The organism is Mesoplasma melaleucae (genome assembly GCF_002804105.1).
Taxonomy (GTDB): domain Bacteria; phylum Bacillota_I; class Bacilli_A; order Mycoplasmatales; family Mycoplasmataceae; genus Mesoplasma; species Mesoplasma melaleucae.
On sequence record NZ_CP024964.1, the window covers coordinates 346,028 to 576,713 of the forward strand.

266 protein-coding genes, 6 tRNA genes, 3 rRNA genes, 10 pseudogenes, 2 riboswitches and 1 other annotated feature (2 of these 288 cut by a window edge) are annotated in these 230,686 nt (G+C 25.8%); of the genes and pseudogenes, 114 read left to right on the forward strand and 171 right to left on the reverse strand.

Going from position 1 to position 230,686, the window contains the following annotated elements:
- The 33 genes and pseudogenes from EMELA_RS01790 to coaE form a co-directional block, all read left to right on the forward strand.
- A protein-coding gene (locus tag EMELA_RS01790; RefSeq protein WP_100608967.1) for a hypothetical protein crosses the window boundary here: on the forward strand, positions 1–128 show its 3' portion. The gene continues 61 nt to the left of window position 1, outside the view; only the last 128 of its 189 coding nucleotides appear in the window; its start codon lies beyond the left edge, outside the window; it ends in the stop codon at positions 126–128.
- A 23-nt stretch (positions 129–151) separates the two neighbouring features.
- On the forward strand, positions 152–700 hold the full coding sequence (locus tag EMELA_RS01795) for an ATP-binding protein (protein WP_100608968.1): 549 nt from the start codon (positions 152–154) through the stop codon (positions 698–700).
- Between the two features lie 24 nt (positions 701–724).
- Complete coding sequence (locus EMELA_RS01800; RefSeq protein ID WP_100608969.1) at positions 725–1,165, forward strand: hypothetical protein; 441 nt, start codon at positions 725–727, stop codon at positions 1,163–1,165.
- Positions 1,166–1,182: 17 nt separating this feature from the next.
- The gene (locus EMELA_RS01805) at positions 1,183–1,428 is read left to right on the forward strand and encodes a hypothetical protein (protein WP_100608970.1); all 246 of its coding nucleotides are present in this window, start codon (positions 1,183–1,185) and stop codon (positions 1,426–1,428) included.
- 4 nt (positions 1,429–1,432) lie between these two features.
- Positions 1,433–1,615: a DUF3850 domain-containing protein gene (locus tag EMELA_RS01810; protein WP_100608971.1), complete on the forward strand. Its 183-nt coding sequence runs from the start codon at positions 1,433–1,435 to the stop codon at positions 1,613–1,615.
- A gap of 38 nt (positions 1,616–1,653) precedes the next feature.
- Entirely contained in the window at positions 1,654–1,863 is a 210-nt protein-coding gene (locus EMELA_RS01815; RefSeq protein WP_100608972.1) for a hypothetical protein, read from the forward strand.
- 539 nt (positions 1,864–2,402) lie between these two features.
- A complete protein-coding gene (locus EMELA_RS04470; protein ID WP_156932112.1) occupies positions 2,403–2,555 on the forward strand; it encodes a hypothetical protein in 153 nt (50 codons plus the stop codon).
- Positions 2,556–2,560: 5 nt separating this feature from the next.
- Entirely contained in the window at positions 2,561–2,782 is a 222-nt protein-coding gene (locus EMELA_RS04475; RefSeq protein WP_028124238.1) for a hypothetical protein, read from the forward strand.
- Positions 2,760–3,401, forward strand: a complete 642-nt coding sequence (locus EMELA_RS01820) for a pentapeptide repeat-containing protein (RefSeq protein ID WP_157844548.1) — start codon at positions 2,760–2,762, stop codon at positions 3,399–3,401. Before EMELA_RS04475 ends, EMELA_RS01820 begins: the two co-directional genes overlap by 23 nt.
- Before the next feature lie 63 nt (positions 3,402–3,464).
- On the forward strand, positions 3,465–3,689 hold the full coding sequence (locus EMELA_RS01825) for a hypothetical protein (RefSeq protein WP_028124236.1): 225 nt from the start codon (positions 3,465–3,467) through the stop codon (positions 3,687–3,689).
- Positions 3,682–3,846: a DNA adenine methylase gene (locus tag EMELA_RS04480; RefSeq protein ID WP_156932111.1), complete on the forward strand. Its 165-nt coding sequence runs from the start codon at positions 3,682–3,684 to the stop codon at positions 3,844–3,846. The genes EMELA_RS01825 and EMELA_RS04480 overlap by 8 nt, the downstream gene beginning before the upstream one ends.
- Positions 3,847–4,006: 160 nt before the next feature.
- On the forward strand, positions 4,007–4,465 hold the full coding sequence (locus tag EMELA_RS04770) for a DNA adenine methylase (protein ID WP_232512905.1): 459 nt from the start codon (positions 4,007–4,009) through the stop codon (positions 4,463–4,465).
- Positions 4,466–4,582: 117 nt separating this feature from the next.
- Positions 4,583–4,813 (forward strand): FtsX-like permease family protein, encoded by a 231-nt coding sequence (locus tag EMELA_RS04775; RefSeq protein ID WP_169733540.1) that lies wholly within the window; start codon positions 4,583–4,585, stop codon positions 4,811–4,813.
- A gap of 73 nt (positions 4,814–4,886) precedes the next feature.
- Positions 4,887–5,432, forward strand: coding sequence for a DJ-1 family glyoxalase III (locus EMELA_RS01835; RefSeq protein WP_028124233.1), 546 nt, complete (start codon positions 4,887–4,889; stop codon positions 5,430–5,432).
- 74 nt (positions 5,433–5,506) lie between these two features.
- Positions 5,507–5,635 (forward strand): annotated as a pseudogene (locus EMELA_RS05320) (hypothetical protein); the annotation flags it as partial.
- Positions 5,636–5,643: 8 nt separating this feature from the next.
- A complete protein-coding gene (locus EMELA_RS04785) occupies positions 5,644–6,126 on the forward strand; it encodes a cysteine peptidase family C39 domain-containing protein (protein ID WP_268875455.1) in 483 nt (160 codons plus the stop codon).
- Positions 6,127–7,066: 940 nt separating this feature from the next.
- Positions 7,067–7,285: a hypothetical protein gene (locus EMELA_RS04790; RefSeq protein WP_028124231.1), complete on the forward strand. Its 219-nt coding sequence runs from the start codon at positions 7,067–7,069 to the stop codon at positions 7,283–7,285.
- Between the two features lie 33 nt (positions 7,286–7,318).
- Positions 7,319–7,834 (forward strand): rRNA maturation RNase YbeY, encoded by a 516-nt coding sequence (gene ybeY, locus EMELA_RS01845; protein ID WP_028124230.1) that lies wholly within the window; start codon positions 7,319–7,321, stop codon positions 7,832–7,834.
- Positions 7,821–8,726: a GTPase Era gene (gene era, locus EMELA_RS01850; RefSeq protein WP_028124229.1), complete on the forward strand. Its 906-nt coding sequence runs from the start codon at positions 7,821–7,823 to the stop codon at positions 8,724–8,726. The genes ybeY and era overlap by 14 nt, the downstream gene beginning before the upstream one ends.
- Positions 8,726–9,535 carry a DNA repair protein RecO gene (gene recO, locus EMELA_RS01855; RefSeq protein ID WP_051584604.1) on the forward strand — a complete coding sequence of 270 codons (810 nt, stop codon included), beginning with the start codon at positions 8,726–8,728 and terminating at the stop codon, positions 9,533–9,535. The genes era and recO overlap by 1 nt, the downstream gene beginning before the upstream one ends.
- 82 nt (positions 9,536–9,617) lie before the next feature.
- Positions 9,618–10,973, forward strand: a complete 1,356-nt coding sequence (locus tag EMELA_RS01860; protein ID WP_028124228.1) for a glycine--tRNA ligase — start codon at positions 9,618–9,620, stop codon at positions 10,971–10,973.
- A 30-nt stretch (positions 10,974–11,003) separates the two neighbouring features.
- Positions 11,004–12,881 carry a DNA primase gene (dnaG, locus tag EMELA_RS01865; RefSeq protein ID WP_028124227.1) on the forward strand — a complete coding sequence of 626 codons (1,878 nt, stop codon included), beginning with the start codon at positions 11,004–11,006 and terminating at the stop codon, positions 12,879–12,881.
- A gap of 16 nt (positions 12,882–12,897) precedes the next feature.
- A complete protein-coding gene (locus tag EMELA_RS01870) occupies positions 12,898–14,319 on the forward strand; it encodes a sigma-70 family RNA polymerase sigma factor (RefSeq protein WP_028124226.1) in 1,422 nt (473 codons plus the stop codon).
- A gap of 1 nt (position 14,320) precedes the next feature.
- Complete coding sequence (locus tag EMELA_RS01875) at positions 14,321–15,001, forward strand: tRNA (adenine(22)-N(1))-methyltransferase (RefSeq protein WP_028124225.1); 681 nt, start codon at positions 14,321–14,323, stop codon at positions 14,999–15,001.
- Positions 14,988–15,770 carry a Nif3-like dinuclear metal center hexameric protein gene (locus EMELA_RS01880; protein ID WP_028124224.1) on the forward strand — a complete coding sequence of 261 codons (783 nt, stop codon included), beginning with the start codon at positions 14,988–14,990 and terminating at the stop codon, positions 15,768–15,770. Before EMELA_RS01875 ends, EMELA_RS01880 begins: the two co-directional genes overlap by 14 nt.
- Entirely contained in the window at positions 15,760–17,142 is a 1,383-nt protein-coding gene (locus EMELA_RS01885; RefSeq protein ID WP_028124223.1) for a DEAD/DEAH box helicase, read from the forward strand. The genes EMELA_RS01880 and EMELA_RS01885 overlap by 11 nt, the downstream gene beginning before the upstream one ends.
- A 92-nt stretch (positions 17,143–17,234) precedes the next feature.
- Positions 17,235–18,776, forward strand: coding sequence for a YitT family ABC transporter (locus EMELA_RS01890; RefSeq protein WP_034971172.1), 1,542 nt, complete (start codon positions 17,235–17,237; stop codon positions 18,774–18,776).
- Between the two features lie 62 nt (positions 18,777–18,838).
- On the forward strand, positions 18,839–22,876 hold the full coding sequence (locus tag EMELA_RS01895; RefSeq protein WP_028124221.1) for a protein translocase SecDF, variant type: 4,038 nt from the start codon (positions 18,839–18,841) through the stop codon (positions 22,874–22,876).
- 24 nt (positions 22,877–22,900) lie between these two features.
- A complete protein-coding gene (locus EMELA_RS01900; protein WP_028124220.1) occupies positions 22,901–23,413 on the forward strand; it encodes an adenine phosphoribosyltransferase in 513 nt (170 codons plus the stop codon).
- Positions 23,414–23,477: 64 nt separating this feature from the next.
- A pseudogene (locus EMELA_RS01905) lies at positions 23,478–24,043 on the forward strand (DNA-3-methyladenine glycosylase I).
- Between the two features lie 82 nt (positions 24,044–24,125).
- Positions 24,126–26,411, forward strand: a complete 2,286-nt coding sequence (locus tag EMELA_RS01910) for a RelA/SpoT family protein (RefSeq protein ID WP_051584608.1) — start codon at positions 24,126–24,128, stop codon at positions 26,409–26,411.
- 716 nt (positions 26,412–27,127) lie between these two features.
- A complete protein-coding gene (locus tag EMELA_RS01920) occupies positions 27,128–27,406 on the forward strand; it encodes a hypothetical protein (RefSeq protein WP_028124218.1) in 279 nt (92 codons plus the stop codon).
- Between the two features lies 1 nt (position 27,407).
- Positions 27,408–27,968, forward strand: a complete 561-nt coding sequence (coaE, locus tag EMELA_RS01925; RefSeq protein WP_051584603.1) for a dephospho-CoA kinase — start codon at positions 27,408–27,410, stop codon at positions 27,966–27,968.
- 213 nt (positions 27,969–28,181) lie between these two features.
- On the opposite strand, the gene EMELA_RS04795 is transcribed toward coaE, so the two are convergent.
- Both EMELA_RS04795 and EMELA_RS04800 read right to left on the reverse strand, forming a co-directional pair.
- The gene (locus EMELA_RS04795) at positions 28,182–28,412 is read right to left on the reverse strand and encodes a hypothetical protein (RefSeq protein ID WP_028124217.1); all 231 of its coding nucleotides are present in this window, start codon (positions 28,410–28,412) and stop codon (positions 28,182–28,184) included.
- Between the two features lie 175 nt (positions 28,413–28,587).
- Positions 28,588–28,770, reverse strand: a complete 183-nt coding sequence (locus tag EMELA_RS04800; RefSeq protein WP_028124216.1) for a hypothetical protein — start codon at positions 28,768–28,770, stop codon at positions 28,588–28,590.
- 75 nt (positions 28,771–28,845) lie between these two features.
- Between EMELA_RS04800 and truB the strand changes: the two genes are divergently transcribed.
- From truB to EMELA_RS02040, 27 genes and pseudogenes are all read left to right on the forward strand, one after another.
- Entirely contained in the window at positions 28,846–29,706 is an 861-nt protein-coding gene (gene truB, locus EMELA_RS01935; protein ID WP_028124215.1) for a tRNA pseudouridine(55) synthase TruB, read from the forward strand.
- Positions 29,706–30,251 (forward strand): nucleotidyl transferase family protein, encoded by a 546-nt coding sequence (locus EMELA_RS01940; protein ID WP_028124214.1) that lies wholly within the window; start codon positions 29,706–29,708, stop codon positions 30,249–30,251. The genes truB and EMELA_RS01940 overlap by 1 nt, the downstream gene beginning before the upstream one ends.
- A 111-nt stretch (positions 30,252–30,362) precedes the next feature.
- Entirely contained in the window at positions 30,363–30,629 is a 267-nt protein-coding gene (rpsO, locus tag EMELA_RS01945; protein WP_028124213.1) for a 30S ribosomal protein S15, read from the forward strand.
- 70 nt (positions 30,630–30,699) lie between these two features.
- Positions 30,700–30,773: transfer RNA gene (locus EMELA_RS01950), tRNA-Gly, on the forward strand.
- Positions 30,774–30,849: 76 nt separating this feature from the next.
- Entirely contained in the window at positions 30,850–31,590 is a 741-nt protein-coding gene (locus tag EMELA_RS01955) for a DxFTY motif-containing membrane protein (RefSeq protein WP_028124212.1), read from the forward strand.
- Positions 31,591–31,663: 73 nt separating this feature from the next.
- A complete protein-coding gene (locus EMELA_RS01960; protein ID WP_028124211.1) occupies positions 31,664–32,719 on the forward strand; it encodes a phosphatidate cytidylyltransferase in 1,056 nt (351 codons plus the stop codon).
- 13 nt (positions 32,720–32,732) lie between these two features.
- Positions 32,733–34,004, forward strand: a complete 1,272-nt coding sequence (gene rseP / locus EMELA_RS01965) for an RIP metalloprotease RseP (RefSeq protein ID WP_028124210.1) — start codon at positions 32,733–32,735, stop codon at positions 34,002–34,004.
- A gap of 19 nt (positions 34,005–34,023) precedes the next feature.
- Complete coding sequence (locus EMELA_RS01970) at positions 34,024–38,502, forward strand: PolC-type DNA polymerase III (protein WP_028124209.1); 4,479 nt, start codon at positions 34,024–34,026, stop codon at positions 38,500–38,502.
- Positions 38,503–38,518: 16 nt separating this feature from the next.
- Positions 38,519–39,148: an NAD(P)H-dependent oxidoreductase gene (locus tag EMELA_RS01975; protein WP_028124208.1), complete on the forward strand. Its 630-nt coding sequence runs from the start codon at positions 38,519–38,521 to the stop codon at positions 39,146–39,148.
- A gap of 276 nt (positions 39,149–39,424) precedes the next feature.
- The gene (locus EMELA_RS04805; protein ID WP_028124207.1) at positions 39,425–39,802 is read left to right on the forward strand and encodes a hypothetical protein; all 378 of its coding nucleotides are present in this window, start codon (positions 39,425–39,427) and stop codon (positions 39,800–39,802) included.
- 99 nt (positions 39,803–39,901) lie between these two features.
- The gene (locus EMELA_RS04810) at positions 39,902–40,090 is read left to right on the forward strand and encodes a hypothetical protein (protein ID WP_028124206.1); all 189 of its coding nucleotides are present in this window, start codon (positions 39,902–39,904) and stop codon (positions 40,088–40,090) included.
- 176 nt (positions 40,091–40,266) lie between these two features.
- Complete coding sequence (locus tag EMELA_RS04815) at positions 40,267–40,473, forward strand: hypothetical protein (RefSeq protein WP_028124205.1); 207 nt, start codon at positions 40,267–40,269, stop codon at positions 40,471–40,473.
- 23 nt (positions 40,474–40,496) lie between these two features.
- Positions 40,497–40,646, forward strand: a complete 150-nt coding sequence (locus EMELA_RS04820; RefSeq protein ID WP_198407628.1) for a hypothetical protein — start codon at positions 40,497–40,499, stop codon at positions 40,644–40,646.
- 6 nt (positions 40,647–40,652) lie between these two features.
- Positions 40,653–40,820, forward strand: coding sequence for a PTS sugar transporter subunit IIB (locus EMELA_RS04825; RefSeq protein WP_198407627.1), 168 nt, complete (start codon positions 40,653–40,655; stop codon positions 40,818–40,820).
- A 98-nt stretch (positions 40,821–40,918) separates the two neighbouring features.
- Positions 40,919–41,663, forward strand: a pseudogene (gene srlD / locus EMELA_RS05325) (sorbitol-6-phosphate dehydrogenase).
- A gap of 13 nt (positions 41,664–41,676) precedes the next feature.
- On the forward strand, positions 41,677–42,075 hold the full coding sequence (locus tag EMELA_RS01990) for a PTS sugar transporter subunit IIA (RefSeq protein ID WP_268875458.1): 399 nt from the start codon (positions 41,677–41,679) through the stop codon (positions 42,073–42,075).
- Positions 42,076–42,143: 68 nt separating this feature from the next.
- Positions 42,144–42,335: a hypothetical protein gene (locus EMELA_RS01995; protein WP_051584601.1), complete on the forward strand. Its 192-nt coding sequence runs from the start codon at positions 42,144–42,146 to the stop codon at positions 42,333–42,335.
- A 281-nt stretch (positions 42,336–42,616) separates the two neighbouring features.
- Entirely contained in the window at positions 42,617–42,964 is a 348-nt protein-coding gene (locus tag EMELA_RS02000; protein ID WP_051584600.1) for a hypothetical protein, read from the forward strand.
- Positions 42,965–43,157: 193 nt separating this feature from the next.
- Positions 43,158–43,316 carry a hypothetical protein gene (locus EMELA_RS04485; RefSeq protein WP_156932110.1) on the forward strand — a complete coding sequence of 53 codons (159 nt, stop codon included), beginning with the start codon at positions 43,158–43,160 and terminating at the stop codon, positions 43,314–43,316.
- A gap of 37 nt (positions 43,317–43,353) precedes the next feature.
- Positions 43,354–43,557: a hypothetical protein gene (locus EMELA_RS02005; RefSeq protein ID WP_157844549.1), complete on the forward strand. Its 204-nt coding sequence runs from the start codon at positions 43,354–43,356 to the stop codon at positions 43,555–43,557.
- A 394-nt stretch (positions 43,558–43,951) separates the two neighbouring features.
- Positions 43,952–44,185: a mannitol dehydrogenase family protein gene (locus EMELA_RS02010; protein ID WP_408630942.1), complete on the forward strand. Its 234-nt coding sequence runs from the start codon at positions 43,952–43,954 to the stop codon at positions 44,183–44,185.
- Positions 44,186–44,391: 206 nt separating this feature from the next.
- Entirely contained in the window at positions 44,392–44,886 is a 495-nt protein-coding gene (gene rimP / locus EMELA_RS02015) for a ribosome maturation factor RimP (RefSeq protein ID WP_028124201.1), read from the forward strand.
- Positions 44,887–44,895: 9 nt separating this feature from the next.
- Positions 44,896–46,308, forward strand: a complete 1,413-nt coding sequence (nusA, locus tag EMELA_RS02020; RefSeq protein ID WP_028124200.1) for a transcription termination factor NusA — start codon at positions 44,896–44,898, stop codon at positions 46,306–46,308.
- Positions 46,295–46,558, forward strand: coding sequence for an RNase P modulator RnpM (rnpM, locus tag EMELA_RS02025; protein WP_028124199.1), 264 nt, complete (start codon positions 46,295–46,297; stop codon positions 46,556–46,558). Before nusA ends, rnpM begins: the two co-directional genes overlap by 14 nt.
- Complete coding sequence (locus EMELA_RS02030) at positions 46,545–46,844, forward strand: L7Ae/L30e/S12e/Gadd45 family ribosomal protein (protein ID WP_028124198.1); 300 nt, start codon at positions 46,545–46,547, stop codon at positions 46,842–46,844. The genes rnpM and EMELA_RS02030 overlap by 14 nt, the downstream gene beginning before the upstream one ends.
- Before the next feature lie 18 nt (positions 46,845–46,862).
- Positions 46,863–48,752: a translation initiation factor IF-2 gene (infB, locus tag EMELA_RS02035; protein ID WP_028124197.1), complete on the forward strand. Its 1,890-nt coding sequence runs from the start codon at positions 46,863–46,865 to the stop codon at positions 48,750–48,752.
- 154 nt (positions 48,753–48,906) lie between these two features.
- The gene (locus EMELA_RS02040; RefSeq protein ID WP_028124196.1) at positions 48,907–49,203 is read left to right on the forward strand and encodes a hypothetical protein; all 297 of its coding nucleotides are present in this window, start codon (positions 48,907–48,909) and stop codon (positions 49,201–49,203) included.
- A 543-nt stretch (positions 49,204–49,746) separates the two neighbouring features.
- Here EMELA_RS02040 and EMELA_RS02050 read toward each other — a convergent pair.
- Positions 49,747–50,265 carry a MurR/RpiR family transcriptional regulator gene (locus EMELA_RS02050; RefSeq protein WP_028124195.1) on the reverse strand — a complete coding sequence of 173 codons (519 nt, stop codon included), beginning with the start codon at positions 50,263–50,265 and terminating at the stop codon, positions 49,747–49,749.
- A 235-nt stretch (positions 50,266–50,500) separates the two neighbouring features.
- Between EMELA_RS02050 and EMELA_RS02055 the strand changes: the two genes are divergently transcribed.
- Positions 50,501–50,827 carry an N-6 DNA methylase gene (locus tag EMELA_RS02055; RefSeq protein WP_028124194.1) on the forward strand — a complete coding sequence of 109 codons (327 nt, stop codon included), beginning with the start codon at positions 50,501–50,503 and terminating at the stop codon, positions 50,825–50,827.
- 14 nt (positions 50,828–50,841) lie between these two features.
- On the opposite strand, the gene EMELA_RS02060 is transcribed toward EMELA_RS02055, so the two are convergent.
- Genes EMELA_RS02060 through EMELA_RS02070 form a run of 3 tightly spaced genes read right to left on the reverse strand, consistent with a single transcriptional unit; the run spans position 50,842 to position 51,891 of the window.
- Complete coding sequence (locus EMELA_RS02060; RefSeq protein WP_028124193.1) at positions 50,842–51,243, reverse strand: restriction endonuclease subunit S domain-containing protein; 402 nt, start codon at positions 51,241–51,243, stop codon at positions 50,842–50,844.
- A gap of 32 nt (positions 51,244–51,275) precedes the next feature.
- The gene (locus EMELA_RS02065) at positions 51,276–51,530 is read right to left on the reverse strand and encodes a restriction endonuclease subunit S domain-containing protein (RefSeq protein WP_028124192.1); all 255 of its coding nucleotides are present in this window, start codon (positions 51,528–51,530) and stop codon (positions 51,276–51,278) included.
- Between the two features lie 19 nt (positions 51,531–51,549).
- On the reverse strand, positions 51,550–51,891 hold the full coding sequence (locus EMELA_RS02070; RefSeq protein ID WP_028124191.1) for a restriction endonuclease subunit S domain-containing protein: 342 nt from the start codon (positions 51,889–51,891) through the stop codon (positions 51,550–51,552).
- A gap of 2,134 nt (positions 51,892–54,025) precedes the next feature.
- Here EMELA_RS02070 and EMELA_RS05330 point away from each other — a divergent pair.
- The 21 genes and pseudogenes from EMELA_RS05330 to udk form a co-directional block, all read left to right on the forward strand.
- Positions 54,026–54,199 (forward strand): annotated as a pseudogene (locus EMELA_RS05330) (DnaJ domain-containing protein); the annotation flags it as partial.
- Between the two features lie 14 nt (positions 54,200–54,213).
- Entirely contained in the window at positions 54,214–54,372 is a 159-nt protein-coding gene (locus EMELA_RS05120) for a hypothetical protein (RefSeq protein ID WP_169733539.1), read from the forward strand.
- Entirely contained in the window at positions 54,315–54,980 is a 666-nt protein-coding gene (locus EMELA_RS02085) for a hypothetical protein (protein WP_169733538.1), read from the forward strand. Before EMELA_RS05120 ends, EMELA_RS02085 begins: the two co-directional genes overlap by 58 nt.
- Positions 54,981–54,995: 15 nt before the next feature.
- Complete coding sequence (locus tag EMELA_RS02090) at positions 54,996–55,463, forward strand: hypothetical protein (protein ID WP_028124187.1); 468 nt, start codon at positions 54,996–54,998, stop codon at positions 55,461–55,463.
- Between the two features lie 939 nt (positions 55,464–56,402).
- On the forward strand, positions 56,403–56,570 hold the full coding sequence (locus EMELA_RS02095) for a hypothetical protein (protein WP_334199105.1): 168 nt from the start codon (positions 56,403–56,405) through the stop codon (positions 56,568–56,570).
- Positions 56,571–56,670: 100 nt separating this feature from the next.
- Positions 56,671–57,384 carry an RsmE family RNA methyltransferase gene (locus EMELA_RS02100; protein WP_028124186.1) on the forward strand — a complete coding sequence of 238 codons (714 nt, stop codon included), beginning with the start codon at positions 56,671–56,673 and terminating at the stop codon, positions 57,382–57,384.
- A gap of 178 nt (positions 57,385–57,562) precedes the next feature.
- On the forward strand, positions 57,563–58,057 hold the full coding sequence (locus EMELA_RS02105) for a hypothetical protein (RefSeq protein ID WP_028124185.1): 495 nt from the start codon (positions 57,563–57,565) through the stop codon (positions 58,055–58,057).
- On the forward strand, positions 58,030–59,277 hold the full coding sequence (locus EMELA_RS02110; protein WP_028124184.1) for a DEAD/DEAH box helicase family protein: 1,248 nt from the start codon (positions 58,030–58,032) through the stop codon (positions 59,275–59,277). Before EMELA_RS02105 ends, EMELA_RS02110 begins: the two co-directional genes overlap by 28 nt.
- A gap of 12 nt (positions 59,278–59,289) precedes the next feature.
- Positions 59,290–59,412, forward strand: a pseudogene (locus EMELA_RS05335) (hypothetical protein); the annotation flags it as partial.
- A gap of 144 nt (positions 59,413–59,556) precedes the next feature.
- Entirely contained in the window at positions 59,557–60,066 is a 510-nt protein-coding gene (locus EMELA_RS02115) for a hypothetical protein (RefSeq protein ID WP_028124183.1), read from the forward strand.
- 72 nt (positions 60,067–60,138) lie between these two features.
- Positions 60,139–60,555 carry a hypothetical protein gene (locus tag EMELA_RS02120; RefSeq protein WP_028124182.1) on the forward strand — a complete coding sequence of 139 codons (417 nt, stop codon included), beginning with the start codon at positions 60,139–60,141 and terminating at the stop codon, positions 60,553–60,555.
- 339 nt (positions 60,556–60,894) lie between these two features.
- Complete coding sequence (locus EMELA_RS05340; protein WP_169733537.1) at positions 60,895–61,032, forward strand: DNA cytosine methyltransferase; 138 nt, start codon at positions 60,895–60,897, stop codon at positions 61,030–61,032.
- 378 nt (positions 61,033–61,410) lie between these two features.
- Positions 61,411–61,647: pseudogene (locus EMELA_RS04835) on the forward strand (DNA cytosine methyltransferase); the annotation flags it as partial.
- A gap of 103 nt (positions 61,648–61,750) precedes the next feature.
- Complete coding sequence (locus tag EMELA_RS02130) at positions 61,751–62,002, forward strand: hypothetical protein (RefSeq protein ID WP_028124180.1); 252 nt, start codon at positions 61,751–61,753, stop codon at positions 62,000–62,002.
- Positions 62,003–62,290: 288 nt separating this feature from the next.
- Entirely contained in the window at positions 62,291–62,455 is a 165-nt protein-coding gene (locus EMELA_RS04840; protein ID WP_169733536.1) for a hypothetical protein, read from the forward strand.
- Complete coding sequence (locus EMELA_RS04845) at positions 62,440–62,748, forward strand: hypothetical protein (RefSeq protein WP_028124179.1); 309 nt, start codon at positions 62,440–62,442, stop codon at positions 62,746–62,748. The genes EMELA_RS04840 and EMELA_RS04845 overlap by 16 nt, the downstream gene beginning before the upstream one ends.
- A 227-nt stretch (positions 62,749–62,975) precedes the next feature.
- Positions 62,976–63,563, forward strand: coding sequence for a hypothetical protein (locus EMELA_RS04850; RefSeq protein WP_028124178.1), 588 nt, complete (start codon positions 62,976–62,978; stop codon positions 63,561–63,563).
- Positions 63,502–63,732, forward strand: coding sequence for a hypothetical protein (locus tag EMELA_RS04855; RefSeq protein ID WP_028124177.1), 231 nt, complete (start codon positions 63,502–63,504; stop codon positions 63,730–63,732). The genes EMELA_RS04850 and EMELA_RS04855 overlap by 62 nt, the downstream gene beginning before the upstream one ends.
- A gap of 190 nt (positions 63,733–63,922) precedes the next feature.
- Positions 63,923–64,315: a hypothetical protein gene (locus EMELA_RS04860; protein WP_028124176.1), complete on the forward strand. Its 393-nt coding sequence runs from the start codon at positions 63,923–63,925 to the stop codon at positions 64,313–64,315.
- Between the two features lie 36 nt (positions 64,316–64,351).
- Positions 64,352–64,720, forward strand: a pseudogene (locus EMELA_RS04865) (GmrSD restriction endonuclease domain-containing protein); the annotation flags it as partial.
- A 163-nt stretch (positions 64,721–64,883) separates the two neighbouring features.
- Positions 64,884–65,507, forward strand: a complete 624-nt coding sequence (gene udk, locus EMELA_RS02140; RefSeq protein ID WP_028124174.1) for a uridine kinase — start codon at positions 64,884–64,886, stop codon at positions 65,505–65,507.
- Positions 65,508–65,800: 293 nt separating this feature from the next.
- Here the strand turns inward: udk and EMELA_RS02145 are convergent, their stop codons facing one another.
- The 5 genes from EMELA_RS02145 to EMELA_RS02160 all read right to left on the reverse strand — a co-directional run bounded on the left by EMELA_RS02145 (position 65,801) and on the right by EMELA_RS02160 (position 68,470).
- Positions 65,801–66,502 carry a hypothetical protein gene (locus EMELA_RS02145; protein ID WP_157844550.1) on the reverse strand — a complete coding sequence of 234 codons (702 nt, stop codon included), beginning with the start codon at positions 66,500–66,502 and terminating at the stop codon, positions 65,801–65,803.
- Positions 66,503–66,761: 259 nt separating this feature from the next.
- Positions 66,762–66,983 (reverse strand): hypothetical protein, encoded by a 222-nt coding sequence (locus EMELA_RS02150; protein ID WP_028124172.1) that lies wholly within the window; start codon positions 66,981–66,983, stop codon positions 66,762–66,764.
- Between the two features lie 654 nt (positions 66,984–67,637).
- Positions 67,638–67,832 (reverse strand): hypothetical protein, encoded by a 195-nt coding sequence (locus tag EMELA_RS04490; RefSeq protein ID WP_156932109.1) that lies wholly within the window; start codon positions 67,830–67,832, stop codon positions 67,638–67,640.
- On the reverse strand, positions 67,810–67,989 hold the full coding sequence (locus EMELA_RS04495) for a hypothetical protein (protein WP_156932108.1): 180 nt from the start codon (positions 67,987–67,989) through the stop codon (positions 67,810–67,812). Before EMELA_RS04495 ends, EMELA_RS04490 begins: the two co-directional genes overlap by 23 nt.
- A 76-nt stretch (positions 67,990–68,065) precedes the next feature.
- Positions 68,066–68,470 carry a hypothetical protein gene (locus EMELA_RS02160; RefSeq protein ID WP_028124170.1) on the reverse strand — a complete coding sequence of 135 codons (405 nt, stop codon included), beginning with the start codon at positions 68,468–68,470 and terminating at the stop codon, positions 68,066–68,068.
- Between the two features lie 140 nt (positions 68,471–68,610).
- Between EMELA_RS02160 and EMELA_RS02165 the strand changes: the two genes are divergently transcribed.
- The 8 genes and pseudogenes from EMELA_RS02165 to EMELA_RS04870 all read left to right on the forward strand — a co-directional run bounded on the left by EMELA_RS02165 (position 68,611) and on the right by EMELA_RS04870 (position 80,657).
- Positions 68,611–68,940: a hypothetical protein gene (locus tag EMELA_RS02165; protein ID WP_028124169.1), complete on the forward strand. Its 330-nt coding sequence runs from the start codon at positions 68,611–68,613 to the stop codon at positions 68,938–68,940.
- A 7-nt stretch (positions 68,941–68,947) separates the two neighbouring features.
- Complete coding sequence (locus EMELA_RS02170) at positions 68,948–69,331, forward strand: PD-(D/E)XK motif protein (RefSeq protein WP_408630943.1); 384 nt, start codon at positions 68,948–68,950, stop codon at positions 69,329–69,331.
- A 63-nt stretch (positions 69,332–69,394) separates the two neighbouring features.
- Positions 69,395–69,885 (forward strand): annotated as a pseudogene (locus EMELA_RS02175) (Dam family site-specific DNA-(adenine-N6)-methyltransferase).
- A 446-nt stretch (positions 69,886–70,331) separates the two neighbouring features.
- Positions 70,332–72,275, forward strand: a complete 1,944-nt coding sequence (gene parE, locus EMELA_RS02185) for a DNA topoisomerase IV subunit B (protein WP_028124165.1) — start codon at positions 70,332–70,334, stop codon at positions 72,273–72,275.
- Between the two features lie 15 nt (positions 72,276–72,290).
- Positions 72,291–75,017 carry a DNA topoisomerase IV subunit A gene (gene parC / locus EMELA_RS02190; RefSeq protein WP_051584598.1) on the forward strand — a complete coding sequence of 909 codons (2,727 nt, stop codon included), beginning with the start codon at positions 72,291–72,293 and terminating at the stop codon, positions 75,015–75,017.
- A gap of 1,254 nt (positions 75,018–76,271) precedes the next feature.
- Positions 76,272–76,463 (forward strand): hypothetical protein, encoded by a 192-nt coding sequence (locus tag EMELA_RS02195; protein ID WP_028124163.1) that lies wholly within the window; start codon positions 76,272–76,274, stop codon positions 76,461–76,463.
- A gap of 504 nt (positions 76,464–76,967) precedes the next feature.
- Entirely contained in the window at positions 76,968–79,685 is a 2,718-nt protein-coding gene (locus EMELA_RS02200) for a DEAD/DEAH box helicase family protein (RefSeq protein ID WP_028124162.1), read from the forward strand.
- Positions 79,686–80,486: 801 nt separating this feature from the next.
- Entirely contained in the window at positions 80,487–80,657 is a 171-nt protein-coding gene (locus tag EMELA_RS04870) for a hypothetical protein (RefSeq protein WP_169733534.1), read from the forward strand.
- 144 nt (positions 80,658–80,801) lie between these two features.
- Here EMELA_RS04870 and EMELA_RS05345 read toward each other — a convergent pair whose 3' ends face one another.
- The 5 genes from EMELA_RS05345 to EMELA_RS02225 form a co-directional block, all read right to left on the reverse strand.
- Positions 80,802–80,891: a hypothetical protein gene (locus EMELA_RS05345; RefSeq protein ID WP_408630944.1), complete on the reverse strand. Its 90-nt coding sequence runs from the start codon at positions 80,889–80,891 to the stop codon at positions 80,802–80,804.
- 149 nt (positions 80,892–81,040) lie between these two features.
- Positions 81,041–81,220, reverse strand: coding sequence for a hypothetical protein (locus EMELA_RS02210; RefSeq protein ID WP_028124161.1), 180 nt, complete (start codon positions 81,218–81,220; stop codon positions 81,041–81,043).
- 105 nt (positions 81,221–81,325) lie between these two features.
- Entirely contained in the window at positions 81,326–81,625 is a 300-nt protein-coding gene (locus EMELA_RS05350) for a PadR family transcriptional regulator (protein ID WP_084485302.1), read from the reverse strand.
- A gap of 388 nt (positions 81,626–82,013) precedes the next feature.
- On the reverse strand, positions 82,014–82,652 hold the full coding sequence (locus tag EMELA_RS02220) for a DUF1700 domain-containing protein (protein ID WP_028124160.1): 639 nt from the start codon (positions 82,650–82,652) through the stop codon (positions 82,014–82,016).
- 235 nt (positions 82,653–82,887) lie between these two features.
- A complete protein-coding gene (locus EMELA_RS02225; RefSeq protein WP_028124159.1) occupies positions 82,888–83,439 on the reverse strand; it encodes a hypothetical protein in 552 nt (183 codons plus the stop codon).
- A 167-nt stretch (positions 83,440–83,606) separates the two neighbouring features.
- Here EMELA_RS02225 and EMELA_RS04875 point away from each other — a divergent pair, with 167 nt between their 5' ends.
- The 5 genes from EMELA_RS04875 to EMELA_RS02245 all read left to right on the forward strand — a co-directional run bounded on the left by EMELA_RS04875 (position 83,607) and on the right by EMELA_RS02245 (position 88,217).
- A complete protein-coding gene (locus EMELA_RS04875) occupies positions 83,607–83,792 on the forward strand; it encodes a hypothetical protein (protein WP_028124158.1) in 186 nt (61 codons plus the stop codon).
- Positions 83,793–83,974: 182 nt separating this feature from the next.
- Positions 83,975–84,355: a hypothetical protein gene (locus EMELA_RS04880; protein ID WP_169733533.1), complete on the forward strand. Its 381-nt coding sequence runs from the start codon at positions 83,975–83,977 to the stop codon at positions 84,353–84,355.
- 182 nt (positions 84,356–84,537) lie between these two features.
- Entirely contained in the window at positions 84,538–86,769 is a 2,232-nt protein-coding gene (gene recD2 / locus EMELA_RS02235; protein WP_028124155.1) for an SF1B family DNA helicase RecD2, read from the forward strand.
- Positions 86,762–87,394: a hypothetical protein gene (locus EMELA_RS02240; RefSeq protein WP_028124154.1), complete on the forward strand. Its 633-nt coding sequence runs from the start codon at positions 86,762–86,764 to the stop codon at positions 87,392–87,394. Before recD2 ends, EMELA_RS02240 begins: the two co-directional genes overlap by 8 nt.
- A gap of 214 nt (positions 87,395–87,608) precedes the next feature.
- The gene (locus EMELA_RS02245) at positions 87,609–88,217 is read left to right on the forward strand and encodes a hypothetical protein (RefSeq protein ID WP_028124153.1); all 609 of its coding nucleotides are present in this window, start codon (positions 87,609–87,611) and stop codon (positions 88,215–88,217) included.
- A gap of 65 nt (positions 88,218–88,282) precedes the next feature.
- Here EMELA_RS02245 and EMELA_RS02250 read toward each other — a convergent pair whose 3' ends face one another.
- Genes EMELA_RS02250 through EMELA_RS02295 form a run of 10 tightly spaced genes read right to left on the reverse strand, consistent with a single transcriptional unit; the run spans position 88,283 to position 98,042 of the window.
- Complete coding sequence (locus EMELA_RS02250; protein WP_028124152.1) at positions 88,283–90,295, reverse strand: lipoprotein; 2,013 nt, start codon at positions 90,293–90,295, stop codon at positions 88,283–88,285.
- Positions 90,283–91,572 carry an SGNH/GDSL hydrolase family protein gene (locus tag EMELA_RS02255; protein WP_028124151.1) on the reverse strand — a complete coding sequence of 430 codons (1,290 nt, stop codon included), beginning with the start codon at positions 91,570–91,572 and terminating at the stop codon, positions 90,283–90,285. The genes EMELA_RS02250 and EMELA_RS02255 overlap by 13 nt, the downstream gene beginning before the upstream one ends.
- Before the next feature lie 2 nt (positions 91,573–91,574).
- Positions 91,575–92,495, reverse strand: coding sequence for a hypothetical protein (locus EMELA_RS02260; RefSeq protein ID WP_028124150.1), 921 nt, complete (start codon positions 92,493–92,495; stop codon positions 91,575–91,577).
- Between the two features lie 57 nt (positions 92,496–92,552).
- On the reverse strand, positions 92,553–93,665 hold the full coding sequence (locus EMELA_RS02265) for a Y-family DNA polymerase (protein ID WP_028124149.1): 1,113 nt from the start codon (positions 93,663–93,665) through the stop codon (positions 92,553–92,555).
- 16 nt (positions 93,666–93,681) lie between these two features.
- Entirely contained in the window at positions 93,682–94,485 is an 804-nt protein-coding gene (locus tag EMELA_RS02270) for a TlyA family RNA methyltransferase (RefSeq protein WP_028124148.1), read from the reverse strand.
- The gene (gene xseB / locus EMELA_RS02275; protein ID WP_028124147.1) at positions 94,485–94,691 is read right to left on the reverse strand and encodes an exodeoxyribonuclease VII small subunit; all 207 of its coding nucleotides are present in this window, start codon (positions 94,689–94,691) and stop codon (positions 94,485–94,487) included. The genes EMELA_RS02270 and xseB overlap by 1 nt, the downstream gene beginning before the upstream one ends.
- Complete coding sequence (xseA, locus tag EMELA_RS02280) at positions 94,681–95,895, reverse strand: exodeoxyribonuclease VII large subunit (protein ID WP_028124146.1); 1,215 nt, start codon at positions 95,893–95,895, stop codon at positions 94,681–94,683. The genes xseB and xseA overlap by 11 nt, the downstream gene beginning before the upstream one ends.
- Complete coding sequence (locus EMELA_RS02285) at positions 95,895–96,299, reverse strand: transcription antitermination protein NusB (RefSeq protein WP_028124145.1); 405 nt, start codon at positions 96,297–96,299, stop codon at positions 95,895–95,897. The genes xseA and EMELA_RS02285 overlap by 1 nt, the downstream gene beginning before the upstream one ends.
- A 38-nt stretch (positions 96,300–96,337) precedes the next feature.
- Positions 96,338–97,219, reverse strand: a complete 882-nt coding sequence (locus EMELA_RS02290; protein ID WP_028124144.1) for a deoxyribonuclease IV — start codon at positions 97,217–97,219, stop codon at positions 96,338–96,340.
- A 1-nt stretch (position 97,220) separates the two neighbouring features.
- Positions 97,221–98,042 carry a riboflavin kinase gene (locus EMELA_RS02295; protein ID WP_051584597.1) on the reverse strand — a complete coding sequence of 274 codons (822 nt, stop codon included), beginning with the start codon at positions 98,040–98,042 and terminating at the stop codon, positions 97,221–97,223.
- A 137-nt stretch (positions 98,043–98,179) separates the two neighbouring features.
- Between EMELA_RS02295 and EMELA_RS02300 the strand changes: the two genes are divergently transcribed.
- The gene (locus EMELA_RS02300) at positions 98,180–99,193 is read left to right on the forward strand and encodes a hypothetical protein (protein WP_028124143.1); all 1,014 of its coding nucleotides are present in this window, start codon (positions 98,180–98,182) and stop codon (positions 99,191–99,193) included.
- 39 nt (positions 99,194–99,232) lie between these two features.
- Here EMELA_RS02300 and EMELA_RS02305 read toward each other — a convergent pair whose 3' ends face one another.
- Positions 99,233–99,538, reverse strand: coding sequence for a hypothetical protein (locus EMELA_RS02305; RefSeq protein WP_028124142.1), 306 nt, complete (start codon positions 99,536–99,538; stop codon positions 99,233–99,235).
- A gap of 104 nt (positions 99,539–99,642) precedes the next feature.
- Here EMELA_RS02305 and EMELA_RS02310 point away from each other — a divergent pair, with 104 nt between their 5' ends.
- The 5 genes and pseudogenes from EMELA_RS02310 (at position 99,643) to guaB (ending at position 103,190) form a co-directional block, all read left to right on the forward strand.
- A complete protein-coding gene (locus tag EMELA_RS02310; RefSeq protein WP_028124141.1) occupies positions 99,643–100,410 on the forward strand; it encodes a glycerol-3-phosphate acyltransferase in 768 nt (255 codons plus the stop codon).
- Positions 100,411–100,486: 76 nt separating this feature from the next.
- The gene (locus EMELA_RS02315; RefSeq protein WP_028124140.1) at positions 100,487–100,978 is read left to right on the forward strand and encodes an isochorismatase family protein; all 492 of its coding nucleotides are present in this window, start codon (positions 100,487–100,489) and stop codon (positions 100,976–100,978) included.
- A gap of 127 nt (positions 100,979–101,105) precedes the next feature.
- The gene (locus EMELA_RS02320) at positions 101,106–101,342 is read left to right on the forward strand and encodes a S1 RNA-binding domain-containing protein (protein WP_051584596.1); all 237 of its coding nucleotides are present in this window, start codon (positions 101,106–101,108) and stop codon (positions 101,340–101,342) included.
- A gap of 134 nt (positions 101,343–101,476) precedes the next feature.
- A riboswitch (nucleoside riboswitch) is annotated at positions 101,477–101,539 on the forward strand.
- Between the two features lie 56 nt (positions 101,540–101,595).
- A complete protein-coding gene (locus tag EMELA_RS02325; RefSeq protein WP_028124139.1) occupies positions 101,596–101,847 on the forward strand; it encodes a glutamine amidotransferase-related protein in 252 nt (83 codons plus the stop codon).
- Between the two features lie 171 nt (positions 101,848–102,018).
- Positions 102,019–103,190: pseudogene (gene guaB, locus EMELA_RS05355) on the forward strand (IMP dehydrogenase).
- On the opposite strand, the gene EMELA_RS02335 reads toward guaB, so the two are convergent.
- From EMELA_RS02335 to EMELA_RS04500, 8 genes are all read right to left on the reverse strand, one after another.
- Complete coding sequence (locus EMELA_RS02335; protein ID WP_028124138.1) at positions 103,171–103,539, reverse strand: hypothetical protein; 369 nt, start codon at positions 103,537–103,539, stop codon at positions 103,171–103,173. The pseudogene guaB and the gene EMELA_RS02335 overlap by 20 nt on opposite strands.
- A gap of 21 nt (positions 103,540–103,560) precedes the next feature.
- The gene (locus EMELA_RS02340) at positions 103,561–103,812 is read right to left on the reverse strand and encodes a YneF family protein (RefSeq protein ID WP_034971164.1); all 252 of its coding nucleotides are present in this window, start codon (positions 103,810–103,812) and stop codon (positions 103,561–103,563) included.
- A gap of 36 nt (positions 103,813–103,848) precedes the next feature.
- Positions 103,849–105,813 carry a transketolase gene (tkt, locus tag EMELA_RS02345; RefSeq protein ID WP_028124136.1) on the reverse strand — a complete coding sequence of 655 codons (1,965 nt, stop codon included), beginning with the start codon at positions 105,811–105,813 and terminating at the stop codon, positions 103,849–103,851.
- Positions 105,806–106,051: a DUF896 domain-containing protein gene (locus EMELA_RS02350; RefSeq protein ID WP_084485293.1), complete on the reverse strand. Its 246-nt coding sequence runs from the start codon at positions 106,049–106,051 to the stop codon at positions 105,806–105,808. The genes tkt and EMELA_RS02350 overlap by 8 nt, the downstream gene beginning before the upstream one ends.
- 27 nt (positions 106,052–106,078) lie before the next feature.
- Entirely contained in the window at positions 106,079–107,176 is a 1,098-nt protein-coding gene (yqeH, locus tag EMELA_RS02355) for a ribosome biogenesis GTPase YqeH (protein WP_028124134.1), read from the reverse strand.
- Positions 107,161–108,072 (reverse strand): hypothetical protein, encoded by a 912-nt coding sequence (locus EMELA_RS02360; protein WP_034971162.1) that lies wholly within the window; start codon positions 108,070–108,072, stop codon positions 107,161–107,163. The genes yqeH and EMELA_RS02360 overlap by 16 nt, the downstream gene beginning before the upstream one ends.
- Positions 108,073–108,257: 185 nt before the next feature.
- On the reverse strand, positions 108,258–108,743 hold the full coding sequence (locus tag EMELA_RS02365) for a hypothetical protein (RefSeq protein WP_028124133.1): 486 nt from the start codon (positions 108,741–108,743) through the stop codon (positions 108,258–108,260).
- Between the two features lie 641 nt (positions 108,744–109,384).
- Positions 109,385–109,522 (reverse strand): hypothetical protein, encoded by a 138-nt coding sequence (locus EMELA_RS04500; RefSeq protein ID WP_156932107.1) that lies wholly within the window; start codon positions 109,520–109,522, stop codon positions 109,385–109,387.
- Between the two features lie 27 nt (positions 109,523–109,549).
- Here EMELA_RS04500 and EMELA_RS04505 point away from each other — a divergent pair, with 27 nt between their 5' ends.
- Positions 109,550–109,711: a hypothetical protein gene (locus tag EMELA_RS04505; protein WP_156932106.1), complete on the forward strand. Its 162-nt coding sequence runs from the start codon at positions 109,550–109,552 to the stop codon at positions 109,709–109,711.
- A 332-nt stretch (positions 109,712–110,043) separates the two neighbouring features.
- Here the strand turns inward: EMELA_RS04505 and EMELA_RS02370 are convergent, their stop codons facing one another.
- From EMELA_RS02370 to EMELA_RS02410, 10 genes are all read right to left on the reverse strand, one after another.
- Positions 110,044–110,361, reverse strand: coding sequence for a hypothetical protein (locus tag EMELA_RS02370; protein WP_028124132.1), 318 nt, complete (start codon positions 110,359–110,361; stop codon positions 110,044–110,046).
- Positions 110,362–111,211: 850 nt separating this feature from the next.
- Positions 111,212–111,406: a hypothetical protein gene (locus EMELA_RS02375; RefSeq protein WP_028124131.1), complete on the reverse strand. Its 195-nt coding sequence runs from the start codon at positions 111,404–111,406 to the stop codon at positions 111,212–111,214.
- A gap of 54 nt (positions 111,407–111,460) precedes the next feature.
- The gene (locus tag EMELA_RS05190; RefSeq protein WP_268875442.1) at positions 111,461–111,583 is read right to left on the reverse strand and encodes a hypothetical protein; all 123 of its coding nucleotides are present in this window, start codon (positions 111,581–111,583) and stop codon (positions 111,461–111,463) included.
- 175 nt (positions 111,584–111,758) lie between these two features.
- Positions 111,759–113,372 (reverse strand): hypothetical protein, encoded by a 1,614-nt coding sequence (locus EMELA_RS02380; protein ID WP_028124130.1) that lies wholly within the window; start codon positions 113,370–113,372, stop codon positions 111,759–111,761.
- 86 nt (positions 113,373–113,458) lie between these two features.
- The gene (locus EMELA_RS02385; protein ID WP_028124129.1) at positions 113,459–116,080 is read right to left on the reverse strand and encodes a valine--tRNA ligase; all 2,622 of its coding nucleotides are present in this window, start codon (positions 116,078–116,080) and stop codon (positions 113,459–113,461) included.
- Between the two features lie 96 nt (positions 116,081–116,176).
- Positions 116,177–119,092, reverse strand: a complete 2,916-nt coding sequence (locus tag EMELA_RS02390; protein ID WP_028124128.1) for a cation-translocating P-type ATPase — start codon at positions 119,090–119,092, stop codon at positions 116,177–116,179.
- Positions 119,085–119,681: a ribosome biogenesis GTP-binding protein YihA/YsxC gene (yihA, locus tag EMELA_RS02395; protein ID WP_028124127.1), complete on the reverse strand. Its 597-nt coding sequence runs from the start codon at positions 119,679–119,681 to the stop codon at positions 119,085–119,087. The genes EMELA_RS02390 and yihA overlap by 8 nt, the downstream gene beginning before the upstream one ends.
- Positions 119,682–119,690: 9 nt before the next feature.
- A complete protein-coding gene (locus EMELA_RS02400) occupies positions 119,691–120,227 on the reverse strand; it encodes a hypothetical protein (protein ID WP_028124126.1) in 537 nt (178 codons plus the stop codon).
- A 1-nt stretch (position 120,228) separates the two neighbouring features.
- A complete protein-coding gene (locus EMELA_RS02405) occupies positions 120,229–120,837 on the reverse strand; it encodes a hypothetical protein (protein ID WP_028124125.1) in 609 nt (202 codons plus the stop codon).
- Between the two features lie 2 nt (positions 120,838–120,839).
- Entirely contained in the window at positions 120,840–121,511 is a 672-nt protein-coding gene (locus tag EMELA_RS02410; RefSeq protein ID WP_028124124.1) for a hypothetical protein, read from the reverse strand.
- A 78-nt stretch (positions 121,512–121,589) separates the two neighbouring features.
- On the opposite strand from EMELA_RS02410, the gene EMELA_RS02415 reads away from it, so the two are divergent.
- Complete coding sequence (locus tag EMELA_RS02415) at positions 121,590–122,300, forward strand: hypothetical protein (protein WP_028124123.1); 711 nt, start codon at positions 121,590–121,592, stop codon at positions 122,298–122,300.
- Between the two features lie 57 nt (positions 122,301–122,357).
- On the opposite strand, the gene EMELA_RS02420 is transcribed toward EMELA_RS02415, so the two are convergent.
- From EMELA_RS02420 to holA, 15 genes are all read right to left on the reverse strand, one after another.
- A complete protein-coding gene (locus EMELA_RS02420) occupies positions 122,358–122,543 on the reverse strand; it encodes a hypothetical protein (protein WP_028124122.1) in 186 nt (61 codons plus the stop codon).
- Entirely contained in the window at positions 122,525–122,797 is a 273-nt protein-coding gene (locus EMELA_RS05360) for an ETX/MTX2 family pore-forming toxin (RefSeq protein WP_084485292.1), read from the reverse strand. The genes EMELA_RS02420 and EMELA_RS05360 overlap by 19 nt, the downstream gene beginning before the upstream one ends.
- Positions 122,791–123,015 (reverse strand): ETX/MTX2 family pore-forming toxin, encoded by a 225-nt coding sequence (locus EMELA_RS05195; RefSeq protein ID WP_084485291.1) that lies wholly within the window; start codon positions 123,013–123,015, stop codon positions 122,791–122,793. Before EMELA_RS05195 ends, EMELA_RS05360 begins: the two co-directional genes overlap by 7 nt.
- Positions 123,016–123,497: 482 nt before the next feature.
- Positions 123,498–123,896 (reverse strand): SDR family oxidoreductase, encoded by a 399-nt coding sequence (locus EMELA_RS02435; protein WP_198407626.1) that lies wholly within the window; start codon positions 123,894–123,896, stop codon positions 123,498–123,500.
- Positions 123,875–124,105 (reverse strand): Rossmann-fold NAD(P)-binding domain-containing protein, encoded by a 231-nt coding sequence (locus EMELA_RS04885; protein WP_198407625.1) that lies wholly within the window; start codon positions 124,103–124,105, stop codon positions 123,875–123,877. Before EMELA_RS04885 ends, EMELA_RS02435 begins: the two co-directional genes overlap by 22 nt.
- 113 nt (positions 124,106–124,218) lie before the next feature.
- The gene (rpsU, locus tag EMELA_RS02440) at positions 124,219–124,383 is read right to left on the reverse strand and encodes a 30S ribosomal protein S21 (RefSeq protein ID WP_011183260.1); all 165 of its coding nucleotides are present in this window, start codon (positions 124,381–124,383) and stop codon (positions 124,219–124,221) included.
- An 84-nt stretch (positions 124,384–124,467) separates the two neighbouring features.
- Positions 124,468–125,346: an MSC_0882 family membrane protein gene (locus EMELA_RS02445; RefSeq protein ID WP_051584595.1), complete on the reverse strand. Its 879-nt coding sequence runs from the start codon at positions 125,344–125,346 to the stop codon at positions 124,468–124,470.
- The gene (locus EMELA_RS02450; protein WP_028124121.1) at positions 125,339–125,593 is read right to left on the reverse strand and encodes a TIGR04561 family membrane protein; all 255 of its coding nucleotides are present in this window, start codon (positions 125,591–125,593) and stop codon (positions 125,339–125,341) included. The genes EMELA_RS02445 and EMELA_RS02450 overlap by 8 nt, the downstream gene beginning before the upstream one ends.
- A gap of 162 nt (positions 125,594–125,755) precedes the next feature.
- A complete protein-coding gene (locus EMELA_RS02455) occupies positions 125,756–126,115 on the reverse strand; it encodes an ATP-binding cassette domain-containing protein (protein ID WP_156932105.1) in 360 nt (119 codons plus the stop codon).
- A gap of 154 nt (positions 126,116–126,269) precedes the next feature.
- Positions 126,270–126,506 carry a hypothetical protein gene (locus tag EMELA_RS02460; protein WP_028124119.1) on the reverse strand — a complete coding sequence of 79 codons (237 nt, stop codon included), beginning with the start codon at positions 126,504–126,506 and terminating at the stop codon, positions 126,270–126,272.
- Positions 126,507–126,811: 305 nt separating this feature from the next.
- Positions 126,812–126,940: an ATP-binding cassette domain-containing protein gene (locus EMELA_RS05365; RefSeq protein ID WP_084485301.1), complete on the reverse strand. Its 129-nt coding sequence runs from the start codon at positions 126,938–126,940 to the stop codon at positions 126,812–126,814.
- A gap of 204 nt (positions 126,941–127,144) precedes the next feature.
- The gene (gene aspS, locus EMELA_RS02470; protein ID WP_028124118.1) at positions 127,145–128,884 is read right to left on the reverse strand and encodes an aspartate--tRNA ligase; all 1,740 of its coding nucleotides are present in this window, start codon (positions 128,882–128,884) and stop codon (positions 127,145–127,147) included.
- Positions 128,868–130,133, reverse strand: a complete 1,266-nt coding sequence (gene hisS, locus EMELA_RS02475; RefSeq protein WP_028124117.1) for a histidine--tRNA ligase — start codon at positions 130,131–130,133, stop codon at positions 128,868–128,870. Before hisS ends, aspS begins: the two co-directional genes overlap by 17 nt.
- A 99-nt stretch (positions 130,134–130,232) precedes the next feature.
- A complete protein-coding gene (locus tag EMELA_RS02480) occupies positions 130,233–131,675 on the reverse strand; it encodes a hypothetical protein (RefSeq protein ID WP_028124116.1) in 1,443 nt (480 codons plus the stop codon).
- The gene (gene holA, locus EMELA_RS02485; protein WP_028124115.1) at positions 131,668–132,627 is read right to left on the reverse strand and encodes a DNA polymerase III subunit delta; all 960 of its coding nucleotides are present in this window, start codon (positions 132,625–132,627) and stop codon (positions 131,668–131,670) included. The genes EMELA_RS02480 and holA overlap by 8 nt, the downstream gene beginning before the upstream one ends.
- Before the next feature lie 137 nt (positions 132,628–132,764).
- Here holA and rpsT point away from each other — a divergent pair, with 137 nt between their 5' ends.
- The gene (gene rpsT, locus EMELA_RS02490) at positions 132,765–133,010 is read left to right on the forward strand and encodes a 30S ribosomal protein S20 (protein WP_028124114.1); all 246 of its coding nucleotides are present in this window, start codon (positions 132,765–132,767) and stop codon (positions 133,008–133,010) included.
- A 42-nt stretch (positions 133,011–133,052) separates the two neighbouring features.
- On the opposite strand, the gene EMELA_RS04890 is transcribed toward rpsT, so the two are convergent.
- The 8 genes from EMELA_RS04890 to EMELA_RS02525 form a co-directional block, all read right to left on the reverse strand.
- Positions 133,053–133,367 carry a ComEC/Rec2 family competence protein gene (locus EMELA_RS04890; RefSeq protein WP_028124113.1) on the reverse strand — a complete coding sequence of 105 codons (315 nt, stop codon included), beginning with the start codon at positions 133,365–133,367 and terminating at the stop codon, positions 133,053–133,055.
- A gap of 1,012 nt (positions 133,368–134,379) precedes the next feature.
- Complete coding sequence (locus EMELA_RS04895) at positions 134,380–135,012, reverse strand: hypothetical protein (RefSeq protein WP_028124112.1); 633 nt, start codon at positions 135,010–135,012, stop codon at positions 134,380–134,382.
- Positions 135,013–135,042: 30 nt separating this feature from the next.
- Positions 135,043–135,348, reverse strand: a complete 306-nt coding sequence (locus EMELA_RS02500) for a hypothetical protein (protein WP_028124111.1) — start codon at positions 135,346–135,348, stop codon at positions 135,043–135,045.
- A gap of 199 nt (positions 135,349–135,547) precedes the next feature.
- Positions 135,548–135,898 (reverse strand): 30S ribosome-binding factor RbfA, encoded by a 351-nt coding sequence (gene rbfA, locus EMELA_RS02505; RefSeq protein ID WP_028124110.1) that lies wholly within the window; start codon positions 135,896–135,898, stop codon positions 135,548–135,550.
- A gap of 27 nt (positions 135,899–135,925) precedes the next feature.
- Positions 135,926–136,576, reverse strand: a complete 651-nt coding sequence (gene mtnN, locus EMELA_RS02510) for a 5'-methylthioadenosine/S-adenosylhomocysteine nucleosidase (RefSeq protein ID WP_028124109.1) — start codon at positions 136,574–136,576, stop codon at positions 135,926–135,928.
- A complete protein-coding gene (locus tag EMELA_RS02515) occupies positions 136,576–137,685 on the reverse strand; it encodes a nicotinate-nucleotide adenylyltransferase (protein WP_028124108.1) in 1,110 nt (369 codons plus the stop codon). Before EMELA_RS02515 ends, mtnN begins: the two co-directional genes overlap by 1 nt.
- Positions 137,664–138,209, reverse strand: coding sequence for a tRNA (cytidine(34)-2'-O)-methyltransferase (locus EMELA_RS02520; RefSeq protein ID WP_028124107.1), 546 nt, complete (start codon positions 138,207–138,209; stop codon positions 137,664–137,666). The genes EMELA_RS02515 and EMELA_RS02520 overlap by 22 nt, the downstream gene beginning before the upstream one ends.
- Positions 138,206–138,802 carry a non-canonical purine NTP pyrophosphatase gene (locus tag EMELA_RS02525; protein ID WP_028124106.1) on the reverse strand — a complete coding sequence of 199 codons (597 nt, stop codon included), beginning with the start codon at positions 138,800–138,802 and terminating at the stop codon, positions 138,206–138,208. The genes EMELA_RS02520 and EMELA_RS02525 overlap by 4 nt, the downstream gene beginning before the upstream one ends.
- A 62-nt stretch (positions 138,803–138,864) precedes the next feature.
- Here EMELA_RS02525 and EMELA_RS02530 point away from each other — a divergent pair, with 62 nt between their 5' ends.
- Entirely contained in the window at positions 138,865–139,629 is a 765-nt protein-coding gene (locus tag EMELA_RS02530; RefSeq protein ID WP_028124105.1) for a phosphotransferase, read from the forward strand.
- 23 nt (positions 139,630–139,652) lie between these two features.
- Here EMELA_RS02530 and EMELA_RS05370 read toward each other — a convergent pair whose 3' ends face one another.
- The 4 genes from EMELA_RS05370 to rpmG all read right to left on the reverse strand — a co-directional run bounded on the left by EMELA_RS05370 (position 139,653) and on the right by rpmG (position 141,606).
- Positions 139,653–139,865 carry a methylated-DNA--[protein]-cysteine S-methyltransferase gene (locus EMELA_RS05370; protein WP_198407631.1) on the reverse strand — a complete coding sequence of 71 codons (213 nt, stop codon included), beginning with the start codon at positions 139,863–139,865 and terminating at the stop codon, positions 139,653–139,655.
- Positions 139,866–139,968: 103 nt separating this feature from the next.
- Positions 139,969–140,247: a hypothetical protein gene (locus EMELA_RS02540; protein ID WP_028124104.1), complete on the reverse strand. Its 279-nt coding sequence runs from the start codon at positions 140,245–140,247 to the stop codon at positions 139,969–139,971.
- Positions 140,248–140,324: 77 nt separating this feature from the next.
- Positions 140,325–141,398, reverse strand: coding sequence for an aminopeptidase P family protein (locus tag EMELA_RS02545; RefSeq protein WP_028124103.1), 1,074 nt, complete (start codon positions 141,396–141,398; stop codon positions 140,325–140,327).
- 64 nt (positions 141,399–141,462) lie between these two features.
- Entirely contained in the window at positions 141,463–141,606 is a 144-nt protein-coding gene (gene rpmG / locus EMELA_RS02550; protein ID WP_028124102.1) for a 50S ribosomal protein L33, read from the reverse strand.
- A gap of 186 nt (positions 141,607–141,792) precedes the next feature.
- Between rpmG and EMELA_RS02555 the strand changes: the two genes are divergently transcribed.
- Entirely contained in the window at positions 141,793–142,860 is a 1,068-nt protein-coding gene (locus EMELA_RS02555; protein WP_028124101.1) for a hypothetical protein, read from the forward strand.
- Between the two features lie 82 nt (positions 142,861–142,942).
- On the opposite strand, the gene EMELA_RS02560 is transcribed toward EMELA_RS02555, so the two are convergent.
- From EMELA_RS02560 to EMELA_RS02885, 76 genes and pseudogenes are all read right to left on the reverse strand, one after another.
- Positions 142,943–143,031: transfer RNA gene (locus tag EMELA_RS02560), tRNA-Leu, on the reverse strand.
- A gap of 7 nt (positions 143,032–143,038) precedes the next feature.
- Positions 143,039–143,114 (reverse strand) — tRNA-Lys (locus EMELA_RS02565).
- A gap of 5 nt (positions 143,115–143,119) precedes the next feature.
- Positions 143,120–143,194 (reverse strand) — tRNA-Gln (locus tag EMELA_RS02570).
- 5 nt (positions 143,195–143,199) lie between these two features.
- Positions 143,200–143,283, reverse strand: a tRNA-Tyr gene (locus tag EMELA_RS02575).
- 7 nt (positions 143,284–143,290) lie between these two features.
- A tRNA-Thr gene (locus EMELA_RS02580) sits at positions 143,291–143,366 on the reverse strand.
- Between the two features lie 117 nt (positions 143,367–143,483).
- Positions 143,484–144,551, reverse strand: a complete 1,068-nt coding sequence (locus EMELA_RS02585; protein WP_084485290.1) for a lysophospholipid acyltransferase family protein — start codon at positions 144,549–144,551, stop codon at positions 143,484–143,486.
- Position 144,552: 1 nt separating this feature from the next.
- Positions 144,553–145,038, reverse strand: coding sequence for a dihydrofolate reductase (locus EMELA_RS02590; RefSeq protein ID WP_028124099.1), 486 nt, complete (start codon positions 145,036–145,038; stop codon positions 144,553–144,555).
- Positions 145,031–145,366 (reverse strand): holo-ACP synthase, encoded by a 336-nt coding sequence (locus EMELA_RS02595; protein ID WP_028124098.1) that lies wholly within the window; start codon positions 145,364–145,366, stop codon positions 145,031–145,033. Before EMELA_RS02595 ends, EMELA_RS02590 begins: the two co-directional genes overlap by 8 nt.
- 81 nt (positions 145,367–145,447) lie before the next feature.
- Complete coding sequence (locus EMELA_RS02600) at positions 145,448–145,921, reverse strand: deoxycytidylate deaminase (protein ID WP_034971159.1); 474 nt, start codon at positions 145,919–145,921, stop codon at positions 145,448–145,450.
- A complete protein-coding gene (locus EMELA_RS02605; RefSeq protein WP_028124096.1) occupies positions 145,921–147,375 on the reverse strand; it encodes a hypothetical protein in 1,455 nt (484 codons plus the stop codon). Before EMELA_RS02605 ends, EMELA_RS02600 begins: the two co-directional genes overlap by 1 nt.
- On the reverse strand, positions 147,356–148,291 hold the full coding sequence (locus EMELA_RS02610) for an RluA family pseudouridine synthase (RefSeq protein ID WP_028124095.1): 936 nt from the start codon (positions 148,289–148,291) through the stop codon (positions 147,356–147,358). The genes EMELA_RS02605 and EMELA_RS02610 overlap by 20 nt, the downstream gene beginning before the upstream one ends.
- Positions 148,275–148,883 carry a signal peptidase II gene (locus EMELA_RS02615; protein WP_028124094.1) on the reverse strand — a complete coding sequence of 203 codons (609 nt, stop codon included), beginning with the start codon at positions 148,881–148,883 and terminating at the stop codon, positions 148,275–148,277. The genes EMELA_RS02610 and EMELA_RS02615 overlap by 17 nt, the downstream gene beginning before the upstream one ends.
- Positions 148,884–148,901: 18 nt before the next feature.
- On the reverse strand, positions 148,902–151,628 hold the full coding sequence (gene ileS, locus EMELA_RS02620; RefSeq protein WP_028124093.1) for an isoleucine--tRNA ligase: 2,727 nt from the start codon (positions 151,626–151,628) through the stop codon (positions 148,902–148,904).
- A 268-nt stretch (positions 151,629–151,896) separates the two neighbouring features.
- Positions 151,897–152,880, reverse strand: a complete 984-nt coding sequence (locus EMELA_RS02625; RefSeq protein WP_028124092.1) for an alpha/beta hydrolase — start codon at positions 152,878–152,880, stop codon at positions 151,897–151,899.
- A 71-nt stretch (positions 152,881–152,951) separates the two neighbouring features.
- Positions 152,952–153,350, reverse strand: coding sequence for a cell division protein SepF (gene sepF, locus EMELA_RS02630; RefSeq protein ID WP_051584594.1), 399 nt, complete (start codon positions 153,348–153,350; stop codon positions 152,952–152,954).
- A gap of 12 nt (positions 153,351–153,362) precedes the next feature.
- Positions 153,363–154,556 (reverse strand): cell division protein FtsZ, encoded by a 1,194-nt coding sequence (ftsZ, locus tag EMELA_RS02635; protein ID WP_028124091.1) that lies wholly within the window; start codon positions 154,554–154,556, stop codon positions 153,363–153,365.
- Between the two features lie 17 nt (positions 154,557–154,573).
- Entirely contained in the window at positions 154,574–155,881 is a 1,308-nt protein-coding gene (locus EMELA_RS02640; protein ID WP_028124090.1) for a hypothetical protein, read from the reverse strand.
- A 12-nt stretch (positions 155,882–155,893) separates the two neighbouring features.
- Positions 155,894–156,820, reverse strand: a complete 927-nt coding sequence (gene rsmH, locus EMELA_RS02645) for a 16S rRNA (cytosine(1402)-N(4))-methyltransferase RsmH (RefSeq protein WP_028124089.1) — start codon at positions 156,818–156,820, stop codon at positions 155,894–155,896.
- Entirely contained in the window at positions 156,820–157,275 is a 456-nt protein-coding gene (mraZ, locus tag EMELA_RS02650) for a division/cell wall cluster transcriptional repressor MraZ (protein ID WP_051584593.1), read from the reverse strand. Before mraZ ends, rsmH begins: the two co-directional genes overlap by 1 nt.
- A gap of 137 nt (positions 157,276–157,412) precedes the next feature.
- A complete protein-coding gene (gene rpmF, locus EMELA_RS02655; RefSeq protein WP_011183295.1) occupies positions 157,413–157,592 on the reverse strand; it encodes a 50S ribosomal protein L32 in 180 nt (59 codons plus the stop codon).
- A gap of 22 nt (positions 157,593–157,614) precedes the next feature.
- On the reverse strand, positions 157,615–158,109 hold the full coding sequence (locus EMELA_RS02660; protein ID WP_084485289.1) for a YceD family protein: 495 nt from the start codon (positions 158,107–158,109) through the stop codon (positions 157,615–157,617).
- Position 158,110: 1 nt separating this feature from the next.
- On the reverse strand, positions 158,111–160,492 hold the full coding sequence (gene pheT, locus EMELA_RS02665; RefSeq protein WP_028124086.1) for a phenylalanine--tRNA ligase subunit beta: 2,382 nt from the start codon (positions 160,490–160,492) through the stop codon (positions 158,111–158,113).
- 7 nt (positions 160,493–160,499) lie between these two features.
- Positions 160,500–161,552, reverse strand: a complete 1,053-nt coding sequence (gene pheS / locus EMELA_RS02670; protein ID WP_028124085.1) for a phenylalanine--tRNA ligase subunit alpha — start codon at positions 161,550–161,552, stop codon at positions 160,500–160,502.
- Complete coding sequence (locus EMELA_RS02675; RefSeq protein ID WP_028124084.1) at positions 161,546–162,187, reverse strand: hypothetical protein; 642 nt, start codon at positions 162,185–162,187, stop codon at positions 161,546–161,548. The genes pheS and EMELA_RS02675 overlap by 7 nt, the downstream gene beginning before the upstream one ends.
- A 7-nt stretch (positions 162,188–162,194) precedes the next feature.
- On the reverse strand, positions 162,195–166,442 hold the full coding sequence (locus EMELA_RS02680; RefSeq protein WP_028124083.1) for an ABC transporter permease: 4,248 nt from the start codon (positions 166,440–166,442) through the stop codon (positions 162,195–162,197).
- Positions 166,443–166,523: 81 nt separating this feature from the next.
- A 5S ribosomal RNA gene (rrf, locus tag EMELA_RS02685) occupies positions 166,524–166,631 on the reverse strand.
- 66 nt (positions 166,632–166,697) lie between these two features.
- A 23S ribosomal RNA gene (locus EMELA_RS02690) occupies positions 166,698–169,610 on the reverse strand.
- Between the two features lie 209 nt (positions 169,611–169,819).
- A 16S ribosomal RNA gene (locus EMELA_RS02695) occupies positions 169,820–171,344 on the reverse strand.
- The 16S, 23S and 5S rRNA genes sit together here, the layout of an rRNA operon.
- 260 nt (positions 171,345–171,604) lie before the next feature.
- Entirely contained in the window at positions 171,605–172,837 is a 1,233-nt protein-coding gene (locus EMELA_RS02700; protein WP_028124476.1) for a replication-associated recombination protein A, read from the reverse strand.
- 53 nt (positions 172,838–172,890) lie between these two features.
- On the reverse strand, positions 172,891–175,254 hold the full coding sequence (gene lon, locus EMELA_RS02705) for an endopeptidase La (protein ID WP_034971223.1): 2,364 nt from the start codon (positions 175,252–175,254) through the stop codon (positions 172,891–172,893).
- 108 nt (positions 175,255–175,362) lie between these two features.
- Entirely contained in the window at positions 175,363–176,643 is a 1,281-nt protein-coding gene (tig, locus tag EMELA_RS02710) for a trigger factor (protein ID WP_028124478.1), read from the reverse strand.
- A gap of 21 nt (positions 176,644–176,664) precedes the next feature.
- The gene (locus tag EMELA_RS02715; protein WP_028124479.1) at positions 176,665–176,964 is read right to left on the reverse strand and encodes an MMB_0454 family protein; all 300 of its coding nucleotides are present in this window, start codon (positions 176,962–176,964) and stop codon (positions 176,665–176,667) included.
- 24 nt (positions 176,965–176,988) lie between these two features.
- On the reverse strand, positions 176,989–177,546 hold the full coding sequence (gene efp / locus EMELA_RS02720) for an elongation factor P (RefSeq protein WP_028124480.1): 558 nt from the start codon (positions 177,544–177,546) through the stop codon (positions 176,989–176,991).
- A gap of 59 nt (positions 177,547–177,605) precedes the next feature.
- Positions 177,606–178,127 carry an ECF transporter S component family protein gene (locus tag EMELA_RS02725; protein WP_028124481.1) on the reverse strand — a complete coding sequence of 174 codons (522 nt, stop codon included), beginning with the start codon at positions 178,125–178,127 and terminating at the stop codon, positions 177,606–177,608.
- Positions 178,120–179,064 (reverse strand): methionyl-tRNA formyltransferase, encoded by a 945-nt coding sequence (gene fmt, locus EMELA_RS02730; RefSeq protein WP_028124482.1) that lies wholly within the window; start codon positions 179,062–179,064, stop codon positions 178,120–178,122. Before fmt ends, EMELA_RS02725 begins: the two co-directional genes overlap by 8 nt.
- Entirely contained in the window at positions 179,057–181,180 is a 2,124-nt protein-coding gene (locus EMELA_RS02735) for a DUF2779 domain-containing protein (protein ID WP_028124483.1), read from the reverse strand. Before EMELA_RS02735 ends, fmt begins: the two co-directional genes overlap by 8 nt.
- 130 nt (positions 181,181–181,310) lie before the next feature.
- The gene (locus tag EMELA_RS02740) at positions 181,311–183,251 is read right to left on the reverse strand and encodes an ABC transporter ATP-binding protein (protein WP_232501304.1); all 1,941 of its coding nucleotides are present in this window, start codon (positions 183,249–183,251) and stop codon (positions 181,311–181,313) included.
- A gap of 86 nt (positions 183,252–183,337) precedes the next feature.
- Positions 183,338–183,955: a hypothetical protein gene (locus EMELA_RS02745; protein ID WP_028124485.1), complete on the reverse strand. Its 618-nt coding sequence runs from the start codon at positions 183,953–183,955 to the stop codon at positions 183,338–183,340.
- A 56-nt stretch (positions 183,956–184,011) separates the two neighbouring features.
- Complete coding sequence (gene mnmA, locus EMELA_RS02750; protein WP_028124486.1) at positions 184,012–185,136, reverse strand: tRNA 2-thiouridine(34) synthase MnmA; 1,125 nt, start codon at positions 185,134–185,136, stop codon at positions 184,012–184,014.
- A gap of 69 nt (positions 185,137–185,205) precedes the next feature.
- Entirely contained in the window at positions 185,206–185,367 is a 162-nt protein-coding gene (locus EMELA_RS04900; protein ID WP_169733554.1) for a hypothetical protein, read from the reverse strand.
- A gap of 106 nt (positions 185,368–185,473) precedes the next feature.
- Complete coding sequence (locus EMELA_RS05375; protein ID WP_169733555.1) at positions 185,474–185,638, reverse strand: hypothetical protein; 165 nt, start codon at positions 185,636–185,638, stop codon at positions 185,474–185,476.
- A gap of 48 nt (positions 185,639–185,686) precedes the next feature.
- On the reverse strand, positions 185,687–186,253 hold the full coding sequence (locus EMELA_RS04910; RefSeq protein WP_051584615.1) for a solute carrier family 23 protein: 567 nt from the start codon (positions 186,251–186,253) through the stop codon (positions 185,687–185,689).
- A gap of 26 nt (positions 186,254–186,279) precedes the next feature.
- Positions 186,280–186,534, reverse strand: a complete 255-nt coding sequence (locus EMELA_RS04915; RefSeq protein ID WP_051584616.1) for a hypothetical protein — start codon at positions 186,532–186,534, stop codon at positions 186,280–186,282.
- Positions 186,535–186,790: 256 nt separating this feature from the next.
- Positions 186,791–186,885, reverse strand: a riboswitch (purine riboswitch).
- 70 nt (positions 186,886–186,955) lie between these two features.
- Positions 186,956–188,077, reverse strand: a complete 1,122-nt coding sequence (dnaJ, locus tag EMELA_RS02760; RefSeq protein ID WP_028124487.1) for a molecular chaperone DnaJ — start codon at positions 188,075–188,077, stop codon at positions 186,956–186,958.
- Positions 188,078–188,125: 48 nt separating this feature from the next.
- Positions 188,126–189,913: a molecular chaperone DnaK gene (gene dnaK, locus EMELA_RS02765; protein ID WP_028124488.1), complete on the reverse strand. Its 1,788-nt coding sequence runs from the start codon at positions 189,911–189,913 to the stop codon at positions 188,126–188,128.
- A 21-nt stretch (positions 189,914–189,934) separates the two neighbouring features.
- Complete coding sequence (locus EMELA_RS04920) at positions 189,935–190,477, reverse strand: nucleotide exchange factor GrpE (RefSeq protein WP_028124489.1); 543 nt, start codon at positions 190,475–190,477, stop codon at positions 189,935–189,937.
- On the reverse strand, positions 190,470–191,498 hold the full coding sequence (gene hrcA / locus EMELA_RS02770) for a heat-inducible transcriptional repressor HrcA (protein ID WP_028124490.1): 1,029 nt from the start codon (positions 191,496–191,498) through the stop codon (positions 190,470–190,472). The genes EMELA_RS04920 and hrcA overlap by 8 nt, the downstream gene beginning before the upstream one ends.
- A gap of 54 nt (positions 191,499–191,552) precedes the next feature.
- The gene (locus EMELA_RS02775) at positions 191,553–193,688 is read right to left on the reverse strand and encodes an ATP-dependent Clp protease ATP-binding subunit (RefSeq protein WP_051584617.1); all 2,136 of its coding nucleotides are present in this window, start codon (positions 193,686–193,688) and stop codon (positions 191,553–191,555) included.
- Positions 193,689–193,803: 115 nt separating this feature from the next.
- The gene (locus tag EMELA_RS02780) at positions 193,804–194,670 is read right to left on the reverse strand and encodes a thymidylate synthase (RefSeq protein ID WP_028124491.1); all 867 of its coding nucleotides are present in this window, start codon (positions 194,668–194,670) and stop codon (positions 193,804–193,806) included.
- Positions 194,671–194,727: 57 nt separating this feature from the next.
- Positions 194,728–194,970, reverse strand: a complete 243-nt coding sequence (locus tag EMELA_RS05380; RefSeq protein ID WP_408630945.1) for a Holliday junction DNA helicase RuvB C-terminal domain-containing protein — start codon at positions 194,968–194,970, stop codon at positions 194,728–194,730.
- 93 nt (positions 194,971–195,063) lie between these two features.
- Positions 195,064–195,674, reverse strand: a pseudogene (locus tag EMELA_RS05385) (AAA family ATPase); the annotation flags it as partial.
- Complete coding sequence (locus EMELA_RS04930; protein WP_051584618.1) at positions 195,667–195,924, reverse strand: Holliday junction ATP-dependent DNA helicase RuvA; 258 nt, start codon at positions 195,922–195,924, stop codon at positions 195,667–195,669. The pseudogene EMELA_RS05385 and the gene EMELA_RS04930, both read right to left, overlap by 8 nt.
- A gap of 29 nt (positions 195,925–195,953) precedes the next feature.
- Positions 195,954–196,166, reverse strand: coding sequence for a hypothetical protein (locus EMELA_RS04935; RefSeq protein ID WP_051584619.1), 213 nt, complete (start codon positions 196,164–196,166; stop codon positions 195,954–195,956).
- A 52-nt stretch (positions 196,167–196,218) separates the two neighbouring features.
- Positions 196,219–196,413 (reverse strand): hypothetical protein, encoded by a 195-nt coding sequence (locus EMELA_RS02795; protein WP_028124492.1) that lies wholly within the window; start codon positions 196,411–196,413, stop codon positions 196,219–196,221.
- A 127-nt stretch (positions 196,414–196,540) separates the two neighbouring features.
- Positions 196,541–196,897 carry a hypothetical protein gene (locus EMELA_RS02800; protein ID WP_028124493.1) on the reverse strand — a complete coding sequence of 119 codons (357 nt, stop codon included), beginning with the start codon at positions 196,895–196,897 and terminating at the stop codon, positions 196,541–196,543.
- Positions 196,898–197,169: 272 nt separating this feature from the next.
- Positions 197,170–197,361, reverse strand: a complete 192-nt coding sequence (locus EMELA_RS02805) for a hypothetical protein (RefSeq protein WP_028124494.1) — start codon at positions 197,359–197,361, stop codon at positions 197,170–197,172.
- Between the two features lie 398 nt (positions 197,362–197,759).
- Positions 197,760–197,966 carry an ATP-binding cassette domain-containing protein gene (locus EMELA_RS02810; protein ID WP_028124495.1) on the reverse strand — a complete coding sequence of 69 codons (207 nt, stop codon included), beginning with the start codon at positions 197,964–197,966 and terminating at the stop codon, positions 197,760–197,762.
- A 58-nt stretch (positions 197,967–198,024) separates the two neighbouring features.
- The gene (locus tag EMELA_RS02815; RefSeq protein WP_268875462.1) at positions 198,025–198,354 is read right to left on the reverse strand and encodes an ATP-binding cassette domain-containing protein; all 330 of its coding nucleotides are present in this window, start codon (positions 198,352–198,354) and stop codon (positions 198,025–198,027) included.
- A gap of 468 nt (positions 198,355–198,822) precedes the next feature.
- Entirely contained in the window at positions 198,823–199,140 is a 318-nt protein-coding gene (locus EMELA_RS02820; protein ID WP_028124497.1) for a hypothetical protein, read from the reverse strand.
- Positions 199,141–199,354: 214 nt separating this feature from the next.
- On the reverse strand, positions 199,355–199,534 hold the full coding sequence (locus EMELA_RS02825; RefSeq protein ID WP_028124498.1) for a hypothetical protein: 180 nt from the start codon (positions 199,532–199,534) through the stop codon (positions 199,355–199,357).
- Between the two features lie 825 nt (positions 199,535–200,359).
- The gene (locus EMELA_RS02830; protein ID WP_028124499.1) at positions 200,360–200,653 is read right to left on the reverse strand and encodes a hypothetical protein; all 294 of its coding nucleotides are present in this window, start codon (positions 200,651–200,653) and stop codon (positions 200,360–200,362) included.
- A 201-nt stretch (positions 200,654–200,854) separates the two neighbouring features.
- Positions 200,855–200,983 carry a hypothetical protein gene (locus tag EMELA_RS05200; RefSeq protein WP_268875443.1) on the reverse strand — a complete coding sequence of 43 codons (129 nt, stop codon included), beginning with the start codon at positions 200,981–200,983 and terminating at the stop codon, positions 200,855–200,857.
- Positions 200,968–201,132, reverse strand: a complete 165-nt coding sequence (locus tag EMELA_RS04510) for a hypothetical protein (RefSeq protein ID WP_156932132.1) — start codon at positions 201,130–201,132, stop codon at positions 200,968–200,970. Before EMELA_RS04510 ends, EMELA_RS05200 begins: the two co-directional genes overlap by 16 nt.
- A 452-nt stretch (positions 201,133–201,584) precedes the next feature.
- On the reverse strand, positions 201,585–203,405 hold the full coding sequence (locus tag EMELA_RS02835; protein WP_028124500.1) for an ABC transporter ATP-binding protein: 1,821 nt from the start codon (positions 203,403–203,405) through the stop codon (positions 201,585–201,587).
- A gap of 9 nt (positions 203,406–203,414) precedes the next feature.
- Positions 203,415–205,253, reverse strand: a complete 1,839-nt coding sequence (locus tag EMELA_RS02840; RefSeq protein ID WP_051584620.1) for an ABC transporter ATP-binding protein — start codon at positions 205,251–205,253, stop codon at positions 203,415–203,417.
- 1,560 nt (positions 205,254–206,813) lie between these two features.
- On the reverse strand, positions 206,814–207,179 hold the full coding sequence (locus EMELA_RS02850) for a hypothetical protein (protein ID WP_028124502.1): 366 nt from the start codon (positions 207,177–207,179) through the stop codon (positions 206,814–206,816).
- A complete protein-coding gene (locus EMELA_RS02855; protein WP_028124503.1) occupies positions 207,180–208,484 on the reverse strand; it encodes a DUF2130 domain-containing protein in 1,305 nt (434 codons plus the stop codon).
- Positions 208,485–208,972: 488 nt separating this feature from the next.
- Positions 208,973–209,149: a family 1 glycosylhydrolase gene (locus tag EMELA_RS04940; RefSeq protein WP_169733557.1), complete on the reverse strand. Its 177-nt coding sequence runs from the start codon at positions 209,147–209,149 to the stop codon at positions 208,973–208,975.
- A 211-nt stretch (positions 209,150–209,360) separates the two neighbouring features.
- Entirely contained in the window at positions 209,361–209,531 is a 171-nt protein-coding gene (locus EMELA_RS04945; RefSeq protein ID WP_169733558.1) for a hypothetical protein, read from the reverse strand.
- Positions 209,532–209,668: 137 nt separating this feature from the next.
- The gene (locus EMELA_RS05390) at positions 209,669–209,800 is read right to left on the reverse strand and encodes a family 1 glycosylhydrolase (protein ID WP_169733560.1); all 132 of its coding nucleotides are present in this window, start codon (positions 209,798–209,800) and stop codon (positions 209,669–209,671) included.
- Positions 209,801–209,808: 8 nt separating this feature from the next.
- Positions 209,809–209,961: a hypothetical protein gene (locus EMELA_RS04955; protein ID WP_169733559.1), complete on the reverse strand. Its 153-nt coding sequence runs from the start codon at positions 209,959–209,961 to the stop codon at positions 209,809–209,811.
- Between the two features lie 357 nt (positions 209,962–210,318).
- Complete coding sequence (locus EMELA_RS02865) at positions 210,319–210,867, reverse strand: hypothetical protein (protein ID WP_028124504.1); 549 nt, start codon at positions 210,865–210,867, stop codon at positions 210,319–210,321.
- 1 nt (position 210,868) lies between these two features.
- Complete coding sequence (locus tag EMELA_RS02870; RefSeq protein WP_028124505.1) at positions 210,869–211,261, reverse strand: hypothetical protein; 393 nt, start codon at positions 211,259–211,261, stop codon at positions 210,869–210,871.
- Positions 211,262–211,275: 14 nt separating this feature from the next.
- Entirely contained in the window at positions 211,276–211,479 is a 204-nt protein-coding gene (locus tag EMELA_RS02875) for a hypothetical protein (protein WP_028124506.1), read from the reverse strand.
- Between the two features lie 3 nt (positions 211,480–211,482).
- Entirely contained in the window at positions 211,483–211,977 is a 495-nt protein-coding gene (locus EMELA_RS02880; protein ID WP_028124507.1) for a hypothetical protein, read from the reverse strand.
- Between the two features lie 64 nt (positions 211,978–212,041).
- Positions 212,042–212,884 (reverse strand): hypothetical protein, encoded by an 843-nt coding sequence (locus tag EMELA_RS02885; protein ID WP_028124508.1) that lies wholly within the window; start codon positions 212,882–212,884, stop codon positions 212,042–212,044.
- A gap of 153 nt (positions 212,885–213,037) precedes the next feature.
- On the opposite strand from EMELA_RS02885, the gene EMELA_RS02890 reads away from it, so the two are divergent.
- Positions 213,038–213,232 carry a hypothetical protein gene (locus tag EMELA_RS02890; protein ID WP_028124509.1) on the forward strand — a complete coding sequence of 65 codons (195 nt, stop codon included), beginning with the start codon at positions 213,038–213,040 and terminating at the stop codon, positions 213,230–213,232.
- Here the strand turns inward: EMELA_RS02890 and EMELA_RS02895 are convergent.
- The 23 genes from EMELA_RS02895 to EMELA_RS03000 all read right to left on the reverse strand — a co-directional run bounded on the left by EMELA_RS02895 (position 213,219) and on the right by EMELA_RS03000 (position 226,061).
- A complete protein-coding gene (locus EMELA_RS02895; RefSeq protein WP_028124510.1) occupies positions 213,219–213,428 on the reverse strand; it encodes a hypothetical protein in 210 nt (69 codons plus the stop codon). The genes EMELA_RS02890 and EMELA_RS02895 overlap by 14 nt on opposite strands.
- Positions 213,429–213,760: 332 nt before the next feature.
- Positions 213,761–214,072: a hypothetical protein gene (locus EMELA_RS02900; RefSeq protein ID WP_028124511.1), complete on the reverse strand. Its 312-nt coding sequence runs from the start codon at positions 214,070–214,072 to the stop codon at positions 213,761–213,763.
- A 515-nt stretch (positions 214,073–214,587) separates the two neighbouring features.
- Positions 214,588–214,821: a hypothetical protein gene (locus EMELA_RS02905; protein ID WP_028124512.1), complete on the reverse strand. Its 234-nt coding sequence runs from the start codon at positions 214,819–214,821 to the stop codon at positions 214,588–214,590.
- Positions 214,822–214,955: 134 nt separating this feature from the next.
- Positions 214,956–215,153 (reverse strand): hypothetical protein, encoded by a 198-nt coding sequence (locus EMELA_RS02910; RefSeq protein WP_028124513.1) that lies wholly within the window; start codon positions 215,151–215,153, stop codon positions 214,956–214,958.
- 240 nt (positions 215,154–215,393) lie between these two features.
- On the reverse strand, positions 215,394–215,573 hold the full coding sequence (locus EMELA_RS04960) for a hypothetical protein (protein ID WP_028124514.1): 180 nt from the start codon (positions 215,571–215,573) through the stop codon (positions 215,394–215,396).
- Positions 215,574–215,951: 378 nt separating this feature from the next.
- A complete protein-coding gene (locus tag EMELA_RS02920) occupies positions 215,952–217,166 on the reverse strand; it encodes a Sapep family Mn(2+)-dependent dipeptidase (RefSeq protein ID WP_332370127.1) in 1,215 nt (404 codons plus the stop codon).
- On the reverse strand, positions 217,163–217,318 hold the full coding sequence (locus EMELA_RS04965) for a hypothetical protein (RefSeq protein WP_198407639.1): 156 nt from the start codon (positions 217,316–217,318) through the stop codon (positions 217,163–217,165). Before EMELA_RS04965 ends, EMELA_RS02920 begins: the two co-directional genes overlap by 4 nt.
- Before the next feature lie 10 nt (positions 217,319–217,328).
- Positions 217,329–218,240 (reverse strand): J domain-containing protein, encoded by a 912-nt coding sequence (locus EMELA_RS05255; protein ID WP_028124515.1) that lies wholly within the window; start codon positions 218,238–218,240, stop codon positions 217,329–217,331.
- 89 nt (positions 218,241–218,329) lie between these two features.
- Positions 218,330–218,617 (reverse strand): 50S ribosomal protein L27, encoded by a 288-nt coding sequence (gene rpmA / locus EMELA_RS02930; protein WP_028124516.1) that lies wholly within the window; start codon positions 218,615–218,617, stop codon positions 218,330–218,332.
- A gap of 1 nt (position 218,618) precedes the next feature.
- Positions 218,619–218,933, reverse strand: a complete 315-nt coding sequence (locus EMELA_RS02935) for a ribosomal-processing cysteine protease Prp (RefSeq protein ID WP_028124517.1) — start codon at positions 218,931–218,933, stop codon at positions 218,619–218,621.
- 2 nt (positions 218,934–218,935) lie between these two features.
- A complete protein-coding gene (gene rplU, locus EMELA_RS02940; protein WP_028124518.1) occupies positions 218,936–219,235 on the reverse strand; it encodes a 50S ribosomal protein L21 in 300 nt (99 codons plus the stop codon).
- Between the two features lie 5 nt (positions 219,236–219,240).
- Positions 219,241–219,325, reverse strand: a sequence feature (ribosomal protein L21 leader region).
- Between the two features lie 77 nt (positions 219,326–219,402).
- Positions 219,403–219,795: a hypothetical protein gene (locus tag EMELA_RS02945; protein WP_028124519.1), complete on the reverse strand. Its 393-nt coding sequence runs from the start codon at positions 219,793–219,795 to the stop codon at positions 219,403–219,405.
- A 132-nt stretch (positions 219,796–219,927) separates the two neighbouring features.
- On the reverse strand, positions 219,928–220,149 hold the full coding sequence (locus EMELA_RS02950) for a hypothetical protein (protein ID WP_028124520.1): 222 nt from the start codon (positions 220,147–220,149) through the stop codon (positions 219,928–219,930).
- Positions 220,150–220,386: 237 nt separating this feature from the next.
- A complete protein-coding gene (locus EMELA_RS04970) occupies positions 220,387–220,791 on the reverse strand; it encodes a hypothetical protein (RefSeq protein WP_198407640.1) in 405 nt (134 codons plus the stop codon).
- A gap of 127 nt (positions 220,792–220,918) precedes the next feature.
- Complete coding sequence (locus EMELA_RS02960) at positions 220,919–221,389, reverse strand: hypothetical protein (protein ID WP_051584621.1); 471 nt, start codon at positions 221,387–221,389, stop codon at positions 220,919–220,921.
- Positions 221,390–221,651: 262 nt separating this feature from the next.
- On the reverse strand, positions 221,652–221,846 hold the full coding sequence (locus EMELA_RS02965; protein ID WP_084485311.1) for an EVE domain-containing protein: 195 nt from the start codon (positions 221,844–221,846) through the stop codon (positions 221,652–221,654).
- 121 nt (positions 221,847–221,967) lie between these two features.
- Complete coding sequence (locus tag EMELA_RS02970) at positions 221,968–222,447, reverse strand: MarR family winged helix-turn-helix transcriptional regulator (RefSeq protein ID WP_034971228.1); 480 nt, start codon at positions 222,445–222,447, stop codon at positions 221,968–221,970.
- Positions 222,431–222,832: an SRPBCC family protein gene (locus EMELA_RS02975; protein ID WP_028124523.1), complete on the reverse strand. Its 402-nt coding sequence runs from the start codon at positions 222,830–222,832 to the stop codon at positions 222,431–222,433. Before EMELA_RS02975 ends, EMELA_RS02970 begins: the two co-directional genes overlap by 17 nt.
- A gap of 127 nt (positions 222,833–222,959) precedes the next feature.
- Positions 222,960–223,277, reverse strand: coding sequence for a hypothetical protein (locus EMELA_RS02980; protein ID WP_028124524.1), 318 nt, complete (start codon positions 223,275–223,277; stop codon positions 222,960–222,962).
- A gap of 11 nt (positions 223,278–223,288) precedes the next feature.
- Positions 223,289–223,540, reverse strand: coding sequence for a hypothetical protein (locus tag EMELA_RS02985; RefSeq protein ID WP_028124525.1), 252 nt, complete (start codon positions 223,538–223,540; stop codon positions 223,289–223,291).
- A 236-nt stretch (positions 223,541–223,776) separates the two neighbouring features.
- Positions 223,777–224,598, reverse strand: a complete 822-nt coding sequence (locus EMELA_RS02990) for a hypothetical protein (RefSeq protein ID WP_028124526.1) — start codon at positions 224,596–224,598, stop codon at positions 223,777–223,779.
- A 1-nt stretch (position 224,599) separates the two neighbouring features.
- Positions 224,600–225,307 carry an ATP-binding cassette domain-containing protein gene (locus EMELA_RS02995; protein WP_028124527.1) on the reverse strand — a complete coding sequence of 236 codons (708 nt, stop codon included), beginning with the start codon at positions 225,305–225,307 and terminating at the stop codon, positions 224,600–224,602.
- 346 nt (positions 225,308–225,653) lie between these two features.
- Entirely contained in the window at positions 225,654–226,061 is a 408-nt protein-coding gene (locus EMELA_RS03000) for a BspA family leucine-rich repeat surface protein (RefSeq protein WP_051584622.1), read from the reverse strand.
- A gap of 485 nt (positions 226,062–226,546) precedes the next feature.
- Between EMELA_RS03000 and EMELA_RS03005 the strand changes: the two genes are divergently transcribed.
- The 7 genes from EMELA_RS03005 to EMELA_RS03020 form a co-directional block, all read left to right on the forward strand.
- A complete protein-coding gene (locus tag EMELA_RS03005) occupies positions 226,547–226,774 on the forward strand; it encodes a hypothetical protein (protein WP_028124528.1) in 228 nt (75 codons plus the stop codon).
- Between the two features lie 371 nt (positions 226,775–227,145).
- Positions 227,146–227,313: a hypothetical protein gene (locus EMELA_RS04515; RefSeq protein WP_156932133.1), complete on the forward strand. Its 168-nt coding sequence runs from the start codon at positions 227,146–227,148 to the stop codon at positions 227,311–227,313.
- Between the two features lie 1,653 nt (positions 227,314–228,966).
- Positions 228,967–229,101, forward strand: coding sequence for a hypothetical protein (locus EMELA_RS05205; protein ID WP_268875444.1), 135 nt, complete (start codon positions 228,967–228,969; stop codon positions 229,099–229,101).
- A 312-nt stretch (positions 229,102–229,413) separates the two neighbouring features.
- On the forward strand, positions 229,414–229,836 hold the full coding sequence (locus EMELA_RS03010) for a hypothetical protein (RefSeq protein ID WP_156932134.1): 423 nt from the start codon (positions 229,414–229,416) through the stop codon (positions 229,834–229,836).
- A 23-nt stretch (positions 229,837–229,859) separates the two neighbouring features.
- Positions 229,860–230,090, forward strand: a complete 231-nt coding sequence (locus tag EMELA_RS03015; RefSeq protein ID WP_028124530.1) for a hypothetical protein — start codon at positions 229,860–229,862, stop codon at positions 230,088–230,090.
- A 15-nt stretch (positions 230,091–230,105) separates the two neighbouring features.
- Positions 230,106–230,264, forward strand: a complete 159-nt coding sequence (locus tag EMELA_RS04520; RefSeq protein WP_156932135.1) for a hypothetical protein — start codon at positions 230,106–230,108, stop codon at positions 230,262–230,264.
- Between the two features lie 120 nt (positions 230,265–230,384).
- Positions 230,385–230,686: the 5' portion of a hypothetical protein gene (locus EMELA_RS03020; RefSeq protein WP_028124531.1), read on the forward strand. It continues 76 nt past the right edge of the window; 302 of the gene's 378 nt are visible here — the first part of the coding sequence; it begins with the start codon at positions 230,385–230,387; its stop codon lies off the right edge, out of view.

Here is a 230,686-nt window from a genome sequence, read left to right on the forward strand (position 1 = left end):
TTAAAAAACAAGAATCAATTTTAAATCATACAAATAAAATAGATAAAAAATTATTAGAAAAAGAAGTTATTAAAATAGTTTCTTGTAAATCTTATAAGAGTGCTGAAATAACTTTAATGGTGAAATAAAATGGAAAATATAAAACCACTGTATGTCTTATCTAAAAAAATACATAAGTCATATCGATAATTTAGTAAAACAACTTAAAAAGGATAAAACAAATCCACACTTTACAAAAATTGTTAAAAACGGCAGAGAGTACGAAGTAGCTATACAAAATGGTTATAAAAACTTAAAAACAATGCCAAACTTTTATGTTTATGAAAATGTTGGAGCTGGAAAAACATTTAATTCAAGAAAACTTGAAGAACTAGGAATGTTTGTTAAATGATCATATTTTTGAAGACAATTTAATGAACAAACTTTTATGTTTGAAAAAAGTAAAACAATTTTAACTCAACTTTTGATTATTGATGATATAGGTTCAAGTGCTCTAACTCTAATACAATTAGAAATATTGTTGGAAATAATTGATATGCGAATGGATAAAAAATTAAAAACAATTATAACTACAAATTTATCATTAAATGATTTACAAAATAAAATGAAAAAAATTGATTTAACTCAAAATCAAAGAATTGCTGATAGGCTAAAAACCTTTACACATGTTAATTTTGACAATGAAAGTTTAAGAGTCTAATAAAAAAGAATAGGAGAATAAGAAATGAATATATTACATTTTCTACTAGGCTGAATATCAGGGAAACCATTTTCTAGGGATAAAAAATTAGAAATTACACCAGTAGCATTTGTACTTACAATTTTAACAATTTTGTATTGTGGAATTACTAGTGTGCCAATTTATTTTATTACTATTTATCTCTTAGACCAACCTTTAGCAGAAGAAGCCAACAACATTATTATAATTAAATATTTTATGTTATTAATTTGAGTACTTTTGGGAATAGTTTTACTTTTCTCTTACTTTAAGTTTTTAATGAGTTTATTAAAACTATATGCATCTGAAGATAAAAATGCAAAAAAATGAAAAGACTTAATTAAATCAAGTGGTATTACTTTATTCTGAATATTGTTTTATTTGCTACTTGCATTTCTTTTAAAACAAGTGCAAATACAATTAGTCAATATTAATTCAAATTTTTAAAAACAGAGGTAAAAAATATGAATATACCAACTTATAAAATTGTTTGAATGGGAAATAAACCTTTATACGTAATGCAATGTTTAGAATGCAAAGAAATAATTGAATTAGAAATGAAATCATGTCCTTTATGTAAATTTAAAGAACATTGTTGTCCTGGATATTTTACAACTGCAGATGTTAAGCATTGTGAATTCCATGAAGCAGTAATTTATATGCCTATGATTTTAAAAATAAAAGACAAATATATAGAAAAAAAGGAATAACCCAATGCAAAAGAAACAAATTAAAATACTACAAGAGTTTTTTGATTTAGTAGAAAGTGGAATTAAAACTTTTGAATTAAGAAAAGACCCAAATCTTGAAGGAATAAATGAATTAGTAGTTATAGAGCATATATGCTCAAATGATATTACAAATAGAGATATTGTGATTATGCAAATTGTCCTATAATCACTGATGACTGCATAAGTGATAGATTAACAGTTAAAATGACTAAAAAAGATTTAAGTGTTTATGAGATAGTAAGAAAAATAAACCAAAGATTAAATTGAATTTTAAATCTTGGAGGTTATGCTAAACTTTCTATTGAAGAAAATAAAGAAATGTTAATGTTAATTAATGTTGATAAGTTCTTAATAGAATATACAAAAGATAATAAACCTTTTTATTGATATGATGTTGAAATTATAAAGGAGTAATACGAAAGAATTTGAAGCAATTATAACTGAATGTGACAGCGGACATACAACCTTATGAAGCGAGTATGGTTTAGGTAAAAGTGAAGGATGAGAACAGATAGATACAACTCATATTGACACTTGTAAATTATGTGGTAATCAGATATGTCCACAATGCGAAAATAATGCAGATAAAAATGAAGAATATTGTTCAAAACAATGTGAACATGATTCAAAAGATTATAGCTAAAGAAGGAAAAAGAAATGAAAGAACAAATTAAAGAATTTAACAAATTAGTAGAGGAAAATAACTTGGATCTACAATTAGTAGGAAGTAATCCTTTATTATATACAAAGAAAAGATGGATTTACTATAACATTCATAAAAGATGGAAATGTAACAGAGTTATTTAATTTTATACAAGGTTTAAAATTTGAATTAAATTTATTAACACATGATTAATCGAATTAATGGTTTAAATAGTAAAGAAGTCAAACAATGTAGAGAGTGCAAGTTTTAGAAGCAATATTTAAAGAATTATTAAAAGGAGAATAGAATAATGGCGACAAGAATTTTATACATAATAAATGAAAGCAAAGATGAAAATATTACAACTTATGAAATTGAAGAAGAAAGTTTCAGTGATGAACTTTTTATTGGTAGCACTGTTTCACAAGATGAAATATTAAAAATATATGTAAAAGGAGAATAGGGAATATGGCGATAAAAACTTATGATGCAACTATTATGGAATGTGATAGTGGGCATATTACTTTATGTAGTGAATATGGACTGGGTAATGGTGGAGATTATCAACAAGAATATAGTTCAACACCAGATGAATGCAGATATTGTGGAGAAATTATTTGTAAACAATGTTATGATGATGAACAATATTGTAATGAAGAGTGTGAATATGAGGACAACAAAAATGACTAAAAAAGAAATCAAATTATCGAACAAAGAGCTGAACCTAAAATTAAATTATGCAGAAAATTTTAAGCCAGCAGCTGGGAGCGTTGGAGAGTTTCAAAGAAATTACATTAGACATTTAATTAATTTATATAATAAAGGTTTATCAAGACCTGCGCAATACCAAAACTTACATTTTAAAATTGAACAACATAAACTAGAATTAGAGCTTAAAAAAAATAATATTTTAGAAGAACAAAATAAAAATCAATTTTATTATGATGAAGAATTTAATGAAAAGCAATTTAAAAATTTTGATTTTTCAAATATTGATATAAAGGATTTAGATCTTAATTCATCTTTCACCAATTGTAATTTTAGTGGATGTTTTTCTAGCTTACAAACTATAAATGTTAATGATGCTTATTTTGAAAATTGTGATTTTTCAAATTCAAAACTTATCGGTTTAGATACATCAAGTGGAGATAAGTTTGGTGTTGGATTTAAGAATTGCAAATTTATAAATACTGATTTTAGTTTTGCAAAATTAGAAGATAGTACTTTTGAAAAATGTGTTTTTGAAAATATAAATTTAAACAATGCTGATATATGGCGTAAAAAATTATGAAACATATGATTTGTTTAAACAAATTCAAAATGAATTTAAAGTTAATGAAGATATTGAACTTGAAGAAGGTCAGGTTTTATAATGCAATGCGAAATATGTAAAAAAGTATTACCTTTAGCTAGAGAAAATAGCAAATGAGTATGCATTCAATATTGCTTATCTGAAAAAATTAAAAAGAAATTTTTTAAAACTAATATTGTTCGTAACATAACACTTCTAGAAAAAGAAGAATGAGTTCAACATAGTGATCATAGAGCTCACAAAGAATTAAAATGTTTAACTTGTGTAGGTATACAAAATGAGTAAATTTATAAGCCCATTAACTTGACCTGGTGGAAAATCTAAACAATGAAATTTAATTAAAGAACTATTCCCAAAAGAAACAAAACATCTACAATATGTTGAGCCATTTTTTGGAGGTGGTTCTGTTGGATTAAATGCTTTAAGAGAAAAATTTATTTAGTAACTATATTTTTAATGACATAGATCAAGATTTAATAGCATTTTGAATACATTTAACTCAATTGGATATTAAAAGCTTTAAACATTGATTTTATCCTAATGTTAAGGAAATAGGTATATTAAACAATGTTATAGTTCAAGACGGAACTATGAATTATTTGATGAATAATAATTTAACTTTTAATGGTCAAGCAAAAGGAACTTGAACGCAATTAAGATTAGAGCAAAATTGAAATATTAATAAATGAGAAAGAATTTTAAAATGTAAAGAATTATTACTAAAAAATAAAGATAAAGTTAAGTTTAATAATCAAAATTATTGAATGCAATGTTTTATTTATGAATCATTTTATTATTTTGATCCGCCGTATTTTGCTAATAAAGGCAAACCACATAAACATAAATTTACTCACAATGATTGAACATCATTTAAGTTCTTTATTGATTATTTAAATGACAGAGGACAATTATTTTTAATTAGTTTAGATAATTGCTCAGAAATAAAGGAAATGTTCAAAGATTATATTATTGTTGAAAAAGAATGAAAATATACAAGTTCAAATACAAAAGGCAATAAAATTTGTAAAACTGGAAAAGAATTATTTATTAAAAATTATTAGAAATTAGGGATTGTATTAGGCGCATTCTTCGTTATTATTGTTATAATTACAGCATCATTATTAATTATGTTAATCGGAGATATATACATAGCTTCACTTGAAAGGTTTATGATATTAATGAAGTCATTTGGATATTCAAACTGAAAAATTCAGAAATATTCATTTGGAGTTATTAGTGTATTATCAATTGTTGCATGGATTATATCTACATTACTAGCAACAGCTGCAATGTCATCAGTTTCTTATGTTCTGGCATTTTATGGTTTAGCTATTCCGATGGCAATTACATGATGACCATTTATTGTTTCAGCAATTATTATTGAACTGCCTTCTTTGGTAGTTTATTAGTTATTACAAAAAAGATTAGAAACGGTGATCCAGCAGGATTATTAAATGAAACAAACGATTAAAAGGAGTTATTATGAAAAGAGTAGCAATTATTTTACATAAAAATTTTGAGGAATCAGAAGCAATTGTAACAATTGATGTTTTAAGAAGATCAGATATTAAAGTTGATATTTATAGTATTGATGATGCTGATTTTCAAGAGGGTTCTCATCAAATAATTATAAAAACAGAATACAAATTAGCACAATTAAATGTTGATGAGTATGATGGAATTATTATTCCTGGTGGACCTGGAGTAAATGATTTATTTGGTAATGAAAAATTATTAAACATTGTGAAAGCATTTAATGCTAAACAAAAAATGGTTAGTGCAATTTGTGCAGCACCACAAATCTTAGGCCAAGCTGGTATTGTTGATGGAATTAAAGTTGTTAAATTTCCTTCAACAAATCATTTTTTAGATAAAGCAATAATTCAAGAAACAAGCAGTATCATTGATCAAAATATTGTAACTGGAACAAGTATTGGAACAGTAGTTCCATTTGCACTTAATATTATTGAATATCTACAAGGAACAGAACAAAAAGCAAAAATTAAAGCACAACTTGTAATTATTTAAGAAAAACACCTTACTAACATATAGTGAGGTAATTTTTTTTGAAACTTATTAAATAAACTTCATATCAAGATTGTAGTGTTGCTTGTTTGGCAATGTTAATTAATCACTTTTACAATTATCAAATTGATTTACAACAAATAAAATTCTACTTATCAATTGATAATGATAAATTAAGCTTTTATGACTTAATTGATTACCTATAAATTTCTATTTAAAAGGTGAAGCATTTAGAGTTGATCAAGATTTTGATGAACTAAAAAACAAAACACCATTTTTAGCACAAGTTATTAACGAAGAAGGTATGTTACACTTTGTTGTTGTTAAACAAATAGAAAAAGATCAAATTATTGTTTATGACCCAAGTAAAAATAAAAAGCAAACTACAATTATTAAAAACTTTTTGCTTACTTTTAATGGTAATGTGTTGTTGTTTAAACCAAATTTCAAAAAGTTTAAACAAAGTTTTAATTTTAAACTGACTAAACTCAAAAGTCTTGTTAATTTTAGTTTTGTTTACTTTATCTTATTAAATTTAATTTTAATATTATTATTTATTATTGATACTCAATTTTTAAAAATGTTTTTTAATTTATTAGTAAATGAAAAGCAGCAAGAATTGTTGTACTTATTCTTGATTATTATTTTAGTCCTCAGCATCTTATGCAAGACATTATCAAACAGTGTTTTAAATTAAAGTTATAAAAAAGAAAAGCAAAACTATTGAATGATTTTTTATCTTTAATTGAAAAGAAAAATAGTTCTGATTTTTTAATTTTTATCAAGAAATAATTTCGGTTTAAAAGTTTAAAAACTATCGATTAATTAGTAGTGTTGCTACTCTGGTAGCTGAACTAGTAAGTTTAGTTTTTATATATTTTATTTTAAAACAGCTATTCTTAATCATTCTAATTGCTGATTTACTTTATATATTTATTAGTTTTAGTTTAAATACATTCATTAAACATGATTTTGAGAATAAAGATAAAGATTGATTTATATTTTTAAACACAATTGAGCAAATTAAAAATGAAGGTACAGAATTACAAAATTATGAAAGAATGCTAAAATTAGCAGATGAGCAAGTAGGGTATGATTTTAATTGGAATGTGATTAAAATTTGAGATAGGTTATCATTAATTGTGATTTACATAATTTCTTGATCACTTTTAAAAACTGGTAGTTTTGATTTTTCTATGTTTTTTTATTTTATTATTAAAGAACTTTAGTAAAGTTAATGTATTTAATCTTGCTCAAACAATAACATGATTTGGTAAGTATAAAACAATCTTAATTAAATTTGATAAGATGTTTTTTAAGTTAAATGAATAAACTTAAATGAAGAAATTAAAGAAATTAAAATTTGCTTAGCAGACAGTGAAGAGTTAATTATGCATCAAGGAGTTAACTTAATTGATTCTAAAATAGATTTAGGCAATATAAAAAAAAACAAAACAAGATGTGGAGATTAACGTTTATGTTAACAATAAAAATATTAGTAAATTAAAAGATTCAAATATAAGACAACAGATATATTATTTAAATGATTTTAAAATTAAGTTTGAACAATCTATCAAAACATCGCAATATCAAACTTTTCAAGTGTAAACATCTTTAATTTAAATGAAGTTAAAAATATGTTGGAAAAATACAATATAAATATCACAAAGTTAATAAAACCTGAATCAAATACACAAATAGAAAAAGAAATTATTAAACTTTTATGAATCTTTTTTATTAATAAAAAAGTAATCATGATTAAAAATAATTTTCAAATCTTAAATATTAATGAAATTACTTCTATTTTAAACATTTTTGCAAAATTAAATAATGATAAATTTGTAATTTTATCTTAAAATTAATATATTAAAGTAAATAAAGGAACAAGCATGGTAAATATTGATTTTGTAAATGAAACTAAACTTAAAACAAAGCAATGAGAAACGTTAGCGCAAGAAATTATTACTTCTGCTGCTAAATATTTAAAATTGAAAAATCAATTTAATTTATCAATTACTTTTTTAGATAGTGAACGAGCTAAACAAATTAACATAGAATACACAAACCATTCATATATTCCAGATGTGACATCATTTCCAATTGAAATGTCATCTCAAGAAATAAAGGCATTAGGATATCAAGAAATTGGTGATATATTTGTATGTATAGAAGAAGCTGAACGAAAAAGCATTAAATATGAACATACACTAAAAGAAGAAATGGGATTTTTATTTACACATGGCTTTTTACATTTATTAGGATATGATCATGAAACAAATGAAAAAGATGAAGCAGAAATGTTTTTAATTCAAGATGATATTCTTAAACTAAACAACATTAACTACACAATTAAATTTACAGAAGAAGATTACAATGAAATAGAGGAACACAATGAGCAAAATTAAATCAGGTTTTATATCAATAGTTGGTAGACCAAATGTAGGTAAATCAACTTTATTAAATAGAATTATTGGACATAAAATATCAATCGTTACAAATAAGGCACAAACAACAAGAAATAACATTAGAGGAATTTTAACAAAGGAAGACTATCAATTAATTTTTGTTGATACTCCAGGAATTCATACTTCAAAAAATCAAATAGACAGATTTATGAATTCAAGTGCAATGCGAAGCATGAAAGATGTTGATGTTATTTTATTTATGGCACCAGCTGATGAAACAATTGGTAAAAATGATTTATTTATACTAAATCAATTATCTAAAAAAACAGATGTTAAAAAAATTCTTGTAATTTCAAAAGCTGATACTCTAAGTAAAGAAAAGTTATTTTTAAAAGCTACTGAATGAAATACATATGAACAAATCTTTGATGAAATAATTATCACTTCATCAACTGAAAATATAAACATTGAAAAATTAATTGAAACAATTGTTGAATTCTTACCTGAAACAGGTCACTACTTTTATGATGAAGAATCAATTACTGATCAACCTAACCGTTTTGCTATTCGTGAAATTATTCGTGAAAGCGTATTGTTAAAAGCAGGACAAGAAGTTCCACACTCAGTAGCTATATTAGTTGATGAATTAGAAGAAACGGAAGATGAAATTAGTATTGTAGCTTCAATTATTGTTGAAAGAAAATCTCAAAAAGGAATTATTATTGGTCATCAAGGTAAAAAGATTAGTGATATTAAATATAAATCACGTAAACAAATAAAAGAGCTTTTTGATAAAGATGTAAATCTTGAATTATTTGTAAAAGTTCAAGAAAACTGAAGAAATTCACCAAGTTTAATTAAAAAGATGGGATATGACAAGGACAAATATTAATGAATGAAGTTAAAATTAAGGCAATTGTTTTAGATTCTTTAAATTATGAAGAAAACGATAAGATAATAACAGTTTACTCAGATAAATACGGTAAGCTAAGTTTTATTGCGCTTGGAGCTAATAAACCATCAAGTAAAAATAACTATTCATTAAACTTATTTTCAGAATCAGATTTTGAAATTTTTAAATCACGAACAGCAAAATCAATTTCAAAATTAAAAACTGGAAATTTAATTAGAGATAATTTCAAAATTACTAAATCTTATAATAATTATTTATTTGCAAGTATTATTGCTTCAATCATTTTACAAGAAGATTTATTTTATGAAAAAGATACTAAATTTTTTAACATGCTAGAAGTAGCTATCAAAAATATTAATGATGAAATTAATCCATTTTCAAATATGGTTTGATTCTTATTCTACTCACTAAACAAATTTGGTGGTAGTTGAGAATTAAAGAAATGTTACAGATGTAATAAATCAAGCAAAGTATATCGAAAATTTGATTTAAATGATTTTGGTTTTCTTTGTCCTAATTGCGTTCATGAAGATGAAGAAGAACATGAAATTGAGTTCATTAGATACTTACAAAGAATGGATAATAATACATTTTTAACTATTCAAAAATTTCCTATTAATGTTTCATATGAAATCATTATTTCAAAACTTATTTTAAAATATTATGTTGATGAATTAGGGTTATATTCATATCCAATAAATGAAATTTTAAAGAAAGAAGTGTATAAAGAAGACAGCTTTTGAGAATACACTCATAAAGTGTTGACAAATCATAGTATTAAAAGTTAAAATAACTTATAATTAAATAGATTTATGTCAGCCAAATGCTGACTTTTGTTATTTTTTATATATAAGAAAATGGAGAAAAAATATGGAAAAATTAATTGCTCATTTGAAATCTCAAGGGTTTATTTTTCAAGGATCAGAAATCTATGGAGGATTAGCTAATTCTTGAGATTCTGGACCATTAGGTGTAGAAGTTAAGAATAAATTAAAACAAGCGTGATGAAATCATTTTGTTAAAAAAAATCCTTACAACATCGGTTTAGATAGTTCAATTATTTTAAATTCAAGCGTTTGAAAAGCAAGTGGGCACATTGATGGATTCAATGATCCATTAATTGATTGCAAAAAATGTAATAGTAGATGAAGAGCAGATAAATTAATTGAAGAGTTTGATTATGAAAGTAATGCAGGTGTTATGACTGATGCTCAAATGGAAGAGTTTATTAAAGCAAAAGACATTAAATGTCCTAAGTGTCAAGCATGTGATTTTACACAAATTAGAAAATTTGCCTTAATGTTTAAAACTAACCAAGGAGTTTTAGAAGACGAATCATCAAGTGTATACTTAAGACCAGAAACAGCTCAAGGTATTTTTATTAACTTTAAAAATGCACAAAGATCTTTAAGAAAAAAACTACCTTTTGGAATTGGGCAAATTGGTAAATCATTTAGAAATGAAATTACACCAGGTAACTTTATTTTTAGAACACGTGAATTTGAACAAATGGAATTAGAGTTTTTCTTTAATCCATCAGATGAACAAGATTGATTTTCATACTGATTAAATGAGGTTGAAACTTTTTTACAAGATAAAGTTAAAATATCTAAAGAAAATTATAGAGTTAGAAATCATGAAAAAGATGAATTAGCACACTATTCAACTGCAACAAGTGATATTGAATTTAAATTCCCATTTGGATGAGGTGAATTATGAGGTGTTGCTCATAGAGGAAACTTTGATTTAAATGCACATCAAGAAGCTTCTAAGCAAGATTTAACTTATTTAGATCCAACAACTAATCAAAAAGTTTTACCACATGTTATTGAGCCAAGTGTTGGTGTTGAAAGAATGATGTTAGCAATTTTATGACAAGCTTATCATGAAGAAGATTTGGGTGAAGGCAATTCTCGTATTGTTATGAAATTACCATATAACTTAGCTCCATACCAAGTTGCAGTTATGCCATTACAAAAACAACAAAATGATGAAGCACAAGCTTTATATACAAAATTGTTAGAAAACTTTGACGTAATTTATGATGAAACTGGTAATGTTGGAAAACGATACAGAAGACAAGATGCAATTGGAACTCCATTTGTGATTACTGTTGACTTTGATACACCAGAAACAAATTCTGTAACAGTTCGTGAAAGAGATTCAATGGAACAAGTTCGTGTTAATCTAGATGAACTTGAAGTCTTTTTAACAGCTAAATTTTAATTACTAATTTTAGAAAAGGGAGTGATGCTTATGTTAATACCAAAAGAAGTTATTGAAGATATAATTCAAAAGTCAGATATAGTTTCTATAATTAGCGAAAGAGTCACTCTTTCTAAAAAAGGAAGAAACTATTGAGGTTTATGTCCATTTCATCAAGACTCAAATGCTTCAATGTCAGTTTCACCTGAAAAAAAATTCTTTAAATGTTTTTCTTGTCAGGTATCAGGAACAGCATTAGATTTTATTAAAGACTTTGATAATATTAGTTTTCAAGATGCAATTAAAAAACTATCAAGTCTAATAAACTACGATTTAACAAAATATCAAAGTAATATTCCTCAGCAACAAAATAAAGATGCTATCTTATACAAATTAAATGAAGAAGCACTTGCTTTCTTTAAATTGAATTTAAGATCCAATGAAGCAAAACCAGCTGTTAAATATTTACATTCAAGAGACATAACAAATGAAGATATCCAATTTTTTGAAATTGGTTACTTATCAAAAACTAATAGTCTAGTTGATCATCTTTTAAACAAGGGATTTAATATTTCTGATATTGTTGATGCTGGATTAGGTTCTTATAATGAAGAGCGAAATAAATTGTATGATATTTTTCAAGATCGTATCTTATTCCCAATCAGAAATGAAAATAAGGAATTAATTGGATTTAGCGGAAGAATCATAGAAACTGGTTCTGATCGGCCTAAATATTTAAATACTAAAGAAACAAAAGTCTTTTCAAAAAGAAAGATTGCATATAACTTTAGTGAAGCAATTAAATCAGCAAGAATTAAAAAAGAAATAATTATTTTAGAAGGTTACATGGATGTTATAAGTATGCATAAAAATGGAATTAATAACACAATAGCATTGATGGGAACCGCGCTATCGCAATATCATGTTAATTTATTTAAAACAATTAAGGGAACTGTCAAAATGTTTTTAGACGGTGATGAACCTGGAATAAAAGGAAACATTGAAGCAGCGCAAACTTTAATTTCAAGTAATCAAAAAGTTTTAATCGTAAATAACCCAACTAATAATGACCCAGATGAATTAATAAAACAAGGACGTAAAGCAGAAGTTGAACAAATGATCACTAATGCAACTAACCCACTTGAATATATTATTTATAAACGATGAAATAAAGTTGATCCAAAAGATTTTAATTCAGTTGAAGAGTTTATGAAAGAAGTTTGTACTTTTGTAATTAATTGTAATAATCAAATACTTTATGAAACTTCAATTGATAAACTAGAAAAAGTAACTAATTTATCAAAAGAGTCAATTATTGATTTTTATAAAAAACATACAAGAAGTAGAACAATGACTTTTACAAATTCAAATCAAGAAGTAAAAGAAAAGGTTATTGAACCTAAACCAAAACAAGAAAAAGAAAATAATCAAAACTTTAATGTTTTATCATCACTAAAAGCTTATGAGCTAGCAGGAAAGACAATTCTTTTTGATTTAATTAAATCTAATAAAAACCTAGAACTCATAAAAGAAAAAATTCGTGAAGTTAATTTTCCACATAAGAAATTTGGTAAACTAATTAGTCAAATCATTAATTCTTATGATGAAAATATTAACTGCAGTGAAGTTGAAATAAAGGAAATGTTGGCGAAACATTCAACACCTGAAAATCTTGAAGAGATTGCATGATATGAAAATGATCCATTGATGGTTCACAAAAAAACAAATGTCGATTCAACTAAACTAATTGAAAATTCATTTGAAAAATTAAAAATGTATTCAAATGAGAAAAAGATAATTGAAATAAACGAAATGTTAAAAGCTAAAAACTTAAGCAAAGCAGATCGGGAAAACTTAATGAATATTTTGTCAGATAGAATTAAAAAAAGAGAAGAATGATTAAGTATTTTTAATGATAAGAATAACTAAATGAAAGAGGTAAAATATGAAAAAATACATGGATAAAAAAGAAATTGCAAAAATTAAAACAATTGAAGACTTTTATGATGCAACTGTTAATTATGCAAAAAGTAATAATAACGAAATAACATCAGAAGAAGTTCAAATGAGTTTTAGTAAAATCTTTGCAAATGCAACTGATAATGAATATGAAAAATTATTAGAAGATTTACAATCAAAAGGAATTCAATTTACTGATCTTGATGATATTGATATTCATGAAGACATTGACCTTGATGAAGAAATTGAAACTGACGATGATGTTGAATTATCAGATGATGACGCTTATGCTGATGAATTAATTGGTGAAAGAAAAGGACCAGGCAGACGACCAAAAGACGCCGGTACAACTAAATACCGTGTTGGTTCTATTTCAAATGAAACAAAAATTCAAGATTTAATTAAAACATACTTTTCAACTATTGGGCAAACTAAAATTTTAACTAAAGACCAAGAAATTGTTTATGCAAAATTAGCAAATTCAGAAGACCTTGAAGAAAGAAAAGAAGGAAGAGATATGTTAATCACTTCTAACTTAAAATTAGTTATTTCAGTAGCAAGAAAACACTTAAACAGAGGATTAGACTTTGCTGATTTAATTGAAGAAGGAAATATTGGATTAATTAAGGCTGTTGATAAATTTGATTATGAAAAAGGATTTAAATTCTCAACTTATGCTACATGATGAATTCGTCAAGCAATTACAAGAGCAATTGCTGATCAAGCTAGAACTATTAGAATTCCAGTTCACATGGTAGAAACAATTAACAAACTATCTAGAATTGAAAGACAATTAACTCAAGAATTAGGAAGAGAACCATCATCTCAAGAAGTAGCTGAGAGAATGGGTGGAGATATGATAGCTGAAAAAGTTGTTGAAATCAAAAAAATAGCTGTAGAACCTGTTAGTTTAGAAAAACCATTTGGTGATGAAGATGATACTCACTTTGGAGATTTCGTTGAAGATAAAGATATGATTTCTCCAACAGACTTTACTGAAAAAGAAATTTTAAGAGAAGTAATTGATAAAGTATTTGAAGATATGCCAGCTAGAGAAGAAAAAGTTATTCGTATGAGATATGGAATTGTTCCAACAAAAGTTAGAACACTAATTAGATTAGCTGAAGAATGTAATGATGAAACTGCTGAAGAATTAGCTAAAGCAATTAAAAAATTAGATATTCACTTAGAAACACCAGTTGAAAAAATTAGAACTGTTGATAGCAAAATCATTCAACAACACTTATTAAAATATGAAGATTCAAAAACTTTAGAAGAAGTTGGAAAAGAACTAAATGTTACAAGAGAAAGAATTAGACAAATTGAAGCTAAAACTATAAGAAAATTAAAACAGCCTACTAATACAAATAAATCAGGTAAAGTTTTAAAAGAATTCTATAAAGGATAAAATGCTTTCAAAAAGATTACGAACAATTGCAGATTTAATTGATTCTTGCAAAGTTGTTGCTGATATTGGAACAGATCATGCGTATTTACCAATTACATTAATTAAAGAACATAAAGCTGAATTTGCATATGCAGTTGATATTAATGAAGAACCATTAAATTGAGCAAAAAAAAATATAAATCAAAATGATTGTAATGATAAAATACAAACTATTTTAAGTAATGGTTTGGATTTTGTTTTAAATGAAGAGATTCAATCAATTGATGTACTTACAATTTGTGGTTTAGGAAGTACAACTATTTTAGATATTATTCAAAATGATTCACCTAAAATTAACAAATACATTATTTGTTCAAACACAGAAATTCTTAACATTAGAGAATGAGTTTATGCAAATAAATATTCTGTTAGTTTTGAAAACTATATTATTGATAGTCAAAAAGGTTATTGAGTAATTGTGATTGAAAAAAATGAAAACCATTTATTAAAGAAAACAGAAATCTTATTTGGTAGTCAAAAATTTTATCAAAATAATATTGATGTAATTAAATATTATGAAAATGAGATATTAAAATTTGAAAAAATTCTAAAGAAAATTGATCAAGAAAAACATTATGAATCTTATAATGAAATAACAAATAAAATTATAGAAATTAGAGGACACTTAAATGAAATTAAATAAGATAGTTAAATATTTAGAAAAAAAGTTTCCAACTAATAAAGCGTATGATTGAGATTCTGTTGGTTTTCAGCAATTTAATAAAAAGGTTATAGATTTTGATAAAGAAATTTCAAATGTCTTAATCACAATGGATTTAACTAAATTAGCTTTAGATGAAATTAAAAAAAATAACATTGAATTAATAATCACTAGACATCCTTTTATCTTTAATGAATTAACAAAAGAATTAGAAAATCCATTTAAAAAAGATTTAATTAAGTTCTTAACAAAAGAAAATATTCTTGTTTATTCAATTCATACAAACTATGATATCTGTGCTTATCAAAGTTTTATTGATCAGTTAAATACAGCATTAAATATTAAAAAGGCAAAGTTCCCGTTAATGCATAAAGAATATCTTGATGTAACATTAGCTAAAGAACTTTCAATTAATGATTTAATTAATAAATTAAAAGTTATGTTTAATACAAAAACAATTGAAATCAATTCAGAATTAATAAATCAAAATAAAATTTCAAATTTTTTAATTAATCAAGGTAGCGGAGCTAGTGCTATGTTTTCAAAACAATTAAGCAATATTGTTTTTATAACAGGTGAAGCTAAGTGAAGTGATTGAATTTATGCAAATGATAATAATGTTACATTAATTGTGGTTGGACATTACATGGAGAATTATTTTATTAATGATTTAGCAAGTAGTTTATCAAATAATTTTAAAGATTTAAAAATAGAAAAAGTAGATATAAAGGAACAATACTATGTTAAATAATAATGAAAGAAAGTTTAGTGATTTTGGTTTTAAAAAATACATTAATGATACTTTAAAAGAAATTAATTTTGAAACACCAACAAAAATTCAAACTGAAATAATTCCTTTAATCAAAAAACATCAAAATGTTATTGCCTTGTCACACACAGGAACAGGAAAAACACATGCATTTTTATTACCTATTTTAAATAACTTAAAATTTGATAAAGATAAACAAAATGTTCAAGCATTAATAATTGCTCCAACCAGAGAATTAGCCAAACAAATTTATGATAATGTTCGACAATTTACAAAAAATGAATCGCAATTAAAAGTTGATTTATTTATTGGTGGAGAAGATATTAATAAACAAATTGATGCATTAGGGAAAAGACAACCAACAATTGCTGTTGGAACTCCAACAAGAATTAAAGAATTATATGAACAAAATCATCTTAAAGCAACTACAGCAGATTACATCATTATTGATGAATGTGATATGATATTTGATTTAGGATTTATTGAAGATGTTGATTTTGTTGTATCCAAAGCAAAACAAAATGTGAATCTATCAATGTTTAGTGCAACAATTCCTGAACAATTAAAAGGATTTGTAACTAAATATGCACGAAATGCTCATTTCATTGATGTAACAGAAAAAAATGTTTCAAATAAAAACATTAAACATGTATTGATTGATACAAAAAATAAAGAAATTGAATTAGTACTAACAAACATTCTAAAATCAATTAATCCTTATTTATGTTTAATCTTTACAAATCATAAAGATGATATTTCAAAATATGTGAAACTAGTTAGAGAAATAACAGGTCAAAATGTTAGTGAACTACATGGTGATCTTCAACCAAGAACTAGAATGAATATGCTTAAAAAAATTAAAAATAATGAATTTAAGTTTGTTGTGGCAACAGATGTTGCTGCAAGAGGTGTTGATATAATTGGAGTTAGTCATGTTATATCAATTGATTTACCAACTGATTTATCTTATTACATTCACCGAAGTGGAAGAACTGGAAGAAGTAAATTAACTGGAGAAAGCTACGTTCTATTTAATATCAAAAATCAAGAAAAAATTGAAGCCTTACAAAAAATTGGAATTGAGTTTATGCAGTTAAAGTTAGATAACAATCAATTGATTGAAGTAAGAAGCAAAAACAAGAAGAAAGCTAAACATTATGAAGACTTAGATACTGACTCTAAAAAAGTAATTGCTAAGTACAATAATCAAAAAGTTAAGCCTGGGTATAAGAAAAAAAGAAAACGTGAGCTTGATGAAATAACTAGAAAAAAACGTCGTGAACATATTAAAAAAAGTATTGATAAAATTAAAAAAGAAAAATATAAAAAACGTCGTAAAGAATTATTTGATTAATATTTTAACAAAGTGTAGTTAATACACTTTTTATTTTTCTAATTTTTAGTATTATTAAAAATAGATTTAAGCACCAAGTTAGGAAAAAAGAAATGGCAAGAAAAAGAAGAGTCAAAATTTATTCGTCTAATGGTAAAAAAGTATTATTACTATCAGCGGATGAAATTAATTTAATAAAAAGTGACACTAGTTATGAAAAAAACTATGAATTGGAATTTAATAAAGGTAAGCATGCATTTGAAGTTAGAAACTACTATGCATCTGGCTTTTGAAAAGATATAGTTTATGTTTTAATTGGTGCCTTTCTTTCAACAATTGCAATTGATTACTTTATTTCTATTACAGGTAATGCTGGTTTATTTCCTGGTGGATTAGGTGCTATCGCTCGTTTCTTCTCAATAATTGGTGAAAATAATATTAAGGTTTCAGCAAGTACACTTTATTTTATAATTTATTTTATTATGAATATTCCTTTAGTTTTCTTTGGATTTAAAAAGATCGGTTGAAAATTTTCTACATTAACATTAATTTATTCAGTTGTATCAATTTTCTTTGACCTTATTTTACAAAATATTCCTTATATTAGTCCAAACGATTTAAGTTTATTAATTGACTACAATCTAATTAGTAATGTTCCTGGAGCATGAGGAGCAATTATCTGAATATTTGCTTTTGCAATATTTGGAGGAGTCATGAATGGTTTTAGTTATTCAATAACTTATAAAGCTAATTCATCAACTGGTGGTAGTGATTGAATAACTTATTACTACTCAAAAAAGTTAAATAAAGATATAGGTTCATTAAACATTAAAATTAATATTTTCATTTTAATTATTGTTATTTGTTTAAACACTATTATTTTAAAAACAGAACATATAGATCAAACTATTAAACTAAGTGCAGTTTACAATGGGTTTCATAATTGAGATACATTAAATGCATCAGATTTAGGAAAAAAACTTAGTGAAATATTTACTCCTGATTCAGGTTTAATTGACTTAAAAACTAGTTGAGAAAATCTTAGAGATAATGGTTGAAACAATGAAGATTGATTTAATATAGCTAAATATGTTTCATCAAATAATGAATTTGATTCAACTTATTCTACAGGGATGGTTATTGCAATGAAATTCAAATGAATAATCGGACCAAGTTTATTTGCATCTTTAACATTAATAATTATCCAAGGGATCACAATTAATAGACTTTACCCTAAAAATAAAATCCTTAACTTATTTATTTCAGCAACTAAAATTAATGAAATTGAACAATACTTATTTAGCGTTGGTTATACAAACAATATTTTTATTTGAAGAACAGTTGCTTCAAAGAAAAATGCTTGAAATGATCATGAGCAAAATTTAATTATGATTTCAATGCCGTTACTATACTTTAAAAAAATTGAAGAGTACTTATTGAAAATTGATGAAGATATGATGATTAACATTATTGGAAGTAATTCAGTTAAAGGTAAAAACTTTAGTTATACTTTTGATAACGAATTGCGTGATAAAGCATTGACCGAAGAATTCATGAATAATGGTAAATTAATGAAAAAAATTGAAAATAACTCAATCATTAAGACACATAAAAAAATGAAAAAAATTAGTGATAATATAGAAAATGAGGTATAATCTTTTATAGATTATACTTTTCGTTTTAAGTATTAACTTTTGAGATAAGGAGGACAAATCAAATGAATAATAAAAAATCTTCATTTAAAAGGGTTACACAAGTTCTTTGTTTATGTTTAATAATAGCTTCATTAGTTGTATCAATTGTTTTTTCTTCGCTAAAAATTGCTAATAAAACTAACTTAAATACTAGATATTCAGGTGGGTATGATGCACTTGTTGAAATTTATGATAAAAAACAAAATTCAACTGAAGATAATTCTGACTCTACACCTAATGGAAATGCTTCAGCTGCTTCTGATTCTTTACAAAAGAAATTATCACCATTTTCAGATAATACAATTGATGTTAAAGTTGTAGGAAAACACAGGGTTTCAATTAGAGCAACTAAAGAACAATATCAAAATAATCCAAAATTATTCATTAATGCAATTGAACAAGATGGTGGATTAATGGCGTTCACTCAAGCAAACAATGCTTATTCAGATATTTTATTTGATGATGCCTCTATTAAAAAAACAACAGCTTCTGAAAATGGAGTTTATAATGATAAAGGAAACATTACAAATAAATTAGCAATTTCTGAAATTTTTGGTTCTGTTAAATATACACCTGATAAATCTCAAAGTAATTCAGGTCAACAAAACTCACCATTTTTAACTTTTGAAGAAGGATCAAAAGGAAGTTATTTAAAAAACCTAACAGCTGCTACAACAACTGAAGGTACATCAACAACAACACCTGCTTCTTTAACTGTTGTTTCATCATTTGAGACAATCTTAAATAACATAAGAGAGTACTTCTTACAAACTCCTAGTGAAAAAGAATTAGATACTTACTTAGAAAACTATTACTGAGGAATTTTAGCACCAATTTCAAGTTACTATACTAGTTCAACTGCAACAGCAGCTGAAAAAGCAGCAATAGATGACTTTTTTGCTATTTCTTATAAAAATGAAGATGGAACTTCAACTTCACCTGTTTCATTAATATCAGGTAACGTAAAAAAATGATGAGTTGAAAATACACCAGATGAATCAATCTTTAAAAATGCTGGTAACATGGAATTAATGGTTAAAGACTTAAAAGCTTTATTCTACGGTGTTTATGATGACAAAACAAGTTCAAATTGCAGCTACAGTTTTACAAATAATGTTAGCAAATATGTAATTGATCCAAACTCTACAACAAACGATTTTAAAACTACTGATGATGGAAAAATAGGAAAATATGCTAAAAATTTCACTTTTACATCATTGACTAATTCAACATCTCCAACTCCACCTGCTGATTTAAAAATTGATAAAGTTTCTAATGCTATTAATAACATTATGTTAACTCAAGTATTGTTTAATCAAAAATCATCAACTTCTACATTCTCACAATATTTAGAAGAATCTGTTTTTGATAAAAACTTTATTATGATTAATGATTCTATTACACAAACTGGTGTTTCAACAGCAAGCACAATGGCTTCAAGAGCAAGCTTTGTTCCTAGTGCAGTTTATAATGGAGATACAAGTCAATTAAAAGTTAAAACAAGATCAGCAACAATTGCAAAAACAATTGAAGCATCGATTTCACAAACAACTTCAGGATTTACTTTTAGAGTTGTTAAATTAACAGAATTTAGTCCAGAAATAACATTATACATGTTATTAGCTTCAATTATTTTCTTAATTATATTAGCTATAATAACAATGGTGTTCTTGATTATTGCATATAGATTATTAGGACTATACACTTTAATTATTGCGGTAACTTCTGTGGCGGTAACTTTATTCGCTCCAACCTTATTTGGAATTGCAATTGGAATTGAATTGTACACATTAATCTTTGTAATGTTGGGATTAGTTCTAGAATCATGTATTCTCACAATCGAATCGTTTAAAAAGCATTTAAACAAAGAAAAACGTTCAATTACTGAATCATTTAAATTATCAAATAGAGAAAATTTAGGAATTATTATTGACTCAGTTATTTTAATCTTAATTCCAAACTTAATTATCTTTTGAGTTGGAACAGGATCATTGAAAAACTTTGCTACTGTATCTACAGTTTCAACAGCAATTATCTTAATCTTAATTATTGTTGTATTTAGATTAATAATTTACATAACTGTTAAATTAGAAATTTTCAAAAAGCATCCTTTATGACTTCCAATTGATACAAAAGATATTAAATCTGGAGTTGCTATTCGTGAAAAAATTAAATTATCTAAATTAGAATATCAATTAAATGTTTTAACAAATAAAGACAAAGTTAGTTCAAAAGAATTATTAAAAATTAAAAAAATTAATGATGAAATTGAATCGTTAAAACAAAAAATTGAAAAATTAGAAAATGAATATCAATTAAAACAAGTTAATAAAAATAAAGCAAAAGCAATTAAGTTAAATGAAAAAATTGAAAAATTAGAAAAAACTGATAAAAAAATTCGTTGATACAAAAAAGATTGAATTGCATTCTTAAAAGTTAACCGTGATGTTGCAAAAGCAATTTCAACAAAAGAAGAAACTGTTGTTATTGAAGAAGCAAAAACAAAACGTAGTCAAAATTGAATATTTAACATTAATAGAATAATTATTGTTTTATTACTTGTTTTCTCAGTAATTGGTGGAATTGTTGCTGCAACTGTTGGACCAAACTACTCAAACTTATTTGGAAAAGATAATACATATATTGTTTATGGTGATTATTTATATGAATTCCCAGGAACTCATTTAGATGATGTTGAAACAAAAATTGCTGAAAATGTTTCTGAAGCAAAAGCTGCTGAATTCAAAGCTGAAACATTAGCAATAGCAGAAAGAAATGGCCATACTGATGTTGAATCTGGTTCAGATGATAAAAAATTTGTTGCTGAGTTAAGTAAATACACTGTTGAATATGTATTTAACAATAATTTAGTTAAAATCTTCTATTCAGGATATAGTTCATCAACTAGATTAAATTCAGTTATTATTGGTGAAGATTATGGTTACAATGATGAATCAAGTTCAGAACAAGAATTAATGCCATATATTCAAATTGAATTATCAAGTCAAACAAATATTACAAAAACAAAAAGATTATTAAATAGTATATTTACTGGAAAAACTCGTTTAGGAAGTAATTATACAAATGAGACAAGAGGAATTCTTGGAATGTATCAAATTCCATTTACTGCTTATGGTCAAATTACACAAATCATTATTGCATTTGGAATATTATTGTTAATTCTAATCATTTACATTCTAATTAGATACAAATGAACTTATTATGTTGCATTAGCACTAGCCCTTGTTGTTGTGGTTTTTATCACAGGATCACTTGTTATTATGTTCAGAGTGCCATTAAGTACAGAAATTTTAGTAACTATGGTTTCAATCGTAGCCTTTACAATCATGTCTGTCATATTCATTCTTGGTAAAACTAAATCATTGATTTCAATTAAAACTAAAAATGAATTAAGAGTAGAATTTGATAAAGAAGCAAATGCTCAAATGGTACTTAAACATAAAGTACTTGAAGCAATTGGAAATAAGAAAAAATTAGCTAAAACTAATAAAGACAAAATTAAAGCTATTAAGAAAAAAATCGTTGATCTTAAATTAACTAAAAAATCAAGATTCTACATGTGAGATGCATTTAAAGCTTGCTTTAAATCAAATAAAAATCCAGAAATTGCTGATTTAAGAAAAGAAATTAAAGCAATTAGAAAACAAAATAAAGTTGATTTAAAACTGTTAAAAAAAGAAATCTGATCAATTAAAAAGGCGGGAAGAAAAGAAATTACATTAATCCTAAAAGAAAACAAATTTGTTAAATCATTATTTGTTGATTCATTAAGATTTGGTGTAAATAGATTAATTTATATTTCTGGATTCTACTTATTATTTGCAATTATTTTAGCAGTTACAATTCCATCAATTGCTGGAGTTGGAATTACATTATTAATTGGAGTATTTGTGGCTAATATTGTTATTTTAACTATGTTACTACCATTATTAATCTGATTAGAAAAACGTAGAATAGTTTCAAACTATGGTAGAAAAGAATTCATTTCTCAAACTAATGTTTCACAAGAAGAACAAATAGTCAAAGATATTAATGATTAATATAATTTTATAAAGGAGCATAATATGGATTTAAAAAAATATATCCTAAATGTAAAAGACTTTCCAATTAAAGATGTCTATTTTAAAGATGTGACCCCCTTATTAAATGATGCAGACGCATTTGCTTATGTAGTTGATCAAATGGCTAAATTTGTTGTTGACTGTAAAGCAAACGTTGTAGTAGCACCAGAAGCAAGAGGATTCTTGTTTGCAAGTGCTGTAGCTTATAAATCACACACAAGATTTGTTTTAGTTAGAAAACCAGGTAAATTGCCACGTGAAGTAATTGATATTGAATACACATTAGAATATGGTACAAATCACCAACAAATGCATAAAGGTGATATTAAACCTGGTGATAAAGTTGTAATCATTGATGATGTACTAGCGACTGGTGGAACAATTGAAGCAATTGTTAAATTAGTTGAAATGCAAGATGGTAAAGTTGAAGGAGTTTCATTCTTAATCGATTTACCATTCTTACATAGTGAAGATTTACTACAGGAATACAAAGTTCAAAAACTTGTTAAATATTAACATAAAACACTTATCTTTAAGATAGGTGTTTTTTTTTATTAAAAAAAACAATTGAAAGAAAACAATGGAAAATATAAAAAGATGTGATTGATCAGTTATAAAAGAAGAAAAGAACTATCATAATAATGAATGAGGTTTTGAAAATCATAGTGATGAATATATGTTTGAATTACTAATTCTTGAAAATATGCAAGCAGGGCTAAGCTGAAGAACTATTCTAGTAAAAGGAGAAGGGTATCAAAAAGCATTTGATAATTTTAATTATAATAAACTGATTAACTATGATGAAAATAAAGTTAATGAATTAATGCAAAACCCAAATATCATTCGTAATAAGTTAAAAATTAAAGCAGCAATATCTAATGCTAAATACTTTATTGAAATTCAAAAAGAATTTAGTTCATTTGATAATTATATTTGAGGATTTGTAGATCATAAGCAAATTGTTAATCTTTGAAAAACAATTAAAGATTTGCCAGCTGAAACTGATTTATCAATTACAATATCAAAAGATTTGAAAAGCGTGGTTTTAAATTTGTTGGGTCTGTTATTGTGTATTCATTTTTACAAGCAATTCGAATTATTAATGACCATCTTGATGATTGTTTTGCAAAATCACACAAATCATAACATAAGCGTTTTATAGTCTTATTTTAGTCTTTTTTTTGTTATAATTTTAAAAATAGAATGGGTGATTTGAATGGCTGGGATAATGTTACCTAGAAGAACTAGTAAGAGAGCATCAACAAACTTGAATATTGTTGAAATCAAAGAATATGCTACTTTAGAAAATGAATTAAAAAAATATATTAAAGATCGTAAAGCGTTAAATAAAATTAGGGAAGCCTATTTATTTGCTGAAAAGATGCATAGTGAACAAAAACGCAGAAATGGCGATCCTTATATTTATCACCCACTTTCAACAGCTTATTATTTAGCACAACTTCAAATGGGACCAAAAACAATTAAAGCTGGTCTATTACATGATGTTGTTGAAGACACACCTGTTACAGTTGAAGAGATTGAACAAAAATTTGGTAAAGAAATCGCTTCACTTGTAGAATCTGTTACAAAAGTAAGTTATTTTGCTGAAGAAAATCGTGAACAAATTAAATCTGAATACTTAAGAAAACTTTATATATCAATGGCTAAAGATATTAGGGTTATTATTATTAAAATTGCTGATAGACTTCATAATATGTTAACAATTGAAAACTTACCAGAAGATAAACAAAGAGTTATAGCAAAAGAAACTTTGACTATTTATGCAGCAATTGCTCATCGTATTGGAATGAAAAATGCAAAATCTAAATTAGAAGATATGGCGTTTAAAGTATTAAATCCAAAAGACTTTGAACATATTGAACACTTAATTGAAAAAGGCCGTGAATCAAGGGATGTAAATATTGCTAAAACAATTGATGACATTTCAGTTTTCTTACGAAAAGAAAAACATATTAAAATTGTTGATATTTTTGGACGTGAAAAAACAATATATTCAATTTACCGAAAAATGAATGTTAAAGGTAAACAATTTGAAGAACTACATGACTTAGTGGCAATTAGAATCATTGCAAGATCAGCTGATGATTGTTACAAAATTTTAGGATATTTACACCAAAAATATTTACCATTATCTGGTAGATTTAAAGATCATATCGCAATACCTAAAAATAATGTTTATCAATCATTACATACAACTTTAAGTGACAATAAAGGAATGTTTTTTGAAGTTCAAATTAGGACTCAACAAATGGATGACGTTGCTGAAGCTGGAGCAGCTGCTCACTGAAGATATAAAGAAGGTGAAGTTGTAGATATTGTTAAACGTCAAAAACAAATTGATGAACAAATTGATATATTCAGTAGAATTTTAGATTTAACTGATCAAATTAATGAAGAAGAAAATTCATCAGAAAAAGAATTAGAAAATCAATTACAAAAAGATGTATTTGGTTCAATGATTTATGTTTTAACACCAACTCAAAATGTGATAACTTTACCATATGGAGCAACTGTATTAGATTTTGCTTACAGAATACATACAGAAATTGGTGAAAAAACAACTGGAGCTAAAATTGATGGCTTATTTTCACCAATTAATACAGTTTTAGAATCAGGTCAAGTTGTTGAAATTAAAACTTCATCAAAACAGCAACCAACGCATGAATGATTAAAAATAGCTACTACTTCAAACGCTAAGAATAGAATTAGAAAATACTTAGCACATAAATTAAAAGAAGATAATTCTTTTGAAGAAGATCGTAAAGAGTTAGCTAAAAAAACTGAAAACTTAATTAATTCATATATTAATCAAAAAGAATTAAAATGAAAAAGAATGTCACCAGCTGAAATTTTAGAAAATGTTAAAAAAGCAGGTTATGCAAACTTAGAAGAATTTTTAATTAGTGTTGGTAAAGGTGAACTGTCAATTGTTGATGCTACTGATAAATTCTTTATCAATCATAATTTCTCAAAAGATGAAGAAGCTTTAAGAAGTATTAAATCAAAAACAATTAATGATCAAACTTTAAAAAATGATATTGTAATTGATGGGATAACAAATATTAAAACTTCAATTGCAAGTTGTTGTATGCCAATTCCTTATGAAGATGTAATTGGATATGTTGGTAAGTCAGGAAATGGGATTAAAGTCCATTTAAAAGAATGTTATAACTTATATACAAATGAAGAAAATAAACGATTAGTTCAAGTTCAATGAAACTCAGCGGTTGCTGAAAATAGTTTATACACAACTAAACTAAAATATTTCGCAACAGACCGTCCAAATCTTTTATATGACATCTCAAGAGCATTGACAAATTTAAAAGCTACAACAATAAATGTTAAACTAGGACTTGATCCTAAAACCTTATTGGTTAATGGTGAATTAACAATTAAAGTAAAAAGTTCAGCACAATTAAATCAAATCATTTTAACAATTAAATCAATTGCAAATATTATAGATTGTGAAAGAGCTGTAAAAAGTATTAAATAGGTTTTTCCTATTTTTTTTATTTTTTTGAAATTTGTTTAAAAATTTTCAAAAACTTTTTTCTTAATAATATAATGACCTTGAAAGAAATTAAAATTACAATGAAAAAACGAAAAAAAAGATAAACTAACACTTGAAGAAAATATAAAATTTTTGAATCTTATAAGCCTAGAAACTATTTTGCGATTAATAAAGCTTATATAAATTTGATTATATACCTTTGGAATTGGAAGATTTCGAATTTTATGCTTGAGAAGCATATTTAGATATTTTAGATAAATATTATGATAGAAGTATGAAAAAAAAGTTTTGAAAGCTGCTTATTTGATACTGTATATTGAAAGGCAATGAATGTATGTGCAAAATATGTAACAAATAAATAAAAAATTGTTAATCAATGTATGAGAACAAGCAGCTATATGAATGAAAATTATAAATCTATTTTAGAAAACAGACATATGAAAAATGAATCACCATATAATGAAATTGGATAATCACAACTATTTGAACAATATTTTGCTAAAAAAACTAACAGATTACAAAAAAAAATTTTTACACTCTATATTTATGTTATGAATTTTGCAGAAATTGCAGATGAATTAAAAATATCAGCTGCTAAAGCCAGAAATACATTTTATAAAGTTTTACCAGAAATAAGACAAGTAGTTTCCAATCAAGCTTTTTTAGATTAAAATATAATTGTATAGGAGAGTGATCAGATGAGTTATTATTATAAACCTAGTATGGGTTATTCTGTTCACGCTTTGCAGAGAGCTAAGGAAAGATTAAAACTTCAAGATAAACAAGATTGAGAAATAAAGGAAGTTATTAAGAACCATATTTTTAACTCAACAAAAACTTTTAAAATTGACGGTATGTTATATGTTTCAGCGTCTAACACAAACATTTTCTTTGTTATTAACGAAAATAGTAACACACTTGTGACCGTAACTCTTGTTTCTGCAGAAAAACAATTAAGATTGATGGGCGGTTGATAATATGATAATTGGAGTATATGGTACTATTGGTGCTGGTAAGACAACTATTTCTAATAAAATAAAGAAATTAAAATTTAAGGTAATTAACGCTGATTTAATTGCCAAGGAAGTAATTAACTACAGAGATATTCAATCTCAGTTAAAAAAAACATTTCCTGAAGCTTTTGTTAATGACAATTTTGATCGAAGAAGATTAAGAAAAGCTATTTCAAATAATGAAACTAAAATGAATAAATTAAATTCAATTGTTTGACCTGAAATTAAAAATCAAATTAGCCTTTTAATTCAAACAAACTCAGGAAATATTGTAATAGATGCAGCATTGCTTCCAGAACTTGAATTACCTGTTGATAAATATATCAGAGTTAAATCTAATCTTTTAACAACTTTATTTAGAGTTAAAAAAAGGGATAAAATACCGTTTAAAGAAACATTTTCAATTTATAAACAGCAAAAACAAAGAATTAAATACTATAATTTAGACAATGAAATAATCATTGTTAATGACTTTTGAACAAAAAAAATTTCATATAAACAATTACATAAGAAAATTTTTAAATAAGATTATTTGATCTTATTTTTTTATTTTTTTCCCAACTACTATTATTGATAAAGGCATTCTTTTATTGTCATAAATGTCACTAAGTCCGATATCATAGTCAAATTCATCAAATTTAACAATTTCAATTCCTGAATTAATAATTCCATTTATGATTTTTGAAATAGAATGAGAAAAATTTATAAATTCTTTAGATTCATATTCTCCTGAAATATATTACATCCCATTATTTTCAATTCATGGTTCATCTGAAAAGTATCTACTTTCAAAAATAATTGTTAAATTTTCATTGTATTTTGCTTCACCAGGGAAAGGTAACATATTTGTTAAAGGATAATAATCATGCAAAATTAGTATTCCATCTCTTTTTAAACATTTTGAGACAATTTTAAATAATTCATTAATATCTTTAAATCATGTTATCGCACCAATTGTGAATATTAACACATCAAAATGATTTTCATATTTATTGTCTATCTCTAATATATTACATGCTACAAAATCACAAGGAAGGTTTAAAATATTCTTATTTTCTATTGCTTGTTAAATAAAGTTTTCTACAATATCAAACTCAACTCCATTAGCATTGTAATGCTTAGAAATTAATGATAATTTACGGCCATTATTGCAACAAAATTGTCCAATGTTTTTGTTTGTTAAATCTAATTCATCTAAAACAGTTTTTACTGCGGGTTCCGGGTTCAATATAATAATCAGACTTATTTTGTAAGTTTGAAGAAACATCATTACCTCAACCTTCTGTTCTTTTTTCAAAAGCTTCTTTTCAAGCTTCCTTATTTTTCATAGAATAACCTCTTTTTAAAATTATAACTTAATCATTTTTTTTATTAATTAAATTAATTAAGATAAAATTAATAATATGAATAAATCAGGAATAATAATTTTAAATAAACCATCAGGTTTATCAACAAATCATTTAATTCAAAAAATTAAAAGAAAGTTGAATATAAAAAAAATAGGGCATGCAGGAACTTTGGATCCATTAGCAACAGGTGTAGTAATTTGTTTAGTTAATGGTGGAACAAAATTAAGTGACTACTTTTTAAATGAAAACAAAGCATATGAAGTTACAATGAAATTATTTCAGGCTACAGATACTTATGATAGTGATGGCCAAATAATTGAAGAACAAGATAAATTTGAAATATTAAAAACTAGTGTTGAAGAAGTTATTTCAAAATTTAATGGATTAACTTATGATCAAGAACCACCAATCTATTCAGCAATAAAATTAGATGGTAAAAAACTTTATGAATATGCACGTGAGAATCAAGTAGTTAAAATTAATAAGAGAGAAATTACAATTAATTCATTAACACTGAATGATTACTCAAATGATGAGATATCAATGACAGTATATTGTTCAAAAGGAACATATATAAGAAGTTTAGTAGTTGATATTGCAAAAGAATTAAATACTATAGCTCATGTCACACGTTTAAATAGAATTGAATCAGGAAATTTTAAATTACAAGATGCATTGACAATTGATGAATGCAATAATGAACATATTATTAATATGTTTGATGCAATGAAAATGGCCGACTTTGTAATTATTGAATTAGCAGAAACATTAAATATTGAACATGGTAAAAAAATCAAATTAACAACAGAAAGTGATTTAGTATTTATTTCAAATACAAAAAAAGAATTGATTGCGTGTTATGAAAGAGAAAAAGAAAATACTTTTAAATGTAGACGTGGAGGTTTAAACATTTAATGGAAATTGTAAAAACAACAATACATCATATTGAAGAACTTAATAAAAATTCTTGCGTAACTGTTGGAATGTTTGATGCATTACATAAATATCACAAATTGATAATAGCCAAAACTGCTGAATTAGCTAAACAATTTGATTTGTCATCAATTGTAATAACTTTTAATCATAAGCCTACTAAATCAGCAGAAACATTAATTCAAGAAGAAAAGAAAATAGCATATATTAAAGAAAACTTTAATATCGATAAATTGATCATTCTTTATGTAGATGAGCAATTAATAAATACTTCAAAAGAAGCATTTGTACAAATTTTAAAAGATAAACTAAAAGTTATTAAAATGGTTGAAGGAAGCGATTTTAGATTTGGATATCAAAAAGCAGGAGATATTAATTATTTAATTGAAAGTTTTGGAATTGATAATATTTTTATTTTTGAAAGAGATTTATCTGTTTCAACATCTAAAATAAAAAAATTAATAGAAAAATATAAAATTGATGAAGTTGAAAAAGAATTAGAAGTTGATATCAATTTATTGAAATAATATTTTTAAAAGTCTATAATATAAAAAGTGATTGTTCACCGAAGATGCTATTCGCTCCCATGAATACACCTTTGATGAAACACTAAAAATCAACATGAAAGGGAGACAATTATGATTTCAAAAGAAAGAAAAGCTGAAATTATTAAAGAATTTGGTGGAAGTGACGCAAATACAGGTTTAGCTGAAGTTCAAATTGCTTTATTAACAGAAGATATTGCTAACATGACAGAGCACTTAAAAGAACACAAAAAAGATGTTCCTACAAGAAGAACTTTATTAAAAAAAGTTGCTCAAAGAAGACATTTACTAGACTTCTTAATTAAAAAAGACGTTAACAGATATAAAGAAATTATTGCTAAATTAGGATTAAGAAAATAATTTCAAAATTTAATTTAAAAATATTGACACATAGATTTAATTTTTATATTATAACTATGTGTCTAAAAATGCAGGTGTAGTTTAATGGTAGAACTTCAGCCTTCCAAGCTGACTGTGAGGGTTCGATTCCCTTCACCTGCTCCATTAAAAAGTCAAACAACCCAAGGGTTGTTTTTTTATTTTTTTGATATAATTAAAAATAGAAAAAAAGGTGAATTAAATGACTAATACAAAAAAAATAGATTGAAATAAAACAAGGGAATTTGATCTTGAAAGAACAAACATTTGAATAAGTTTTAGTTTTGAAATTTTATTTGTTGTTTTACCTTATGTAATAATTTGAATTTTGATTGGTAGTACATGAAATACTGCTAAATATCATAACTTTTATAATGATCTACCTTTAAAAGAATTTCTTTTAACAATTATTTGTATTGGCTATATCTTAATTTCCTTAGGAATTAACTTTATTACATATCTTTTGAAGTGACAAAAAGAAGATAGCTTTACTTTTACAATTGCTATTGGTTTATGTTTAACAGGATTTATCTGTAATAGCATTTGAATTGATAAATTATCAATTGGTTGATTTGCAATATTCTTAAAAATTATATTTTTAGTCATTTTTGCACTAATTGGGATTTTCATTGGAACACTAGGAACAATGTTAATAAGAAATCTTAGATTTAAAATTGAAGAAGAAGATCAACTTTTATTAGAAGCATATAAAAATTGTAAAAAAATTCCTTTAATAAAAAGAATTAGATTAGAAAGAGCTGAAAAATACAAATTAAAAAAGGTTCAAGAAGTAGAAGAACTGAATAAATTTAAAGAAGAATTAAATGAAAAAATAGCTTTGGAATTAAAAAATAAAAAAGAGGATGAACTCTTAAATAAGAAATCTATTAAATTAAATCAAAAAGAAGAAAAAAAACATCAGAAAAAAAACAATAAAAAATAGTCTTATTTAAATTAAAATAAACTTAATATTTGTTAAAATTAATGTAATTGTATTTTACAAAGAAAGGAAACTTATGACTAATAAAATTGATTCCAAAAAGAATAGAATTTGAAATCTTAAGAATAATAACTTTTTAATAAGATTCTCATCAAGTATTATTCTAGTTATCTTACTAATTGCATTTCTTTGTACAGCAGTATTAAGTGAAGAGTTATGGGTTCATTTAAAAAATGAAAAAACAGCTCAAATTGCAAGTCAAGTATTAGGAATAATAATGCTAGTTCTTTCTGTTGCAGTACTTATGTTTTGTATTTACGAACTATCAACGTCGCTTAAAGTTAAAAGTAAGTATTTTATTGTTATATTAGAAATTCTTGCATTAGTATTATTTTTAGCACCAATAACAAGTATAGCTAACTTAGAACATTTATTTATTTATAAGAACTGAGTTTTAAAATCTAAATTAGCAGAATGATACATGCAGATACTTTACTTAACTTTATTTTTAGGAATATCATTTGGAGCAGGATATCTTTCAGGTATTGAATTTAAAAAACTTGTGATGATCTTAGGAACTACTTTAATTATTATATTTGGAGTAAAAGGGTTTACTTATATATCATTATCAAATGATTATTATGCTCAAAGCTATTCAAGTATTAAATTTGGATACATGACATCTGCTTGAATTTGATTAATTGTTATTTTAACAGACACATTTGCTTATATTTTTGGGGTTGCTTTTGGTAAACATAAGATGGCACCAGTTATTAGTCCTAAAAAAAGTTGAGAAGGCGCAATTGGTGGATTTACAGTTGCATTTGTAGTTTCAGTTTTAATTGCTATATTATTCTTCTTTTTTATTAAATCACATGCTATGTTTAGCAATTACATGAGTAATATTGATAATAATCTTGGTAAGGGAGTAGTTATATTGTTATATATTCTACTAGCAGCATTAATTTCATTTATTGGTCAATTAGGTGATTTATTCTTTTCATTAATTAAAAGAATAAATGATATTAAAGACTTTTCAAATTTGATACCTGGTCATGGTGGAGTTTTAGATAGACTAGATTCATTTATGCTTGTGTTCTTATTTATGTATTTTTTTACATTGATTAACTAATAAAGGAGATTTTATGGGAAGTGTATTGGCGGTTATTTTATCTATATTTATTTCAATCATTGTTGTTTTAGTGCTAATTACACTTCATGAACTTGGTCATTTCATTGTTGCAAAATTATCAAAGACTTATGTATTTGAATTTGCTATTGGTTTTGGACCAAAATTATTTGTAATCAAAACAAAAGAAACTTGATATTCAGTTAGATTGATTCCATTGGGTGGTTATGTATCAATTGCAAGTGATTTTGCTGAACCACCAAAAGGTAGAGAAAAAGAATTTGAAGCAATTCCTGATTCTCGTAAGATTGATTATGCAATTAAATGAAAAAAGACATTATTTATTCTATTTGGACCATTAATTAATTTATTTGTTGCATACATTTTAATTTTTTCAGTATTATTTGGAGTTGGTTACAAACCAACTGATCCAAATTTTTATGGACAAAACTTTTCAACATCTTCAGTTGCTTATCAAATGATTGCTAAAAATGAAGGGAAAACACCAGATCCTCAGCTCAATAAGTATATTGCTAATGATTTACAAGTCGCTATTACTGGTTGAGATGTGACAATTGGTGAAAAGATATTTTATCTTTTTACAACTAGCAATAAATCTGATATAGCACCAACATACAAAGAAATTTCAACGATGTTCAATCAAGGTAAATCAAAAATATTAAAATATATAAAAGAAATTGAACCAAAAGATGAAGATAAAATCTTATATAAATTTAGTTATGTAAAACTTGAAAATGATTATTCAGGAAAAATTATAGGAAAAGAAATAACTACTGTTTCTGCTGAAATAAAAAATTCAAAAGAAGTTATTAGATTATGAAAAGAAGCAAATCAAATTACTGGTATTGCAATAGCACCACCAGATAGACACTTTAAAAATGGTGGAGCTAAATTTGGATACACATTTGTTGAAACTTGAAATCAAGCATTTTCATTAGTAGTTGGAATTGGTAAATTTTTTACAGGAGATTTTAGTGCTATTTCAGGTCCAGTTGGAATTGCCAAATCTTCAACAAGTGGAGGAGCACCAACAACTTCATTAAAAGCAAGTAGAATGTTTTATATATCATCAATCTCAGCTAACCTGTTTATGTTAAATATTCTTCCATTCCCACCATTAGATGGTTATAAATTCTGAGAAACATTAGTTGAATGAGTTACAAGAAAAGAAGTTAGTCAAAAAACTAAAACAATTATTTATGCAACAGGGGCAATTTTATTAATAGGGTTTATCATTGTTGTAACAGTTAAAGATATTATTATTTAAAAATTAAAGGAGTTATATGTTAGACAATCAAGTTTTAGAGTTATTTCAAAAATTAGATATTAGTTTAAATGAAGGAGAACTTTCATATTTTGAACATGCAGTTATCGAAAAAACTGCACTAAGTGCCACTAAATCTAAACTTAAATTGTCTTTAAGGATTAAAAACTTCTTACCAGTAAGAGTATTAAATGAAATTCATTCTAAATGTATTAATGCAAGTGGAATTAAAATTAAATTAATCTTAAATGTTCAACAACAAAGAGTAGATAAAGAAATTCTTTGTGAGTACATTGATTTTATTAAAAACAATAAGGCACAAAATAAAACAGTTACTTGAAACTTTATTGATTCAGAAGATTTTGAATTTGATACAGATGAAAATCTGATCAAATTTATTGTTGATTCTAACGAATTAAAAAATCAACTAACATGTGAAATGGATTATTGTTTAGCAAAATTAACACAATTTGGATTTAAAGAACTTAACTATGACATTCAAGTTGATGATAGAACAAAAGAATATGTTAAACAATCTTTAATCATTGAACAACAAACTAAAGAACAATATAAACAATTTGCACCAGAACATACTGATAAATCACAAGGTATCTTTATATCAAAACAAAATTCACAAAAATGAAATCAATCATTAGATAAACCAAGTTATGAATCATTTGAAGATATTGAAGAAGATGCTCAAAACATTGTTTTACATGGAAAAGTTATGAGTATTGAGATTAGAGATTCAAAAGCAACTAATCGTAAAATCTATTCAATTGGTTTAACTGATAACAAATCTTCAATCAAATGTATTTACTTTGGTAAAGAAGATGAAAGAACAATAATGGATCCTTTAACTGAAGAAGAATTAGCTTCAGATCGTTTAGCTGAAATCAAATTAAAAAGAGTTGTTAAAGGTGATTGAATAGCAGTTAAGGGAAAAACATCATATTCACAATTTGATAGAGAACAAAACTTTATTATTGAAAAGATTGCTAAAATTTCACATTCAGAAGCAACGGTTAAAGATGATGCTGAACAAAAACGTGTGGAATTACATGTTCATACTAAAATGAGTGCTATGGATGGAGTTTCTTCAATTGTAGATTACTTACAAATGGTTGATAAATGAAATTGAAAAGCAATTGCTGTAACTGATCATATTAACGTGCAAACTTTTCCTGATGCTTATAATGAACTTAAAAAAATTAATAAAAACAAAGCAGATGATGAAAAACTAAAACTTATATATGGTCTTGAAATGAATATGATTCAAAAAGAAGATCACTGAATTGTTAAAAACCCAAAAGGTCAAAAAATCAGAGAATCAAAAATGGTTGTATTTGATTTAGAAACAACTGGTTTATCACCAGAATACAATGAAATTATTGAATTTGGTGCTGTTGTATTTGATCCAAATACAGATAAAACTACACGCTATGACTTTTTATTTAAATCAAAAACACAATTAAAGCAATTTACGATTGATTTAACTAATATTACAGAAGAAATGCTTGCTGATAAAAAGAATATTGAAGAAGATTTTGACAAAATTTATGAAATCATCAAAGATAGTATTTTAGTTGCTCATAATGCTAATTTCGACTTTAACTTCTTAAATGTTTTAGCAAAAAGATTAGGTTATGGTGAATTAAAAAATACTGTTATTGATACACTCACACTTTCAAGATTAGTTAGACCAGATTTAAAATCACACAGACTTGGTGCTGTATGTAAAAAGCTTGGAATTTTATATGATGAGCATGTTGCTCACCGTGGGGATTATGATGCTGAAGTTTTAAATGACTTATTCTTTAAAATCATTGCTGAATTAAAATTAACAACACCAATTGTTTATGATCATGATTTTATTAATTTAGAACCAGCTGATGATAAAGAAAATACTAACTTATTAAGATCACGTGGATTGCATGTTAATGTTTTAGCTAAAAACCAACAAGGACTGAAAGATCTTTTTAAACTTGTTTCAATTTCACATACTGAAAACTTCTTTAACTCTCCAAAAATATTTAAAGAAAAATTAGCAGAATTTAAAGCAAAAAATAATCTTTTAATTGGAGCAGGTTGTGTTAACTCTGAAGTATTTGAAATTGCTAGAATTGGTACTGATGACAAACTTGAACAAATTATTAAATTCTATGACTATATTGAACTTCAACCTTTAAGTGTTTATAAAAACTTAATCAATAATAATCAATTAGAAGAACATGAGTTAATTCAAGTAATTCATAAAATTATTAATTTAGCCAAAAAATATAACATTATGTTAGTTGCTACAAGTGATGCACACTATACAAGACCAGAATTGAAAAAAATTCGTGATGTTTATATTAATGCAAAAGGACTTGGTGGAAGTCGTCACTCATTATACAGTTTTAGAAATAAAAACAAAGCCGTAGATTATCCTGATCAATTTTTAAGAACTACAACAGAAATGTTAAAAGAGTTTGCTTGATTAAATGATGATCAATTAGTAAAAGAAATGGTTATAACTAACACAAATAAAATAGCTGATATGGTTGATGCTAATATTGTAGTTATTAAAGATGGATTATTTACACCAAAAATTGATAATGTTGATACTTTATTAAAAAACAAATGTTATGAAACAGCTCATGCAATGTATGGGGATGTATTACCTGAAATCGTAGAACAACGTTTAGAAAAAGAATTAACTTCAATTATTAAACACGGTTTTGCTGTTGTTTATTGAATTTCTCATTTATTAGTAGAAAGATCTAATAATGATGGATATCTTGTTGGTTCAAGGGGAAGTGTTGGTTCAAGTTTTGTGGCCACTGCTTCAAAAATTACTGAGGTTAACCCATTAAAAGCACACTATCGTTGTGCTGAATGTAAATATTCAAATTTTGATACACCAATTGATATTAAATGTGGATATGACTTACCTAAACAAAAATGTCCAAACTGTAATGCTACATTAATTGGAGATGGACATGATATTCCATTTGAAACTTTCTTAGGTTTTGATGGAGATAAAGTACCAGATATTGATTTAAACTTCTCTGGTGAATACCAACCAATTGCACATAACTTTACTAAAGAAATGTTTGGTAAAGATAATGTATTTAGAGCGGGAACTATTTCTACAGTTGCTGAAAAAACAGCCTTTGGATATGTAAAAGCATTTTATGAAGAAACAGGGATTACTGAAGAAGAAATGCCAAGAAAAATTGAGATTGAACGTCAAGCTAAATTAGTTGAAGGTGTAAAAAGAACAACAGGTCAACATCCTGGAGGAATTATTATTTTACCAAAAGAGTTTGAAATTGAAGATTTCTCTCCAGTTAACTTCCCAGCTGATGATGCTACTAGTTCATGAAAAACAACACACTTTGATTTCCACTCAATTCATGATAATTTATTAAAAATGGATATTCTAGGACACGTTGATCCAACTGCTTTAAGAATGCTTGGAGATTTAACTGGAGTTAATCCAATTAATATTCCAACTAATGATCCTAAAGTATATTCATTATTTAGTGATTTATCCGCTTTAAACATTAAATCAGAGCAAATTAATGGAGAAACTACAGGAGCAATCGGATTACCTGAGTTTGGAACAGGATTTGTTAGATCAATGTTAAAAGAAACTAAACCAAAAACATTTGCTGACTTAGTACAAATTTCAGGTCTATCACATGGAACTGATGTTTGATTAGGAAATGCTAGAGATTTAATTAAAAATAATACTGCAAACATTTCAACTGTAATTGGTTGTCGTGATGATATTATGGTTTATTTAATGGGTCAAGGAATTGATGATACTACTTCATTTAAAATTATGGAATCTGTACGTAAAGGACAGGGAGTAAGAAAAGAATGAAAAGAAATTATGTTAGCGCATAATGTACCAGAATGATATATTGAATCATGTTTAAAAATTAAATATATGTTTCCTAAAGCTCATGCCACTGCTTATGTGTTAATGGCTTATCGAATTGCATGATACAAAATCTATTACCCTGCAGAATACTATGCAACATTCTTAACTAACCGTGCTGATGCTTTTGATTTAAAAACCTTTTTAGGTGGTTATAAAGGTGTTAAAGAAAAATTAGCAGAATTAGAGACAAGAAGAAATAAAAAAGATAAAATGACTACTAAAGAGTTAGCTTTAATGCCAGTTTTAGAAATTGGATTAGAGATGTTTAGTCGTGGAATTAAAATGGCTAATTTAAACTTTGAAAAATCACAAGCTTTTAAATATATTATTGAAAAAGATGAAACAACAGGGGAAGCCACATTGTATCCTCCATTCTTAGTTATTGATTCACTTGGTGAAGCAGTGGCTGATTCAATTATTAAAGCAAGAAGTGAAAGACCATTAACTAATGTAAAAGATTTAACAAGTAGAACAACAATTACTCAAACACAATTAAAAATCTTTGAAGAATTGAATATTTTAGATACATTAGCTAAAGATGAACAATTAGAATTTGATTTTTTTAATTAAAGAAAGGGAAGTATAAATGAAAAATATAGCTGAATTAATGACAGAAAGAAGAAGTGCACAAGATTTTGATCCGCATTATCAAATTCCTGAAGCAGATTTTAATGCGGTAATTGAAGCAATGAGAATGGCACCATCTTCATATGGTATTTTAGGACAAAGATTATTAATTGTTAATCCAGGACCAATGCGTGAAAAATTAGCACCATGTTTTTATAACCAATTAAACTACCTTAATGCATCAAAATTTGTAATTGTATTAGGAGTTAATCATAAAGGATTAAAAACTGCTGTTACTCATACAATTGATTTAAAATTTCAAAAAGATTCAGAACTTAGAAGTACATATGAGGGGAATATTCATAAAGCTTTATTTAGTGGTTATTTAAATGATCAACAAATGGATAGCTACTCAAGTCAACAAACTTATATTACAACTGGAATTGCTACTGTAGCAGCTGCTAGTTTAAATATTGATACTTGTATGATTGGTGGTTTTAGTTCAAAAGCATTATCAGAAATTTTAATTCAAGAAGGATTAATGCAAGAACATGAAACACCATTTATTACAATGGCCTTTGGTAAAAGCACAAAAGTCAGCGGAGATAAATTAAGAACTGAATTAAAAGAATTTGTGAAAGAATTTTAAAAATCGTAAGATTCTTTTTTTATTTTAAGTAAGGTAAAGACATTTCTAAAGTAACTTAATAAATATAAAATATAAAAAATTTTATTTTTATTATGAAAATATTTACAAAAACCTGTAAATATTATTTTTTTGTGCTATTCAATATATTTATAAGATATTATATGAATAAAAAAGTTTAGATTTGAGAGAAAACGAATTAAAAACTGAGAAAAGTTTAAAAAGTAGTTCTTTTAAAGTTAAAATTCAAAAAATTGGTAGTTTCATGGTGGTATGATTATGCCTTCAATTGGTGTACTGCTTGCATGAGGTTTATGAACAGCAATGTTTTTATACGATTTTGATAATAATGTTAAATTAGGATGATTTGATGTTCCAATGCTAGGAAGACTTATTGAACCAGAAATTAAATGGATATTGCCAATACTAATTGCTTTTAACGGGGGAAGATTAGTATATGGGATTTGTGGTGGAATGTTAGCAACATTTGTTATTTTCGGAATAATTGTTAGAACAGATTGAATTTACGCTAACCACATTCAAATGAGCGATGTATCACATTCTGGCTCACCAAATCAATTTATTGGAGCAATGGTTGTTAGACCATTATCAGGATTGTTCCTAAAAAATTGGAAGATTTATATCTTAAAAGAATAAACAAAAGTTATGAAATATTGGTCAAAAATTTCGGTATTGAAATTTTTGTAATATTTTTAGCACTTAGCACTTGTAACATTCTTTGGATGAGACTGAATCATGTGAGGAATAACATGAACTATGATGCAAGTAATATCTCTATTTGGAGATAATAAATGAATTGCTCCGTTAATGGGTATATTTACTGAACCTGTTAAAGTTAGTTTTTTAAATAATGCATTAAATAATGGTGTCTTAGGCCCAATTGGTTACAATCATATTGATATGCAAACAGCATGGTATTGCTAATCCAAGAAATATTTTCTTCTTATTTGATCAAATCAAAAACCAGGTTTAGGTTTATTATTGGCTTATGTAATTTTTACAAAAGGTAAAGTAGATATAATGCTGCTGGTTCAGCTGTTATACATACAATTGGTGGAATTCATGAAGTTTACTTTGTATTCATTCTATCTAAACCAAAAATGCTTATTGCAACTATATGTGGTGTTGTATCTGCTCAATTTATTACATCATACATGGGCGGTGGAACAATTGCTACACTAAGTCCAGGTTCAATTATTGCATTAATTGCATTATCACCAGGTTTAGATGCAATTTTAATTAATCTTTTAGCATATTTGTTGTTGGAACAGGAGTTTCATTTGGTATTGCGAGTGCATTATTATTAACTAATAAAAAAAGAAATGATGAATTGGGTGAATCAAATTTTCAAATAACTGATGAAGGTATTAAATTTGGAACAAGTTCAAGTAACACAACAAATTCACAAAATGAAAAATCATCTCTTAACTGAGCAAATGTAAAAAGTACTCTAGTTGCTTGTGAAACTGGAATGGGTTAAAGTGCCATGGCATCACTAATAATTGCAAAATGAGTTAAACAAAATAATTTAAAAATTGATGTTACAAATATAACAGTTAAAGATTTAAATGATAACTATGGTGTAGTTATAACAATGACAAATTTTAAAGAATTTGCTCAAAAAAAGCTCCTAATGCATACATTTATTAAATAAAAAGATTTATGGGCCCTGGTGTATATGATGAGCTTTACAAAAATCTTTTATCTGAACAAAATTTAAAATTAGTATATCAATAAAAAAATGAAAAAAATATAGTTATAACTGGCGGTGCTAAAAGTTTAGGAAAATTTTTAGCAATTGAATTTTTAAAAGAAAGCAAGAATGTTATTGTTTTATACAATAATGAGGATGCAATTAAGAAAATGAATACTGAACATCCAGAAATTTGTACAATTTTAACAAATTTAATAAATAAAAAATCTGTAATTGATGCTTTTAATAAAATTGAAAATGATTTTAATAAAGTTGATGTCTTAATTTATAATGCTGGTTATGCAAATTCTAAAAAATAACAGACTTTAAATACGATCAATTTATGAAAACAATAGATATTAATTTAGTAGGATACTTTTTGACTTCAAAAGAATCAGTAAAAAATATGATAAAAAATAATATTCAGGGTTCAATTATACAAATTAATTCTAAATCTGGAAGAGTTGGATCAAAATATAATTCAGATTACTCAGCAACTAAATTTGGTTGTGTAGGCTTAACCCAAAGTATTGCATTAGATTTAGCTGAGCATAACATTAGAGTTAATTCACTAATGTTGGGAAATTTATTAGACTCAGAAATGTTTGAGTCATTAATTCCATCTTATGCTACTAAGTTGAATATAAAAGAGTCTGAAGTGAAACAATATTATATAGATAAAGTTCCATTAAAAAGAGAATGTAGTTTTGTTGATGTTTTTAATATTTTATCTTTTTATATTTCTGAAAAGCATCATATTGTACAAGCCAATCAATAAATATTACTGGCGGGCAAGTAATGTAATGAAAAAAAATTAATAAATTACAAATATAAAAATAAAGCAAAAGCTATTAAAGAACTTACTAAAAGTTTAAGAGAATTCGGAGTTCATGAAAGTTATCTTGAATCAATTTACGAAAGAGAAAAAATGGCTTCATTCAATATTGGTTATTCAATAGCAATTCCTCATGGAACATATGAAGCAATTAAAAAATTAAATAATTTGGTAATTGTAATTCATCACTTAGCAAAACCTATTATGTGAGATTACGATAAAGTTCAAATTTTAATTGGTATAGCAGTTAAAAATGAAAAACAAATGCAATTGCTCCAAAATATAGCTATAAATTCAATAGATAAAGATTTTTATAATGATATTTTGAAAAACCCAACTTTAGAAAAAATTGAAAAATTGACAAAAGAATATAATGAGTAGTAATTTTTATAAAATTAATTATTATAAAATAAGTATATATAAACTTTTTTAAAGATTGGAATAAAATTATGACACATATACTTTTAAAACAAATTGAAGATATATCTAAAGATAAAAATGAAAATAAAGAAAATTCAAGCATCGCTAAATATCTTTTTAAGCATTTTAAAGAAATAGACAAAATATCTATTACAAAAATAGCTAGAGAATGCAAAATAAGTCCTACAAAAGTTACAAGATTTGCAGAAAAATTAGGATAGGACTTAAAGGATTTTCTGAATTAAAACTAAGACTTTCTTATATATCAAAATCAATTATTATTGATGGTAATTTTGTTAATTTGTCAAATAGTTTAGATGAAAATACTGAATTGTTTTTTCAAAAGTATATATCCATTCATAACCAATCATTTCATAATCAATTTAATTATTTAAAAGCAAAAAATATTGACAAATTCATGGAGTAATTTAGTAGCTCCAAAAGAGTATTTTTATTTGCGTTTAATTTATCTTTCAATATATCAAAAAACTTTGTTCAAAGAATGCGTTGACAAAATGTTAATATAATTTCGGAATCTGACATTATATCAATAGAAACATATTTAAGTACAATCACAAAAGATGACACTGTTATTTTGATCACTATTTCAGGTACAAATAAAATTATTCTTGAATTAGCAAATAAACTTAGTGGTGTTACTAAATTATTGGGCATTGGTGATAAAGGGTGTAAGTTTAAAGAAACATTTGATAATTATATTTCAATTACTTTCGAAGAGTCAAATTTGTGAGGTATTAACTCTATTAAGGCTCAACTTACAATGCAATCTTTAGATTATATTTTTGTTAATTGAATAATTTATAAAAATAAGGAAAAAATAATTAAATAAAACATTTTAGTCGAATAACTTTATGAAAAAAACTGTTCACATATAATTACAAAAATAATATTTATTAAATTAAAGCAATTTATAAAAACATAGAAAGATAAATATAATATTAATATAATGCTTTTTATAAAAAAGGTAGTAACAAAAAATTATCAAAAAGCAAAATAATTAATAATATATGAGGTTTTTGCATATGAGTAATGTTATTCACTTTGGTGCAGGTAATATTGGAAGATGATTTATAGCTCCTATATTGCTAAAAAATAAACAAATAAAAGAAGTTAAATTTTTAGATGTTAATAAAAAAAGTTGATTAAAAAAAAGTTGATTAAAAAGTTGATTCTTTAAATAAAGAAAAAAAATATGTTCTTTCTGAAATGAGAAATGAATTGGTAAAATTGAATGTAACTAATATAAGTGCTTTAACATTAAAAGAAATAAAAACTGATGTGTCTTTTAAAAAGTTTTTAAAAGACACATTTTTAATTACCACATCAATAGGTAAAAATAATTTAAAATTTATTATTGATGATTTAAAGTTTATTATTGATCAAATAGGTGAAAAACAAAAAATTATTATTTTATGTTGTTAAAATGGTAATAGGATATCAAGATTTTTTAAAAATTAATTTTTAAAAAAAATATAATATACTTTTGAATATTACATTCGTTGACTGTATAGTTGATAGAATTGTTCCTATTCAATTTAATGATAGTTTAGATATAATGGTTAAAAGTTATTAATCATGAATAATTGATCAGATACAATGACCTTCTGAAATTCAAAAAATTTAAAATATTGCTTATTCAGATAATATAGATTTTGAAATTTATAAAAAAAATGCCTATGCTTTATGGTGTTCATACTTACTTAGGTGATTTAGATATAAAATAGATAAGTTTTTAATACCTACTTTGCAAGAAGCTTTGAAGGATGAACAAACTAAAAAATATTTAGCAGATTTAATGAGTAATTAGATTGAAATTATTTCAGTTAAATTTAATTATGATAAAACAAAATTAATGGAATATGGGCAAAGCATTATTAGTCGATTTAATAATGAAAATATTTGTGATGAGTTATATAGAATCACAAGAAATCCTATTACAAAATTGCAAAAAAATGAAAGAATATTGGATCCATTATTATATTCATTTGATAATAATATTGAAGCTAATGCGTTGGTGGTAGCCTTAAACGGTCTAAACTACTTTTATTAAAGTGATAATGAAGCTTTAGAGTTGAAGAAAATGCTCAAAACTTTAATGGTATTGCAAAAAATAATAACGTTGTAAAAAACTTATCAGAAAATGAAAAAAAGTTTTAGAAAATATTTTTTAAATTATTTGCTATAATATTAATAACAATAGGTTAACAGCAAGACTTACGGGTCTTGTTTTCTTATTGATTTGAAAGGAGATTTTAAGTGAAAAATTTTGCATCTATTAAAGATGAAATCCAAAAAATAGCTAAATCAATATTAAAGGAATACAACTTACAAATATATGAAATAAATAATTTCTTTGATTTTGAAAGCGATGTTTTGCAAATTTTAGTTGAAGACATAACTGAACCAAATAAAGCATTAGACTTTGATTCAATTATTTCAAGCAATGAAAAACTATCTGATGCTTTAGAAGATTTCCCAGGATTAGGTGAACCTTATATGTTAGAAGTCGCTAGTGCTGGAATTGAAAAACCAATTCGTAGTAAAGATGAATTAATTAAAGCAGTTAATAGTTATATTCATATTGAATTAAATCAAGAAAAAAATCCAAGTAGTGTAATAGAAGGAATTTTATTAGATTTTGATGTAAGCAATGATACATTTAGAATGGCCTACTTTTTAAAAGGTCAAAAGAAAAAAGTTGACTTTAAATATGAACAAGTAAAGTTTGCAAGATATGCAGTTAAATTTTAAGGAGAAAATATGGTAAACGGAGCACAAATATTAGAAGCATTAGCTTCATTAGAAAGTGAAAAAAGCATTAGCAAAGAAATTGCTATTGAAGGAATTAAAGAAGGATTCCAAAAAGCTTATGAAAGATTCTTTGATACAGAAGCTGTAGTTAAAACAGAAATTAATGAACAAACAGGATCAATTAACTTGTTCCAAGAATTAATGGTAGTAGCTACTGATGATGAAATCGAAGATGATTGGTTAGAAATCTCATTAGAAGCAGCTTTAAAAATTAATAAAGAAGCTAAAGTGGGAGATAAAGTATATAAACCAATTCATTTTGATGAAGAATTCTCAAGAGTTGCTGTTGGGCAAGTTAGACAAATATTCCAACAAAAAATTAGAGCAACTGAAAGAGCAATGATTTATGAAAAATTTATTCCATTAGAAGGTGAAATTGTAAAAGGTAAAATCGTTGGAATGAATGATCAAGGAACATCATACATCTTAGAAATTGAAGGAGTACATACTTCTTTATGAAACCAAAAAACAATCAACAGAGAAACATTTGTAGTTAATGAATTAGTTGATGTGTTATTAGAAGAAGTTGCTAGAGAAAATAAATACTCTCAATTAGTAGTTTCAAGAGTAGCACCAAAATTCTTAGCTAAATTAGTTGAAAAAGAAGTAGCTGAAGTTGCTCAAGGATTAGTTGAAGTAATGTCAGTTTCAAGAGAACCAGGTAAACGTGCAAAAATTGCAGTATTATCACATGATATTGATGTAGAACCAATTGGAGCAATCGTTGGGGTTAAAGGATCAAGAATCAATAACATCTCAAACGAATTAAGAGATGAAAAAATAGATGTTGTTAAATGAAGTGATGACATTCATGAATTCATTATCAACGCAATGGCACCTGTTAAAGTTATTTCAGTAAATGAAGTTGAAGGTGAATTTGACATTGTTGTACCTAACCAACAATTATCATTAGCAATTGGTAAAGGCGGAATGGCTGCTAAATTAGTAGCAAATTTATTAAAACGTCGTATTAACATCTATAGTTTAGAAAATGCAATTGCAGATAACATGGATGTATTATGAAATGGAAACATTACAGAAGAAGAAGTTAACAATCCAGACTTTATTAACGAAGTAAATCAACGTAAAATAAAAACTCAAACAGTTAAACCAAACTACAATAATTCATTTAGAAATGCACAAGCAGATAATAAAAAAGAATTAATGAGTTTCCAAGCTGAAGTTGAAGAAGAATACAACCAAGTTGAAGAATTAATCGAAGAAAGAAATGCAGTTGTTGAAGAAGTTAAAGATTTAGAATTAATTCAATCTGAATTAGAATCATTTAATGAAATTCTTGATGAAGAATTTGAAGATGATTATGAAGAAGATGAATACGAAGATTTATATGATCAAGACTAATCTAAGACGAGATGTAGTTAGTAAAGAAATGTTAGATAAATCAGCATTGATTAGAGTTGTTTTGAATAAAAAAAATGAAGTATTTATTGATTTAACTTATCAAGCTGATGGACGTGGAGTTTATATTAAAAAAAATTTAAACTCAATTAAAATTGCAAAACAAAAAAACCTTTTTAGCAGAGGATTAAAAACAAAAGTTGATCCAGTTATTTATGATGAATTAGAAAAGTTATTTAATGAACAAAACTAAATTATTAAATGCAATTGGATTAGCTTATAACTCTGCTAAATTAATAAAAGGTAAAAAATTATTAGAATCAATTAAAAAAAACAAAGTAAAATATGTTATTCTTACAACAAATATGGGTGCAAGTCAAAAAAAGAAATTCAGTGACAAATGTAAATTTTACAACATTGAATTTATTGACGATGTATTAAGTTTTGAAGAACTATCACAAGCATGTGGATCTACCACAATTGTAGCGATTGGTGTTAATGATATTAATATCATTAAATTAATTAAAAACAATTTATAACAGAAAGGGGATTTTTACATGGCTAAAAATATAAAAACAAATAAAAAACCAGAACAAGTTAATAAAAAGGAAATGTCTAAGCAACATGCTAAACAAATTAAACAACAATTAAATGAAAGAGTGGCAACTGGAATCATTGATGGGGTTTTTGTTTATACTGAAACATTAAGTATTGCTGATTTTGCTAGTCAAATTGGAAAAAGTGTTGGAGAAATTTTAAAATACTTTTTTGCACAAGGATTAATGTTAAATCAAAATGTTGTGTTATCTGAAGAACAAATGGCTCAACTAGCTTTTGAATTTGGGTTTGACTTTAGAAAAGAAGAAACTCTAACTAAAGAAAACTTTTTTGAAGCATTAGATGCAACAGAAGAAGACAAACCAGAAGATTTAGAACATAGAGCACCAATTGTAACAATCATGGGTCACGTTGACCATGGTAAAACTACTTTATTAGACTCCATCAAAAACACTAATGTTGTTGATGGAGAAGCTGGAGGAATTACTCAAGCAATTGGAGCTTACCAAGTAACTAATAAAGATGGTAAAAAAATAACATTTATTGATACTCCAGGACATGAGGCCTTTTCTGAAATGCGTAGTCGTGGGGCTAATGTTACTGATATTGTTATTTTAATCGTAGCAGCTGATGATGGGGTTATGCCTCAAACTGAAGAAGCAATTGATCATGCTAAGTTAGCAAATGTACCAATTATTGTATTTATTAATAAATGTGACAAACCAGGAGCTGATCCTGAACGTGTTAAAACTGAATTAATGAAATATGAAATTGTGGCTGAAGAATATGGTGGAGATATTCCATTTGTGCAAGGTAGTGCAAAACAAAAACTTGGTTTAGACCAATTAGAAGAAACTATTTTATTAATTGCTGAAATGCATGATTATAAAGCAAATCCTAACAAATTAGCTAAGGGAGTAGTATTAGAAGCTCACTTAGATAAAGCAAAAGGACCAGTAGCTTCTATTCTTGTTAAAGAAGGTACTTTAGATATTAGAGATATGATTATTGCAGGAACTACATATGGAAACATTAAACATATGGAAGATGAATACAATAAAAAAGTTTTAAAAGCAGGACCAAGTAAACCAGTTGTAATTTATGGATTAAATGTAGTTCCAAGTGCTGGAGATAAATTCATTGTGATGAATGATGAAAAAATGGCTAGAACTATTGCTCAAGCACAAGCTGAAAAGAAATTAGCAGCTGAACGTAACTCAAATCAAGTATTTAGTTTAGATTCAATTAAAAAACATATTGATGATGGAGAATTAAAAGCAATTAACTTAATTGTTAAAGCAGATACTCAAGGATCTGTTGAAGCTTTAAAAGGAAGTTTATCAAAAATTGATATAACTGGAGTTAAACTAAACATTATTAGAGCTAGTGTTGGAACTATTACTTTAAGTGATGTTACTTTAGCATCAACTGTAACTGATGGAATTGTACTAATCTATGGATTTAATGTAAGACCAGATGCAGCTGTACGTAAAAAAGCTGAAGAAGAAGGTATTGAAATTCGTTTACATAACATTATTTATAAAGTTATTGAAGAGTTAGAAGATGCAGCAAAAGGAATGTTAGATCCAGTGTTTAAAGAAATCATAACTGGATCAGCTGAAATTAGAGCTACTTTCAAACACTCTGACATTGGAACAATTGGTGGATTCCATATTGTTGATGGAAGTATTGAACGTAAATCTAAAGTTCGTGTTGTTAGAAATGGGATTGTTATTTATACTGGAGAATTAGCAACTTTAAAACATTTAAAAGATGATATTAAAGAAGCTAAGATTAATTCAGAAGGTGGATTAACAATTAAAAACTTTAATGACATCAAAGAAGGCGATGTTGTTGAAGGATATAAAGAAGAAGAAGTTAAGAAATAGAAAGGCCTAATCTCTATTTTTATTTTGAAATAATTAATTTCAATTGTAAAAAACTCTTACAAACCCTTGATTTAACTTATTTTTCATATTTTATCAAATTCATATTCATGTTTAGTAGTTAATTTATTAAGCATTTAAGGCAAGTATTTATTTTTTGATAAAATTTATTAAAAGAAAGAAAAGGATTATCAAAAAGACAAGAAAAAAGGAAGTATTAGAATTAAATATTGAGCTTTTAAAAAAAGAAAATTATATTTATTGAAATATTTATGATAAAACATTTTATACTGAGGATAAACTATTTAATAAATATAATTTATATAAAGGTCCTGATATGTTGGATTTTTATTCTTGATTAAAAACAAATGGTAGTATTACAATAGATGAAAAAATTGATTTTGGAGATTTATCTGATGTTCCATCACAATATTTAAAACAAACTAAAAATTAAAAAATATTTTATATATAAATAAAAAAGTGATATTAAAGTTATATAAGAAAAATAAGTATTGCATAAAATATATTTTTAGAATGTAGTGAAAATAAGTAATAAGATAAAATATTTGTTTTCTTTTTTATATTTAGTTCAAGTTATTGTAAGAATGATAAAAAATTGCTAGAACCATTGCTCAAACACAAGCTGAAAAGAAATTAGCAGCTTAACGTCAATCAAATCAAGTATTTAGTTTAAATTTAATTAAAAAACATATTATCAAGTTATTTCTAAAAGCAATTAATTTAAATGTTAAAGCAAATACTCATGCATCTGTTTAGCTTTTAAAAGGAAGCATATTAAAAATTGATATTACTAGAGTTAAATTAAACATTATCAAAGAAGGTAATGTTGTTGAAAGAATATAAAGAAAAAGAAGTTAAAAATAAAAATATTAAAAGAAGTAAGTAAAATAATAAAAATTATTTTACTTACTTCTTTATTTATGCTTTATAATTTGTTTCATTGCTCAGTTATCTTATTTTTTGCTTCAATTTTTTCTTAAGAATTTTTCATTTTTTGAATAATTCTATTAAATATTATATTTAAAATAAAAATTTGAGAATAAAATGAACTAATCATTGGAAAAGAATATTTTTCTTTTTTATTTACTGAATAAAATAAGCATCATTCTGCTTTTTTAATTAATTGGTTATTTTTAATATTTTCACTTGAAGTAATTATCAAGAAAGGAATGCTTTTATCAATTAAATATGATGTAGCAAATTTGATTTTTTTTGTATTGAAAGAATTTGAAATTAAAATGACAACTGTATCTTTTAAATCAAAACTTGATTGCATTAGTAATTCATGCACAGAACTATGCGAAGAAGAATTAATTCCTACTCTTTTTAACTGATTATTGAAAAAATCTGCACTAATTCTAGAATTTCCAATACAAAATAGTAAAATACTTTTTTTACAAATTATTATATTTACAAAATCTTCTAGTTTATTATTGTCTAAAATTTTTTCTGTTTTAAATATTGAATATAAACTAAGGGCAGCTACATTAGACACTGTTGACTCAATACTTGATCAAATAAATAATTATCATTCATCAAATTAATTTTTGCTTTACCACCATAATCAATTTGCATATCCTTTAAAGATTTATAACCCATTTTTTTACTAATCTTAAAATTGTTGCATCAACTGCAAAATATATTTTTGATAATTCAGCTATAGATTTAGATTTGATTGTTTAATCAACTCTTCAATTTTTAAAAGTATTAATTTTTCTGTACTTGTTAACATGATTATTTACCTTTCAAAAAAATTAAGAGAATTAACTGAAGAAGACATTGCAAAAATGCAAAGTTTATATGATAAACATTTAAATGGAGAAATAATTAATATTCTAGGACTTGCAAAAACTATTACAAGTGCAGAATTAATTGAAAATGATTATTCATTTGTTCCAGGAAGATATGTTGAATTAGAAGAAGAAAAAGTTGATAAAGAAGAAATCAAAAAAGAAATAAAACAGCTTTCACTTGAATTAACAAATTTACTTAGTGAGTTTGATGAATTAAAACCAAAACTTGAAGAAGTAATAAAAAAAGCTCTTGAATCTGAATAGATTTAGTAGCTTTTTTATTTTATTAGAAGTTCAATAGCAACTTTCTTTAATTCAATAAGATTCAACTTAATACTATTAATTTTTTTAAGTTTTAATAATATTTCATTAAAACTAATTTCAGATACATTAATTGTTGATTCCAATATTAAAGACTTATTTATGCTTTGTTGTGCAGCACCATTTTTTACTTTTTTAAAATAATTCATAGAACTCAAAATTTCAAAGTAAAGATTTTTTTCACTTATTATTGCAATTGATTGATTTACAGCTGTGTCCTTTGTTGATATCGAAAGTTTATTCGTATCAGGATCAATTATTGACATTAACAAAGATTCTTCTTTTGCAATTTGAGTCTTTTTTAATCCTGCTTCTGTGATATATTTATCTTCATTTAAACTGAAAAAAGTATTTGTCAATTTGCCTGAATTAATTCAAGGAAAATTTCCATTTATTCAAAATTCATTATTACTTGTTGAAGGGTTCCTCCTATTTTAACTTCAGCAATTTCTTTGAGCAAATAAGTTTTTTTATTAGAAACCTTATATATGGCGTTCATTAATGTAAAAGTTTTTTTGATAATATTTTCAATTAAACTAATATAATTCTCTAAAGGTTCAATAATATTAATTATTTTTTGTTCTTCTTCAATTGATGGTATTTCTATCTTTAAACCACAAGCTACATTAGGGTTCATTTTTGGCATTGTTGAGCCAGTATTTAAATTAGCTTATTAAATTACCAAAACCAGGTCCACTAAAATAATAATAAATGTATTTAGGAATTGCTATTTTTTTGTTTATAGGGTATTTTACCAAAAAACCTGCGAAAACCATTTCCTCATCTATGTCATGAAAATAGGGCTTTATTGTTCCTGCTCTAGAAATTATAAAATCTCCCCTTTTTACAATTTTATCAGTTTTTTCATCAACAAATTTATTGACACTCAAAGAGTTATCTAAATCAGATTGTGTTAAGTATTTTTTTGATCCCGAAGTCTTCGCAGCAAGACCTGCTCCATATATAGGTTTGCCTACTAAAATATCTCCAAGTTTATAAATAGCCATTATTAAACCTCCAAATGTTAATTTATTATTATTTTATACTAATATAATAGGAGAAATTATATGAATTACAAAAAATAACTATTCAAAAAATACGATAGCAACTTATGAAAATATATTAAAAAAGAATTAAGAAAATATTTTAATGTGCCTAATACAGTTTGAACACATTACAATGTTATATGATCATTTATAAAATGATCTGGTGATAAAAGAATAAATAAAATGAAAGAACTAAAACTTCCTAAAATACCTAAGAAATATATGAATGTCTTTTCAAAAGAATATCTTTATTCAAAAACTAAAATTAATTTTTTTTCATGATATTATTACAAGACAAAAGAAAATAACAATAAGATTTTTATTTGAGACTGGATTAAAAGCTTGCGAGCTTTTTACTGTTAATTATATAAATGATCAATACATTAGAGTACTAGTAAAAGGAAACAAAATTAGAGATGTTTTACATAATAATGAAAAAACATTTAGGTATCTTAACTTATCATTAGAAGAAAATTGAAAAATTTACAGTAACTATTTATAGTTGCTGTTTTTTAATGGCTATTATTGAAATTAAAACTGGTAAATAAATACTAAAGACGCAAATAAAGATTGAATTTATACTTTTTTTGACAGAAGTTCAAAAACAAAAAAAGTAATATATATATGAAGGTGAATATACAATTGTGCCAGGTGAAGTTATTTTTAATCCTAAATACCAATCTGGAAAATTTAATTTGCATCAAAGACATATTGTTTAACTTCAACAGATGAATCACAGTTACTAAATAAATATTTATATTATTTTGTTTTGAAAAATAAGTATTTGTTTAGTAAATACTCTGTTGGTTCAACAGTAGCTTCATTGAATAATTAATCATAATTTTATAAATATTCAAGAGCAACAAAAAATAATTGATGTTATTGAACCATTTGAACATTTATTTATAAAATACTCAAATTGCATTAAAATTGAAAATTATAATGAATGTCAAAATGACTTAAATAAAATAATTGATATTATTGAACCTTTGGAAAAAAAGAAATAAATAATAATGCTATTTCTGATATAATAGAGCTAATAAAAAGCATTGATGGCATATTATATCAACTGATATTAATGCAGAACAATTGAGTTTAACTAGACAAAAAGAAGAAAAATATACTAGTGGTTTATACTTAAAAACTGCCGACATTGGAAATTTTAATAACAAAATAAAGAAAAAAAGAATATTATCCAGTTTTACATTCAAGGGCAAGACTTAAAGTTGAAAAAAAACATTGTATATTAGTAAATTATTAGGTGAAAGAAATTTTTTTAATTTTTAAACAAAACTTAATTATTTCAAATTGTATGTGAAGTTTAAAAAGTGACTCTTCATTTTATTTTTCTAACTTATCAATTCTATTTTCTAACTATTTCTATAATAAGAAAAAGTTATATTTAACAGGAACAACAATGGTTAGTTTGAACTATGAGGGCTTGATATAAAATTATAAATTAGACATTAATAATAACTGATATTAAAATTGAAAATCTACTTGAACATTTATTTACACTTCTATCTTTAAGATCAGAAATTGAAAATAAACTTGATAAATTAATTACTAAATCAATAGAGCTTTTAGTAAAATAAGAGTAATATTATAAAGAATTAAGAGGTTTTTAATGTTAAATATTAATTTAAATCTTATTAACAACTTAAAAATACAAGAGCAAATTAAAGATGAGTTGCTTTTTCTTTATGAGCGTTTTTCAACTAAAACAATCAGTTTAATGAATAAATTATTATTCGAAATAGAAAATATTAAAAAAAATATAAATGAATTCGGCGATCAAGAATTTACAGACACTATTTATAATGAATTTAAATTAAAAATCTTAATGAATCAAAATATCATTGATAACAAAATTGAAAGTATTGATAAAAATTTTAAAGAACTAGATTTAAAAAAACTTGAGCAGTTAATGAATGAAATAATTTACAAACTAAATGAAAACTACATTATTTCAATTAAAAAGATTAAAGAATTTATATTAGCTAATTATGAAATAAATTTTGATTATATTCAAATTAAAGAAAACGATAATAAATTAAAATTTGAAGATTTCTCAAATAACAATCTATTAAAGGCTATTGCAAACGGTGATTATTGATCTTATGAAATACTTGGTGTTAGTCTAAATGCATCAGATATAGAAATTAAACAAGCTTATAAAATACTTGCTAAAAGATATCATCCTGACAATAATAAAGACCCAGAAGCAGAAGAAATGATGAAATTGATAAATAAGGCATATAATATATTAAAAGGAAAAGAATAATGAAGAGTAAAATTAGAAAATTAAAATTATCAATTGGATTATTATTAATAATCGAAGCACTAATTATCTTAGTAATGGTCGTATTATCATTTAAATGGGGTTGATTAATCTATTTAACAGCTGGAGTTGGTTATATTTATTTGTCATTCATAACTTAGTATTTGTAATTAGAAGAAATTTAATTATTAGAAGATTTCATAAAACAATTAAAGAAGATTTAATCTTTAAATCTTATATTGAAAAAAGAAATTATATTCATAACTTTTTAATCTTTTATACTTCATTCTTTATTTTAGTATTTGTAACAGTTGCTACAATTACTTTCTTATTTGTTGAAAATACTGAAAATAGTATTGCATTAGATCTATTAAGTTTATTATCAGCTGCACTTGTTATAGTTTTTCCATTCCTAGGAGGATTCTATAAAAGAATAACAAATATTACCCAAACTGAAGGTGATATGAAAGCAGATGCACTAAGAAAAGATATTAAATATGTCATAACAGGAAATATTAGTTTAAATAAAGCAATGGAAGATATTAATTTAAATACTAAAACTATTGAATTATTAAAAACAGAAAAAGATATTAATTCACAGAAGATTATTAAAAGACTAAATAACCGTATTCAGAATATTAATGAACAAATATCATTATTTGAAGCAGCATTAAAAAATTTTGATGAAAAAAGTGATAATCGTGAATATAAAGCTAAAATCTTAAATTCAAAAAATTTATCAGAAATAGTTAACATATTAAATAAGTAATAGGGGTAAATAATTATGAGTAATCAAACTAGTTTAAACAAAAATATTAAATTATCAGAAAAAGAAATTCAATTTCGTGATTTAAAGATTCAAAGATTTGTTTTAAAAGAAATATTAGAACTTGTAACAAAAGCAGGATATGACAAAACTAATTTACACTTTGCTTTAAATGAAGGAATAGGTAGAGATAGTTATCAATTCATGATGTTTACAAAGGAATGAATTAATTCAGTTATTAACGATGTTGAGTTAATGCCAATTAAACCAAAAGAAAAGGATAAAGCAAAAGAAAAACTAATGCTTATTTCAGAATTGTACGTTGTTAAAGAAAAATGCTTTAAAACTTATGAAATAAATCAAGACTTCTTTGACAAAATTATTAGTAATCTCTTAGCTAAAGGTAAATTACCATCAATAAGAAAAATTATTAAAAAATTATTTATCAAAAGCTATGAGATAAACAGATTAAGGAATATTTATTAGAAGAGAAATATCTTTTAATTGATATAATGACCCTAAAAGATATGATTTTTTAAATAACTATTACAAAAAAGACCCAAAAAATAAACTATTGAGTGACTTTAAACCAGATCCAAATAAATTTGAAATTTACAAACAATTATTACTAAAAACTTTTTAGTTGAAATAACTAGATTTAAATTATAATTTTTATAAATAACATTTTAATGCTTTTAACTAATTCTATAGTTGGAAGCATTTTTTCATGTAAAAAAATAGGATGTTGCTTTATTTTATTTATGTGTTTAAACTAGTTCAACCACTTATACATAGTGGTAGGGAAAAGGTATTTATAAAACAAAAATAAACTATAAAAAAACACAATTTATTAAGAGAGTTTGCAAAAAATTATTTTTTTACTCTTAATAAATCAGAGCTAAGCGTTAACAGCTCAGTAAATTAATAACTTTTAAAAATGAACATTTTTTAAAATTATTAAAGAAAAAAACGTATATGTAACAGATAACTATAAAAATATACTTTTAAGTGCTTTAACTAGTATTTTTTAGGTTATCACAACTTTTTAATACAAATCTCCTATATTTAAGTCAATAAATTACTTAAGGCCTTAAGGCAATTTTTAAGACTTATAAGATTTTTATATTAAAAAAGTTTAAAAGCAATAACAGATTGCTTTTAAATAATTAAAATATTTTTAAATAACAAAGAAATAAGGAATTAAGGAATCTTATTTTTTTGAAAAAGCATTGAGAAATTATCGGTTTGAGGTTAATAAGAAAAAACATATGTAAATTTATTAACCTTATTTTATTTTTTATAAAAGGAAAAAACCCATAGTAATAGCTAAAAAACCTATTAAGAAAAAGTCAATTAAAGTTACTAAAACAGAATTGATCAATGAACTTTATTCTATAAATGAAAATAAAATAACAAAAAATTAAAATTAAACAAATTGTAGATGCTGTATTTGATATTATTGAAGTTTATTTGAAACATGAAAATGTCGAAGTTAAAATTAATGATTTTGCTAAATTCGTAATTATTACAAATAAAGAAAGTTTTAAAAACAATTTAATAACTGATGAAAAAAAGATTAATTCTTACATATAAAAATGTTAAATTTAGATTTTCAAAAAATTTAAAAGAAAGAATCAATTCATAGATTCTTTTTTTGTTTATAATTATTAAAGTTAGTTTAAAAGAGGTTAAGATGTTTAGATATTTTGTAGAGATTAAAGAAGATAATACTTTTATTATTAATAATAGTGATGTTCATCATATTAAAAATGTTGTTAAGTTAAAAAATAATGAAATTATTGAATGTGTTTATCAACAAGCAGTTTATCAAACTAAGATTATTGATTTAACAATTGATGATCAAGTAGTTGTCGAAATTATTAATAAACTTGAAACTACAACAAGTAAAGTTAAAAAAGTGTTAATTGCTGGAGTATTACGTGAACAAAAATGAGATTACTTGTTACAAAAATCAACTGAACTAGGAGTTGATGAAATTATTCCTGTAATCTTTAAACGTAATGTTGTTAAAATTGATGCTAAAAAGGTTAATCAAAAACTACAAAGATGACAAGCAATTTGTGATACTGCTACTAAACAATCAAAAAGAACAACTATTCCTGTTGTTAATAATTTAATTACTAACTTAAAAGATTTAACTAATAGTTTATGTAATTTAAATCTTGTAGCATGAGAAGAAGAAAAAGAAATTGAACTTAAAACATATTTAACACAAAACTTTAACTCAATTAGTTTTGTTATTGGTTGTGAAGGTGGAATTGATGCTAGTGAGATTAAGATTCTGCATGAAATAGGTTTTAGAAATGTAAGTTTAGGAAGTAATATACTAAGAGCTGAAACTGCTCCAACCTATATATTAAGTAGTTTAATTTATGAAAAAATGTAATTGTTTTTAATTAAAATAAGTTGTAATAATATATAATTATTACGTGTCTGGCACCGCCTTTCCTTAATTATTAATTATATTTTAGCCAGACACATCACCCTAACCGGTGATTTTTTTTATGTTTTCCTGACTTTAGAAGTTTAAAATGTTAAACTGTAAATAATAAGATAATGAAAAAATGAAGGATAAATTATTACAAGATTTACTACTAAATGTAGAAAATATTAATAACTTTGAATTGAAAGAACAGGCAAAAAATAAAAACAACAAATGACTTATAAATCAATTTCAAAATATCTTGGAAAAGAAAATAAGTTCATTTAATTCATTTGAAGAAAAAATTGATTTCATTAATGTTTTATTAACAAATGAGAAAAAATTCACAAAATTCACAAATTTAAATAAATTTGGTAATAACATAATTAATAGTTTAAGCCTTAACGAATTAGTTGTATCTTTAAATGAATTTATTGAAGTAGAATTTTTAAATGCAAACATAGCATTAGTTATATCACCGTTTATTAGTTCTTTCATGGTAAATAAATTAAGAAATTGATTAACAAATAATAAAAATTTAAAAGTTAAAATATTAACTACAACATTTGATGGATCATCAAGGTATCTTTCTCTAGAAACATTAGTCATTTGCAAAAAGATTTTAAAGAAAGAGTAGAAGTTAGAATTAAAAATTCGTTTAAAAATAATGGCTCAAGAATTCATATGAAAGCATATTGTTTTTTAAGAGAAGGCGGTTTTAGTAATTTGTATATTGGTTCAAATAACTTTACAAGAACTGGAATAATGATAGGAAATGAATATTCAATTAAAATTAATGAGTTTAGAGAAAAAGAAATATTTAATAACTTTATTTTAGAGTTCAATAACCTATGAAAGCAGGATTTAATTGAAATAACTGATTCTGAAATCATTAATAAAATGATTTTGTCTCAAATTTTTATTGATGAAATTAATAGGCAAAAAGAAAAAGAACAATTTGAAATAATTAATAATTTATCCAAAAATAAGGATATATTTGAATTATTTGATTACCAAAAAGAAGTTATTAACAGGATTAATCAAAGAGAAAAAGATGGAATAAATAAACATTTAATAGTAATGGCAACTGATACGGGAAAAACTTTAACAATTGCTAAATATTTTGAAGAATTATTTTATAAAACAAATAAACCTTTAAAAATTTTATTTTTAGCTCATCAAAAAGAAATTCTAGAGCAAGGTATAACAACTTTTGAAAAAATTATTACAGGTTTTAAAAGTGAAGTTTGCGATTTTTATGATCAAAGAAATAAAATAGAAGATTTTGAATCAAATAGTTATATTTTTGCAACTTTTCAAAGTTTATCTAAAAATTTAAAATTTATACAAGAAATTAAATTTGATTTAGTTATTTTAGATGAAGTACATCACATTCAAGCTAAAAATTATAAAAAAGTATTTGATTTAGTTTCTAAAAATTCAAAAACATTAATTGGATTAACGGCAACACCAGAAAGAACAGATGGAATAGATATCAATAAATACTTTAATTATGAATACGCATATGAATTAAGTTTATATAATGCATTATCAAACGATTTACTTGCTCCATTTGATTATTATTTTATTCAAGATAAAACAGTTGACTTAACAGGAATAGAATTAAATAAAAGTGAAAAATTATGAAAAATATTAAGTTCACAACAAAGAAATAAATTTATTTTGGAAAACATAGAAAAAATGATTGGATTAAATAATCGTGATACATCGACTGTGCTATTTTGTTCATCAATTGAACACGCAAATAAATTAAAAAAATTTCTTTGTGAAAATAATTTAAGATGTGAAGTATTAACAAGTGAAAATAATAGTAAAGAAAGAGAAAATTTAATTTAAAGATTCAAAAATAAAGAAATAAATTATTTATGTGTCAAAGATATTTTAAATGAAAGTGTTGATGTACCTAACATAGACAGAATAATATTTTTAACACCTACTAATTCATTATTAATTTATTTACAACAATTAGGACGAGGCTTAAGAAAAACACCGGATAAAAAATTACAAATTTATGATTTTGTAAATAACGTTGACCTATATGTTAATAAGCAATATGATCCGTTCCTATTATATAAAGCATTTAAAAAAGAAAATAATTTTAAAATCAGCGAATTAATGAGTAAAAATTTTAAAATAGGTTCATTTTTGCCAAATGGATCTGAAATACATATAGACTATTTAACTCGAAATGATTTAATTGAAAAAATTAGAAAATATGAGTCGAATAAAAAAATTAACAATATAATTAATGAATATTCTAGTGAAATTTCATATGAAAATTATAAAAAAATGTTTTTTGAGAATCAAATGAGAGATGATTTTACACCATTTAAAATTTACGCTAAAAGTAAAACATTTATAAAAGACAATTTAAAATTTGTAATTATTTTAGCAAGAATGTCAATAAATAATAACAAAAACGTTATAAAGCGATGAATTGAAATAGTAAAATCAAGAAAAATAAATTTAAATATGATTGAAGACAAATTATTTATAGCTAATTTTTGTAATAATAAAATAACAATTAACAATAAAGAATTTGAAAAAAATCTTTTAAAAATATTGAGATTTTATAAAAACCAATGTAACTATCTTTGAAGAACTGCTGTATTTATTTCAGTATAAAGTTGAAGTTGAAGAGTTAATTGAAAATAATGATGTTGAAAGAAATCATTAGAAATTGAAAATTTACGAAACATGTACGTAACTTATGACCAAATTTATGTTCTTTTAAACAATGGTATAGTTGAAAATAAATTTAAAAAAAACTCATCTGTTCAAGGTATTTTTGAAGTATCTAAATTTAAATATGCAATATCTGCTTCTTCATTAACTAAAGAAAGAGAACATAAGCATACTAACTATTTTTCTAATAAGGATGAGCTATTAAGTTGAGAATCACCTGATTGTTGAAAATATAGTGATAATGAAAAACTCGATTTAATCAAAAATAAATATTATGTTTTTTATCAATCAGATGAAACTGTTGAACTATTTGATAATACTATTAGAAAATACATAGGTAATATAAAAAAAATTGAACAAAGAGAATCAATAAAAAATAACAAAGAAAACAAAGAAAATAAGATTAAATATAAACTTAAAATTTCATAAAGTTATAGCGTTCTATTACAAAAAAATAAAAAAATAAAAAAATAAAATCTTTCTTAGGTGGAAAATTTTTGAGACATTTTCTGGAATTGGAGCTCAACATAAAGCTCTTGAAATCTTAAAAAATAAGATTCTTGATTATGAAATAGTGGCTACAAGTGAGTGAGATATTTGAGCTAACATATCTTATAATGCAGTTAATCACAATAATTTTAATATTGCACTAAATTTAACTAATGAAGAAATAGATTCATTTTTGTTAAAATTTACGCATTCAAACGATTCCAAAAGTCCAATGACGAAAGAACAAGTTTTAAAATTGCCTCGCTTAGTTAAGGAAATTTGTATAGTTCTATAGGTTACTACACGCAAACTTATGTTTTAGAAGCAAATAAATATGGAACACCGCAAAATAGAAAAAGAGTTTTTGCATTTAGTGTTAGAAAAAATATATCTAAAAATTTTAAAGACACTTTTTAAACAAGCAATGGTTCAATCATAAAAGAAACGAATGCTCCAGTTGACATAAGCAATCAAATTAAGATCAAAAAAAATATATATGAAATTCTTAAAAAAGATTAAAGTATTGTAAAATATAAAGAAGAAGCAAGTAAGGCTACACCTAATAGAACAAAAAGCAGAAAAAAATGTTTGAAAATAATAAAATGCTTTCGACAAAAGTGCAAACTAACATAAAAAAGCATAAAAATAATGCATTTACTAAAGACGACAATATATATAGCTTGTTTCTTCAAAAATTACTACGAAGCAACATAGAGATCCAAATGCAGGAGTCATAAATTTAAAAGGAAAAATTTTGGAAGATAAATTTAATTATAAGATGAATATAAAAAAAGCGATTTTAGACTTTTAACACCAAGAGAATGTTTTTTATTAATGAGCTTTGAAGAAAATGACTTTCAAAAAGTTCTTAACGTTTCATATGAAATAAATTTATATCATATGAAAAGAAATAAATACTTAGGCGATGCTGTTTTATATAGGCAAAGCGGTAACAGTATAGTTGTTAATGTGTTAGTTGCAATATTTAATAAAATAGCAGAAATTGAAGGGAAATTGAAAAATGAAAAGTAGTGATTTTGAAAAAAACGTTAAAGAACTATATTTTAAAATTTCTGGATTAGAATTTGAATTAACAAATTCTAAGTAATGAAAAATTAAAACTAGCATTAAGACTATGATAAAAAGTTTGTACAAAATTAAAGGAAAATTTAATGAATTGAATTTTGAATATGATGAAAAGAGTAATAAGTATTTGATCAATGGAGATCTAAATGGCATTGTAGATAGTACATTTAGACAATACTTTATAATAGGTTATATATTAGGTGTTTTTGAAATTGATAAAGAAGTCGCTTTTGCTGAGTCGTTTTATGATTATGCTCTTAAAAAAGAAAAAATTTATTTTAACAAATGATTTTTGCGATAAAGCGAATTATCAAATGTTTTTATTAGATATAAACTTATTTAAAAGAATCAAAGAAGCTCTTATGTGAGTTACTCCTGACTCATTTATTTAGGAGCCTACAGTAAAATTTATTTTTACATTATGTACTTAAGCAGTTGCGTTTAAAAGTAATTCACTTGAGTTAATGATTAATTTTTTTAGATTCATACAAATAAAAGAAAAATACAAAAATTATTGGTGCAATTGATGAGTATAACTATCAAAAAGAAATAGCAGTTAAATTTGCTAATTTTATTTAAAGGAGAAAAAATGGAAATTAATTTATTTAAAAAATTTTATAATTATCTATCTTTGCAGGAATTATCATATTTAAAAATCATTGAGTCAAAAATAAGAAGAGAAAAAGAGGATATAGCAAATAATATTTCAATTGAAATATCTAAAATATTGGAATCAAAATGAACAGGATTTTAGAGGCAAATGGAACATATTTAGCATCTTATGAAAAAACTTCAAAAGTAATTTTTGATAAAGTTTGTAATCTTTATTCAGAAGAGAAAAAACTTGAATCAGGCTTTATAAGAAATACTCAAATGTCTGAAATAATTTTTTCAACTTTTAATTATATTAGAAATTGAAGAAATGATGAAGTACATCCAAGTGAGTTAGGAATAAAAAGAAGTTTTACTGATACTATTCACTTAATTAAGTGTTTTGATTTAGTGTTATCTTTTTTAATTAATTTTTTGATGATACAAAATTTGTAATTGAAGAATTTGATGAGAACTTTCTTTTAACAATTTTAAATCATAGGAAACATTTTATAGACGAAATAGTGGATGAAAATAAAAAGACAGATATTGGATTTATAAAGCTTGGAAAAATAGATATAAGTTCATTTGTGCTTAATCCTGAAGTTAATTTTTTCATTACTTCTTATCAAAGAAAATATAGATAAGATTCAGAAACTTGTAAAGAATTAATAACTGGAATATTGAATAAAACAAACAATATTAATGATGAGTATTTTGGAACCATTGCTGTAACCATTGAAGAAAATACAAGAAATAAAGATATTCGAACTGTAAGATTAATAGATGGTCAACAAAAAGTTACTACTTCGCTTATTATTTTTAGAGTGATTTTTGATTTATGAAAAGAAAAACAATTGAATTCTTATGAAGAAAATATTCTAGAAATGCCAAATGAATTACAAAAAACCTTCCTAAATGTAGGTTGTTATAATAAATATAAAAATATAACAGGGAATGAAGTTGAAAATAAGACTATTGATTTTATTTTAAATGAGAATTTATCTTACAAAGAAAGAAACATAAGAATAATAAGTTTTAAAACAATTGGTAAATCTCAAGTAGCTAAGAATTACTCAACAATTCATGATATGTTAGTATCGTTATCTCAAGAAGAATTAAGCTCTTTTTATGATAGATATGCATATAAATTTTTAATTTCTTGTCTCTATTTTAATAAAACTCCAGCTGAAGAATCCAGCTGAAGAAATGGAAATATTTGAAACTTTAAATTCAAAAGGAACTGAATTAGATTCTTTTGATATGATTAAAAACTTTTTATTTAATTTAGTTGATAAAGATATCTTTTTAGAAAAAGAAGCTAAAATAACAAAAATATTTAATGAATACATGAGTTTCGACGATTCAAAAATAGAACAAGAAAAAAAAGAAAAATTCAAGAAACGTTTTTATTTAGTTATTGTGAATATAAATTATTAAATTTTAAGCAATTAGATAATAATTTAAATAAAAACAAAAAATCAATATTAAAACACTTTAAAAAAATATATGGAAATAAAAATAACATTGATGTTAATGAATTTAAAAAAATGTTTCTGAAATAGGTAAATACGTAGCTTTAACAAAAACATTTGAATCAAGAAATTATGAAAATAACACGTATGACTTATTGTTTCCACTAAGATATAACATTGCAAATATTGCGCATAAATATATATCATTATTTATAATATTTTATATAATTGATATTTTTGCAAAAAGTAAATGAGATTCTTATAGTAAAACACTTGATTACAGTGATAAAACAGAATTAATGAAGAAAACACTATTTGAGTTTGAAAAATGAATTATTTCGTTACTACAAGTTTCAGAATCAGGTCAGTCATTAACAAAAATAATTTTAAGATTGTTTAGATTTTTAAATTTTTATGATACATCTAATTATGCTATACAAGAACAAATACCAAGTATGATAAGAAAATGACTGGCAATGAAAACAGAGGATTCATTTACATTTCAAAGCAAACAACAAAAAAACTATTACTTGAAAATATTGATTTAAAAATTCCAACAAGCGAAAACAAGCGAACAATTTTATAATTCTTTAATAAGCAAAAAAGTGCAGAATAAAAATATAGCGATGGTTTTATTGAAAAGGTTGAAAAGTAAATTAATTAATAATTGAGAAATTAAACGAGATAAAAATTCTTTGAAACATATTATGCCAAAAACAATTAAAAAGACCAATTGAAATGACTTTTTAAAAAATGAAGAATGAGATTTAACTGAAAAAGATGTACTTGATAAACATGCTCAATATATTGATAAAATTGGAAATTATTTAATACTTGATAAAAACAAAGAAAATTACAAAGTATCAAACGGTAAATTTAATTTAAAAAGAATGGAATTTATAAAGTGAAATAATCCACTGTGTACATGATTTTTGATTTTAGTAACAATATAAATTTACTGACAACAGAAAAATTTGGTTTTGATGAAATTGATGAAAGATCAAAGGCTATTTCAAAAATAATAATTAAGAAATTTATTATAAAAACAATTAATAAACTTAGTGTATCTAAGTTTATTTGTTAAAATTAATAAGAAAATATTTTTAAAGGGGTCAAATGAGTAAAAAAGTAACACTAATACTAATTGCTGGGGGTACTGCTTCAGGAAAAACTACAGTAGCTGATAGAATAGCAAATGAAATTCTTAAAGGTAAATCAGTTACTCATATTTCAATGGATAACTATTACAAAGATTTTGGAGAATTAACTTTAGAAGAAAGACGAAAAATTAATTTTGATCACCCAAATAGCGTGGATACAGAATTATTATTAAATGATTTAAATGCTTTAAAAGATTATCAACCTATTAAAATGTTTGTTTATGATTTTAAAACATCTTCAAGAACAAGCGAAACAATTACAGTTAAACCAAGTGATGTTGTCATACTTGATGGTATCTTTGCATTAGCAATAAAAGAAATAAGAAAACTTGGGGACATTAAAATCTTTATTAAAACTGCCAATGATTTAAGATTTATTAGACGTTTACAAAGAGATGTTAACGAAAGAGGCAGAACATTAGATAGTGTTGTTGATCAATACTTAAACGAAGTTAAACCTATGCATGATGCTTTTATTGGCCCAAGCATTGAATATGCTGATTTAATTATTCCATATAAAGAAGGCAATGATGTTGCTGTTGATTTAGTTGTAACAAAAATATTAGCTTTATTATCATAAAAGAACATTTAAAAGTGTATTAATATTATAATAAAAATTATAATTAGCAAAATAAATGTTATTGAAGGATAGATGAGACAATATTATGAAATTAAAAACGATTTGTGAGTAAATTATATTTTTTTTGGTGTCTAGCTTTAAAGTAGACAAAAACTTTTTTAGATGTAATTTCATTATAGCAAGAATTACATATTATGTGTAATTTTTTATTTTATTTTTAAAAAACAACGCTAAAAAGTTTTTAACAACATTAAAAAATTTAAAATATTCAGTTTCTTATGTTAATCAAAAATCTAATGATTAAACTTAAAATAATTATTTATTTTAAATACTCTTTGAGATAAAAAGTTAACTACATTTCTTAAAGTATATGTTGCTTTTTTAAAACCTAAAGGGGCTTTTAAAACATTACAAATATCTGTTTCAGCATACACACCAATATAGTTTTTTCCTGATTGAGGAATTATCCCATCTCGATTGTATTTAAAGTAATCCATTATTTGTTTCGAAACATGCAAGCCAGTTTCTTTTAAAAAATGAATAAGTTTATCAGCCTTACCATTTTTAAATAGTTTTACACCAAATTTATATAAATATCAGTTACTAGATTCATACTTGTTCTTTCCTCGTACAAATAAATCTTTTAAATATTTAATTCCATGAAATCGATCTAAATGAAATTCAGCATTCATTTCTCTAGCTATTTTTTTAACTCACTTAGCACCATCGCTACCAATTGTAATTTTTGCTTTTGAGAAATTTTCATAGTATGTATTTGCTCAAAAATTAATTTTATTAATTGTATCTTGTCATTTTATTGGATTTTCTTTATTACCTATTATGTAAAAAACTCTTTTATTTTGTAAGACACCTCTTTTTCTAGTTTTAGATGATTTACTTTCTTTATATTCAACTCCAATATTAAAACTCACAACTCTGACTGAAAATTTAAATACTTTTCTATTTTTCCTATATTTTATATATCCATCATCCATATTAATGTACAAGTTGTGACATTTGTTAATTTTACTTTACTTTGAATTTTTAAAAGTTTACTTGAATTATCTATACTATTGAATATCCTACCTATTGTTGTTTCAGAAACATTAGCATAACCTAAAGTATCTATTACATCCTTGTAACGTTTTCCAGTTCCAATATAATCTAAAACCTTATTTTTTAAGCTAGGTAATATTCTTATATATTTTTCTAAACCTAAATGCTGATCTAAAAGATAAATAAATTTATTTTCTTTTACATAGGATTTTTAAGATTACCAGTTATTAATGCTTTAACCAAAGCATCAGCTCTTTTAACAATCAATTCAGACTCAATTTGAGCCATTAAAGCAGCTTTGTCGTAAAGTTCTGGGTTTGCATCTAAATAGTCTACAATAGGCTTAATATTTGCTTTTCATCATTTATTTTCAGCTGAAGGCAAACCGTCAACTAATATTCCATGTCCAAAAGTAAGCAAAGACAAAGGCCAAATATAAGGATCTTTTTTTGGTTCTTTTCATTGCTTTTCAGCAGGATAACCTTTATGGTGATAATCTCACGAATAACTTTCTCATATTGGGACTTTTGTATACTCAAATAATCAATGTTTTTCACATTTTTTATTATATTCGTTTTTCCCTGTGCCCTCTGCAATATTTCTTAAACGCTTTTAAATAAATGTCCAAATTTATATCTTCAGTTCAAAGATTTTCATTTTTAGCAAGTGCTAAATAAACAATCCAAGTTTTTGTTCTATTGTATCGTCATAAAGTACCATAGCCATATTTTTCTTCATTTAATCAAAATTTCTTTTCGCTATCTTTAAAAGATTGATGAAATGCTTTATCTTCTTTTTTGTTTTCTAATCATTTACCTAATCCATGATTTTCACATCCGATTTTTACATTCTTTTATTATAAATATAATATTACATAAGAGTTTTAATAGCCTTTTTAGCTTGCTTAGATTCTTGTTTAGCAAGTTTTGTTTTTTGTTTTTTGTTTTTTGCTCTTTCAGCATTTTTTTCATGAAGTGCCATTCTTTTTTGACGATATTTATCAGTTTCAATATTTTTTTTAAGTTTTGGTTGTTCGTTTAGTCTTTGTTCTGCAATTTGTTTTTGTTGTTTAAGTTATCTATTTTCTTTCAACCTCATATCAATATTTTTAGTTTTATCATTTAAAACATATTTAGTTTCTAAAGTGACATTCAAGTTCATTGCTACTTGTCGTTTTGTTTCAAATAATGGCTTAGCATTAATTATGTTACCATCAGCATCAGTTTGTCTAAAACCAGATAGAGCGTTACTTGCTTTTTTGAATAGCACTAGTTTTAAGATTTTCTCAACATTTTCTAATTTTTTCTCTAGTAGCAACAGATTTATAAGATTTACTTTTGAATTTACTTGCAGCATATATAGTACCAACACCAATACCACCAGCAATTTTAGTACCAATTTTAATTCTATTTTTTCAGTGTCTCAATGCATTTGTTAAAATGTTTTCTTCGCCAAGTGGTGCATTTTTTAACCCTCTACCACCTATACCTGGAACATTTCTACTAAGATTGCTTTTTCTTTTTTATTCTATTTGCTGTATTATACATTTCTGCAGCTTTTAAACCAATGTTTCTTGCTGCCATCATTCCAACTCCTGATGCTTTTACAACTCCTTTTGCAGCTGACATTACATCTTTATCAATTGATCGTTTACCACCTGCAAATTGAGATGCTAAACTTGGACCAATAATTAAGAAACTTGCACCAGCTCAAATTATAACTAATAAGAATGCAGTATCTATCATTCCACCAGCTCCGCTTATAACATCACATGGATGAATTTTAATTAATGTATTTAATAAAATACCAATTACTAAAAATATTGAAACTCCAATTGCCATAGATACAAATTTATTAATAATTTGTTCTTTTCATAGTTTTAAACGCGCTCCATCATCATTTACCATTGTAGCTGCAGCTAATGGTCATTTAATGAATATTTTTTACAAGATAAAATTTCCAATTTAGATCAAAATGTGATAAAAAAACAATTACAATTAGAAGATATGAAATTTGAATATATTAAATTAACAGAAAAGGTGACCTAATGGAAATAAAAGAATTACAAAAAATTGTTATTAAGAATGACTACATACTTTTAAAAGAGAGTACTGAAAAAAAATATTATATTTTTCGAAAATTGGATAAACAAATTAAAAATTTAAAAGATAGTAAAAATATAATAGTTAAAGAAGATGAAGAAGTAACATATCATTCAGCTGTTATTTTTGAAGAACAACAATATGAATCTTTAAAGGTTAACCAAAAGATAGATGAATCTTTTATGCTTAATTTATTTGATTTTATTTCTTCGAAGAAGTGAAGCATAAATGAAATGCTATGCTATATTAACTTAAAAAATGATTTTACAAAATAAAAACATAATGGAATTAACTGAAATGAGAGGATTATTTGCTGAGTTAGAATGCTGTATTAAATATAATTTAATACCTAGCAAAAACAATAATTCAATATTTGATTTTATTTTTGAAAGCAATGACATTGAAATAAAATCTTATTCTAAAGTAAAAAGAGATGTTATTTTATCTTATCAACAACTCACAAATAATTCAAAGGCAAAATTATTTTTAGTTGAAGTTATAGAGTCATCAGAGGGTAAAACTATTTTTGAATTGTTTAAAAAGATCAACACTAAATATAAAAATAAATTTAAAGACATATATAAATATTCAGAATCAGCGCAGGAAACTAAATTTTTAGCGACAAAAATAAATATAGTAGAAATGAAAAAGTTTCTAAAGGCTTAAAAATGCCTAAAAAACTAAAGATAAAGATGCAAAATTTTATTATAATGTGGATGTGATTTAATTATGAGTCTGAAACCAATATTAAAATGAGTAGGCGGAAAAAGAAGATTTATAAAGAAAATTGAAAAGCATATAGATAAAACTGAAATTGAAAGATATATTGAACTATTTTTTGAATCTGGCGCTTTATTTTTTCATCTTGGTTTAAAAAAATCTATAATATCTGATTTGAATTTTAATTTAATGAATTTTTATAAAGTTTTAGCTAAAGAACCTTTAGAACTAAAAGAAGAAATTGATAAATTATTTAAAAATATTAATGTTGAAAATTACAAAATAATAAGAGAAACTTACAATGGATTGATAAAAGATAAAGATTATTCATTGAAAAAAGCTGCTTTTTTTTTAATAAAACTTCTTTTAACGGAATTTATAGAGTCAATTCATCGGGAACGTTTAATGTACCTTTTGGAAAGAGAAAAACATATTTTATACCAGATGAAAAAGGCTTTTTAGAATATTCAAAGCTTTTAAAAAAACACAAATTAAGTTAAAAAGTTTTGACAAAATAATAATTAAAGCTAAAAAAAATGATCTATTTATTTAGATCTTTCATATTTTCCAGATGAAGCATCAACTTTTATTGGATATACAGATCCTCAATTTAATAAAGATAGACATAAAGAAATGGTTTTGTTATGTAAAAAAGTTGTAGAAAATGGTGCTAAAGTTTTAATATCAAATTTCAATTCGAAACAATTTGAAAATATAATCATAAAAGTTTTTGGAGATTGTAACTATATAAAAGAAAAAATAGTAACTAATAGGAGTATAAATCCTAATGCAAAAAACAAAAAAAGATTTTTAGAAACTTTATATATTCTAAAATAAATAAGTATAAAAGTGCATTTTGTTGTTTTTTTATTTATTAAAAGGAAAAAGAAAACTTATTAATTTATAATTAATTTATTATGAGACATTATGTATAGAGGGAGAATACATGGCAAAAGAAGTAAAATATGATGAATCAGACATTCAGGTCCTTGAAGGTTTAGAAGCTGTTAGAAAACGCCCGGGGATGTATATTGGTTCAACTGATGTCAGAGGATTGCACCACTTAGTATGAGAAATTGTAGATAACTCAATTGATGAAGCCTTAGCAGGATATTGTACAGAAATTAATGTAACTTTAGAAAAAAACGGAAGTGTTACTGTTGCTGATAATGGACGTGGAGTTCCAATTGGAATGCACTCAATAGGAAAACCAACACCTGAAGTTATTTTTAGTGTACTTCATGCTGGAGGAAAGTTTGGTGGAAATGGATATAAAACTTCTGGAGGACTTCATGGAGTTGGATCATCAGTTGTTAATGCTTTATCTAAAAAGTTTAAAGTAACAATCTATCGTGATTGACTAGTTAATGAACTTGAATTTATTAATGGAGGAAAATTAAATATTCCTTTAACAGAAATTGGAACAACAAATCGAACTGGAACAGTTGTTAATTTCTTACCAGATGATTCAATTTTTAATACTACAAAATTTAACTTTATAACTATTAGTGAAAGATTAAAAGAATCAGCTTTATTGAATTCAGGATTAAAAATTACAATTACAGATAAACTTAATGATAAATTTGTTGAATATCAATTTGAAAATGGATTAGTTGAATTTGTAAAAGAACTAGCAAGTGAATTTACTCATATAACAGAACCTGTTGTTATTACTGGAGAAACAAAAAGAATTACTTCTGAAATTTGTATTCAATATACAGAAGATTTTTATGAAACTATTTTAGGATTTGCAAATAACGTTAAAACTGGAGATGGTGGGACACATATCACTGGGTTTAAAACAGGATTAGTAAGAGCAATTAATGACTATGCTAAAAATAATAAATTATTAAAAGATAAAGATCCTAGATTAGACTCAAATGATTTAAGAGAAGGATTAGTCGCAATTGTAACTGTTAAAATTCCTGAAGACTTAATTGAATATGAAGGACAAACAAAAGGTAAGTTAGGAACACCAGATGCTAAGATTGCTGTTGAACAAGTAACTTATGACTTTATGAACTTCTGATTAATTGAAAATAAAGTTCCAGCAACTAAAATTATTGAAAAAGCAATTTTAGCAAGAAGAGCTAGAGAAGAAGCACGTAAAGCAAGACAAGCTATTCGTGATTCAAAAGGTAAAAAAACAACAAGAGCTATGTTAGGAAAACTAACTCCAGCGCAAGGTAGAAAAAAAGAAATTAATGAATTATATCTTGTTGAGGGGGACTCAGCTGGTGGAAGTGCGAAATCTGGAAGAGATCGTACATTCCAAGCTATTCTACCTTTAAGAGGAAAAGTTATTAACTCAGAAAAAGCTAGATTAGCAGAACTAATGAAGAATGAAGAAATTCAAACAATTATTACTGCCATTGGAGCTGGAATTGGTCAAGCATTTGATGTTAGTGATATTAACTATGGAAAAGTTATTATTATGACTGATGCTGATACTGATGGAGCACATATTCAAACATTGTTATTAACATTCTTTTATCGATACATGAAAGATTTAATTATTAATAAACATGTATTTATTGCTTTACCTCCATTATATAAACTAACTTTTGCAGATCGTAAGTTTATTTACTTATGAGATGAACAAGAATTAGCAGACTTTGCTAAAACATCAACTAAAAAATATGAAATCCAACGTTATAAAGGACTTGGAGAAATGAATGCTGATCAATTATGAGAAACAACAATGAATCCTGCACAGCGTAAATTAATTGTAGTTACAATTGAAGATGCATTAATGGCAGAAAAATCATTCAGAACACTAATGGGTGAAGATGCTGAAAAACGTAAAGAGTGAATTCAAGAAAATGTTAAATTCACTTTAGAAGATAATGATGATGCGGTCATCTTAAATGAAAAACAAGAAATAAACTAGAAAGGAGGAATACACATGGCAAAAAAAATAGATAACTCAAATATTGAAGCTGAAAAAGGAATAATTAGTTATGCTTTAGAAGATTTAATGGGTGAACGTTTTGGTAGATATGCTAAATACATTATTCAAGAACGTGCATTACCAGATGCTAGAGATGGTTTAAAACCAGTACAAAGACGTATTCTATATGCAATGAATGAGTTAAACCTAACTTTTGATAAACCATATAAAAAATCAGCGAGAATTGTTGGGGAAGTTATTGGTAAATACCACCCACACGGTGATACTTCAATTTATGATGCAATGGTACGTATGAGTCAATGATGAAAATTGGAAATGCCACTAATTGATATGCAAGGTAATAACGGATCAATTGATGGTGATAGTGCTGCTGCGATGCGTTATACTGAAACACGTTTAGCTAAAATCAGTGATTTAATGTTAGATGACATAAACAAAAATACTGTTAAGTTTGCACCTAACTTTGATGATAGTGAAAAAGAACCAACTGTTTTACCAAGTTATTTTCCAAATATTCTAGTTAATGGATCAACAGGGATTGCTGCTGGATATGCTACTAATATGCCTCCACACAATCTTGGTGAAATTATTGATGCAACAATTAAATTAATCAGAACTCCAAATATCAGAATTGATACAATTTTAGAAATTGTTAAAGGACCAGATTTTCCAACTGGGGGAATTGTACAAGGTCGTAATGGAATCAAAGATGCCTTTATGACTGGTAAAGGAAAAGTGATTGTTAGTTCAAAATGACATGAAGAAAATAATAACATTATTATTGATGAAATTCCTTATGAAGTAGTTAAACAAGATTTAGTTAAAAAAATTGGAGATGTCATTGATGCTAACCCAGGATTAGGAATTTTAGAAGTAAGAGATGAAACTGATCGTAATGGATTAAGAATTGCAATTGATTTAAGTGATAAAGCTAATTTAGACACTGTAAGAAAATTCTTATTCAAATTAACTCCATTAAGTATTTCATATAACTATAACAATGTTGCAATCGTTAATTTACAACCTAAACAATTAGGAATTATTGATTTAATTCTTGCTTATATTGCTCACTATAAAGAAGTGTTTACATTTAGAACTCAATTTGATTTAAATAAGGCTGAAAAACGTTTAGAAATTATTTTAGGTTTAATTAAAGCAATGAGCATTTTAGACAAAGTAATCGCTGTCATTAGAAGTTCAACAAATAGAACTGATTCGATTGAAAACTTAATTACTAAATTTGTATTTTCTCAGCCTCAAGCAGCAGCGATTGTTGATATGAGACTATACCGTTTAACTTCAACTGATGTGGTTAAACTGCAAAGTGAAAAAGATGAGTTAGATGTTAATATCGCTAACTTAAAAGCAATCTTAAATAGTGAAGAAGTTTTAGATAATGAAATTATTAATCGTTTGAAAGAAGTTAAAAAACAATTCCCAACACCAAGAAGATCAGTTGTTGAAGATACAGTTGAAAATCTAGATGTTGAACAAAAAGAAGTTTTAGTTGAAAAAGAATTTAATTTATGAATTTCAAAAGATGGATATCTAAAAGCTATTGAATCAAAAATTATTAATAAAAATGATTCATCAGCATTTGGTAGAAAACCAAATGATATGTGAATTGGAGCTGGAGAAGTTAATAACTTACAACACTTAATCTTAATTACTAATAAAGGAACATACTATTCAATTCCTTTATACAAATTACCAATGAGTAAATGAAGAGACATTGGAGTGCATGTTAATACAATTGCTACTATGGTTCCAAGTGAAACTATTGTTAGTGCATTTGTGGTTAAAGAATTTTCTGAAGCATTACAACAAATTTTAATTACAAGTAAAAATGGAAGTATTAAACGTATTCCTGTTAAGGATTTAGAAACAAAAATCTTTACTCGTGCATTTAGAATTATGAAATTAGATGCAAGTGATGAAATTGTAAGTGCTAATTTAATTACTTCAAAAACTCGTACTTGTGGAATCATTACAAGAAATGGTTATGGAGTAAGATATCATATTGAAGATATTCCAATTCAAGGAACTAATTCAAAAGGAGTTAAAGCAGCTAATTTAAAAAAAGATTACATTGTAGCTGGTTTAGGATTAACAAGTGATGATTCAATTCTTTATATAACTGAAAAAGATGGTGTTAAAAAATTCAGAAATGAAGATTTACCAATCTATATTCGCCCAAAACGTGGAGTAAGAATTTTACCAGAACGTAAACGTGGAACTGAATACATTATATTTGTTTTTAACTTTAATTCAAATAATGAAAACATTATTAAAGCAATTGACACACAAGATATGTATCAAGAAGTTAACATCAATAAATATCGTCACATTGAATTATCAAGTGTAACTGGTGATTTTGATGTAAAAGACTTAGCATTTGCAAGTTTAAGTGAAATTAATTTAGTTAAACCAAATGATATGCCACCAGGTGCTTTAAATGCTGATGATGATGCTGAAGGTTATGTATCTAAAGAAGAAATCAGAGCACGCCAAGAAGCTAATAAAGGTAAAGTATCAGCTAAAGTTTTGGTAAGTAAATCAGTTAAAGAAGAAAGTGAAAAACGGATTCAATCATTAACTGGTGGTTTAAGTGATTTATTAGGAGATATTTCTTCAGTATTAGGATCACCAAGTAAACCAAAACCTAAAAAAGAAATAAAAGATGAATTTCAATTAGATTTAAGTGATTTATTGGAGGAATAAAATGCAAACATCTGATTTAGAATTTATAGAATCGTATAAATATATACAGAATAAAAACATTGAAGAGCATAATGTACGTTAAAAGATTCAATTGATTTTATTGATTCATGAGTAATTATTGATGAATTAGAATTACATAAATTAGTTAAATTTTTTGTTAGTAATTTTCAAAAAAAATTTAGGTTTGTTACCATTGCTTCTAAATAAAAATGATATAACTTTTATTATGAGCATTGCTTTCTTAAAACAAAATAATGAAACTAAGTTTAAAAAAATATATTTTATTTTTTATTTAAACATTATTTTAAATAAAAACGATGATAGTTTTTTGATAATCAAACAAATTATAGGATTTTAAAAGAAATTATTTTTGAAAAAAAGATAAATGATAAAAATGATGTGTTATGTGAGTTATGTGAAAAAATGGAGTCACTTATAGAAAGTTTATTAAATCTTAATTATTTAAATGTTTTAAATTAAAGCAATATTTTTAATAAACTATCAATAATTGTAAAAAAGTAATTTATGACTGATTAGAAAATCAGTATAGTAATGATTTAAATAATTTTATTATAAATCATGAAAATATTGATTGAATACTTAATTGTTTTTTAGCTAAAAATAAAAAAATGATATTGCAAATATTTTTTAAAAATAGTAGAAATTTTTAAAAAAAAGTAGATAAAAATTTAGTTTTAGAATAAGTTTATATTTTAAAAAGAATATAAGAAAATTAAAAGAACATAAAATTAAAAACTTGGAAAAAATAATATTAGATTTGGAAAAAAGAAGGTTTTAAATTCATAACAATTTGAATAGAATTCAATAATAAAAAGTATATAAATTTAACTAAAAAATTGTTTGAAAATTGTATTTTAGAAGAAGAAGTAAAAAAGTTAGAAAAAGAACTTTTTAATTTAATTTTTAATACATGGAATTATGAACTTAAAAACTATAAATATTTTTAATATCAATAAATTGGAAAGAAAAGAGAATAATATTTTTTCTGATTTTGGGAGTAAAACAAAGTTGGGGGTCTACAAAAAGTGGGCATTCCCCACTTTTTTATTTGTAATTGATATAGATAATTAGTGTCCTCTATTTTTGTATGCATGCAAAATACTCTTGAGAACCTGATTTAATACTTCTGTTAAATTGGGTTTTTACTATATATCTATATCTTATATATTTATATAAATTTATTATCTATGTTAATTAAATTAATAAGTTTAAGAAAGGATATTTAAATAATTTATGAATATAGATTCAACAATATTTCTTACAAATATCAAAATTGAAGAAATAATATTTTTAGATTCTACATTTAATAAAAATAACAAGTGAATAAAAATTAAATTTAGAAAAAAAGAAGTAAACACAAAAATAGATTACTTCTGAAGTTTTACAAAAGATAAAGAAACAATAGATAAGGTTTGAAAGCTGTAAAATGAAGGAAAAAAGAAATAATATATCTATTTCAATAAAATTTTGACCTAATAAAAAAAATAAATATTTACAAGAGTCTGATATATCCTATAAATTTTATTTGGTTGATATAAAAGACGACAATAAGTAAAAAATATTTATATCCTTTAAGTACAAAAGATTATTACAGCTTAGAAACTTTAATTAGAAAATATACTTTTGAAACTATTTATAAAATTTGTAATCAATTGAATAAGGAAATTATTAGTTCAAATATTTACTATAAAAAATATAATCTTGAAAAACCGATAAAAAACTGAACTATTCTTGAAGATGATCACTACTAAATTTTAAAACAAATTATTTCTGCAAATGGTAAGATAAAACTAAATTTGTTCTTTGTTATATTAAAAATAAAAATGGCAAAACTAAAGAAAGGACAAGTAATGAAAAAAGTAAAAGGTAATTTAATAATTAAAACTAAGTTATTTAAAAATATGAGAAAATAAACTAAAGGAAGCAACAATGAAAGAAAAACTATTTACAAATAAAGATGAGCAAAAACTCTTAGAAGAAATAAACAACGAAATATTAACTTCTAATGAAGTTTATTTGATTTATCCCTTTATTTCCAAAAGTATTTTGAATAAAATAGCTCCTACCTTTGAATATTGTTATCAAAATAATATAAAGATTAAAATAATTTCTACAACTTTTGATGATTTAGCACAATTTAATAATTTAAATGAACTTAGAATTCTTTCTGAGAAGTATCCTAACATTAAAATTAAAATTGAAGATAATTTAGAAAGAAATAGTGAAAGAATTCATATTAAAGCTTCAATCTTTAAACGCAATAATGAATTATCAACTGCCATTTTAGGTTCTTCTAATTTAACTGTTAAAGGAATGATTTCAGGAAGAGAATGAAATATTAAAATAACTGAAAAAAATAATAAAGATTTAATTGAAAAAATGATTAATGAATTTGATAATCTATGAACTGAAGAATTTATTGATTTTTCAGATCAATTTGAAAGAGAATTATTAATCCAAAAGATTAAAGAAAATCAACATTCTTTAACTCAAACTAAACTTGAATTATTAAGTAATAATTTAACTAAAAAATATTTATATAAATTTCAAAAAGAGATTATTGATAAGTTAAGTTATCGTAGATATACTAACAAAAATAAAAACTTATTAATTATGGCCACAGGGACAGGAAAAACATTAGTTTCCGCATTTGATTACAAAAGACAGATAGAACAAGCAAAAAAGAACCTTAAAATCTTATTTTTAGCACATCAGAGAGAAATAATTGACCAAGCAATCAAAACTTATCGACATGTATTAGAGAATAATCAATTTGGAGAAGTTATGTATGACGGAAGTATCACAAGTGATAAACCAACACATTTATTTGCAACAATTCAAACATTGTCTACAAGACTTAATAATTTCAAACCAAATGATTTTGATATTATTGTATTTGATGAAGCACATCATATTGCAGCAAATACTTTTGATAAAGTTTTTAACTATTTTAAACCACAACAAATCTTAGGCTTAACAGCAACTCCAGAACGAGAAGATAACAAAGATATTAAAACCTATTTTGATGATGAATATGCCACTGAATTAAGATTATGAGATGCAATTGATCAAAAACTATTATGCCCATTTGATTATTACTGTATTGATGATACAAATACTAATTTACAAGGCGTTAATTTAAACTCTAATAAAGACATTTTTAAAGTTGTTAATACTGATTTAAGAAATGAGTTGTTATATAAAACAATTGAAAAATATTTAGGTGTTTATGCAAGACCAACAGCATTAATCTTTTGTGTAACTGTTGAACATGCTATTAACATTGCTAATTATTTAAAAGCTAAAAACTTAAAAGCAGAAGCTTTAACGTCACAAAACACCAAAGATCGTAAAAGAATCTTACATGAATTTAGTACAGGTAGAATCAATTACTTATGTGTAGTTAATATCTTTAATGAAGGAATAGATATTCCTGAAATCAATACCATTATTTTATTAAGACCAACTAGTTCAAAAACAGTTTATCTACAACAATTAGGTAGAGGATTAAGAAAAACAGAACTAAAAAATAAACTAGAAGTTTATGATTTAATTTCAAACATTGATAATAAGTATGATATTACTCTAGGAATTAGAAATCTATTTAGTCCAACAATTAAAAGTAGTAAAGCAATTAGTGCAAAAGAAGGATTACCATATAATTGTACAATTAACTTAGAAAAACATACAGAAGAATTAATTATTAATAGTTTAAAAAAATGATATATTAATAAAAATTCAATGAAAAGTTATATTATTGAATATTATGAAAAATATCAAGATAATGCACTTAATCAAATTTTAAAAGATTATGAATTAACAATTTTAGATTTTTATAATAATTTAGATGATCTGTTTATTCCAATAGCTAAACAAATTAAACAATATAAACCAAATGAAAATGATACAAACCGTAACAAAACTATCTTAAAGCAATTTTTATTTTTAAATAACTATAAAATAGTTAAGTATTTTTATAAACGTTTATCAATGCAATTATCAAAAGATGAAATTAATCTAGATTTAGATAATTTATTAATAACATCATGTTTATATGAATTGACAAGTATGGAAAAATTCTTAGATTTATATCCTGATTATTTAGCAATTAATGATTTAGTTGAACATTTTATTAAACATAATCAAGTAATCGCTGAAGAATTACGTATGATTTTAAAATACAAATTAGAAAATGAAACTTTAATCTTTGAAAATGAAATAGAACCATTATTATGTATTAATGCTACTTATACAGTTAAACAAGTATTATCAATAGTTAATCGTACAAATTTTTTACATTATCGTACTGATTTAAAGGTATTAACATTTCAAGCAGGTTATTTAACATTTAATAATTCTAAGCAAATTATCTTAGCTGATGAGAATAGCGAAAACTATGGTAAGAAAACTAAATATGATGAAGAAAGTAAATTATTTTATTGATCATTACCTGAAAAAATGACAATTAAAAACAAAATTATTAAAGATTTTGAAAATGAACAAATTAAGAAATACTTATTTATTCATGATAATCAAAACTATGATAAAAAGAACTTATTCTTAAAATTATATAAGTTCACAGGTATTGGGGAATTTGAAAAAATGATAACTGAAGATTTCCTAACTGTAAAATTTAGGTTAAAATAAATTAAATTAAGGAATTTAGGTGGAATATTGAAAAACAAAGAATATAAAAATGCAAAAAAGCAGATAAGAAAGTATAAATATACATTTTGAAAAGTTATCGGAACAATTATTTTGTTTCCAATAACATTAATTGTAAGTATTATCTTGTCAAAATTTTTTACTCCTTATTTATTTAAATACCAAGAGTAGGATTAGATGAAGAAGGACTGGAACTTAATACAGTTAATCATTACTTACGTGATATTAAATTAAAGAAACTAAAAGACATTCAACTAAAACTAAGTCAGGTTAAAGAATTTGAGATAGGAACAAAGAATAAACAAATTAGTTGTGTAATCTTAAATAATAATTCGAATAAATGAGTGATTGCATTACATGGATTTAAAAGAAATAAGTACATTGGTTTAATAAATAGTATGCAATTTTACAAAGAAGGATATAATATGATTTCATTTGATGCGTATGCTTATGGAAAAACATATTGTAAATAATCTGATCTAGGAGTTACTAACTAAAAAGTTTTAAATCAAGTAATTGATTGATTTAAATAAAATCACGAAGTTGAAGAAATTGATGTAGTTCGAGTTAGTATGGAAGCAGACACAGCTGTGTATTGAGCTGAACAATACTATGAAGTAAATAAGATTGATGATTAATTTCTGATTGCAGTTTAACAAACCCTGTTGAACAAATAAGATTTTTCTTAAAAAAAATATTTTAAATGATTACTATGATAAATAGCATCATTTAAAATTAATTGATTTTTTAAGAAGTATTCAAAAAACAATTAATTTTAAAGAAATGAATCTACAAAAAGATTTAACATCATTTAGTGAATTACCAGTCTTATTTATTAATGGTAAAAAAGATTTATTCATTGATTATCATAATTCAGTTTTGATGTATTATGAAAAAGCAAAAGAGTTAAGTGAAAATACAAAGCCTAATTATCTTTGATGAATCAGATCATAGTATGTGTATTACAGACAATCAAAAAGAATATACTAAAGCTACATTAGATTTTGTTAAAGATCATAAAAAATAATTTATAAACTATCAAGTGAATTTAAATTAACTTTTTATTTTTTTAAAAACTAAAGTTTTATACTCTTCATCTTAGTTTGTGTCATATTTAAAAATACCAATGAAGTGATAACCAAGACCTTTGGTTTTATCATTGATTTTAGCAAAAGTTATATATTCTATATTTTTATCTTTTTAACATCTTTGATGCGCTTATTTGTGTCTTTTTGGGCGTTATATTGGTAAATATAATCTCAGTTATCAGAAATAAAATTACCATGTCCTTAATCAATAGCAGGTTGTTTTTTATCATTTAGAATAATGTTAGGAAATTATATATGTTCCTTATCATTAACCTTATATCCTACTTTTAGCACTGATTGCTTATTTTCATCTATAAATAAAACATTTAATACGTCATTTAATACGTCAATTATCTTATTAAACTTTATATGATCATCTATTATTATTTGTTTGTTTTGTAATATTTTATTTAAAACTTCTAGATTCATGTAATACCTCTTTTAAGAATTATATTTTAATTAAGAAAAAATACAATCAACAATTAAAGTATAAAAAACACTAATTTTAAATTAGTGCATTTTTAATATAAAGTTTTAATTGTCATATATTAATGAATTAACTTTTTCAGAAATTTCTGATCATGCAATCTTTAACAAATGTAATTGTTTACGACCTAAATCAGTAATTTTATAACACTTACGCGTTGGTCCAGAAGAAGACTCTTCAAAATAATGTTCACAAAAACCTTTGTCGACAACCTTTTTAAATATTGCATATGTAGTAGACTCATTAGTTTCAACTACTTGATTTAATTTTTTATTTAATTCATATGCTAAAAGTTTCTTTTTAAAAGAAAATTCAATACAAGCATCTCCAAGATTCTCTTTTTTAATTCTTTATCCATAACACTAATATCTTACAATAATATTTTCAATAGAAATGTTATTTATCTTAAAATTATAAGGAATTTAGTATTTTATTGTAGTTATTGAAAGGAATTTTACATTTCAAGCTGCTGAAATATGGAAATATAAATCTAAACTTTTAGGTCTTCAACTTGAATTATTATTTCATCATGTTTTGATTTTTTTTCAGTTATTTTAAATTCTTGACCTAAACTAGTTTTAACATTGTATGATTTTTTAATTGATATTTTTTTCAGCTAAAGTTTTATCTTGTTTTAATTTAAAAATTTTTCAAAATGTATAACCTCAATCAAAGTTTAAATAGATAAGTGAGTTTTCAGTAAATTTACCATTTGGAATTGTACTTATAACTTCACTAAATCAAATATTTATCTGAAAGCACAGAACCATAAATTGAGTTTGTTCCAACAGTTGATGTTATTGCACCAACTCCACCTAAAGCTCCACAAATAATAATCATTATTAGCATTAATCTAGTTTTCATTTTTCTTTTAGGTTTATCAATAGTTTCAATGCGTTTTTTAACAAATCAACCACTAAAAATTACTTTAACAGTATTATATGATATGCTACTTAGAAAAAAGAAGAATATTGCAATAACAATTCCAATACCCATGACCCCAATCGCAAGTGCTAATATCACTAAGAATTCATAATTTATAAATGCTAATACTATTGCAACTGGAATTAATATAATAGCAGCTACAAAACTTAAGAAAAATGTAAGTGATAATAAAATTGCTAATATTGAATAAGTTATTCCAAGTAATTTAGCAAAGAAATTATTTACTGAACTAAATGCTCAATTAGTTGCATCAGTTTTACTATTTACAATTTTAATTTTAGTAACATAACCTTTAGCATTTTTGATTACACCAAATTCTTCATATAGTTCTTTAGCAATTTTCTCAACAGGTCTTAGACCTAATAAAATCTCGTTAACTGATTTTCCTTGAGAAAGTTCTTCATCTCATATATCTTTATAATTTTTCAATTACATCCTTTCGATCAGCTGACTTTAAGCTCGAAAGTTTTTTAGATAAAAGAGTAAATCATTTATCTATGCGTTTTTTAGCTTTTTTGTTCATTTTTAAAAAATACCTTTCCTTACAAGAATAATACAATATGAACTATTCTAGATTATCAAGTACTACAAGAAAAAAATAAAACTTTTTAACAAATTAATGAAAGTAAAAGGTTTTATTAATTATATTAATAAGTTTTATAGGTTAATTAAATTTAATTTTAACTTGTTCCACTAATTCAGCTTCAGACCCACACATATTGATCTCATTTTTAAAGTAAGCTTGGTAATTTTTAGTTAAATTTTTATATAAAAGATAAATATTAGTTTGATTTTCAATAATATTATCTAAAATGATTGGTTTAAAGTGAGAAATTTGATTTCTTAATTCACGAATTCCATCAAAGTCATCTCTAGAAATAGTTGGTCTATCAGGATATTTGGTTGCAATTTTAGTAACATTCTTAAAATAAATATTTTGTGCTTCACTCATGTTTACATTCTCTTTTAAAAAGAAATCAACATCTCTAATGTCACAATTCATAATAACAGCTCTAATATATTCTTCAAAAAAACAAATATAGCGATAAAGAATATATTTAAGTCTTAAATCATATTGAATCACAGCTGCAATTTTAGAATATTCATCAGTATTTAAGTAATTAGCAATATATTGATGATATTCTATCCCTTTAAGTTCTTTATATTTATTATATGAATCTATTTCAGCTTGATTTTTAAATTTTATTTCAATCATAGTATCTCCGTTAAAATAATTATCACATATTAAACTAAAAGTGCACTATTTTTTTAACTTAGTAATATAATAAAAATAAAAATTGTAATAAATATAAATTTATGCAATGTAACAAAGATCTACACAAAAGCAATAAAACATGTTGCATAGAATGCGAGATATAGTATATGAAAATAGAAATAACAAATTTTTGTTTCTTAATAGTTTTAGTTATCATTTTAAGCATTATAGTTTTTACACCATATGGAATAAAGAATTATTTAACTAAAAGAAGAACATCTAAATCATTTAATCAAACTACTGAATCATTTAAAGAACTTTTAGATAATAATGCAGAATTAATAAAAAAGTAAGAAGTAAAGAGTTAAATGAAAAAATAAAAGTTTTAATTGGGTCAAGTTCACTTTCAATCTCAGTTAAAACATTATTAAATTTTAAAGTTGTATCTTTAGAAATTGGGTCAAATGCACCAGACAAAGTAAACAGTAGACAATTTTCATGAAAAGCTTTTACTGCAATAGTAACTTTTGTTATTTTGAACGATTCAATAGGAGATACTGCAGAAGCAGCTGATGCAATCTTTCAATTGTTTAAGTATTTAAAAGATTTAGTGATAAGCACTGATAATTCTCCAATTATTTCCTCAATGATTTTAAAAATAATTAATATTGATCTAATATCTATATTGGTTCAATCAAGAAAATTTATGAGTGTTGGCCCAAACAATAAAAATATTATTACAAAAAAAGATTATAAAGCCGATGAAGAAAAATTTTGAAAAATAATTGAAGATTTAAGAATCAAATTGTTAAAAAGAAATGATTTAAAAATACTTTGTCTATTTTCTCAAAACTTTATATCTACTGATGAAATTTTTAATTTACTAAACATTTCTAAAGAATTAAGAAAAAGTTAATTTCAAAAAATAAGCATATTAAAGAAGAAATAGATGATTATGAAAAGGAAATTAAAGAAAATAATATTATTTAAAAAGATCTTTTATTTTTGATAAAACCTATTCAAATCTATTCAAATAAAGTTCTTTTTTTATTTTCATTATAGTTTTGATATAAAATATATAAATAAAAGGATGAGAAGATGAACGAATTATTAACTTTTAGAGGTTATGTAGTTAAATATGGTTTTTCAAACGATGCAGGTTGAGGAACAGGAACATTTGCTAGTGAAGATAATCTAAAACAACACATGAGTATTAAAGGTTCAATTACTAGCATGGACAAGAAAACCTTATATGAAATAACAGGATATTTTGAAGAACATTCGCGTTATGGTAAAAGTTTTAATGTTCAAACATATCGAAAAGCCCCAATTCATTCATCAAGAGAACAAATCAAGTTTTTAGCAGGCCCTGCATTTCCAGGTGTTGGAGAAAAAACAGCTGAATTAATTATTAATCATTTAGGTGATCAAGCAATTACACAATTAGTTAAAAATATAAACTTATTAAATGAAATTCCAGAATTAAATCAAACTTATATTCCCATTATTAAAAAGGGAATCGAAGAAAATATTAAACAAGAAGGACAAGAAAGATTAAGATACATATTTTTTGAAAATAATTTAAAGACATTAATTCTAGATTGAATGGATAATCATTTTGAACAAGACAATGATATTATTGAAAGTATTTTTTCAAATTCATTTTTATCATTTGCAAAAGATAAAGAAATTGCTGCTTTTGAAGAATTAGATAAAGTTGCAGTGCATTTTGGTTTAGAATTACATTCACCAGAACGTATTGCCTTTTGAGCATGAAAATTAGCTGATGATTATTTATTCACAACAGGTGATACTTATACAAACAAAGATTACTTATCAAGAAGTCTAATGCGTAAACTAAAAATTCAAGATACAGATCTATTATTAGAAGGTATTTTATATGCAAAAGAAAAAAGAATTTTAAAATTAACTAAAAATCGCATCTATACAGAAGAATCATGAAGAGAAGAACAAATTATTGCAGATAACGTAATTAAGCTTAATAAACCATCTAAAAAACCAAATAAAGAAGGTATTTCATGAGAGATTGAACAAATTGAAGCTGAAATTGCGTTAGAAAATAAAATTAAAGACTTTAAGTTTGATCAAAAGCAAAAAGAAGCATTAGAATTATTTGCTAATAATAAGTTATCAATTATTACTGGTGGACCAGGAACAGGAAAAACTACATTAATTAAAGGAATTGTTAAATTATTTAACCATATGAGTGGAACTGAAGATTATGCAATTGCAACTCCAACTGGAAGAGCGGCTGCTAGAATTAGAGAAACATATAAAAAATCATATGCAACAACAATTCATAAATTATTAGAAGCAAAAGAGTTAAATAAATTTCAAATTACAGAGCATAATCCATTAAGACAAAAACTGGTGATTTTAGATGAATGTTCAATGATTGATAATAAATTATTTGCTAGTTTTATTCAATCATGTGATCGTACAAGAAAAGTAGTATTGGTAGGAGATGCAAATCAATTACCAAGTGTTGGGTATGGAAATACATTTGCAGATTTATTAGAATTAGATTTTTTAAAAGTAATTAAATTAGATACAGTGCACCGTCAAAAGAATGGCAATGGGATTGTTGATCTAGCATATAAAGTATTAAATCAATCAATAGAGATAAGTGATTTAGAGGCACTAAATAATGTTGAAATTCAGTTTGATTATAATAAACAAAATACAATGAATAAAGTTACTGAGATTGTTGGTGAACACTGAAAAGAGTTACAAACTAAATCAAATCATTTGCAAGTAATTTGTCCAATGTATGGTGGTAGTTTAGGAATTGATGAAATCAATGCGCAGATTCAAAACGAATTTAATCAAAACGTAAAAGATAAAAAGCAAGTTTATGATCGTGGAGATTATCGATTTGTGGTTGATGATAAAATTATGTTTTTAAAAAATGATACTGACTTAGATTTAGCAAATGGAGACGTTGGAAAGATTATTAAAATTAATTACAATGCAATTGGTAAATTAAAAGATGTATTAACTGAATTTAATAATAAAGAAATATTATTACAACCAAAAAACTTTAGTGATGTAAAATTATCTTATGCAACAAGTGTGCATAAAACACAAGGTAGTGAATATAACAATGTCTTATTAGTTGTTGATCAACAAAAGTATAATTCAGGATTTATTAATAAAACTTTAATTTATACAGCAATCACCAGAGCTAAAGACAAAATTACAATTTTAGGTGACAGTGATTTATTCTTTGAAGCAATCAAAATAACACCACCAAGAAGAAATACAACATTAATTGAAACAATGATAGAAAAGAGTGAAATAAATGGGTAAAAAACAAACATATTTAAAATACTTAGCAACAGCAGCAGGTTTATTTTTCTTAAGTGCTTTATTAATTAAATTTTTTGGTTTTCAAAAAGGGGTATTTAAAGGTAACACGACAGGCCTTTTAATTACTGAATTAGTTTTATTTATAATCGGTTTAATATTCTTAGGATTTTACTGATTTGTTAAATTCAAAGATATTAAAAAAGATGATTATAAAATGAGCAAGAAGGAAAACATGTATTTTATTGCTGCATTAGGTTTATATGCATTAGCTTCATTAATGACTTTTATATTTATTATTGCAGCACATTTTATGGCAAAAATTATTGTAATATTCTATGTATTCTTAATTTTGATCCTATTATTCTTACTAACAGCATCTGTATTTGAAATGATTAGTAGACTAGGTTATCAAAGTTATTTAGCTAAAAAAGAATATGAGGAAATTCAAAAACTTAAAAAAGCTAAAATTGAAAAAATGATTTCAGAAGATAAAAACTTAGATAAACATGAATTAGCTAAAATTGTAGATCCTAAAAAGAAAAGAACAAAAGAGGCTGAAGAAATTTTAAAAGCTGAATCAATTAAAAAATTAAAAAATAAGGATACTAATCCTTTTAAAGATTAATATAAATTAAAGACTATACATTGAGTAAAACTTCAGTTTATAGTTTTTTTAATCTCACTAAATACTTAAACTCTTATAATTTATCTGAAAAATTTGAATTTTGAAATTACAAGATTTAACAATATAATAAAGTTAATATTTTAAATTATTTGCAACTTTTAATATTATTCAATTTTACTTCGATGGTAAGGTGGGTAGTGAAAAGGAAAAGCGTATGTTTAAACTTTTAACAGGTTTGCTAGGTGTAGTTAGTGTTTCTGCAGCAAGTGAAGCAAGTGTGCCACTTGTATTACAAACACCAAGTTCAGTTGGCAACAATTTAGATGAAGTAAAAAGAGAAATTAGTGTAAATGTAGATGGTAAACTATCTACTGAAAAAATTGAAGCTTTGTCTATAAATACTGTTCCAGAATCAAAATCTGGAATTGAGTCAATGATTTATGACTATCATGCACCATATTCATTAGGCAAATTTTTAATTGATTACAGTATACTAAATATTGAATTTTCATACACAACATATATAACTGGAGAAGATAATCCATTTCAAACAAATGTTATTTCACAGGATATTAACATTTGTTGAATGTGATGACATGATGCTGTAACTGATTCTACAGTTCTTTCAAGAAAACATTTTGATCCATTATATAAAGGTGACGCATCAGTTAAAGCTATGATTTCAGTTCATCGAATAATTGACACAAATATCTTAAGGTTTAGAACAAAATATACAGTTTCAGCAAAAAGTTCTTTACCTTTTTTAGTATTTGGCAGTAGTCTTGAATATTTTAGTGTACATAAAATAATTTTTTGTGGTTAAATACATACATTTAAGATAAAAAATAAAGACACTAATCCCTTTAAAGATTGATGTCTTTTTTATTATTAAACTGATTTACTATTAATTGCTGTTATTGAATATTTATTTTTAAGAATATCAATCTTAATTGTTATAACTTCATTATTTATTGTATATTCAAATGTTTTGTCATCAATTTCTTTCACATCTATTATTTGAGCTTTATCAAACTCAGCTTGCATTTTAGCTTTTAATTTTGATTGTTGCTTTTTAAACAATTCAGTTTTTATATTCAACGCTTCAAGTAATCCATTGCTGCCTTTAGTATCAGCAACAATTTTATTTAAATAATCAATAAACGATCCAGGTTTAATATATTCTTCTTGATTATCATCATTTGGTCTTATATATCCTAATTTTGGTAATAATTCTGTAGGATTTTCTTGTGCTACTTTAATTACACCTTGTAATTGATTAACTAAACTTGAAACATTATTAAAGTTAACTTTCAATGGTTCATTTGCATCAGTTTTAACTAATGCAGACAGTTTAGTCATAAAAGTTCTAATTGAATTATCTCCATTTATCGGGAAGTTTAAAATATCAATAGTTCCACCAGATTTTAATTGTTTATCTAATAATGAATTTAATAAATGATTTCAAGCTACATCTCAAGGTTTGCTTAAAACTCCTTCACTTACTAAATTGTTAATCATATCTGCGATTTCTTGGCTAATTGTTCCAATTGCAACAGCAGCCTTTAATGCTGCACTAATTAATGGTGGAATGATTATTTCTCCAGCAAGATCAACAATTTTATTATTTGCACTTAATAATCCTAAACCACCAACAAGCATACTTCCAAGTGGTTGTTCTTTATTTGAAATACCATTTAATAGTGCTTTAAACACACCACTTAAACCTACTTCACTATAATCATGATTGATAAAGTTTGAAATAAATCCATCAATGCTTGGTGGAATTACATCTATTTGTTTATATTTTTCATACCCTCTAAATAAAAATTGTAATAGATTTTGTAATTCTTTACCATTTTTATCATTAACAGCTAGATTTAAATAAACAATTAAATCTTTAATGTTTAATTCATTAGTTATTTCAGAATATTTTTTGACTCTGATTGCTGTTAATTCTTTTCAAGTTAATGTTTTTGCATTTTCTGTGTTTTCACCAATAGCTTCAATTCGTGATGTTGCAAAATTACTTAAATAGATTGCAAAAATACGTACAAAATTGATAACGCCACATAATGATTCTCAATTATCAACAATGTCTAAATTCATATGTGATTGTTTTGAAAGATCTTGCATTGCAAGTGCAACTCCATTTAATGCTGGACCTCTTCATTTAGTTGCTTCTTCAGCTGTTGAATTCTTATATCTTTCTTTACGATTTGAAAATACATTTAAAGCATTAGCAAAATCAATAATTGATGAATTTAACGCTTGCTCAATTGAATAATTTTTATATTTTGAAGGATTCAATGCTTTAGATAACTTTTGAATATTTGCATCTGATAATAAAGCTGCAGCATAGGCTAGCAATCCTTGATCTGAAATATTATTAGGCATTATATTAATTCCTAAATCAGCTAAATATAAAACTAATTCAATAATTTTACCATTACTTAGTAATGACATGATTGTAGGATAGATACCTGAAATACTCATAATAATATTAGGATCTTTTGGTGCAGTTCCTGCACTAATTTCAATTGCAGATTTATCTGCTAATTTACTATTAATAATTTGATCACCAAAGTATAATCTTTGAATGTCACTAAATCGACCATAGTTATTAATTCCATTTTCACCAGATGTTTGAGCTGATGAATCTAATTCTTGAATAAATTTGTTTTTAACCATATTTTCATAAACATAATTAAAGTCATATTTAGTTGTTGAATTATGATTTAAATAATATGCTTTTGAAACTTGTTTAAGCAGAATATTAATATCATCTTGATTATATTTTACATCAGTTTTTTTAATATATGGAATTCCGCCACATGCAATAACAGTTGTTGTAGATGAAGCAGTAATTGTTACTGCAGCTAGTAATGAGATTAATTTTTTCATTTTTTACTCAACTCCTTTGCATAATTTAATAAAATTTCTGAAACCATTTTATGTACTTCTTTTGTAGGGTGCATAATATCATCAAAGAAATAATTATCAATATTTCCATCAACTCCTTCAATATCATTATGAATTGGACTTACAGTTATGTTTAAAGTATTTTGTTTACCATAATCAATATCATTTTTAACTTTATTTAAAAGTAATTTGATATTTTCAATTATATCTAAATTAATATCACCTTGAACTGTTTCTTTTTGATCATTGATTGTAACGTTAAAAGTTAAATTATTAGCAAAACTTTTTCTTAAAACTACTTTTTCACCTCTAGCTTCAACTGATTTAATGAATTGTTGCTCTAAAAAATCTGATTCTGTGTACATGTCATATAGTTGAATAGACTCAAGATAATAAGATTCTACTTCTTTTAAAACATCCATTAATTTATGATAGTATTCTTCACAAACATCAATAATATATTTTGCATGTTTTTTGCCTTCTTCAGTGTCATCTTTAAAGATATTTTGGTATATTGGTGGAAAATCCATTCTTGGTGGGGTCATGAAAATAATATTTTTAATTCCATTATTTAATAAATTAAATAAAGCATTTCTAATTCTTGTCATGCTATCATTCAAGAACTCAACTTGTTTAGCTTCATTTCCATAATATCCAACTAGTGAAAATAAATCATTTCCACCAATTTCAAAAAATACTAAATCATTATTTTTGATTTGATGTTGTGATATTAAAGCTTCAGTTTGTTTATCAATTGTCGCATCGTTTAATAATAACCCTGTAGGTAAATCAAGTTTTGCAGCAGTAGCTCCACCAACTGAATAGTTTTTTCCATAATTTTGTTGTTGATTTTTTAATAATCAATTACTTGGTTTCATTTCTCCAAAACCTAATTCCTCTGAAAGAATTGTTGGAGCTGTTGGACCATTAGTAAATGCACTATAATGAACACCATCTTTTTCAAAGCCATATGTTCCACCAAGTTGAACATTTAGTTTAACGATACTATTTGAAAACTTAGTATCAATTAAATATGTTAGTCCATTTGTATCACTTAAACTATCTCCAACAATGTAGAAATTTGTAAAACCAAATTTCCCTTCCATACTATCATCAATTGCTTTTGATTTATCAATGCTTTTTCCAATTAATAATGGATTTTGATCTGGTGATCCTTCATTTTCTCCACAACTAATAACACTAGCAACAGCAGAAGTTATTAATGCTGTTGCTGCTAATATAGCTAGTAACTTTTTCATAATTATTCTCCTGTGCTTTCTTCATCTTTAAGCTTCTTAGCTTTTTTAATTTGTCATACTCCAAATCCAATTCCAGTTGGTGTAATCACAAATGCTGTCATCATGACAATAAATGTGGCTTGGGCCATTGTTAAACCTCTTGTGAAGTTTGGGTGATATAAATCATCGATTGTTACATAATCAGCAACATCATCAGCTGATAAGTTTTTATTTACAAAAGGATTTTGTAAAGTTTGTATATTAATGGCATATTTGATTGAATCAATTTGTTTGTTTAAGAATCAAACTTTATTGTTAACTAATTTTGTTCCTGCTGATTCCTTAACTTTTATTCCAGTTAAACCAGGTCCAGTACTTACAAGTTTATCTTCGTATTCATCTTGATCTCAAATTGATTGTTGCTTAATGGCATTTTGCTTTAAATCTTTTGAAAACATTTCTTTTACACCATTTTTATGAAAGATTCATTGAGTTCCTGTATGTACATAACCATAAGATTGAAACTCAGTTGCAATTGCTTGATCAAATTCAATCATATCCATGGCAATATCATAAAAATCTATTTGTTGTTTTTGTTCAATCAGTGATTGTCATCTATTGTGGTATCAATCGTTAGTAAATTCAGTATATAAAGGTGTATATTTGTCTTTTTCAGCAGCATTATAAGAATCAATAGTAGATATTGCGTCTGCTAAATAAGAAGTTCTTATAACATTGTCCATAATTGGTTCATAAAGTGGGCTTTTAGGGTCTAAAAGATATTTATCTTTTGGCATTATTATTTTTAATTGTTTTTTAACTGAATTAATAAATTGAATTGATTCAAACCCTACTCCTGGTATTGTTGAAGCAACAGCTGCAACTCCGTATAAAGAAGATAATACAATAATTGTAATACCTTGTTTTTTCAATCCTAATTTCATAAAATTCTCCTTGATTCAATATTTTGTGAATTTCAATATATTAAGTATAATTATACATTAAACAATAATCTTGTCAAAGCTTTGTTGCTTGACAATATTTTTCTTTTCAATCAAATTTGAGATTCCGATTCCAATTAATAAAATAGGTTCTCCTTCGTAAATATCATCTAAAAGTGATTTAACTTTTGAATATATTTTTTCTAAATTATCAGTGTAATCATTAAATGATTCACTATATGTTTTGCGTTTTTTATGTTCTCTTTTTTCAAAATTAATTTCCTGATTATAGAATTTAATTGATAACGCAACTGTTTTTCCAGCTACTTCATTTTTATGCATTCTATTAACCGCTTTTTGCGTTAAATTAAATAAGATTTCTTCAATTTCATCTGTGGTCATATTTTTCTTATCAAAAGTTTTTTCATTTGAAATAGATTTAATGCTTGTATCTCAATATGCAATTTTATTATTATTGATTCCATTTAATTTTTCATACATTTTATATCCAGCTAAACCAAAAGTATCATTAATCACTTTTTGATCTAGTTTAATAAAATCATTAACAGTTTTAACATTTAAGTTTTGCATTTTTTCTAATGATGAACTTCCAACTCCAATTACATCTTCAATTGGTTTATTTCAAATTAAAGTTTTAAAGTTTTCTTTTGTAATCATTGTAAATCCATTTGGCTTTTTAATATCACTACCCATTTTTGCAAATAAGCGAGTAAAACTAGCTCCAATGCTGCATGTTAACCCTGTTTCTTGATAAACTGCTGCTTGAATAGCTAAGCAAAGGTTTTGAACGTTTCCATATCTTTTTCAAATGTTTGTACCATCAATAAAACATTCATCAATTCCTAGTACTTCAACTTTATACGTAAATTGATCTTTAATAAGATTAAAAATTCTTTTACTATAGTCTTCATATAATTCACGATTGACTTCTCTAATTACTAATTCACCATAAGCTAATTCTTTTGCTTTAAAAATTGGTGTTCCAACTTTAATTCCATATTTTCTTGCATCATATGAAGATGCAATAATAATACTTTTGTCATGATTACGTGAAACCACAACAGGTTTATTTCTTAGTGATTTGTCATGTGCTTGCTCGCAACTTGCAAAAAACGCATCCATATCAAGATGCAAGATTACTTTATCATTCATATGAATGCCTCCTTTTTTAAGTTAAATATTTTCAAGCTTGATTAACTACTTTATTTAATTCTTCTTCTTTTCAATCTTTGTATTTATCTGTTTTTATCAAATAAGCTAAATATTCAATGTTTTGCTTTTTGTTTCCAAGAATTGGTGAATAAGTTAATTTATTAATTGTAAAACCATTTGCTTTGGCATAACTAATAAAGTTTTTAAGGACTTTTAAATGTGTTGATTTTAAATTAACCTTTCCGTTTTTAGCTAATTCACTACCTGCTTCAAATTCAGGTTTAATTAACATTACACCATCAACTTCTGATTTAACTAAATTTGTTAGTGCTGGTAAAATCTTATCTAATGAAATAAAACTAACATCACAACAAAAGAAATTAATAGCTTGATCAAAATCAGTTTGCTTGGCATATCTAAAATTATATTGTGACATATCTTTGACTAAAAGATTGTTTTTTAATGCTAAATCTAATTGATGAGTACCAACATCAACAGCATAAACAAAGTTTGCTTGTTTTTCCAAACAAACTTGTGTAAATCCACCTGTTGAAGCTCCAATATCTAAACATACTTTATTAATTAAGTCTATTTTTCAATCTTTAATTGCTTTTTCAAGTTTTAATCCAGCTCTTGAAACAAATGTACTTTGCTTTAATTTGATTTCGATTAAATCTGTTTCATTTACCATAAATCCTGCTTTAATAATTAAAACATCATTTACATAAACTTCTTTTCTATTAACTATGTGTTCTTTTGCTTTACTTCTTGTAGTAACTAATGCTTTTTCTACTAGTACTTCATCTAATCGTTTTTTCATTAATTAAATTCTTTGATTTTGTTATCTTCTAAAACTTTGTTAATAGTACCTTTGTATTCAGTTAGTTTTTCTTTTGCTAATTGAATTCTTTTAATATTTTCTTCAAATATTTTCATTGCTTGTTCCATTGATATTTCATCTGATGATAATTTCAATGTTTCTTCTTTTAATTCTGCGATTAATTGATCGTATGTTTTATTTTTCATATTTTTTAACTCCTTTAATAGTTGTTTCTACTTCTCCATCTTTTAAAACTAATTTCAATTCTTGATTTATAGTTAGTTTATCAATCGAATTAATGATTTGGTTATCTTTACTCATAATTAAACCAAAACCCTTTCTCATTGGCTTCTTAGGGTCCAATAATGCTGTTTTAGCTTCAATATTTTCAATAAATAATTCATTGTATTGAATGATATTGTTGATGTTATTAATAAAATTCTTTTGAATGTAATTTAAATCTAAAGTATTTACTTCTACTTTGTTATTAATTTTTAAAACATTTTGTTTTGATAACTCACTTATCTTAATTTGCTGATTGTTATATACATTTTTGAATAAACGAATTTGATTTTCATAATTATAAGCTAATTCCTTTAATAATTCTTCTGTACTAATTGATGCTAGTTCAGCTGCAGCTGTTGGAGTAGCTGCTCTTAAATCTGCTACATAATCACTTAATGTAATATCTGGTTCATGACCAACAGCACTAATTGTGGGAATTGCTGAATCTATGATTGCTTGTAAAACTTCCATTTCATTGAAAGTTCACAGATCTTCATAGCTTCCTCCACCACGACCAATAATTAATAAATCTAGTTTTGGACTAAATTGATTTGCTTGTTTGATTTTTTTGGCAATATCAAACTTTGCTGTATCACCTTGGACCATGGTTGGAAATAAGTAAATATTAACTGATGGTATTCTTCTTTTTAATGTTGTAATTAAATCTCTAATGGCTGCTCCTGAATCAGTGGTGATTAAACCAATATTTTTAGCAAAACGATTAATTGGTCGTTTTCTTGATTCATCAGTTCAACCTAACGCAGTAATTTCTTTTAAACGTTCTTCAAAAATGATTTGAAGATCACCTTTACCTTCAACACTAACATGAACTGCTTCAAAACTTATTCTTCCAGTTGGAACATAATAAGTTATTCTTCCATAACAAGTAATTTCCATTCCCTCTTTAACATTTAGACTAATTAGTTTATGTGCATTACTTTTTCAAATCATTGCTCCGATTGTACTTTGATTATCTTTTAAAGAAAAATATACATGTCCTGATTTGTTAAAAGTTAGATTACTTACTTCTCCCCTGACATATATATTTTTAAAATAGTTACTACCTTCAATTGCTTCTTTAAAGATCTGATTTATTTCAGCAACTGAAAATACTTTTTTGTCCATTATAGTTTAATAACCTTATCTAAACATGCGTTTACAAATTTATAATCAAAATCAACTTCGTTTTCTTTTACTAAATTAATTAGTTCGTTGATTGTAACTGCTTTTGGAGTAGGAGTAAAGATAATTTCATAAGTACCAATAATTAAAATTGATTGAATATATGTTGGTATTCTTTCTCATTTTCAATTTGCACTTAAATGTTTTTTAACTTCAGTTTTTAAATCTGAAAGTTTTTCAGCGATATTATTAGCTATTAATGTTGTTTCTACATCTAGTTTTTCTTGTGTCTCATCTAAGATATCTTGTTTAATGTAATTAGTATCATTATTCATTAATAAATATCTGTAAAACATTTGCGTTAAATAAGTACGTCTTTTTGTCATACTTAATTTTTGTTTACTCATAATATCACCGTCCTTTGATTTATTAATTATCTCATATTTTACTTAACTTTTTTTGAAAAAGTTTTATTAAATAAGTTTTCAATTTCTTCTTTATACGGCGGTTTATCTTCTACATACGGTGTTTCTAAAACTTTCGGTACATCGATGTATTCTTCATCTCATAACACATTTAAAAGATTATTAAAACCAATATAACCATATCCAATATTTTCATGACGATCTTTATGTGCTAATAAAGGATTTTTTGAATCATTTAAATGAAAACAAATTATTTTGTCTTTTCCAATTGTGTTATTAATTTCTGTTTTAATTGCTGCTCAGTCATTAAAATCATATCCTGCATCATGCATATGACATGTATCTAAACATACTGCTACTTTAGCTGGTTGTTTTACATGATCAAGTACATATTTAAAATCATTTAATGATAATCCAATCTCTGTTCCTTTTCCTGCCATTGTTTCTAATGCAATGATTACATTTTTTTGTGTTGATGCTACTTGATCTAGTCCTTTGACTAATGCATTTAATGCATCAGTATAATCACCTTTTAATCTTGCACCTGGATGTAATACTAAAATTTTAATTTCAATATCTTCACATCTTTGAATTTCTTGTTTTAAAAAATCTACTCCAAAATCTCAAGTTGTTTGATTAACAGGATTTGAAATATTAATAATATATGGAGCATGTACAACTAAGTGATCTTTATTAATGCTATTTTCACTTAATAATTGATTAAATTCTTCAATATGTAATTTCTCTGTTGCTGTACGATTAGCATTTTGTGGTGGTCCTGTATAAATCATTAATGTATTTGCATGATAACTGATAGCTTCTTTAACACTTCCAATTAAATATTCTCCGTGTTTATTTGCTTTGCTCATCCCTACATGGCTACCTAAGATTGGTTTTTTCATATTATGCTCCTTTAAAGTATTTAATAGCTACTGCTTTATCTTGATTTAATAAAGTTTTTAGCTCATCTAAGTTATTTACTTTTTCACTTTCACGAATAAATTCTACAATTTCAACTTCAATACCTCAACCATATATATCTTGATCAAAGTCTAAAATATGACTTTCAAAAACATTAACGCCATTTTTATTTGTTCAATAAGCACTAATACTTGGATATAAATTATCATCATTTGGTAATTTTGTTGTTGTTAAGTACACTGCTTCTTTAAGTACTAATTCATCATTAATAATAATGTTAGCAGTTGGGTAATTGATTGTTCTGCCAATGTGATTTCCATGTTCTACAAATCCTTTAAAACTAAAATTAAAACCATTTAGTTGTTTGTATTCTTTTATTTGCCCGTTTTTTAAAAATTCTTCACTTTTTTTAATATTTTCATTTAGTGTTTGATCATATTTAATAACTTCAACATCATCAATAGCTTTTTTAATATTTTCTAAATCGTCATTATTATTAAAAACATAAACTTTAGTAATATTTAAATCTTGTTTCATTTTGTCATAGTGATATTGATTATTAAATGAGTGTCATAGTACAACTTCACAATCATTTTTAGCTGCTTTTTCTTCAATTCCGTTATTTGGAATGATGTTTTTAAAATTACTTTGTTCTTTTTGAATTAAAATTATTTTCTTATTATCTTTTTTAGCTATTTTTATTAAATTATCTTCATTTAAATCTCACTTATCAAAATTTGCAAACAAGGCAACGTTTTCTGGCAAATTTCATAGCATCATTAGCATTTCATTATAATGTATCATTTTATTTTTCTCTTTTCTTATTTAATTTAAACTAATTTATATTTCTAAAAATCAAATTATTTTTGTATATTTGTATAAATTTGTATTTTTTGCTTACATTTTATATTATAATTAAAAAATAAAAAAAGGAGAAATTTATGGCTGATAAAAAGCAAAAAAAAAGTCAATTAAAAGTTGATAGACCTCTTAAAAAAGAAGTTAAACAAACTAAAGATTTACTTTCTGATTTGAATAGTAAGATTAATAATAATCAAGTATCAGAAAAAGAGAAAAGATTAACTTTAATTGCAACACACAAAAAAATTACCAATCTATTATTAAAAACAACTCCATATTTAATGATTTTATTTATTTTAGACGTAGTTATGTTAACTACAATTACTGTATTATTCTTAGTTTCTGCTTTTGCATTAAAAGATGTAGCACAAGTAGTTACAAGATTTGTTGTTTTAGGTCTAGCAGCATTTATGCTAATTAAATTTACCTACATGAACTGATTTTCAAAGAATTTATACTTTAAAAAAATTGTTGTTTTCAAATATAAATCAAAAGTTGATAAACAAAAATTTAGAGCAGTAAGAGAAATTTCATTTACACCAATTTGATTTTTAATCTTCTTTGTTGCTTCAAACTTATGAATTACAATTATTGTTAACTTTGAATTACAAAATACATTTGCTCAATCAGGTGGAAATGAATTAGTACTTATCTGAGCTGTGTTTAGAACAACAATCGATATGATGTTGCTTCCTTCATTCTTGAACTCATTTAACAAAATTGCTGATAACTCAAAATCAGTTGATGCAAACTATATTAAATTGATTAAAGATCAATATTTCTCAAATAAATCATTATTTGATGATGTTGAATTTGAAGATAATTACTTAAACTTAAAATTTAGTAAAAATAACTTAGTTTCAAAAAATGGATTATTTATTTTAGTAAATAAAGATGAATTAACAAGACCTGATCAAGGTAGAATGATTGAAATTAATAATGAAATCTTAGATCGATATAAAGAAATTTGAGAAAGTTATGTCGACCTTCTTGAAAATAGAATGAAAGCTAAATTTAATAAAGCAACAGTACATAAACTTTTCTGATTAGAAAGAATTTATGACACAATCTTCTTAGATTTATTTGAAATTTAATTTTAGTAAATAATAAAACCTTATGAAAATAAGGTTTTATTATTTGTCTTCAATTATTTTTTCATTATATAGAATTTGAAATTCATTAATTGCAATCTTTTCTTTAATAGGTAAAACTTGGTCCAAATACTTTTTGCTTGATTTTCTACCACTCATTAAAGCATTGTAAATAACTCAACCTAAAATTGGAATAAATCATAATAATCTTAATCAACCAGCTGTTCTGCTATCAATTTTGCTTACTTGTTTGTAGTACTCTTTATTATCAACTTTTAGTTGATCATTTTCCTTTACAAGTTCTTCAACGCTTAAATCTAAATTTCTTCTTAAAATTTGGTCTTTCATAGTTTCTCCTATTATTTTGCTCTATTTTAACTACAATAGATTTTAACATAAAAACTAATATACTATTTGATATAATAAATTTGTTACTGAAAGGATTTGATTAAATGTTTCCATATTTAGGAATTATTATTGCTTCAATCTTTGGTTATTTATTGGGTAGTGTTCTTTGATCAGTCTTTCTCACTAAATGAGTTAAAGGCATAAGTATTTATGAAGTTGGTTCAAAAAACCCAGGAGCAACAAATACAGTTAGAATTTTAGGTAAACGATGAGGATTAGTTGTTGCTTTACTTGATGGGTTCAAAATTTTAATTACTGCAGGAGTAGCTGTTTGTTTATCTTTAATACCAAATGAATTATTTAGCGAAACAAGTTATTTTATTCCTTGTATCTTTGTTTTAATTGGACATTGTTGACCAATTTGATTTAAATTTAGAGGTGGAAAAGCTGTTAGTTGTTTCTTAGGATTATTAGTTGTTGTTAATTACTTGTATTTCTTATTTTTTTTCATTGTTTGATGAATTTTTGCATTTATGTACCGCAAAGTTAGTTTATCTTCAATTATTGGAACAGCAATTATTTTATTATTAATGTGATTACCTTGAACTTATGGAATTTCGCATTTCGCTTATGAATGAAATGGTTGAGATGCTTTTGATTCTGCATGAAATAATCATGTTATCTTTAGTTTTTATAACTACTTCCATACATTCACTCCACATGGTTTTGCAGATGGAATGTTAACTGGTCAAATTGTTATATTAATTGGAATGTTTATTCTTGTTGTTAGACACAAATCTAATATCATTAAATTAAAAAATAAAACAGAAGAAGCAATTTATCCTAAAAAGCCTAAAAATGTGAGAAAGTAAACTCACATTTTTCTTTTATCATTATTAACCATGTTAAAGATCTAAAATATAATTTAAATTAATAGAACAGGTTATTATGAATAAAGCATTAATTATTGTTGATTATCAATTTGATTTTGTTAGTCCAAATGGAAAACTATATGTTCCAACAGCTGAAACTAAAAAAGCTTATATTGAATCATTAATTAAAACATTTAAAGACAATAACGATTTAGTTATTGCAACAAAGTATGTACATCCTATTGATCATTATTCTTTTGCTCAATGAGGTCCACATTGTGTTGTGAATACTAATGGGACTGAATTATACTTTGATGCTTCATTATTTGATAAAGTAATTGAGAAGGGTACAAACAAACATACTGAATGTTATAGTGCCTTTTATGATGAGGCTGGTAATTCAAACAATCTAGATGAGTATTTAAAAGCAAATCATGTAAATGAATTAGTGATTGTTGGGGTAGCATTAAAAGTTTGTGTCAAAGCATCATTTGAACATGCAATTGAATTAGGATATCACACTATAGTTGACATAAAAGAATACGCTGGTTTTCAAGATAAAAGATAAAAATTACAAATTTTGAAATTAATTGATATAATAAAGATAGTATTTGAACAAATTGAATCTTAAAATTTTAACAATATCGTTCATAATTTTATCTATTTGATCAGTATTATAGAAAGTAGACGACAGAATGAACAAAGTTATCTCAGTTAAAATTTCTGATATTGCTCCTTTTGGTGCATTTGCCATTTTTGAATTGGACGGTAAACAATACAAAGGTTTAATCCATATTAGTGAAATTGCTAACACTTTTGTAAACAATATTAACGAATTTGTTAAAGTTGGTCAAGATGTTGAAGTTCTAATCTTAGAATTAAACGACGAAAAAGCTCAAGCAAAATTATCAATTAAAAAAGTTAACGCTTAATTAATAATTAAACTAAATAAAAGAGAGAATTCTTTATTCTCTCTTTTTCTTTTATAAATTTTAAAAACATTAAGTTAGTTTGATTTTTTACTGATTATTAATATAAAATAAATTAAACAAATTAAATATAAAAAACTTATACATGAAAACATAATGGGTTGTCGACCTGCCTTTGGACCTATCATCAGACTATAAGCGTAAGGTTTTTTAAAATTAAAAAAGCCTCTTTTTTTATTCAAAAAAAGAACAAAAAATGAAAAATACACAAATCTTAATTTTAGATTTTGGAAGTCAATATACACAATTACTAGCTAGAAGAGTTAGAGAAGCTAATTTTTATACAAAAGTATTACCTTTTGATACAAGTATTGAAAAAATTAAAGAATATCCATTATTAAAAGGAATTTTTCTTTCTGGTGGACTTTCAAGTGTTTATTTACAAAATACATATAAAATACAACCAGAAATCTTAAAATTAGATATTGCGATTTTAGGTTTTTGCTAGGGAATCAATTAATTAATCAATATTTTGATGGAGCAGTTGAATTAGCTGATGAACAAGAATTTGGTAAAGCATTATTAATAAAGTAGATCATGTTAACCCTGTAGTTTATGATGTTACATGAAAACCTCCTGGAACAATAAAATGAGAGTAATAAAATGAATAAAGATTTAAATGGAAAAAATTATTAGTAAAGCGATCACTTTTTATGATGTATTGCTTGTCCTAAATTATTCTGAGGTATTACCTCATTAAGTTTGTCTAAAAACTAAATTAACTAAAAATATTGAATTAAATGTGCCAATCATTTTAGCTGCAATGGATACAGTAACTGAATCTGAATTAGCTATTGCAATTGCAAGTATTGGTGGAATTGGAATTTTACATAAAAACTTAACTATTGAACAACAAGCTGATGAAATTAAAGCAGTTAAAGCAATTAAATCAAGTGATGAATATCAAAATGCTTGTGTTGATACAAATGCTTTTTTAAGAGTTAGTGGAGCTGTTAGTGTTAATGATGAAACTATTAGTCGTGTTGATGCTTTAATTAAAGCCGGAATTGATGTTTTAGTAGTTGATTCAGCACATGGTCATAGTAAAGGTATTATTGACGTTGTTAAAGCGATTAGAGCTAAATATCCTACTTTAGATATCATTGCTGGAAATATTTGTACTGCTGAAAAATCTGAAGCATTATATAATGCTGGAGCCAACTGTGTTAAAGTTGGAATCGGTCCTGAAAGTATTTGTACTACAAGAGTTGTTGCTGGAGTTGGAGTTCCTCAAATTTCTGCAATTAATGAAGTTTATAACTGACAATTGATAAAGATGTAACTTTAATTGCTGATGGTGGAATTAAATATTCAGGTGATAATGTTAAAGCACTTGCCGCTGGAGCACATAGCGTAATGCTTGGAAGTATGTTAGCTGGAACTGATGAAGCACCAGGTCAAGAAGTTATTATTAATAACAAACGTTATAAAACTTATGTTGGAATGGGATCATTAGCTGCGATGAAATGTGAAAGTAGTGATCGTTACTTCCAAAAAGGAGCTAAAAAGTTAGTACCAGAAGGAATTGAAGCTGTTGTTCCTTCTAAAGGAACACTTGAAGAAGTTATTTTCCAATTAGTTGGTGGTTTAAGAAGTGAAATGGGTTATACTGATTTTGCTACAATTGATCATTTAAGAGCAAATGGAAGATTTGTTTATATTACAGGAGCTAGTTTAAAAGAATCGCATTCACATGATGTAGAAATCTCTGCTGAGCACCTAATTAGAAATAAAAAAATAAACTCATTTTTATGAAAGTGTATTTTTTTTATTATGTTTTATGTTTTTTAAATCTTTTGATTAATTTGAATCTTTGTTTTGTAAAAACGTGATTTTGTGGACAACATGTTGAACAAACAACATTTCCGCAATAATAAAACATTGATAAAAAGTTTAAAAATGTGTCTAAACAATTAATACATGTTTTAAAAGTTACATCAAAACTTTCATCGCTTAATTCTTCAGCTAGTTTTTCGTCCAATCTTCTAAATGTTGCATTATAGATTTTATGATTATACTCAACATTACCTTTTTTAAATATTTGTTCTTTAATAATAAGAATATCCTTTTTAAATAAAATTATTAGCTCAAATATGTAATTGATAATAAATATTATATATAAAATATTAAAGAACACCATTATGGTGTTCTTTAATAATAATTATTTTTTAGCTTGTTGCATTGCACGCATTGTTTTTTTAATATCTGATTCACTTGGTTTTCTTCCCATGCTCATGTACATTGCACGAATTTGTTTTTCTGTTACAGGTGGATTATCTTTTAATTGTTTTTTAACCATTGCTCTAGTGATAAAGAAACCAATAATAGCTCCTAAAATCATTGCTCCAATGATAACTCCAATTAGCATTCCTGCTAATCCTCCTGCTGAAAAAGTTGTTGATAATAATGTCATATATTCACTCCATTCTATTTTTTCTTAAATTTAAACTTATTTTATAACACTTATAATTTTATTAAAAATTTGCTCACTTGTAAATCCATATTTACTAATTACTGTATTTGCTGGTGCACTTGCTCCAAATATATCAATTCCAATGTTTATTCCATTATCACCAGTATATTTGCTTCAACCAAAGGTTGTTCCCATTTCAATTGAAACTCTTAAAGTATTTTTATCAATGATTTTATCTTTGTAAGTTTGATCTTGTTGGTCAAATAAACTTGTTGATGGCATTGATACAACTTTTGCAATAATATTGTTTTCTTTTAGTTTTTTAGCTGTTTCAATTGCTAATGAAACTTCACTTCCTGTTGCAATTAATGTAACTTTTGCGTTTGGTTGATCAAATATAATGTAACCACCTTTTTTAACTTCTTCATATACGTTATTATGTGGTAGTTGAATTAAGTATTGTCTAGTTAAAACTAATGTTGAAGGATTATGTTTTAATTCTTCTAATGCTATTTTGTATGATGCTAATGTCTCAGCATAATCAGCTGGTCTAAATACAACATGATTTGGAATACTTCTAATCATTGCTAATTGTTCAATTGGTTGATGTGTTGGACCATCTTCTCCAACAGCTACTGAATCATGCGTAAAGATGAATAATTGTTGAGTATTCATAATTGATGATAAACGCATTGCTGGTTTCATATAATCAGCAAATACAAAGAATCCACTTGAGAATGGGATTAAACCACCATGTTGATGAATACCATTGTTAATTGCTCCCATGGCAAATTCTCTTACACCATAAAGAATATTTCTTCCACTTCTGTTATCAACATCAAATTGACTGTCTGCCCCTTTAATTTTAGTTGATGAAACTAAATCTGCAGAACCTCCAATTAAGAATTTAACTTGTTTATTAATGTTATCTCAAATATTTCCTGAACTTACTCTTGTAGCTTCTGCTTTTTCTGGAGTATTTGCTAATAAAGCTTCATAATCAAATTTAATATTTTTATTAATAGCATCATTAAATTGTTTTGCTAATTCAGGTTTTACATCTTTTAATTTTTTAAGTTCATTATTTCATTGTTCTTCAATCACTAAGTTTTTTGAAAAGTTTTTCTTTCAGTTATCATAAACTTCTGTTGGAATTTCAAAATCATTGTGTTTTCAATCAAAAGCAGCCTTAACAGTTTCAATGTCAGCTCCAATTGGTGCACCATGAACAGCACTTGTTCCTTGTTTTGTAGCACCAATACCAATAATTGTTTTTACTTCAATATAAGTTGGTTTATCAGCTTTTTTAGCTTTATTAATTGTTTTTTCAATTGCTTCTAAATCTTCTCCATCAGTAATTTTGATTGTATTTCAATTTGCTGCTTTGAATCTTTCATGCATATTTTCATTTTGTGCTTTTTTAACTCAATCGTCTAATTGAATATCATTTGAATCATGAATTAAGATTAATTTAGTTAAATTCAATCTTCCTGCTAGACTAATTGATTCTTGTGCTACACCTTCTTGTAAGTCACCATCTCCACATAAAACAAATGTATGGTGATTAACTAGATTAACACCATCTTGGTTATAAACTGATGCAGTATGTGATTCAGCGATAGCTAAACCAACTCCCATTGCAATTCCTTGTCCTAATGGACCAGTTGTAACATCAACACCTTCAGTTAAATGCGATTCAGGATGTCCTGGAGTTTTACTATCTCATTGTCTGAATTGTTTAATTTCATCCATTGATAAATTGTATCCAGCTAAATGTAATGCTGAATATAATAAAGCACTACCATGTCCTGCTGATAGAACAAATCTATCTCTGTCAAATCATGTCGGATTTTTAGGATTGTGTTTCATTATTTTATTAAATAATGTATAAACAATCGGTGCTGCTCCTAAAACAATCCCTGGGTGACCTGAGTTTGCTTTATTAATTGCAGAAACTCCTAAAATTCTTAATGCATTCAAATTTTTATCTTTATTAATCATGACTTTCTCCTTGTTTTTTAAGTTTTTTTGGTGTTACATCGTTCCCTTCTGGATCAATAACTTTAGTATTTTGTAATTGTTGTTCAAAACCAGCTCTAAAATATTTTAAATATAAAATCTTTAGTTCTTCTCGATAAGCATTTTCTTCTTCTGTTAAAGCGCGTTCTTTTTTGATTTTTGCTAAGCGATTAATTTCATCAATCACTTCTGGCATTTTTAAATTTTGTAAATCCTTCATTGCTTTCCCCTTTAAAATTATTTTATACTAAATTATTGGTTTTCTTAATTTAGTTTTAACATCCAGTTCTTTACAAGGTATATTAATTGTTATTTTCATTGAATTCTTGATTTTAAAATTAAATCAACCTAATCCTGAAATAGATATTTCAAATTCTTTATTTATGTCTTTTTCAGTAAATTCAAATTCTTGTTTATTAATAGTTTGATCTAAATTATAAGAAATTATATTTTTTTTATTTCTTTCATAATAATCAAAAGCATTTTTTGTATTTGTTCTATGTAACTTGATTTCTTTATTATTGAAAAAATGAAAACTATTAAGCTTTTCGTTTTCCCATTCAAAATTAACTCAAGCTAATCCTGCATAAAAAATTGTATTATTTGGTTTTAATTGAAATGTATTTTGAGCAACTTCTTTGTTAAAATAAATGTATTTTCAGTCTTCTTTATTCAATAAGTTAGCAATTGAATTATTTCTAGCAATTCCAGGTGTATCAAAAATAATATCATCACTTGATAACTTAATTTGAATGAAATCTAATGTTGTATTAAAGTATTTTGATTCAACAATTTGAGGAATTAAATTATTAGCTCTCAATAATGAATTGATTATTGATGATTTCCCTACATTAGAACTACCAATAAAGTACTTCTTAGTCTTACTTTTTTTGATTTTATTTAATAAACTGTTTATAAAGTTATTTTTAAAACTTGTGTTCAATATAATATTTGCGTTATTTAATTCACTTTTTGCAAATAATTCAGTGATATATCTTCTAATTTTTGCTAATTTAACAGCTTTTGGTAATAAATCTATCTTATTGATAACAATTGTAACTGGATAGTTCTTAATTGCTGTTTCAATATCTGGAACTCTACTACCTTCTAAATCAAATATATCAATAATGTAATAAAATTCTATCTCTTTCTTTTTTTCTAATTTAATTAATTCTTTAAGTTTTGAAATGAAATGTTCTGCATTTATTTCTTGGTCAATTAATTCGTTGTAATTTTTAATTTTAAAACATCTTAAACAGTATTCATTTTCTGGTTTAACAACATAACCAGGTTTATTGTGATCGCTATTTTGTTTTAAAACTCCACACCCTATGCACTTGCTCATGTTTCCCCCATTTGTTTATTCATAATAAAACTAAAAAATTTAATTAATACTAAAATTTTTAAAACATCATCATAACAATGTTTTCTAGCTTCTTTTAATGAATTTGATAATCTATAGTGTTCTGCTTGTGATACTTCAGGTAAACTAAATAATTTTAAAGCTCTACTACATAAAAACTTAATATTATCTTCAACAAAATTATATTTACTATGTAAATCTTCAGTATAATCAAAAAATTTCTTTAAGCTTCTAATTTTAATTGAATCATGAATATCACCTTTTTTAAGATTTTGTTCATTGTAAAATTTTGAACCATCTTTAGCATAATTAGTAAAACTTAAATTTTGTTCTAATGCATCATAAATATCAAAACTATTTAAATCATATGCTTTAGTTTCTTTATTAAAGATAAATAAGTCTGTTTTTTTATTTTTAAATAAAACTTTATAAGTATTAATTCATTGTTCAATGATATTTTTATCATTATCTTGTCCTGCAAAAATAATTGTTCTAATGTTTTTATTAACACACATATTTATAAAGCTTTTAATCATTGATTGATATTGATTTTTAAAGTTATATTTTTCATCATTAACTTTTCTTCTAATTGATAAGCTATTAATTGATTTGTGATTATTTCTTGTTTGTACTTCATTAAAACTTTTAGCAAATGAGTAATTCATTAAGTAAACTATGTCTTTTTCATTTTCGCTATACAATTTTGGTTCAATCTTTTCAAAATCATGACTTCGATTAAAGAATTCTGTATCTAAAATGATAACTGGAAACTTAATTTCTTTTAATTTATTCTTTAAACCTTCAAAGTTAAAATAAATCGATTGATGCTTATTTAATTTGATTTTATTATCTTGTATTTCCAAATTTTTGTACTTCATAGTTTTCTTCTTTTCTTTTTTATATTTTAACAAAATAAGATATTTTTTTGTTACTTGTGGTTAATACAACAACATTTATTGAACTTTTTCTTACATAAAATAAAAAAGTGGGTTAATTACCACTTAATTATCCATAAAAACTATTTTATTTTACATATGTGTATGCTTTTTCATAATATGATATTTTAGTTATACTGTAACAACATATAATCTATTATTGCCACATACATTAGATCAATATCAGAGCTAAAAGTATCTGTTGAAAGACTTACAGTTTGTTTATCACTTGTTATTTTGTATAACTTACTAGTTCCTTTTAAAGTTGAGACTAATAATTGATCATTAAGTGAAATTAACTTATTAAAGTTATTAGTATTACTACTTATTATTGTATCTTTTGCAACTGCAGAATTACTAATTTTTAATTTACTAATTTTGAAGAATCAAATAAGGTATATAGTTTTATTATTATTCACAATCATATCTTTTATTTTAACTTTGTTATTTGGAATATCTAATTGAACATATGTATTTGATGTTTTATCAAAGTATTCTACTTTATTTCATAGACTATCAGCTAAGAATATTTTGTTATCAAAGAAAGCAAATTTTGATTTTATAATTTTATTCTCATTATTGTTTAGTAAAGTTACTTTTTGATTTTTATCCATTGAAGCAACTTGTCTGCCAGTTCCTATTATATATAGATTATTTTCTGTTGAAATTAAACCCTTAACCGGATTGCCTCGTTCAAAAATGTTTAATGTTTTTAAATTTATTTTTTTTCCTTTTTATCATTTTCAATAGAGTAATATACAACAACTGAGTCGTTACTTGAAGCATCAATATAGCTATAGTACTAGCTTATCATTAAAATTAACAAGATTTTTTGGTTTGTTAGCTGGACCAATTTGTGTGTTCGGATTCATGTTGGGCATGTTAAAGGTTATACAGCAATTGTGTCTTTAGAATCAATAAAGTAATTTTTATTCTTGCTTTTTGCATAAGCCATTGAATCAACACCCTGCATTGTAGCCATATTACTATTTTTAAATACCAATGTCGAATCGACATTTAAAGGAAGTTTTTTAGCCTCTATTGTATTATCATTTCACTTGTAATTTTTACCATCAATTGAAAGTGATAAATCAATAGAAACATTTTTAGATTCTATATCATTACCAACAATGTTGTAACTAATTTTTATATATGAATATTTGTTTAGAATATAACTGTTAACTAGTTGTTGAACTTCTTTAACAGTTTTGAATTTCTTAATTTTAGCTACTTCATCTTTAATTTCATTTTGAATTTAATTAAAATCTATAATTTTTCTTTCATCAATATTTGCAACAATTTCAAAAGTTTTGTTTGTGATTGAAGCATCATCTCATTTGTAGTTTTTGCCTTCAATTGTTGATTGAACTATAAATGTTGTTTGACCAAGCACTGCATCTTTTATTTTTAATCAGCACTTGTGAATTGAATTCCAGTAACTTTAGTATTCAATAATGCTTGTTGAGCTTTTGAAACTGATTTATATTGGGTGTTAGTTGAAACAGAAACTGAATCTTTAATTGAAGCTTCAACATTATTTGGATTAATTGTTGATCTTTCATCAATATTTGTTTTAATATAAAACTTTTTAGTTAAAACATCATCTTTTCATTTTTATCATTATTTAATGACAGTTCAAGTTCATATTTTACTTGACAAACTTTTTCATTATCACCAATTATTTTTTCTTCACTTATAATATATAAAATATTTGTGCCTTCAACTATTTGATAATTTGAAAGAATTTCTATTTTTGCTGCTTCTGTGAATTGAAAAACTTTGTATTGTATTGTTTATCAAGCTCATTTTGAATTTCATTAGTACTTACAGTATATCTAGTGTCAATATAAGCTGTTAAAGTTAAATATAATTTATAAGACGGATTATTTTCTCAAACAAATTTATCTTTATCATTTATCGTAACAAAACTTCAAAAATACTTAAACCAAATGTTGGATTTTTATCTTTACCAATTCTTACTGAAGTTTTATATTCAAGTCCTGCTACAGAATTAGATTTAATTTTGGCAATTGCCTCAGCTTGAGATTTGAAAACAAAATCATTTAATTGATTTTCTAAATCACTTTTAATTTCACTTGTTTTTAAAACAGTCAAATTATTTTGTTTATTAGAGAAAATATTATTCTTTATAACTTGACTAAGTACAGGATATGTAATCAAAGAACTACTTGTAAGACCAATACAGTTAAGATTGGATAATAATTTTTTCATGTTTTCTCCTTTATTCTAAAATAAATTGACTTTTAGTTTTTTGCTATTATTTATTTTGATGATATTGCCTTAATTTATACTAAATTTGTTGCACCATTTGTTCATCTGTAACTTTCTTCTAAAGTTAAACTTAATGAGATAATTCAACCATTTGCTTCTGAACCAGAAACTTTAGTAACTGCTACTTTTAGTCCTTCAATAACAATTTCTTTTGCTACATAATCTTTAATTTCTGCTTCATCTTTAAAAGTTTTAGTTAATATTTTTGCTTTTATATTACTTGAAACTGCAGTTAAGTCTATTCTTGTATCTTTAATTGTTGAATTTAATGATAATTTTTTTGGACTGTTATTGTCATCAACATCATCTCATCTATTGTATTTATCTAATATTATCGTTGCATAATTACTGCTAATTCTTCAATTTTTACTATTGATACTTGAGTTAAAGTTGTTTTTTCTAATAACTTTGTTTTATAAGTGCGTTAGTTAAGTCTGCTTGAGTGTTATATTTTTTATTCATAACTGCATCTTCTAGTAATTTTTAAATATCAGCTTTTTTAACTAATGTTTTTGTATCAATAACTGTATCTAAAGTGATAGTTTTATCTTTTGTAGTTTCATCGCTTTATTTAATTTCTTTATTAACTAGTTTTGCAGCAATTTTAAATTGTTTATTATAAACAGGCTCATCGTTTTCTGCTTTTACTGTATCTTGTTAAATTTTTAATTTGATTTCACCATTTTTAACAGTTTTAATACTTGAATTTTCTTTGTATGCATTAATTTGATCAATTGCTTCTTGTTCAGAATAGAATTTTCTTTCATTCTTTGCATTAGGTTTAATTTCATTAAATTAACTCCAAATGATAATCATCATTTATTAATTCTTTTACTACTTCATCATCTAACTCGATGTATTGTCCATAATAATAACCTTCATTTAAAATTTTTACTAAATCTTCATTAATTGCACAATCAAGTATGTAATCTTTTAAAATTTTATATTGCTTTAAATTATTTGTATCTTTTGCTATATCAAGCATTAAATCTTCTCAAATATTTTTAAATTCTTTTTCTGAATATGTATCTTTAAATGTTTAAATTATTAAATCTATTTCTGATGGTAAATTATTTATTAAACTTAATAATAATCATTTATTATTTTGTTTATTGTTATTTTGTATAAGTTCTTTTTGTATAATGTTATTTTGAATATTCATTTTGTATAACTCCTTTTGTTTATATTGCTAATATTGTGTTTTGTCTATTTATATCTATGTATATGTGTTCTCCTTTTCAATAATTAGCAAATAAAAAACCAGAGGATATTACCTCCGGCAAAAGTGTTATGCACCCAACTTTAACAATATGTTCTAAAGCATGAATCTATTTTATTTAGTTTGCTGTTTGATTATCAATTAGATTATCGATTGTATCAATTTCATCATCGCTTATATCTTTAAATAAATCTGAATACTTGTCTTCAACATCATCCAAGAATTTCAATGCATCAATTGTTGAGTCTTCACGTGCATCTTCAATCATTTCGCTGTCTAAGTCAGTGCTTAAGATACTTTCATATTTATCTTCAACATCATCCAAGAATTTCAATGCATCAATTGTACTTGTTAATTGATCCACACCTGAAGCCAATGTGACATTTTCAAACATTGTATCGTCAACATCTAAATCTTCTGGTTCAAATTGGAATAAAGTTCTTTCTTCTTCATTAAATATTAAATCATCTAATTGTTTTTTCTCTTTTTGAGTATAACTTTCAATATTACTGATTGTTTCTTCAATTTGAGTTAGTTCTTTTTCAATTTCTTGATCAAATTCTTCATGAATATCACCAAATAAGATTGTATTATTTACATTATTACTAATAGTTTTAGCCGGTTCACTGCTAATGCTTTCTTCTTCAAGGTCTTCATACGTACTGAAATCTTCTTGAGCTGTTTTTAAAGGTTCACTTTGTGTAAAGTCAGTTTCTTTAAAACTATCCAAAGTAACATCATTAGTTTCTAAGAAACTATTTGTTGTTAGTTCATTAAACTCTTCATAATCTTCAGTTCTAATTTGATCTTCTTCAGCAAAGTCACTTTCAGGAGCTGATTGATATTTTTCTACTGTATGAACATCTTCTTCATTCTCTTCAGCTTCTTTAATATAATGCTTACCATGTAAGAAATGCACTTTATCTTCTTCTGAATTAAATCGTATTTCTTTGTTAGGCTCTTCAAATGATAATGGTTCACCATATAACTCATTGTAATCAGCAGTTTGAATAAAATCATTGTTTGTTGCGTCCATATCAGCTGTATTTAAGAATGTATCATAATGTTTTCCATTTAATGTATCATCAAGAACTACTATTTCTTCTTCAACAAATTCAATTTCATCTACTTTATCAAAATTATCACTAATTGTTTTATTAACTGATTCAACTAAATAAGCTATATTTTCATCAGTTAAATTATAAGTTTCATTAGTATCATCTTCAGTTAATTCTTCAAGGGTCTCATTTAATAAATCATTATCAATTGTTTCAACTTTCATATTAGTGATTAAAACTTCACCATCATTTGAAACAACTTCTTCAAATGATAATTGTTTAGGTTTCATTTTTTCTTCTTCTTGTTTTCACACATTTTCAGATAATGAATTTAATCTTTTTTGTTTTTGTTTGTTTTTATTAATTAAACTATATGGATCTTGTAAATCTTGAATTAATTTTTTAGTTTTTTGCTCGTTAACAACTTTAACATTATTCTTTGCTTCTAAAATTTCAATTCTAGCCAGATATTTTTCTCAAGCTTGTGCAGAATCTTTTTTATTGTCATCAAGTCAGATTAAATACATTGCATATTTTCTAATGTGTTCTTGAATTTGCTTATGATAGTCTAAAATTTCTCTTTTAAGAATTGCTAAAGTAGCATCAGCAGAAAACTTTTGAACTAAAATATAATTATTAATTTTGTTTATTAAATCTAGTGAAACGTTTCTCATAATAATCCCCCTTTTTATTAAATTATACTTTATTTGAATATATTAATTATTTATAATAATAAAAAAGCAGTGAAACCACTGTTTTTTTACATTTTATTAAGTTTATCAACTACTAATTCTAATTGTTGTTTATATAAATTATATTTTTCATTTTCTTCAGCAATTTTTGCTGGAGCAGCTTTAGAGATGAAATTTTGATTATTTAACATCTTTTCAGATCTTAAAATTTCATTTTCAAGCTCTTTTTTCTTACTAATTAATTCTGCTAACATTTTATCTTTATCAATGAAATCATCGTTTGAAATTTCGATAAAGAAATCTAATACAGGTAAACTTGTTGTTTCAGTTTCTACTTGTTTATCAACTGTTAAATTAGCATTAACAAACTCATTTAAGAAAATGTTTATTTCATTTAAATATTTACTTAGTACAGTTAAATTTCCATTAGTTGCATTTCAGTTTAATACAACAGTATTTTTAATGTTATTTACTGCTCTAAACTCTCTAATTGAATTAATTAATTCAATAACCACGTTAATATAATCAGTTTCAAAGTTAAATTCTTGATCAAATCATGATTCTTCTAAAATTGAAGCTTTCATATCTAAAGTTTTATAGATGTGTTCGGTTACAAATGGTAAATATGGATGTAACATAATTAAAATATTTTTTAATAAATAAACAATTACTTGTTGAGTAGCTTCTTTTGTTGCAGGATTATTTAAGTTAACTTTTGCAAACTCAATATATCAACTACAGTATGTGTTTCACACAAAATCATAAAGCATTTTTCCTGCAATAGCAAACTCATATTTATCAATTAAATAATTAACTTGTTTTGAAACTTTACTAAATTCAGTTAGGATTCATTTATCAGTTTCGTTTAATTGTTTCGAACCTAAGATTTCTGATTGATTTCAAGGTTTGAAATCTTCTTCTAAATTCATTAGTACGTATCTTGAAGCATTTCATAATTTATTAATAAAATTTCAAGCTGATTTAACTTTATTATCACTATATCTGATATCTTGACCTGGGGTTGAATTAGTTAGTAATGAAAATCTTAATGAATCTGATCCATTGTTTGCAATAACATCCATTGGATCAATTCCATTACCTAATGATTTACTCATTTTAGTTCCATACTCATCTCTTACTAAACCATGAATTAAAACATCTTTAAATGGAATTTGACCTGTATATTCAATTGTTTGGAAAATCATTCTTGAAACTCATGAAAAGATAATGTCATGTCCTGTTACTAAAACACCATTAGGTAAATATTCTTTGAAATATTTAGATTTAAATCCTTCTCCACGCATTAAAGTAGCAAACGGTCATAAACCTGATGAAAATCATGTATCTAAAACATCTTCATCTTGAATTCAGTTTTCAGCATCACTTGGTGCTATCATTCCAACATAAATTTTAGTTTTATCATCTTTGTGGTATCAAGCTGGAATTCTATGTCCTCATCACAATTGTCTTGAAATAGTTCAATCATGAATGTTCTCCATTCATTTTTTTAATACTTGATCAAAACGTTCAGGGAAGAATTTAATGCTTTCATCACTTTTTTGCAGTTTTAAAATCATGTCAGCAAAACTATCCATTTTAACAAATCATTGATCACTTAAATATGGTTCAACAATTGCATTACTTCTTTCACTAAATCCAACTTGATGAATCATTGGTTCTGCTTTGATGAATGTATTAGCTTTTGTAAGGTTTTCAATTATTTTAATTCTTGCTTCAAAACGATCAAGTCCTTGATATTCACTTCCACCCATTTCATTAATAGTTCCATCTTCATTCATACAAATAGGTTTAGCTAAATTATGATGAACACCAATTTCAAAATCATTTAAATCATGTGCAGGAGTACACTTCATAACCCCAGTTCCAAAGTCTAATTCAACATAATCATCAGCAATAATTGGAATAAGCTGGTTATTAACTGGATTAATTACATTTTTACCAATAAATGAAAGATATCTTTCATCTTTAGGATTAACTACTAAACATTGATCTGCAAACATAGTTTCAGGTCTTGTTGTTGCAACACTTAAAAATTCATTGCTTCCTTCAAGCATGTATTTAAAATGATACATAAATCCTTCAACTTCTTTATAAATTACTTCAATATTTGAAATTGCAGTTTTTTGCATTGGATCTCAGTTAACAATACGTTTCCCTTTGTAAATTAATCCTTTGTTATAAAAGTCAACAAAGATTTCTGTCACAATTTTATTAATATCATCATCTAAACTGAATTTTTCAAGACTATAATCAAATGCTAAACCTAATTTAGCTCATTGTTGTCTAATGATTGCAGCATATTCATGTTTTCATTTTCAAGCTTGCTCTAAGAATTTTTCTCTTCCTAAATCAAAACGATTAATACCTTGTTCTCTTAACTTAGCTTCTACTTTAACTTGTGTACTGATTCCAGCGTGATCCATTCCAGGTAAGTATAAAACATCAAAGCCATTTAGCTTTTTAAATCTAATAATAGCATCTTGCAAACTTCCATCTCATGCATGACCAATGTGTAATTTTCCTGTTACGTTTGGTGGAGGTAAAACAATTGAAAATTTTAGTTTTTTAGAATCTGGATTTGCTTTAAAATAATTATTTTCAATTCATCAATCATATCTATTTTCTTCAACGATTTGATAATTATATTTAGCATCTAATTCTTTTTTCATTAGTAATCTCTCCATTTCAATATATTAATTTTATAATATTTAATCTTTAACAAAAAGTGAAACATCCTTTTTTAATTGGAAATTTCACTTGTTTTGTTATTTTTTACGTTTTTTGTTTTGTTCTTTTACATCTTGATTAATCATTTCAGCAATTAACATTTGATTTTTTTGTCAATTATCAACTGATAAATGATATGAATAGAATACAATTCCATCAATTAACATAATTAATAAGAATGGAACAATTGAAATGGCAAATGCTACGAACATAATTCAAATATTAGCACTTGTTAATTTTGCAGTATCTTCAGTATAACCTGCTAGACCTAAAATTTTATCATTTAAACCAGGAATTGCAATCACTCCAACTGATAATGCAAATGCAATCAGTGAAGCATAAATTAATGGTTTAGAAACTGATCATGTAATTTTTTTAGATGCTTTTCAATTTGATATTTTAATTAAGTGTGCAAAGAATAATGGTGACATAACAATTGTAATAAACATTGCAGTTCTACCAAATACGATGTATTCATCTAATATTTTGTTTCTAACAATTCCACTTAAGCTACTATTCATAATTTCATGAATTTGACCTAATCAAGTAGTTGAACTTAATTTAAAATTAACTTGATATGCAGATTTAAAATCATAATTTAATCATAAGTCAGTATCTGTTGCCATCATTCCAATAAAGAATGAACCAACTGAACATAACGCAGATAGAACTCCGATTTTAATAATTGGTACAATTAAACCTTTTAATAACCCGTTTTTACCAACCTGTGGTTTAAGTTTCATTAAAGTATTATCTAATGGCCCCATTCCAATCGCAATGGCTAAACATGATTCAACAATTAAGTTAATATATAAAATATTTGTTGCTTCTAATGGAGAAATTTTAAAGATTAAAGAAATAATTAAAATAGATAAAACGTTTGCTAAGTTAAATCCCATTAATAAAGTAATTGCACGTTTAATTTTTTGATAAACGTTTCTTCCTTCATTAACTCCAGTCATTATTGTAGCGAAGTTGTCATCAGTTAAAATAACATCACTGGCTTGTTTAGCTACATCAGTACCTGTAATACCCATAGCAACCCCAATATCAGCTTTACTTAAACTTGGTGTATCATTAACTCCATCACCAGTCATTGATACAATATAACCCTTTTTCTGTAAAGTAGAAACGATCTTAACTTTATGTTCAGGGTTAACACGAGGAAATACTCGAATATTATCAATTACTTCTGCTAATTCTTCATCTGACATTGTATCTAATCTATCTGATGAAATAACTTGTTTAGCATCATATGCTAATCCTAAATCTCTAGCAATTGCTAATGCTGTAATAGCATGGTCTCCTGTAATCATACATACTTCAATTCCTGCAGCATGTGCTTCTTCAATTGCTTGAACAGCTTCTTTTCTAACAGGGTCAATCATGGCAACTGCTCCAATAAATGTAAGACCTTTTTCTTCAAGTTTATTGTTTTTAACTTCTTTATAAGCAAAAGCAAGCACTCTTAATGCATCATCACTTAAATTTGTACTTACACGCATGATTTCATGTTTATGAGTTTCAGTTAAAGCAATTACTTTATTATCAATCATAATATGATCACAAATGCTTAATAATTGATCAATAGCACCTTTTGTAAATGCTATTGATTTTTTATCAACAGTATTTAATGTACTCATTAATTTTCTTTCGCTGTCAAATGGTAGTTCATCAATTCTTTCAAATTGCTTACGATAAATTAATTCATCAACACCCATTAATTCAGCAAAATCAACTAATGCCAATTCAGTTGGATCACCAATTCTTTCATTACCTTCTGTAATACTGTCATTTGGCAATACTAATGCTTTTAATAATAATTCTTTTTGCTGAGTTTTTTCTAATCCTAAATATTCATCAGCATCCATGATTTTATTATTATCAATAACTTTTTTAACTGTCATTTTATTTTGAGTTAATGTTCCTGTTTTATCTGTACAAATAACATTAACTGATCCAAGTGTTTCAACACTTGCAAGTTTTTTAACAATCACATTATTCTTAGCCATTCTTTTTGTTGAAAAACTTAATGTAATTGAAATAACAGCAGCTAATGATTCTGGAATCACCCCAATTGCTAAAGTAATAGCAACCATTAGATAACTTGCTCAAGCTTCAAATCCACCAACAAGTGATAATAGTAAGAATACTAAAATTCCAATTAAACCAGCAATACAACTAATAATGTATCCAAATTTACTGATTTTTTTCTCAAGTGGAGTTTCACTTTCTTCATTTTTATCAATTGCTTCAGAAATTTTACCAATTTCTGTATTTAAACCTGTTCCGATTACAATTCCAACTGCTCTACCAGATGTTGTGAAAGTTGACATAAATGCAATATTAGTCTTTTCAGCTAAAATTGTTTTAGCTCCAATTACTTTGTGTGTTTTTACAACAGGAACTGATTCTCCTGTTAAAATCGCTTCATCAATCATGAAATCAGCTGATTGAACTATTCTTAATTCTGCTGGTACATATTTTCCAGCTTCTAAAATAACAATATCTCCTTCAACTAAATCAGCTGCATCAATTTCTTTTTGATTATGATCTCTTAATACAACTGCTTTTGGTTTTGAAAGCGATTTAAGTGCATCAACACTTTTTCTTGCTTTAACTGTTTGAACTGTTTCTAAAACAGCATCAACTATAACGATTAACATAATAACAATAAAATCAATAAATTCGTGGAAACCTAATTTTGATTCAATTGATGAAATTAATGGCGCAACAACTGAAATAACAGCTGCAAACATTAATATTAATTGCAATGGTTCAACAAACGCATGTAAAAATGTAACTCATCAAGGTGTTACTTTTGCTGTTGGTAATTCGTTCTTACAATTTTCTTCTAATCTTTTTGCGGCTTCTGTTTCTGTTAAACCGGTTTTAATATCAGTTTTTAACTTATCTTCAATATCTTTTATCTTGCTACTCTCTCAATTATCCATTTTCTACCTCTAACAAGCTAATCAATGCATCATAGCTATCTTTTATATTTATTTTATCTAAATTTGAAACTTTAACAAATATATCACTTGGATTAAATTGTAATGTTTCTTTAATCATTTTTTCATTTTTAACATATTCATTTTTTTTCAACTTATCTAATTTAGTTCCAATGATTAATACAGGAATATCATTAGCTTTTAAAAAATTATACATCTGAATATCATCATTTGTTGGTTTATGTCTTAAATCTACCAACATACATACTAATTTTAAATTATTTCTTGTTGTTAAATAATCTTCCATCATAATTTCAAATTCAATTTTCATATCATTTGAAATTTTTGCATAACCATATCCTGGAGCATCAACAAGTCTAAAACTACTTTTGTTAATATCAAAAAAGTTTAATAATCTTGTTTTACCTGGTGTGTTAGCAACTTTTGCTAATTTTTTATTATTTGCTAATGTGTTAATAAAACTTGATTTACCAACATTACTTCTTCCTACAAAACAAACTTCTGGGATATCATCATTAATTCATCCAGATTTATTTGCTGCGGATTTTATAAATAAACTTTGCTTAAACATATTTACCTCCTATATAAATTCTGTATTAAGTTTTAATTCATTTAAGAAATCTTTTAATTCTCAGTGATACAAAATTTTAATAAAATTGTAACTTTCAGCTTCCTTAACTTTAAAAATTATTCTTCTACGGTTAACATCATTTTTAATTACTTCAATATCTGTAAAACTAATAACTTGATCTCAAATTACAATTTTATTATTTTTAACAACAACAAATATTGATTTAATAACTTTTTGAATTAGTGTTAACCAAACTAATAATAAAATCATATAAATAATACTTATAATTGATTGAGTAAGAATTAAAGCATCATTGATAATAACCATGTAAACAATTGTAATTGCAATGTATATAACACTCATTACAAGTACTGTAATTAGATATATTATTAAAATTATAAATAGTTTTTTATTTTTGAAATACTTTGAATCTTGTTTAATTAACTTTTTAATTTGACTATAACTTTTTAAATCTTTAACAAAGATGTATATTGAATAAGCTAATAATATTATTGATATTATTAAAGGAAATATAATTATTTTCATATTATGCTTGCTCCAATCTAAACTTAGCAATAATTGCATTTAGTTTTAAATCATCAGTTACAAAATAAATTTCTTCACTTTTTGTTTTTACATAAATGCTTTTGTAATATTCACCATTAAAATTTGAAACAAGATATTCATTTAATAAAACATTCTCTAATCTAATAACTTTAAATTCATTTTGGTTATCAAGCACTATTCTCTTATTACTTATATAAACAAGATTAGTTTCAAAATCATTTTGTTTTGCTTTAAATCTAAATAATGAATAGTTCTTTTTTAATTTTTTCACATATTGATCATACTTATCATCAAATTCTTTCTTTTTGCTTTTTTTATAATTAATTTCATTAAAAGATATATTTAATTCATCAACAAAATAAATTTTTTCATCATCAGCAAGTTCAAATTTAGTTTTAATAAGTTTTAGGTTATTTAAGATGCTATTTTCAGTTTTCTTAAATTCTGCAATTTCTTTTAAATACTCATCATTAACTTTTTTATAAGGTTTATGTTTAACTGAGTAAATATAAGCTAAAATTCCAACAACTATTAAAATGATTACATATAGTCCTATCATGAATATAGCAATTATAACTTTTGAGTCCATTATTATTCTTCTTCAAAGTCCATTTCATATTGTGATCAAATATCAATTAAATTAACTAATGATTCAGCTTTATTTAATACTTCAAGTAATTCATATTTTTTAACATCATCAATTGTTCTTTCAATTTTTAAAATATTAACTAATAATTTACTTGCTTCTCTTAAGTCATTTAAGTTATTTTCTTCAGCAGCAATTTTTAAGACTTTCATGAATTCATGATCATTATTAAATACATTTTTAAATTTTAAAATTGCTTCAGTATAAATTTTATTAATTTGTAAGATTATTTCTTCTTTATAAATTTCTAAAATATTTTCTTGTGTAATAATTAATTCTTTTGCTTGTGCTCTTGCTTCTAGTGAATCAGTAAATTTAAATAAAAATTTATCACTTCCTAAATAATTGCTCATTGCGCTAGCGATTTGTAAGTCACAAATAATATCAAATTCTTCTTTATATTTTAAAGCTTTAATTTGACTTAGTAGTTCTTTTTCAAGTTTTTTAAAATTTGCTAATATTTTAGATAATTCATTAATCTCTTCAACTTCATTTAGTTGGTCTAAAATTTTAGTTAAATGATCATTGCTTTTAAGTTCTGTTTCAATATTTTCTAAACTAGATATAATGATTGCTAAACTTGGTTCTAAAAAATCAATTTCGATTTCATTGTTCATATTGGTTCTCCTTTTAAAGTATAATTATACTTAATTATACCTTATAATATAAAAAGTATAGAAAATAAAGGAGTTATAATGATTCAGATATTTAAACTAAAAGAGCTAAATGCAACAGAATTAAGTCATTTAGAGGAACTTAACTCATGATGAGATAAACCAATAAACAAGAAGTTACAAAAATGTAAAATTTTTATTTGAAAATTTGGTTTAGAACCAAATGACTACATCACTTTTAATAACATAAACGATGTACCTTTTAATGATTTCATTAAGGGTGTAAATAATTACTTAAACTTTTATACTCCAAAGCTAAAAACAATTGTTAGTGAAAGACACGCATTTAAAAAATTTGATAAATCAATTATTAATTACATGCAATTAAATAGTTACACAACTGCTTTAAGTACCATAGCTGCTTTTTATACAGAAAAAGTTGATTATGATTTAACAAAATTAAATAAAAAAGAAGCAGTTAAATTTGCTAATCATGTTTTATTAGAAAAATGAAACAAGTTTAAGCGTGAAGTTCTTTCAAATTTTGGTGGAAATGAAATAATCAAAGATGTTATTAAAGGTGTTTTTGAAAATGAAGTAGTTTATGATGAAGTATTATTTGATTCACGAGTAATTATTAATACTATTGTTAAGTATTCTTCTAACTTATTAAAACGAACAGAAATTACTGAAAAGCAATTTTTAAATATTATGTATTTAGCATATTTACAATCAAACTTTATTGAAGGATTTATTTACGTTTATAATGGCTTTACAATTAATTTAAAATAAAAAACACTAATTGAGATTTAAATAGTGTTTTTTTAGGCTATAAAATCATTTTTATATTTATCTTGTTATTTTTTCATTTAATTTAACTGCAGATTTTATATCTACATTAAGTGAATTTTCAACTGTTTCAACTTCAGCATTTGCTAAAACAATAATATCGCCATTAATGCTTTCATAAACAACATCATGGTTATCAGGATAAACACCGTCACTGTATAAAATTTTTAAAATTGAATCATTCATTGTATAAGCACGTTAATTACCTGATAATACTGAAAAATTATTGCTGAATTTAGCATAAATCATTGTATTGGATTTAATTTTCCTATTATTAACTCGTCATATATTTTATGTTGTTGATAAACATTATATGTTACAGACATTGCTGAATGAGCTGAAACTTTAACAAGTTGTGATAGAGCTGTTAAAGTTGTTTGTGTTGTATCTGTTCTTGTAGTAGTTGAAGAAAATTGAAAAGTTAATTTAGTATTTAGAATTTAATTTTAGCTTCCAATTCTAAACCAACTGATTTTGTTATTCTATAAGCAATTGAATCAATATATGTTCTTGAAAAGCTAGCTGATTGCATTGTTTGTTCTTGATTAGTATCATTTGTTAGTTTGTCATTTTCTGAATGCAATAATTCTTTATTAGAATATCTTTCTGGAGCTTGAGAAATTGTTGGATCTTTAGTAAAATAAGCATCATTTATTAAAAATGAATCAACATTGCAAACTTTATAAGGACCATCATCTACAACAAAATCATGTTATGCTGCATAATATTAACGTAACAAATAATGTTGTAATAAATCTCTAACATTTGTAAAGTTTAAATCTCATTTAAGATTTGTTTTTACTGGATTTTGTTCAGGTTTATGCGTTGCAGCTAGTCAGCAGACATAGAAAATACATTAAGACTACATAATACGGATAATAAAAATTTCATTTATATCATCTCTTTTCCTTTGCAAAATACTTTTCAAAAAAACATAAACATAGTACTAATTGTTTTAATAAACATTTATAAAATTTGAAAAATACATGTGAAATGGAATTTATTTTTAATCTACTTAAAGCAAGTAAATCATATTTTATAGCCGCCCACTCACACTATGTTTTTCTTTATCCTTAATTTCATTATAGTCCTATTTTAAAATAACTTAATTATTTTTTAGTTCATTCTATGAGGGTTTTATTAATAAACCTTAACTTCTTGACCATTAATCTCACCTTCAATAATATTAATAAATGCTTTAGCTGCTTTTACAACCGGAACTGGTTTAACACCTTTAAAGTATTCTCCATATTCAACCATTGATTCATGAAATACACTTGAACTTACACAATTAATTCTAATGTTATTTTTAACATCAAACGCTGCTGCTTTGGCAAATGCTGCAACTCCACCGTTAGTTAATGCATACATAGAACCCATTTTGATTAATTCATCTTTAATTACTCCTGCAATTAAAGTTATGCTTCCATTATTATTAACATACTTGCTTGTAACTAACACCATATTAACTTGACCTAATAATTTACTGCTAATTGAAAATATTACATCCTCATTTGTTAATTCTTCAATAGGTTTCATCGCTGCGAACCTGCCGCCATAATTATATGATCAACTTTACCAAGTTTTTCAAACATTGCTTTTATACTTTCTAATGAAGTTATATCTACTTGAATATCACCTGATTTTCTTCCACCTATAATGATTTCATAATTATGTTTACTTTCTTTTAATTCTTTAATTATTGCAAAACCTAATGTTTCAGCTTCACCTAAAACTAATACTTTCATGAATGACTCCTTTTTGTGATTAAATTTATTATATAGTTCAATTTGGTTTTATTGCATTTTAAATAAAAAAAGATGCATTAAGCATCTTTTTAGCAATTATTATTTGCCTATTATTATTTATATTTACGGTTTTGTTTTTGTTTGTAAATTCTTTTTTCTTTTTTACTTAGGTGATATTCACGTTTTCTAGCTTCAGCTTTGTTTGATGATGCTACTTTTTGAAATCGTTTAAGAGCTTTTTCAATTGATTCTCCCTCATGTACGATAATACTTGCCATTTTTTCAACTCCAATTCAATGAACTATTAATATTTTATCTCAATATGTGTGTAAATTACAATACTTTTACTGAAAATAAATTTTTTATAAAAATCATCAAAGTTTTTTGTTTGATTTTTTTCTCATAATAAAATATGGAATAAATAATACAAATAGTACAATTGCTAGTAAAGTGAAAAAAATTAACATACAGAATTTATTAGCTGATTTTTTTAAAGCGATTTGTTGATCTATAGAAACTATTTCATATCCATAGAATGAATCAATATTTCCTTTTCTTGAATAGTTAAAAACTAAAGAAAAGATTTGTAAAATCGCTGTTAAACTTAAAATGATAATAAATATCATTATTTCAGAATCCACATGAACAGTATCAATTTTATTAACTAAGAATAGGATTAGTGTCGTTAAACCACCATATAAATAAATTCCAAAGGATGTTCAATTTAAGTAAATATGTCTTTTAACAATTTTTTTATAACTTTTAATAATAAAGAATGGAATTCTTTCTCTACCCATTAATAAATCTGATTTATATCTTTTAACATCAATTAGGATATGATTTAAATCAATTAAAGCTTTGATCATAACCATTAAACTTAAAACTAAGATAGTGATCATAATTCCTGCACTTGGAACTAAAGTTGAATCAATTTTTAAAAAGTTTTGTCCATCTTCAAGTTTAATGTAATTAAGTGCAATAAAAAATGCTGAAACAGAAATGCATAATATAGAAGCGAACATTAAGAATGCTATTTTATATTTTTCCATTTTAATTTCTTTAGCAATTCTTTTATTAATATTTACTGCATCAAGTTCCTCTTTGCTAAATTCTGGAACTATCTCTGTGAATTTTTTTTCACCTAGAATTGAATTACTACTATTTACATAATTAGGGTTTTTAATTTGATTTTGTTCATTTGGATTTGGCTGTTGCATTCCATTTATAATTTCGTTATTCATTTACTTCTTTCCTTTCTTTAATTTTTGAGTCTTTTACAATTGAATTTATTTCTTCATCAATTTTAATCTTTTCAATTTCCAAGTTATTACTATTTTTATCAATTTTAATTTTAGTAACAACAAACTTAGTTAGAAAAATTAAAAATGATACCAAAAGAAGTGATGAAAAGAAAATGAAAATAAATAAAAACGGAATTGATGCGCCGAATATAACTAACGCGTTACTTATATCAAATAATCCCTTCATATAAATCTCCTTTAAATAATTTTATCATTTTTATATTTAATTTGGTTTTTAACTTATTTAACCATAAATGTATCTTATCTTATTTTTTAAATCTAAATCTATTACTTTTAATGCAAGGTTATTTATAAAGAATTTATCATGACTAATAAATATAATCGTACCTTAATATTCCTCTAATGCATTTAGCAATTTACTTACAGTTTGTAAATCTAAAAAATTAGTAGGTTCATCAAGTAATAAAACTTTTATTTCCTTGCATAATAAAAGACTAATTTTTAATTGCATTTTTTGACCTTCGCTTAGTTCTTTAACCTTTTTATGAAAAATTTTATCTGAATAACTAAATTGTGAAAGATACTTTTTTATTTCTGATCTTTTTTCATACATTAAATAATCAATAAATTCTTCAACTCTAAACTCAAGTGTTTTTGTATCCATTGTTTGTTCAAGAAAACCAATTGATAAATTATTTTCTATTTTTAAAGCAAAATTAATTTCTTTTAACAACGTTGTTTTTTCCAATTACATTTTTACCTGTAATTGCAATTCTATATTGATTATTTATTTCAATACTATGATTTTCCAAATATATTAATCGTTTTTTATTGATGTTAGGTCCAAAATTAAAACTAATTTTTTTATTATATATATTTCTTATCAACTTCTTCTAATTTAGCTAATTTTGTTTTAAACTGCATAAAGTTTTTATCAACTGAATTTTTCCTTTTTTATCAAGTAATTTTTGTTCAAAAAAACTCAATTTTTTACTTTTTATATTTTGTTTAATTCAATGTGCTTTTCTAAGTTTTATATTATTTTTTAACTTTTCTTTTTCTTTATTATATTTATCTAATTTTAAATTATGTTGTTTTTCTTCATTATCCTTTTCGTTTAAGTAAGCACTTAAATTCATTTTATAGTGTTTTACTTTTTTGTCCTCAATTTCAATTATTTCATCAGCTACTTTTTCAATAAGATATCTGTCATGCGATATTAAAATAAAAACGCTTTTATGGCCTTTATGGTTTAAGATTTTACTAATTAAAAAGTTTAAATTGTTTGTATCTAAATTAACACTAGGTTCATCAAGAATGATTAATTATTTATTAGCTATAAAAGTATTTAATTTTTTTTCTTTAGTGTATTCTCCGCCACTTATATTAATTTCAGGAATAAAATAACTTTGTTCTGTATATACTGTTTCAAACAAATTCTTTATTATGCCTTCATATTCTTTTTTAAATTTGCCAGTATTTTAGCAAATGTTGTTTTTCCACTACCATTATTTCCTATTAGTGCAATTGTTTTGTTTTCATTGTTTATTTTTAAGTTATTAATTTTTAATAACTTTTAGTCTTTACGAAAAATTTGTTTTGTAAATTGCTGATTTGGATCATATAATCATGTCCCTTCGAAGAAAAAGATTAATTAAAATAATTAATTTGATGATGTGTCCATTTTATCAGTCTTCTTTCTAGTTCATATATATCTTATATTATTTATTAAAGGATTTTAAACTTCTTTAAAATAAAAAAAACTAAACATAATTGTTTAGTCTTGTTTAATTATTTTAAGATTTAATTCATCTAGTTGTTTATCTTCAACAAAACTAGGCGCATTATTCATCATATCAATTCCTTTTGAATTTTTAGGAAATGCAATAACATCTCTAATTGCTTCAGAATGAGCTAATAGCATAATAACACGATCGATTCCAAACGCAAATCCAGCATGACTTGGTGCTCCGTATTTATATGCATTAATAAATCAACCAAAGTTTTTTTCGATTGTTTCAGCATTTAATCCAACTGCTTCAAACATTCTTTGTTGAATTTCTGAATCAGTAATACGAACTCCACCACTTCCTAGTTCATAACCATTTAAAACTAAATCGTATGAATCAGCCATTGCTTCTTCTTTATTAGTTTCAAAATCTGCTATTGATTTTATATTTGGCATTGTAAATGGATTATGTGCTGCAACATAACTTTTTTTTTCATCGCTTCATTCATATAATGGAAAATCAACAATTCATAATAATTTGTAATCATTTGGATCAGTTAAAGATAACAATTCTGCAACTTTATTTCTTACAGCTCCTAACATGTCAGATACTTTTTCATATTTACCTATGTTTAGTAAAATTGTTGCTTTATCTTTAATGTTAAATTGTTTAATCAATTTTTCTTTTTCATCTTCAGATAATGATGATGCAATTGAGCCACTTCATACTTGATTTTCATATTTAGCAAATGCTAAATTATTAAATCCTTTTTGTCTTGCAGTTTCTGTTAAAGCTTCTAATTGTTTTTTACTTAGTAATTCTTCAATACAAATTCCTCTGATTGCAAAGTTGTTTTCTTTAAAACCTTCAAATAATTTAACTTGAGTTTCTGCAAAAATATATGTTAAAGTATTTAACTTTAAATCAAATCTAATATCTGGTTTATCACAACCATACATATCAATTGCTTCTTTGAAAGGCATCTTGATTAATTTTTCTTTAAAATCAATTCCTTTAACTTCTAAAAAAATTTTTTTGATTACTTTTTCAATTTGATCTTGAACTTCAGCTGCTGTTGCAAATGACATTTCCATATCTAATTGTGTGAATTCAGGTTGACGGTCATTTCTTAAATCTTCGTCTCTAAAACATCTTACGATTTGATAATATTTATCAAATCCACTAACCATCAATAATTGTTTATACAATTGAGGTGATTGTGGTAATGCATAAAATGTATTTTTATTTAATCTTGATGGAACTAAGAAATCTCTAGCTCCTTCTGGTGTTGATTTACCAAAATATGGAGTTTCAACTTCAATAAAATTATCTTTTTCAAATTCTTTTCTAATAATGCTATTAACTTTAGCTCTTAAAACCATGTTATTTTGCATTTTTTGACGTCTTAAATCTAAATATCTATACTCCATTCTTATTTCTTCAGATACTTCAACTTCATTTTCAATTATAAAAGGAGTCACTTTACTTTTATTTATTAATTCAATATTTTCAACATCAATTTCAATTTCACCAGTTGCTATTTCAAGATTTTTTGATTTACGTTCAATTACTTTACCTGTGATTGAAATTACATATTCAGGTCTTAGATTATTAATTAACTCTTGTTTATTTTCACCAATTACAATTTGTGTAACTCCATAAAAATCTCTTAAATCGATAAATGTAATTTGACCCATTTTACGAATCTTTTTAATTCATCCTTTTAGAACTACTTCTTGGTTTACATTAGTAAGGTTTAGTTCACCACAATTATGTGTTCTTTTCATTCTTTTTTTCTCCTTTTAAGTATTTAACAATTTCTTCAAATTTTAATGATACTGATTCACCAGTTTCTTGACACTTAATTGAGTAATCATTATTTGAAATTGAATTATCTCCAATTACAATTATATTTTTTGCATTTACTCTTTTAGCTGCTTTAAATCCTGCTTTAAGATTTTTAATGTTTCAATTAGTATCAACTTTTAAATTGTTAGTTCTAGCATCTAATAATAATTTGTTAGTCAATACTTGAGCTGCTTCTGATAATGGAATAATGAATAGATCTAATTCTTGATCAGTTAAAACTGAAATATTTTGCTCGCTTAAAGTTAGCATGATTCTTTCAATTCCAATTGCAAATCCACTTGCTGGTAAACTTGGTCCACCTAATTGTTCAACTAAATTATTGTATGAACCACCTGCAATGATTGCTTGATCTATTTTAGTATTTTTAAATTCGAATACTAATCCTGTGTAATAATCTAATCCTCTAACTAAATTAAAGTTAATTTGAGCATTAATAGCTAAATCTTTTAATTGATTATATGTTATGTTTAGTCTTTTTTTGTTTTCTTCGCTTGCAAACTCAAACATTTTTGGAGCATAATTAAATTTTGCACCATCAATTTTACAATCTAGTATACGTAATACGTTTTTATTTATTCTTGTTTGACAATCAGCACATAAGTCATTGAATGAAGCAAGATATTTTTTAAGTTCAATTTCATATGCTTTTCTTTCATCACCACTTATTAAATAGTTAATTTCAACAATAATATCTTTATTAATATTTAATTCATTTAAGAAACTTTGAGATAATGTAATTAATTCAACATCATTACCAATTGAATCTACTCCAAATACTTCAACACCTAATTGATTAAATTGTCTATATCTTCCAGCTTGTGGTCTTTCATATCTAAAAATAGGTCCTATGTAAAATGCTTTGTAAGGTAGATTTTCTGGAATATATAATTTATTTTCAATTAATGCTCTAACAGTTGGAGCTGTTCCTTCAGGTCTTAATACAAATTCACGACCTTTGCGATCTGTAAATTCATACATTTCCTTGCTAACAATATCACTTGAGTCCCCAACTCCTCTAACAAATAATTCCTTTGATTCAAACATTGGAGTAATAATTTCACCATAGTTAAAAACATTTAGAACTTTTCTAAACTTTTCTTCTACAGTATTTCATTCTTTAGAATTATTTAAAAATAAATCTTGCGTTCCTCTAGGTTTTTGAATCATAAAATCTCCTTTTGCTTTAAATATTATAACATTTTCATTTATTAACAAAGAAATAGGCTTTTATAAAATAAATAAATGATAGAAACTATCATTTATTTATTATTTTTGTTCATCTTCATCAAATAATCTAGGATCAATTTCGTATGTTTTTCCTTGCATTGCAGCCATTGTTGCATTTGCTTGTTCTTGTCTTGCTCTCATAATTTTTTGTACATCTTTTTTAGGGTTAACAATTACTAACATAAATGCTCCCATTAAAGTTAAGATTGAAGATACTAATGCACAAATTGAAAGACTTGCAATAGTTGATAATTGAGAACTATAATCTGATTTTAATTTATTAATAAAATCATCAAAATGAGTTGTTAATACTGGATTTGTTGATTCAGTCCCAATTCCTAGTTGACTATAAGCATTTCATTTTTTTATTGTTAAATCAGGTGATATAGAAGTTGCAACTTCAAATAAAATATATATAACAAAGATAGCAACTATTAATAATGTAAATCCACTTACTCTATATTTTAATCTTGAAGAATCCTGTTTTTTTCAGAATGTATATCCAATATATCCAAATCAAAGAAAATAAAATACTGCAAATATAATTGATGTAATATTTGTTGTTGCTTTACCGAAAATATCAACATTTCCTGCTATATTTACTTTTCTAGACATAGAACTTGTAATTTGATAAAAATTAAATTCTGTATCTCATTTATGATCTGGGAAAAGAAGACGAATTAAAGAAGTTTCATTTTTATAATTTAAATCTACTCTTACAGTTCCAACATATATAACTAATGCAACATAAAAAATTATTGTTATTAACATAAGTAATGTAAATAATTTTTTAATCATTGGCATATATTTTGGTTTTGTTTTAAAAGGATAAAACTTAGGATTTAAAAATAAATTTTGTGGTGGTATTCCATTCATACCCATATTTGCATTAAAAATATTTTGTTGATTGAAATTTTGTTTGTTAAATCCTGCTGATTGATTAAAGTTTTGTTGGTTGGTTGTTTGTGAATCTTTTTTAGCATCAGAAGTTGTTTTTGCTTCATCAGCTTTTTCTTGTGCTTCTTTTTCAGCTTTTTCTTTTGCTTCTTCAGCTAGTTTTTCATCCATTTTAGCAATAAATTCAGTTGACAATTTACTGTTTCTTTCAATGTCTTCAATAGTAAATGGCTCTTCTTCATTTGTTAAAGATTTTCTTGTGACTTTATAACTGTCACTAATAAAAGTTATAATTCTTGAATACTCAGCATACATTTCTTCAACATTTATTTCTTCTTCTGGTGCTTCAAATCTATTTGAAACTTTTGTAATTTTTACATAAGCTTTAGCAAAATCTGCTGCGATCTTTTTACGATTGTATCTGCATTTAAACTTATCACTTTCTAAAAGTAATAATAAATCAATTAGTTTAATAACTTCTTTTCTAAATTCTTCATTTTTTCTTAAGTAGTACTTTAATTTATTACTTTTTACAATATAAAATAATAAATGCGAAATACTTACATATACTTTTTTATTATCCATTTCTTTTCTCCATATTTTTGATAAATTGATACTCAACTATATTTTCTTTATCCATTGTTGAATTTAAAACACCTTGCTGAATATTATATAACAACTTAATTTTATCATTTAATTCTTTAATGTTAAGTCTATTTGATAGTGCAACCTTAACTCTATATGGGTGTGCTTTTGTTTTATTCACAATTTCATCACTTTTTAAACCTTGTTGTTTCATCACATTTACATCTCTAAAGAAAACAACAGTTGAACTTAAAAGTGCTATTAGTTTTGAAATATCATCATTTAATAATAAGTAATCTTTATATAATTTTAAGAAAATTCCTGTTTTGTTATTAACAAAAACATTTGAAAGTTCAAATATATCATTTTCAATATATTTAGTTAAATTATCTTTAACATCATTGTTTGTAATGATTTCACTTTCAATGTGCGAAAGTTTTGTTAATTCATTGGTCAACGTTTGCATATCATTTGGTGTTAAATCATAAATATATCTAGCATCATCATCTGTAATATATTTATTATTTTTAACAAAAAATGCCTTAATATAATTCATAACCTCAGCTTCTTGCATAGGTTTGACATTTGTTACTTCAAGATTTTCTTCTAAGTATTTAACAATTTTTAATCTTTTTGATAACTTATTGTTATTCAAAGTAAAAATTACTATATTATCTGTTTTGCTTTCAAGAATTTTATATAAAGCTTCTTCTGTATAACTTCGATGCAAACTAATTTTTTCTTCAGTTGCAAATCAAGCATCACTTATAATTAAAATTTTTGATTCACCAAATAATGAAAAAGTTATTATTGAAGTATAAATATCAGCAATATCATTGTATATTAATGAGTAGTTTTCAATCTCATACTCTTTTTCTGCTTTCAGTCCTTTAATTAATTTATTAACTGTTTTTGTTAGTAAGAAATGATCTTCTGAATAAATAAAATACATGCTTACCTCCACTAATCTTACTCTTATTTTATCTTATTGTTTATGTAAAAATGATTAAAGATTAAAAATGTTTAATTTTATCTAGTTATTTGTTATAATCTAAATTGTACTAAAAATTATATAAAGGAGTTGAAATTATGCCAAATATTAAATCACAAAAAAAACGTGTTTTAACTAACGAGAAATCAAGAACTGCAAATAAAGCTATTAAATCAGAAATTAGAACAGCTATTAAAAAAGCTTTAGCTGCTAAAAAAGATGAATCTACTGATGCAAAAGATTTAATTAACCATGCAGTAAGTCTAGTTGATAAAGGTGTTAAAAAAGGTATTTTAAAACCAAATAAAGCTGCAAGAGAAAAATCACGTTTAATGCAAGGGTAATTCTCAACTTAAAACGAATAATGTAAGGCAATTTCGGTTGCCTTATTTTTTTATGATATTTAAATTTTTAAACATTACAAAATAATTGTTGATTCCATTAGTAATGTAATATTTTATTTGCAACTTATCTAACGTATTTAACGTTTCTTGATGTAGAAATTTTTTATTTCCACCTTCATTTTCACCACTAATTAAAGCAATATCGGGATTTATAAATTTTATGAATTCTATACTTGTGCTTGTTTTGCTTCCATGATGGCCAATTTGTAAGATGTTAACCTTTTTCAAACCAATGATATATAAAAAATCTAATTGATTAAGTAAATAGGTTTCTGTTTGTCTTTCAGCATCTCCCATAAATACTGATCTAATATTCCCAAAATGAAAAATTAAAACTAAACTTTTATTATTTTCAAAATCACCATAAGGATTAAAAAATACATTTATAATGATGTTGTTTATTTTTATTACTTTTGTAAATTTATTATTATAGTGATCCTCGTGATTATGTGAAATAAAAATTAAATCTATTTTATTTAGGTCTTGATACTTTAAAAAATGACTAACTAGTTCTGTGCTTCTTTGTTTTCAAACTCCAGCATCAAAAATTATTGTTATATTATTTCATTTATTATGATAAACAAAGTTATTTCTATTTCCAACATTTAAAATAGTTAAATATTCACTTGGCTTTATTAGTCACGTAAAAAATAAAACTGTTTCAAAGACTAAAATACTTATAATTTTAAATTTAATAGCTATCGTTTTTTATGAAATGACTATACTCATAATAAAGCCAAAAATTAAAAATAGAATATTCTGAAAACCAATATTAAATACTATACTATACTTTTCAAATAATGAAATAATGAATCACAATGCGTTGTAAAGTTGTGTCAAAAAGCTTTGATTAAATAAATAGATAAATGCTGTTATAAAATAATAAATTGAAATAATTGGTGACAATAATAGGGCATATAAATTTGATGTAAAACTTAATTTATATGTAAAATAAGCATTTAAAATATTTATTAAAATATAAAAGTAAATAAATTTAAATACTTTATGCTTTTTAAATCTGATAAATGAACTGAACAATAATATTAAATTAATATATCAAAAACTTGATCTTAAAATAAAACTTGGAAATAAAACTATTAAGATCGTTATTGTTAAAAGGTTTTTTAATTCATTACTTTGTTTTAGTTTTTTAAACAAGTTGAAAAATTGCTTTATCATTACTCTGGTCATTATCATTGGTCAGATTGTTAAATAGTTTCATACTAACAATCAACTTATAAAAATAAATTTGAATTTAAGATTTAATTTCTTTTCATAAAATTAAATTATTAAAATCAGATTAAATAAATTAAAAATTTATTAAAAATTTTAATCCAATATTATTTAACCCTTTTATAATAGGACCACTTGATTCATAATTATTTAAAAATAATATTTTTACTAATTCAGGTGCTGTTTGTAAATTTAAAATCTTATAATTAGCAAACCTTAAATTAAAATGATTAATCTTGTTTAATGCAGTTATTTTAATTCCATATCTTATAAAATCTTGAGCTAGATATTCTTTAAAATCAAATTTATAATAGTTTGCATTTGAAACTACATTATTAATTGTGCCGCTTATATTAACCTTCATACCTACAATAAAATTATTATTTCTACTTTGAATATAAAATTTAGTATTATTAAGTTTAACAATAATATAGTTTGTTTTACTTTTTACTACTGTTCCAATATCATTTATTTCTTCATCTTCAATAAATTTACTTGATGTTCAATAATAATAAATTATTGTTAGAAGTATAAAAATAATAATTCAATATACTAAAAATCATTTCTTATGTTTAGTTTGAAGTATAAAAAAATAACAGAAAAATAAAATTCCAATTAATAAATAGATGAAATTATTCGTGTAAATGAAATAATAAATTGTAACAATTGATAATAAATAAGCAAAATAAAGTAAAAGATTAAAATCCATCAGTTTAATAATTCCTTTTTCATATAAAAATTAATCATTTTTAGATTCACAAAATAACTCTACCTCCTTTTTTATTAAAGAAACAGGTTTTGATTGTTTTAATATAATAAACAACTCTTTTGTATCATCAGCTTTTAATTTCAAACTTTGTAAGTCATTAATTTTTAAATCATCTAATGTAATTTTTACAACATATTTTTCTTTTATATCTAAAGTGATGAAATCAGATATTAAATCAATTTTTATTGGTTCAAATCAACTTAAATTACTATTTTGATCTTGAAATTCAATTCAATAATTTTTATACTTATTTTTGGTAATTTTTCTGGATAACAAAAATCTAATAAAGTTGTTTTGAATTCATATCTAACTTGAAAAATAAATTATTTAGATTTTTTTAAATTTTTACACCAAAAAAACTTGTAATAAAAACAAGGATTAAGATTAAAATAATTGTAAATAAATAGTATTTTTTCTTTATACTTGTTATTAAACAAAAAATAAAAAAATCTACCGAAGTAGATTCTATTTTAAACTATTTATTAACTTTACTTAAGATTTCTTCGATACGATTAGCATTTTCTAAACTTGTATCATATTCAAAATGTAAGTCAGGCACTGTTCTAGTATCTAATTTATGCGCTAACTTCATTCTAATTGCTTTTTTATTTTCTTCTAATTCTTCTGCAATTAATTCTTTTGTAATATCTTTATTTAATGGTAAGAATGATCAATAAATTTTAGCTATTTCGCTATCATTTGTTAATCTTACTTCAGCGATTGAAAGAGCCTTTAAAATATCGTTTTTCATTTCTCTTTCAATAATAATTGTAAGTTCTCTTAATATAGTAGCTTCTTTTCTACCTTTGATTTTGTGATTTGCCATAAATCCACCTCGAGTTCTATACTCTTATTATAATATTTTTTTAAGCATTTTTAAAATTTCTTTACTTGCAATTTTAATAAATTCATTAAATTGAATATTATTTGCATCAGTTTTACCAACAACATCACTAACTATTTTAATTACACTAAATGCTTTATCAAATAAATATGCTGTTTGAGCATAAGCAAAGCATTCCATATCTAGTACACTTGCTTTATCTTCGATTTTATTTACAAATAAATTAACTTGATCTAGTGAATGAATGAAAATATCAGATGATGCGATGTTTTTAATTTTTTCAAACTGTATTTTATTTGTGATGTTTGTTTTGTTAGTCTCATAATATTTTGGCATTCTTGGAACTTGACCATAAGCATAACCAAATGCTGTTGCATCAGCAACACTATTATAAACTTTATCTATTAGTACAACATCACCTTGTTTTAAACTATCATCGCAACTACCACTTGTTCCAATATTTATAATTCATTCAATCTCATACTTAGTTAAAATATAAGCTAATTGTGCAGCTGAGTTAACTAAACCTACTCCAGTTATACAAAACATGATCTCATCATTTTTATAAATTAAGAACTTTTCATTTTCAACCTTGGTTAAATTGAAATAAGCAATTGAATCTTGTAATTCTTCATGCATTGCACCAATAATTAGTTTCATTATTTGTCTCCTTTAATATAGTAGTCATAGGTTCTTAAAAGTTTTTTGCCAATTGCATCAATTCCATGTGTTTTGATTGCAACTTCATATTGATTAATCAATAGCTTTTTAAATCCTGTTTTTAAATTGTTAAAACATTCTGCTCGATAGTATTCAACATTTTCATAATTACGTTCTTTGCTAATTTTGTCAGCACAAAATATAATCATGTCTAGCTTAGTCATATTTTCGCACCCAACTGTATGATTATAAACTGCGTTAATAATTTCTTCGTCTTTAATAAGTCAATCATGTTTTAAATGAAACGCTCCTGTGTAAGAATGCCACACTGGTTTTGGTTCAATTAATAAGGTTTTATCATATTTTCTTAGGTATGCAATTTGTTTTTCATTATCCCATCTTTTTGTAATATCATGCAATGTTCCTGCTACTTTTGCTCTTTGTGGGTCAATTCCATTGTTTTTAGCTAACTCAGCAGCCATTTCTCCAACATTTAAGCAATGTTCATATCTTTTTTTGTCCATGAAAGGTTTTACACGAATATCTAAATACAATAAATGATAATTAATATAGTCATTAACTTTTGGAGTTAATAAATTTAATTCTTTTAATTCTCTTAATTTTGTTGAGCTCAAGAAATTATTTTCAAATTGATAAATTGGAATATGATATTTAGTGGCAACTTCTTTTTTATATTCATTACTACGTTCAAAAACAATGAAGTGAATCATTTTTATTAATTCATCAAAATTATTTCATTCTTCTAATCTATTTAAATTGTCTGATCCAATTACAAACGAGAAATCAATATCAGAATATAATTCTTTAAAATGAGAAACAGTTTCATAAGTTGTTGTAACACGATTATTATTCATTTCAAACTTATCGATTTTAATATATGGTTCATTTTCAAAAATTAAATTTAATAAATTTAATCTTTCTTCATTTGATGTTTTGGTTGATGATTTAAAGGGATTTAGAAATGTAGGAATAATTCATACTTCTTCAAAACCTAATTTATCATGACAAGTTTTTGCCATATTAAAATGGTCTGTATGAACAGGATCAAAACTCCCTCCAAAAAGCGCTATTTTTTTATTATTTTTCATCTTTCACTCATAATGTAGTCTTTACCCTTTTGCACTTCTGTCTTACTTAAAGTTGGGTAATCTCATTGTCTTAAGATTTCATAAGTAACTATTCCTACAGTGTTTGCTACATTTATGCTTCTTGTTTGTGGTGACATTGGTAGTCTAAAAGTGTTTGTATAATTATCTTTAATAATTTGTTTTGGAATTCCTGATGATTCTTTTCCAAACATCACAAATACAGGTTTGTCATAGCTATTAAAATCAAAATCACTATGTGGTTTTTCCCCATATCTTGAAATGCAAAATAAATCAATATTTGGATTCTTTTCACAAAAATCTTCTCAATCATCATATAACTGATATTGTACTAAATCAAAAGTCCCTGCACTTGCACGATTTAATTCTTCTTTTTTGAAAATAAAACCTAATGGTTCAATAATATGTAGTTTAGCATTAGTTGCAACAGATGTTCTAATAATAGCTGCAACATTTTGCGCTATTTCTGGTTCATATAAAACTATATTAACTTGTCTTTCCATTATTTAATTTCCTTTTCAATTATTGCTTTAATTTCATTTAATGCATAAGCTCTAGCAGAACAGTTAACTTTTTCTTCTTCTGTTAATTCTGCACAATAAACATTGTATTGTTCAGGTTTAAAAATGTAGTCATAACCAAATGTATGATTAGCGAATTTTAATTCATCTCCCATAACACCTTTTGTTATTCCTAATGCTTCATAACTTTCACCTTTATTGTAGTTTGTAATTACAATCGCTGTTTGCATATTCATGTTTTTATCGTCTAAGTTTTTTGTCTTATCCAATATCATTTTACATATTTCTTTAAAGTCAGTCACAGGATATGCTCATCTTCTTGAATAAACACCAGGAAAACCATCTAAAGCGTCAAAAAAATAACCAGTATCATCACCAATTGCTCAACCATCAATATATTTTGAAAGCGTTTCAGCTTTGATTTTTGCATTTTCTAATAAAGTTTCTCCGTCTTCTTCAGGTTCTACATAATCAAGCAAATCTTTCACACTTTTAATTTCATAATCAGGTAATAATGATTGAAATTCTTTTATTTTGCCTTCATTACTTGTAGCTATTCATAATTCTTTTTTATTCATGACTGCCTTTCTATGATAATTTGATAATATATATTATATATTTTAGAGGTTTAGGTAATAAAATGAAAGCACTTAGCGGATTAAGTAATAAAATAACAATTAAACAAAATGATTTAATAAAAGAAACGTATATATATGTTGATAAATACCTTGATAGAGCGAATGAAATTAAGGTTTATGAGCAGTTAAATCAAATGAATCTTGATTTTTTAATTGTTCCTTTTAATTGAGAATTTATAGATAATAAAATGATGTCTAAAACTAAATATTATGAAGGCGCAATTACACTTCATGAGACTCATATTTGTGTTAATAAAATGAAAGCAATTATTAAACTAATAAGTAAAATACATAATTTAGAATTAGTTGATATTAAAGCTTTTGATCCTAAAGGATTTTTAGATTTTTTTATTCAAAATACAAAAAAATGTTTATTTGATTTATCAGAATTTAAACCTAAAGTAGAATCAATAATTAAAAGCTATTGAGATGATAAAACTAAGCCTGTTTTTTCACATAATGATTTAGTTAAAGGTAACTTTATTAATTATAAAAAAGGTTGAAAAGTAATCGATTTCGAATATGGTATGTATAATCATTATTTGTTCGATTATGCTAGTTTTATTAGTGAATCATTAAATAAAAAAAGATGAAATGTCTTTATTAATATGCTTAATTTAACATCAAAAGAATTAAGTAAATTACACGATTTAATTTATTATCAAAATTATCTTTGAATTTACTGAGCAAGTTATATGTTTGAACAAACAAGTGAACAAATTTTTGTTGAAATTACTAAAGAAAAAATTGCAAATTTAACAAACTAATTAATTAGCAGTTGATTCAAGATTTAATAGTCATTTTTTGGTAATTTTTTGCGATCTATTCCACCACTATAACCACCAATTTTTCAATTATAACTTATAACTCTATGGCATGGAACAACAACTGAAATCAAATTTTTACCATTTGCATTTGCAACTGCTCTAAAAGCATTTTCATTTCCTAAATTCTTTGCTAATTGTTTATAAGAAATGATTTTATCATAAGGAATTTTTAATAATTTAGATCAAACTTTTTTTCAAAATCAGTATCTGTCATTAGTACAGGTATTTTAAATAGTTTTGTTTTACCTACAAAGTAATCATTTAATTCTTTTTTAAAGTTTATAATTGTATTATTTTTTCAATAGTTATTTTAGTATTAGTATCAGTTTTAAATTTTATAATTCTTTTCACAAGATTTTTTTTATTTAAAAATTCTAATAAGTATATATTCTTCTGATCACAAATAACTATTACTTTTCCTAATTCAGTTTTGATAATAGACGCAGATAGTATTAACTTTTTATCAGATGGCAAACTTGAATCTTCTAATAGTATTGATAATAAATATTCTTTATCCTCTTTATTTACATTCAGATTCATTATTTGGTTATTTATCATCTTTTTTACCTTTAAATCTATTGTTTAATTATAGTATTAAAACAAAATAAAAACAGCAACTAAAGTGTTTAAGGTAATTAAAATTTTAGTTTAACTAATTCTCTTTTAGCTGATGTTAACATTCTGTATCCATCTTTTAAAACAAGTACATCATCTTCGATTCTAACTCCACCTAAACCTGGAATATAAATTCCTGGCTCAATTGTTAAAGTCATATTTGCTTTTAAAATTGTTTTACCTGTTGCAGATGCGTAAGGTTCTTCGTGGATTTCAACTCCATAACCATGACCTAAACCATGTGTAAAGTATCCTCCATATCCTCTTTTTTCAATAAAATCATAAACTTGTTTATGAATATCTCCAGCATTTACACCTTCAGATACTAAGCTTATTCCTAATGATTGAGCTTCATAAACTGCATTGTAAATATCTTCTAATTTTGGATCAATCTCACCAATTGCAATTGTTCTTGTTTGATCTGAACAATATCCATTGTAATAACAACCCATATCAATAGTTACTAAATCACCAAGTTCGATTTTTTTATCAGTTGGAACAGCATGTGGCATACTTCCATTAACTCCTGACGCAATAATAGTATCAAAAGAAATTTTTTCAGCACCTTTTACTAAAAATTCATTATCAATAAATCTTTGTAATTCTTTTTCAGTCATACCTGGTTTAACATATTTTAAAATTGCTTCAAATACTTCGTTTGTAATATCACAAGCTTTTTGTAATTGTTCAATTTCTCATTCATCTTTAACAATTCTAATTTCTGAACAATTAATTGGCACTAAAGTTTGATCTTTAAAGATTTTTGTATATCTTTCAAATTCAGCATAGTGAACTCAATCAGATTCAAATCCTAATCTCTTTACACCGTGTTCTTTAAGAATTTCATTCATTTGAGTAAAAAGGTTACTTGATAATTCTCTTATTTTAATTTCTGCTGGAATATTTTTAGAATTTCTAGCAGCTGTTATATATCTTCCATCAACTAATAAATAGCTTTTTGTTTTAGTAATTAATAAATATCCTAATGATGATTTAAATCTAGAAAATCAGTATCTATTTTCAGGTGAATAAAATAAAATTGCTTCAGCTGAGCTAGCGTCTAATAATTGATTTATTATTTCTTGTTTTTTCATAATGTCTCCTTGTTAAACTTATATAAATATTATAGATAATAAAAAAAAATAAAATAGTTAAAAACTATTTTTTTTGTTTATGTAATTCGTGTTTGTTACAATTGCTGCAGAATTTTTTAACTTCTATTTTTTCTTTTTTCTTATCATTTTTACCTATGTAATTTTCATTTTTACATTCATTACAACGTAGAATATATTTTTCACGCATAAACGTCACCTCGCTAAACTTTTCTTGTATAGATACAATATCTATTTAATATTATCAACCTTTATGTTTATTTACAAGTATAGATGGACAATTATTTTATTATTGACAATATTAAATTGGTTATTTTGTAAGTTTTATAGTAAAATATTATTAATGATTTTTAATCATTTATCTTAAGGAGGAATAATGAAAAAAATGATAACCCTTTTAGGAGCAGCAACACTGTCTGTTTCTTCAGCTACTGCTGTTGTTGGATGTAGTAATAATTCTGTTGCAGCCTATAATAATTTTGCAAAATTTGCAAATGCTACTAAACCAACTTTTGATGAAGAAGGTAAAGTTACAAAACAAGGATCAACATTAATTTATTACATTGGTGCTGAAGATAACTTATCTTCATTATCATTTGAATATGCAATGAAAGTAGCAAGTGGAGTTGGTGAAACTGCAACATTAGATGAAGCATTTAATAAAATAAATGATGCAGCAAGTTCAAATACATTTATTAATGATTTTAAACAAATCGGTGAAACTTTAAAAACTAATGATAAAACTGGTGCTGATGATCAACTTGCTCAAACTGAAGTTAAATACAATAAGAAAAAAAGTCTATGATATTTTGAGAGTCAATCAAATGGTTTTTCTTTTAGTAACGGTGCAAATAGTAATAAAATTGAAATTCAAGGTTCTACTGTAGAAACAGTTGGAGATTTATGAACTGATAAAGGGACTAAAAAAATATTAAATGATTGAATTAAACCTTCAGTAGCTAGAATGGTTTATTCTGAAACTCAACAAGATAGTTGAGATAAAACTAAAGACAAAACAAAAATTGAAACATTGAACAAAGAAATTAATGACAGAGTAGATGCAATCAAAAGTTCAAAAGGACCTTTATTCTTAATTGTTAGAAATGGTGAATTTATTGGTTATTTAGAAGGTTTCAATGTATATAATGAAGTATTTGTTAACGGTGAAGATAATAGCTCATTAAAACCTACAAAATATGATCAAAAAGAATTAATTGATAATTTTGACAAAGGTATAAATTCAATCATTAATAATAAAGACATTGTATTTAATACATATAAAACTGGAAGTACAAGTCACAAATTAACAAGTGATGCTTGAAAATGAGAACATTGAGATAATTGAGTAGTTAGAGATTCAACTTCTTCATCAAGCAGTTTTCGTGAAGGTGAAGGTGCTTCAAGTACTTCTTATTCTTACACTTATAATTTAAATAAATATTAATAGGATTGAATCCTATTTTTTTATGTAATTTTAATCTGTTTTAAAATAAAAAAACCAATCAAAGATTGGTTAAATTTTTAAATGGTCCCCAAGGCCAGACTTGAACTGGCATGGGAGATAAAGCCCGGTGGATTTTAAGTCCACTGCGTCTACCGATTCCGCCACTTGGGGTTGTATATGGTGACTCGCCGGAGGCTCGAACTCCGGACCCACTGGTTAAAAGCCAGTTGCTCTACCGACTGAGCTAGCGAGTCAAAGTTGGTTGGGCTAGCAGGATTCGAACCGGCGCATGAGGGAGTCAAAGTCCCTTGCCTTACCGCTTGGCTATAGCCCAATAAATGGTGGAGGGGGAGGGATTCGAACCCCCGAACCGAAAGGAAGTGGGTTACAGCCACCCGCGTTTGACCGCTTCGCTACCCCTCCATTTAAATGGTGCTGACTAAAGGACTTGAACCTTCGACCTATTGATTACTAGTCAATTGCTCTACCAACTGAGCTAAGTCAGCGATGCCTTCTTTTTGCTATCCTCTTTAACAAGGACAATATTTATTTTATATTATAAATATTAAATAAACAAGCAAAATTTGAAAAAAAATTACATATTTTTAAAATAAAAAAAGTTGTTAACCAACAACTTTAAATAAGTCTTTAATTTTTTTCTTTTCCTTATTTTTTTCGACTTTTTTCTTGTCACCTTTTTTGAAATCTTCTCTGTTTTTTAAGTTAATTTTATTGATGATTTTGTGATCTAATAGAATTTCTTTATCTACTCATTTTTTCATATTTTCAACAATTACTTTTTTAGTATTTTTAGTTAAATCTTCTGTTTTCAAGGAAATGTGTTTTAATGGCATAATTGGTTTTCCAAATACTACTTTAATTTCAATGTGTTTTGGACGATCTTTACTAAATACTTGGTATGAATTAATAATTGTTACAGGAATAACAGGAGCATTAGCCATTTGAGCTACTTTAAGTGCTGCTGAGTGGAATTCACCTATTTCTTGTGAATGACTTCTAGTTCCTTCAGGGAATATTGCTAATGAACGTTTAAAGTCAACTACTAATTGTTTTCCTTCTTTAAATGCTTCTAAAGCACTTCTAGGATTGTTTCTATCTAATGGAACACAATCGATTAAACGTACAAATCTACCAAACTTTTTATGTTCTCATAACTCTTGTTTAGCAATAAATGCTAATGGTTGTTGTAAGTAAAAGTTATTTAATGTAATAAGTGCAACTGGATCAAAACTTGATTGGTGGTTAGGTACTAAAATAACACCACGATCTAATCAGTTTTCAATTCCTTCACATTTAACTGTAATGTTAGAAACATATAAAATTCTGTTAGCTACTTTTTTAACAAAATTGTAGCAGTACTCTTCAGAGTAATAACCAGGACTTTTAATATTTTTCTTGCTAATTTTTTTTGCTTTACGCATCATGCTTCACATTGGTAATCACATGTATGTCATTTTTCAAAAACTTAATTTTAATTTACGTTTTTTGCTTTTATCAGTTGAAACTTCTGTTTCAACTACAGGTTTTACTTCTGCTTCTATTTTTTTAGTTTTAACAACTTTTTTTTCAACTTTTTTTGTTTCAGTTTTTTTTGGTTTAGCTGCTGTCTTTTTAGATTTAGTTTCTATTGTCTTAGCTTTAGATTGCTTAATTTCTTTTTCTTTAGCCATTTTATTTTCTCCTACTCATGTATTCTACATAAAAGTGTTCTTTTTCCACTATATTTATTTTATCAAAATTATTATAATTAAAGTTTTTGATATAGACATTTCCTTCAAATTGTCCCTTTATGATGGTTCTTATAATTTCATCACAATCATCAAAAAATAAATCATAAACTTGACTACCACCAATGATATAAATATCTTTATTTTGATTATTTTTAAATTGACCAATAATACTTTTTTTATCAGTTACAAAAATTAAATTTTCAGAAGCATATGCATTGTATTTATTTGGGTCTCTTGTCAAAACATAATTAACACGATTTGGTAATCCTTTGTAATTCATTGACTCAAATGTTTTTCCTCCCATTAAAACATTTTGATTAAGGGTTGTTGATCTAAAATGTTGCATTTCTTCTTTAATTGATCAAGGTAGTGCATTATCTTTCCCAATTACAGAATCACTTGTTTGTGCTCATATCATTTTAATCATTTTGTTTTACCGCCATTCCAACTGCATATTTCTTTTCATGTGAAATTGAAATCAAAATATTTTTAAGTTCTTTATTTAAAATAATTGGTGTTTGATCATTATAACCAATATCTAAACTACTCATTGGAATTTTTTCATTAATTGATAAAGTTTTAATAATTGCTTCTTTAACTGCTCATCGACCTGCAACAAATTCTATTTTTGCTTGTTTAGAGTTAAGCTGGTTATATTTTTCTAATTCATTATTTGTTAAAACTTTATTTAAAAAATGTTCTGTTAAATTAATGCGTTTATTTTCAACAATATCAATTCCAATTTTTTCTAACATAAATTATTCCTTTATTTTATTTAATTTTACCAAATTAATAGTTAATAAAAAAACCTTACAAGTAGAATTGTAAGGTTTTGATTAATCTATTGTAATATTTACATTAAAATCATTAATTTGTTTATATTCTATTTTTGCTGCTTCAAGCATTCTTTTTGAAGCTTGAACTTCTTTAGAATCACTATATTTGTCTTCTAAATAATAAACTTTACTAATTCCTGCTTGAATAATAATTTTAGTACATTCATTGCATGGGAATAATGTTACGTATACATCACAATTAGTTAAGTTTGTTCTAGCACTTACAATAGCGTTTAACTCAGCATGTGCTACATATGGATATTTAGTGTCAATTCATTCACCATCTCTTGTTCATGGGAATTTATCATCATCAACACCTCTTGGAAAACCATTATAACCAGTTGAAATAATTTGTTTTAAATTATTTACAAGAATTGCTCCAACTTGAGTTGAAGGATCTTTACTTCTCATTGCACAAACTTTTGCAACAGTCATAAAAAATTGGTCTCAACTTAAAAAATTTGTTCTTTTCATTAGTATTTTAATTCTAATCTAAAGTTTGATGCTAGATTTTGTGAAAATGAAGTTGTTTCTAATATTGAAGCATTTAATGAGTAAACAATTCATTTATCATTTCAAAGTCCTTTTTCATTGAATCTTCCAACTCAACCGATCTTAGCAACTATTTTATTGTAGTGATCAATGTCTCCACCAATTTTATTTCTTCCATAAAATTGTAATGCTGCAATGATGTTGTAGTTATATGCAGGTGCTTTTTTTAATGTAACAATGAAAACAATTCCAGTTACAATAAAAGCTACTAAAAATAAAATTAAAATATTTTCTCTTCATGTTCATTCTTTAACAGGTTTTTTAACCAATCCAGCAAAGATTGATCCAAAGATAATTCCTGACATTAATACAGAGAATGAACTTAATTGGTCTTCACTTGATAAAATTGCTAAAACAATTAATACGATTGGTCAAATTACTTTTACTTTACCAAATTGAGCAATTGGTGATGTTTGACCTGAAACGTTCATAGCTAGAATTCCAACCATGATTCCAATAATTGGAAGTGAACCTGAAGTTATTGTGTAAGGAAGTGTTGCAGAAACAACAAAACCAAGTGTGATATATGCTAATACAAATGAAATTGCTAATTTTCAGATATTTCCAATAATAATTTCAGTAAGTTTACTAATTGAAAATAATGATGTTGTTAATAAGAAAATCATTAATGCGCTAAATACAATCCCACTTCCTGAATCCATTGCACTGAATCCATAAGTGAAAATTCTTCATCACTGCCCACCTGCAATTGTTAATGATTGATTTGTACCACCAAAGATAATCATTGGAGCTTGTCATGCTCTTGCAAGTCAAGGTTTAGCAACACCAGCTTCATCGATTGCAATCCCTTGTATGATATTCAAATTCATGAATAAACCAATAATAGTAAATGATACTGGCATGATAATAAAGAAAAATAAAATAACTCATGTAAAACTAATATTATTATTCTTAATTTTATTTAATGCTATCTTAAAATTATTTAACTTAATTTCGTCATTTAAATCTTCATCTTGAATTTTTTCAGTTTTATTTACTTCAGCAATTGTTAAATAAGTTTCTTTTAATTGAGTGATTGATGGTAAGAATTTAACTAGATTATTTTTTAGTTCTTCTGGTGTTGTTATAATAAGAATTTCTTGATCATCTTCAGTTAATTCATTTTTATATTCACTAATAACAATTTTTAATTTTTTAACTTTGTCATTCATAAAGTTTTTTTGTACAGTAACTTCGATATCTGATCAAATTTCAGTAGACCCATCAATTTGAAGTTCAACTAGTGAATATTCATTTAAATTATTAATGAATAAAACTTTAGATTCTTTAATTTTTTTATCAACGTTTTTGTATTTATAAATCTTCTTTAAAAATTTAACTAACTCTTGATATGTCTTAAATTGTTTTTCAGTCATTTTCAACACCACCTTCTTCAATAATCTTGTCTTTAAATTCTTTTGGTAATTCTGCTTTTAATTTTACCATTTCTTTTGTGATAGGGTGTCAAAATTCTAATTTATATGCATGTAGCATTTGTCCAAAATCAGTTGGTTTTTCAGCTAACTTACCATAAGCAGGGTCATTTACAATTGGATGCTTAATAAAATTAAAGTGTACTCTAATTTGATGTGTTCTTCCTGTTTCAATTGCACATTTAACCAGTGTTGTTTGGTCTAAACGTTTAATTACATCAAAATTTGTTACTGCATATTTAGAATTTTTTGATGCTACCATCATCTTTTTACGATCATTTTGATGTCTACCAATTGGGGCATCAATAATCCCTTTTTCTTCTTTAATTTCTCCTCATACTAAAGCAACATATTCTTTATATATTTCATGATTCTTTAGCATTTCAGTTAGAACTTGATGAGCTTTATCATTTTTTGCAACAATTAACAAACCAGTTGTTTGTTTGTCAATTCTATGAACTATTCCAGGTCTTTCAACCCCACCAATACTACTTAAGAATTTTTCATCTCTTCCTAATAAAGCATTAACCATTGTGCCTTCAGTATTTCCAGCACCTGGGTGAACAACCATATTATTAGCTTTATTAACAACTAAGATATCATCATCTTCATAAATAATATCTAAATCAATTTTTTCAGCATTAATTGTTGAAGGTTTAACTTCTGGTATTGTTACTTCAATTTCAATTTCGCCTTGTAAATTAAAATTTTGTTTTGTTTCAATGTTTCCATTAACTGTTACATGTCCATTTTTGATTAAGTTTTGAATAAAGCTTCTTGAATATTCAGTAGATTCAGCTAATGCGTCTACTAAGTATTTATCTAATCTTACTTTTTCAACATTAGCTTTGAATTTCATTTTTTACCTCTTCTTCTGCTTTTTCTTTATTCGGTCTAAACATATTAACAATTTCAATTATTAAACAAATTGCTCCAATTCCGATTCCTATATTAACTAACATATCAGCTAAATTAAATATGTAATTGCCAGATCCTAAGAAATTAAAATCTCACATAAACATATCAACAACTCCACCATGAATTCCATCAATATTCGCTGGTGCTCATGATCTTGCTAGTAAATTAGCAAATCCTCCGGCTAATAGAACTGAACAAGTAATAATTCATTTTTTATCATTTAGAAATACAAATACAATCATTAAAGCTACTACAAATAGTGTTGCTAAAACTATAGTTTGCGCAAGTTTATCACCAGAATCATTATTTCCATAAGCTGATCCTAAGTTAATCACATAACGAAGATTTAAAAATCCTTTAATAAAATTTTTACTTTCACCTTGTTGCATTGTTGCAACAACAATTCATTTAACAATTCAATCTAATAAAATTAATACTGTCATTATCGGAGCAGCAATTATTAATTTAAATTTTCATTTATAATCATAATGTTTCAAAAGAAAAATAATATTTTCTGTTAAATTGATATTCATTGCTTACCTCCTAAACATTTATAATGATTTTACTACTGAATTACATCTTTCACAAATTTCTTCATTTATTAATGTATCAAATAGTCCTCAACATCTTTCACATTTTAATCCTTGTTTTGGTTCAATGCCAACACAAGATATTTTTTGATCAGTTAATCCTGAAGAGTTATTTGTAAAATTTAATGAATTTACGATAAATATTTTATCTAGTTCTGTCACTGATTCAATAGCTTTATATTCATCTTTTAAACAAACATTTACAATTGCTTCAAAACCTTTATTAATTTTTTTTTCTTCTCTAGCTACTTCTAAAGCTTTATTTACATCATCTCTTAAAATCATAATATTATTTCATTTTGTTACAAAAGCATCTGCTTCTAAAAACATTTGTGCTCTATTATCTAATAAATGCACAGACTCAGCTTTTTCAATATTAACCATTGATTGATAAAGCTCTTCGATTGTATAAATCAAGATTGGTCTTAATAAATCAATTAACATTCATAATTGTTCATATAAAACAGTTTGTACTTGTCTTCTTCTTAAAGCATCTTTTTTCTCAATATATAAAATATCTTTAATGAAATCTAAGTAAAATGATGATAGATCTTTAGTTACATAGTTTATCAATAAGTTATAAACTTGGTTGTAAGCTAAGTTATCATATGCTTCACTTGCTTTATTTTTAATTACGCTTAAATTATGTAAAGCATATCTATCAACTTCTGATAATTCTTTTTGATAATCCTTACTTGGATCAAAGTCAAATAAATTAGCTAAGATAAATCTCATTGTATTTCTAATTTTTCGATAAGTTTCTTCAATTTGTTTAATAATCTCTGGTCCAATTTTTTGATCATCAGTAAAGTCTGTTGAAGCTACTCATAATCTTAAAATATCTGCACCTTGAGTATTTGCAAATTTAATTGGGTCAATTCCATTACCTAGTGATTTTGACATTTTATTTCCTTTTTCATCAACTGTCATTCCATGAGAAATTAGTTTTTTGTAAGGTGACTTACCAGAATATATTGTTGAGTTAATCATTGATGCATTAAATCATCCACGATATTGGTCATTGCCCTCTAAATATAAGTCATATGGTAATGGTAAGTTTTTAAATCTTTCACTTAAGGCAATCGCACTTGATCCTGAATCAAATCAAACATCTAAGATATCTTTTTCTTTTCTTAAGTTTTTATTTCTATATGCTTCTGGTAAGAAAGTATCTGCTGGTTGATCAAATCATGCGTTTGTTCCTAATTCAGTAATTTTATTAATTGCAAATGCTAAGATTTCATTATTTAATACCAACTTATCAGTTTCATCATAAAATGCAACAATTGGCACACCTCATAGTCTTTGACGTGAAATAGTTCAATCTGTTCTATCTTCTAAAACTTGGTATAAACGTTTTTTAGCTCATTCTGGTTTTGTTGTAATTTGATGAACATTCGCTAAGATTTGATCTTTTGCTTTATCTAACCCAATAAATCATTGTGATGTACAACGATAAATAACTGGTTTTTTTGTTCTTCAATCATGTGGGTATGAATGTGATACAAATTTTAATTTTAATAATCTTTGTTTTGCATCTAAATCCATTCCAACCATTTTATTAGCATCTTCATAAAATACTCCAACTAATTTTTGATCAAATTCTGCAATTTCGTTTGTAAATTTACCTTGATCATCAATTGGGGCAAATGGTTCTAATCCATGTTGTTTAACAATTATGTAGTCATCTTCTCCAAATCCACCTGCCGTATGCACAATACCAGTTCCTGCTTCATCAGTAACATGATGTCCAATTACAATTTGATTAATTTTTTGTTCATATAATGGGTGAGCGTATTTAAGTCCTACTAGTTCAGGTCCTTTTAATGTATCTAAGATTTCAAATGTTTCTCATTCAACTTGTTCAGCTACCTTATTTACTAAAGTTGAAGCTAAAATAAATTTTCTCCCATTTGCTTTAACAATATTATATTCAATGTTTTCTCCCACAGCAGCCATTTGGTTTGAAGGAATAGTTCAAGGAGTAGTTGTTCAAATAACAAGTTCAGTATTTGTGTCAACTTTAGCATTTCCTTCAACAATGTTCATAGCCACAAAAATAGTTGGTGATTTAACATCTTTATATTCAATTTCAGATTCAGCTAATGCTGATTCACTTGATGGAGATCAATAAATTGGTTTTAATGCTTTGTAAATCATTCCTTTTTCATACATTTTTTGAAATAGTTTTAATTCACTTACTTCAAAATCATGAGTTAAAGTAACATATTTTACGTCACTATTTGAAAACATACCTAAACGTTTAAATTGATTTGCTTGATTTGCAGCTTGTTTTAAAGCATAGTCTTTACACATATCTCTAAATTTGACATCTGGTATTTTTTTGCGATCAATTCCCATTTTAGTAACAGCTGTTTCAATTGGTAATCCATGAGTATCTCAACCCATAATAAAAGGAGCTAAATAACCATTAGCATTTTTTCATCTAATTATCATATCTTTAAGAGTTTTATTTAAAGCATGACCAATGTGTAAATCCCCATTTGCATATGGTGGACCATCATGTAACATGAATAAAGGTTTATTTACATTTAACTTTTGTTTTTTATCATAAATCTTTTTTGTTTCTCACATTGCTTGAATAGTTGGTTCTTTATCTTTTAAGCCTGCTCTCATATCAAAATCTGTTTGACCAATTAACAATGTATCTTTGTAAATGTTTTTCATTTTCTAATCTCCTTTTAAAAATAAAAATCGCCCCTATAACAAGGAGCGATTTACCGCGGTACCATCCTAATTGATAAATTAAAACTTAATTTATTATCTTTAAGGTTTTAACGGTGCCACCGCAAAATTCTACTCAATATATATTTTTCTTTTTTGTTGAAAAAAGTGATATTTTTTAACAATTATTACTAGTTTGCACCAACCACTAGCTCTCTTAGAATAATTAATTTAAAAAACTTGTCTTTTAGTTTTATAATAATATTTTATCTTATTTTTCTTTAATTTGATGTTTTTTTACAAAATCTGTTGTTCTTAAAATATAGTCATCTGTAAATTTAATGATTGATTTAGTATGATTAATTCCTGTATCATAAATGATCAATTCATTTACATTAGATTCTTCGATATTGTTTTTAACATCTTGCATTTTAAAACTATCTAAAAAGTTTGTTACTCGATCAAAGCGATTATGAATATACATAATAGGTATGTATTTATGTTTAGCTTCAATTAAATTAATAAAATCAAGATCAATTAAATCCACACCATATTCATTTTTATAAATTCTTAACATATCTTCTAGTACTAAATTAACATAGTTTTTAAAAATCTTTGGTGCATTGATTGCAACCATTCTTCTTAGTAATTTTGAAACAGACATGTAAGCTGAATCTGCGATTGCTCATTTAATATTATTTTCCTTTACGAATTTTTCTTTTGTTAATGCCAAATAATTAATTGTGAAACCACCCATGCTTGTTCCAACCAAACCAATTTCTTCTGGCTTATAGTTTTGAGTAACTCAAGAAATCATTGTCATCAAATCTCATTTTTCTTTGTATCCTCAAGTAACAACATCTTTATCACTTGAACCATGATTTCTAAAATCAAAAGTAAGAATGTTATATCCTAATGAACGATAATGTCATGTTAAATATAAAACATTAAATCTGCTTGAATTAAAACCATGAACACCAATAACTCATTTGTTGCTTGGTTTTGGATGTATTCATACACTACCTACCAATTTAAACCCATCTTTTGATAATGTTGTAAAGTTAGCTGTTGGGTTTTTGTATTCTTTTATTTTTAGTTTCTTATTTGAATTACGGTTTGTTGCGTTAAGGTTATTAATAGTTTTAACAAAGTTAATTTTTAAACTAGCAGCTTCTTCACGCTGTCTAATAGTTTTAGAAAAACTTGAGTTTCACATTTGAATCATCTTATGCGCTAAAGTTGAATATTCTGACATAATAACCTCTTCCTATTAATAATATTTTACTATAACCCACATATAAAAATGAAATAAAAAATAAGCAATGCTTATTTTCTAATTATTATTTTGTAAATATTACCTTCGATTTTTTTGTAAATACCATCGTTGATATAAATAACCCCTGAAATGAAATCAATAATTCTTCTTTTTTCTGGTTTATCTAATTCTGAAATATCAATTAAAACAACTTTATTAATTTTTAATTCATCAGCAATTTTAGCTGCATCTGAGAATGAAACTGGTTTAATAATTTCAGTTCTTTTTGATGGAATATCTTGATTGATTGTATTTAATTCACTTTCTTTTGCATATTCAACTTCTTCTGATTGATTTACTTGAACATCTTCGTCATATAAATTATATCCGTTTATGTCGTTTAAAGCTTGATCTGATTCCCCTGCGATTCTTTTAGCTTTAATTTTATCTAGTAGTTCTTTAATTTTCATATTTTTCTCCTACTACTTTAAGAATGTAGGGAAATCGTCTTCAGTTTCGTTTGAATAAGCTAATTCAGTATTACTATTTGCTGAATGCATTGTTTGATGAGCATGTAGTACATCTTCTTCAAATGAAGTTTGAACTTTTGCTTCTTCTTCAACATGAGCAGCTTTGTAAAGACTTGAACTTCTTAAATTTGCGAAAGTTGACCTTGCATTAGTTTTTGTTCCAACACTTGCTGTTGATTTCATCATTTCTTCATCAAATCCTGTTGCAATAACTGTTACAACTAATTCATCTTTTTCAGTTAATTCTTTATTAATAGCAACTCCAAAAACAATATTAACCTCTGGATTATCGATTGCTTGGTTAACAACATCAACAACATCATAAGCATCGTTTAATGAAATTCCTTCTCCACCAGTAACATTAACAATAACATCTTTAGCTCCAATAATTGAAGCTTCAAGTAAAGTTGAAGAAATAGCATCGTTAGCTGCTAAGTTTGCTTTGTCTGGTCCTGTTCCTAATCCAATTCCAAATAATGCATTTCCTTTTTTAGACATAACTGTTTTTACATCAGCAAAGTCTAAGTTTATTAAAGCAGGTACTGCAATTAAATCTGTAATTGTTTGAACTCCTTGTTTTAAGATAGCATCAGCTTCACCAAATGCTTCTTGAATAGGTTTTGCTCCAATGAATTCTAATAAACGATCATTTGAAATAACAATTGTTGAATCAACATATTTTTTCAATTCAATGATTCCTTCTTCAGCAAAAGTGTTTCTGTATTTTCCTTCAAATCTAAATGGTTTAGTAACAATAGCAATAACTAATGCTCCAGTTTCTTGAGCAATTCTTGCGATAACTGGTGCAGCACCTGTACCAGTTCCTCCACCCATTCCAGCTGTAACGAAGATTAAGTCAGTTCCTTCTAAAGCAGCTCTTAATTCATTTTCTGATTCTAAAGCTGCAGTTTTACCAACTTCAGGATTTGCTCCAGCTCCTAATCCTTTAGTTGATTTTTCTCCTAAAATGATTTTATTTGAAACTTTTGACCCTGCTAAAACTTGTGCATCTGTATTTGCTATATAGAAATCAACACCGTGTGCTCCTTGTTCAAACATTCTTGACACAGCATTGTTTCCTCCACCACCAACTCCAATAACTTTAATCTTGGCTTTTTGGCTAAATTCTTGTGTATTAATGCTCATTTTTAGTTCTCCTTTTTCTAAGCTTCTACTTTATCTATTAGTATACCATCATTTTTTAAATATAGATGGCTACTTGCTTTATTTTGACCAATCACATCATCTGAAAAGCTAAATTGATAATTAACTGGTTTATTTTGAATATTTCTTTGAATATTTTTAATATCGGCTGTAATAACTCTGTTAACAAATTTGCTGATCAATCCATAACTTTCAAAGTGCTCAGCATTTTTTAAAGCTCCAATAATTTTTGTTTTATTAAAGTAATCTGATGATGATTTATTACTTGTAAGTAATGATAATCCATTTGGGATTTCTTGTATTAGACCAAAGTTAAATACAGGTGTTACATAAAAGTCAATTTTATTTTTTGTAACAAACTCTTCTTTAATTTCTTTATATGAATTTTTAACTGCTTTTTTAACTATTGTTTGAATTTGTTCACCAGTTAAAGCTTTTGATCCTAATGAATTGCTAAATTTTAAAAATACTGATTTTAAAATATTTTCTGATTCAAAATTAATATTATTGTATAGGTAATTTTGGCTCATTTCTGTACTTAAATTAAATTCATTTGATAGTTTTTCAATAATATAGTTCATTCCATGTGGAATTGAAGCATACTCAACAAAAGCTCCATTTTTAAATAGTCCAGCTTCTACTTTATCTTCTTTTCAATCTACAACTACAATATCATTTTCTTCTTTTCCAGCTCTTTCAATTGAATTGAATAAAGCTTCTAAATTAGTCAAATACTTAACAATATTTTCACCAGTTTTTTCAACTACCATTTTATGTGATTCATAAACTTTCTTATATATTGATTTAACTGATGCAATAATTTCAATGTCTTTTCCTCCAACTAAGAAATTTTCATCTTCTTGTTTTACACCATCAATTTTAACTTGTAACATTTCTACTTCTAAATGGTAAGCACTATTTTCTAATTGTTCTTTTTTAGTAAATTTTTTAAGATAATCTTGAATTAATTCTTTATTTGCTAATATTGGATTTTCACTAGTTGGTATTTGAATTTTTTTTGTAGCATAACTATAAGTTGCACTTGGTACAACCATAAAAATTTGATTTTCATCAAATCCTGATTCATTTTTTCTAATTGTTTTAAGAATATTTGCTAATTCTCTTTTTAATTCAACAGCAGAACTTTGCTTAACAACACCATTATCGCTTAAGAAAGAGGTATTTGGTTTAGCTTCAATTTCGTGCTCGAAGATCGAAATAATTTGTTTATTTAATATTCTGTAAGCATTAATTTTTACTTTATTTTTTTTGATTTCTATTGTTGTTAATGTTTTATTGTTTTTCATAACTTATACCTCTTATTTTTTCTCAATTACTCATAGTTTTGCACTATGACTTCTGTTGTTATTTTCTACTTCTGTTTCTGTAGGTTTTAATGGTTTTTTAAACAATAATTTAAATTCTTTTGATGATTCAATTTCAAAAGGTATATTACTTAAATAAAATTGTTGTTCATCAAGAGTATATTTTTTAAATATACTCTTAACTACTTTTTCTTCTAGAGAATGGAATGTAATAACCACTACTCTTCCTTTTGGATTTAATAAATGTATGCTTTGTTCTAATGAACTTTCAAGTGCTTCCATTTCATTGTTAACTTTAATTCTTAAAGCTTGAAATATTTTTTTAGCTGGGTGTTTTTGTTGTTTTAAGATTTTAGCTGGAAGTGATTTTTTAATCACTGCAACTAATTCAAATGTTGTGTTAATTGGTCTTGAACTAATAATGTTCTTAGCAATTGATCTAGCGAACTTTTCATCTCCATAATTTCATAAGATTTGTTCTAACTCTTCTTGCGAATAATCATTTACAATTTTGTAAGCAGTTAAACTATTGTTTGTTCTATCCATTCGCATATCTAAAGGACCATCATATCTATAACTAAATCCTCTTTCAGCCACATCAAACTGTGGTGAGGAAACTCCTAAATCATAAAGTATACCGTCTACTTTAAAAATCCCTTGCATAGCAAGCATTGCAGAAATGTTAATAAAATTACCTTCTAGTATTTTAAAATTACTTCCGATTTGCTTTAATTTTTCAGTTCCTTCTAAAATAGCTGTTTCATCTTGATCAATTGAGAATAATTTACCATTTTTCAATTTCCTTAATATTAGACTAGAATGTCCAGCTCTACCAAGCGTGCAATCAACGTAAATACCATTTTCTTTAATATTTAAGTATTTGATTGACTCGTTTAATAATACTGGTATATGTTTTTCCATTATTTATTTAAACCTTGATAAATTGTTTCAGCAATCTCTTCCATTTTGTCGCTGTTTTGATTTTGGTAATCATCATATGATTTTTGATCTCAGATTTCAACTCTGTCACCCATTCCAAGAATGTAAACGCTTTTTTCAATATTTGCTAGTTTCAATAAATTGTTAGGAATCTTAATTCTTCCAATCTTATCGATTTCTACTTCATGAGTGTTAGCAATTATTTCACGAGTTAACATCCTTGTTTCTTTATTAAAAGAAGAAAAATTTAAAATTTGTGAACTTCATTTTTCAAATTGCTCTTCTGTTCTCATTTCAAGGCTTCCTTCGAACCCTTTAGAAACATAAACCGTTGAATTTAAAATCTTATTTCTCATTTTTGAAGGAATAGTAAATCTTTGCTTATCATCCAAGTTATGATCATATGTTCCAAAGAATAGCATACCATTTTCCCCCATTTCTTCCCACTTTATAAATATATATTACTATATTTAAATTATTTTGTTAAGTTTTTTTTAATAAAAAATATTAATTTTAGCTAAAAAAGACACAAAAAAAGATGAGGCAAACCTCATCTTGTTATTATTAATAAAAATTAATCTTGAACAGATTTAACTTCTTTTCCTTTATAGAATCCGCATTCTCTACAAACTCTGTGTGGTTTAATCATTGACCCACAGTTTTCGCATGAAACTAAATTAGAAGCTACTAAAGCTAAATGACTTCTTCTTTTATTTTTAGCAGATTTACTTGTCTTTCTAAATGGTACAGCCATCTTAAAACCCCCTTAATATTTTTTATTTTTTCTTGAACTCATTCAATTTAGCTCATCTTGAATCTATTTTGTTTTGTTCATTCTGATCAAACTCTTCTTCAGACATAATTGTCCAACCAAAACCAGTCTTTTTTATTATATCACTATTATTTGATAAATTAAAAGGTAAATTTATATTTATTTGCTCAATAACATAGTTTTGAATTTCAAATTCTTCACCTACTATAATGTTTGCTTGATCATTTATTGAATCAGAAAATGAATACTCATCATTTCAATCAATTAAGCTAGAATATTCAAACTCTTCACCTGTTCTTGCGTCAATTGCGTCTAAAGTAAAATTAATTACCCCATTAACACTGACTGTTTCAATTGAATCAATTCAATCAACATCAATATCATAATCTAAATATTTAACTTTTTTTACTAGCACATTGTTTAGCTTGATTGTTTCTAAATCTGATACAATTTCTGCTAATTCATTATGTGTATTTTTTTCTAAATATTGTCTATTCATATTATCTAACTTTAATTTTTAATTCTTTAAGATTATTTAAAACTGTTTTAAAGTCATCATTAATTTCTTTTTCAGTTAATTGATGTTCTAAACTATTAAATGTTAACTTAATTGTTAATGATGAAGTATTTTCTTTTTTCATGTGTTCATCAGCATACTTATCAATTACTTTATAATTTGTTAAATAATTTAAATCTTTTAATATAGTTTCAACAATTGTATCAAATGCAATATCATTGCTTAATTCAAATGAAATATCTCTTGTTGAGTTTTGGAACTTAGATAATTCGTTAGTTACATGAACTTTATCTGCAATTTCTAATAGTAAGTTTAAGTTAATTTCACAAATAAAAGTTGAATTAATTTTATTTGCTGATTCATATCCTGGATTTAATTTATAGATAATTCCTAATTTTTTATTTTTATATTTAACAACAGCATTAATGTATGGATGAATTTCATTAATTACATTTTCATCAACTTCAAAAGTTAGATGTGTTAAATTAACTTTGTATAAATCTAAAACACTCATTAAAATAGAACTAATATAAGCATAGTTAGCTTTAATGTGTACTTGATTTAAACTATCAGAAATAGCTTCACCAGAAATAGCAAAACATAAGTTTGATTGTCTAAATCCATTTAGTGCAAATATATCTGCCATTTCAAAGAACTTAACTGATTTGTTACCATTATTAGCATTAAATATAATTGCTTCAATCATTGATTTAGATAAGTTATTTCTAAATGTTTCACGTTGAGATGATAATGGACTCATTAACACAACAGGATCTTTAACTTTAAATAAGTTTCAAGTTTTATTTGATTCTTTATCAGTTAGTGAATATGTTTTAATATTATTAAATCCTAAACCAACTAAGTAATCACTTAATTTATCTCTTAATTTCTTATCTAAATTTTTTGTTTTCTTGAAACTTACATATTCTAATGGTTGTTCAATAATATTGTCATAACCATATAATCTTGCAATTTCTTCACATAAATCATTTTTACCATATAAGTCAGTTCTATTTTTATCAACTGTAAATGTTAATTCTGATTTTTTAACTGAAATGCTAATGTCTAATGTTCTAAATAAACCTATGATTTCATCAATTGTAATTTCAATTCCTAAAATATCTTTAATTTTTTCTAATGTTATTGAATACACATTGTCATAATTTTGCTTTTGTACTGTTGTAACAATTTTTTGAACGTTTTCAATCATTTTGTATTCATTTAAGATTTTGATTAATTCTTCAATTCCTTGATCATAAAGATTTGGATTTAATGGTTTAGCATATCTTTGTGTGTCAACTGTACTAATATTTAAATTTTTTTGTTGTGTACGCATTGCAATTTGATCAAGATTTAACATAACAACTAACATTGTATTTGTATTCTCTGTTACTTTAAATTTGCCTTCAGTTTTTAAACCTAAAATATTAACAATATCTTTATTTGATTTTAAAACAATTAATTCTTTTTTATCGATAACTTGTTTTGTTAAAGTTAATTCACCATATACTTTTTCAGCATCAATTAAAATAAATGGTTGACCTGAAATTAAAGTAGCCATACTTGCTATATCTTCAAATTTATTTTCAGAAGATTTAATATTTGAATGTTTTAATCAAACATCATGTGATGAATCAAATGGTTTATTGGTATTTTTTAATCCAATAAATGTTTGAGAAACAGTATTAACTTCTTTTTCAACTTTTTTATTTAATTCAATATTTATTGATTGAGTTGGTTTTTCAAATTTAATTTTTAAATCTGTTTTATTAATTTTTAGATCAAAGTAATTAGCAATTTCTTTAACTAATTGTTTTGCTGCTAATGCATCACTTCGGTTTAAAGTTAAATCAACTTCAAATATATAGTCATCGTAGTTTAAAACTTCACTAATGTCTTTTCCAACCATTTCATCAATGTTTTTGTAAATTGAATTAATGTAGTAAAGTTCTACTTGTTCTGCTTCAGTAAGTACAGAATTTGATAATCCAATTTCGTTTAATCCACAAAACATTCCTTCAGAAACCATACCAAGAATTTCTCTATTATCTAATTCTAATCCGTTAGCTAATTTAGCTCCTGGTAAAGCTAGAATTCCATATTTATCATCTTCAACATTTCTAGCAGTAGATAAAATTGTTACGTATTTATTATTACCAATACGTGTTTTAGTTTTCTTTAATTTAGTTCCTTCAATCACTTCTGATTCTTCTATATATGCAATTACTAATTTAGTATTTAATTTTGAATAATCGATTTCTTGTTCTACTTCAAATCCTAATGAATTTAAGCAAACTGAAATTTGTTCATTTGAAATGTTTGATAGGTCTAAATATTTTTCTAATCATTTTCTTGTAATAATCATATTCTACCTACTCCCCATAAAATTTAAATTGTTCTAAGAATTTAACATTATTTTCATATAAGTTTCTAATATTTGAAATTCCGAATTTTAACATTGCAATTCTTTCAATTCCTGCTCCGAATGCTAGTGCAGTATTTTTTTCTGGATCCATACCATTTAATAACATAACTTGTTCATTAATAATTCCTGATCCTAAGATTTCAATTCATCCTGAATATTTACAAATTGAACATCCTTTTCCAGCACATTTAAAACAGCTGATGTCAACTTCTACACTTGGTTCAGTGAATGGAAATAAACTTGGTCTTAATCTAATGTTTACTTCTTCACCAAATAATCTTTTACACATGTATTTTAAAACTCATTTTAAGTTAGCAAAAGTAATTTTTTTACCAATACATAATAAATCTAATTGCATAAATTGATGTGAATGAGTTGCGTCATCATCATCTCTACGATAAACATTTCCGATTGCAACACAAGCATAGTTACCTTCAAAGTTTTTATCTTCAGCCATTTGAGTTAAAACTCTAGCTGTCATATGTGTACAGTGAGTACTTAAAACTGTTTCTTCATCAATATAGAAAGTATCTTGCATGTCTCTTGCAGGGTGTCCTACTGGTAAGTTTAATTTTTGAAAGCAATATTCATCACTTTCAACATCATTACCATTTAAAACATCAAAACCAATTTCAGTAAAGATTTGAGTAATTTCTTCAACCACAATATTTAGTGGATGTTTAGTTCCAAACTTTGCAATTGTTCCTGTTAACGAAACATCAATTTTTTCACTTTCCAATTTTTTATCAAGTTCTGCTTTTTTAACTCTATTGACAAATTCATCAATTGTTGTTGTAATGAATTCTCTTAACTCATGACTTGCTATCCCAATTGCTTGTTTATTTTTTGCATCAGATTTTTTTAAAGATTTTAAAATCTCGCTTAATTCTGATTCTTTACCTAATAAAGATTTTTTTAGTGTTTCTGCATCAGCTATTGTTTTAACTTTATTTAAGTCTGTTACAAATTTTTGCTTAATCTTATTAATTTTATTTATCATAAAAGCTCCTTTTGATATTTTAATAAAGCTGCCTGTTTCAGTTCAACTAACTTTATTTCGTTTTCTTTTATATTTTCATCATATGCTTGAACAATAATTCCAATTACAGAATTATTAGGTTCTTCTTTTAATAATGTTTTTAACTTTTTATATAAAAATTTTTGGTAATTATTTTTATATTTCTGAATTTCTAAATTAAAGTATAGATGGCTATCATAATGTTTATTATTTAACTTTTTAATTTCTATTTCTTCATTTCAATAAATCATTTGTTCAATCAAAATATCATTTATAAAAACTTTTATTGAACTATACATGAATACTAAAAATTCTTCATATATATTGTAAATTATTTTATCATTATTAGTTTGAATTAGATAATCTCAAATGCTTTGATCTACTTCTTTATTAAAAATTCTGATCTGATCAATTGTTTCATTAAAGTATGAAATAGTTTTTTTATTAAAATCTTTTTTATATTTCATATTTAGATATTTAATAAATCTAGGTTTTGAAATAATTTCAGACAGATTAGTAAATTCTCAAGAAAAATTAATATCAAAAACTTTTGTTGTTTGTTCTTTTTTAATTCTTGTATCTTGAAAATGATTAATTATTGCTTGTTTTACTTTCATATTACTCCTAAGCTAAACTCGTAATTTGAGTTAAAGGATTTCTTTTTACTTGTTTGTTTGATGCATATCATCCAAATAATAAGACAATTGTCATAACAGCTAAAGTAATTAGAATTGTTTTTAAATCAACCGACATAAAGATGTAAACACTGAATTTATTTGCAACCCAAGCTAATAAGACTTTTCAGAATATGACTGAGAAAACATATGCAAAAACAAATGATATAACTGTACCCATTACATAACTTCCCATTACGATTCAATTAATTTCTTTGTCTTTGTATCCTAATGCTTGTAAAGTTAAAATAATAATTTTTGCTTCTTCAACAATAATTCCAATAATTACAACTAGAATAATTGCTAATAATAAAGTTGTTAACAATACAAAAATCAACATAATTTCGTTAACAATTTTTGTTACTTTATTTATCACAAAATTATTTACAATAAATGATAGTGAAAGTCCTTCTCGACTCAATCCAATAAAGTAAGGATTAATTGACATTTTTAAATTTGTTTCAATTGTTTGATTACTTGTATTAGTAAAACTAAAGATTAGTCTTAATATGTCTAACATAATTGGTTTATCTTCATCAATAATAATGCTAAAGTTTTTTTCAAGTACTTTTAAAGTAGTAAATATTTTAAATAAGTCATTTGTTTTAGTGTTTAAATACAACATTTTATTTTTTGAATATAAATTTGAATAAAACACTTTATCTTTAAGTTGATCTGAATAGTATTTATCTTTAAATTCCTTATTATTAATTCAAATTGTATCAACTGCAAGTTTAACGCTTTCTGCTTTATTAATTCCAACAACTCTAATTTTTACTGGTCGAGGATTAGATGTATAAGTTTCAAATTCAATAATATCATTTATTTTGTACCCTTTATTTCTAGAGATGCTATAAGGTAGGATTGCATTCATGATATCTGTTCCGGCATTTTCTTGTGCAGAGTTTTTAAATCTATTCATTTGATCAGTACTTACTTCTTCAAAATTGAAAGCTTCTTGAAAATTACCAAATTCATTTGTATCAGTATTAACTAATCTAGCACTCACTTCAAGATTATCATATTCACCTGGTTGAGTTAGTGAAACTGTATCAAACAGTACTTCATTTTCTTTATCATACATAATTGTATTGATATTCATCATATAATCTAGTTCATCATAGTTAGCAAAATCCATTAATTGAACTGTGTTAAAAATATTTGAAGCTGTTGTTGAGATTGAACTAAAGTTAGCACTAATTAAAAGTGAAAGTTGTTGTTGAATAATTGGTTCAAAAATTTCACCAATTTGAGTTAACAATCAATTATCATTTAAATTTCTTTGTTTTATATCAAAAATATTAACTTTATTTATTAATTCATCATTATCTAATTTTTTATATGCATTATTAATTCAAGCATCATTTGTTTTTAAATTTGCAAAATCTTCAAATTTTATTATTTCATTTGGTTTTCCAATAATTTCAGGAAGTACAGAGATTGTTAAGTTTATTTGTGCTAATTTAACTGCGTAAATATATGACATATCTTTTGCAAACATATTTTTTACTTTATCTGATGTCATATTTGAAAGAGTGAAATCAGTTATTCTTTTTGCTTTTGATAATGGTTCAAGTTTTTCTGATGTTTTACCTGTTGTTTTAACATCATTTAAAGCTTTAGTATAATTTGCGTCAATTGACAATAAATTATATGACATTATAGTGCTAATAAAACTTGAGATTGATTCGTTTTCTGGAGTTAAATCTACTGTTTTAACTCCTAACATTTTGTTTAAAGTAAAGAACATTTCACTTTTTGGTAATAAGAAGTTTACTTTATCATTTTTGTTTAATGAAATGAAATAATTATTAGTCATTTGAATAACAGTATCAATTCTATATCTATAATCATTTTCAAACTCTTTTTCAAGTAAGTATTCATTAGTATTTTTATATCCTGAATAATCTTTATATTGCGCGCTTGTTTGATCATCTAAATATTTGTACTCATATTTATTTGAATTTGATTTAATATCTAATTCAGGATTTGATTTACTTCATTGATACATATGATCAATCTTTTCGTTATAAACTGAAAATGTTTGATTTAAAACTTTAGTCATTAAAGTTTGTGCTCCAAACAATAATATGTAAGTGAATGATGCACATGCAAATAGAATTTGAACTGTGTAGAATTTACCTTTTGATGTTTTAACAAAAGATCTTCTTAATCTTCAAGTGAAAAATCTTTGACCTGAAAATATCTTTTTAAATATCAATTTTTTTCTAACTCTTACTTTTGTTCTTCTTGCATTAGACATTAATGAAAGCACTGGTTCTTTAATATACAATATTGTAGTTAAATAACTTATTAACAAGAATAAACTTGGAACAATAATAAATAATGAGAATAAGAACAATGAACTAGCATAAATACTATTAAAATTAATAGTTACTGTATTTTCAAAGGCTTGTACTGCAAATAGTTGAATTGGAATAGATATAAAATAACCTATGATTAAACTTACCAAGAAAAGAATTCCTGTTTTAACCGAAAAGATTCAACTTAATTCTTTTGTTGTATAACCAAATGATTTAAAGATTCCTAATTGTTTTCTTGTTTCATTCATTTCTTTTTTCAGTTGGAAATTAATAAATAAGAATGAAAGAGCTAGAATAATTGATCCTAAAACAATGTTAATGATAATTCTAATTTTTAAATTATCTAATGAATCAGAAATGTTTGTACCTGATCATGAAATAAGTGATGTTTCTAAATTTGAAAATATCTTAACATCTTTTTCTTCACCTTTAATAGTAAATAAGTTATATGGTTTTCCAGTAACTCCATTATTATTTTTAATTTTTAATTCTAAATTGTAACTAGCTTCTGTTGTTAAAAAGTTTCAAGAATATTCTCTAAACTTGTTAATAAATTTTTGATTAAAATAAATAAATCCATAATTTTTCATTGTTTGTGAAAAACCTGAAAAATTTGATCCTGGTACAAAATCATCAAATATTTGACCAACACCAGCAACTTTTACTTTAAATGAATCTTGATTAAAAAATGATTCACTAGGAAATAAATTACTTGATTCAAATAATTTTGTTATTAAAATGTTTGAACTTTTACTAATCGGGATTTGTATTTCATCACCTAGTTTTAAATTATTCTTGTGAGCAAATGCTGATGAGATAACTACTTCAGGAACTTCATTATTTTTTCATTCTTTAGACTTAACTGAATTCTTATATTTATTATCAAAAATAAGATTGTTAAATGCTTGTTCTGAAATTGTTTTAACTTCAAAAGTTTGTGTTTTAGCTAATGGGTTAGCACTTGAACTTTTAAAAACAAAATTTTTGTTTACATTAATTGAGTAATCACTTGCTTTATTTTGATTAATAACTTGATCAAACAATAAAAGTCTTTCATCATGTTGATATTCATTTTTAGAAAGCAATCTTGAATATTCATCGTTGTACATTACATAACTTGATACTTTTATAGTTATTGGATTTCATTTTTCTAAAGATTTTTCATAAATCGAAATTATAAATTTTTTCAATGATTCAATATCATTTATTTCAGGCATAGGTGATGGAATAACCATTTCAAGACCATTTGATTGTGCAAAATTAATAACTTTGTATATTGTTGATGCTGCAATAGACATTATTTTTGAAGTAATTGGAGTTGAATCATCAGTTGCTAGATATTCTTCAAATTCATATAAACCTAATTTAATTGATTTTTCTACATGATATAAAAAAACTTGCTTAGGGCTAAGTTTTGGAAATTTGTCTTTTAATGTTGTATTAATTTCAATAACTTTTGTATTAGCACCATTTCTATATTCACTAATTTCATAATTTATTGTATTTGTTAATTTATTTTTTAAATCAGCATTTAAATCGTTTCAATCTATTTTGCCATCCACTGTTTCGTAACTTGAAGAATTAGAATAAATCAATGAATCAATATATTGCACAAATGCTTCGTCTAAATAGTTTTTACTATATGAAAGAACAAAATCTTGACTATATTCTAAATCTTTTTTTGATGACGAAAAAATAGAATCATACTTAACATTTTGCCTTTGAGCAGATTGCATTTTTGTATAAATTTGTAATGGAGTTGCAAGCATTCCTATTACTGAAGCAGCTAGAGTAACAATGAAAATAATCATGAACAATGTAGATAATCAGTTTTTAAAAAAAGTTTTTAAATAACTCTTCATTATCTTGTTCATTTTACTCACCAAACCTCTCATATTTTATATATATTTTAACACTTTAAATATAAAAAAAGAATCCTTACGGATTCTTTAATAAACTGGCAGTGTTCTATTTTCTCGCAAGGCAATATTTTCGACGCTGTAGAGCTTAACTTCTGTGTTCGGTATGGGAACAGGTGTGACCTCTACGCTATGACCACCAGATCATTTTTATAAATTGTTCTCTGAAAACTGGATACTAGATGTTATGCATATTCAATTGCTTCTTTTTTCTAAAATTCTCTCGATCTATTAGTAATGGTTAGCTTAATGCCTCGCGACACTTACACATCCATCCTATCAACCTCATAGTCTATAAGGGATCTTACATTCTAAAGAAATGGGAAAATTCATCTTAAAGGAGGCTTCTCGCTTAGATGCCTTCAGCGATTATCCGTTCCACACATAGCTACCCTGCTGTGCCACTGGCGTGACAACAGGAGCACCAGAGGTGTGTCCATTCCGGTCCTCTCGTACTAGGAACAGCTCTCTTCAATTTTCCTACGCCCACAACAGATAGGGACCAAACTGTCTCACGACGTTCTGAACCCAGCTCGCGTACCGCTTTAATGGGCGAACAGCCCAACCCTTGGAACCGACTACAGCTCCAGGATGCGATGAGCCGACATCGAGGTGCCAAACCTCCCCGTCGATGTGAACTCTTGGGGGAGATCAGCCTGTTATCCCCGGGGTAACTTTTATCCGTTGAGCGACGGCCTTTCCACACGGGACCGCCGGATCACTAAATCCTACTTTCGTACCTGTTCGACTTGTAAGTCTCACAGTCAAGCACCCTTTTACTTTTGCGCTCTATGCATGATTTCCAACCATGCTGAGGGTACCTTTGAGCGCCTCCGTTACATTTTAGGAGGCGACCGCCCCAGTCAAACTACCCACCAGACACTGTCCTTAACCCGGATAACGGGTCGAAGTTAGAAATCCAATATAACGAGGGTGGTATTCCAAGGTTGACTCCACTGGCCCTAGCAGTCCAGCTTCAAAGTCTCCCACCTATCCTCTACACGTTATACCAAATTTCAATATCAAGTTATAGTAAAGCTCCACGGGGTCTTTCCGTCTAGTTGCGGGTAACCGGCATCTTCACCGGTACTAAAATTTCACCGAGTCTGCAGCCGAGACAGCGAAGGGATCATTACGCCTTTCGTGCGGGTCAGAACTTACCTGACAAGGAATTTCGCTACCTTAGGACCGTTATAGTTACGGCCGCCGTTCACCGGGGCTTCAATTCGAAGCTTCGCTTGCGCTGACTTCTCCTCTTAACCTTCCGGCACTGGGCAGGCGTCACCCCCTATACTTCGTCTTGCGACTTAGCAGAGAGCTGTGTTTTTGCTAAACAGTTGCCCCTCCCTCTTCACTGCGGCTCAACATAGTTGAGCACTCCTTCTTCCGAAGTTACGGAGTTATTTTGCAGAGTTCCTTAGCTACAGTTATCTCGCTTACCTTAGGATTTTCTCCTTGACCACGTGTGTTCGTTATAGGTACAGGCTACTAGTTATTAAGTTAGAAGCTTTTCTTGGAAGCGTAGGGTCATGTACTTCGTTACTAGGCGAACCGTTCACTCCTCATAAAACTTCAGCGTTTAATACAACACGGATTTGCCTATGTTGCCGCCTTTGTGCTTAACCCAGGACATCCATCACCTGGGATACACTACCTTTCTCCGTCACTCCATCACTAACTAGCAGGTACAGGAATATCAACCTGTTGTCCATCGACTACGCCTTTCGGCCTCGCCTTAGGTCCTGACTAACCCTGGGTGGACGAACCTTGCCCAGGAAACCTTGGTCAAACGGTATGAATGATTCTCACATTCAAACGTTACTCATGCCGGCATAATCACTTCTAATCGCTCCATCAGTCCTCACGGTCTGACTTCATCGCAATTAGAACGCTCCCCTACCACTGTATTAAAAATACAATCCGTAGCTTCGGTATTAGGTTTAGCCCCGGTACATTTTCGGCGCAAAATCACTCGACTAGTGAGCTGTTACGCACTCTTTAAATGGTGGCTGCTTCTAAGCCAACATCCTAGCTGTCTGTGCAATTCCACATCCTTACACACTTAACCTAAATTTAGGGACCTTAGCTGACGATCTGGGCTGTTTCCCTCGCGAGCATGGACCTTATCACCCATGTTCTGACTGCCGAGTATCCGACAATGGCATTCGGAGTTTAATTCTATTCAGTACCCCTAGGTGGGGCCATCATAGATTCAGTGCTCTACCTCCATTGTGGTAAACCTCGACGCTATACTTAAATATATTTCGGGGAGAACTAGCTATCTCCGGGTTCGATTGGAATTTCACCGCTAGCCACAAGTCATCCGCGGTCATTTCAACGAACGTCGGTTCGGTCCTCCATTTGGTTTTACCCAAACTTCAACCTGCTCATGGCTAGATCACCCGGTTTCGTGTTTACTGCAACGTACTAAACGCCCTATTAAGGCTCGCTTTCACTACGGCTCCGCATATTCTGCTTAACCTCGCACGATACAGTAACTCGCCGGCTCTTTCTACAAAAAGCACGATATCACCCATTAACGGGCTCTATCTTCTTGTAAGCACATGGTTTCAGGAACTATTTCACTCCCCTCTCGGGGTACTTTTCACCTTTCCCTCACGGTACTGGTTCACTATCGGTAAAATGGGAGTATTTAGGCTTGCCGAGTGGTCTCGGCGGATTCCGACAAAATTTCACGTGTTTCGCCGTACTCAGGATACATCTAAGAGATCAACACATTTCGTATACGGGGGTATCACCCTCTATGCCACTACTTCCCAGTAGTTTCTACTATATGTTGATTTTGTAACTCTAAAAAGATTTCCTACAACCCCAACCCGTAGACTGGTTTGGCCTCTTCCGCGTTCGCTCGCCGCTACTAACAGAATCATTATTTATTTTCTTTTCCTCTTGGTACTAAGATGTTTCAGTTCCCAAGGTTCCCTTCTCATAAGCTATGTATTCACTTATGGATAATACGAGATTAATCGTATTGGGTTTCCCCATTCGGACATCACCGGATCTAAGCTTACTTCCAGCTCCCCGATGCTTTTCGCAGGTAATCACGTCCTTCTTCGGCTCCATTTTCCAAGGCATTCACCATGTGCCCTTACTATTTTTTAGAAAAAATCTTAAAGCAATTGATAATTGATTCAGTAAAATTATTTTTATGTTTTGTTAAAAATTGTTGATTTATTTAATCTTTTACAATGCTTTTCATCTAATATTCAGTTTTCAAAGAACAATTCTCTTTCAGAGTATTATATTTAAATAATCCCTGAAAACTAAATAGAACATATAATAGTCAATCTATTTTGTTTTTATCTCCATAGAAAGGAGGTGATCCATCCGCACGTTCCCGTACGGATACCTTGTTACGACTTAACCCCAATCGCTAGTCCTACCTTGGGACGCGCCTTCCTTTCGGTTAGGAAACGTACTTCTGGTATTACCAACTCTCGTGGTTTGACGGGCGGTGTGTACAAGACCCGAGAACGTATTCACCGCGACATAGCTGATTCGCGATTACTAGTGATTCCGGCTTCATGAAGTCGAGTTGCAGACTTCAATCCGAACTGAGACCGACTTTATGAGATTAGCTCCCCCTCACGAGATTGCGACTCTTTGTATCGGCCATTGTAGCACGTGTGTAGCCCAGGACATAAGGGGCATGATGATTTGACGTCATCCCCACCTTCCTCTAGCTTACACTAGCAGTCTCGTTAGAGTCCTCAACTTAATGGTAGTAACTAACGACAAGGGTTGCGTTCGTTGCGGGACTTAACCCAACACCTCACGGCACGAACTGACGACAACCATGCACCACCTGTCTCAATGTTAACTTCCACTACATCTCTGTAGCTTTGCACTGGATGTCAAGCCCTGGTAAGGTTCTTCGTGTTGCTTCGAATTAAACCACATGCTCCACCACTTGTGCGAGTCCCCGTCAATTCCTTTGAGTTTCACTCTTGCGAGCATACTACTCAGGCGGAGTACTTAATGCGTTAGCTGCAGCACTGAGGTAATCCCCAATACTTAGTACTCAACGTTTACGGCGTGGACTACTAGGGTATCTAATCCTATTTGCTCCCCACGCTTTCGTGCCTCAGCGTCAATAATCAGCCAGTAAGCCGCTTTCGCCACTGGTGTTCTTCCATATATCTACGCATTTTACCGCTACACATGGAATTCCGCTTACCTCTCTGATATTCTAGTCTTACAGTTTTCAAGGCGAACCGGAGTTGAGCTCCGGGCTTTAACCTCAAACTTGCAAAACCGCCTACGCACCCTATACGCCCAATAAATCCGGATAACGCTTGCCACCTATGTATTACCGCGGCTGCTGGCACATAGTTAGCCGTGGCTTTCTGGTAAGGTACCGTCAAGATAAGAGCATTTCCTCTCCTATTTTTTCTTCCCTTACAACAGAGCTTTACAACCCGAAGGCCGTCATCACTCACGCGGCATTGCTTCATCAGACTTTCGTCCATTGTGAAAAATTCCCTACTGCTGCCTCCCGTAGGAGTCTGGGCCGTATCTCAGTCCCAATGTGGCCGATCAACCTCTCAGTTCGGCTACGTATCATCGCCTAGGTGGGCCATTACCCCGCCTACTAGCTAATACGCCGCATCCTCATCTTCTAGTGATCCAAACGGATCTTTGAATATTTTCTCATGCGATGATAATATCCACATGCGGTATTACCTTTCGTTTCCAAAAGTTATCCCCCGCTAGAAGGTAGATTAGATACGTGTTACTCACCCGTTCGCCACTGAGGTGCAAGCACCTCCGTTCGACTTGCATGTATTAGGCATGCCGCCAGCGTTTATCCTGAGCCAGGATCAAACTCTCATTTTAAATTATTGTTTTGATTCTGACTATTATATTTTTTTTGTATATTAAATCTGTACTCAATTTGAAATTGTTACAGGATTGTACAATTGTTGTTCTATTTAGTTTTCAAAGATCATTTTCCCAATCAGAGACTTTTTAATAATAGCACATATAATATTTAAGTTGCAACATAAAAATAAAAAAATTCCAAAAAAACAAAAAATTTTTTAAAAAAGCTGATTTAGCAATTTAAAAAATTAATGACTATCTGTGTATTTTAACAATTATTTTTTCATTTCTTCATATAGTGATCAAAGTTTTCTTTCATAAGAAGAACTTGTTTTTGGTTTAAAATATTTAATATTTTTAATTTCATCAGGTAAATATTGTTGTGCAACTCATCCTTTTTCTTCAAGGTGAGGATATAAATAATTAACTCCTCTATTTAATTTAACAGCTGACTTATAGTGATTTTCTTTTAAATGAGATGGCACATCATAAACCATTCCATTTTTAACGTCCTCAAATGCTTTTTGACTTGCTGTTAGTGCTGAGTTTGATTTTTGACTTAATGCCATTTCAATAATAACTAAACATAATGGAATAATTCCTTCTGGCATTCCGATTTGTCTAAATGCTTCACAAGCTTGTAATACTCTTGGTGGTAAACTTGGATTTGCTAAACCTATATCTTCATATGCCATAATAATCATTCTACGCATTAAAGTTTCATAATCACCAATTGATAATAATCGGCTAAAGTAATGTAAACTTGCATCAACATCACTACCTCTGACAGATTTTTGTAATGCTGATTTTAAATCATGAAAGTCATCACCAGTACTTCCACTTGGGTTTTTACCTTGTGAAATAACTTTTGAAATTAAATCCATTGTGATTTCTTCGCCTTTATATAAATTATTAAATAGTTCAATATTATTTAAAAGACTTCTAATATCACCACTATTTAATTCACATAAATATTTAAGTGATTCAGGTTTAATATTAATATCAACTTTGTTGTCTTTAATTAATTGGTTAACATAATCAAAAGCATCATCATGATTAACACGTTTTAATTCTAAACTAGTAGCTCTACTTCTGATCGCTGGATTAATTGTGAAAAATGGGTTTTCTGTTGTTGTTGCAAATAAGTAAATATTTCCACTTTCCATAAAGTTTAATAAGATATCTTGTTTATCTCTGTTAAGTCTATGTATTTCATCAATAATTAAAATAAATCTATCTTTGCTCATTGCTTTATCAATAATTTTTGTTAAATTTTCTTTTTTATCATAGCTTGCATTAAAAAGATCATATTCAGTATTTAGATCATTTGCTAATGCCATTGCAAAAGAAGTTTTACCAACTCCACTTGGCCCATAAAAAATTAAAGAACGACAAAAGTTATTATTAATCATTCTTTTAATTAAACCATCATCTTGCAATAAGTTTTTTTGCCCAATAATTTCTGAAGTTGATTTGGGTCTTAATAAATAAGCTAATGGTGTATTCATAATATCTCCTTTAATAAAAAATAACTAGTGTGTAACTAGTTATAATTTTACTATTATTTTGTGCTAAAAACTATGTCAAATACTTCTTGATATTTTTCAGTTGAAATAATTTTTAATTTTGCCTTTACTTCATCAGGTACTTCATCTAAATCTCTTTCATTTTTCTTTGGAATAATAATTGTTTTTAATCCACTTCTTGAAGCAGAAATTGATTTTTCTCTTAATCCACCAATTGGTAATACATTACCTCTTAATGTAATTTCACCAGTCATTCCAATTTCTTTTGAAACAGCTTTTTCTGAAAGTGCTGAAATTAAAGCAGTAGTAATTGTGATACCAGCACTTGGTCCATCTTTTGGAACAGCTCCTTCAGGAACGTGCATGTGAATATCATTTTCTTCAAATACTTTTTTATCTACTCCAAATTTTTCAAAGTTTGATTTTACATACGTTAAAGCAATTGTTGCAGATTCTTTCATCACTTCACCAAGTTTACCAGTTAAGATTAAGTTTCCTTTTCCAGGATATAAACTTACTTCAATTGGTAAGATATCTCCACCAAATTGTGTATATGCTAATCCTGTAACAACACCAACTTGAGATGCTTCTTGTTTTTCAGTGTGATCAAATATTCTTTTTCCAAGCAATTCATTTACTTGTTTTTCATCAATCACAATATTTTGAATTTCACTGTTTAAATTTTTAACAATATATTTTCTAATAATTGAATTAATGTGTCTTTCTAATTGACGAACTCCAGCTTCTCTTGTGTAGTATTTAATAATTTCATTAATTGCGCCTTCATTGAATTTAATTTCATCAGAAGTCAATTCATGTTGTTCAATTGATTTTGGAATTAAATAGTCTTGTGCTATTTTAACTTTTTCAATTTCTGTATAACTTGATAAATTAATAATTTCCATACGGTCATATAATGCTTCTGGAATATCTTCAGGATAGTTAGCAGTAGCAATAAACATAACTTGACTTAAATCATATGGTTCTTCAATGTAGTGATCAGAAAATTCTTTGTTTTGTTCAGGGTCTAACACCTCTAACATTGCACTTGCAGGATCACCTCTATGATCTGATGCCATTTTATCAATTTCATCAAGCAAGAATAATGGGTTTTTTACTTTTGCTCTTTTCATTGTTTGAATAATTCTTCCTGGCATTGAACCAACATAAGTTTTTCTATGTCCACGAATTTCTGATTCATCTTTAACTCCACCTAAACTTACTTTAACAAAGTTTTTTCCAACAGCTTCAGCAATTGATTTTGCTAAACTTGTTTTCCCAACTCCTGGTGGACCAACTAAAGTAATAATTGGAGCTTTTAAAGATTTAGTTTTTGTTTTTACAGCTAAATATTCGATAATTCTTTCTTTAACTTTTTTCATTCCGTAATGATGTTTGTCTAAAATTTCTTTTGCATATTTTAAATCTGTTAAATCTTCAGTTTCTTCTCATCATGGAATACTCATGATTCAATCAATGTAATTTTTTTCTGTATTTCATTCTGGAGTTCCTGATTGTAATGCTTCAACTCTTTTAATAGATGCTAAAATTTTTCGTTTAACTTCTTCTGGAAATGGTTCTTTTGATAAACGTTCTTTATATTTATCTAATGAATTATCATCTCCGCCTTCTTCATCTTCAAGCTCATCTTTAATAATTCGCATTTTTTCTCTTAGATAATATTCTTTTTGTTGTTTATCCATTTTTTCTTTTAATTTTTGGTTTAAATCTTGTTCAATTTGATTTTTTTGTTTTGCTGCATCAATTGTTTCAACATTATTTATAAAGTATTCTTCTTTTGAAAAAATTAGTTTTTCAATAATTGCTCATCTTCTTTTTAATGAAGGTGAAGTAATGTAATCTGGATTAGATAGTATTTTTGAAGGAGCTAATTTAAACATAATTGAATCAAACACTAGACTTAAATTGTCTGTTTTACCAGCAATTAATTGACTAACATATTTTGTTAATATATTTGATTTAGTTTTAACAATTTCAGATAGTCTATCAGCTAATTCTTTAATTTCTTCATCTGAAAAATCATTAATTGATTCAATTAATTCAACTTCTGCATATGGTATTTCATCTTCATTTTCAAAAAAATTAAGAACTTTAATTCTTTGAATTGGATTTGTACTTATTGTTAGCGAATCATCTTTTCATTCTTTAATAACTTCAAAATCAATTAAGATCCCAAAATCATGTAAATCACCAAAACTTGGCTCTTCTATTGTTGGATCAATTTGCGTAATAGCAATCATTTGGTTACTAGAATTTTTGATTGCGTAGTTAACACTTTTTAACGTATTTTTTCTTCCAACTTCTAAATTTTCTTTAATTCCAGGAACAATAAAAGTTCCTCTAATTTGGAAAATAGGTAATTTTATTTTTTTACTCATTTTATAACCTCCTATGTGGTTAAGTATATATTATCATATTCATTAGCAATTACAAGCATAGAGTGCTAAAAATAAAAAAACCTTTGTCAGGTTTCTCTATTTTTTTAATTATCCATTATTAGAATATAAGAAGTCAACCAATAGATCATTGATTATTTCTGATTTTAACATTTCTGGATTAACCATTGTTTTAATTTGTTCAGCTGGAATTCCAAATTGAGCTGCTAAGTTTTCAAATTTTGCATTAATTGCATCTTCTGTAACTTCAAATTTTTCCTTACTTCTAATTTCTGTTGTAACTAGGTATCTTTTTAATTTATTTTTAGCATCAGCTAATAATTCAGATTTAATTTGTTCATCATTTAGACCTGTTACTTTTTTGTATTTTTTAATATCTAAACCTTGTTGTTTGATTTGAGCTTCAAATTCTTTTCTTAAATCTGCTGCTTGATTTTCAATTGCTGATTTTGGTAATTCGATTGTTGAATTTTTGATAATTTCTAAAATCAACTCGTTTACAAATTCATTTTTAGCATTTTGTGTTTTTTGAGTTAAAACGTCTTCTTTAACTTTTGCTTCGAATTGTGCATAAGTTTGAACGTTTGGTAAATTTAAATCTTTTACAAGTTCATCATCTTTTTTAGGTAATTCTCTTGATTTGATTTCAATAATATTTAATTCAAATGTTGCTGGTTTGTTTGCTAATTCAGGTGAGTAATTTTCAGGGAAAGTTACATCAATTTTAGCTTCACCTAATCCTAATCCGATCATTGAATCTTCAAATCCTAGAATAAATTGGTTTGAACCGATTATTAATTTATGCCCTTTAGCTTCTCCACCTTTGAAAGCTTCTCCATCCATAAATCCTTTAAAGTCAAATGTAACAACATCTCCACTTTCAACTTTTGCACCAGCTGCTTTTGGTTTTTCCATAATGAATTGTTCACAGTATTGATTAATCACTGCTTCAACTTCTTCATTTGTAACTTCAATAGCTTCTTTTTTAACTGTTTTGATGTTTTTGTAATCACCTAATTTAATTTCAGGTTTTAAATCAAATAAGAATTCTAATACTAATTCTTTTTCACTTACTTTTGCTGGAACTGGTTCTGGTGAATTCATTGGTTCAATTTTTACATCTTGTGATCTTGCAAAATCAAATGCAGGTGAAACCATCATTCTGTAAGCTTCATTATAAATTTTTGAAGGTGTTACATATTTTTTAGCTTGACTAGCTGGAATTTTTCCTTTTCTGAATCCTGGAACTTCTAAGTTAGTCATCACTCTATTTTTTGCTTTTTTTAAAGTTTCAGTTCATTCTGCTCCATCAATAGTAACAATTCATTTACCTTGACCTTGTTCAATAATTTTTAATTCTGTGAATTTCATTTTTAATCCTCGTTCTATTTTCTATCTCTTATAAGCAACAGCAATATTTTTAGGTTTGATGCTTAAAGTTTTTACAATTATTTCTTCTACTGTTTTATTAATTTGAGTTTCGTCTAATAATTCTGTTTTATCTTTTAAATCAATTTTAATTAAAACGTAAAGTAAGTTATCCTGGTATAAGTCAGTTAGTACTTCAATGTTTCCTACGTTTTTCAAATCTGAGTTTGAACGCATTAGAATTGTATTTTGAATTAACTTATTTAAAGCATTAATTTCAATTTCTAATGCTCCACGATTATTTCTTTCTATTGAAATATACATATTCTTACACCTCTTTATTTCTTATTATTGAGCTCTACCGCTATATTTACCATCTGTTGTTGAGATGATAACTCTTGTTCCGACATTAACAAATAATGGAACCATAATTTCTAATCCTGTTTCTACAACTGCTTTTTTTAATGCTCCACTTGTTGTGTCACCTTTAACAGCTGCTTCTGCTTCAGTTACTTCTAATTCAACTTTATCTGGTAAAGAAATTCCTAAAACTTCTCCATCATATTCAGTCATTTTAATCATTAATCCATCTGTTAAAAATTTGCTTTCTCATTCTAATCTTGTCATTGGAATTTGAATTTGTTCGTAAGTGTCTGTATTCATTAAGAATGCATCTGTACCATCCTTGTATAAGTATTGCATATCTTTTCTTTCAATCATTGCTTTTTCAACTTTTTCTCCACCAGTGAAAGTAATCTCAACTCTAGCACCAGTTCTTAAGTTTTTAGCCTTAACACTAACTTTCCCTTGTTGTCTTCCTGTTTTTGAGAAAGATTGCTCGATAACAACAAATAAATTACCTTCGTATATAAATGTTGTTCCAGGACGCAAATCATTTACTGACATTTGTTTTCCTTCTTTCTTTTAAATGTTTAATTTAATCATAGTAAATTATAGCATTTTACCTAAAAGTTTGAAAGTTTTTCGCTTAGTTTTGTTTTAGTTAAAGTAAAATAAATAACTTCAAATGCGATAATTGAAATACTTCATTGAATTGCATCAACAATTGCTTCTTTAATTACTAAACCATTTCTAGCTGAAATATCTTGATTATTTCAAACAACATAATATAAAAATTGAATATATAAAAATACTAAACTTGAGGCGATAATCATTGCTAAATGCTTGGTGAAAATTTTTGATCCATATCTCATTAACAGAAACATTAAGATATTAATTAAAATCGTAAGTCACATTGTTATGATTGAATTTAAAACAAGATCCATTATTGCACCATATACAATTCCACACAATAACATTCCATAACCTGGAACAAAATAACAAAATACCAAATATAATCCAGTTGTGATTTGAAAAGCAGAATCACCAATTTTAACAAACATCGTAACTATTGATATTGTTACTAATAATGCGGTTAACAAACCGATTAAACAAATATACTTAATTGATCATCTTTGCTTATTCAAAATAATCGCCTACTTTTAAATCTGATAGACTATGTAATTTATATGAACTTGCTTCTATCATTTTTTTACCTGGTTTTTGAATTAATAATATTTCAATTTGTTTATCTTTTGTTTGTACAATAATCCCATTCTGATTAATATCAATAATTGTTCCTGGTGCTTTAGTTAAATCGCTTGAATCTAAAACTTTAACTTTTTGAATTTTGTATCTTTCTTCACCTTTAAATGTGTGAGCAATTGGTCATGGTGACAAACTGCGAACATGATTTCAGATATTTATTGCAGAATCATTTCAATTAATTCTTTCTTCTTCTGTTGTAATGTTTTTTGAAAAAGTTACCTTGTCTTCATCTTGAGCAATTGGTACTAATTCATTATTGTAAATTTTTATTAAGTTTTCTTTAATCATTTTTTTCCCAAGAATTGCTAACTTTTCAAACATACTACCAGTATCATCATGATCTTCAATTGCAATTGACTCTTGAATGTAATAATCTCCTGCATCCATTTTTTTAACCATTTTCATAATTGAGATACCTGTTTTTGAATCTCCATTTTTAATTGCATATTGAATTGGAGCTCCTCCACGATATTTAGGTAATAAACTTCCATGAATGTTAATTGAATCAATCTTTGGTAATTCTAAAATTTTTGTTGGAACAAATTGTCCATAAGCACAAGTCACAATAAAATCGCATTTGATTTGTGCAATTTGTTCATACGCTTCTGAAATTTTAATTGGTTGAATAATATTTAAATTATTTTGTATTGCAACTTCTTTAACAGGAGTTGTTTTTAGTTCTTTTTTTCTACCAACTGGTCGATCAGATTGAGATATAACAAGTACTATTTCAACATTACTCATCTCAGTTAATGCAGTTAAGATATCTGCACCAATTTGTGGAGTGCCACAAAATATCACTTTAATTTTATCCATTGTACGCCTCCACTAATTCTTTTACTTTTTTCAAGATAACAACCATTGCTAAAGTATCTCGATCACAATATTTAAGCATTCCTTCTTGAACTTTTAAATCTCATGCTGATTTTGGAATTCTTCCATCAACAAATTTTCTAAATATCTCACTAGCCTTATCACCTTTATTAATAACTAAATCATTATATGAAAAACTAGGATCTAAGCTTGGTTGAGTTTTTTTAATTGAATAACTTCCTTTAAAGTTAGGATGATAAATTAAAAATGGTGGTCTTCCTGTTCCTTTTGTATCACTATTGAAAAAGTCCATTAAATCTATAGTGTTTTGAATGATGTAAGCCAGTGGCTTTGCATATTTAGGAAACATCATAGCAAGTTTTCTTAATACACCTTGTTCAAAACTTTTATTATATGCAACATAAACTCCAGGTCCATGTTTAAAACAATCTTTAATAAAATTCTCAATAAATTTAATTCTTGGATCAGTGTCTTGTTCATTGCTTAAGAAACTATGATGATGCATTGTTTCAGGTTTATTGTAATCGTATTTATCATCAACAATAACATCTATTGAATATTGGAATGGAGTTTGATAATAAGTATTAACTAAATTAAATCTTGGAATTGCTCATTTTGATGTTTCAAAATCATACATATAAATTGGATAATCTTTGTACTTACTTAATAGTTCATTTATTCATTTCATATTGTCAAAATCAATGATTCTTCATTTTGATTCATCTTCAGGATATTGTTTTTTAAGACTATAGACTTCAAACATTCTTTTAGCTCTTTGATTTTTTTCAAAGAATGATTCACCTTTATTATTAAGTACAATGCTTGGTTCAAATAAACTTTCATAATCTTTAAAATATGGAGATTTTGAATTACGAATAACATGTGATTTATAAGCACGTTTAAATTTACCTATAGTTCAGAATCCAGGTTCATTTTTATCAAATCAATCCATTACATGAAAACAATTATCATAATCAATGTGATTAAAACCATGGTCTCAATTACCTGCTCGATCTTTATTGTAGTTTAATAAACATTTTTTGTTATCTAAAAATTCAGGCACTTCATTGTTAATTGGTTTTATACTTAAATATTCTGATAATGTCATAAAGATTTGATCTAAATCAAATTCTTCTCTAAATGTTTTTAAATCTTCTTTTAAAGTTGGGCGAGTTACTTTAGTCCCATAAGTTAAATAATCTAAATCAACTAGTGCTTTTAAATCTACTTCAACTGGTTGATTATCGTATTCAACTTCAAAATCACTATTTACAAAATCTTTAATATCTTCATATTTTATTTTTCCTAATTTATTAATAAATATTTTTGCTTGATCACCAAATGATTTTTCTTCAATTACTAAATCAGAGTTCACAACATAATCTGAATTTATTTTTGCAATACAAATATCATCAACAATAAAACCACATTTTTCTAATACATATACTTGGTACATCAAGTCAAAAAAGTGTTCAGCTTTAACTTTTGATGTTGCTTTTGCTTCAATAATCTCAACATGTTTATCAGGTTTAATTTTCAACACATCACATCTTATTCTAATTTTTTCATCATCAAAACTAAATGCTGCTTCATAAATATATTCATAGTTATCTTCTTCAAGTAATTTTTTAGTTTTAATTTCAGCATCTGTAAATTTTAATTCATCTAAGTTAGCTGTAAATTTTTTATTAGCTCTTTTATCATTATCAATAATGTTTTTCATGTCAAAGAATTCTCTAACTTTTTCTCCAAAAGCATTACCATCTTCAATTGTTTCTCCAGCAAATAATTCAAGGTCAAAACCAGTTTCAAAATCTCAAGCGGCATTTCATTTTTTTAGAAATTCTTCTTTGTCTTTTTGATTAAGTGAATCAATATTTAAATATGCAGCAAAAATATCAATTGATTCAGCTGATTCTGAAAATTCATTTTCATCATCAAATTCAGAATCACCATCAATTTCAATCAATCTTTCTTTTTTTCACTTAACTGCATTTGCAAAGTTTTCTTTAGTATCTCAAATTCATGCTTTTTTGATACATTCTTTCATTGCTAATTTAAATGTTTCTTTATTTACCTTAGTTGCTAGTTTACTCATAGATAATTTCCCCAATTTATTATTCTTATTTTATATTTTACTAAATAAGTGATTATTTGTTTTCTTATTTTGCTAATAATAAAAGAAAAAGACATAACTTTTGAAAGATACGTCTTATATTTTTATGCTTTTAGTCCATTAACCCTGCTTTGTACAGATTTTGGAAATGTCCTTTTTTATTTTTTAATTCATCAAATGTTCCTGTTTGAACAATCCCTGCACCATCTTTTCCTAAAACAATAATATGATCAGCATTTTTAATTGTTGATAAACGGTGTGCGATTGAAACAGTTGTTCTTCCAACCATTAATACTTCTAATTTTTCTTGAATTTCTTTTTCAACAATATTGTCTAATGCACTTGTTGCTTCATCCAATATTAATAATTGAGGATCTTTTAAGAACATTCTTGCAATAATTAAACGTTGCTTTTGTCCACCAGATAACATAAACCCTCTTTCACCAAGAATTGTTTTATATCCTTCAGGTCAAGTTTTAATTAATTCATCAAGTTCAGCTTTTTTACATGCTTCAATTACTTCTTCATCAGTTGCATTAAATCTTCCATATTTAACGTTTTCAAAAACGTCACCATAAAGAATTTGTGGATCTTGTTCTACATAACCAATGTGTTCTAAATAACTAGATAAGTTTACATCTTTTAGATTTTGTTTATTATTAATAATAATTTCTCCTTCAGTTGGGTCGTAGAATCTTAATAATAATCTTGAGATTGTTGATTTACCTGAACCAGTTTCACCAACAAAGGCATATGATTTACCTTTTTCAAAAACAAAATCAAATTTAGGTAATATTTGTTTTGATGGTTTTTCAGGATATGCAAAACTTACACCTTTAAAGATAATATCTCCTTTAATTGATTTTACTTTTTCACCATCATTATAATGTGGATTCATAATTGATGTTGCTTTAATAGTTCCTTCAATACGTTGTGATGAAACACTTGCTTGCGCAATACCAACAGTTGACATTACAACTTGGAACAATGGTCCAACCATTATTCCTTGTGCTAAAGTGAATGAAGCAAAAGTTCCCATAAAGAATGCCGTACTTACTGTTGGATCAGCATTTGCATATTTAAGCATTGCAACAGCAATTGAAACAAATTGAATAAAACTTATTCCTGAAAATAAGATTGTTACCATTAATGCTTGTACTTTGGCTAATTTTGTTGATTCAACATAATATTCTCGATGTAATTCATGGAAATGATTAGTTTCATAATTTTCAGTCCCAGATGCTTTAATTAACCTTACAGTTGAAATTCTGTCTGTAACATTACCGTTAATATCAGTAATAACTTCACGTACTTTTGTAATATGTTTTTTTGTAAATCCAAATGAAATCATCATTAATAATAAAACTACAAAAAACATCCCTAAAACAGATGCTGCTAAAGTTGCTTCAAAAACAAACATCATAGTTGAAGCACCAATAATTGTTAAAAATGCGCTTAATAAAGTAACAGGTACTTGTGCAGATTGATCCCCAACAATTTGTGTGTCAGAAATAACTTTAGTAATTAGTTCTCCAATTTTTTTATCTGAATAATATGATATATCTTGACGTACTAATGCTTCTAATGATTTATTTCTTAAATCGATTTCTATTCTTTTTGAAAGCAATACTGAAAAGTATTGTGTTAAAAATGAAATCACAGCACTAAATAAAACAACTCCTAAAGCAATATACAATGATACTTGTCATGATAAACCTCAGTAATCAGGATTTGGTTGGTCTGGATTTAAAGTATTAGAAATATCCATTGTCATTTGTCTAGTTAAAAGTGGAATAACAACTGAACAAAGAACTGAAAAGATTGCTAGTATTACAATAATTGTTGCTAATCTTCATTCCTTTTTAAAATACTTTGCAATCATTGTGAAGAAACTTCCACGAGTTTTTGCTCAAGCTTTATCTTTTTCAATAATCTTATTATGCTCATGTTCAAAATCTTCTTGACCAATTTGCTTATTTTTTAATTTCAGTTTTAAATTTTTAACTTCTTTAATATACTCATCATTTAAAATTTTATACTGTTTATTTTGCATAATATTTCCTTTCATTTATTTATAAAAAATGACTTATCAAAAGTCATTACATTATTATATCACTATTAACTAAATAGTACTAATTCCTAGTTTCTTTCTTTACTACGAATAGGAACAAATTTTTCTCTTTGTTCAGTAGGTTTTTGGATCACTGGATTTTTTTTATTTTCTTTAGCATCAGAACGAATTTTTTTAATTTCTTCTTTTTCAATTTTAGCTAATTCTTTTTCTTTAATACGGTCAGATTTTTTAAGTGCTTTTCTTTCTTCTTTTGTTAATTTAATTTCTTTTTGTCCAATAGCAATTCTTTGTTCAGTTTCACTTAGATCTAAAATTTTATTAACAACTCACTTAGTAGCATAATTCTTTTTATCAATTTTTGTTGTAATTCCTTCAACTTCATAAGCTCTTCTTTCAACTGACTTTTGAGTTTTAGGTTCAATCAATTCAACAATAACGTCAAACACGTCACGATATTTATACTCAGGTCCTTTTCTTGAATAAACCTTTTCAAATTCTACTCTAATGTTTTTTCTGTTATCTGTTTTTGCTAAAAATGATTTAATTTCATTTCTAACCGCTTTATATCTTTGTTCTTTTTCTTTTTTTGCTGCTTTTTTACCTGTTATTGTTGTAATTATTACAAAACCTACTACAACGATTAACATTACTAAAAGAATTATTAGTCCTGCACTACCACCCATAAAATATCATTCCTTCTTTTCTAATTCTTATATAATTATAAATTATTTTTTTGAAATTATTCCACTATATCAATAATTCCTCCACCTAAACAAATATCGTTTAGATAGAATACTGCTTCTTGACCTGGTGTAACAGCTTTAACAACAGCATCATAATTTACTTTATATTTATTATCTTCAATTTTTGTTAATTTAACTTTTACATCGGGTTGTTTGTATCTAAATTTTGCTGTACATACAAATTCATTTAGATTATCAATGTATTTTGTTAAATCAATTGTTCAATTAATTTCATCAACAATTGCACTAGTTGATAATAAGTAACTTTCATCACTTGCTGGACAAACATAAATTATTTTTTTATCAATATCCTTTTCTGCAACATAGTAAGGTTCTTTCATTCCACCTAAGTTAAGACCTTTTCTTTGCCCGATTGTGTAATACATTGCACCAATATGTTTTCCAACAACTTTATTTGTTTTAATATCAACAATATCACCTGGTTGATTTGAAATATAGTTTTGTAAGAACTTTGTAAATTCTCTTTCTCCAATAAAACAAATTCCTGTTGAATCTTTTTTATCTGCTGTAATTAATCCTTGTTCAGCTGCAATTTTTCTAATTTCAGATTTTTCTAATCTTTGTAATGAAAATAATGTTTTTGATAATTGAGCTTGTGTTAATTGACATAAAAAGTATGTTTGGTCTTTGTTTGAATCAACTGCTCTGATCATTTCATATTGATTAGTTTTTTCATTTAATCTAACACCAGCATAATGACCCATTGCAATATAGTCAGCTTTTAATTCATTAACTGCATGATTTAAAAATTTATCAAATTTAATATATTTATTACATAAAATATCTGGATTTGGAGTTCTTCCTTTTTTATACTCTTTGATGAAATATTCAAAAACATATTCTCAATATTCTTGTACAAAATCTATTCTATTTAATTTAATCCCTAGTTTTTTTGCTACTTCTAAAGCATCTAGATAATCTTGCTCTTGGGGACATACTTCATTATCAATTTCTTGATTACCTAAAATATCATTGTTTGCAGATGAATCTCAGTTTCTCATAAATAATCCTTCAACTTCATATCCTTGTTGAATTAGTAAATATGCAGCAACTGATGAATCTACTCCACCACTTAAGCCGACAATAACTTTCTTTTTCATAGTTCCTCCTTACACAAAAAAATACCCAATTGAGTAATTTAATTTTAACATATTTTTGTTTAATTCAAACTATTGTATGAATGCAAATGCTACAAAGTATAATAAGAATAAAACTGATAAACAATAAACTGCTGGGTGAACCTTTTTAGCTTTTTCAGTACAGATCATCATAAATGAATATCTAATAAACGCCATAGCTACGCCATTTGCAATTTCGTATGTTGCAATCATAAATAGAATACATAAGAAAGTTGGCCTAAGAATCCTGGTTTTTCTCATTCAATATGTGCTGTTTTTTTAATCATCATAATTCCAATATAAATACATACTGCACTTGTTATAGGTTGAGGAATCAATTTAAAAATTGGGAATAAAAAAATGCAAACAAGAATAAGATTCCATTAATTATGGCTGCTAAACCTGTTTTTGCCCCTTGTTCAATTCCTGCTGCTGATTCTGCAAAAACTCCTAAAGGTGTTGTTCCAGTTACAGAAGCCATCATTGTTCCAACTGAATCAATTACTAATGCTTTTTGACTTATTTCTTTGTGCTAATTTGTTTTTTGATCTAACTGATGAGTAAATGCTGCCATTGTCCCAGTTGCATCAAAGAAGTTAATTAACATAACAATAAAGATTGAAATATATGTTACTGGTGAAGTTCAAATTTTTGAATTTCCAAATGCTTTAAAAGTTGAAGTTCAGTTTCATGCAAATCCTTTAAAGTCATAATTTCAACCTTCTCATTTTCTTAAATCAGCTGAATCTAATAATTTTATTGCTGTAGAATCGCTTGGCAAAGTTGATGCAAAAATAATTGCAATAACTGACACTGCTAAAATAGCAATACCAACTGCTTCAGGAATTTTTTTAAATACTAAAAATAAAATTAATAATAATCTAATTGAACCTAAAATGATAGGTAAGTAATTTTCTTTTAAAACTGCCACAAAAGCAATTTGGATTTCACCTTCTTGTTTTAATCATCCCATACTTAAAATTCCAACGTATGCGATAAATAATCCAATTGCTAAAATAATACCTTTTGGAATTGATTTAATAATAAATGATCTTATTGGAATTAAAAATACGGTTACAAAAACAATTGAAGAAAGCATTGTTACAATGATTGCACCTTCAAATCCTAAAGGACCCCTATGTTAAAAGCAACTAAAGCATTCATTTCCATTGATGTTGACATTACAACAGGAATATTAGCAAATAATCCCATAATAATACAACAAATACCTGATACTAATGCTGTTGCAAAGAATATCCCAAAGTAATTCATATTACCTGACCCAGTGATTGAAGTTGCTCCAGAAACTAGTCCTGGGTTAACTGTAAGAATATACATTAATGAAAGGAAAATTGTAATTCTTCCAATATTTTTTTTCATGTTTCCACCTAAATTATCAAACTTAAAGTACTTTTCAATTGAGCGGATAGCTTTATTGTTGCTTAAGACAAAAGCTTACTTATTTCTCTAAGAGGTTTGCTCAGGAGTTTATTTATAAATAATTCTAACTCATTTTCAATCTAATCTTATTTATACTTTTATTATCCATTTTGCCTATTCTTTCTATGTATAAAATTCAATGAATAACTCAGCAAAGACAAAAAAAATGGTTATTCACAATATGCAAAATGCATACAGTGAAAACCTTAAAACTCATAATCTAACATTTGTGTTAGGTAGAGACTGCTTCCCGATATAAAGGATTATATAAGTTTTCATATTCATTTTATACTCTTCAATTTTATATAAAATAAATTAAATTTTTAAATAAAAAAACCAACCTTAAATAATAAAGCTGGTTTTATTCAATAATATTTTTAGGCTCGTAACTTGAAAGCTCTTCTAAATTTTTTAAGACTTTTTTCTCTTCTTTTGAAAGTGATGAAGGAACTGAAATATTAATTCTAATTAATAGATCTCCACGTCTATCAGATGTTTGATTTTTAAATAGACCTTTGTCATGAACTTTAATTAATTGTCCTGAGTAAATACCTTTTGGCATTTTTAATTTTACTGGCCCATCTAAAGTTTTTATAATTACATCATTTCCTAAAATTGCATCAAGATATGAAACATTATAATTCATAATAATATCTTTTGATTTTGGGTTTAATTCAAAGACATCACTTTTTACAACTTTAATAGTAATGTATAAATCTCCTGGTCTTCCACCTTCTAATGAAGCATGGCCTTGTCCTTCCATAACAACTTGTTGACCTGGGAATAATCCTTTTGGTAATGGTATTTCAATTTCTTCTTTTTTAGATTGAACACCTTTACCATTACAAGTTTTACATCTATTTTTAATTTCTTTACCTATTCCGTTACATCTATCACAAGTTATTTGATTTTGTACTTGAAAAGGACCCATTTGTTTATTAACAATAATTTGTCCAGCTCCATTACATTTTGTACAAATATGAACATCATTCGAATTTTCAGCACCAACTCCATTACAAGTCTGACATTGTCTAATTAAATTTAAAACTGTTTTTTTACTTACTCCAAATATTAATTCTCTATAAGTTAAAGTTATTTCTAAACCAACGTCTTGACCTTTTTGAGGTCCTCTTCTTGATGAGTGACCTCTTCTACCACCAAACAAGTCTGAGAAAATGTCACCAAAGTCCATTCCTCCACCCATATTGGAGAAGAAGTCTTCAAAGCCTCCAAAACCTGAACCACCAAATCCAGAACTACCATCAAAAGCAGCATGACCAAATTGATCATATTTAGTTCTTTTATCAGCATCAAGTAAAACGCTTGCAGCTTCATTTACTTCTTTAAACTTTTCTTCAGCACCACTTTCCTTATTTACATCAGGGTGATACTTTTTAGCAAGTTTTCGATAAGCACTTTTAATTTCTTGTTCAGTTGCTGTTTTAGAAACTCCTAAAATTTTATAATAATCTCTTTTTGCCATGTTCTTTTTCCTTTAAAAAATAAAACTAACAATTGTTAGTTTTTTATATTATTGTTTTTCACTATCTTCAGAATCAGTGATTTCTTCTTCAGGTTGAGCTTGCGCTTGCGCTTGAGCAAATTGACTTGCCATTTGGATCATTTGTTCTAACTCATTAACTTTTGCTTCTAAAGCAACATAATCTTCTTTTTCAATTAATTCTTTAACTTCTGAAACAATTTTTTCAGCTTGTTCTTTTTGTTCTTGAGGAACTTGTTGTCTTTCTTGATTTAAACTTGTTTCAATAATTGAAATGTAACTTTCAGCTTTGTGTCTTAATTCAATATTTTTACGTTTTTGTTCATCAGCTTCTGCATTTGCTTCTGCTTCTTTAATCATTTTTTCAATATCAGCATCGCTTAATGCTCCTGAGTTGCTAATAGTAATTGATTTTTCTTCATTTGTTGCTTTATCTTTTGCAATAACACTTACAATTCCGTTTACATCAATTTTGAATGTTACTTCAATTTGAGGCATTCCTTTTGGAGCTGGTTTAATTCCTGTTAATTGGAATTGACCTAATGATTTATTATCAGCTGCCATTGGTCTTTCACCTTGTAATACATTAATATCAACTGCTGGTTGGTTATCAACTGCTGTTGAGAATACTTGTGATTTTTCAGTTGGGATAGTTGTATTTCTTTCAATTAATTTAGTCATAACTCCACCCATAGTTTCAATTCCTAAAGATAGTGGTGTAACGTCTAATAATAATACATCAGTAACATCTCCTGCTAAAACTCCACCTTGGATAGCAGCTCCCATTGCAACAACTTCATCTGGGTTAATTGAACGGTTTGGTTCTTTTCCTAATAATTCTTTAACTAATTTTTGTACTGATGGTATTCTTGTTGATCCACCAACTAATAAAACTTCATCAATATCACTTGCACTTAATTTAGCTGCTTGTAATGCATCTTTAACTGGTTTTGATGTTCTATCAACTAAATCTTTTGTAATTTTGTCAAATTCTGTTCTTGATAATTGAGTTGCAAATGAAACTGGTCCATTTTCGTTCATTGCGATAAATGGTAAGTTAATTTCAACTTCTAATTGGCTTGATAAATTGATTTTTGCTTTTTCAGCTTCGTCTTTTAATCTTTGTAGAGCCATTTTGTCATTTTTTAAATCAACTCCACTTTTTGATTTAATTTTTTCAATTAATCAGTCAATGATTTTTGTATCAAAGTTATCTCCTCCAAGTTTGTTATCTCCACTTGTTGATAATACTTCAAAAGTTCCATCAGCTAATTCTAGGATAGAAATGTCAAATGTTCCTCCCCCTAAGTCATAAACTAATACTTTTTCTTCTTTATCTTTTTTCTCTAAACCATATGCTAATGCAGCTGCAGTTGGTTCATTTATAATTCTTTCAACATCTAATCCTGCAATTTTACCAGCATCTTTTGTTGCTTTACGTTGTGAATCATTGAAGTAAGCTGGAACTGTAATAACTGCTTTAGTAATTTTTTCACCAACTTTATCTTCAGCATATTTTTTCATATATCTTAAAATTTCAGCTGAAATTTGTTCTGGTGTATATTGTTTATTGTTAACATTAATCTTTTCAGTTGTTCCCATTTTTGATTTAACTGAAATAACAACATTTGGATTTGTAACTGCTTGACGTTTTGCAGCTCCACCAACAATAATATCTTCATTTTTAAATGCTACAACTGATGGTGTAGTTCTTTGCCCTTCAGGATTTTCTAATATGATTGGTTGTCCACCTTCCATAATTGACACAACTGAGTTAGTTGTTCCTAAATCTATTCCTATAATTTTTTCTTTTGCCATAATCTTATTTCTCCCTTTTTACTATTTTGCTACTTTAACAATTGCGTGAATTAACACTCGATCGTGAATCATATATCCATCTGAAATAACAGATACAATTTTATTTGATTCCATACCACTATTTTCTAGTGATTCGTTTGCTTCATGAAAATTTGAATCAAATTCATCCCCCGCTTTAACACCCATTGCTTTAATTCCATTGTTTTCAAATGCACTATCAATTTGATTAATAATCATTTTAAATCCCATTAAATAGTTTTGCAAATCTGGATTATCAGTTGGTGTATCCACTACTTTTTTTAATAAATCAATTGGTTTAATTAATTCTTCTGCCAAATTAGTTGAGCCGTATTTTCTTATCAATGCTTCTTGCTCATTTCGTTTTTTAGTAAGATTTGCAATATCTGCATTTCTTAATCCCTTTTGAAACTCTATTTCATTTTGTAGTTCGTGAATTATTTTTTTATAATCTTTTTTATCTTTTTTTACTTCTTCAACTTTTTCGCTTTGTTTCTCTTCAGTGTTCAAAGTTTCTTCTTTATTTAAATCTTTTTCTTTATTCATTTTTATGATCATCTCCGTTTATTATTTCTACAATCAAGTTAATTAATTGGTTTGCTTGAGAATAATCAACTCTCTTAGGTCCCACAAGTGTTAACATTGTAGAACCTTGTTCAGTTTTAATTGCAGTTTTAACTATTGAAATATCGCTTAAATCCTTAGATATTTCTTCACCTATTTTTGTACTAATTTGAATCATGCGTTGATTTGAACTATAGCTTACATCAAATCAGTCAAATGGTGACATATTTTCCATAATATTAATAACTTTTTTTAATTTTTCTGTGTCATTAAATTCTGGATTCTCTAACATATTTTTTATTCCAACAATTTCTTTTTTAGCTTCTTTTGTTTGTAAAATATTTGCTACAAAAGTTTCTAAAATTAAATCATAGTTCTTTACTGTCTTTTCTAAATTAGGTTTTATCAATAATATATTTTTTTCAATTTCTTTCATTGGTGTATCAATTAAACAATCTGAAAATATTTTAATTGAGATTGATAAATCTGATAATGAAATATCTTTTAAATTAAATAATTGATTTTGCATCTCACCATTTGAAAGAATAAAAATTACTGAAGCCATAGTTTCTGATAATGGAATTAAATCTATTTTTTTCACCATTAACTCACTATTTACATTTTGTTTTGTAACAATTGCAGTCATCTTAGTCATTTCACTAATTATTTGACTTGCTTGTTCTAAAACATTTTCAATTTTTGTTCCACGTTGAAATAAAATTGCTTTTAATTTCTGTTTTAAACTGTCATTATAATCATCAATTTCCATTAAGTGATCAACATAATATCTGTATCCCTTTGTTGAAGGAACTCGTCCAGATGATGTGTGTTGTTTTTCTAAATAATTCATTTCTTCAAGTGTTGCAGAATCATTTCTGATTGTTGCACTTGAAACTTGAATATATAGTAGTTCTTGAATTCTTTTTGAACTAACGGCTTGATTAGTTTTAATATATTCTGAAACTATTACTTTTAAAATTTTAGCTTGTCTTTCGCTTAGCATTTGATCACCTGTATTTATTTTAGCACTCTATGAGTTAGATTGCTACTTATTTTTTTAATTTCTAACTTTTGATAAAAGAAAGTTATTATCTTCAACAGTAATTATGTATCGAATGTTTTCTTCAACGTTTCCAGCTATTATTTTTTGTGCTAATAATGTTTCAATGTTTTTTTCAATATATCTTTTAATTGGTCTTGCACCAAATTGTGAATCATATCCTTCATCAATAATTTTATTTTTTGCTTTTAGATCAAATGTTAAGAAGAAGTTTTTATAATTTTCTAATCTTGCTGATAGAGTGTTTAATTCTTTATCAACAATTTCAGCAATATTTTCTTTTGACAATTGATTAAAGATAACTACATTATCAATTCTATTTAAAAATTCAGGTCTAAAATGTTTTAATAGTTCGGCGTTAATTGCAACTTTATCTGCTTCTAAAGTTGAACCATTTTTTAGAATATATTCACTTCCTAAATTAGAAGTTAAAATTATGATTGTGTTTTTAAAGTCAACAACTTTACCTAATGAATCTGTAATTCTTCCTTCATCTAATACTTGTAATAAAATATTAAATACATCTGGATGAGCCTTTTCAATTTCATCAAACAATACAATTGAATATGGATTTCTTCTAACTGCTTCAGTTAATCTTCCACCTTCTTCATATCCAACATAACCTGGTGGAGAACCTATTAGTTTTGAAACACTATGTTTTTCCATGTATTCACTCATATCAATTCTGACCATTTTTTTGCTTGAGTTAAATAAAATATCTGCAAGGCTTATAGCAACTTCAGTTTTACCAACTCCTGTAGGACCTAAGAATAAGAATGAACCAATTGGTTTATTTGGATCTTTAATTCCACTTCTGCTTCTTAAAATTGCTTGTGATACAACTTTAATTGCTTCGTTTTGACCTTTAACTCTTTGTTCAAGTGTTGTTTCTAATTCTAATAATTTAACTTTTTCTGATTCAACTAAGCGATCAACTGGAATACCAGTTCATTTTGCTACAATTTCAGCAACATCTTTTTCATTTACTTCTTCACTAACTAAAGTTTCACGTGTGTCTTTTTCAGCTTCAATCAATTGTTTTTCTAAAGTTGGTAATAATGAATATTGAATTTCTCCTGCTCGTTTATAGTTACCTTCATTTTGTGCAACTTCTAATTCTGTTCTTAAACTTTCAATTGTTGTTTTAAAACCATTGATTTTTTCAAGTTGAGCTTTTTGTTCATTTCATTCACTTTCTAATTTTTCTTGTTCTTGTTTAGTTTTTTCTAATTCTTTTAAAGCTTCTGTTAAACGTTCTTTTGATTTGTCATCTTTTTCTTTTGAAAGTGCACTTTTTTCAATTTCAAGTTGAATAACTTTTCTGTTAACTTGATCTAATTCTGTTGGTACACTTGCTAATTCAGTTTTAATAGTTGAAGATGCTTCATCAATTAAATCAATTGCTTTATCTGGTAAAAATCTATCTGTTATATATCTATTTGATAAATTTGCAGCGCTTACAATTGCATTATCATGAATTCTAACACCATGATAAGTTTCGAATCTTTCTTTTAATCCTCTTAGAATTGAAATAGTTTGATCAACTGTTGGTTCTTCAACCATCACTCTTTGAAATCTTCTTTCAAGCGCTGAATCTTTTTCAATATATTCACGATATTCTTTTAAAGTTGTAGCACCAATTGCTTTTAACTCACCTCTTGCAAGTGCTGGTTTTAGTAAGTTGGAAACATCCATTCCACCTCCACCACCAGTTTTACCAGCACCAACAATTAAGTGTAATTCATCAATAAATAAAATGATTTCGCCTTCTGATTTTTTGATTTCGTTTACAATAGCTTTAACTCTTGCTTCATAATCTCCAAGATACATAGCTCCAGCCATTAAACTACCCATATCTAATTCTAAAATTCTTTTGCCTTTTAAGATTGAAGGAACATCACCTTTGATAATTCTTTGAGCTAATCCTTCAACAACAGCTGTTTTACCAACTCCTGGTTCTCCAATTAACACAGGATTATTTTTTGTTTTTCTAGAAAGAATTCTAATCACTCTTAAAATTTCTTCTTCACGTCCAATAATTGGATCTATTTTTCCATCTTTTGCTGTTTGGGTTAAGTCACGAGTATATTTTTCTAATGCATTTGTTTCTTCGCCTTTTTGTTGAAATTCCATAATAATTTCCTCCTTATATAAAACCATTTTCACTGGTTTGCAATTATATTAATACATAATTTTAGCAAAGTCAATAGGAGACTGCTAATTATCAGTCAATATAAAAAAGAAGTCACTAAACAGCAACTTCTCCTGTAATTTTTGCATGACTTTGATAATCTTGAATTTCAATATCTTCAAATTTAATATCAAAAATTGATTTATCTGTATTAATTTTAATTTTACATAATGGTAAAGGTTCTCTTTTTAATTGTTCATTAATTTGATTTAAGTGATTTAGATAAATATGTGCATCTCCAATTGTATGTACAAAGTATCTAGCTTTTAAACCACACTCTTTTGCAATTAATTCCATTAATAGTGCATATGATGCAATATTGAAAGGTACTCCTAAGAATACATCACCACTTCTTTGGTATAACTGCAAGTCTAATCATCCGTCTTTTGAAACATAAACTTGTCAGAATGAATGACATGGTGGTAATAACATATTATCAACTTCTGCTGGATTTCAAGCTGATACAATGTGTCTTCTTGAATATGGATTTGTTTTAATATCATTAATTAATTTAACAAATTGATCAACTCCACCAAAATCTCTTCATTGTTTTCCATAAACAGGTCCAAGATCTCCTCATTTAGCACAAAATGCATCATCTGTTTTTAGTCTTTCAACAAACTCTTGTAATGTTTCATTATTAAATTTTTGTGACTTTTTAAAATTATCATAAGGTCATTCATTTCAAATTTTTACATTGTTATTAACTAAGTATTTAATATTAGTGTCACCTTTAATGAATCAAAGCATTTCATGAAAAATGGCTTTATAGAATACTTTTTTAGTTGTTAATAGTGGAAAGCCTTTGCGCAGATCATATCTTTTTTGTACACCAAACTTAGATATTGTTCCTGTGTTTGTTCTATCGTCTCGTTTTTCTCCATCTTTTAAAATCTCATTAACTAATTCAATGTACTGTTTCATAAATTTCTCCTTATTTCAATGTAAAGATTATATTTCAAAATTTGTACATTTGCATTTTTAAATGCGTTGATTTTTATTTTTTTCTAAATATTGTTCACCCTTAGTTGTAATTTGTCTTTCTCTTCCAGTTTTAATGACAAAGCGCACCTTTAAAAAGATTGGTTGCATATTATTTAAAATTGTTTGATTTGGTACATTAATCATTTGAGCTAAACTATCTAAACTTAAAACATTATTTTCTAATAATACTTTCAAATATTGAAAGTCTTTTTCATTTAGCCCATATTCATATAAACCCATTTCTTTAAAAACTCACAATAAATTTTTTGACGATAGGTTTTTAAATTTTTCAGTAATTAAAAAATCATAAATTCTTTTAACTAAATTAATTGCAACCTTTGGGACTAATCTTGAATATTTAGCAATTAATCTAGCATCCTCAGTTTCAATTGTTTGATTTAGTTTATTAAAAGAATTAATAATAATTTTTGTTAAATCTTCATGATTATATACTTCCAATTCAAATTGAATCGGAAATCTGTTTAAAAATGGAAATGGCAAGCGATTAATTTCTGTTGTAGCTGTGATGATTGTAAAATTAGGTAATTTAATATTTACAATTTTTGAATTATATTCTTTACCAATAATAATGCTTAGTTTGTTTTCTTCTAACACTGAATAAAGAATTTCCATTACTTCTTTGCGATCAAATGAATTTCATCAATAAATTGTATTTGCTTTTCTTTAATACTTGTTGAAATTGAAATTAAATCACTTGGTTTTTGTAAACTTGGTCCATTTATAATATGAATTTTAGTTTTCAATTCTTTACTTAATAAATAAGCTAAGCTTGTTTTCCCCATTCCACTAGGTCCTGAAAAAATAATTGGATCTAATACTTTATCTTGTTTAATTGCTGATTCAATACAAATTTTTAAATTTTTTATAACCTTTGTTTGACCAATATATTCACTTCATTTATTAGGTCTAAACTCATTACTCATAACCAATGTTTTCCATTACTATTTTGGTAATTTCATCAACAAATAAAGCATTATCAACTTTTGCAATATTGCGCATAATTGTTTTATAAGAAAAACCAAGTTTTACTAATGAAGTAATAATGTTTTCTTTTTTCTGAGTGATTTTGTTTTTAAAGAAATGCTTTTGTAATTCTTCAATGATTAATTTTGTTTTGTATGCTCCAATACCTTTAAGTTTAGCTAATTTTTCAACATCATAATCTTTAATCATTGTAATAAACTTATCAAATGAAAAATTATTTAATAAGTAAATGATGTTTTTAACCCAATTGTTTTAATCTTCACTAGTTGTTTAAATAAATTTCTTTCATCTATTGATCTAAAAGCTACTTTAACTTTTTTAAATTCAGTTGTATCATCAGCAATAAATAATTTAATATCTGTTTCATTTAAAAAATTATCTTTAGTTAAATAACAAAAGTATTCTCATTTGTTTTGATATTCAACATACAAATAATTAATTAATATTTATAAAGTTTTTGTTTAAAACCATTTTGCGCAGCAATTAAAATAACTCTAATCATAATGTATAAATAACATACATCACTTCTACTGGTACATTACGTTTAATTTCTCAATTTGTATGATCAGTTTCATCATATGGTGACACTTTAACGTTTGAATTACTTCCTAAAAAGAATTGATTAGCTGCCACAATATTTGCTAGTGCATCATTTTGATAATCAACACCAAAAAACATTAAGTTAAAATGGTTTAGTGTTTATTCAATTTTTAAGTGCTTGTTGTTTGTTAAGTTCATCAATATCATAACTAATCACTTCTTTATTAGATTTAACAGGACTAATTTCATAAGAATTAAATAATGATTACATTAACACATGTGTAAATAAATATTCAGCAGAAGTATAAAGTGATTTAATAACTTCATAACGTTCACGATCAGCTGGAGTTGATGGATTATTTGGAGTATATCCAACACGCAACTCTTTGTAATAAACTAACTTATCAGCATTATGTAACACAAAATTAAATAATGAATCTTCATTATGTGTAATTCCATACTTAGCTACTTTTTGAATATTTTCATTAAATAGGACATGTGATTCTGATGTTTCATAAATATCATCTCAAGTTAATCAATCAACATCTTGATAAATAAATTCAATTTGCTCTGAGACTTTGCGAAATAATTCAGTTCTAACTCAATGTCAGTTGTCATTCAATATTTATAACTAGATACTACTAAATCACTAAAATGCCTTTCCACATTGTTTTGTAAATCTGTTTGCATTTGGGTTAGTACTTCATCTGCTTAAATTTGTTTATTTAGCTTATTTGCATAAATTATTTTTAACGCATATAAATTAGCATCTCGTAATTTATTGTTGAATGGTGAACTAAGCTTAATCAAAATTGGTGAAACAACAAAACTAATCATTAACAACATTGATAATAAAACACATGAAATTAAAATTAATGTATCTTTAAAAACTAATTAAACAATCATTCCAATGACCATTACAATTAAAATTCAAATGGCATATAATCCATATGCTGAAATATATAAGCGATAAACTAAAAGATCATTTGGATTAGTTAACTTAAAACCAACAAAGAATAACATTGAAATTATCATATTAATTAAAAAAGCACTAAACATTAAACAAATAATTGATAAAATTCTCATTCATTACATTAGATTAATTAAATAACCATTTTTAATTTCTAATTTAAATTACTTGCTAATGCAAAATACTAATACTGAAATAAATACAACTAATTAGTAATACAACTGAATTAATAATAATAAATAAATTAACTAAAACATACTTCATATCAACTGAATAAGCATGTGAAATTAACACAATCAAACTAATCGTGTTTAAAATTATTCTCACTACAATATTAATTGTTCAAATACTAATATTAGTCTTTTGACTTTTAAAATAATTGACTGATTCTTCAATAATTTATTTACTTGATGTTCTTTTTTCATTACGCACTCTCCAATACTTTGTTAGTTACAGATTCATTTTTTGTATGAGTTTTAAAGATTGTTTTAATATCATGTTTTTTGTCGTATTTTTAATTGTATCTAATTGTGCTTGAATCTAAAATAACAATATGATCAATTACTGGTTCTACTTCTTGAATTAAGTGCGTAATGAAGACAAAGATGAAATCTTTAGTCATACTTTTTTTAATAAAATCAAGAATTAAATCTTTATTTTTAATATCTAAATTAGCTGTTGGTTCATCAAAGAAAACATATTGTGGTTTAATTAAAAACATAATAAATAGCGATAGTAATTTCTTTTGTGCTGCTGAAATATTTTTAATTAAAGTATTTTTAAGTATTTTTAATTTTTGTAATATCTAAGATTGGTTTAAACTTATCGATTGTTTCTTTGATTATTGCTTTTTTAACATGATGAACATTAGCATTAAGTTCAATAAATGTTTTAACAGTGATTGAACGTGGTAGTTCATTATTCTCAACAAAAAAATATCAATTTTTGAAATCAATATTTTCTTGTGCTATTTTATCTAATAAAATTGCTCCCGAATTAGCTTTTAATTTGTTAAAGATAATTTTTGTTAAGATTGTTTTATCAGCTCCATTATTGCCAAACATTCCATAACACTTGCTTTTTTGTAACTTAAACGATACTTCTTTTAATACTTATTGATCGTTAAAAGTCTTTTTTATATTTTTTATTTCTATCATTTTAACTATAAATATAACTTACTGTTGTTGTTCGTGCCATGTATGTGTTTAAAAAGAATGATGGTAATGAAATTGAATTGGTTATATTTCTCCCTCCAAATTGATTTACATATTCAAATAATGTGTTGATCCATTAAAGTAAGTATTAACTTCTCTTCCAACATTAAGACCAGATAAAATTAACTCTGAATCAATTTTAATTAAAGAATTTGGGAATCAGAATACATTAATCATTAAAATGTATGTTTGTTTTCCTACTACTTTAGTCCCAGTAAAAAATTGATGTGTTAAAGTACCTAAACCAAATGAACTATTAACATTTTTAAGTTTGTAATCAATTTTATCAATTCCTGAAACAGAACTTTTTGGTTGAATTCAAAAATCAGAAAAACTTGATGCTGTATCTACTTTAAACTCATTTTAATTAGTTTCTAAAAATGTATAAGTATAATGTTTTACTTGTGCTAATGAAGCATGATTTACAACACTTCCTCATGCTCAATGGTATCAAACACCAATATGTAATTTGATTGTTAAATTATTCCCATTTCATTGTTTATATAAAACAACTCTAGCTCGTTCATTTGATGAATGAGAAGGATCTGTTTTTTCAATAATTTTTTCGCTATTGTTATAACCTTTTAAAATGTAACTATGTGCTCATGACTGATATTCTGCTTCTTTACCTTTTTTATTAGTTACCATCTCAACTATTTCAGAAATTGAACATGTAATCAAAAATTACATTAATAACTCCATACTTTTTTAGAAATTCTGATTTACTGCTTGCATAATTTGTCGTATTAATTGTAATGCAATGTACTAAATGTTCATATCATCTATCTTTAATACCTTTTTCAATTCTTCAATCAATTGAATTGGGTCTACTTGGTAATTTTTTATCATTTGTTGAATCTAAAAAACACGATAATCACTACCATAATTTTCTTCCCTAAAAAAGTTCATTAACTTTTGTGTTATTGCTGTTCTTGCCATCAAAATTAAAATTTTTATATACTTCAGTTGCTTTCAAATTGCTCTTATGTGAATAAGCATAATTAACAGCAGTACTACTTGTAACAATTACGCTTAAAGATAATAGTAATCCTGATAATAAATTTTTAATTTTCATAATTTTACCCTGCCTTAATTTCATTATGTTTTTTAATTTTTGAATTGTCAAACAAGTATTGTGGTAGCGATATGAATAATGAAAAAGTTAAATCAATACTATAGTATTAATAAAAAAACCATTTCAAAGTGAAACGGCTTGTTTATAAATAAAATATTCTATTGTTTACAATAATTATTAATACCCTATTTGGATATAACCTGTTAATTTTTTATCATTAATTAATTTGTATCCTGCTTTTGTTAATAATGTAAACGTATATTCATATCTTTTTGCGCCAGATTGAACATTTTCTATTTTAGTTATATTATTTTTTTCTTTTAAACTAACTTTATTTTTTTAATCTTTTCCTTCTAAGATACTAACAATATCTTTTTTATCATCTTCTCATTTCATGTAGTATAGATACTTTTTTGCAATAAGTTTTTCAATACTAGAGTAAATTGTGGCTACATTTGCTTCTTGTTTATTTACAAGTAGTTTAACATCTATTTTACCTGTTAAAGCTTTGTCTAACGCATATTTGTCTTTTGCATTAAGTGTAATAGAAAAATAAATGTCTTCTTTTGTTTAACCAACTGTTGGTCCAAATTTAGGATTATATTCTGCTGTTTCAATATTAAAAGATTTAGTATTTACTTCTTTAAGTTTTTCAACCGCATCTTCAATTAAATTAATTTCTATTAATCTTAATCTTTTTATTTGGTTATCTAGTTTTGTTTTTGTTACAACTGTGTCAGTGTCAGGTTTTTCAACTTCTTTACAAAAATCATGTCAACTTTTCCTGTATAAATTGTTGATTTTTCTTTTGGTTCAACTGTAACATTATAATGTAGTTGTTTCTAATCAGAAATATAATGTTTGTTTAGTAATAGTTAATTTGATTTTATCACCATTTAATTCTTTATTAGCACTTAATAAAGCAGCTTTTACAGTAGCTTCTTTTTCATCATCTAACTTACCTAAATCTAAATTAGTGATAATTGCAGATAAATCATCAGCGACAAATTCTTCAGTATAGAATATTACATCACTAACTTTACCTTTGTAAATAGTTGAACTTTCTTTTGGTTCAACAGTCACAGTATAATTAGTTTTCTCTAAATCAAAAGCACTCACATCTTTTTTAATTGATAATTTAATTTCATCACCATTTAATTTTTTATTTGCTTTTAATAAAGCAGCTTTAACAGTATCTTCATTTGCGTTGTCTAACTTACCTGAATCTAAATTAGTGATAATTGCAGATAAATAATCAGCTAAATTTGTTTCAGTATAGAAAGTTATATCACTAACTTCTCCTGTATAAATTGTTCATCCTTATTTTGCTACAACTACAACATTATAATTTTTAGTTTCTTTTGCAAATGTGCCTGTTGCTTCTGAAATTGTTAATTTAATTTCATTATTATATAAACCTGGATTAGCATTTGCTAGTGCTGCTCTCACAGTTGCTCAGTTGCTTTATCTAATTTACCTAAATTTGTTTTAGTAATAACTGTTAATAAATTATCAGCAACAAATGTTTCAGTATAGAATGTTACATCAGTAACTTTTCCTGTATAAACTTTTGAATTTTCTTTTGGTTCAACAGTCACAGTGTAATTTGTTGTTTCAGTTGCAAAAATTTCTGTTGCTTTTGAAATAGTTATTTTAATTTCACCGACATTTAATTTTGTATTAAATTTAATTAAAGTTTCCTTAACACTTTGTTAGTTTGCTACATTTAACTTATTTAATTTTTTGTTTTTAATTATGTGAACTAAATTTACTTTTTACTGTTTTTTGGAACCTTGCTACATGAAATAGCAACTGTTGTAGCTAGTTTTGGTGTTAATGCAGAGGCACCTAAAAGAGGTAACAATTTTTTAATTAATTTTGCCTTTCCTTTTACTTTTCCCGCCCTACCAACCTTAAAATTAATGAACCTTTTCCCAGTTTCAAGTTTAGTCTAAAAAAAAACTTTTTAGTTGAAATACAATTGAAAGTTTAATGTGATATGACAGCATAAAAAAATCACTTATAGTTGAATGATTTTATTTTTTGCTTATTAATGTTCGATTTTTCCGGCTTCGTATAGGTTCTTGAAGTGTCCTTCTTTTTGTGTTAATTCTTTAAAAGTTCCTTCTTGAATGATCCCAGCACCATTACCACCAAGCACTACAATGTGATCAACACTTTTAATTGTAGATAACTTATGTGCAATAGTAACACTAGTTCTACCCTTCATTAATTGATTCAATTTATTTTGGATTTCTTTTTCTACAATATTATCTAAAGCTGATGTTGCTTCATCTAAAATTAATAACTCTGGATTTTTTAAAATTATTCTAGCAACAACTAGTCTTTGTTTTTGTCCACCAGATAACATAAATCCACGTTCACCAAGTACTGTTTGATAACCTTCTGGTCAACTCATTACTAATGCATGAAGTTCTGCTTTTTTACATGCTTCAATTGCATCATCATCTGTTGCATCAAATTTACCATATTTAATATTTTCTAAAACTGTACCAAATAAGATTTGTGGTTCTTGTTCAACATATCCAACATGTTTTAAATAACTTGATAAATTTAACGCTTTTAAATCATCTTTTCCATTAATTAAAACTTGACCTTCAGTTGGATCATAGAATCTTAATAACAATTTAGCAATTGTTGATTTACCACTACCAGTTTCACCAACAAAGGCATATGATTTACCATATTCTAAAGTAAAGTTAAATTTTGGTAAGATTAAGTTTTCTGGTTTTTCTGGGTATCTAAAGTTAATATCTTTAAATACAATATCTCCTTTTAAATCAGTTACTTCTTTTCCTTCATGATAATGGAAATCTAAAATTGATTCTGCGTTAAGTGTTCTTAAAATTCTTGAAGATGAAACTCCAGCCATTGCTGCTGCTCCTGAAATCATAAATAATGTTATAATTGGCCCTGTTAACATTCCTTGTGCCATTACAAAGGCTGGGAATATTTGGAAGAATGCTTCCATTCTTGATGTATCAGTAGTTCCACCAAAAAAGACTGCAGCAAATACAGGTGCAGTGAATAATAATAAGAAGTCTCCAACAAAAACGATCATTGAGAATAAACTCATTCATTTTCCAATTAATTTACCTTCATTATAATAATCAACGTGTTTGTCTTTAAAGTGTTGTGTTTCATAGTCTTCTGTTCCAGAAGATTTAATTAATCTAACTGAAATAACACGATCAATAACATTACCATTAGTTTTTTCTAAAGTTAATCTTACTCTTTCTCATTTTTTTACTAAAACATTATAGCAAACAACAAAGGCAGTTAAAATTAATAAGAAAATAACAGCACCAACCAATGCAATTCTTCATTCAAGAATAAAAGTTAATGCTAATCCAATTAATGCTTGTAAAAATGCACTAGCTATATTCAAGGGAATATCAACTGCTGAGTTACCAACAATTTGTGCATCAGATATTACATTAGTTAATAATTCTCCAATTTTTTTATCTGAATAATAAGGAATATCTTGTCTAATTAATTTTTCTAAAATTTCATTTCTTAAATGAGTTTCAATTCGTTTTGCAAATGTATTTGATCATCAGTTAAATAAGAATGAATTAAATAAGTTAAGGAATAATAAAACAGCTGAAATAATAATTAATTGCGTTGTATCTAATCCTCAATAACTTACTAATCAAAAACCATCAGTTGAAGTATTACCAATTAATGATAAGTTAATTTGATTTGTTAATAAAGGAGCTAAAAATAACATTAAAGCTCAAAAAAGAAAGTTAGGAATTACTCATCAGTTCTTTTTAAAATCTTGCTTATAGTATTTAAAGAATATATAAATAAATGCTTGATTATTTGAAATTTCTTTTTTCTTTTTCATAATTCCTCCTTAAATATTTTGTTTTTCTTCTAATAAACCTGCTTCATATAAGTTTTTAAAGTGACCTTCAATTTTAACTAGTTCTTTAAAAGTACCTTGTTGTACAACACCTTTGGCATTACCACCAAGCACAATAATATGATCAACGTTTTTAATTGTTGAAAGTCTATGTGCAATTGTAAAGCTTGTTCTGCCTTTCATCAACTCATTTAGTTTTGCTTGAATTTCTTTTTCCACAATATTATCTAAAGCACTTGTAGCTTCATCTAAGATTAAAATTTGTGGATCTTTTAAAATCATTCTAGCAATAACTAATCTTTGTTTTTGTCCACCAGATAACATAAATCCTCGTTCACCAAGAATTGTATTATAATCTTCTGGTCATGACATAATTAGTTTATGAATTTCAGCTTTTTTACATGCTTCAATCACTTGTTCATTACTTGCTTCAAATCTACCATACTTAACGTTTTCAAACACATCCCCAAATAAAATTTGTGGTTCTTGTTCTACATATCCAATATGTCTTAAATAACTTGATAAATTTAAATCTTTTAAATTTTGATCTTTATTAATAATGATTTCTCCATTGCTTGGATCATAAAATCTTAATAATAAACGTGCAATTGTTGATTTACCACTTCCAGTTTCACCAACAAAGGCATATGACTTACCTTCTTCAAATGTAAAGTTAAATTTAGGTAAGATTAATTTTTCTAATTTTTCAGGATATCTAAATTCAATATCTTTAAATACAATATCCCCTTTAATATCATTAACAATAATTCCATCAGTATAATGTGGATTTAATCTTGATTCATCATTTAGTAATTCTGAAACGTGTGTACTTGCTACTCCAGACATTGCCAATGAGAATGTAATTCCCTTTAAACTATTATAAGTTGCGATTAAACTTGCTTGGTTAATCATATAAGCTGGGAATACAACAGCAAAGAATAATGCTGATGCATATTGATCTCCTTGAATTGAATAAATTATCCCTGCAATAATTGGAATCGCAAATTGTAAGATCATTGATCCAGCATAAACTGTAGTCATTAAGAATGATAAGTTTAAAATTGCTGGTTTATGTGCTTTAAAGTTAATTTCTTGTTGATTTTCTAAAAAAGCTTTTTCATAATCTTCTGTTCCAGTTGATTTAATTAATCTAATTGTTCCAACTCTATCTGTTACATTACCATTAACTTCTTCATAAACATCTCTAACAACAGCATATTTTTGTACTGTTTTAACATAGAATACAAAGTATAAAATTAATAATGCAAAGTAGATAATTGATCCAAAGATTGCAATTTTTCAAGCAAGAATGAATGTCATAGTAAATGCTACAAGAAATTGTGAAAGTGAAATTCCAATATTAGTTGGAATTCTCACAGCTCCATCACCTAAGTTTTGGGTATCAGCTACAACACTAGTAAGAATTTGTCCGATTTTTTTATCTGAATAGTATGAAATATCTTGTCTTACTAATTTTTCAAGAATTTTATTTCTTAAATCTACTTCAATTCTTCTTCCTAGAATTCATGAGAAGTAGTTAAATACAAATGTTCCAAGTGCATCTAATAAGATCATTGATACAGCAACAATAATAATTGTTGTTGAACTTCATCCTCATCATAAAGTAGCTTCATCTGAATTTATTACTCCATTTTCGCTTTTAATTGCTAATACTATTTGTTGTGTTAAAAGAGGTATTGTGGCTCTAGTCAAACAAAAAGATAAAATAGTAACAGTTAAAATTAAAGTGATTCATCAATATTTAACATAATATCTTGAAATGATTCTAAAGAATTCAGCATTTCTGGATACATCTTTTTTTGTTTTCATATTTCCCTCTTTTTCTAATAATTTTACAATATATAAATAATATCATTAACTTTAAAAATTTAATAGAACAAAATCTAATTTTAAAATAAAAATAAGTTAATAAAAATGCCGAAGCATTTTTATTTTTATAAATTTGATAATATTTTTGTAAATAAATAATTTAATACAATTGATCTAATTGATAAGTAAATTTCCATATTTGTTTCTTGATGTAACACTATTAAATTATCATTATCAATAAATTTATGAGTTTACGATGTTGATGTTACTACAAATATATTTCTTTTGCTTTTGAATGCTTGGTTATATAAACTAATCAGATTTTGATTATCTAAGCATGAAGCAAAGAATAAGCATAAATAATTTGTTTCACTTTTATCAATTCAAATATCATGTAAGCGTCTTTGATTATTAAAACAAGATTCAATATTCATAAATTGTAGTTTACTAGCAAACAGTTCTACATTTTTATTTTGTTCATATGAAGAAAATATATAAACTTTACTTGCAGTTTTAATGGATTCATCAATTTATTAATTTGTAAATCTTGTGAATCAATTTAATCTAAGTATTTGTTAATTAAATTTCTTATATTAGTTTTTTGATTTTTATTTTTAGTTTTTGATTTTTCGAATGGCTTATATAACTCTTGTTCAACTTTTATTCTGACAATAATTTTTCTAAAACCTTCATATCCATACTTTTTTGAAAAAGCTGTTTAGTCAGATTCAGATATAAAACATACTTCAGAACATTCTTTACTTGTTGGAATAATTCCTTTATCTAAACAATCAATTAAATATTTAGCAATCATTTTATTAGATGTTGTTTCATTGCTCTCATATATTGATTTAAGTTCTCTCTTATACTTTTAAACATTTTTTAACTCTAAAGTACTTCTTAAAAATATTAAATACTTATAACTATTTTTTATATATACAAAAGTTAGTGCATTTTTTTATATAAAAATATTGTAGAAAAGGCAAATAAGATTGTGATATTTTGGATTAGCGTTTTTTAAATATCACAATACCTCACAGATAGTTAGATTAACCTAATTTCATTTAAGTATGAGATCAAAGCTTCTGGATTATTAAAAAGTTATGATTTAGTATATTACTAAATTAGTCTTTTCTACTTATGATTGTAATACAAATAAGAGCTGCAGTTGCAGCTTTTTCTGTTATTTCATTAATTATTATAGATCATTTAGTTAAACTCAATTATTTGATAATTCTATTTTATTATTGCTTATACATAAATAAACGTTTTCTAAGTTAATGTTGTTTATATCACAAGCTTTCTTCATTAAAGATATATTAGTTTTTTCATTAATTTCTTTTCTTGTTGCTCCACCTAAGTCAAAAAGAAAAATTGTGTTTGTATTTATTAATGATATTTTTTTGCTAAAAATGTCAATTTGTTCTTTACTTAATAATTCTTTATATTGATTTTCTGAATTTTTGTTTACGTTGCTTTTTTTATCTAATTCGTCATATTGTACTTTAAATAATAAAGAACAGCATTTTATTTCTAATTTTTTAGTATTTTCAAATTCTATTAAAAAAAATTAGGTGTTTTACATTTAAAAATTTTTAAAATTTTATAGCCTTCATAATATTTTGGCATAATATGTTGAATATAATCTCTTAAAATATAAATTTGTTTTTCAAAATTTTTTAATGAATGTTCATGATTTTTGAAGCAAAATTCTCTTTGTTCAATATTATCTGAACAACAAATAAAATTACCTAAATAAGCATGAATGTCCATATCTTCGCTTTTTGAAAAAATTATGCCATAAATATCTTGACTTCTATCTAATGTCGTATTATTTTTATCATAAATCAATACAGGACATTTTTCAGATTGCTTATTTAAATTTTCAATGAATTCTTTATTTATTTTATTTTTTATTTCTGTCATTTATTCTCCTTCTACAACCATTTCACCCAGTATTTTAGCAAGTCCCTTTTGAACTTTATTAAAGAACTGTTGGTTGATTACATTAATTGATTTTTTAATTCTTGATGAATTACGTTCTAAACTATCTGCAACTTTATCAAGATCTTCTAATTCCTTTTGCATTTTTTTATAAGCAATTGGAAATTGTGTAGTTCAATATTCATTCAATTCTTCTTTTTGTTTTTCTAATTCCTTCAATAATTCATTATTTGAATTATTTGTAAACGCTTTAGCTTTTTGATTATATTCAAATTCAAATTCCACTAATCTTCTTACAATTTGGCCAACAAATATAAAACTTTCTGAATCAGTAATTCATATATTTTCATATTCATCACTTCTAATAAATGGTAATCCTGGATGCTTATCATTAAAGCTTGTTGCAATTAAAACTCCATATTTAGTTTTGTTATTTGCTACATCAGTTGAAAGTTTTGAAACTCATGCATTACTTCATTCAGCATTTTTTACTTCATAAACAATTTTTCCAATTTCTTCTTTTTTATGATTTTTAATTATTTGCAAATAATCCGCTTTTCTTTCACCAGTAGTAATTTTTTCAATTCCATCAAATAATGAGAATGCCTTAACTAAATCTTCATAAACTTCATGTTCAAAGTTTTCACCTTTACGTTTTGAGTTAATAATTTTGAATTCACGGTTAGCTAAATTTAATTCAGCAATTCGCTTTTCATAATCTAGCTCTTTTGTCTTAAATTGTAATTCTTTATTATTATTCAAATTTTCAATTTCAATTTTTTTCTTGTTTAATTCAAGTTTTAAATTATTGATTTCTTGATTAAAATAATTAGTTAAAACTTCTTTATTTTTTTCAACTTCAAGATTTAATTTTTCAGCTAATAATTTAATTTCAATTTCTTTATTAGACAACTTAATTTTTAAATCATTTTCAATATCATTAAATGTTTTTGATAAATCATTTTTTTCTTTATCAATTTCTAATGCTTTTTGTTCATTTAATTTATTAATTAAATTATCTTTTTGACTTAATGAAATATTTAATACTTCAATCTCCTTGTTAAATTGATTAATCATTTCTTGTTTAACAAGATTGATTTCAGTTGCTTGTTTTTCATTTAGTTGTTCAACTATTTCATTTCTTACCTGATTTCTAATTTTAATTTCTTGTTTTTGTTTTAATTCATTCAAATAATTTTCAACTAAAGTTCAGTTCGAATCATGATTTTTAAATGAGTCTTTAGTAATTTTTTGTCCACAATTTGGACAACTAAAAATAATATCCATACGAATATTCCTTTCTTTTTATGCAAATTTTAGTTATTTGAGAAATTAGAATAAACACTTGCTGTCACTCTTGTTCACTTTCTGTTAATCTAAGGTTACTAACCTACTATTATTATACTCTTATTAGCTATTAAAAGATATACCTAGAACCAAAAAAATTTCACATTTTCATGCAGAATTTTTAAAGTAATTTAAACTTCTCTTGTCATGCTAACTTCTTTAAATCAATAATATGATTTTTTAGGAATTCTTTTCTTAGTTTTATTCCCAAAATCATCTTGATCAACATAAATTAGTCATATCTTTTTGCCATTTCGCTTGTTCCATGTGAAACAATATCAAACGGGCTTCAAACAGTATAACGATACATTCAATACCATCTTCAACAGCTTTTTGAACTTGTTCTAAATGTATTTTAAATAATTAATTTGATATTCGTCATTAATCATTTCAAGGTTAGGGTTTATTTCTTTAAAACCAATTCCATTCTAAAGGATAAATAATGGTTGTTGGTATGGATCATATAATCTGTTCATTAAAATTCTTAATCCGACTGGAACAATTTGTCATCCTCAGGCATTTTCTTCTAAGTGTTTATTTTTTCCAACTTTAACTAAGTTTCCTTCAGTTAATGAGTCTTCTTTTAAACTAACAACACTAGTCATATAATAACTAAATCCAATAAAATCACAAGTATTTTCTTTTAAAAGAATTCTATCAGCTTCTGATATTTGTAATTCAATACCAAATGTTTTATATAAATTTAAAGCTTAAAGCGTATTTTGGATATGCTACTCAATGTAATACATCAAAATAAGCATAGATTTTTAATTGTTGATCTTTTTCAGCTTTTAAAACAGCTAAGGGGTTTTAATCTTATGCATATGACAACAAACTTGGTACCATTGATCCAAACTTAAAACTTGGGTTAATTTTTCTTTCTGCTTTAATAATTGCTGGATTAGCTAAAAAGATATCATGAAGTGCTATCACAGATAGACCTAAATATTCTTTTGTTCATCATCACGTAAACCTACTCCTGCTCATACACTATAATTAGCTGCATTAAGCTCGTTAAACGGAATTCAGTACTTAACTTTATCTTTATATCGATTTAATAATATTGTTGCAATTAATATAAAAATCAATTAATGCTCGATTCTTTCAATCGCCAAATTTTTCAACTAATAATATGGCATTTCATAATGTGAAATCGTAATAACTGGTTCTATTTTATTTTTAACAAGTTCATTAATTAATTTATCATAAAATTTTAAATCTGCTTCATTTGGTTCAGTTCATCTCCATTTGGAAATATTCTAGTTTAAGCAATTGAAGTTCTAAAACAATCATTATTCATTTCAGCTAATAATTTAATATCATCTTTGAAATGTTTATAAAAATCAATTCCATTTTTCTTTGGATAATAATACTTTGAATTAGGATCTAAAGCATCTTTGATTTTATCTGGTGTCATTTTTTTCAGTGTTAATGTCTTTTTGGTCTAATGAAGATTGTATCTACGCATTTCTGCAATTGATAAACCTTTACCATCAACATTTCATGAACTTTCTGCTTAATTAGCAGAAATTGAAGTTCCTAACATAATTTTTTTATCTAGTTTTCCCATGTTTAACATCTTTTAACATTCATTTTTTGTTTAATTTGTGATATATAACTATATTCATCAAACAAAATGTTATTTGTTCTTTCCTTAAAATATTTAACTTTTGAAAATACAAATGTCATTACCGATGATATTGAAAAACCTAAAGCAACACTTAATATACCTCAAACAATTGATCCGTCAGCTCATTATCAACATTGATACCTTCTAGAGCTTTTGATGCGAAACCAATAATTCGAAGAATTCCAAATGGTGCTGCGTTTGTTCAAACACCAGCTGATGTATAAAGTAAAGAACCAAAATAAGCCCCAATTGCTGATCAATTAATAGATATAAATATTTAAGTGAAATTGAATAAATTGCTGGTTCTGTTACTTCTGCAAAAAATGCTGATATTCCATTTAAATACGCAGTATTTTTAACTTCTTTACAATGTTTGTTAATATATCCAAATGTTAAACATCCAACAGGTAAACAAATATTTGAAATAATTAACAATGTCATTATAAATCTTTCGTTAAATTTCATAATATCTTGCATTAAGATTGGTCTAATTGTTCTGTGTAAGCCAAACACAACCATTGGTGCATAAAACATTTCAATTAATGGTGTAAAGATATATTTTGTTAAATGATGTGTCATTAAGAAGTTAAATCCAATTGACATATAGTTTTTAATGATTAGACCAGCAGGAGCAATTGTAAAAATTGTTATAATAACTGTTCCTGCGGTCATAACCATTGGTTGAATAAGCAATCTAGCACTGCCTAGTTTTATTTTGTTCAATTAATTTAATTAAATTATTAACAATTTTAATAATTATTTTTTTAGATTGTTCTGGATGCATTTCTGTTAATTTAATAATTAAATAACTCTTTGTTACTTGATCATAACTAGTTTTTTTAATTAACTTATCTTCGATAATGATTTTCTTATTAATTAGTATTATGCTTTGATGTTCATCATATGGTTTGAATGTATAATTTGCTTCAATATTTTCAAGTTCTTCTTTTTCTTGTTCTAAGAAAAATAGAATAAACGTTAATACTACTAACAAAAGAATTGTAAATACATATACTCAGTTAATTAAAGCATCAAAGAAAATTGGTACTAAGAAACTATTTTCACTATATAAAACTGATTGAACCATTGAATAAAACCAATTTACCCAATAAAAAAGTTTTTAAGATTTACAAATCAGTTATCTACCACATAAGATTCTAAAACAATACCAATCTTGGCTTTTCATTCATCATTTCCAATGTAAATATTATTTAGAATTTTAAAAATGATCATTAACGTTGTTGAAAGTAAAATTAATAATAAGATAATTGATAATTTAAATTTGTCATTTTTGACTATCTTCATAAATTATTCCTTATCTTTCTTTTTAATACCAATAAATACAGTAGCAACAGAAATTGCAACAATATTAATTCCAGCTAAAACTCATAATGAAACTTTCATAACTTTGTTTTGTTTTTTACCAACAAATGATTTATTACCATTAGAATTTGGATCGACTTTAAAAGTTAAAGTTACACTTCCTGTATAAATTTCACTTGAATTGTTTGGTTCAATTATCACTTGTGCTTCTTCTTCAATAAATACAACATTAATATCAAATTGTGCTCAACTCACATCTAAATTTTTTGTTTTGATTAAGTTTATTAAGTCTACTACATTAAATTGATTTTTAGCGACTGTATCAGTTGAGACATTAATAATGTTTTTCACATCTCTTGTAGCAACTATTTTAACTTTAATTGAACCATTATATAAACCATCATCTTGTTTATCTTCAATAAATAAACAATCTTTTAATGAATCTAAAGAAATATTTACTTCATGTCAGTAAAATACCAATTGACCATACTGACATATAATGTTCTAGTTAATGCATCAATATCTTCTTTATCTTCTTCTCTGATTAACACACCTTTAGCAAACTTTTTTGATAATTTACTAAATCATATTCAATAAAATAGCTTCCTTCAATGGCTCCTGAATAAACTTCTGAATGTTCATTAGCAACCACTTCAAAGTTATATCGATCAACTAATTTAATATGTAATTCATCAAAACATACATTTTCACTTTCATGATTATTTTGAGTTTTTGTCATTAAGACATCTTTTAAACTAGTTAGCATTTTAGCTTCAGTATCTTTATCAATATCTAAAACATCAATACGACCTAAATCAATTGGATCAAGAATAACTTTAGTTAATTCTTTTAGTTTAATTTGAACAGGAACTTCAATATGTTGTTCTTCTTCAGATCTTGTTTTAATATATGTAAAGCCAACTTTTAAATTATTTACAGCAGTAATTTTGCCAATCCCAATATCTGGTTCGTGAACTGTTGGAGAAGTTGTTACTTCAAATGAAATATCTTTGATATTAATTTCTATTCAACCCTTCTTGTCTTGTAAGTATTCAAAAATATCTTCAGTTTTAGTATCTTCATAGAAGATAAAAGTTTTTTGTTCAGGTGGTTCACCTGTCATATATACAAATAAATCATCTTCTGCAAGATTACGAATTTTAGGAATTTGAATTACAACTTCAACACTTAAATACTCTGAGTTTTTATTACCTTTAAGTGTAATAATTCCAAATTCATCAACTTTTGAAATTTTAATATCAATTGATAGATCAGTTTCATTAACTGAACCTAAACCTAAAATTAAGTTTAAGCGATCAATGATTTGATTTTCATCAATTAGGTTTGATACTTTACTAATATTGAATTTACTTAAATCATATTTCAACTTATTTATTTAAATGGTATTAGCATCACTTACTTTAGTTGAGCTTGGACTTTCTTTTACACCAATATAACCATCAACTCCAACTTTTGCTGGATTTTTTCTTTCAATATTAATATCATCATTTCAACTCTAGTCTTGTTACTTGTTTTTGCAATGATTACATTAATTAAATTAATAATTTCATCATCAGTTGATTCATTAGTTAATTCTTCATCTTCAAAATCTAAATCTTTTAAACTAATCGCTCCACTTGCTGGTAAAACAATTGTTTGTTCACCAGTTAAATGTGTAGCTCCACTGGTTGCTTTAACAATCGCTACTCCATTTTTATCTGCTATGGTTTTGTAATTGAGATATCTGTTTGGTTAGTAATTTTATCAAGTGAAAGTAAACTATTATTTTTTTCTGATTGTTGATAAATTTCATTAACAATAATGTTTTTAAAATATTCGTCATCTTCATTACCAGTAATTATTAATGTTGGGAATCTTGTTTTTGCGATATCATAAACTAAATGTGGGATTTCAATTGTTTGTTCATTCATCACTAATCTTGAATTATTTTCAGCTGAAATTTCAATTTTACCTGATTCATCATAACTAGCTTTTTAAATTTCAATATGAATATCATTACTTTTAATTTTAGCTCATGTTACTTCTTTTAATGCATCTAAAATTTCAATATCTTTAATATCATTTGAAATATTAATAATATCTTTAATTGCATTCTTATCATTTGCTAAATCAATTTTGGCATTATTAGTAGGTCTTAATCTAACAATTGAAGTAATAACATTATTTGGTTGTTTTTCTTCATCAAAGAATTGTACATATAAGTCATATCTTTTATTTGCATCTTCATCAGGAATTTGAATTTCTAATATTGATTCTTTTTATCATCTTTGTTATAAACAACGCCATTTTCAATTGGTGTTTCTGTATCTTGTTCTGTTAATAATACTTTTGTAATATATGAATTAGCTGATAGTGTTAAATTTGGTTTTGACTGATTTTGGTTATATCATACAAATACTTCACCATTAGGTCCGATATTTCAATCTAATGCATTTGCACCAAGTAAATTAGAAGATCTTAATGTTTCTTGGAACTTATCATTATGCACTCTATTAATTTGAGCTCGTTTAGTTTTTTTCTTTTCCTTTTGAATTAGTAAATTTATATGTTTCATCTGCTTGATACATTACTCCATAATTAAACATTCCACTATATATCTTGGTGTTGTATGATATTGTGCTGTTAAATTTGGATTTTTATAAGTTCCATCAATTGTATATTTTTAACCAACATATGAATTTGCTTTAACAACTGTTTGAGAATCATAAATCACATATTTAGTAATATCATTTACTCATTGCACATCTCTAATATATCCATCTCCATCAAGATCATCAACACCAATATTATTGATTCAATCAACTCTTTAAGTTTTTGGATTACCATCTTTAATTTTCCTAATTTATGTGCTTCAAAAGTAGTGTCCTTGAACTAGAAACTCCAATATACATTCCTTCATTATCCACAAAAAGATCATAAGCTTGTCGATCATCTTTTAATTGTGTGATATTTTCTACTTGATTATTACTATCTTTGTAAACAGCAACTTGTCCATAAACAACAAATATGTATCATTTAAATTCATTTCAACAGATAAAGTTGGATATTGCCCTATACTACTTCTAGTTGCTAATACAACAGAACTTTTATCATGTTCATAGTATTTTTAATTATTCAATCATTATTATTCTTATCCAAAGTTGTATATACAATAGAATGATCATTAGCATTATAAACTGCATCTTTAACTGTTCTTCCTTGCACATTGATTGGTTTAACTTCTTGTCCTGTGACTGGAACTTGTGTTGGTGGAGTTGGAACTAATAATCCAAGTATTCCACCAATAATAACTCCAATTCCCAACCATTCCACCAATAATACCATATTCACTATAAGTGTTTTCTTGTCATTCAAAAACAAAAATTACAGACTCACTAAAATAATATGTTGATTATTCATCACCATAAAAAATAGTTTGTCCTGAAACCTCTTGTTTTTTAGTTTTTTTTAGAACCTGGGCTAATTGGAACTCAAGCTGTTTCTTGAGTAGCCCCTGTTAATTGCGGATTCATTTTTGATCTGTATAAATAGTTATATTTTTTATCTCCAGTTCCTGTCCAGCTTGTGTAACCAGAATTTGTTTCAAAATATGATTGTCTAATTTTTGCACCAAAAGTCAATGCTGCCCTATTCATTGCTTCGTATTCTTCAATTTAAAATTGTTTTGTGCTAGATCCTTTATTTCTTAAATTTGAAAAGTCACTAGCTTCTAAAATGCCAAATGGTCCTTGCCCTACTGTTAGGGTAGTTAAAACTCATAATAAGTATTTCATCTAAAGTCCTCTTTGTTATTTCTTATATTTTTTTCATTATAATAATTTTCTGCTTTAAAAGTCAAATGGTGGAAATTATTCCAAAGTAAAAAAAGTAATTTATTACTCTTCTAATTCTTTTACTTTAACTTTATTAATATAGTTAGTTACGTAGTATTTAAACTTTTCTTCGTCCATGTCCATATTATCTTTTATCTTCATGTTGGCATCACAAATATTTCTACCTGAGCATAAAATTTTTAAAATGGCAATAATTGTAAATATTATTCAAGCACCGTACATTACTCATCCAATATATAAATCTAAATTAGCAACTGGAAATTATGTAATAATTACTGGCACTAAGTATAATTCAATCATAATAAGAAAGATGCCACATAGAAATGAAATAAAGAATACTCAATTTAATTTTAAGTAACGATCTTTTCTTTTATTTTTTACATATTGTAAATACTTTGATTATTTTTCAGTTAAATTTTTAATTTTTCAATGTTTATTAATACTTGAAAAAACTATTAAAATGACTCAAATGATAAGTGCGCCTATTGTTGTTCATAAAAATGAATACATTAAAGCTCCTCATAATTGTCAACCTATTGCTAAAATCATAAAAAAAATTACCTCATAAGATGATTATACAATTTATTATAAAATAATATTCTATTTTGCTAATTTAGTAATTGCTTTTGCATATATTTGAATCATTTTTTGTAATTCTTCAATTGTTGCATATTCATTATAGTCATGCATTGGTGATTCTTCTAAACTCATAACAGCTCCAAACGCAATTAAGTTAGGCATTGTTTTAGCATAAGTCCCTCCACCCATTGCTTGAGGTTCACTAACCATATCTCCTATAATATCTTGATAAACTTGCATAATGTTTTTTACAACTTCACCACCTTTTGGGAAATACACAGCATTTTCAATTCTATCTTTTCTATGATCTAATCCATATTTTTCAAATGCTTTTTCAATAATTGGGAAGAATTTAGTTTTAGGTTCTGATAAAACAGGAATTCTAAAGTTAAATGTAAATATTCCTTTATTATCTTTAATATCAATAATGCCAATGTTTTGAGTTAAATCACCAGTTTCATCAGAGATGTTATCAAAAATATTTGACATATTAAAGTTTAGGTGTGCTTCTTTAGCAATAAATTGAATTAAAGGATGTTTAAAACCTAATTGATCCATTGCGAATGCTAAATATGAAACTGCATTAACACCAACATGAGGAGTTGAAGCATGACCCAGTTTTCCTTTAACAATTAATTCATCACCATTAATTGAAGTGTAAATATCTTTCATTGTGTCTAATTTAGACTTAATTTCATCAATTCTAGGTCCTTTGTAAGAAACCTTATCACAAATCATGTTGTAAGCTTCTCCACCCTTAATTTCAAAATCACAAGGTACATTAGCAATTACATCCATGTTGTTAATTCATTTTTCAGCATATACACAAGGGAATAATCCATCAGGCACATAACCAGCAGATGCAATTCCATGATCTGCAACATATTTTTCCATACATTCTCAAGTTGTTTCTTCACTTAAACCAAAGATCATTCTAATTTTGTATGTATCAGATTTTCATCCGTAGTCTTTTAAGTATTTTAAAGCATATAAGTTCATCATTGTTGGACCTTTGTCATCAATAGAACCACGTCCAATTAACTTACCATCTTTTTCAATTGGTTCAAAAGGATTAGTAACTCATTCAGACATATCTCCTGTTGGAACAACATCTAAGTGACATAGAATCACATATAATTCTTTTCCTTCACCATATTCTAAAAATCCATATTTATTAGTTTCATCACGATAAGTTTCAAATCCTAATTCATTTCCTAATTTTAAAATAAAATCTAACGCATCATTAACAACGCATCATTAACACTTTTTCCAAAAGGCATATTGCCAACTGGATCAGCTAATACTGATGGAATTTTAATTAATTCTTTTGTTTTTTCTAAAGCTTCTTTAAAATATTTGTCTAATAATAATTCTTTGTTAATTTCCATAATAATCTCCTTAATTAACTTTGTTAATTGATTTTAAAAATTGATAAGCTCGATTGATTTCAACCATTTTTTCTTTTGCTTCTGGCGTTTTATTTTTATCTGGGTGATAAGTCATCGCTAATTTTCGATATTGCTTTTTAATTTCTTCACTAGTTGACTTATCTGAAACACCAAGTGTTTGATAAGCTCAGTTAACATCACTAAACTGATCAGATATTTTTGATTGATTAGTTTTTTGATAATGAAAGTATTGCTGACCATTGTTACTTGTAAACTTTTTATTTTGTTTTTGAAAAATTCCTGTTTGTCGATATAACTCATGAATTAACTGGTTAATTCCGTCTGATAATCAACCTTCTAATATATTTAGCATTTCATCAACATCAATTAAACTTTCACCTTTTAAAAAATCTATTTTACCTATAATTATTCTTGGTACAAACCCTTGAATAATAACCTTCATATATATATTTAAAGATTCATTGTAAAATTTCATCAAAAAGTTTCGATTTTCATAATTATCTGTTAATCCAGTTTGGTCAAAAGCTTTTAATAATTTTCTTTGTTCAGTTAATCAAAAATTTAATAATTCTGATTGTGTTTTTGTTAATTCTTTTATTACATCGTTTGTTGTTGTAAATGAAAAATTGTTGTTAGCTAAATATTCTTTTGTATTATTAAAATCTGAGTTAAACGGAAAGTCTTCAAAGCTTTCAAAATAATTATATTTTTCTATCAACACTGTTCTTTTAGTATTACGCATTCATACTTTTCGATTAGTACTTAATAACTCTTCATTACGCTTCACCTGATCATCAGTTGATTCAATCCGGTTTCGTTTAAACGTGAATAAAAATGTTATTGATCCAATAACAAATAATGCAACAATTATACAAACTATGATAATTAACATTTTTACCATGATAAACCTCTTGTTATTTATATTATTTTAACAAAAATAAGCAAAAAAAATTAGTCAAATATTCGACTAATTATTATTTATGAATATTATTATTCAGCAGTAGGTACAACTTTAACTTTTGTACGTCCTTTTCCGAATTTTTCATATTTAACAGTTCCTGATACTAAAGCAAATAAAGTATCATCTCCACCACGACCTACATTTTGACCTGGGTGTATTTTTGTTCCTCTTTGTCTAAAGATGATTGAACCTGCATTAGCAAATTGCCCATCAGCTTTTTTAGCTCCTAAACGTTTTGATTCTGAGTCACGACCGTTTTTAGTTGACCCTACTCCTTTTTTAGAAGCGAAGAATTGTAAATTTAATATAAAACGCATATTAGTATACCTCCATAATTTCTATAAATTGTTTGTATTGTGATTGAATTGTTGATAATTGAATTTTCAACATTTCTAACATTGTTTGTAAAGATTGATTTTCTAAATTTTTATTTTTAATAATAACTTTATTTTCTAAAACTTCTAAATCAATATCTTTTGAAAAATGAATGTCCAAAGCATTTAACGCTCCAAAAGTAATTCCTGAAACAGCTGCGCACACAAGATCTTGTCCATATGGTCCTGATTCTGCATGACCAGATATTTCAACTTGAATAATTAATTCACTCTCATGTTTAACTTTGACTTTAATCATAATTAAGCTTCAATTTTTTCAATTTTTACTTTTGTATATGGTTGTCTGTGACCATAAACTTTATTAACATTTTTCTTTGGGTGGTATCTAACTACACGAATTTTTTTACCTTTACCTTGTTTAACGATTGTACCAATAACTTTAGCACCTTCTACTAATGGGCTTCCGAATTTTCCATCAACCATTAATACTTCTTCAAAAGTAACTTCAGTGTTTAATTCACCATTTACTTTTTCGATAAAGATTTCCATTCCAGCTTCAACTTTAATTTGTTTTCCACCTGTTTTTATAATTGCGAACATATTTATCCTCCATTTAGACTCGCCTTAATACGTGAGATATCAGGATATCTGCTTATGTACGTATTAGATTAAGAGCGGTTGAAACTTGATTTCAACATTTAAATGATACTACAAACCAATTTATAATTCAACTAAAGAGATTAACTACTTATTAGATTTATACGTTTTTAACCAAAATACTTATTAAATACAAGATCTTTAACTACATTTGCATCAACATTAGCATTTAAAGCTTTTGTTGTGTCTAAACCATTACCTGTATTCATCAGACTGTTATCAAATGATCTCATTGTTTCTAATTTAACAACATTTTCAGAAATATTATTACTTGCAGTTAATTTAACAGAAGTCGTATCATCAAACTCAAAACTAGATCCTCCAATTTTAAACTTGGCTTTATCATGACCTTTTGCTGCTTCAATATAAGCAAATGGATGCATTGCCACATCAATTACAAAATCACCAACTTTACCAACAATTGAACCGATTCTATTTAATAAAGTTCCAGATGCTGCTACTTCTTTAATATCTTTTAATTCATTATCTTTTATCTTTTGCATAAATACCTCTTTTCTAACTTCATCTTGTTATTACGAAAAAAAATAAATTTATTTAAGTTTATCAAAAAATAAAAAACCAGAATTTTAATTTTCGCAAAACTGTGATTAATTTATAAATATATGAAATATTTTTTATAATACTTCGTTTGGTACAGTTACTTGTATTTTTGAAATATTAATTCTGGCAATATATGTGTCTCTTCATCCACCATTTTCTCAGAAAATAAATTTAACTCCACTTGAATTTTGATAATTAAGAGTGATACATAAAAAGTTCATTTCATTTTTAAATTTATCTTTTTGTAAAAATAACTTTAATCAATTATTTAAATAAGTTGAACGGGGTTCACCCATACTAACAATTTCTTTTTCAAAGTTTTATAAAAATGTTTTTCAAAGTCTATCTTCAATTGCACGTTTCAAACTATTTTGTGCATCAGTTAAATTACCAATTTTTTTTAATTTTATTAAAAAAAACTAACATTTCTTTTTCTTTGTTTTCTTTAAGTCATTCAGAAATTAATATTTTAGCATCGTATTTACTTCAATATCCTGTATCACCTTTAGTACCTTTGTTACCTATTAAAGATTTTAATCAAGCTCCTTGTCACCTTCAAACCCTTGTTCAACAGCTATTTCATAAGCACTTTTACCATTGGTTCCTTTTTTACCATCAGTACGTCTTTCACCTTTTAAAGATTTGAATCAAGCAGCACGATCACCACTAAATTCAGCTTCAACAGCTACTTCATAAGCACTTTTACATGCTTTACCATTTTTACTTGGTTTTTCAACTAATGATTCTAATCATTTGTCTTTGATACCTTGGAATCTTTGTTCAACAGCTATCTCATAAGCTGTTTTTCCATTAGTTCCATTAATACCATGAGTCCCTCTAGATCCATCGGTTCCATTTTTACCATTTAATCATTTTTTTTTTTTTTTTGTGATCCATGAAAACCTAGTCAACTGTAATACCGTATGCACTTTGACCATTAACTCATCAGCACCCTTGATTCCTTTTAAAGATATTAAAAAAGTATCACGTCACCACCAAAGCCAGCTTCAACAGCAACTTTATAAGCACTCTTAACTTGTTTTCCTTCTTTACCAGGTTTTCCAACTAATGATTCAAGTCACTGATCTTTACTTCCTTGAATCTTTGTTCAACAGCTATCTCATAAGCTGTTTTTCCATTAACTCCGTTTTTACCATCAGTACCTTTAACCCCTTTTAAAGAATTTAATCAAGCAGCATGACTACCTTCTTTTCCTTCTTTACCTTGACTTCAAACTAATCATTCAAGTCACTGATCTTTATTTCCAACAAAACAATTATCAACTGCTATCTCATATGCAATCTTTCCATTGTTACCATTGATTCCATCTTTTCCCATTAACGACTTTAATCAAGCATCTTGATTACCTTGAAATCCAAAATCAACAGCTATTTCATAAGCACTTTTACCAAATTTACCTTGTTTTCCTTGATCACCTTTGTCACTTTTTGTAGGCCCATATGCAACAGTCGTTCCTACTGTTGTTGCTGTTAACCCTGAAGCAGCTAAAACGTTAATAATTTCTTCATGTACCATCCTTCCTTTCCTTAATTTAAATAATAAAAACACGTTCCATTACTTATTACCATTGAAAAAAAGCAATTTAGAATTTTTTGAGTACATGATTTCGCAAACATACTTTTATATCTAATCACTTATAGTTATACACCTTACTTACCTGGTTTAAACTATTTTCTTTTTTTTGCTTAAAGATAAATTAATTGCGCAAAATTTTTATCAATTTCAAATAGACAATATCTTAAAAACTTAATATATTTTTTTCAACCGTTTAATTTTCTTAAAATTCAATTCCAACTTCATTAATATCATAAAATTTTACTTTTCTTCTAAATGGTTCAAAAGTTTCACTCATTTTATATTTAAAAACTAAATCATCTAAAATTATGCCACAAGCAGTTATTTTTTGGTACTTTTCATTTGAATATAATGAAATTTTTGGTGAATATATAAAGAAGATATCTCATTTTTTCATTCTTGATAAAGGTACTTTTTTATCATGACAAACTTGTAATATATTATTTTTAACAGCTATCTACTATGATTTTTGATATAACAGCTATTCAAAAACTTTTATTTTGATTTGATTTCATTAATTAATCTTCCACCTGATTATTTTTGTTAATCTTGTTTAACAATTCTAAGAAAGTAATATTATCTTCTTCATTTAAATAAAAAAATATTTTATCAATTTTTTCAACTAAAGGTAAAACTTTTTCAAGTTTTTTAATTCCTTCTGGTGTCAAACTTATATTGTTAGATCTTAAATCATTTTCTGATTTATTAATTTCAATCAAATCTTTTTTCATTAATAATTTAAGAATTTGAGAAATTGTCATTGCATCAATTCCTGAAAAATATGAAATTTTCTTTTGATTGATTTCTTGTTCATTTTCATTTTTTTGTTTTAAATAATAAATGCTAGCTATAACAACAAATTGCGGATGAGTTAAATCGTATTTTTCAAGTTCTTTTTTAAGTTTTGAAAATCACATTGAGTAAATTTTTATAAAATTAAATTTAACAGAATTTTTTGATTCATTTAAAAAATCAATTTGTTTATTTTGATTCAACATATGTTTTCATTTTTCCCATTGCTTCTGGTGTACCTGAAAAAATTCCTAATAAAATTTGCATTGGAACTGACTCTTCAACTTCAGCTGAATGCTTGATAAATGTTTTTTCATTTTCTTCTATAATTTCAAGTTTAAAATAGATTTTACCAAAAAGTGCATTAGTCACATCTACAATCTTTGAGAATTCTTCAATTTCAACAATTTCCATATTCATTTTAGGCATTCCTTTTAATTCAAAAGTTCCTTTCGAATCTTTTTGAAAACCCTTATCTAAATGTATATCGATTAAATTTTCTTCTCATATTTTTCTTTTATCAATATTTGTATACATTTCTCAGATATCTTTTTTATTTGCTTTAATTTCTAATTTAAAAGTTATTTTCATATTAACCTCCTATTGATAAGTATACTTACTATTTTTTTAAAAAAAGATAAAATCAAATGAAATTAATATAAAAAGCACAGTTAAACAAATTTAGCTGTGCTTTATTGTATACTTAATATTTTGTTAATTATAGTACTGCTTTTTTATCATTTGTTATAAACACAAACATTTCAATTCAGTTTAAAACATTAAAAGTTAAAACAGATGTGACCATAAATAAAACTCTTGCTACTTTTCCTTTAGTAATTACTAATCTAGCTGCAAAGATTATATTTAAGATATTAATAATTCCTAGATAAGTAGCTAAGATTAATAAATATACTTCTCATGTACAATAAGGTTGTAATTCTAGTTTATCAATTAGGTTTTTAATTAAGTTAAGATTTAATTGTTCTGGTAATACAACTTGTCTGTTTTGAATAAAAGTACCAATGATTTTTTTCATCTCTTCTTCATTTAATACAGACTAAATAATTCTTTAAGATCTTCTCCTGAAATCACTGTACCATTTGGTAAGGTAATTCCTGTTGAATTAATTGTTTTCATAATTTGTTTATAAATCTCATCAACATTTGTTTTATTTACTACTTTATCAATTGCTGTATTAATTAAACTTTCAATTGTAGTTCTGATTGAAGTCTCAACTGTATCAACTAATTTATTTAAATAATACTTTCTGACAAATAGAATTAAAAAGATTGCAATCAATAATAAAAGTAAGAATGCAAATAATAAAGATGCTGAACCTAATAGATTCAGAATTAACCCTACTTATGACGCTTAACCTTTGTCTTAAATTGTTTTTCTTCATGTGTATTACATGTCTTGTTTGTTGATTATTGTTTATAGTTGTTTGCCTTTTTATTTTATCCCATGTTTTATTTTATCTCAAATAAATTTTAAGCATTAGTGTTTAAAATCAAAAATAAAAAACTTACTAATAATTAGTAAGTAATTTTCATATTTCTAACTGATCAAGCTCAGATTAATAAAGCAATAAATATTAAGTTATATAAATAACCTAAGAAAATAAATCAGTGATTTACTTTTCATCAAATGATAGCACCAGATGATACTGATGGAATCATTGTCATTAATCAAGCTAATCAAGCTTTATTATTTTCAAGTCAGATATTAGCATAACCTGTTGAAATTCCAATTAAGAAGTATTGAACAATAAAGAATGCAATTAAGAATAATACTCTCATTATACCTTTGGGAAAAAGTCCAAGTACTAAACTAATTAATAATCCCAACATATAAGCTGATAATACTTTTAATAACAACATACTAAAGAATTGTAAGTTAACAATCCTCATTAAATTTGTAGAACTTGCTAAACTAACAATTCCAAATACAATTACAGTTAATAACATCATTATAATAGCTTGAATCACAAGCACAATTAGATTGTAGATTAGTGCATAGTTTTTAATTTCATTTCGTTTAAGTCCACCAAATAAAAAGATTCAATTAATATTATTCTTAATGTTATAGTTAATTGATGTGGTAGTAGCAATTCAACTAAAGATTAATAGAATCACTCCAATAATTTCTACATAAATTTCTGTTGTTGTAATTACTTTTGATTCAAGTGCTAAGAATGTAATAATTCCTAACACCCCTAATGTAATGGCAGCTGATAATAATGTTAATGTGAATCCTGAATTACGACTACTAAAGAAATTAAATTTTAAATAAATTAAAAATTTATTCTTTGTTTGAATTTTAACACTTAAAGGTGTTTTTTTACTAACCTTTGCCATCTTAAAATTCTCCGATTTCTTTTAAATCATAATATGAATTAAAACTATCTTTTAAATTAGCTTTATGTTCTTTAAGATTTACATCTTTAACAATTGTATTATCTTTAATAATTAATCCAAGTTCACAAAACTTTTCAACTTCATCAAGAATATGACTACAATAAACAATTGTTAAATCTTTAGCTTTTAGTTTTTCCATTACTTTTTCAAATAACTCCACTGCAATTGGATCTAAACCTCTGGTTGGTTCATCAAAGATTAAAATATCTTTATCTCCACTAATCCCTAAAATAATTTTTAGCTTTTGTACCATTCCTGAAGATAAACTTCCAATTGATGATGCATCATTTAAATCAAAAGATAATACTCTAGCAAACATTTCAATGTTAGTATTAAACTTTTCATTATTTTCTAATTCTTTAATGTAATTAACATATTCAAAAACACTTAGTTTTTTAGGAATATTTAAATTAGCTGAAATATAACCAATGCTTTTAAGATTAAAGTTTTTATCTGTTGTTTTAACACCATTAATAATTACTTCACCTTTTCTTGGTAAATGTAATCCTAATAATAATTCAATAAAAGTTGTTTTACCAGCCCCATTAGGTCCGACTAAACCAATGTTTTCTTTGTTAATAGTAATATTAACATTCTTTAAACCTTTATTTTTAGTAAACATTTTTTCTACATTTTTAAATTCAATCATTTCTTACTCCTAATATATACTTATAGTTTATTATAACTTATTTTTATATTTTAAGTGTCTTTTTAAACTAAATAACAAAGACCATGTATGATTATTTAAAAATTTTCTAAATCTTTGTCTTAAGCAAAATTAAAAATTCTAATAAATAACAAATTTATTAGAATTTAAAATAAATATATTTTCATAAGTTCATAAATTGTTTTTTTATTATTTTTGTATACTAAAAGAATTTTATACGGCTATACGACGTTTTTATTTTTATTTAGTAAAATCAGGTTTTAAAGATTTTACTCAAGAAGTTGATGTTTCTGTAACAAATCAGTATAATTTGTTACTTTTAATACATCTAATTTGAAAGATCTTGATTGAATGCAACAGCATAATAGAACATATTGCTCATATTAGTTACATTTGAAGTTTTTCAAGCGCCAATATTTTGATTAAACTTTATTGCACCATTAAACATATTTGACATATCAGTTACTTTTGAAGTATCTCATGCTGAAATATCATCATTAAAGCTTAAAGCATTTTTAAACACATTTTTCATGCTAGTTACATTTGAAGTTTTTCAAGAACCAATATTTTGATTAAACTTTTTTGCATTATTAAACATATTATTCATTTCAGTTACATTTGAAGTATCTCAAGCATCAATATTTTGATTAAAACTTGATGCACCAATAAACATACTTGACATATTAGTTATTTTAGCCCTAATGCTATTTGGAACTTTTCGAACTGATGTTGGCATTTGATATGCTTTTCCTGTTGAATCATATCCTATATGTGTAATTTCACTAGTTCTTTCTGGAGCTTTTCCACCAATACTTGTTTCTTTGCCTGTTGTAGAATAAATTTAGTATGTTAAATTATCTTGGAAAATTGTTATAGAAAAGGTTATTTCTTCAACTCGCATTTATAAATCAATGAATTTTGATTTGCTTTAGCTGTTACAGTGTAATTTTGAGATTCTATGTCAGCGGTTTGATTGATTGTTAATCTAATTTCTTCAATATTTAAATTTGGATTTTTTGTTTTTAAAGCTACTTTAACAGTTATTTCATTTGTATTTATTAATGGCCCTAACTTTTTATAAACAATAACTTCACTTAAATTTACAATAACAGCATTATTTATTTCAAAAGTTGCACTATCTAATTCATATCCCGTTCTAGCAATTGCTTTAATCTTAACATCAGATTTTGACCTTCTTTTAATGTAGCAGTTAATGGTTCAATGTTTTTTAATGCATTATCTTCATTTCCATTAGTTAATTTTGAATGCAATTCTGAATTTACTTCATTAAAATTTTCTTTACCTTTAATTTCACGAACAGTAGTTTTAACATCAACTATTTTAATTGGAGTTTTATTAAGCTTATCAATTTGAATAATAACATCATTACCTTCAACTTTTGAACTTGTAGAAACTGCTTTAATTGTAATTGATCCAGTTTTATCTTAATCAGCTTTAACTATATCAATTGTTACATCTATTGTTAATGATAATTGATCATCATCTTTTAAATCAAAATTTGTATTTAACGTATTTAAAACAATATCTATTGTTGTATTATTTGAAATACTTAAACTTAATTTTTCTGCAGTTAAGCCTATAAGATTATCTTTTTTAAAGATTTTTGCAGCATTAACTGTGAATTTCCCATTAAAGTCTTGCTTATCTCAAACATAATCTTTATTAAGTCTTGCTGTTACCGTAAATTTTAATATATTTATTGAATCCTCTTGATCCTCTGTTAGAGCTACGTCACTAATTTTTGCACCTGAAATCTGAACAACTTTAATGCTGTCATTGCTTCTTATTGGATCATTTTATTGTTTACAGCCTCATTAAGTTTTGTTTGAACACCTGATACTTCAAGAGTTTTAGTTGTTCCAATTCAAACATTTTTAACTGTGAATGTTCCATCTCAGTTATCTTCAAATTTTGTATCAGAGGTTAAAGTAACAGCAATATTTACTTTTTCAGTTTTAACACTATAAACATTTGCAATTGTTCCAGTAATTGAAGCAACACCAACTGGTTTTGCAACATCACTTAAAGCTGCATTTAAAGCATTTTGATCAGCAAATAATTTATCATCACCTTTAATTACGGCTTCAACATCAGTTTTAACTGATGCTTGTGTAATAACGTGAATTGTTACAATTGATAAAGTAACATTTGTTTTACCATCTTTAAAATCATTTGCTAAAACATAACCTAGTTTTGCCCCAACTGTTACATTAGTATACCCACGTGTTTGAACTGGACTAGCTTCTTTTATTTCAAAAGCATCACTTGAAACAGCTTTAATTGCTTCAATTGCTTTTTCATTTGATCAATAAGTATTATTTATTAAATTTGCTAATTCAGCATCAACTGTAGATTTAAATACTTTTTGATCAGGTATAGTAGATTCAGTGTAAAAAGTGACTCCTTCAACTTTTCCAGAATAAACAGTTGAACCATCTTTTGGTTTAACAATAACAGTGTAGTTTTTGACTAAAACTGATTTGGTTGACTGTATAATAGATAATTTTATTTCATCTGTGTTTAATTCAACATTTTTTTCTTTTAAAGCTATTTTAACAGTTGCTTCTGTAGCATCAACTAATAACCCATATCTTTAACAAGTATAAATTTATCTAATGCAGTTATTTTATTGTTAACTTATCACTGCCACAAGAAATAGCTAAAATTATTAAATTTGTAGTTAAAGTTATAGCAGCAAGAAATCCTAATAATTTTTTCATGTAAACTCCTTTAAAATTTTTTATAACCATAAATAAAAACTTATAAAAATAAATTTTGCATCATTTATTACAAAATTTTTTTATGTTTTAGAATTAAACAATAGTTAACTATGTTAGAACATATAGATTTTTATAATAAGCTATTATATTATACAATAAAGTAATACTATTGTATGATTTTTAAAATGTTTCATATTAACATTATTAATTAACTTAATTCTCTGTATATTTTGTTTTCAAAATTCTAAATGCTAAAAAATTAAGTTACAGAGTTGCTATTTAGTTTTATTAAAATAAAAAACATAGGATAATCTTTGTAAATTAAAAGTGTTATTTAAATATTGTTTTTAATTTTTGCTTACATATAAACATAAATTTTATTTTGATATTAATTTTAATATTATACGTTAAAGAAAAAACACATGACAAAAAGACTTTTTATGAGTATTTTAATTATAATCTAAGTTTGTTTAGTTGGATTTATCGCATTTGTTAGCTTTAATCAAAGTAGAATTTAAAGAAATGTTTATTTAGATCCAGGTAGTTATGCTAAAAGTGTTAAGCCAAGTGATATCACTCCAATTTATACTTTTACAACTGATGCTTATGAGATTTTAGCTCTTTATGAACTAGATGGTAAAAACAACTCATTAGAAAATGCTAAATTCTATAGAGAGTTTGATAAATCAATGGTTTAGTAAATGATAAAGCAAATCAATATTCAATTGATCTTTGAAAAAATGATCTTAATACAAGTCAAATAGTTGTAGTAACTAACCAAAAATTTGATCAATTAGAAGTTAAATTATCAAATGAAGAAGAACTAAAAAGCAAAGGATTGCAAGTTGCATATGATTTAATGAATTCATTTATGCTAGTGATAATAAAACCACAACTGGATTGGCTAATATTTATGGGATAAACAAACCTTTACTTGTTCCTGAAAAAATTACAGCTCATAAAGTATTAAATCAAGTTTATAAAGATCGAGTATATATTGTTAATGTAACTGTTAATTCAGATGAAACAATTTAAAGCGTTAGTTTAGACTTAAAATTTTTAATAACTGGAACTAATAACAAAGAAACAGCTAAAAATTATACTGATAAACAAGCTTCAATTAAGGTTAACTTATTTACAATTAATTACAGTTCAACAGATGGTAAAGAAAATGATGTAGATTTTAATTTATTTAGTTTCTCTGAATGAGCTTCTGATTATTGTAATCAAGCATATGGAAATGGTCATCCTGATAATATTGATCCGCTTGATTACAAACAATACATTCAATTTAATTGAGATAAATATTGAAAACTTCAGTTTAGCTATTTAGCAAATAATATGAATATGGATTGATTCCAATTAAATAATGTAGATTCATGAAATATGAACTGAACAGATGTATTGGGTACAACTCGGGAATATCATAATGCATGAAAAATTAAAATAAAATCACTTAACTTTATTAGTTGAAAATACAAAGGTAATTTTGATACTTCAGATTGAAGAAATAGAAATATTAAACTTTCTGACATTGAAAATGGTTTAAAAATTCCTGACAGTGATTGAGAAGCATTTGATATGTATTTAAACCTAATGGCTAAGGTTGATATGAAAAGAGGAATGATTAATTCTTTAAACCAAGAAAGAGGAGCAACTGGTAAATCATTGATATTTACAATGAATCAAAGAAAAAATACTTTAAAGTTCCTTCTTCTGTTATTCAACCTGAAGGTCATGATTTTAGTAATTGATGATTTAAACAATTAAAAAACATATAGATGATAAAATAGATGATAAAAAAACCAGCATGAACAAAAGATATTACATTATATTACTATCTTAATGAAAAAGATTCATTACAAGTAAATGCAACAAATGATTTATTAAAAGAAATTAATCCAGATAAAAAATATTTACATTTTGCAGCAACTGATTGAGAAAATGATATGGACTATACAAATGCAAGTAGATGTGACCATACTGATTATGTTTGAGTTTATATGTTAGATATATATAACTAAAACAATAAAAACTTTATGGAATTTACAAAAAGACGTAATAAAAAAGGTTTACATACTGGACAATATTCTTTAGATTCTGATAATACATTTAATTTAGCTAGAGCAGAATCTGGTATTTCAGGATGTACACAAGCTGCTTTATATAAACAAAACTCACCAAACTTTTTAAAATAATCAGTAACTGGATGAGAAGAGTGTGTTAGTTGATGATTATCAGATTTTAAAGATTATAAATTCCTTGATATAAATTATATTTCAGTAGATACTCTTTGAGCGTATGCCAAATATAATAATATGACAAAAGATGGTAAAGCAGCGATTATAAATGCTGATGTAGTTCAATTTAATCCTTCAACAAGATTAGAACAATTAGCAGTTGGAACAAAAAACATGCAAAAAATTAATTATCTTATTAAAAATAAGGTTTTTGATAAATCATTAGTTGATAATAATGTTTCTAATGCATTAAAGTTAACAAAAAAATTAAGTAGAACTAAATTTGACTTAAACTTTAATAAAACAACTATTGATCCATTTCTAAAGACTAAGTCTTTTGTTAAAAAATATTTAAGTAATAAAAACGGACCTGATGAAAT